Below are 228,567 nucleotides of genomic sequence, written 5' to 3'. Positions count from 1 at the left end.
ATCCCGTCGCCGCACGCTGGCGGGCGGTCGCCGCGGGCCTCGCCGCCCTGTCCGAGGGCGATCCGATCGGCTTGCAGGAAGCCGCCACGCGCAATGCCGCCGATCTTGGTCTGACGTTCCGCGTTACGGGCGAGGAGGAGGAACGCGCGTGGCCGCTAAACGCCATGCCGGTGGTAATCGGCGCCGGCGAATGGGCGACGATCGAGCGTGGGTTGATCCAGCGCGCGGAACTGTTCGAACACCTCGCGGCCGATATCTATGGCGACCAGCGGATGGTGCGGGAGGGGCATCTGCCGGCGGCCGTCATCGCCGGAAGCCCGTTCTTCGCCCGCAAGATGCTCGATCCGGCGCGGCGGTTGGGGGCGGAGCAGGCACACCCGCACTTCATACAGGTCTATTCGGCCGACCTCGCGCGCGGGCCGCGCGGGCAATGGCGTGTCCTGCAGGACCGCGTGCGCATCGCCGCCGGCATCGGCTATGCGCTGGAAAACCGGCTGGCGATGACGCGCCTCGCCGGCCATCTGCTGGCCGACCAGCAAGTACGCCGCATCGTCGATTTCTTCTCGGTCATGCGCGAAGGCATGATCGCCGCCTGCGGGCGCGAGGCGCCGCGCATCGCCCTGCTGACGCCGGGACGCTTCAACCAGACGTATGCCGAACAGGCCCACCTTGCGCGCTACCTTGGCTTTCCGCTGGTGGAGGGGCGTGACCTTTCGGTGGTGGACGATCGCCTGTGGGTCGGCACCATTGCCGGGCCCAAGCGCGTCGATTCGATCTGGCGCTGGATCAACACCACTTCGCTCGACCCCCTCGCCTTCGACGCCCGCTCGCAACTGGGCGTCGCCAATCTGTTCGAGGCATGGGCGCGTGGCGGTGTCGGCATGATCAACTGGCCGGGCACCGAAGTGCTGGAAAGCCCGGCCTTCGCCGCCTTCATGCCGCGCCTTTGCAAAGTCCTGCTCGGCGAGGACCCGGTCCTGCCCAATATCGCGACATGGTGGTGCGGGCAGGCCGCCGAAAGCGCGACCGTTGCTGCGCGGCTTTCCGATCTGGCGGTGCTGCCGGCCTTCGGTCAGGCGGTGGAGGCACTGGAACGGCGCGAGCCGGTGGCCGGGGCCGATCTGGACGGGGCGCAGCGGTCTGCCTTGCTCGATGCGCTGGCACGCCGCCCCATGGACTATTGCGGGCAGGAGATCGTTCACCTTTCCACCGCACCTGCCATCGTCGAGGGAGAGGTCGTGCCGCGCCCCTTCACCGTGCGCGCTTTCGTCGCGCGCGATGCCGATGGCAATTGGGCCGTCATGCCCGGCGGATTCGCCCGCCTAGCCGCCAGTCAGGCGCTGCCGACCTCGCTTATGGGCGAGGGCGAGATTTCCGCCGACGTCTGGGTGGTCGATGAAGCGCCCAGCGCTGCGCAGTTCACCGTGCGCACGCTGGCCGAGCCGCCGATCTCGCGCGGGGGCGGCATCCTGGCCAGTCAGGCGGCGGACAACCTCTACTGGTTCGGCCGCTACAACGAGCGTGCGCAACTGGTCACCCGCGTGCTGCGGGCTTTGCTTGACGGATCGGTGGAGATCGACGGTGGGCCGGCGGATCAGGATGGTGTGGTCCAGGCGCTGGTCGGCCTGCTGGGCGAATCCGGCAGCATTGCAACGCTTGAGGAAGCGCCCGACGAGGCGGCGGATGTACATGCTATCTGCGCGGCGGTCCTGGCTGAGGCTACGCTGCCTGGCGGCATCACCGCGCTGATGCGGCGGCGGCAGGCGGTGGGCCTTGGCTTGCGCGAGCGATTCGCGCGCGATTTCTGGCGCCTGGTCAGTCAGGGCGTGCCGCAAGTGGACCCTCACCGCCCGGCCACCCTGCTGGGCGCGGTGCGTCGGCTGACCGAGCACTTCAGCGCTCTGGCCGGGCTCGTTTCCGAAAACATGGTGCGTTCCGCGGCATGGCGTTTCCTGGAAATTGGCCAGCGGATCGAACGCGCGCAAGGTATCTGCCGCATGGTGCGCCAGTTGGGTGATGCCACGCTGACGAATGCGCCGGACGGGGATGGTATCGGGCATGATGGCGGCGCGCTGGGTGTGCTGCTGGACTTGTGCGACAGCCAGATCATCTACCGCACGCGCTATCTTACCGGGCCGATGGCAGGGCCGGTGCGCGACCTTCTGCTTCTCGATCCCGACAATCCGCGCGCGCTGGTGTTCCAGATCGCGGGTATCGTCGAGCATCTGGCCGCGTTGCCGAGCGGACGTGATGACAATCTGCCCGAACCGCCACTCAGGCTCGCTCGCGCCCTGCTGGGCCGGCTCCAGGCGGCCGTGGCGCAGGACATGACCAGTCTGGCGCTGGCCGAGATCGAGCAGGAACTCTACAGCCTCTCCGACTCGGTTTCGGCGCGCTACTTCCTCCAGTTCGATCCGGAACAGGCCGAGCGGCGGACTGCGCTGCTGTGATGCGCTATTCGATCAGCCATATCACCACGTTGGAATATGCCGCGCCCGTGCGGTTGGCGCAATTCAACGCGCGCCTGCGGCCCATGGCCTGGCCGGGGCAGAAGCTCAGCGATTATGCCCTGACGGTCGACCCCCAGCCCGCCACCGTGGCCGAGCGCGAGGGGGGGTACTACGTCAACGAAGCGCGGTTTTCGCTGCGGGAGCCGATCTCGCAGCTTCAGATAGAGAGCCGATTCACCGTTCAGAAGGAGCCGTTGCCGTTCTTCGTCACCGACTCCAGCGGACCGGGCCTTGCCGATTTGCGTGAGCGGGCCATGCAGAAGCCGGACCTTTCGGCGCTTGGCCCGGCTTCTTACAGCTTTGCCTCGCCCATCGCCGCGCCCGAGCGCGACATTGCCATGTGGGCCAGTGGGTTCCTCAGCGAATCGATGCCGGTGGTGGAGGCGGGGCGGCGGCTGATGGCGGCGATCCATGGGCAGTTCGCTTACGAGTCGGGCGCGACCGTTGCCGATACGCCGCCGATCGAGGCATTTCGCGCGCGGCATGGCGTCTGTCAGGATTTCAGCCACATCATGATCATCGCGGCGCGGGCGCATGGCATTCCGGCCGCCTATGTCAGCGGCTATCTGCGCACGCTGCCGCCGCCGGGGCAGCCGCGGCTGGTGGGGGCGGATGCCATGCACGCCTGGGTCAACTTGTGGTGCGGCGACGATCTGGGCTGGATCGGCTTCGATCCCACCAACGACATGCTGGCCGATACCGACCACATCTTCATCGGCATGGGGCGGGACTATTCGGACGTCGCCCCGTTGGACGGTACGTTTCGCGGTTCCTCGCAGCAGAAGATGTTGTTTTCGGTGGATGTGGCGCCGCTGGATTGAGCTGTGGCGGATGCTTGAGTCCTGATTGGACCAAAAGCCCAACCCTAGCGAACCTCACACTCGTCGCCCCCGCGAAGGCGGGGGCCCCGCTTCCTTTTGTCACGCTCGCGAAGAACAAGCGGGATCCCCGCCTTCGCGGGGATGACGGGAAAGGTTGTGGCGGCAAGCGCGACTCGCGGTGGCTTTTCGGTTCAATCTGATCGGCGCCCGCTCTAAGCGCTGGCAATGAACGCGCTTCTGTTTGCCGCCGCCGTCCTCGCCGCGATCAATCTCTGGACTTTCGCCGTCTACGGCTACGACAAGGCGCAGTCCCGGCGGGGCGGTGGGCGTGTGCCGGAGCGTCGCCTGCTGACGCTCGCTGCCATCGGCGGGTCGCCCGGTGCGCTGCTGGCGCGCAGCCTGTTCCGGCACAAGACCCGCAAGCAGCCCTTCGTGAATTACTTGCGCGCCATCCTGTGTCTTCAGTGCCTGGCACTGGCCGGCGCGGCGTGCTGGGCGATGGGCGCCCCCTGAAACGCCCATCGTTGCGATTCGCGCGTCTCAGCCGCAGTCGTGCGCCCCGCGTGCGGCCACCGGCTGGCCGGGGAAGATGCCCGCGATCGCCAGCGCCGCGCCCAGCTTGGACAGGGTTTCCAGAACGTCACCCACGGCGTCTTCCTGCACCACCAGTTCCAGCGTTCCGCGCGTTTCCTGCGCGCCGCGGTCGCGCAGCGAGGTGACGAGTTCGAGAATCACGGCCTCATGCTCCGAAACGTGATCGCAGGCCATCGGGCAGAAAGCGAAGGTTTCCAGCGCGTCGCGGTTGAAGATCAGCATGGTCCGGTGGAAGGGCTGAAGGCCGCCGATCATCCGCCAGCGGGCAAAGGCGGGGGCCAGTGCCTCGGCCGGGCAGCGGCGCTGGGCCAGCGTGGTGACCCAGGCGCGCATCGACCAGACGAGGAAGCGGCAGCCCTCATCAAGGGTGCTCAGGGGGCGGTCGACATACTGGTACATGGCAGGGTCTCCGGGTGGCGAAATCAGGGTTATGCGAAAAGGGGCTTGAACTTGCGAATGATTATCATTAGCCATTGATACGCAGCTTGTCCTGGCCGTCAAGCCTGCACCCGAGGACCCAGGTTCGGCGCTTGTCATGGGGCGCCGAGACTGCCCTTCCTGTCCAACTGGGCCGGACCGTATTTCGCTTTTTGCAGAGATCCGTCCGGCCCATTTTTTCCCGGCCTTTCCCGCAGTTATCCGGCAGATTTCTTCAGGATCATCCACAGGGATGTCCCGCTGGAATGCACCGGTCGTGCACTGCCGATCCCCATTGTTTCCCGAATTTGTGCAGGATTTGTCCACAGACATGTCAACGCGCGCCGCCCATGGGGCAGCGCGCGTTCGATTTTCAGCGATTCGAGTAAAAAGGGGTGGGCGGGACGGCCCTCAGCGGTAGTCGAAACCGCCCTTCGGCTGGATTTTCAGCGTGTTCTGCTGAAGCGCCGTCATCAGGTAAGAACCGACCAGCATGGGCACTTCCAGCATCTGTTTCTCGTCCCAGGTCTTCGCCAGCGTGTCCCAGGTCGAATCGGCCATGCAGTGATCGGCAACCAGTTCTTCCACCGCGCGCAGCATCGCCGATTCGTGCTCGGTCCATCCGGCGGCGGCGGAGCCTTCCAGCACGCGTTCGATTTCCTCGACCGTGATGCCGAACGCCTTGCCGATATCGACATGCTCGCACCATTCGAACGGCGCGCCGGCAAGGCGGGCTAGGCGCAGGATCATCAGTTCGCGCTCGCGCCCCGGAATCGCCCCGCGCGCGGCCAGTTCGATGCCCAGCACCATCTGCCCCTTGAACATGCCGGGATGGCGCAGCGTGATCAGGCTGACATCGGGGAAGGGGCGGCTTTCGGGAATATGGAAGGCGGCGCGAATCGCATCGACCTGCTCCTGACCTTCCGGGCTGACTTCGTTAAGCCGCAGCGGGGCATAGCGGGGGCCGCTTTCCACAGTCTGTGCCATGCGTGCGGCCTCATCGAATTCCACCCGGCCGCTGTTCGCCTTATTCATCTTCGCTCACCTGTATGTTGGGAAAGGGTCATGCCGCCGCGTCGAACGGGGCCCAGCGCTCCATGCGCTCAAGATAGGGGGTGAAGCGCTGGCGCACCGCTGCCGGATCGAGGCCGAAATGGGCTGGATCGGGCTTGCTCATGCGTTCCGCGCTGCTGTTGCTTTCCCACCAGTCCGCCATGGCCTGCGCGAAAGGCGGCGAGACATCCTCGCCCAGCCAGGCGTAGAACGCGCGCACTTCGCCCAGCGGGTCCTTGTGCATGGCGCGGAAGTGGATGTCGAAGAAGCGGTGGTCGTTGCCCTTTTCGCGAAAGGCGATGGCGCGGTTCATCGCTTCCGACCAGCAGCGCAAGTTGAGCGCGCCGAGGTAGGCCATGTCCACATGGTCGCTGAACTTGCCGATGATGTCGGCATAGACGGTCGCCACCGACAGGATCACGTCGGCCGGATCGCGGTGCGTCATCACGAAGCGCGCGTCCGGGAAGGCCGATGTCAGCGCGTCGAGATAGAGCATGTGCGTAGGCGCCTTCAGCCGCCATGGCCGCGCTGGTGCACCCCATTGCAGCAGCTTAAGCACCCGCTTTTCATAAGCGTAAGTGGCGGAAAGATCGGCATTCAGCAGCCAGTCCGAATAGCGCGGGATCTGCGCGAAGGCCTGAAAGATCTGGCTTTTGAAATCGAGCGCCATCAGGTCCTGGCACTCCATCGCGCCATCGATGCCCGAAGGAGTGCGCTTGCCGTTCTTCAGCAATTCGTCGCCGCTGGTGACGGCGACCCCGCGGCGCGGATCGGGGCCTTCCACTGTCGAAGGCGGCGGGCAGGGCTGGGAGCTTTCCCAGACGCGCAAGTATCGGATCGCCGGATCGCTCGCGAGCAGGAAGGACAGCGCCGACGACCCGGTGCGGGGCAGGCTGACGCCGAACAGGGGGGCGACGATCTCTTCCTCGTCGATTTCCGGATGGCGGCGGTACCAGTCCTCCACCAGCAGGCGCTGCTTCAGGTGCAGCACGATGCGTTCGGTCAGCGCGCGTTCGCCGACGGCATTGAGGCGAGCCTCGCGGTTCAGCGAGTCGGCCAGAATTTCCAGCCCTTCGCGGAAGCCGTCCGGGCCGAAGTCGGTCAGGCCGGTCTGGCGTTGCGCTTCCTCGATCAGTTCCCTGTGGTCCTGCATCGCTCATCCCCAACATCGGGTGCCCGGCTTTGGCCGGATCGTTCCGCGAGCGACTATGCGGGGCGGGAGGGGAGCGCGCCAACCGCCGGGGCGATGATGGAAAGGGCTATCCCCGCGCGGCGCGCACCGCTGCGCCGCCCGCAAACGGAGCGATGGCCAGCAGGACAAGGCTGGATGCAGCCGCCAGCGCCAACCCGCTCGGCCCGCCGGAGCCAAGGCTTCCCGCGCCGAAGATCAGGACCGGTACGGCCAGCGGGATCACCAGCAGTCCGCCCAAGGCAGCGCCGCCGCGCAGGCCCGCCGTGAGTGCGGCCACCGTCACGCCCAGCGCGGCAAGGCCGGGCGTTCCCGCCAGCAGGCCCAGTTCCACGGTTCCCAGCGTGGCCCCGTCGATTCCCAGCAGTGCGGCGGCGGGCAGGGCGGCGAGCATGAGGGGCGGGCCGAAGCTCAGCCAGTGCGCCAGCACGCGCACGGCCAGCACCATCTCCTCCGAAATGCCGCGCAGGGCCCATTGATCGAACAGGCCGCCCTCGATGTCCGGCTCTACAAGCCGGTCGAGTGGCAGGATCGCCGCCAGCAGCGCGGCCACCCAGATCACGCCGCCGCCGGTTCGCGCCAGCAGACGCGCGTCGGGGCCAACGGCAAAAGGATAGAGCATTGCCACCGAAAGGAAGAACAGCACCGGCATCGCCGCGCCGCCGCCGCGTCCGCCAAGCAGCAGGCGGGCAAGATCGCGCTTGAGCAGGGTAACGAAACGCCCGTTCATATGGCGTGCTCGCCAAGGGCCAGCGTGCGCTTGTGCGTGAGCGTGAAGGGCTGGTGCGAGGCGATCAGGGCGATCCCGCCAGCGGCGCAATGGTCGGTCACGAGCGCTTCGGTCAATGCAGCCGCATCGCCGTCCAGCCCGTTCAGCGGCTCATCCAGAAGCCAGATCGCCGCGCGCTGGCCGATCAGGCGGGCGAGGGCGGCACGCTTCTTCTGGCCGGTGGACAGATAACGCACCGGCACGTCCAGCAGGGCGGTCAGGCCAAGTCGATCCAGTTCGCCGTCAGCCGCGCGGTCCAGCTTGCGCCAGAACTCCAGCGCGCGGCCAAGCGGCAGGGCGTGATCCAGTGCGTGCCGTTCATCGACAAGGCCGATCAGGCCGTTGGTCTCCACGCGTCCGGCAAAGGCGGGTGCAAGGCCGGCGACGATGCGCAGCAGGCTGGATTTGCCGATCCCGTTGCTGCCGGTGACATGCAGCGCCTCTCCGCCACCGAGGCGCAGCGATAGGCCGCGGAACAGCACCCTGTCGCCACGCCGGCACGCGAGATCTTCGATAGCGATGGATGCCCCTTGCATGAGGCCCGGCGATAGTGGAAAGGCGCGGGACTGCCAAGCGAAGTCAAAACAGGGCCGAAGCCGGCTTAAACAGGGCAGAGGAGCACACAATGTCGATCGCCCGCCTCACCGATGCAGAGCGCACCGCGGTACTGGGTACTTTGCCCGGTTGGACCTTGCGCGAGGATGGCCTGGCCATCGTGCGCACTCTGAAATTCCATGATTTCAACGAAGCGTTCGGCTTCATGGCGCGCGTCGCCATCGAGGCGGAAAAGCGCGATCACCATCCCGAATGGTTCAACGTCTACAATCGCGTTGAAATTACACTGACGACCCACGATGCCGGAGGGCTGAGCCAGCGCGACGTCGCACTGGCCCGCTTTATCGACGGCGTCGCCCCGGCCGCCTGATCGTGGGTGAGGACCGGTTCCTCACGCGGCCGCTTTCGGTCGTGCTCGATTTCGCGCGTTTTGGCGCCGCGCTGCTGGTGGCGGTGGGCCATGCGGTGCAACTGGGCATCTATCGCGGGCCGTTCCCGTTCGGCCTGCGGATGCAGCATTACTGCGTGATCGTGTTCTTCGTGCTGTCCGGGCTGGTCATCAGCACATCGGTGCTGGGCGGACGGTCCAGTCTGCCGCGCTACTTCGTCGCGCGCGTATCCCGCATTCTGCCGGTCGCGATCCCGGCGCTGCTGTTCGCGGTGCTGGCGGCCTACGTCTTCGCCGGGCCCATGCGCGTCTATATCGACAACAGCCCCGATGATCCGCTGGAAGTGGCGACGCGCCTGCTGCCGCCGATGGCATTCGTCAGTGCCTGGCCGGGAATGCCCGCGCCGGTGTGGAATCCGCCGTATTGGTCGCTCTGCTACGAAGTCTGGTTCTATGCGATCTTCGCGCTGGCCGTGTTCCTGCGCGGCTGGGCGCGGGTGGCGACAGTCGCGGTGGCCTGTTTCACCGCCGGCGGGGCGATCCTGCTGCTGATGCCGGTGTGGCTGATGGGGGTGGCGCTGACCCATGCGCCGGTGGCCCGCCGCCTGTCGCCCATTGCCGCGCCGGTGGTTCTGGCGGCCTGCCTGGGGCTGGCGCTTGCCCTGTTCGAGGTGGACCGCGCGGTGCTCAATCCGCTGCTCAAGGCATGGTGGCCGGGGAAGGCGCAGTGGTCGCAATGGGCCTTCGCGGACTTTGCAATGGGGCTGATCATGGTCCTTGCGCTGACGGCGCTGCGCCCGCTGGCGGAGCGCTTTGCGCAACCGATGATGCGGCTAAAGGACACGGCCGGCCTGCTCGCCGGATTTTCCTTTACACTCTATCTGTTCCACTGGCCGCTGCTGCAACTGGCCCGCTCCCACGGGCTGGTGGCGGGGCGCAGCCCGGCCGCCTTCGTGGCGCTGCTGGGGCTGGTGGTGGCTACCTGCGCCTTGATCTCGTTGCTGACCGAGCGGCAGTCGCCCCGTCTGCGGCGCTGGATGGAAGCGCGGATGTTCGCACCGGCGGCCGGCAAAACGGAAGAGCGGGGCGCCTGAATCTACGCTCTAGAGCGCCGGATTGTTGTAGCAGTGCCAGGTGAAGATCGCCGCCGCGCCGCGATGCGGGCGCCACTGTTCCGCCAGTTCGCGGGCTTCCTTTTCGCTGGGCCGCGCATCCAGCCCCAGGATCTTGTGAATACCCGCCTGCACGGCCAGATCGCCGGCGGGCCAGATGTCCGGCCGCCCCTCGGCGAACAGCAGGTAGATTTCCGCCGACCAGCGGCCGATGCCCTTGATCTGCACCAGTTGGGCGATCGCTTCCTCATCGTCCTTGGGCAGGTTTTCAAGGTCCAGCGTCCCGGACACCACCAGTTCGCATAGCGAGCGGGCATAGCCCTGCTTCTGCCGGGAAAGGCCGCAGGCACGCAGTGCGTCGAAATCGGCGGCGAGCAAGGTTTCCGGCGCGATGCCGGTGCCCAGCAATGCCTCCATCCGCGCCCATACCGAAGCTGCCGCCGCCACTGAAACCTGCTGGCCGACGATCGTGCGCAGCAGCGTGGCATAGCCGGTCGCGCGGATTCGCGGCTCAGGATAGCCGGCACGTTCCAGTGCGCGCGCCATGGCCGGTTCGCGCGCGGCGATTTCGTCCAGCCCAAATTTCAGTGCGTCGGCGCTCAAGCCCATCATGCGTCTTTCTTGCCAAAGGGGGTTGCAGCCTTTAGCAGCCGCAGGCAAAGGCCGGAATGGGCATGTTATGATACATGCTGGATCAGAAAAAGGATGGACGGGAATGCCGCAGATTATTGTCGTCAACCAGTCGGGTGAAGAATCGACCGTCGAGGCCACCGTGGGCCGCACGCTGATGGAAACGATTCGTGACAGCGGCTTTGATGAACTTCTGGCACTGTGCGGCGGTTGCTGCTCCTGCGCGACCTGCCACGTCCACATCGATCCCTCCTTCGCGGACAAGCTGCCGGCGATGAGCGAGGACGAGAACGACCTGCTCGACAGTTCCGACCACCGCAACGAATATTCGCGCCTGTCGTGCCAGGTGCCGATCACCGACGCGCTGGAAGGCTGCAAGGTCACGATCGCGCAGGAAGACTGAGTTCCCGCGATTTTTGCGCCTTCGGGCGGACACGAGAACGGCAGGTTTGCGGATCGCGCAAACCTGCCGTTCTCGTGTCCGGACCATGTGTTGGAGGTGAAAATTCACGCCGACTTTAGCGATCCAAAGCGCAAATCATTTGCGCCGGGGCCTTCGCGTTCCTAGTTGTGCGGGCATGACAGCTCCTGCACCCCAGCGCTCCACCCTCGACCTTATCGGCAATACTCCGCTCGTCCTGCTCAAGGGCCCTAGCGAAGCTGCGGGTTGCGAGATCTGGGGCAAGTGCGAATTCGCCAATCCCGGCGCATCGGTGAAGGACCGCGCGGCCCTGTGGATCGTGCGCGATGCAGAGGCACGTGGCGAGCTTAAGCCCGGCGGCACGGTGATCGAAGGAACGGCGGGCAACACCGGCATCGGCATTGCGCTGGTCTGCAATGCGCTCGGCTACAAGTCCGTGATCGTCATGCCGGATAACCAGTCCAAGGAAAAGATGGACACGTTGCGCGCGCTCGGCGCCCAGCTGGTGACGGTGCCGCCCACGAAGTTCTCGGACCCCAACCACTTCGTCCACACTTCGCGCCGTCTTGCGGCCGAGACGGAAGGGGCGATCTGGGCCAACCAGTTCGACAATATCGCCAACCGCAAGTCGCACATCGAAAGCACCGCGCCGGAAATCTGGCAGCAGATGGACGGCCGGATCGACGGCTTCACTTGCGCGGCGGGTACCGGCGGCACAATCGCGGGCACCGGCATGGGGCTGAAGGCGTTCGATGAGGGCATCACGATCGCGCTCACCGATCCCTACGGCGCCGCGCTGTACAACTATTACGCCCATGGCGAGCTGAAGGCCGAAGGTAATTCAGTGGCCGAGGGCATCGGGCAGGGCCGCATCACCGCCAATCTGGACGGTGCGCCGATCGATACCCAGTTCCGCATTTCCGACGAGGAGGGCCTTGAATGGGTCCGCCGCCTGCTGTCGGAAGAAGGGCTGTGCCTTGGCCTGTCCTCCGGCATCAACGTGGCCGGCGCGGTGGAGCTGGGCCGCAAGCTGGTGGCCGAAGGAAAGCGCGACGTTCGCGTGGCGACGATCCTGTGCGATACGGGCTTCCGCTACCTTTCCTCGCTCTTCAATCGCGAATGGCTGGAAGCGAAAGGCCTGCCCGTCTTCCCTTGGTTGGCAAGCTGAGGTAAACGGTCTGCCGATGGCAGGGAACATTCCGCCCAATCTGATAGAGCCGGCCGCTGCTCCTCAGCATTTCGTGCCGCCTTCCACGCGCGAACTGCGCGCGCAGGCGGTGCACCGGCTGCAGGTGGGCCTGTTCGGCCTCTGCGCGATGCTGCTGATCGTGGGGCTGGCGAACATCATCATGGATCGCGCGCGGCTGGTGGATGCGGCCGATCCGATCCAGCAGGTCGTCGCCGCCGATGCCAAGCCCAAGCGGCAGGTGGCCGATCCCTTGGCGGATATCGGCGTTGTGCCGGCCGCCGATCCCTCACCGACCCCCAGCGCCACTGGCGACGCCACGGACAGCACCGGAACTGCGCCGCCGGAAGCGCAGTAAGCGGGCCATTGGCGTGAGGCGGGCCGCCGCGCGGCTTGCTGGCGTGTGGTTGGCCGGCGTATGGTTGGCCGGCGTATGGTTGGCCGTATCCTGTGTGTTGCTCGCGCTGCTGGCCGCCTGCCATCGCGGGGACGATCCATCGCCGCAGGCGCAGCGGATCGGGCTCAGCACCAGTCTTCCTATCCTCTGGGGCGAGAGCGACGATCCGCGCGAATTGCTGGCGGACGGCGCGCCGCGTTCGTGGGCGGCCGGGGCTCTGGCGGAGCAGGGCGAAATCCAGCCTCTGGACAGTCTTGCCGATGCGCAAGGGCGCCTGCCGCTGCCGACGGATGCAGTGCTGGTGATGGCGCAGCCACGCCCGCTGACGCCGCAGGAGAACCTGGCGCTCGATACCTGGGTGCGCGCGGGTGGGCGTTTGCTGCTGTTCGTCGATCCGATGCTCACCCAGCCCTCGCGCTATCCGCTGGGCGATCCGCGGCGGCCGCAGGACATGGCCATGCTGTCCCCGATCCTTGCCCATTGGGGGCTGGAACTGTGGTTCGACCCGGCTGAGCAGGCCGGAGAGCGGGATGTCGCGTTCAAGGCCGCGCCGGGGGAATTGGCTCTGCCGGTGAACCTGCCGGGGCATTTCCGCCTATTGGGGATTTCCGGGGATGGAACATCCAATCGGGGAAATCGCGGGATGGACCGCAATCCGGGATCCTTGGGGAATTCCGGTTGCGGTTCCGCATCCTGTGCGCTGGAATCGGCGGAAATCCTTGCCGGTTGCCGCATCGGGCGCGGCAGGGTGCTGGCTGTGGCCGATGCGGCGCTATTTGAGGATCCGGGCGGCCCCGCCGGCCCTGTTCCGCGCCGCAAGGCGCTGACCGCGCTGCTTTCCCGGCTGAAAAGTGGGGCCCGGCTGAAAAGTGGGGATTGAGCGGGGCGTTTTGGGGACGATCCGGGATACGTAATTTCCCTGAGTATCATCTCTTTAATTTCAATCACTTATGGAGTTAATACCAGGTTAATCCCCGGATCCCTGTGGGTGAGCCGTGCCCCAAATCGGAGAGAATTCCGCGAATTCTTCCCATCGATCCCCAAATTTCCCTTTAATCCCCCGTCTTCCCGCTATACATAGGAAGGCAATCGGAATGGCTGAGTCTTGCCGTGCTCCCGCAGGAGGGAGCCGGACCCTGCGGCATTTGCTGCGGCGGGGGCGGTACGGGTCATGCCGGGCGGATCCGGACGTTCCGGGGCGAGTGGCCGCAGAGCGGCTGCAACAGGGCAAGAAGGGGCAGGCGGCATCGTCATGGCGGGGCGGCCATACATATACAACGGACAGGGCTTCTCGCTTCTGCGCGACAAGAACCGGTTCGTGCTGCCCAATGCCTTCCGCCCCACCGTGCGCGAATCGAGCGGCAAGGACCTGCTCTGCCTGACCACCCACGATCGCTGGCCCTGCCTCGTGGGCTTCGGCCTTTCGCGCATCGAAGAGTTCGAGGACGAACTCAAGGAACAGCAGGACCTCGCCATCCGCGCCGGCAAGGAATTCGATGCCGACAAGCGCGCCAGCGACATCTACGCCTCCTACGAAGTGCCGTTCGACGGTTCGGGCCGCTTCGTCCTGCCTGAAGACCTGGCCGCGCTCGCCGGCGTGACCGACCAACTTTATTTCCGCGGCAACGGACGGTTCTTCACCGTCTGGTCGCCCGAGAGCCTGAACGAAATGGATGATAGCTGGAAGGCGGCGCAGACCGCCTGCAAGAGCCTTGCCGCCAAGGATCTGGCCAAGGCAGGCCGCAAATGACCGGATCGCGCACCATTCCCGAGGGTGTCCCTCATGTGCCCGTGCTCCTTGAGGAGGTCGTCGCCGCCCTGAACCCCCAGGGCGGCGACGTCATCGTCGACTGCACGCTGGGCGCGGGCGGCTATACACGCCGCCTGCTCGACGCGGGTGCCACCGTCCATGCGTTCGACCGCGATCCCGACGCGATTGCCGCGATCGAGGAAAACCGTGGAAAATGGCCGGAGCTGGACCTCAGCCCGCCGCGTCTCGTGTTGCACGCCCGCCGGTTCTCCGAAATCGTCGCAGGCCTTGAAGAAGCCGGAGTCACCACTGTGGACGGCGTCGTCATGGATATCGGCGTTTCCTCCATGCAACTCGATCAGGCGGAACGGGGCTTCTCGTTCGGCGCCGATGGTCCGCTGGATATGCGCATGAGCCAGGACGGCCGTTCGGCTGCGGACTTCGTGAACGAGGGAGACGAAGCCGAAATCGCGGATGTGCTGTTCCAGTATGGCGAAGAGCGCCAGTCGCGCCGCGTGGCCCGCGCCATCGTGGCCGCGCGTCCGCTGGAAACCACCGGCGATCTGGCCCGCGTGGTGCGCAAGGCGATCGGTTACAACCCGGCCTACAAGGGCAGCAATGCCCCGAAGGACCCGGCGATCCGCACGTTCCAGGCCATCCGCATCCATGTGAACGGCGAACTGGACGAGTTGGAAGAGTGCATGGCCGGCTCCGAAACCGTGCTGCGCGAAGGCGGCCGGCTTGCCATCGTTACCTTCCACAGCCTGGAAGACCGCATGGCCAAGCGCTTCCTGCGCGATGCGGCGGGGCAGGGCGGCGCGACCTCTCGCCACCTGCCGCAAGTCGGCGGCGTGCAGGCCACTTTCGAAAAACTCTCCAAGGCCATTCGCCCCGGCGAGGCCGAGCTGGAAGCAAACCCTCGTTCGCGCTCTGCCACGCTTCGCAGCGCCGTGCGTACCCAAGCCCCCCCCAGAACGCAGAAGCGGCACAAAGACAGGAGTCCGGCATGAACCTCACGCGCGACCGCGTCCATTCGATCGGGTGGATTTCCGTGCTGCTGGTCTGCGGCGCGGCGACGCTTGCGCTGACGCTCCGGGTCAATGCGGTGAAAAGCGAGGTCCATTCGACCGAAAACCGCATCGTGCGCGTGCAGCAGTCGATCAACTTCCTTGAGACCGAGTTCCAGACCCGCTCCAACCAGCAGGCGCTGAACCAGCTCAACGATCTGGAGTTCGGCTACAAGGCGCCGTCCGCCGCCCAGTATATCGAAGGCGAGCGCCAGCTTGCCGCGCTGGGCAAGGCGATGGGGCCGGGCGCGCCGCAGCCGATCCGCTATGCCAATGCAGAGCAGGGCGGCAGCGACGGGGCTGAGGAGAAGCAGGGTACCGGCTTGCTGGCGATGGTCTCGCCGGTCGATCCCGCGCATGCGGCAACGCCTTCGGCCACTTCGGGCGCGGGCGCGAAGAACCGCGATCCGGAGCGCGAGGAAATGCTGCGTGATGCCGCCGGCCTTGGCAAGCGTCTGGCGCGCGTCGAAGTGGCGGAGGCTGCCCAGCAGTGAACGCTCCCGCCTTCCCTATGGGCGCGATCCCCACCACGGTATCCACCGGGCGGCGCAAGCTGGTGAACGTACGACAGCGCTCGCTGATCGTCGCCAAGCTGCGCACGCTGTGGATCCTGGGGGTTTTCGCGCTGGTGGGGATGTTGGCATTGACGCGTATCTGCTGGCTGGGTGTTACCGGACCGGGCGGCCGCGATGGCGACCTGTCCGGCCTGCTGGTGCCCAATCGCGGCGAAATCGTGGACCGCAACGGCGTGCCACTCGCGCGCGAGTTCAACACCTATTCGCTGTGGTTCAATCCCAAGGCGATGAGCGAAGGCTCTGCCCTGATCCACACGCCGCAGCAGGTTGCGGACGGGCTGATCCGCATCTTCCCCGATCTCAATCGCGCCGAACTGATTGCCAAGCTGTCCTCCGACAAGCCCGGCTATCTGCGCAAGTCGATCCTGCCCGAAGACGCCAACAAGGTTCATGCGCTGGGTGAGCCGGCGCTCGAATATCCGATGGAGGCCACCCGCTATTACCCGCAGGGGTCGATGGCGGCGTCGGTGCTGGGCTATGTCGATACCTTCGGCAAGGGCCAGGTCGGCATGGAAGAAGCGTTCGACAAGCAGCTCACCAGCCCTGAAGGCCGAGCGCAACCCTCGGTCCTGTCGATCGACTTTCGCGTGCAGAGCGCGCTGGAAGACGAACTGGCGCGCGGCATGGCGCTCAGCAAGGCGAAGGGCGCGGCGGGCGTCATCCTCGATGTCGATTCGGGTGAGATCCTCGCGCTGGCATCGCTGCCTTCGTTCGATCCTAACCACGTCCAGCCTTCGGACCTGATGATCACGCCGGAACAGGCCGCGCAGGGCGATGTGCCGCACGGCTTTAACCGCGTGACCAACCAGGTCTACGAACTGGGTTCGACTTTCAAGCCGATCACCGTCGCGGCCGCGCTCGATGCCGGTACGATCACCGATCTGCGCCGCCGCTGGCCGGCATCGCCGCTGCATGTGGCAGGCTTCACGATCCACGATCTGCACAACTACGGCAGTTCGCTCAACGTGCTGGAAACGCTGATCCACTCGTCGAACGTGGTGACCGCGCAGATCGCTGACGAACTGGGCGGCGTCCGCCTGAAGAAGACGATGGAATCGCTCGGCATGAACGAGCGTCCCTATGTCGAGCTGCCGGCGCGTGGTTTCCCGCTCTGGCCGCGCGGCGAATGGCCGCGCCTGCGCACGATGACGGTGTCCTACGGCCACGGCATCGCGGTGACTCCGCTGCACCTTGCCTCCGCCTATGCGGCGCTGGTCAATGGCGGCATCTGGCGCCCGGCGACGCTGAAGAAGCTGGACGCTTCGCAGGTTCCGCAAGGGCGCCGCGTTTTCACCGCCGCCACCAGCGCGCGCATCCGCCAGCTTCTGCGCATGATCGTATCCTACGGCACCGGTCGCAAGGCCGACGCGCCCGGTTTCCGCGTGGGCGGCAAGACCGGCTCGGCCGAAAAGCCGGGTGCGGGTGGTTATCGCCACCACTCGCTGATTGCCACCTTTGCCGCCGCCTTCCCGATGGACCGCCCGCGCTACGTCGTCATTTCCATGATGGACGAGCCGCAGGCGACCGAGGCGACCTCGTTCCAGCGCACCGCCGCCTGGAACGCCGCGCCGGTGATTGCGCGCGTGATCCCCCGTATCGGGCCTCTGCTCGGCATCATGCCGGACGAGACCCGCGATATCGACGTTTCCGACCTCAAGCCGCTGATTCCGGCTGGTGGTGCTGAAGAGTGAGCCCTGACGAATGAAGCTGAATGCCCTCTGCGCTGCTGCTGACATTGCTGCCCCGGCAGGCGCGGATGTGAACGTGACCGGATTTGCCATCGATCACCGCAAGGTCGCGCCCGGAACCGTGTTCGGCGCCTTCAAGGGCGCGAAGTTCAATGGCGAGGACTACATCGCTGCTGCGATCGAGGCTGGCGCCGTGGCCATCGTCGCCAGCCCTGATGCCAAAGTAGAAGGCGCTGTCCACTTCGCCGCCGACGAGCCGCGCCACTTGTTCGCGCGCCTTGCCGCGCCGTTCTATCAGCCGGTGCCCGAAACGCTGGTGGCCGTCACCGGCACCAACGGCAAGACCTCTACCGTCGAACTGACCCGCCAGATTTGGCGCATGGCCGGCCAGCGCGCCGCCTCCATCGGCACCTTGGGCGTCACCACCAGCGACGAGACGGTTTCGACCGGCCTGACCACGCCCGATATCGTCACGTTCCTGGCGAACCTGACCGGTTTGGCGCGCGAAGGCGTGACTCATGTGGCCTATGAAGCGTCGAGCCACGGCCTTTCGCAATTCCGCATCGAAGGGCCGCGCGTGGCGGCGGGTGCCTTCACCAACCTGTCGCGCGATCACCTCGATTACCATGCCGACATGGACGATTATTTCGCGGCCAAGATGCGCCTGTTCGACGAAGTGGTCGTCGATGGCGGCACCGCCGTGATCTGGGCCGACGATGAATGGTCGGCCAAGGCCATTGCCCAAGCCAAAAAGCGCGGGCTCAAGACTTTCACCGTGGGTGCCAATGGCACCAGCATCCGCCTCTCGGGTCGCACGCCGGGCGGACTCGGCCAGAAGCTGGAGCTCGAGCACGACGGGAAATCCCGCGTGCTCGAGCTGCCGCTTATCGGGGCCTATCAGGCAGCCAACGCGCTGGTCGCGGCAGGGCTGGTGCTGGCGACGGGCGGCGATGCCCACACGACTTTCGATGCGCTGAAGCGCCTTGTTACCGTGCGCGGACGGCTTGAGCGCGCGGCAATCTCTCCGGTTGGCGCGCCGGTCTATGTCGACTATGCGCACACACCCGATGCGCTGGAGGCGGCGATTGCCGCGCTTCGGCCGCATGTTGAAGGACGCCTGATCGTGGTGTTCGGCGCCGGCGGCGACCGCGATCAGGGCAAGCGCCCCGAAATGGGCAAGGTGGCGGCAGAGGGGGCAGACCTCGCCATCGTCACCGACGACAACCCGCGCGGCGAAGACCCCGCCGCGATCCGCGCCATGGTGCTCGCCGGCATGGATGGAAAGGGACGCGAAATCGGTGACCGGCGCGAGGCTATCCGCGCGGCGGTGGCCGAAGCCAAGCGCGGGGACATCGTCCTCGTCGCCGGCAAGGGGCACGAACAGGGGCAAATCATCGGCAGCGGCGACAGCGTTCGCGTGCTGCCATTCGACGACGTGACCGTTGCCAGGGAAATGGCCGGTACGGTTGGAAGGTAGGAATGCCATGAACGCTCACGCCCGGATTCTCGAATGGCCCGCTGAAGCCGCCGAGGACTTGACCCAAGCATTGTGGGATTCGGCCACACTCGCGCGGGTGATGCAGGGCAAGGCGAGTGGTGACTTCACCGTGTCCGGCGTCGAGATCGACAGCCGCGACGTCCAGCCCGGCGACTTGTTCTTTGCCCTGAAGGGGGAGGCGATGGACGGCCACCGCTTCGTGGAAGGCGCCTTCGCCAAGGGCGCGGCTGCCGCCGTGGTAGACCGCCCGGTCGACGGTCCGCACATTCTGGTCGAGAACACGACCGAGGCGCTGGAGCGGCTGGGTGCGGCATCGCGGGCCCGTGCGCGCGGGCCGATCATCGGCGTCACCGGATCGGTGGGCAAAACCGGCGTAAAGGAAGCGATCTTCGACGCGCTGGACCGTGCGAGCCGCGGCGATGCGCACCGTTCGGTGAAGAGCTACAACAACCATGTCGGCGTGCCACTCAGCCTTGCGCGCATGCCCTCGCGCGCACGTTTCGGCATTTTCGAGATGGGCATGAACCACGCGGGCGAGATCGCCGCGCTCACCCGTCAGGTGCGCCCGAACGTCGCCATAATCACCACCATCGCGCCCGCGCATATCGAGATGCTGGGATCGATGGAGGCCATCGCCGATGCCAAGGCCGAGATTTTCGAGGGGCTTGAACCCGGCGGCGTGGCCGTGATCCCAGCAGACAGCCCCTATTTCCACCGCCTGAAGGAAGCGGCCGAAGCGCTGGGCTTCGAAGTCGTCTCGTTCGGCAAGGCGGCCGATGCGGGCGTGCGCCTGCTCGATACCGTGCCGGCCATCGGCGGCGGATCGCTGGTGACGGTGGACATGCGCGATCGGCGCGTCTGCTACACTGTGGCGGCGCCGGGCGAGCATCATGTGATCAATTCTCTCGCGGTCATGGCCGCGGTGCGCGCGGTCAAGGGGGACCTCGGCGCCGCTGGCGTGGCGCTCGCCGAAATGGGCGGGTTGCCGGGACGCGGCGCGCGGCTCCAGATCGACGTTCCGGGTGGGGAGCCCGACGCCGAGGGCCGCCGCCGCGCCTTGCTGATTGACGAAAGTTATAATGCCAACCCCGCTTCCATGCGGGCAACGCTGGAACAGCTTGGCCGCACCGCCGCTACGCGCCGGATCGCGGTGCTGGGTTCGATGAAGGAACTGGGCGCGCATGGTCCTGCCTTCCACGCCGAACTGGCCGCACCCTTGGCCGCCGCCAAGGTCGATTACGCGGTTCTGGTGGGTGACGAGATGAGCCCGCTGGTCGATGTGCTTGCGAATGCGTCGGAATCCCCGGAATCGGGGAAAACGGGCAGCGTTCCGCTTGGCAAGCGCGTGCCCTTCGCGCATTGCCTGAGTGTGCGGGAAGCTGTCGATGCGCTGCGCGCGTTCGGGCTGGAGCAGGGCGATGTGATCCTGGTCAAAGGCTCGAACTCGGTTGGCTTGGCTTCTCTGGTAACGGAACTCGGTAAACAGGAAGGGTAGGGGGGCTCCCCCGCAAGATGCTGTATCTGATCGCAGAATGGTTCCACTTCGAGGGACTGTCCAACCTCTTCCGCTACCAATCCTTCCGTTCCGGCGCGGCGCTGATGACGGCGCTGGGCATCGGCCTGCTGATCGGCCCGCGCTTCATCAACATGCTGCGCGTGCGCCAGGGCAAAGGACAGCCGATCCGTGAGGACGGTCCGCAGAGCCATCTGGCCAAGCGCGGCACGCCGACCATGGGCGGGTTGATGATCCTGACCGCGCTGGTCGCATCGATGATCCTGTTCATGGATGTGACCAACCCGTTTGTCTGGGCTTGCATCGCCGTTACCGTGGGCTTCGGAATCATCGGTTTCCTCGACGATTACGACAAGGTTTCCAAGCGCAGCACTGCCGGGCTCTCCAGCAAGCTGCGTCTGGGCCTTGAGTTCGTGGTGGCGGGTATCGCCGCCTACATCATCGTCAGCCAGCTGAACACCAACCTCTACGTGCCGTTCCTTTCGGGCCGCTACACACCGCTCGGGCCGTTCTACTACGTCTTCGCTGCCTTCGTGATCGTGGGCGCCGGCAACGCGGTGAACTTGACCGACGGTTTGGACGGGCTGGCGACAATGCCGGTCATCATCGCGGCGGGCACTTTCGCGATCATCTGCTACCTCGCCGGCCGCGTTGACTACGCCAACTACCTGGGCATTCCCCATGTGCCGCGCGCGGGTGAACTTGCGGTGTTCTGCGCGGGCATCATCGGCGCCTGCCTGGCCTTTTTGTGGTTCAACGCGCCGCCCGCCGCCGTATTCATGGGCGATACCGGGAGCCTCGCGCTCGGCGGCGCACTCGGTTGCATCGCCGTTGCCGCGCATCACGAGATCGTACTGGCCATCGTCGGCGGCCTCTTCGTGCTGGAAGCGGCATCGGTCATCATTCAGGTTTTCTGGTTCAAACGTACCGGGCGCCGCGTGTTCCGCATGGCGCCGATCCATCACCACTTCGAACAGAAGGGCTGGAAGGAATCGACCGTCGTTATCCGCTTCTGGATTATCTCGATCGTCCTTGCGGTGATCGGGCTGTCCACGCTCAAGTTGCGATAAGCGCGTGATCGTCTCTCCCGCCTTTGCCGGAAAGCGTTACGCGGTCCTCGGCCTCGCGCGCTCGGGCCTTGCTGCCGTGGAAACGCTGCTGGCCAGCGGCGCGCATGTCATGGCCTGGGATTCGCGCGATGAGCCGCGCCAGCAGATGGCTGGCCGCGTGGAACTGGCCGATCCGGTGACCGCCGATCTTACCGGTTATGACGGCGTGATCGTCTCGCCCGGCGTTCCGCTCAACACCCACCCCATCGCCGAAGCCGCGCGCCGTTATGGCGTGCCGGTGATCGGCGATATCGAACTGTTCGCGCTGGCCCGCGAAAGCCTGCCCGCGCACCGCGTGGTGGGCATCACCGGCACCAACGGCAAGTCGACGACCACCTCGCTGGTCCAGCACCTGCTGAAGTCGGCTGGCGTCGAGGCACGTGTCGGCGGCAACATCGGCGTGCCGGTGCTCTCGGCCAAGCCTTTGTCCGAAGGCGGCGTCTACGTGCTCGAACTGTCGAGCTATCAGATCGACCTCACGCGCAGCCTTGATTGTGATGTGGCGGCGCTGCTCAACATCACGCCCGATCACCTCGACCGTTACGAGAACTTCGCCGCCTATGCTGCCTCCAAGGCGCGGCTCTTCGAAATGCAGGGCGCGACCCGCCCCGCCGTGTTCGGCAAGGGCGATGTCGAGACCGCCGATATCGCCGCCGTCGAGACTGCGCGCCGCGAACCCGGTGTCGTGCGCGAGGTGGACGGGCATGAACTTGCGGCGCTGCAGAAGAACTGGCCCTCGCTGCAAGGCCCGCACAATCTGCAGAACGCTGCCGTGGCCGTCGCCATTGTCGAGGCGCTGGGCATTCCGGCGAGCAAGTGGAAGCCGGCGCTGCGCAAGTTCCGGGGCCTTCCGCACCGCATGGAGCGCGTGGCGGAGGCCAACGGCGTCGTCTACATCAACGATTCCAAGGCCACCAACCCGGCCTCGGCCGCGCCGGCCATCGCGGCATTTCCGCCCGATCCGAACCCGCGCATCCACTGGATCCTCGGCGGTCTGCCCAAGGGCGACGACCTTGACGAGTGCGCGCCGTTCTTCGGCAATATCGCCGCCGCCTACACGATCGGCGATGCCGGCCCGCGCTTTGCCGAAATCCTTGCGCCCTATACGCGCGTTCACCGCAGCGAGATGATGGCCGAAGCCATCCGCGAAGCCATGGCCGAAGCCGTCCCCGGCGATATCGTCATGCTCTCCCCCGCCTGCGCCAGCTTCGACCAGTTCCGCGATTACGAAGCGCGCGGGCTGGCGTTCCGCCAGATCGTCGAAGCGCTGCTGGAAACGCAGGGTGAAGCGGCGGCCGCAGGGGAGAAGCACTAGGATGGCCACTGTCGCGCCGGGGAACACTCCCGCCAACACGCGCTACAACCGCAACCGTCGCGGTCAGTTGGCGATCTGGTGGCAGGAGATTGACCGTACGTTCTTGGCCCTCGTGCTGATCCTGATGGGGATCGGTGCGATTGCCGTTGCGGCCGGCTCCCCGGCGAGTGCGCGCCGTCTGTCGACCTCGCAGGAACATCTGCCCTCGCTCTACTTCTTCTGGCTGCACTTGCGCTGGCAGTTCGTGGGGCTCTGCGCGATGTTCTGGGCCTCCAGCCTGTCGAAAGACAGCGCGCGGCGGCTGGGCATCCTGATTGCGGGCATGATGATCTTCGGCCTGCTGCTGGTGCCGGTGGTGGGTTCGGAAGTGAACGGCGCCAAGCGCTGGCTGCACTTCGGCATCTCGCTCCAGCCCTCGCAGTTCCTGGGCACCGGTTTCCCGATCCTGCTGGCCTGGATCCTCTCGTGGCGTGCGCGCGATCCGAACATTCCGGTGGTGGCGCTGTGCTTCTGCCTGATGGGCCTGATCGGCGCGTTGCTGATGGCGCAGCCCGACTTCGGCTCGACCATGCTGTTTTCCGGCACCTTCTTCGTGATGATCCTGCTGGCGGGCATTCCACTGAAGCGTATCGGCATGTTCGCAGGGGCGGGCGTGGCCGGCATTGTCCTGATGTATTTTACCTACGCCAACGGCCGGAACCGCATCGATTCGTTCCTCTCGGGCGGCAACGCGTTCGATCAGGTGGACCTTGCCCAGCGCACGCTGCTGAACGGTGGCTGGTTCGGGCAGGGCTTCTGGATGGGCATCCGCAAGATGGCGCTCCCCGAAGCGCATACCGACTATATCTTCTCCGTGATTGGCGAGGAATTCGGCCTGATCGCCTGCATGGTGATCGTGGGCCTCTATCTTGCACTGCTGGTGCGGGTGATGCTGCGTCTGGTGGATGAGGAAGATCTGTTCACGGTGCTTGCCGCTTCCGGCATCGCGTCTCAGTTCGGTGGGCAGGCCTTCATCAACATCCTCGTCAATCTGCAGCTCTTCCCCTCCAAGGGCATGACGCTGCCGCTGATCAGCTACGGTGGATCGTCGACTGTCGCCATGTGCTTGACGGTGGGCCTGCTGCTGGCAATCACGCGCCGCAACCCCTTTATCAAGCGCGAGGCGTTTTCGCTGCGCGCCATCGGAGACGTTTCTTCATGAGTCTGGTCAGCCGCCACTACGTTCTCGCCGCGGGCGGGACGGGCGGACACCTCATCCCCGCCTTCGCGCTTGCCGCCGAACTGGACCGCCGCGGGCATCACGTCGCGCTCATCACCGATGAGCGCGGCGCCGCGATTCCGGGCAAGCCTGACTATCTGCCGGCGCACGTGCTGCCGCAGGGCCGCATCGCGGGGAAGAACCCGCTGAACTGGCTGAAGGGCCTGCGCGGCATCCTGGAAGGCAAGCGCATGGCTCTGCGCCTGTTCGAAAGCTTCCAGCCCACCGCTGTGATCGGCTTCGGCGGTTATCCGGCAATGCCGACGATGCTGGCCGCGCGTTCGGCCCGCATTCCGACGATCCTGCATGAGCAGAACTCGGTCCTCGGCCGCGTGAACCGCTACTTCGCGGGCAAGGTCGATGCCATCGCCACCGCTTTCGAGCAGGTCGACCGGCTCGACCTCAAGCTCTCCGGCAAGGTCACGCTGGTCGGCAATCCGGTGCGGGACGAAGTGCTGAAGTTGCGCGACGCGCCGTTCCCCGAATTCACCGAGGATAGCCTGCTGCGCATCCTCGTCACCGGCGGCAGCCAGGGCGCCCGTGTTCTTTCCGAAGTGGTACCCGATGGCCTTGCCATGCTTCCCCCGGCGCTGCGTTCGCGCCTTCAGGTGATTCAGCAGTGCCGTCCCGAGGATATCGAGGCGGTTCGCGCCCGCTATGCCAGCCACGGCATCCCGGCCGAACTGGCGACTTATTTCGAGGATATGGCTGCACGTCTGGCCGGCGCGCATCTCTTCATCGGCCGCTCCGGCGCTTCGACGATTGCCGAACTGACCGATGTGGGCCGTCCGGCGATCCTGATTCCGTTGCCTATCGCCACCGACGACCATCAGGCCGCCAACACGCGGGAGATCGTGGCCGCCGGCGGTGCGCGTGCGATCCGTCAGGAAAGCTTCACCGCTTCCACGCTGGCCAAGCAGATTCAGGCCATGGCGCTCCATCCGGAGACGCTGGCCAATGCCGCGCATGCCTCATGGAATTGCGGCTATCCCAATGCCGCGGCAGATCTTGCCGATCTTGTAGAAAGCTTCGGCGCCAGCCCGATTATGGACGTAATTCGAATGGACAAGACCGTGCCCGCCAAGGGCGGCGAAGCTCTCGCGCGCAAGGGTACGGCCGCATGAAGGGCGTCGGCACCGACATCGGCACGATCCACTTCGTCGGCATCGGCGGCATCGGCATGTCCGGCATTGCCGAGGTGATGCACAACCTTGGCTATGCCGTGCAGGGCTCCGACATTGCCGAAGGCTATGTGGTGGAAGGCCTGCGCAAGCGCGGTATCAAGGTTTCGATCGGCCATGCGGCGGAAAACGTCGAAGGTGCGGCCGTGGTCGTCACCTCTACCGCCGTGAAGCGTGAGAACCCGGAAGTGGTCTATGCGCTCGAACACCGCATTCCGGTCGTGCGCCGCGCCGAGATGCTGGCCGAACTGATGCGCCTGAAGAACACCGTTGCGGTGGCCGGCACGCACGGCAAGACCACCACGACGTCGATGGTCGCGGCGCTGCTCGACGCGGGCGGGGTCGATCCCACCGTGATCAACGGCGGCATCATCAATGCTTACGGCTCCAACGCGCGTCTGGGCGAGAGCGACTGGATGGTCGTGGAGGCGGACGAGAGCGATGGTTCGTTTCTGCGTCTGGACGGCACCATCGCCGTGGTCACGAACATCGATCCCGAGCATCTCGATCACTATGGTTCGTTCGACAAGGTGAAGGACGCTTTCGTCGAATTCATCGAAAACGTGCCGTTCTACGGCTGCGCGTTGCTCTGCATCGATCATCCCGAAGTGCAGGCGGTGATCCCTAAGGTGCGGGACCGCCGCGTGGTGACTTACGGCTTCTCCGCGCAGGCGGACATTCGCGGCGAGAACGTGACGCCGGTTCCGGGCGGCAACCGTTTCGACGTGGCGCTGCGCCAGCGGGATGGCTCGTTCCGCCGGATCGAGGGCATCGAACTGCCGATGCCAGGCCGCCACAACGTCCAGAACGCGCTCGCGGCCATCGGCGTCGCCGTGGAAATGGGCTGCTCGGATGCCTGCATCCAGACCGGCTTCTCCAAGTTCGGCGGCGTGAAGCGCCGTTTCACCAAGGTGGGCGAGATCGCGGTCGAGGGCGGTAGCGTGACGGTGATCGACGATTACGGCCACCACCCGGTGGAAATCCGCGCGGTGCTGGCTGCCGCGCGCGAAGGCGTGAAGGGCCGCGTCATCGCCGTGGTCCAGCCGCACCGCTTCACGCGCCTGCGCGATCACATGGAAGACTTCGAAGGCGCGTTCAACGATGCCGACGTGGTCTATGCCGCGCCGGTCTATGCAGCGGGCGAACAGCCGATCGAAGGCGTCGATTCCGATCACATGGTCTCCGGCATGAAGGCGCGTGGGCACCGTTCCGCGCAAGTCATCGCCGGGCCGGACGCGCTGGCCGATGTGCTGGCAACCTCGATCCAGCCGGGCGACATGGTCGTCTGCCTCGGCGCGGGGGACATCACCAAGTGGGCGGCCGGTCTGGCCGATGCCGTGGTCAAGCGGAGGGCTGCGTGACCGGCTATCTCGCGCCTCGCCCCAGTGCTTCGACAAGCCCAGCACGAGCGGGATTTTATTACCTCGGTCACTTCAACACCGCTCATCCTGAGCTTGTCGAAGGATGATGGACGTGGCGCAACCTCTCCTCCCGGAAACGCGCGGCAAGCTGACGGCCGATGCGCCGTTGGCGCCGCTCGTCTGGTTCAAGTCCGGCGGCGCGGCGCAGTGGCTGTTCGAACCGAAGGACCTGGCCGACTTGCAGGCATTCCTGCGCGATCTCGATCCCGCCGTGCCGGTCATGGCGCTGGGCCTCGGCTCCAACATGATCGTACGCGACGGCGGCGTTCCCGGCGTCGTGATCCGCCTTGGCAAGCCTTTCGCCAAAGTGACGAAAGTGGACGACGTGACGCTGGAATGCGGCGGCGGCGCCAGCGGCATCCTCGTTTCCTCGACCGCGCGCGACAGCGGCATTGCCGGTGTCGAGTTCCTGCGTTCCATCCCCGGCACCGTCGGCGGCTTCGTGCGCATGAACGGCGGCGCCTATGGCGGTGAGGTCAAGGACGTACTGGTCGATTGCGATGTCGTCCTGCGTTCCGGCGAACTGGTCACTTTGGTCAATGCCGACCTTGGCTACACCTACCGCCATTCGGAACTGCCAGAGGGCGCGGTGGTTGTTTCCGCCCGCTTCAAGGGTCAACCCGGCGAGCCAGAAGCGATCCAGGCCGAGATGGACCGCATTTCCGCCAGCCGCGAGGCCAGCCAGCCGCTGCGCAGCAAGACCGGCGGTTCGACCTTCAAGAACCCCGAAGGCCACAAGGCCTGGGCTCTGGTGGACGAAGCCGGCTGCCGCGGCCTGACCTTGGGCGGCGCGCAAGTGAGCGAGAAGCACACCAATTTCCTGCTCAACGTGGCCAACGCCACCAGCAGCGATATCGAGGCTCTGGGCGAAGAAGTTCGCCGCCGGGTCAAGGAAAAGTCGGGCGTCACGCTCGAATGGGAAATCCAGCGCGTAGGCATGTTTGCCGGAGCGCCAGATCAAGAACGAGTAGGTATTCAGAAGTGACCCTCCCCAAGCTTCACGTCGCAGTCCTCATGGGCGGTTGGTCGAACGAGCGGCCGGTCTCGCTGATGAGCGGTGAGGGCGTGGCCAAGGCGCTCGAGTCCAAGGGCCACAAGGTCACCCGCATCGATATGGACCGCGATGTCGCGCTGCGCCTTGCGGAAGCCAAGCCGGACGTGGTGTTCAATGCGCTGCACGGCGCGCCGGGCGAGGATGGTACGGTGCAGGGCATGATGGACCTGATGGGCCTCACCTACACCCATTCGGGCCTCGCCACTTCGGTGATCGCCATCGACAAGGAACTGACCAAGCAGGCACTGGTCCCGCACGGCATTCCGATGCCCGGCGGCCGCATCGTCGAGAGCGCCGAGATTTTCGAGCGCGATCCGCTGCCGCGCCCCTATGTGCTGAAGCCGGTCAACGAAGGATCGTCCGTCGGCGTCGCCATCGTCACGGCCGATGGCAATTACGGCAATCCGATCGGCCGCGAGACCGAAGGCCCCTGGCAGCATTTCGACCGCCTTCTGGCCGAACCCTATATTCGCGGCCTTGAACTGACCACCGCCGTGATCGGCGATCGCGCGCTGCTGGTCACTGAACTGAGGCCCAAATCGGGCTTCTACGACTTCGATTCCAAGTACACCGACGGCATGACGCAGCACATCTGCCCGGCCGAGATCCCTGATGAGATCACGGCGGCGTGCAAGGATCTGGCTCTGCGCGCGCACCAGTTGCTGGGCTGCAAGGGCACCAGCCGTTCGGACTTCCGCTGGGATGACACGCAGGGCGTCGAAGGGCTGTTCCTGCTGGAAGTGAACACCCAGCCGGGCATGACCCCGCTCAGCCTCGTGCCCGAACAGGCCCGCGCTTGCGGCATGGAATATCCGGATCTGGTCGAGGCGATTATTGCCGAAGCGCTCGAAGATGCGCGCACCTCCAAGGCTGCGAAGGAGGGCGGATGAGCCAGACGATCCGGCGCAAGCCGAAGAGCGCAAGGAAAGTCGCCGCCCGGCAAGGCACCAAGGCCAAGGTCCGCAAGGCCAAGGCGACCACGGGATCGACGCTCGACGCGGCGATGTCGTGGTTGCCGTTCACCGAAGAGCAGCTGCACAAGATCTTCCTCGTCGCCATTCTGGGCGGCGCGGTGGGGCTTGCCTGCGTGGTGGCCAATGCCGCCGGCGTGCCGATGCTGGCGAATGCCCAGTTCGCGCGGGTTTCGGCCGATGCCGGCTTCGAAGTGAAGCGCGTGGAAGTGCGCGGCGTAAAGCACCTGAACGAGCTGAAGGTCTACGAAAAGGCGTTGGCCGAGCGTGACCGCGCGATGACCGAGGTCGATCTCGACGCGCTGCGCGCCGAATTGCTGGGCCTCTCGTGGGTCAAGGACGCGCGCGTATCGCGCCAGCTTCCCGATACCTTGGTGATCGATATCGTCGAGCGTGAGGCCCATGCGGTGCTGCGCAAGGACGATCAGTTCGTGCTGATCGACGAGACCGGGCATGAGCTGGAGCAGGTCAGCCGCAAGGATACCGGCGGCAAGCTGATCGTCTCCGGCCCCGGCGCGGGCCAGCAGGTGACGGAGCTTGCCAATCTGTTGCAAGCCGCGCCCGCATTGCAGCCCGGCGTGCAGGAAGCCGAGTGGATCGGCAACCGCCGCTGGAACCTGACTTTCCGCACCGGACAGGTCCTCGCGCTGCCCGAAGGCGACAAGGAGGCCGCCGGCGCGCTGGTCACTTTCGCGCGGCTCGATGGCACTAACCGCCTGCTGGGCGGCAAAGTCATGGCCTTCGACATGCGTGCGCCGGATCGCATCTATATGCGCGTGCCGGAAGGCGAGGGGCAGGAGATCGCCTCCAGCGCCGGTGCCGTGCCGCACGGTCAAGCCGCTGCCGATGCCACCGATAAGGCACCCAAGACCTTAATTCCCGCCGACGCGGAGGAGCAGTGATGGCAGGCCCCCGGATCACCCGCGTATTCGGCGCCGTCAACATCGGTTCCTTCCGCATTTCCGCCATCGTCGCCGGCATGTCCGAAATGGGCGACATGATCGTGCTCGGCTCCGGGCACCGCGCCAGTCAGGGCATCAAGCGCGGCTACGTCACCGACATGGCCGCCGCGACTTATGCCGTGCGCGATGCCATCGACCGGGCAGAGAAGATGGCGGACACCAGCGTTTCCAAAGTCTGGATCGGCTGCTCCGGCGCCGGGCTCGCCAGCCGGATCGACCAGTTCGATGCCGAGATCGGCGGCCGCCGGATCGAGCAGGAGGATATCGATCAACTCCTCATTTCCGCGCGGGAGGTGATCCAGCCGGACGGACGCATGGTGCTGCACGCGCAGCCCGCGCAGTATCGGCTCGACGGGGCGCATGGCGTGGGCAACCCCAAGGGGCTCCATGCCGAGCGACTGGGCGTGGACATCCACATCATGCTGGCCGACGGCGCGCCGATCCGCAATCTGACCGAGGCGGTGCAGAGCGCGCATCTGGAAGTGGAGGCGATCGTCGGCTCGCCCATTGCGGCGGGGCAGGCGTGTCTTTCGCCGGAAGAGCGCGATCTGGGTGTGGCGCTGGTCGAATTCGGGGCGGAAGTGACGAACGTGGCCGTCTATTCGCACGGCTTGCTGATCGACATGATCTCGATTCCCATGGGCTCTGCCGATATCACCGACGCGATCGCTTCGGCTTTCGGCATCCGCCGCTTCCAGGCTGAGCGCCTGAAATGCGTGAACGGTTCGGCCATCGCCAGCCCGCACGATCACCGCGAGATGATCCCGGTCAACGCGCCGGGCGAGGAACATGCCGGGCCGGTCGCCCGCCATGCCGACGATAAGAACCGCATCCCCCGCGCCGAACTGATCGGCGTCATCACCGGCCAGTTGGGCGTGTTGATGGAAGAAATAAACAAGGCGCTGAAAGTGATGCGTTTCAATGCGCAGCGCGGCAAACAAGTGGTCTTTACTGGCGGCGGCGCCGAACTGGTGGGACTCGCCGATTATGCGCAGGCCGCGCTGGGCAAGCCGGTGCGCGTGGGCAGCGTGCCGCACTTGACCGGATTGGCCGAGGCGCACGTGAAACCCGGATTTTCCACGCTTGCCGGCCTGGTTCTCTACGCCGGCGCGGACCCCGTGGATATTCGCAGCTTCGGAAAGAACCGGCAGCAGACAATAAGTTATTCGGGCCTGGGCGTGATCAATCGCGTCTATAGAGCACTGAGGGAATACTTCTGACCGATCGTGCCGACAGGGTGCCGGGCCCATTGGGGCCATGGCAAAACCGGCACGATTGGCCGCAAACGGCGGTTTCTGCTGTGGACAAAGAGCCGGCACGCTTTGCCTCGATGAAGCGAAGCGTGCAATCAAACTAGTCAAGGTAAATTTCTTCGCGCACGGGCCTGCCAGGAGAACGAAATGAGCATCAACATCGGACCGCCGGCAATCGAAGAGCTTCGTCCGCGCATCGTCGTCATCGGCGTTGGCGGGGCGGGTGGAAACGCCATCGCCAACATGATCCAGGCGCAGATCGAGGGTGTCGACTTCGTCGTCGCCAATACCGACGCGCAGGCGCTGAACAATTCGATCGCGGAAACCCGCATTCAGCTGGGGCCCGATATCACGCAGGGCCTCGGCGCCGGCGCCCGCCCCGAAGTGGGCCGCGCTGCCGCTGAGGAAACCCTGCCTGACATCGAGCGTCTGCTCGATGGCGTGCACATGGTCTTCATCGCTGCCGGCATGGGCGGCGGCACCGGCACTGGCGCCGCGCCGATCATCGCACAGGCCGCACGCGCCAAGGGCGTGCTGACGGTGGGCGTGGTTTCCAAGCCGTTCATGTTCGAAGGCACGCGCCGCATGCGCTCTGCCGATGCGGGCATCGAAGAACTGCAGAAGCACGTCGATACGCTGATCGTCATCCCGAACCAGAACCTGTTCCTGGTCGCCAAGGCGGACACCACTTTCAAGGAAGCGTTCTCGCTGGCCGACGAAGTGCTTCAGCAGGGCGTGCGCTCGATCACCGACCTGATGATCATGCCGGGCCTCATCAACCTCGACTTCGCGGACGTCCGCTCGGTCATGGGCGAGATGGGCAAGGCGATGATGGGCACGGGCGAAGGCGAAGGCCCGAACCGCGCTCTCGAAGCGGCCGAACGCGCCATAGCGAACCCGCTGCTTGACGGCGTCTCGATGCAGGGCGCCAAGGGCGTGATCATCTCGATCATCGGCGGCGACGACATGAAGCTGCTGGAAGTCGACGAAGCGGCTAACCACATCCGCGAACTGGTCGATCCCGATGCGAACATCATCTGGGGTTCGGCGTTCAACCCGGACCTGCAGGGCAAGATTCGTGTCTCGGTGGTCGCCACGGGTATCGAGCAGACCAGTGAAATGGCTGAAATCGCCGCGCGCCCGGTGTCGCTGAGTGCCGGACGGGGCCCTGTTCGCCCGATGGTTTCGCGTCCGGCCCCGGTGGAGCATCATGCGCCTTCGCGTCCGGCGATCCAGACGCCGTCGGCCTTTACTCCCCAACCGGCCCAAGCCCCGGCGCCGCTCGATCTGTCGTCCCCGGCCCCAGAACCCGCGCCGGTTCACGCCGCGGCGCCTGAGGCCGAGCCGTTCGAACTCGAACTGGGTGCGGGTGAAGAGCTGGAAGCGCATGTCGATGAACCAGCCAATGACGCCTACGGCAGCCTGACCGGCCTGCACGGCCAGCGTGCGCCGCTCGACCTGTCGGGCGGTCTCGAAACGCCGGGCGTACCGCAGGACGAACTGCTGCTGGATGGCGGGCAGACCGTGCCGAACTCGCCGCTGCGTCAGCGCCGCCCGGCCGAGCCTGCTCCGACGGCGCCGCCGGCCCGTCCGGTTGGCGGAGGCAGCACGCTGTTCGAACGCATGACAAGTCTTTCGCGTCCGAAGGCAGCGGCTCCCGAGCCGTCGGCCGACGACGAGGACTCGGCATCGATCTCGATCCCGCGTTTCCTCGGCCGCCAGAACAACCAGTAATTCGGTACCTGACGGGGCGGGCGGCTTTCGGGCTGCCCGCCCCGTCGCTATTTCCGGAACGGCGGGCGCGCGTCATGCTAGCGTGTGTTAGCCCGAGGTTCAGGTGGTGGGCGCCATAGGCCAGCCGGACAAGATCAGTGGCGCGAATGGAACGGTCAGGCCTGCATGGCCCGACCCGCGCGCCGGATAGCAAGGATATCGCAGCAGTGGCGGTGAGGCAGAAGCAATCGGGCATCAAGCCGCGGGCCGTTCGTGGCGTTCGGGCTTCGCTTGGTTTTCCCATGCTTGCGCCGGCCACGCTGGTGTTGCCTGCATTGTTTATGCCGCAGGTGTCTGCCGCGCAGAATGCTCCCGTTGTCGCACGGCCGGTGGTTCAGGCGCTGCCGGGCGCGCAGTCGCAGCGGCTGAGCGCCGCACTGGCGCGTCTCGGGCGTAATCCGCGCGATGCGGCGGCGCTTGTCGATGCTGCGGATGCGGCCAAGTCGCTGGCCGATTATGACGCTGCCATCGGCTTCTATCGCCGTGCCAACGAAATCACGCCGGGCAATGCGCATATCAAGGCGGGCCTCGCTGGCGCCCTGGCGTTGAGCGGCGACCCGGTATCGGCCATTCCACTGTTCGCAGAGGCTGAGAAGGCAGGAGCCACTCCCAGCCAGATCGCGGCAGATCGCGGGTTGGCCTACGATCTGGTGGGCGCGAACGCGACGGCCCAGCATTACTATGCGGCGGCACTTGGCGGCGCGGCGGATGAGGACGCGCGGATGCGTCTTGCCGTCAGCCAGGCGATCGCCGGTGACGGTGCGGCAGCGCAGGCTACACTGATGCCGCTGCTGCAAAAGCAGGACAAGCCGGGCTGGCGTACGCGGGCCTTCGCATTGGCGATCGGCGGCGACACGCAGCAGGCGGTGGAAGTATCGAACTCGATTCTGCCGCCGCAACTGGCGCAGAATATTGCCCCGTACTTGCGTTACATGCCGCGCCTGACGCGGGCGCAGCAGGCGGCGGCCGCCAACCTCGGCAAGTTCCCGCGTGCGTCCGAAATCGGCCACGACGATCCGCGCATCTCGGCTTACGCAACGCAACTTGCCGCGACCGAGGCGGCCATGGCGTCGCAGGCGCGCATTGCGGCGAACCCGCCGGCCGCTGGCAAGCCAGGCACGCGCGGCGGTCGCAAGACATCGTCCGCCGCCACGCCATCGCGCCCGGCGCCGGCTACGGTGGCGCAGACCGCACCGCTTTCCAGCGGCACGTCAACGCATCTCGCGTCGTCCGGCAACATGTCGCATGCCTCGGTGCCGGCCCAGCCGGCGCGGGTCGCTCCGCCCGAGCCCATGCCCACCATCGAACGCGATGCCTCGGGCGAACTGCCGGCCGTAGCCGGTAAGGCGGCTGCGCCTGCTCCTTCTGCACTGGCGCCGACCGTCGCCCGCACTACGCCGCCGGTTGCGGCGCCCCCAACTTCGATGGCCGTGCCTTCGATGGCCGCGACTTCCGTTCCGCCAACTTCGGCTCCCCGGACTTCGATTCCGCCGACTCCGCCCACGCTGCCGTCCTCGGTCGCGACGGCAAGCGGGCAGGGGTTCAACCTTTCGCGCGTGCAGACCCCGCCGACAGCAGCGCCGCCTCCGCGTGCAGCCGCGGCAACGCCGGCAACTGCTCCTGTCGCGGAAGCGCCGCCCGAGCCTAGCGCACACCAGCCGTCGCTGGCCGAGATATTCGCGGACCTCGGGAAGCCGGGGATGCAGATCGTCCCCACCGCCGGCGCCGTGGATATTCGACAGATCGAGCCCGCTCGTCCGGCACCGCCGCCGGCGCCCAAGGTCTCCGCGAAGCCCGAGGTCAAGCCCGACGATGTCGTGGAAGGCAAGCCCGACGCCAAGGGCACTACGAAGCCTGGCCCCAAGGCCGGCAAAGTTGACCCCAAGACGGGTAAGCCTGAGGCCAAGGGCCCAGGGAAGGGCGATCCGAAGGGCGATCCCAAGACCGAGGGCAAGCCGGGCGCCAAGGCCGATGCGCCCGCCAAGGGCAAGAAGCCTGCCGCTCCCGCCCATCCAAGCCGCATCTGGGTGCAGATCGGCGTGGGGCGTGACAAGGATGCCATCGCCTTCGATTGGCGCCGCTACCTCAAGCAATCGCCCGAGCTGCTTAAGGGGCGCCAGCCTTACGTGAGCGACATGGGGCGTACAAATCGCGTGCTTGTGGGTCCCTTCGAAACCCAAAAGGCCGCCAATGCGTTTATTGCCGACGCCAAGAAGCAAGGCTTTGACGATGCTCTGCCCTGGACAAGTCCGGCAGGTCAGGTAGTCGACCCGCTTTCGGCCAAGTAACCGTCCGAAGCCGCGGTGGTGCTGCCGCCCGCCTGATCTTATCCACACGCTGTTAACAGCCCAGTGCAGTTTTGCGCAGGCGATCGTGGCGTCCGGGTTGTGCAGGAGGGGCAAGGCAAAGCATCCATGCGGCCAAGCGTTGCGGAGGTCGAATGTCGGAGATCATGAGAACGGTTCAGGACGATATCGGCCGAGACGAAGAGGACAGCGCTCCCGTGGAGATGCTGGCCGCACTTTTCGAGGCGCGTGACTGGCCCTTTGAACTTGCCAGTGAGGATGAGCTTTCGGGCGAGGTAAAGGGCGCCTGGGCTACCTATCAATTCCAGGCCATCTGGCGTCCCGAAGACCGGGTGCTCCAGTTGCTCTGCCTGCCGGACGTGCGCATCACCGATGCGAAGCGCTCGGCCGTGTACGAGGCCTTGGCGCTGATCAACGAACAGCTTTGGGTCGGCCATTTCGATGTCTGGTCGAATGGCGGCGTGGTGCTTTATCGCCACGGCCTGATGCTGGGTGAGGACGGACTGCTTGGCCTGGACCAGGCACAGACCGTGGTGGAAGCCGCGATCGAGGAATGCGATCGTTTCTATCCGGTTTTCCAGTTCATCCTCTGGGGCGACAAGACCCCCACGGAAGCGCTGGCCGCCGCTCTGATCGACGCCGCCGGCGAGGCGTGATCCGGATTTGAATGCATGATTGCCGGGCTGGCAGCCGCTGGCCCGGTTCGAGCCCGGTTCGAGATTGCGTGCAGGGGTCTTGGCACGCATGAAGGGGTGCCCTAAGCCGCCCGCGTTTGCTGCATCATGCGGCGCGTTACGGCTTGAGGAAATGACATGGACCGCTTTCAGAACATCCTTCTCGTCGGCTGCGGCAACATGGCCGGGTCCATGCTGGAAGGTTGGCTGAAGGGCGGTGTTCCCGCGTCGCGCTTCACCGTCGTCGATCCCAAGCGCGAATCCGTTCCTGCAGGTGTGACGCTGCTGCAGGACCTGCCGGCAGAGGGCCGCTTCGATGCCGTCATGTTGGGCATCAAGCCGCAGGGGTTGGACGGTGCGGCACCGGCGATCGCGCCGCTGGTGGGGCAGCACACCGTGCTGTTCTCCATCCTTGCCGGCGTGGAATTCGACAGCCTGGCCGCGCGCTTCCCCGAAGCCGGCGCGATGCTGCGCATCATGCCCAATCTGGCGGTGGCGATCGGCAAGTCGCCGGTGGCGCTCGATTCGCGGGGGCTGGACGATGACGGCCGCGCCGACGTGACGGCGCTGATGGATCACCTCGGCACCCCCGAGTGGCTGGACAACGAAGGCCAGTTCGACGCGGTGACCGCGCTGACCGGTTGCGGGCCGGCCTTCGTCTATCGCTTTATCGATGCGCTGGCGGCAGGCGGTGTGGCGCTGGGGATCGAGCAGGCGCAGGCGCAGCGCCTTGCCGTGGCGATGGTGGAGGGTGCCTCGCAACTGGCGGCAGCCTCGCCGTTTTCGCCCGGCGAACTGGCCGACAAGGTGGCCAGCCCGGGCGGATCGACGCGTGCGGGCATGAACGTGCTGGATGCCGATGGCGCGCTGGCGTCGCTGATCGCCGCCACCATGAAGGCCTCCAACGATCGCAATGCGGAGATGGCGGCAGAGGCGCGCCGCGGCTGATCGGGCCGGTATGCCGATCCGCCTGGTCGGTAAGTCCGGTTCCTTTTACACTTTGACACAAACAGCTGTGGCCGGTTTTCCTTGAAAAGCGGTGCGGCGAAGGCGATATTCGGTTGGTCCGGGTTCCCGCGTTTGGCGGCGAGCCCGTCTAAGGGAGTGTGACATGGCGAATTGGAACGACCCCCAGCCCGGTACGGGCTTCGGAGCGTCTCCGAGCCTCGATAGCAGGACTGGCGGCAAGGTCGCGTACGATACGGGCCTGCGTCGCTACATGCTGTCGATCTACAACTACATGGCCTCGGGCGTTCTGCTCTCGGGCGTCGTGGCGCTGGGCTTTGCGACTTCGGGCCTTGCCGTGCAGGTGCTGAGCAGCCCGCTGCGCTGGCTGGTCATGCTGGCGCCGCTCGGTTTCGTGATGGCGATGAGCTTCGGCTTCCAGCGGATGAAGACCTCCACCCTGCAAATGCTCTACTGGGGCTTCTGCGTGATCATGGGCCTGTCGATGGCCTCGATCTTCCTGGTCTTCACCGGCGCCTCGATCGCGACGACTTTCTTCGCGACCGCCGCCGCCTTCGCGGGCCTCAGCCTGGTGGGCTACACCACCAAGAAGGATCTTTCGGGCTTCGGCACGTTCCTGACGATGGGCCTGTTCGGCATTCTGATCGCCATGCTGATCGGCATGTTCGTCCAGTCCACGGCGCTGCAGCTGGGGATCTCGATCCTGGGCGTGCTGATCTTCGCGGGCCTGACGGCTTACGATACCCAGGCGCTGAAGAACCAGTATTACAGCGTTCGCGGTACCGAGTTCGTGGGCAAGGCCGTGGTCATGGGTGCTCTGCGGCTCTATCTGGACTTCATCAACATGTTCCAGTTCCTGCTGAGCTTCCTGGGCGATCGCAGGTAATCCACCGTTTTCCACATTTGATGGTTGCTATGCCCGGTTCGATTCGTCGCACCGGGCATTTTCTTTGCTGCCCGGTCGCTGTAGTTAGTAAAGATCGAGGAAATTTGGAGTGATCGGGGTGGTAAACCTGAAGAATCGCGGCCTGGCATGGGGCCTTTCGCTGGCAGCAGGTTCGCTCGCCGTGACTTTGGCTGGCTGCGGGCCGGAGAAGGTGGCCGTTGCGCCGCCGCCGCCACCGGCAGCGGTCGTCATCCCGCCGCGGCCGATGCCGCCGATGGGCGCGCAGGCCAACATGGTGATCCCGGCGCTGGCCGTGAACGGTTCGCGTACGACGGTGAATTCGGGCATTTCGCAGGCCCAGACGCTGTGGAACCTGCGTTCGGCCTACAACGTGGCCGCGCTGAACTGCATGGGGCCGGATCACGGGCCGATCCTGGCCGGCTACAAGGACTTCCTTGTGCGCCATGCCAAGGAGCTGACCGCCACGAACAAGGCGGTCGATAAGGAATTTGCCGCCAAGTACGGCAAGGGCGGGACCAAGGCGCGCGAAACATATCAGACGCAGGTCTACAACTTCTTCGCGCTGCCGCCGGTGGTTCCCGCGCTGTGCAACGCCATGATCGGCCTTGCCGCCGAAATGCAGGCGGTTCCCGCCAGCCAGCTTAATGCCTATGCAGTGGGCGGTCTGGCCAAGGCGGAGGCTCCCTACATGGAGTTCTTCAACAGCTACGACCAGTATCGCGCTGATCTGACCGCCTGGAATGCGCGCTATGGCGCGGGCCAGCCCAGTCCGATGCTGGCGGCACCGCAGGCGGGCAGCCCGGCAGGCGTCACCCCGGTGGCGACGGCACCGGCCACCAAGCCGCAGCAGCAGGCTTACGCACAGTAAGTCTGCCAGGTAGTGTTTGCAGAAGCCGGTGTCCCGCCAGAGCGGGGCGCCGGCTCTGTCGTTTCAGCGAACCGGGCAACCGGCGCGACCGTTCGTTTGGCGTGGGCGAAAATTCCGGTGCCGCCACTTTTGCTCTTTCAACGGGCGTTTCTTCTCGCTAAGGGAGCGCTCCCGATGCGGTAACTCGCCTTGGGAAAGGACTGGAACGGGGCCGTAGCTCAGATGGGAGAGCGCGTCGTTCGCAATGACGAGGTCAGGGGTTCGATCCCCCTCGGCTCCACCAATCCTTACATGTCTGACCTGAGCCGGACGAACCGGTTCTACCCCGGCCCGAGGCGTGGATGCGCGACAAGGTCGGGTTTTTTGTTTATCTGGCCAGAGGTGCCGCGCGTGTCGCAGCATCGCCCGTGGCCGTCTTTGAATCCGCTGGACCGAACCCATGCACTTTCTTGATCAGGCGAAAATCTATATCCGTTCCGGCGCCGGCGGCCCGGGCGCGGTCTCGTTCCGTCGCGAGAAGTACGTGGAGTACGGCGGTCCGGACGGCGGCAACGGCGGCAAGGGCGCGGACATCGTGTTCGAAGCGGTGGCCGGCCTGAACACGCTGATCGATTTCCGCTACACCCAGCACTTCAAGGCCCCGCGCGGTGGCCACGGTATGGGCAAGAACCGCAATGGCGCGGCAGGCAAGGATCTTGTCATCAAGGTTCCCGTCGGCACCCAGATCGTCGATGATGAGGACCGCGAAACGGTTCTGGCCGATCTTACCGAAGCCGGCCAGCGCGTGACGCTGATGGAAGGCGGCATGGGCGGCCGCGGCAATGCCAGCTACAAGACCAGCACCAACCGCGCCCCGCGCCAGCACCAGCCCGGCATCCCGGCGCAGGAAATGTGGGTCTGGCTGCGCCTGAAGCTGCTGGCCGACGTTGGTCTGGTCGGCATGCCGAACGCGGGCAAGTCCACCTTCATCAACAAGCTGTCGAACGCGAAGGCGAAGGTGGGCGATTATGCCTTCACCACGCTGCGTCCGCAGCTGGGCGTCGTCACCCACAAGAACCGCGAGTTCGTGCTGGCGGACATTCCCGGCCTGATCGCCGGTGCGGCGGACGGCGCCGGCATCGGCGACCGCTTCCTGGGCCATATCGAGCGCTGCCGCGTGCTGGTACACCTGATCGACATTTCCAACACCGATCCGGTGGAGGCGATGCACATCGTCGAGGAAGAACTGGAAGCGTATGGCGGCGGCCTGGAAGGCAAGCCGCGCCTGGTCGCGCTCAACAAGATCGACCTGGTCGATGACGCCCTTGCCGCCGAATATGCCAAGGAACTTCTGAAGGCAGGCGCCCACGAAGTGTTCCCGATTTCCGGCGCAACCGGGAAGGGCATGTCGAAGCTGCTCGACGCGGTGATCGACTACCTGCCCGCCGCCACCGTAACCGAACGTCCCGAAGGCGAGCAGGAAGAGGCGGACGAGAAGCCCTGGTCCCCGATCTGACAGGCGAAAGCGTGGCCACGACGCTTGACGATCTGGGGCCGCGCATCTGCATCACCGGGCCGTCCAACAGTGGCAAGTCCACCCTGAAAGCGGCGATTGGCCGGGTGCGCGAGATGACCGCGATCCATCTGGATCAACTCCATCGCCAGCCGCGCACCGGATGGCGGCAAGGATCGCGTGAAATGGCAGATTTAAGGCACCGGCCATGACGGATTCGAACGTAAACCAGCGCAGGCCCGTGGACGGGCGCGCGGCCATGATGATGGTCGGGCTCTGTGCGATCTGGGGGATGCAGCAGACGGCGCTGAAGGCGGCCGCGCCGGACATGGCGCCGGTATTGCAGATCTCGCTGCGTTCGGGGCTTGCTGCCGTGGTGATCGCTGCGCTGGTATTCCTGCGCGGCGAGGCCCATGCGCTGCGCGGCGGCACGTGGAAGGCGGGTCTTGCGATCGGCGTGCTGTTTGCGCTCGAATACTTGTTCATGGGTGAAGGGCTGCGTTTCACCAGTGCCTCGCACATGGGCATTTTTCTCTACACCGCCCCGATCTTCACCGCGCTGGGGCTGCATTTTCGCTTGCCGGAAGAGCGGCTGAGCCCGTTGCAGTGGCTGGGCATCGCCACGGCCTTTGCCGGGGTGGCAGTGTCCTTTCTGGGCGGCGCGAGTGGCGGGCCGCAGCACGGTTCGGCCTGGATCGGCGATCTCATGGGCGTCGGTGCCGGCGCATCCTGGGGTGCGACCACGTTGACGCTGCGCTTCTCCAAACTCTCCCACGCGCCGAGCACGGTGACGACGCTCTACCAGCTTCTGGGCGCTTTCGTGCTGCTGGCCGTTCTGGCGCTGGCGACCGGACAGACGCATGTCACGATCACGCCGCTGCTGGGGGTGAGCTTTGCGTTTCAGACCATCGGCGTCTCGCTGGTGAGCCTGCTGGTGTGGTTCGGCATGTTGCGCGTCTATCTGGCGTCGCGTCTGGGCGTGCTTTCATTCATGACGCCCCTGTTCGGCGTGGCTTTCGGCGTGGTGCTGCTGGGCGAGCGGCTGGAGCCGGCCTTCATCGCCGGTGCGGTCATGGTGATTGCCGGAATCCTGCTGGTCAGCGGCCACGAGATGTTCCGTGCGCGCAAGGCGCGACGTGCCGTAACCGGCTGACGCGCCTGTCTATCGCCCTTGCATTCGGTCCATCGTTCCTATCGCGGGACAGGGCGCGGACTGTTTCGCAAGCGAGCGCTTTTCAGCGCGCGGCATTTCTCCTAGAGGCTAGCCGCAAATGCCCATCGCACGCCTGACAGACCTTGCCGATCCCAGCTTGTGCCCCCGCCTTGTCGTCAAGGTGGGCTCCGCCTTGCTTGTGGGAACCGGCGGCGTTCGCCGCGCCTGGCTGACGGCTCTGGTGGAAGAGATCGCCGCCGCGCGCAGCCGCGGGCAGCAGGTCATCGTTGTCTCATCCGGCGCGATCGCGCTGGGGGCGGCGACTTTGGGGCTGGAAAAGGGCGGGCGCGGATCGCTGGCCGATGCGCAGGCCAGCGCCGCCGTGGGGCAGATCGCGCTGTCCGGCCTCTGGGCCGAACTTCTCGGCACGCATGGCCTTACCGCCGCGCAGATGCTGCTGACGCTGGAAGACCTTGAGGAGCGCCGCCGTTACCTGAACGTAACCGCCACGCTCGGCCGTCTGCTCGATGCGGGCGCGGTGCCGGTGATCAACGAAAACGATTCGGTGGCGACCGAGGAAATCCGCTTCGGCGACAACGATCGCCTTGCCGCGCGCGTCGCCCAGGCGGCGCAGGCAAGCGCAGTGGTGCTGCTTTCCGATATCGACGGGCTTTACGATCGCCATCCCAAGCTGCCCGGCGCGGCGATGATCCCGGTGGTGGAAGGCATCACCCCGGCAGTGCGCGCGATGGCCAGTGCGGAATCGAATTCCGGCATGGGTTCGGGCGGGATGATTTCCAAGCTTCAGGCGGCCGAGATTGCCGAACTGGCCGGAATCGCCATGGTGATCGGCAATGGACAGGTGGAGCGGCCGATCGAACGGATCGTTTCCGGCAACGTCGGCACGCTGTTCCTGCCGTTGGGTAAAGCCGGCGCACGCAAGGCCTGGCTGGGCGGGCGCCTGCGGCTTACCGGCACGATCCACGTCGACGACGGTGCGGCGGCGGCCCTGCTGCGCGGCTCCAGCCTGCTGGCCAAGGGCGTTACCGCGGTGGACGGCGCGTTCGAGCGCGGCGACGCGATTGCCGTTACCGACGCGCGCGGCCACGTGATCGCGCACGGCCTGTCCGAATATGCCGCGGGGGAATGCGCGGCGATCAAGGGGCTTCATTCGAGCGAACAGGCAGCCGTGCTTGGCTATTCCCCGCGCTCGTCCGTGGTCCACCGCGACCAGATGGTACTGAAGGCCCGACCGGAAAGAGCATGAACCAGAGCGACCGTCCCGTAATCGCGCTTACCGGCGCCACCGGCTTCGTCGGCCAATCCGTGATCGAGGAGGCGGTGCGCGCCGGCTATCACGTGCGCGCGCTTACCCGGCGCGAGCAGGGGCCGAACCCGCTGCTCGATCCGCATGTCACCTGGGTGCGCGGCGAACTGCGCGATACCGCATCGCTCTCGCTATTGACGCGCGGGGCGGAGGCGATCGTCCATGTCGCCGGCGTGGTCAACGCGCCCGATGCCGCCGGGTTCGAGGCGGGCAACGTCGCCGGCACGCTGAACCTGATCGAGACGGCGGTGGTGAAGGGCATTGCCCGGTTCATCTACGTTTCGTCGCTCTCCGCGCGCGAGCCGCAGCTTTCGGCCTATGGCGCCTCCAAGGCGCGGGCGGAAAAGCTGGTCATGGCCAGTCCGCTGGAATGGACGATCGTGCGTCCGCCAGCGATCTATGGCCCGCGCGACAAGGAAATGTTCGAACTGTTCCGCGCCGCCCGCTGGGGCGTGGTGCCGGTGCCCGGGCACGGCCGCGCGTCGATGATCCATGTCGAGGATCTGGCGCGGCTGCTGGTGGCGCTGGTGCCGGCGGGCGAGCCTGTCACCGGCCGCATCGTGGAGCCCGACGATGGCCGACCGAACGGCTGGAGCCATGCCGAAACGGCGCGCGCCATCGGTATCGCCGTGGGCAAGCGCGTGCGCGTCGTCGGCCTTTCGCGCGGCGTGCTGATGATGGTGGCCAAGGCCGACAACTTCCTGCGCGGCGCCAATGCCAAGATGACGCCCGATCGCGCTTCCTATTTCAGCCATCCCGACTGGGTGGTGGGTGCAGAGGCGCGCGTGCCCGAAACCTTGTGGCAACCCCGGATCGCCACCGAGGACGGGCTGCGCGCCACCGCCGAATGGTATCGCGGCGAAGGCTGGCTCTAGTTTACGCCCTGGAGCGGTTTGCGATCCGATTGCATCGGATCAACCGCTCCAAGCGTCTGGTTTGCCGCATTTTCGAGTCATCAGGTGATTCCACCTGATTGGAAATGCTCTGATCCGGAGCAACGCTTAGTCCACCTGCATCCCGATCTTCACGCCGCGCCTCTACCGCAGGCGGTGGCAGTGAAAGGGTTCAGGGATGGATTTCGCGTCCGGGCAGGGCAGCGGCTGGCTGCGACGGCAATCGATCAGGCGCCGGCTGTCGATACAGGCGATGGTCGCGGTTGCCTTGGGGCTGTGCCTGGTTGCGACGGCGGTCGTCGGTTCGGTGGAATCGCTGCGCATCAACGCCCTAGACGACAGGACATCGGATCAGGCGCTCTATGCCGTTCTGCTGGAAAAGGACTTCGCCTCGCTCGAACGCGATGTGTTTCGCCATGCCCTGATCGGCACTACGGCGACGGAGCAGGGCTGGAAGGGCAATGCCCGCGATCTGGCTTCGTCGATGGCGCAGACCCGCAAGCGGTTGGAGCCGGACGAGATCGCACCGTTCGAGCGAATGTCCGGGCTGGCGAAGGGCTATGACGAAACCGTTGCGGCCGCCTTTGCCGGGCCGAAGCCGTCGCCGGAGGTGCTCGCCGGGATCACCGCGCATGGCAGCGAGGTCGACGATGCCATCGAGAAGATCCGCGCCCCGGCCATTGCGCGCAGCGACACGATCGCGGCGGACCAGCGTGCAGTGTTGCTGTGGATCATGGCGATCACGGTCGGCCTGGCGGTGGCTTCTGGCGTGATTTCCTATCTGTTTGCCCGTGCAATCCGATCCAGCATCAGCGAGGAACTGGGCAGCCTGTGCCGGACCATCGCCGATATCGAGGCGGGCCAGTTCAATCTGCACATTCCCTATCGGGAGCGGGACGACGAGATCGGCGATCTCGCCCGTGCCGCTGCACGCTTGCGCGAAGCGCTGGCAGCGCGGGCGCAGGCGAATGCCGAGACGGGCGAGATGATCGAACTGGTCGGCGATCGGCTGAAAGGCATGGCGGGCGGCGATCTCACTGTCGAACTGCCGCCGCTGGCTCCGGCCTATGGCGGGTTGCGGGACGATTTCAACGTCACCGCGTCGCGGCTTCGGCAGGCGATGCAGTCGGTGGCCGCGTCGACCCAGACTATCCGCGCCGGGGCAGGGGAAATCAGCCATGCGTCGGACGACTTGGCGCGCCGTACCGAACTCCATGCCACAGAGATCGGCACGACTGCCCAGGCCGTGCGCGAATTGTCGCAAGCGCTGCAAGTGACGGCAGACGGCGCGGCAGAGGCCCGGCGCGGCGTCGATGCGGCGGTAAGTGAGGCCCGGCGGGGCGGCGCAGTGGTAGGGCAGGCGGTGGGCGCGATGGCGCAGATCGAAGGGTCTACGGCGGAGATCGGCAGCATTATCGCGGTGATCGACGCCATTGCCTTCCAAACCAACCTGCTGGCGCTCAACGCCGGTGTGGAGGCTGCGCGTGCGGGGGAGGCGGGCAAGGGTTTCGCCGTGGTGGCGACGGAGGTTCGCGCTCTGGCGCAGCGATCGGCCGATGCGGCGAAGGACATTCGTCGGTTGATAGAGGCGAGTTCCGCACAAGTTTCCGCCGGAGCCGACATGGTGCGGCGGACGGGTCAGGCGCTGGACGCGATCATTGCCCGGATCGACACCGCGACCGATGTCGTCACCCGGATTGCGCAGGACTCCTCCGTGCAGGCCGAACGTTTGCGCCAGACGGAAAATACCGTCGGCCAGATGGACGTGGTGACCCAGCAGAACGCCGCTATGGTAGAGCAGGCGACGGCCGCTGCGCGCAGTCTTGCTGCGGAGGCGGACAGGCTGGCCGATCTGGTGGTGGGTTCCGGATCGGCGAGGGCAGCGTGGTGGCGTTCGCCGCACCGCGCCGGGCGCTTCCCGGCCGGGTGCTTGCGGGCGGCGCCTTCGCGGCTTCCACCCCGCAATCGGCACCGATGCCGCGTGCCGTCCTGCCGCCTCCATCAGCCTCGGCAGCGGCGCTTGCGCCGTCCGACGAGGCTGACTGGTCGGAGTTCTAGGGCTTTCCCCCCTATCCCTGGATCACGCCGATGCAGGGACCAAACCCGATCGACACCGCACCTTCGGCATTGAAGCGGCCGGCGAGGGTCAGTTCGTCGCCATCTTCCAGGAAGGTGCGGGTTTCGCCCGTAGGCAGGGTGATGGGCTGGCGACCGGCGCGGGTGATCTCCATCAGGCTGCCCTGCGTGCCGTCTTCGGGGCCGGAGATCGTGCCGGTGCCCAGCAGGTCCCCCGTATTCATTGCACAGCCGTTCGATGCGTGATGGGTCACCATCTGGGCGACGGTCCAGTACATGTTTGCGGCAGGGCCGTGGCTCAGGCGCAGCGGGGCCATGCCGGCTTGGCGCATTTTGGCGGTGGAGAGGAAAACTTCCAGTTCCAGCGAGAACGCGCCCTCTGCCTGATCCGCGTCATCCCAAAGATAGGGCAGCGGCCGGGGATCGCCGGCCGGGCGCGGCGGCTGCGCGGCGCGGAACGGGGCGAGTGCCTCCATCGTCACCAGCCAGGGGGAGACGGTGGTGAGGAAGCTCTTGGACAGGAACGGCCCCAGCGGCTGGTATTCCCATGCCTGCACATCGCGGGCGGACCAGTCGTTGAGCAGGGTCAGGCCGGCCACATGGTTCAGGGCCTGCGCGATCGGGATCGGCTGGCCCAGTTCGTTGCCCGAGCCCATCCACACGCCCACTTCCAACTCGTAGTCGAGCCGCTTGATCGGTCCGAACGAGGGGCCCTCGGCGTCGGGCGCCTTGGTCTGGCCTTGCGGACGGATCACCGGCGCACCGCTGGGGCGCACGGTGGAAGCGCGGCCGTGATAGCCGATGGGCACGTGCTTGTAGTTGGGCAGCAGCGGATTGTCGGGCCGGAACAGCGTGCCGATATTGGTCGCGTGGTGGATGCCCACGTAGAAGTCTGTGTAGTCGCCAATGCGGGCGGGCAAGTGCAGCGTGGCTTCGTTCATCGGCACCAGCAGGGGCTCCACGGCCTCGCGCTCTGCCGCGCCTTCTGCGAGCAATGCCGAAACGCGGTGGCGCAGTGCCGTGCGCGGGCCGGTGCCCATCGCCAGCAGCGCGTTCAGGCTATCGCCCGATGCCGCCTGCGCTGCGGCGAGTGCCTCGCCCTCAAGCAGGCCGGTTTGCGCCAGGGCGGCGAGGTCGAGAATCCAGTCGCCAATCGCCACGCCGCCGCGCGGCGTTTCATCGGGGCGGGAAAACACGCCCAGCGGCAGGTTCTGGATCGGGAAATCGCGATGGCTGTTGGCGCTTTCCACCCAGGAACGCAGCGCGGGCGCGTGGGTGCGGTCGACGGGGGGCATGGGTTTCCTCTCTTTCGCGATTATTCGTGCAGCGTCTGTAGCCGCTGGATCCGGCAAGGTCACGGCCATTCAATCAGATTGTTGCGCCGTGTTATTCCATCCTTGCGTCTCGGTCATGACGAATGGGACCGGATGGCCCGATGCATCACGGGCCGGGCGGAAGCGAAACCGGCGGGAAATATGGTCGCAAGTGGCGGCGTCGAGATCGGGTCGGCCGCTGGAGGTGATCACCGTGCAACCGCTGACCAGTCCATCGATGCCGATGCGATAACGCACGGTGATCTCGGCGCCCGCCCGGGCCTTGCGCAAGTCCGGGGGCAAATCCGAATAGAGCATGCGTCCCGAAACCTGCCGAGGCTGGGTGGCGACGCCGGCGTTGACGCCCCCGTCCGCACCGCCGCCATCTCCCCCGCCCCCGCCCGATCCATGGCCGCTCCCCCCGGCGCCGCTTCCCGTGCCCGTCGATCCCGTGCCGCCGGTTCCGACCACGGGCGCGGTGGTGATGGGCGGCGAAGGAGCCAGCACAAGCGGCGCTGCGGGGGCCACGACCGGCGCGCCCCTGGCACCCACAGGGGCCGATGGCGCCGGAGCTGCCTTGGATCCGCTATGCCGGGCTGGTGCTGGCGGCAGAGGAGGAGGTGGTGGAGGTGGCGGCGGAGAGGCTTCCGGCACGGTAACGATCGCCACCAGCGCCGCATCGGCACCGACGGGGGGCATTCGCAGGGTAAGCCCATGCAGCAAACCCACGAATCCTGCCGCAACGACCGCCGCCGATGCCAAAGCCGCAATGGGGTTATGCGATCTGTCGCGCGGCTGCCTCATACCCGATGGAACAAGTTGCCGACCCAATTGGTTTCGCCGGGTTCGCCAATTGCTGAAGTCCGTCCGAATACGACAAAATGTTGCAGGCGTGCAGGAACCGCCGCTTCGCCAGCCCGTTATCCTGATCACTACGACCCATTACGGAGATGCAACAATGACTCTTCTTCTCATTCTGGTGGTCGGCGGCGTAATCGGCTGGCTCGCTTCGATCCTGATGCGCACCGATGCGCAGCAAGGGCTTTTCCTCAACGTCGTCGTCGGCGTCGTGGGCGCGCTGATTGCAGGCGTTCTGATCACCCCGCTGATCGGCGGCGCACCGATTACCAGCGGCGCGTTCGATATCATGTCGCTGTTCGCCTCGTTCCTGGGTGCGGTGATCCTGCTGGCGATCGTCAACCTCTTCCGCCGCGGCTCAATCCGCTGAGTCCAACGGTGACCGGAGAGGGCCCGGCTCTCAGGAGCGAACCCTCTCCGGAGCGATAAACAGGGAAAGGATGCAAAGCCTATGAAACCGATCCGTATGACCGCCGCCGTCGCGGCGATTGCTGCCGCCTCGCTGGGCCTTGCCGCCTGCAACAACAAGGCGGACGACGCTACCGAGAAGCAGGCCGACGCGGTGGAGCAGTCGTCCGATAATGCGGCCGATGCCATGCACGACCAGGCCGACCAGATGACCGGCGCCGCAGCCGATGCCATGGACGCCAAGGCGGATGCCGTCGAAAAGGCGGGTGAGGCCAAGTCCGATGCGCTGGAAAACAAGGCGGACAACGAGACTGCCCAGCACCCGCAATAAAGCGATTGCGGTGATGCCGGGCGCCGGGCTTCCATCGGAAGTATCGGGCCAAATGGGCAACGGAAAGGATGGCGGCCATGCCGCCATCCTTTGTCGTTTTCGCGGTGCAACGGGGGCTTTGCACGGTGCCTTCGTTTTGCCCGACAATCCGTGCTTGAATTGTCGGGCAATAAGACAGACATAGCCGGCGACCCGTTTGATGAGTCCACCGCCGTTTGCCGGCGCGCGGGGGACGGCCAGATGATCTGAACCACGTTCTCGATAACCGAAACAGGAAGACAGCCATGACCATTTCCCTGATGCCGCTGCCCTATGCGCAGGACGCTCTCGAACCGCATATCTCGGCCAAGACGCTGGAAATCCACCACGGCGCCCACCACAAGACCTATGTCGACAAGCTGAACGCGGCCATCGAAGGCACGCCCAACGCCGACAAGTCGGTTGAGGAAATCACCAAGTCGGCATCAGGCCCGATGTTCAACAACGCGGCGCAGATCTGGAACCACGGTTTCTACTGGTACTCGATGAGCCCGACCAAGACCGCGCCGAGCGGCGCGCTGGCCGCTGCCATCGAAAAGGATTTCGGTTCGCTCGACGCGCTACTGGAAGCGCTTTCGAACGAAGCGGTGAACCACTTCGCTTCGGGCTGGGCCTGGCTGGTCGTCGACGGCGGCACGCTCAAGGTGATCTCGACCCATGACGCCGGCTGCCCGATCACCACCGATGTGAACCCGCTGCTGACCATCGATGTGTGGGAGCACGCCTACTACATCGACCAGATGAACAAGCGCCCGGCCTATGTGAAGGCCGTGCTTGAGAACCTGATCAACTGGGACTTCGCGGGCGAGAACTTCGACCGTGGCACGGCCTGGACCTACCCGGCGTAAGCCAAGCCTCGTCGCAGGTTTTTGAAAGGGTCGGGTCGCCACGGGCGGTCCGGCCCTTTCGCATTTTCCGGATCAAGCGGTGAGGGCAGGGGCGATCCTGCGCTCATCGCTTGCTTCCCCTCAAAAGGACATTTCTGACATGGATATCGGATTCATCGGGCTGGGCGCGATGGGTAGCGCGATGGCGCGCAATCTGGCGAAGGCAGGGCACCGTGTGCGGGCGTGGAACCGCTCGGGCGGCACGGTGGAGGGTGTGGACATGGTTTCCACCCCGGCGGAAGCTTTCGCCAGCGACGTGGTGTTGACGATGCTTTCGGAAGACGGCGCGATCCGTGACGTCCTGCTGGACAGCGGCGTGCTGGACGGGGCGCCGCAGGGCGTGGTCCATCTCGTCTGCTCGACCATCTCGGTCGCCTTCGCGCGTGAACTGGTGGAGCGGCACGAAGCGGCGGGCGTGGGCTACCTGTCGGCCCCGGTTCTGGGCCGGCCGGACGTGGCGGCGGCAGGGCAGCTCAACGTGATCCTTGGCGGCCCCTCCGCCCTTCGCGGCGGGCTCGATCCCGTCTTCGCGGCAATCGCCGGCAAAGTGTGGGACATGGGCGAGGAAGCGCCGCGCGCCAATGCCGCCAAGATTGCCTGCAACATGCTGATCACCATGGCCATCGAAGGCATGGCCGAGGCTGTCGTGCTGACCGAGGGGCTGGGCGTGGAGCGTGAAGCGCTGTTCGACCTGCTGACCGGTACGCTGTTCGGTGGTCGCATCTACCAGAACTATTCGGGCATCATTGCAGAGGGCAAGTACGAGCCCGGCTTCAAGGCGACCCTGGGCCTCAAGGATTTGCGTCTTGCCAAGGAACTCGCGGCCGAGACGGCGCCGGGCACGCAGGGCCACCTGCCGATGCTTGATGCCGTGCATGCCCAGATGGGTGCGACGGTGGAGGGCGGCTATGCCGCGCGTGACTGGGCCTCGATGGCGGATTTCACGATCGAACAGGCCAGGGGCTGATCGTTCAGATCAGCCCGGCATAGGCGCCTGATCGTTCAGATCAGGCCGGCATAGGCGCCGCCGTCCAGTGCCAGGTGCTGGCCGGAGATAAATCCGGCCTGCGCCGCGCACAGGAAGGCGCAGGCATCTCCGAACTCGCTTGGATCGCCGATGCGCCCTGCCGGGCCGCGTCGGCCGATCCGGGCGAAGGCTTCCTCGATATCGATCCCTTCGGCGGCGGACCGGCGCCGGGCCAGTTCCATCAGCCGATCGGTGCGAAAGGGGCCGGGCAGCAGGTTGTTGATCGTCACGTTGTCCGCCACGCATTCGGCCTGCGCGGACTTGGTCATCGCCATAAGCCCGGCGCGCGCGGCGACCGACAGGCCCATGTCTATCGTCGGCGATTTCACTTGGGCGGAAGTGATGTTGACCACGCGCCCGAAGCGACGCGCGCGCATGCCCGGCAGCACCGCGCGCATCATTTCGATCGGCGCGATCATGTTGGCGGCAACCGCGGCCTCCCAGTCGGCCGGTTCCAGATCCGCGAGCCGGCCCGAGCGGGGGCCGTGGTTGTTGTTGACCAGGATGTCGGGATCGGGACAGGCGGCGAGCAGGGCGGCGCGGCCTTCGGCACGGCTCATGTCCCCGACCACGCGATGGACCTGCGCGCCGGTGGCGGCGGCGATGTGGTCGGCGGCTTCGTCCAGCCGCCCTGTATCGCGGCCGTTGATCCACACTTCCACGCCCTCGCGCGCCAGCGAGGTGGCACAGGCAAGCCCCAGCCCGCGTGAGGATGCGCAGACGATCGCCTTGCGTCCCGATATGCCGAGATCCATGCTCTTGCTCCCCTATGTCAGGCGCTCGGCCTAAGCGGGCGGCCTAGGCGGGCGGCTAGGTGCAAGCAAGCGCGGGAAAGAGCCACTGCAAAAATCGAATGGCACGCCGCAGCAGTTCGATCGACTGCTGCGGCGCACGCTATTCCGGCCGGCGTGCTTTCGTGGCGATCTGTTCGGGATCACCGTCCAACAGGCGAGCCAGATCGCCGCGTGCGCGGGCGACGCGGCTTTTCATCGTGCCGATCGGGCAGCCGGCAATTTCAGCGGCTTCCTCATAGCTGAAACCCGAAGCACCGACCAGAAGCACGGCTTCGCGCCGCTCCGGGGCCAGCTTTTGCAGGGCCGTCTCCATATCGCCAAGGTGCAGGGGGCTTTCCTGATCGGCCTCCATCACCAGCAGACGCTCGGCCGTGCCCTCGTCCAGGTCGGTCTGGCGGCGGCTCTTGCGCAGTTCCGACAGGTAATGATTGCGCAGGATGGCGAAAGTCCAGGCCCGCATATTGGTGCCGGGCGTATAGCGATCGCGCGCCGTCCACGCCTTGATCAGCGCTTCCTGCACCAGATCGTCGGCAAAATCGGGCCTGCCCGAAAGCCCGCGGGCAAAGGCGCGCAAGTGCGGCAGCACGCCCAGCAATTCAGTGCGAAAGGCCTGCTCGGCGGGCGAGACGCGCAGCCGGTCAGTCATCGTCGCTTCCATCGAGCTTTCGGAGGAGATCCGTAAAGCTGTCCGGAAGCGGCTCTTCAACCACGGAGTTGTACAGCTTTCTCAGCCCCTTGGCCCAGCCAGGCTCGCCCGGCCCGGCTCCGGCCGGGGCGGTTCCGCCGACGCTGCCGGTCATGCCACCTTCGGCGCCAAGACCGATGGCGCGCGGCGCATCGGGGGCGGTTTCCGGTGGCATTCCGGGCTCGTCCGGCTTGCCTTGTTCTGGAGGCTGATTCAATGCAAACTCCCTTTCGAACTGCGCACTTGCGTGCAGAGCGGTATGCGGTCAAGACCGCTTTCCCGCCTGCCGGCCTGGAAAACTGCTTGCCGGGCATGATCGGTCCGTCCTGCGCGCCGAACCGAGGATGCGGGACGTCTCGCCAGCCGAAGCGCCGTCCGGGCGAGACGATGGCATTTCCGCAAATCTGAACGTCGTGAACGGATCATGAAGGGCAAGCATCGTTTTGGCTGGAACAAACCGCCCCGCTCATGGTTCCCTGACATGCGATGACTTGCCAGATGCGCCCCCGGGTATTCCTTTCACATTGTCGTTTGCGCCGCGCACGCTTATCGGGAACCGGATTTGAAACTGCGGGGATTTCCGGGTGATTGACCAGGCTCTGCTGGACAGGGTCCAGAAGCAAGCGTGGTTTCACAAGTATCCGCGCGGGTGGCCCTTCCTGCTCTTCGTGATCGCGTCGATCACGACGGCGGTGTCGGTCATGGCCATCGAGCGGGCGGATCGCCAGACCCGCCGCGTGGAGCTGGACCGCAACCTTACCGAGATCGCATCGGCGCTGGAGCGCCGGGTGACCGAGAATATCGCCCTGCTGCGGGCGGGCGGGGCCTTGTTCGCCAGCCAGCAGGATGTCAGCGAGGAGCAGTTCCGCGCCTTTGCTCAGGATCTGCAGGGCAAGGGTAATCTCTACGGTTCGTTGGGTATGGGCTGGGCTCCGCTGGTGCCGGTGGACCATCTTTCCGAACTGGAGGTGGCTATCCAGGAAAGGCGAGACCCCGATTGGCTGGTCCACCCGCGCCCCGGCGTCGGGCAGGAATATGCGACGCCGATCGTCTATCTCGAACCGCAGGACACTGCCAACCGGACGGCGATGGCCTATGACATGTTCTCCGATCCCACGCGCAGGGCGGCGATGGAGCGGGCGATGGCGCTGGGCAAGCCGGTGGCTTCCGGCAAGGTGCAGCTTGTGCAGGACATGGGCAAGCCGGCGACGGCGGGGTTCCTGATCTACATGCCGATCATAGTCGGCGGTGCCGGCCACCGGCAGGTGAAGGGTTTCGTCTATAGCCCGTTCCGTGCCGAACAATTCCTGACATCGGCATCCGAACTCTATCGCAACGACCAGATCGACGTGGCGGTCTATGACGGTTCGGTAGCACCAGAGAACCTGTTGGCGGAGCGGCAGACCGATGGGCTGACCGGGCCGGCGATGGAGCGCAAGATCGACGTGGGAAGCCATGTCTGGGTGGTGGCGATCAGCGATCGCAAAGTGGGGCTGCTGTCCACCGCATCGCGGATCACGCTGTTCTTCGGGGCGCTCACCTCGCTGATGGTCATGGCGATCGGACGCTTCATCACGCGCCGCGCGGCGGAGGATCGGCGCGTGCTGGAATGGCTGCAGGGGCAGGCGGCGATCCGCAATTCGCTGACCCGCGAACTCAACCACCGCGTGAAGAACACGCTGGCCAACGTTCTGTCGATCGCCGCGCTCACGCGCCGACGGGCGACCGATATCGACGATTTCACCGACAGCCTGACCGCGCGCATTCGCGCCCTGTCGGCCACGCACGACCTGCTTTCGCAGTCGGACTGGCGGCACGCGGCGCTGGGCGATGTGGTCCGCTCCGAGCTTGCTCCCTACATGGAAGGCAGCGAGCGGCATGTCGAAATGTCGGGGCCCGACATCAAGCTGGCCCCCAACGATGCGATGTCGCTGGGGCTGGCGATCCATGAACTGGCCACCAACGCCGCCAAGTACGGCGCGCTGACGCGGGCCGAGGGGCGGATCCACGTCAACTGGTCGATCGTTACGCCGGAACTCGCGGTGGTTCACTGGCGCGAAGAAGGCGGGCCGCTAGTGAGCGAGCCAGCAAAGCGCGGCTTCGGCCGCGACCTGATCGAAAAGATCGTGGCGCACGAGTTGAAGGCGGACGTGGACCTGGCATTCCTGCCCGCCGGGGTGGAGTGCCGCCTGAAAGTGCCGGTTCGTTCCAGCCGTGAATTCGCGCTTCGCAATGAGCGTCGATAACGGGACGCCCGGCGCGCGGAATAGAGCAATGCTACGCGGTTTTGCGGGCCTCGTTCTTTCGTATTATTTCACTCTTATTTAAGTGAACGGCCTGTAATCCGTCCCCGAAGAGTTCTTCGGGGGGTCAAGTCATGGATTCGCGTGCCTGGAACCGGCATATCGTGGAAAAGAAGGTCGAGTGCCGCGTCGGGGAGCGGATCGGCAGCGTTTTCCTCTACAACCTCTCGGTCGGCGGTGGGATGCTCGACGTCGCGCAACTGCCGATGACGGTGGGGGACGCGGTCGAAGTTTCCTTCGGCGGCATTCAGCGGAGCAGCGGGTTGGTGGTATGGGCGCACGACGGCTGCGCCGGCGTTCGCTTCGATACGCCGCTTCATGAAGCGGTGGTCCGCCATCTGGGCTTCAATCCGCCCGAACTCGATTTTGAGGCGCAGGCTCCGCGTGACCGGTTCGGCAGGGTGCTGCCCCCGATCGACGCGGGTGAACGTCCGGCGCTGTACTGAAAAGATCGGGAAATCCGCAAGCGACGGATTTCCCGATGGATGTCAGGCCCCGGTGGATGTCAGGCCAAAGTGCGGCCCGGCGCGAAGAACAGCGCCTGGCTGATCGCCGCACGCACCGTGGCTTCCTGGAACGGCTTGGTGACGAGGTAGGTCGGCTCCGGCCGTTCACCGGTCAGCAGGCGTTCCGGATAGGCGGTAATGAAGATCACCGGCACGTCGCCGAAGCGCAACAGATCTTCCACTGCATCGATCCCCGAACTGCCGTCGGCCAGCTGGATATCGGCCAGCACCAGCCCGGCAGGGCTCCGCTCGAAGATCTGCAACGCCTGGGCGTGCGTGGCAGCGGTGCCGACCACATTGTGGCCAAGCTCAGTCACCAGGCCTTCCAGTTGCATCGAAATCAGCGGCTCATCCTCGATGATCAGCACGTCGGTCGTGCTTTCGCTTTCGATTTCGATCACCGCCTGCATGACCAGCGCATCCACCTCTTCCGGCGTGACCCCCAGGATGGCGGCCGTCTCTTCGCGAGAGAATTCTTCCACGGTGGTCAGCAGCAGGGCCTGCCGATGCGTCGGCGCAACGCGGGCGAGCCGCGTCTGTGCCGCCTGTTCGGCGCCTTCCACGTCGGCGGAAAGCAGCGGTGAGGGATCCTCGACATGCCCGGTCGCCCAGATGCGGGTGAAGCCGGCGTAAAGTGCGGCGCGGCTCTGGGCGATCTCCTCGCGCAACGCGCGGTCCGCAAGCGCGGCTTCCAGCGTGGTGCGGACATAGGCGTCGCCCGAATGCTGAGAGCCGGTCAGCGCACGCGCGTAGCGGCGCAGGTAGGGCAGTTGGGCTGCGATCTGGTCAGAGACGGACATCGAAATTCCTCGGCTCCTGGAACAATGGTTCCCGTTGTATTCTTACCCGGCGAAACCGGTTTTGCACCCCGACCACGTTGCAATGTCTGGCAACCGTGGGAGGGCAGGGCAACATCAAAATTTTTTTCGCGCGGCGCTTCGTGACGGGAACCAACCAAACGTTTGCACGTTTCACGGACATCACCACTGGCTCCCCCACCCCCCGCAAACCGGTGGTGATCCGATCCCGAAGGCCTCCGTTCACCGAAAGAAGTGAACGGAGGCCTCAATCGTTTTGCGGCATGCTTGTTCCCACGCTCTGCGTATTTTTTCGCATATCTGCCTTTTCGGCTCGGTGGTGCCGGTGCGTCGGTCCGGTGCTCTTGTGCGACAGGGTGGCTTGCATTTGCGTCTTTCCGGGAACTTTCCGCAAGTTGGCTGCGTTACCCCGTCACTGATCCCGGCTTGCTCCGGGGTGGGCGGATAAAATGGAGGGTATCGCGATGGCTGGAACGATCGAAGCAGGGGCCGAAACTGAGACGCATCACGAGGCGTCGGTAAAGGCTGCTCCGGTGGCTCGCCTCAACGACCGCGACTTCAAGCGTGCGCTCGCAGAAGTGGCGCCGCACCTGCGTGCATTTGCGCGCGGCCTGTGCGGCTGCCGCGATCGCGCGGACGATCTTGCGCAGGAAACCATGCTGCGCGCCTGGGCTGCACGCGATCGCTACGCGGCCGGCACCAATTTCAAGGCCTGGACGTTCACGATCCTGCGCAATCATTTCTATAGCGAGGCGCGCCGCGCCCGCTTCCATGGCGATTACGACGAGGTTGCGGCCGAACGCATCCTTTGCGCAGAAGCCAGCCAGGAAAGCAGCGTGGAATTGGCCGATGTGCTGCGCGCGCTGACCACCATTCCCGAGACTTATCGGGAGGCCCTGATCCTGGTGGCCGCCGGCAACCTTTCCTATGAGGAAATCGCACGGATCTGCGGCATTGCGCTTGGTACGGTGAAGAGCCGCATCTGCCGGGCCCGCGCCATGCTGGCCAAAGTTCTCGAATCCGGACAGCTCCCGGATTTCCGTCACAATTTTGTCTTGACCGGAGACGCCGTGGATGCCTTCTTCGAAGAGCTGGTCAGGATCGCCAACGTCGACGAGGATGCCGAACTCGCCGCATGACAAGGAATGCCGTGTCTTGGGCCAGATGATTTCAGGGGGGGCTGCGTTGGAAGTCACGGGGGCAGCCAAAGTTCTCATCGTAGAGGATGAATTTCTGGTGGCACTGCAACTGGAAGACATCCTTTCCGATGGCGGGCACGAAGTGCTGGGCACTTATCCCGATGCAGCTTCGATTGCATCGCTGGGCGAGGCTCCGGACGTCGCACTGATCGATCTCAACTTGCGCGACGGATTGACAGGTCCGGCGATTGCCAGGGAGATCGCGGTGAAGTTCGGGTCTCGGGTGATTTATGTCACTGCGAACCCCGGACAGATCGATAGTCCGGCACCCACTGCGGTGGGTGTGGTGCAGAAGCCATTCTCACGCGAGGCGATACTCAATGCGGTAGCCTATGCGCTGGCGGGTTGTCCCGAAGCAGGGCGGCCTCGCGAACTGGAGCCATTGCAGCAGCTGCAGCAGCGCGCCTGAAAGGCGGTTCCAGTGCGTCTGACGTCGAGAAACGGTTGCCATTGCCTGGCGATGCAGTGATAGCAAAGATTGTGGGGGGCTTTCCACTTCCGTGACGGGAGTTGCCCATGAAGCCGTTCAAAAATCGTCGCGCGATCGCGCTCATTCCGATTTCCCTTGTGACCATCATGGCGATGGCCACCGCAACGCAAAGTTCGGGTCAGATCCCTGGGGTCTCTTCTGCCTTGCCCGATGTGTCCTCGATCGGGGGCAGCAACGCGGCCGGCGTCCTGTCCTACTGCGCGAAGAACAAGCTTATCGATCAGGTGCAGGGCAATTCGGTCTATTCCGCGCTCAGCAAGAAGCCCGATGTTGCACAGGATAGTCCAAGCTACACCTCCGGCGCTGCCGGCAATATTCTCGGCAGCGACGGCAAGACTTTCTCGCTGGACAAGGCGCCGAAGCAGGTTCGACAGAAGGCCTGCGACATGGTGTTGAAGCAGTCCAAGTCACTTCTCTAGAAACCCGTGCCAAACCATAGACCGTCCGGAAATTTGCGAATGCGCGAATTTCCGGACGGTCTGTTTGCGCAAGTCGGTCTTGGGCAGGACGGTTTGGAACTAACGGGATAAGTAAGTTCAGACCACGCCGGTCTCGTGTTCGCCCACCCTGGCCGGATCGATCGTGCCGCCGGTGGCCAGCCTGAACAGGCCCTTCAAGCCGATGTCCATGGTCCAGACTTCCGCATCGTCCACCTCGAAACGCAGCATGACCACGTTGGGGTCGTGTCTGCCGCCAGGAAACCAGCTTTCTACCGCGTTATTCCAATGCTTCTCGCGCGCGGCGGGGTCGGTTTCGGGGACCAGCGTCCCGGCCACACAGGCGAAAACTTCGTGGCCCAGCGTAACGACCTGAGCCATGGCGCGGCCGCCTTTGCCGATGCGATTGTCTCGCCGGCAAACGAACCAGACCGCGTGATGGGCTTCCTTGTCGAGCAGGGCCGTCATCGGTTCAGCATGTCCGGGGGAATTTTCCAGCCGGATCATGGCTACTGGGCTGATTGCAAAAGCTTTCCAGAACGTTTCGCGCACATTGTGATCCATGACGGTCTCCTCTCGGTCATAAATCAAACGCCGCGAAGACTAGGGGCGTTCCCGGATTACAGGGGGCCGGGAAGAAAAGGTCATGGTAATTCCCCGCGCGTCAAACGTGGAAAGCCGGCGTAGACTTCTGTTTGTCAGGCGGCGGGTCTTTTTTATTCGCGTGCGTCGCCGGGCAGTTCGGTAACCGCGGCTTCCAGTTCGCGTGGCTTGCGGGTTGCGAACTGCTTGGCCATGTGGCGTTCCTCCTCAGCCGAAAGGGCCTTTGCGGCGGTGGGGAACATGTCTTCCTCCTCCTCGTCGATGTGGTGGAGGTAGCGGTGGCGCATCTCCTTGAACTTCACCAGCCAGCCGGGCGAACTCATTTCGGTTTGAACCAGTTCGCCCAGGAAATCGTCGATTTCCTTGTGTTCGGAAACCGAATGGCGTGCATCGTCGCGAAGGTCCGGCTTGGCCAGCATCGTGGCGTAGAGCGTCTCCTCCTCAGCCGCCGCATGGGCCTGAAGTTCGCGGCGTAGCGCCTCGAACTGGGCGCGGCGTTCGGGGCTGTCGCCATGGGTTTCGCCCAATTGCTCCAGCATCTGGCGCTGGCGGTCGTGATCCTGCTTCAGAACCTTGAAGATGCGGGCATCGGCCATGTGTCTCTATCCTTCGGATGCTGCGTATGGCGGTGAAACGGGCGGGCACGCCGCAAGGTTTCCGGATCGGAGACAACCACGGGGCGATTGGTGCGTTTGCATCGGGCAAACGACAAGAAAGCACGATCACGCCGATGCCGCGCCTCAGCTTTGCCGATCCCGACACGCCCGGAATTACGCGCAGTCGCACGCGAGCGGGCAAATGGGCCTATTTTGGCCCCGACGGGGCGCGGATCACCAACCGGGATGAAATCGACCGCCTGAACCGCATCGCGCTGCCGCCCGCCTATGTCGATTGCTGGTTCTCGCCTCTGGCCGAAGTGCATCTGCTGGCGACCGGATTCGATGCGCGCGGGCGAAAGCAGTATCGTTATCATCCCGATTGGCGTGCGGACCGCGATGCTCGCAAGTTCGATCGCTGCGCACCGTTCGGGCGCGCCTTGCCGGCGCTGCGGGAACGCGTCGCCCGCGATCTGGCGGGGCATGGCCTGTGCCGCGAACGCGCCGTAGCCTCGATCGTGGCATTGCTGGATGCCGAGGCGATCCGCATCGGCAACGAACGCTATGCCGCGACCAACAAGAGTTTCGGCGCGACCACGCTTCGCACGCGCCATGCCACGCTTCAGGGCCGCAAGCTGCGCCTGCGGTTTCGTGGCAAGCATGGCAAGCTGCGTGAAGTGGTCAGTGCCGATCGTGCGCTGGTGTCCTGCGTGCGGCGTATGCAGGACCTGCCGGGCCAGCACTTGTTCCAGTACCTTGATGACGAAGGCTGCGCGATCCCGGTCGGATCGCAGGATGTGAACGCCTACTTGCACGAAACGATGGGGGAGGAATTCTCCGCCAAGGATTTCCGCACTTTCGCGGCCAGCACGATCGCTTTTGCACGCCTGTGGGAGCAGCCGGGATCGCATCTGAAAACGGTGCTGGAAGAAGTGGCCGATCGGCTTGGCAACACCCCCGCGATTGCGCGCAAGTCTTACGTCCACCCGGCCTTGATCGCCTTCGTGCGCAAGGACGATCCCGTGCCCGAACTGCCCGCGCGGCTGCCCCGCCGGACCCAATGGCTGACGCGTGAGGAGCGGGGCCTGATCGCTTTCCTAGAGGGCGCTCCACCGGCCGCCAGTTGGGGATAGGCGGGCCTCCCGAAGCTGGATGCGAACCGGCGGACTATCGTTCCGCCAGCTGCGCCAGTGCGGCCTTGATGTCGCGCAGGCCGTAAGGTTTGGTCACGATCGGCACATCGGCAAAGGTTTCCGCCAGCGCCGATCGTTCGCCATAGCCGCTGGCGAAGATGAAGGGTGTTTTCCTGTCGCGCAGCGCATGGGCAACGTCCTCGCTGGTGTGCTTGCCCAGATTGACGTCAAGCATCGCGAAGGAAATCTCTCCTGTCGCCACGAGGGCCAGCGCATCGGCCACGGTGCCGGCAATCCGGCAATCATCGAAGCCCAATTCGCGCAGCGCGTCTTCCGCTTCCATGGCGATAATCACATTATCCTCCACCACCAGCGCGGCGCCGTTGTGCACGGCCGCATCGAACTTGGCCGTATGGACGGTTTCGACACGCGGGCGGCCGGTGGCCTGCGTCGGCGTTTCGAACGCGGCAATATGTTCGGCAGGTAGCAGGAACCTTGCGCAGAGACCGGATTCCGGAAATTCCACCGTAGCCGATCCTGAAAGTTCGTGCGGGATCGTGCGTTCGATGATCGTCGATCCGAAACCGCGTCGGGTGGGCGGCGCCACCTCAGGGCCATCCGTTTCGCGCCAGTCTATTTCCAGTGCGCCGTCGTCATCCCGGCAAAGTTTGACCATCACGGTTCCGCGCGGCACGGACAGTGCGCCATATTTTACCGAGTTGGTCGTCAGTTCATGGAACACCAGGGCCAGCGTGGTGAATGCCCCAGGCGCGATCAGTGCGTCAGGGCCTTCGATCACTATTCTATCCATGCTGCTGCCGCTGTCGGGGCCGGCATAGGCGGCGGCCTCGGTCCGGATCAGTTCATAGAGCGAGGATGGCGTCCAGTCCTTCAGCGTAACCTGATCGTGGGCGCGAGCCAGCGCATGGATGCGGCTGCCGACGATATCGGCAAATTCGTCGATGGAGTGCGCCCCTTCGCGGCTTTGCGTCACCAGCCCGCGAATAAGATTGAGGATGTTGCGCACCCGGTGGTTCAGCTCGGCGATCAGCATGTCCTGCTGGCGATTGGCTCTCTCGCGTTCTGCATGGGCGGCATCGGCCAGCCGCAGGACCACCTCCAGCAGGGTGACGCGCAGCGATTCCGCGGCTTGGATCTCGTCCGCGCTCCACGCTCGGCACTGGCCGCGGCGCTCTTCCTTCCAGATCTCGAAACTTTTGCGGGGCGTGAGGCGCGGGCCATTGGGGCCGAGTTCCATCGCCTTTTCCGGATTTCCCGCCCAGTTGACCTCGCGCAGCTGTTCCCGCCGGAACAGCACGATGTAGTCCCTTGGCGTACGGCTGACGGGCAGGGCCAACAGGCCGGCCGCCTTGTCCGCCCATTCGTCGGCTGGTTCGAACAGGCGGGCAATCGTGTCGGTAGACCAGATCGTGCTGGCGCCTGCGGTGTTGAGAAACCTTGCAAGTTCCCGAAACTGCGCTTCATCCGGCGTGGCTCCGCGGGAAACGAAACGCCCGTCCACCCAGCCGATTACGCCGTCGAAGGGGATGACGCGGCCGATCGCCTCTCCGAAATCTTCGAACGCCTCAAGCAGCGATCCGCCGCCGGCGACGCGCGCCATGATCTCGTCATGCAAACGTACCGAAGCGGATCGGCGGTCCAACGTGAAATCGGTTTCCTTCTGCTCCAGCAGATAGGCGAAGAACTCGCCGAACAGTTCGCTGGCCGTGCGTGCGGAATAGGAGAGGGTAAGCGGCGCATAATGATGGCATGCCATCAGGCCCCACAACTTGCCCCGGCGCATGATCGAAACCGACATGGAGGCCTTCACCCCCATGTTGCGCAAGTATTCGATATGGATCGGCGAAACCGCGCGGAGGCCGGACATCGAAAGATCCAGCGGATCGCCGCTGGGGCCGGTGGCCGGGTAGATCGGCACGGTAGGATCGTCGATATCCGAAATGATGCGCAGCAAGTTGCGCGAATAGAGGCGGCGTGCCTGTGCCGGAATGTCAGAGGCGGGGAAATGCAGGCCCTGGAAACTGTCCACCATGCCGTTCAGGCTTTCGGCGATCACCTCGCCCGCGCCATCGGCATCGAATCGGTAGATCATGACCCGGTCGAACCCGGTCAAGGCACGCAAGTGACGCGCCGCGCTGGCGCAGAGCTTTTCGAGCGATGGCGCTTCGCGCAGGCGCTCTATCATCGGCCGTACATAGCTGACGAAATCGCGGCGGCGGCCTGCCTCACGCGGTTCGATCTCCAGCACATAGGATCGGCCGGAAACGTGGAGCGCCAGGTCGAACAGCCGTCCATCGCCAACAAGGTCCACCTCGAACACGCGCTCGACGCCGGCACCGCCGCCCAGCACCTGCACGCGGGAGCGGACGTCATGCATTGCGCTGGGCGAAAGGAACTGAACGGCAGGCATCCCGATCATCGCATGGGGGTCCTGCCCGAACAGGTCGGCGCAGTTGAGCGAGACGTGGTTGACGATCCAGTCGCTGGAAAACGAGACGAGCCAGCCAAAGCTCTGGATTCTGCCGATCACGTGGATCGGCTCCAGCGCGCAGGTGTCCAGACTGACCGTGTTGCCGGACATTTCGCCGCCGTCAGCCATCAAGGTGCGTTCTGTCATCCCGCCCGGCATCGGTGAGCCCAGGCATCGTGAAACTGGCGTGTCCGGTCATCTTGTCCTCGGTTCGCATCGGCTACTCGCTCTGGGGCGGAAGGCTCTGATTCACAATAAGATATATCGGAGCGCTTCGGCCATTCCAGACACCGCCCCTCCAGCGCCTGTCAACTCTCCCCACGACCCTGTGTTCCCGATTAACACGTGTTCGGCAATCGGCCCACACATTGGCCGCACATCGAAACCGCGCGCCTGGTTCGGACCAGCTGCCGCGGCGAAATACGGTCTTAGCAATCCGAAGTGGAACCGTCTGTTCACATGTGCACGGAACCGGAGCGGTTTTGTGGGGTTGTCTGGCTCGTGAGGGGCCGGCGGCTGGCAAAAGTAGCCAGAAGCGCGGTCCGGTGAACAGATTTCGGGATTTCACGAATGGATGTACAGATCGTTCAGGAAGACAGCGATCTACTCCGGGCGCTTCGTCCGGGGGACCGGGGGCTGCTGGACCCCCACCTCGTCGACGTCAGGATGGCGGCTGGAGAAGTGATCTACCGGCCGGGTGATCAGGTGGAATATTGCTACCTCCCGCGCGGGGCTGCGGTCTGTTCCTACTTCATCGAACTGGACAACGGGATCGAGGTGGAAACCATCCTCGTCGGCCGCGAAGGGGCGCTTGGCGGGGTGGTGAGCATGGGCCACCTTCCGGCCTATGCCCGTTCCGGTGTGCTCCATGCCGGGCGGTTCTGGCGCATTCCCACGCGCCAACTGGAAGAGATCAAGGACCGATCACCCGCCGTGGCCAACCTTTTCGCCCGTTATGCCGATTGCGTGATGGCTCAGGTGTTCCAGTCGATCGCCTGCAATGCGGTGCACACCATCGAACAGCGCGCCGCGCGCTGGCTGGGTGCCGCCGTGGACCGCATCGGGTGCGATGATGTGACGATGACGCAGGAGCAGCTTGCATCGATGATGGGCATCGGCCGCAGTTACGCCAGCCGCGTACTGCAGCGTTTCAAGCGCGACGGCCTGTTGCGCACGCGGCGCGGCGGCATCACCGTGCTCGATCGCGGCGGGCTGGCGAGCAAGGCCTGTTCGTGCAATGCGCAAGTGCGCAATCATTTCGACCGCGTGCTGGCGGGGGTATACCCGCGCGAAGCGGGATAGCCCGTAAACTCGCAGCCGGCGGCATCGGCCGTGGCTTTACCGGCCGATCGGGTATAAGGGCGCGCGGATGATCCGCCTTTCCGACCTTGCCCTGCCGCTAGACCACGCCCCGGCCGCCCTTGAGGCTGCCGTCTGCGAACGCCTTGGCATTGCGCCCGACCAGATCGAACGCCTGACCGTGGTGCGCCGTGGCAACGACGCGCGCCGCAAGACCGCGATCAAGCTGGTCTACACCCTCGATCTGGACGTGAAGGACGAAGCCGAACTGCTGGCGCGTTTCCATGACGACCAGCACGTGCGCCCCACGCCCGATACCAGCTACAAGTTCGTCACCCATGCGCCGGAGGGCTGGTCCGGCCAGCGCCCGGTGGTGATCGGCACTGGGCCCTGCGGGCTGCTGGCCGCGCTGATTCTGGCGCAGATGGGCTTCAAGCCGATCATCGTCGAGCGCGGCAAGGCCGTGCGCGAACGCACCAAGGACACCTGGGGCCTGTGGCGCCGTTCCGTGCTCGATCCCGAAAGCAATGTGCAATACGGCGAAGGCGGCGCGGGCACATTCTCCGACGGCAAGCTCTACAGCCGCATCAAGGACTCGCGTCATTTGGGGCGCAAGGTTCTGACCGAATTCGTGAAGGCCGGCGCGCCGGACGATATCCTGACCGAAGCGCACCCGCACATCGGCACGTTCCGCCTTGTCACCATGGTGATGTCCATGCGCGAAACGATCGAGCGGCTTGGCGGCGAATACCGCTTCAGCACCCGCGTCGACGATTTCGAGGTGGAGGAAGATGCCGAGGGCAACCGCCGCCTCACCGGCCTGCACCTTTCCAATGGCGAATTCCTGCCCGCCAGCCATGTGATCATGGCGGTCGGCCACTCGGCGCGCGATACCTTTCAGGTGCTTCACGATCGCGGCGTCTTCATGGAGGCCAAGCCTTTCGCCATCGGCGTGCGCATCGAACATCCGCAAAGCTGGATCGACACGGCGCGGTACGGTCCCAATGCGGGCAACAAGATCCTCGGCGCGGCGGCCTATTCGATCGCGCACAAGGCTTCGAACGGCCGCACCGTCTACAGCTTCTGCATGTGCCCGGGCGGGCGCGTGGTGGCGGCGGCCAGCGAAGAGGGCCGCGTCGTCACCAACGGCATGAGCCAGTATTCGCGGGCCGAGTTCAATGCCAACTCCGGCCTTGTCGTCGATATCAATCCGGAAGAGGACTACCCCGGCGATCCGCTGGCGGGTGTAGCCTTCCAGCGCAAGTTCGAGGAACTGGCCTTCAAGGCCGGCGGATCGAACTACAAGGCGCCGGGGCAGAAGCTGGGCGATTTTCTGGCGGATCGCCCGTCGACCGAGTTCGGCGAAGTGATCCCCAGCTATCAGCCGGGTGTGCACCTGACCGAGTTGAAGCAGTGCCTGCCGGACTTCGTGGTGGACGCGATCCGTGAAGCGCTGCCGGTGTTCGGCCGCCAGGTGCCGGGTTACGACCATCCGGATGTGGTGATGACCGGCGTGGAAACGCGCACATCCTCACCCGTGCGCATCACGCGCGGCAAGGACTTCCAGAGCCTCAATACGCGCGGGCTTTACCCGGCGGGTGAGGGCGCGGGCTACGCCGGCGGCATTCTCTCGGCCGCGGTCGACGGTATTCGCGTGGCAGAGGCGCTGGCCTTGGAACTGGCTCCGGTCCAATCGTGAGCGACGCCTACGATGCCATCGTGCTCGGCGCGGGTGCCGCCGGGCTGTTCTGCGCCGCCACGGCCGGGCAGCGCGGCAAGCGAGTGCTGCTGCTCGACCATGCCGATCAACCGGGCAAGAAGATCCTGATCTCCGGCGGCGGGCGCTGCAACTTCACCAACGTCCACACTGCGCCGGATCGCTATCTCTCCAGCAATCCGCACTTCGCGAAGTCGGCGCTGAGCCGCTATACGGCCGCCGATTTTCTGGAAATGGTCGAGGTCTATGGCATCGCCTGGCATGAAAAGACGCTGGGGCAATTGTTCTGCGACGGTTCGGCCAAGCAGATCGTTGCCATGCTGCTGGAAGAGTGCGCCAAGGGCGGTGTCGAACTGAACTGCGGCGACGCGCTGGGGGAGATCGACCATGCCGACGGCCTCTACCGCGTGGCTTTCGGCAGCCGCACGGCCACTGCGCCGGCGCTGGTGATCGCCACAGGCGGGCCTTCGATCCCCAAGATGGGCGCCACCGGCTTTGCCTATGACCTTGCACGCAAGTTCGGCCTGAAGGTCGTGCAGCCGCGCCCGGCGCTGGTGCCGCTTACACTGTCGGGGGACGAGGCGCTGTTCCGCGAGCTTTCCGGCGTCTCCACCGAAGTGATCGTGAGGTGCGGCAAGGCGGCGTTCCGTGAGGCGGCCCTATTCACGCATCGCGGCCTTTCCGGTCCCGCTATCCTGCAGATTTCCAGCTATTGGCAGCGCGGCCAGACGGTGACGACGCAGTTCCTGCCTGATCGACAAGAGGGCTGGCTGAGGGATGCCAAGCGCGAACGCCCGCGCGCCACTTTGCGCAAGGTGCTGGGCGAAGGCCTGCCGGAACGTCTTGTGGATGTGCTTGGCGAACGCTTGGGACTCAATGGCGAACTTGGCGCGATGTCGGACAAGGCGCTGGCCGCTGCCGAGGCGAAGCTGGCCCGCTGGCCATTCGTGCCCGACGGCTCCGAAGGCTTTGCCAAGGCGGAAGTGACGGCGGGCGGCATCGATACCGGCGGGCTCTCGTCCAAGTCCATGGAGGCGCGCAAGGTGCCTGGCCTCTACTCCATCGGCGAGGCAGTGGACGTTACCGGCTGGCTGGGCGGCTATAACTTCCAGTGGGCCTGGGCCAGCGCCCGTGCGGCCGGGCTGGCGATCTAACCCCACCTAATTCTACCCGACGTACAGCTGCGGGAATTCGGCCTTGAACCGGGCCAGCCGGGGCTTGTCCCAACGCTGGATATAACCGTTGTTCGGGTTCCTGCGCATGAAGTCCTGATGATAGGCTTCGGCAGGGAAGAAGGCGCCGGTTTCGATCTTCGTCGCGATCGGCTTGGGGAAGGCATGGGCCTTGTTCAGCTGCGCGATGTAGGCGCCTGCCAGCTGCTTCTGCGCGGCGTTCTGCGGAAAGATCGCCGAGCGATAGCTGGGCCCGCGATCCGGATACTGGCCGTCCACTTGCGTGGGATCATGTGCCGCCCCGAAGTAGACCTGCAGGATCTGGCCGTAAGAGACCTTGGCGGGATCGTAGACGATCCGCACGGCTTCGGCGTGGCCGGTGGTCTCGCTGGATACGGACTCGTAATTGGCATTGGTACGCGTGCCGCCGGCATAGCCCGAGGTTACCGAGGCTACGCCGCGCAAGTGCTCAAACACGCCTTCCATGCCCCAGAAGCATCCCCCTGCCAGAATGGCGACCTGTTGGCCGGACGGCCGCACCGTTTCCGCAGGGGGCGGGGGCAGGGCGGCAGCGTTCGCGGGCTCTCCACGCGGACCGGTAAGGGCTAGGGCCACTGCGGCAAGGCCGGCGGTTGCCAACATGGCAAAGGAAACAGGGCGGATGGGCATCGCGGGCACTCCCGTATCGCTCGTGATAGGGAATTCGCGCCGCTCCGCTCGATGGTTACAACGCCGTTCAAAGCGTCATCAGGATCTCGCGGCGGTTGCTGCCCTGCCAGTCCAGCGCCTGCTCCAGCAGGGCGATGGTGACGGCGCAACGATCGGCATCGCTGCCTTTGCCTTGCATAGCGGCCAGCACATCCTTTTGGCTCAGCTTTGTGGCCTTGATCACTTTGCCGATGAGTTCGCCGGGGACCATCGCGCTGTGATCGCCCATGCCCTTGGGCTGACCCAGCGCATTCTGCTGCGCAAGGCGGAGGGCGAAATCCCGCTCCCGCGCGCGATCGTCGGGCGAGAGTGGCAGGGGGCCGTCGAACCAGCCGGAATTGCCCAATTGCTGGCAGGCCCCGACGCTGTGGCTGCGCCCGGCGCGAAGCTGGGCGAGGCGCAGTTGCATGGCGGTTTCGAACAGACCGCCCGAAAGCTCGCGCCCGTTGAGGTAGCTGCGCATGCGTACGATCGCCACGGCCTTGTCGATCAGCGCCCCCTGATCCTCGCCCGCGCGGACGCCGCGGGAGACATTGGCGTTGATCGTCCGGGCCAGATCGGGCTGCACCTTCCACAGCCAGTCGGCATCGTGGCCTTCGCCGAAGGCCTCCTTCGCGGCCCCGTTCATCACCTGCGAAACTTCTCCCGAGGGGGCGGCTTCGTAGGAGTTTGCAGAGGACGGCTGCGGCGGTGGCGGGGAGGATGAATTGGCAATCGTGACGACAATGGCGAAGGCCGCGATGCCCAGCAGCACCAGCAACCCGGTCAGGACCGGATTGCCGCCTTCCCACGATGCCACGCGCTCGGCGGCGAAGTGCGATTCCAGTTCCGGGAAATGCTTGCGGACACCGCGCAGCAGGGCGTCGACGTCGCTCTGCGCCGGCCCGCCCACGAATCGTAGCGGACCGGCCTTGCCGGGCTTCGCCAGTTCGTTCCATGCCTTGTGGAACCGGTGATCGGGCTGCAGCGCGTTCTGCTGGAAACGATAACCGCGCAGGCGCGCGCCAAGGAACTGCACGGCCGGACGAGCATCGTGGGCGCTCCATTCGCGTTCCCAGCCAAAGGCGCGGCTGGCGTCTTCCAGCAGCGGGGCGGACCGGGGCCAGCCGCGCGCAAGGATTTCCGCCAGCCAATCCTCGATCTGCTGCTGGCGGGAGACGTGCGATTGCGCCACTTCGTCCAGAATCGTGCGCAAGGCGCGCGTCGCCTGGCGGGTTTCCGCTTCGGTCAGCGGATCGCCGGCATTGTCGCGTTCGGGATCGAGCAGGATCGTCAGGCGCTCGGCCGGGGTTTCACCCGGGCGCAGGCCCAGCGCGTCGTCACCGACAAGGCTGCCCGCAAGCAGCGGCGCGGTGAAAGGATCTATAGTGGTGACCGGGATGCCGGCACCGCTGATGCCGCCGTGGCCGACCTCGCGCGCGGCGGCGGCGGCCCAGGCCATGCGTTCCAGCATGGTGGATGCATCGGGCTCCCCCGGCCGCGTTGCCAGCGGGCGACCGGCGGGGTCCTCGAAATCCTGCCATTCGCCGGGCAGTTCCGGTGCCGCGAATGTCCAGCGCGGGGGAGCGGCAGGCGCAGTAGTCGACGCCGCAGGCTGGGTGGGTTCGGGGGCCGCAGCGTCCGTCGTCGCGTCGGTTTCGTCCGCGCCATCCGTATCGGCCGCTTCGACGTTGCCTTCATCCATCGTCCGCGCCAGCCGCAAGGCAAGGTCGCGCGCCTGACGCAGCCGGGCAAAGCCGGCAACGTCGCTGTCGACATTCATCGCCTTGAGCTGTTCCGCATAAGCCTTGCGGATCGCGGAGGTCTCGGCCGTGGGCTCGATGCCCAGCAGCGACCAGGGATGACGGCTCATAGCGGGCTTACGCTTTCGACATCGTCCAGCCTTGCCGAAAGCATTGCGCGGGCATCGGCGATGCGGCGCGGGTCCTGACTGTCCAGCGCGCCGACAAAGTGCGTGATCCAGTGGCCGATCATCTGGCGCAATTCGCCAATGTGGTCTTCGTAGCACCGCTCCGCCCGGGCCATCAGCGCGACATTGCCGGCATCCTCACGCGGGTGGTGCTTCAGCTGGGCAAGGGCGGCACGGCGCTGCTCGATCTGCTTGCGGTCGGGCCGATCCTCCTCGTCCACGATCACCAGATTGCGGGTCGCGCCGTTTTCGGGAACGTGGACGTCGATCTCCAGCAGACCCGAACTGTCGTAGGAAAAGCGGACCTCTACCGAAATCTCGCCCGCAGCGCGCGGGGGGACGGGCACGGTCATGTCGCCCAGCTTCACGTTCCCGCGCACTTCGCGGGCCTCGCCCTGATAGATGCCGAATTCCAGCTTCTTCTGGTTGTCCGCCAGAGTGGAATAGGTGTTCACGCGGCTGACCGGGACGGGCGTGTTGCGATCGATGATCGGGGAAAACAGCCCACGCTGAATCCCGCCGTAGCCGTCCCGCTCGGCCACTTCGATGCCCAGCGTGAAAGGGCAGACGTCGGTGATGCGGATTTCTTCCAGCGCCGCATCGCGCCCGGCTAGCCCGGCCTGAATCGCCGCGCCCAGCGCCACGGCGTGATCGGGATGGACCGTGGAATTGGGAAAGCGGCCGAACAGGCGCGTGATCGCCCGGCGCACGACCGGCATCCGCGTGGCGCCGCCCACCAGCACCACGTCCGAAAGTTCGGCGGCATCGATCGCGCAGTCGCGCAGCGCGCGCACGACCGGTTCGCGCAGGCGGCGCAGCAGAGTGTCGCACGCGGTCTCGAACTCGGCATCGGTCACCGTGGCGGCCAGGCGCGTTTCCTCAACCACCACCGCGAATTCGGCTTCCGAAGCGTTGGACAGCGCGCGGCGGCAGCTTTCGGCGGCGCGCTTCAGCAAGGCGTCGCGCCGTTCGGCGGGCAGGGCGGCCAGACGGTTCTCGGGATCGATGCGCGGCGCCATCAGCGCGGCCAGCACATCGTCGAAATCATCCCCGCCAAGCCGGTTGTCGCCGGCGGAGGCGCGCACTTCCACGATGCCCTCGAACATTTCCACGATCGAAACGTCGAACGTGCCGCCGCCAAGGTCGAAAACAAGAAATGCCTCACGGTCGCCCTGATCCTGCAGCCCGAAGGCCAGCGCGGCGGCGGTCGGCTCGTTGATCAGGCGGCGCACGGTCAGGCCCGCCAGCTCGCCCGCGCGGCGCGTGGCTTTGCGCTGGCGGTCGTTGAAATAGGCGGGGACGGTGATGACGGCCTCGGTCGGCGTCTCGCCGGTCAGGGCCTCCACATCCTTTACCAGTGCCTGCAGCACCAGTGCCGAAAGGTCTTCGGCCTTGTATTCCTTACCGCCCAGTTTGGTGGTCGCTGCGGTGCCCATGCGGCGCTTGAAGCTGGTGGCGGTGTCCTGCGGATGCGTAGCCAGCCGGTCCAGCGCGGGGCGCCCTATCCACACTTGCCCGCCCGGCGCGATGCTGACGGCCGACGGGGTCAGAAGTTCGCCCAGAGCATTGGGCACGAGTTCGGCTGCGCCATCCCGCCAGATGGCCACTGCACTGTTGGTCGTCCCGAGATCGATGCCGATCAGCATAGCGCCCCGCCGCCAAGGTCCCGAGTCACGCTGGCCCTTCCCTAAAACTCTTCGTCCGACTGCAGCCACCCGATTGCTGCCAGGCAGTCGCATCCGATCGGCTGAATCCGGCGATACCGTCCGCCGGTTCGCCCTCGGCGCCCGTGCTTAGCGGCAAGCACGGGCGATCGAAAGGGCCAAGTGCGTGTTTATGGATGTATGGGCGGCGCCGTTCGCTTGCATCCGCGGACGAGGATCAAGTGCGCGTGCTGCCCCTGCGGATCAGCTGCGGCGCCATGACCAGACTGCTGGTGCCTTCCCCTTCGATCCGCGCGCGTAACCGTTCGACCATGGCCTTGGCTCCTGCGGCGATTTCCTGCCGGATCGTGGTGAGCGGCGGCATGGTCTGCGCGGCCAGCGGCAGATCGTCGAAGCCGACGATCTGCACCTGATCGGGCACGCGGCGGCCGATTTCGTGCAGCGTGCGCAGGGCGGACATGGCGATCAGATCGGTGGCGGCAACGATGCCGTCCACGCCCATGTCCATTTCCGAAAGGACGCTGCGGATGCCGGGGCCCATGTCCTCTCCGGCAAGGCCGGCGGAAAGGTGCGAAAGCGGAACGCGCGCGGCCTGCGCCTCGTCTGCCGCCCCGCGAAAGCGCATGGCGATTTCCAGTCCGGACGTATCGCCCAGGAATACCAGCCGGCGGGCACCGGCATCGATCAGGTGGCGGGCCGCCAAGCGGCCGCCAGCCTCGTTATCGGTACCCACAGCGCAATGCGTCTGGCCGGGGCGGCAATGGCCCCACACCACCATCGGGCGATAGGTGGCCGCAACCTGCTCAATCACGTCGAACTGGTTGGACTGGCCGATGACGATCACCCCGTCGACCATGCCCGATCCGGTCATGCGTTCCAGCCAGTCGCCCGTCCCATCGGGAATGGCGCGGCTGAGCATCAGGTCATAGCCGCTCTCGGTCAGTTCGTCCGCCAGATGGCCTAGCAGCGTGAGGAAGAACGGATCGGAAATGTGCTGGCGCTTTTCATGCCCCAGCGGGATCACCACGCCAACGACGTCGGTGCGGCGGGACCGCAGGCGGCTGGCCATCTGATTGGGACGAAAGCCGTGCTGCCGGGCAATGGCGCGAATGCGTTCGCGGGTTTCGGCATTGACCAGCGACTTGCCCGCAAGCGCACGTGAAACGGTGCCCGCGGAGACGCCGGCTATACGTGCAATATCGGCAAGCGTGCGCACTTCGCCCGTATCGGCGCCCGTATCGGCGCCGGTGTGCAGCAACGGCTTGTCCTGTTCGCGTTTGATGACCATGGCCCCCCCATTCGTCGTGCCGGCATTAACAGTATGAACAGCCGGGCGGAAGCGCCTTGTGGGCGGGGCAAGTCGGTCAGGAAACGGGGTTTTCAACCAATAGGGGACGCCTTTCGACCAACAGTGTCAACAGGGCGCCAACCAGCAGAAGAAGCCCGGCCAGAGCCAATGCGCCGCGCGGATCGCCTCCCAGCAAGGGGGTGTAGATGAGGGGCATGGTCAGGGTTTCGAGCAGCATGGGCACCACGATTAAAATATTGAAAAGTCCCATGTAGATTCCGGTCCTTTCGGGCGGTATCGCGGCGGCCAGCATGACGTAGGGATTGCCCATCATGCCGGCCCAGCCCAGGCCGATTCCCAGCATCGGCAATGCCAGCAGCCAGGGGGAGGCGATTTGCGGCGTGATCAGCGGCAGCCCGGCCATGCCGATCCCGGCTGCTGTAAGGCAGATCGCATGGGCGCGAGGCGCCCCGATCCGGCGCACCGCCGGCACCAGTGCGAGTGCCGCGAAGAAGGCCACAAGGTTGTAAAGCGCACCCAATTGCTGCGCCGTCATGACCGCCGCCCGGAAGGCCGGGCCATGCGGATCCGAGGTGCCGTGGAGCGATCGGGCCAGCGCGAAGGCGACGTACTGCCAATAGACGAACATCGCATACCATTGGCACAGCATTGCGGGGGCAAGCCGGCGCATTGGCCGTGGCATCTCGACGATGGCCTGCGCCACCTCGCGGAGCAGCATCCTGCGAGGAGGCCGGGTTTCTTCATCGGCAGGCGAAAGCTCCGGCACGCGGAGGACGGACCAGACCACGGTCGAGAGCGAGAGGATCGCGCCGATGACGAATGCCGCGCGTACCACCTCGGGAATGCCGTTGGCGTCCAGCAGGTCCCGCGCGATCACCGCCGCCAACAGGGAGGGCGCGAGGTACGACAATGTCTGCGCCAGCCCGGTAAATGCACTTTGCGTAAGAAAGCCCAGCGCGTGCTGATCGCGCGGCAATCGGTCCGCGACATAGGCGCGGTACGGCTCCATCGTCACGTTGTTGGCCGCATCCAGCACCCAGAGCAGCCCCGCCGCCGTCCATAGGGTGGGGCTGAGCGGCATGGCCAGGAGGCAGGCGGAACAGACCAGCGCGCCCGCCAGGAACCATGGACTGCGCCGACCGAGGCGGGAGCGGGTGCGATCGCTCAGCGCTCCCACCAATGGCTGCACGACCAGCCCGGTAACGGGGCCGGCCAGCCAGAGCAGCGGCATGATGGCCTCGCTGGCGCCCAGGTATGCGTAGATCGGCGCCATGTTGGCCTGCTGCAGCCCGAAGCTGAACTGCAGGCCGAAGAACCCCAGGTTCATCTCCAGAATCCGGAGGAAGGGCAACTTTGGCTTCATGGGCGCGACACCGTTTCCCCATCGTACCGGGCGATCTCCATCAACGGTTTGATCTTGCGCGTGGTTGCGATGAAATCGATTGCGCGTGGGGACGATTGGTTTTGTGGAGAGGCTGGTGCCGGTTCCCGTCTCAAGGTTCCCGAAGCAAGAAAGCGGTCATCTCCCGTTTCTGGCGCAAATTCGTCATCACGCTGCTCCGCCGGCCTTAGGGATATCTGCGGTGCATGGTTCGGCGCTTGCGGCCCGCGCGTGCGAGTGGCAGGGACAAGCGCATGGCAGGCATTGCGGGTATTGAACTGGGCGGCACCAAGACCGTCGTCGTGCTGGGGCATCCCGGCGCTATCGAGGCGCGGGAGGAGTTTCCCACTACCACGCCCGACGAAACGCTCTCTCGCGCGATCGCCACGGTCCGTGCATGGCAGGGTGGATCCGGCGGGCCGATGGCCGTCGGTGTGGCCAGCTTCGGCCCCATTCGCGTGGACCGCGCGGCTGCGGACTTTGGTGTGATGCTCGATACCCCCAAGCCCGGTTGGGCGGGGGCAGACGTTGCCGGCAGGCTGAAAGCGGAATTAGGCTGCCCGCTGGGGCTCGATACCGACGTCAATGCCGCCGCGCTGGCAGAGCACCGTTTCGGCGCGGCGAAAGACTGCCCGACGATGGCCTATATCACGGTCGGCACCGGGGTGGGCGTGGGCGTTCTGGCCAATGGCGCGCCGGTGCATGGCCTGATGCATCCGGAAGTGGGGCACGTGCGCCTGCGCCGGGCGGCCGGGGATGACTTTGCCGGGGCCTGCCCGTTCCATGGCGACTGCGTGGAGGGCCTGCTGAGCGGCCCGGCGCTTGCCACGCGATTTGGCCGGCATCCGTCCACTGTCGCGGCGGATGATCCGGCATGGGAAGCCGTTTCGCAGGATCTGGCGCAATTGCTGGCCGCCCTGCTGCTGACGCTTTCGGCACAGCGGATCGTCGTGGGCGGGGGCGTCGCCAATCGGCAGCCGCATGTGTTGCCCGCCGCCGTGGCGCGCCTGCCCGAACTTCTGGGCGGCTATTTGCGGGACTGCACGCCGGAGACGTTGGCAAGGATCTGCGTGCCTCCCGCACTGGGAGACGATGCCGGGCCGATGGGGGCGCTCATCGTCGGATCCGGCGCGCTCTGACCGCAAAATCGGCTGGGCTGCGCGCGCCATTTGTCGGGGTGTAAATTATGCAATTTCGCGGCGCTAATCGAATGTTGCGCGATCGGGAAACCTCGTTACAAAGCTGCGTCACGCCCACGGGCTCGAGCCGGTCGCTCGGGGGCTAGCGATGCTTCGGTATCGTTGAAAAGGTTGCACTTTCCTCCGCGTGAATTCCGGAGCAAGGTGGATGCCTGAATTCACGACCGGTCCTATATTGACGAGGCAGGCGCTGCGCGCCTCATCGGGCGCACGCGCCGCAAGCCTTATGGATTGCGGGAGTATGTCATGAGCGCAGACGAAGTGAAGGTCGCAGCACAAGCCCGGTCGGACGAAGGACCGGGGGGAGCGGCGCTTCAAGCAGCGATCGTCTCGCGCATCCGCGACTCGCTGTTGCCGGCAGAGGCCGATGGCGATTTCGGCTGGGTGGAAGGGGCTGCCGGGGTGCTGCTGACCGCTGCCGCGCGGCGCAAGCCCGGTACTGCCGTGATCGAAATGGCATCGACCAGCGATGAGCGTCGCTATTTGCGCATTGCCCTGATCAACGACGACATGCCGTTCCTGGTCGATTCGGTCGCCTCCGCGATTGCCGAGGCGGGCCTGGTGATCGACCGCCTTGCCCACCCGGTCATATCGGTGGAGCGCGATGACGAGGGCAGCCTGATCGCGCTGCCCGATGTCGGCACCGAAGGCGCGATGCGCGAATCGATGATCTACATCGAGACCGAGCGCGTGGACGCCCGCCAGCGCGGCGAACTGCATCGCCGGCTTGAGGAGACGCTGAAGGACGTTCGCGCTGCCGTTGCCGACTGGCCGCAGATGGTTGCGGCGATGACCGCCGATTCCGCACAAGTCAGCGATGTGGAAGGCGCGGAATTGCTGCGCTGGTTCGCCACCGGGATGCTCACCCAGCTGGGCCACGTCACCCGCCGTCGTGACGGCTCGCATTCCGACCTGCTGGGCGTCTGCCGCCGGGGCGAGCGCGATCTGCTGTCCGAAGCCAGCTATCAGCGCGCATTCGATGCTTTCGACGCGCAGCTTGCCGCCAACGACATTCGCGCGCCAATGGTCATCAAGGCCAACCGGATGGCGACCGTTCACCGCCGCGTGCCGATGGACCTGTTCCTGGTGCCGGTGCTGGAAGACGGCAAGGTTGCCGCGCTTTCGGTCCATGCCGGCATCTGGACCAGCGCGGCGCTGGCCGCCACGCCGGACCGCGTTCCGCGCCTGCGCACGCTGCTGGCGGGCATGGGTGCCAAGCTGGGGCTCGATCCCACCGGCCACACCGGCAAGGCGCTGGCCCATGCGCTGACCAGCCTGCCGCACGACTTGGTGCTCGGTCTGGACGAAGCCGACGTGGAACGTCTGGCGACGACGATGAGCAGTCTGGTCGATCGCCCGCGTCCGCGCCTGATCGTCACCAGTTCGCCGCTGTCGCGCCACTTGTTCGCCTTCGTGTGGATCACCCGCGACACGCTTTCGACGCAGATGCGCAAGCGTATCCAGACGGTGATAGAAGACGCCGCGCAGGCGCCTACGCTGGATTGGGCGCTGACGGTCGAAGCCGGCAATCTGGTGATGATGCGCTACACGCTGGACATTCGCGACGGCGCGCAGGACCTTGACGAAACCGCGCTGGACAACCGCCTGCAAGTCATGCTGCGCGGTTGGGGAGAGGCGGTGGAAGCCGCGCTGGGCCAGACGCTGGAACCGGCGCGTGCCGCGGCGATCGCCGCGCGCTATGCCGATGCCTTCCCGATGGCCTATCGCAGCGATTACGGCCCGGCCGAAGCCGCGATCGACATCGCCCACATGCGCAAGATCGTGATCGGCGAAGCGGCCGAGGCGGAGCGTTTCCAGGGCCACCGCGACGTGCGCCTCTATGCGCATGACAGCGACGGTGAGGGCCAGCTGCGCCTAAAGATCTATCAGGCGGAAGGCAGCCTGCCGCTGTCCGACGCGGTGCCGGCGCTGGAGAATTTCGGCTTCCGCGTGCTGTCCGAAATGCCGACGCCGCTGGAAAAGGGCCGCATCGGTACGATCCACGATTTCACGCTGGAGCTGCCCGCAGGGCGTGACGCGGCGGACGTGCTCAAGCTTTCGGCGATGATCGAGGATGCGCTGGGCGGTGTGCTCAACGGGCAGGGTGAGGACGATCCGTTCAACCGCCTCGTTCCCGGCCTTGGCCTCTCCAAGCGGGAGGCGAACTGGCTGCGTGCGTGGTATCGTTATCTGCGTCAGGCCGGCAGCAACTTCGGGATCGGCACCGTGGTCGATGCGCTGCAGGGCGCCCCGCGCGTGACGCTGGGCCTGATCGACCTGTTCCGCGCGATCCATGATCCGGCCTTCGCCGGCGATCGCAACGTCGCCAAGGCGGCCGCGCAGGAAGCGATCCGCGAAGGGCTGGCCGGCGTCAGCGCGATCAACGACGACCGCCTGCTGCGCGCCTACCGCGACCTGGTCGGCGCGATGCTGCGTACCAATGCCTTCGTGCCGGCGGGACAACTGGCGCTTGCCTTCAAGCTGGACTCGGCGCTGGTGCCGGGCCTGCCGAAGCCGCTGCCGTGGCGGGAGATCTTCGTCTATTCGCACCGCGTGGAAGGTATCCACTTGCGCGCCGGCCCGGTCGCGCGTGGCGGCCTGCGCTGGTCCGACCGCCGCGACGACTATCGCACCGAAATCCTGGGCCTGATGAAGGCGCAGCGCGTGAAGAACGCGGTGATCGTTCCGACCGGCGCCAAGGGCGGCTTCTATCCCAAGCAGCTTCCCGATGCCGCGCTGGACCGTGCGGGTTGGGCGGCCGAGGGGCAGGCCAGCTACGAGATCTTCATCTCCACGCTGCTGTCGATCACCGACAATATCGACGACACCACCGTCATCCATCCGGAAGGCGTGGTGATCCTTGATGGCGAGGATCCCTACTTCGTCGTCGCGGCGGACAAGGGCACGGCCAAGTTCTCCGACGTGGCGAACGGAATTGCGGAATCGCACGGCTTCTGGCTGGACGATGCGTTCGCCAGCGGCGGTTCGAACGGGTACGACCACAAGGCCATGGGCATCACCGCCAAGGGCGCGTGGCTCTCGGTCCAGCGCCACTTCCTTGAGCAGGGCGTGGACGTGCAAGTCGATCCGGTGCGCGTCGTCGGCTGCGGAGACATGTCGGGCGACGTCTTCGGCAACGGCATGTTGCTGTCGAAGGCGCTGAAGATCGTTGCCGCATTCGATCACCGCCACATCTTCCTTGACCCCAATCCCGATCCGGAAGCCAGCTGGGCAGAGCGCAAGCGCCTGTTCGACCTGTCGCATTCCAGCTGGGACGACTATGACAAGTCGCTGATCTCGCAGGGCGGCGGGGTATTCTCGCGCAAGTCGAAGTCGATCCCGCTGACGCCCGAAGTGCGTGAGGCGCTTGGCATTTCCGCCACCGAACTGGATCCGGATTCGCTGATTTCGGCGATCCTCTGGGCCAAGGTGGACCTGCTGTGGTTCGGCGGCATCGGTACCTATGTAAAGGCGTCGAGCGAGAACAACGCGGTCGTCGGCGATCCCGCCAACGACACGCTGCGCGTCAGTGCCAACGAAGTGGGCGCGCGGGTGATTGGCGAAGGCGCGAACCTTGGCGTTACCCAGGCCGGCCGCATCGAGTTCGCCGCACGCGGCGGGCGCATCAATGCCGACTTCATCGACAATTCGGCCGGCGTCGACTGCTCTGACAATGAGGTGAACATCAAGATCGCCCTTGCCGCCGCCAAGCGGGCCGGGGCGCTGACCGAACCGCAGCGCGTCGAACTGCTGGCGCAGATGACCGACGAAGTCGCGCATCTGGTACTGGAGGATAACCGGCTGCAGGCATTGGCGCTCTCCATCGCCGAACGCGGCGGCGCCTCTGCCATGCCGGCGCAAGTCCGCCTGATCGAAACGCTGGAGGAAGGCGGCAATCTGGACCGCCGCACCGAAGGCCTTGCCGACAACGAAGTGCTCGCCCGCCGTGCGCAGGACGGTCGCGGGCTGACCCGGCCGGAACTGGCGGTGCTGCTCTCCAGCGGCAAGCTGGTGCTGCAGGACGCGATCGAGAAGAGCGATCTGGCCGCCGACAAGAGCCTTCAGGCGCTGCTGCTCGCCTCGTTCCCGAAGCCGATGCAGGAGCGTTTCGCCTCCTTCATCGAAGGGCACCGCCTTGCCGGAGAGATCATCGCCACCAAGTTGGCGAACCGCATCGTCAACCGTCTGGGCATCGTCCATCCCTTCGAACTGGCTGAGGAAGAGGGCGCGGAACTGGCGCAAGTGGCGGCAGCCTTCGCGCTGGCGGTGCAGCTGTTCGATCTCGATACGCTGTGGTCGCGCCTTGAAACCGCGCCGATGAGCGAGGGCGCCCGCATTGCCCTCTTCGCCAAGGTGGCGGTCGCCGTGCGCAGCCACATGGCGGACCTGCTGCGCGCCGGTGCCGGCCGCATCGCCCCGACCGAGCTGATTGTCCGAATCGGCAAGCAAGTCGCCGCGCTTTCGGTGGATACCGAGGAACTGCTGGGCGAACGCGTGGCCCAGCACTCGCACCGCCTGCGTGACGGGCTGCTGGAACTTGGCGCGCCCGAGGCTGAGGCGGTCATGGTCGCGGGTCTCTACGACCTTGACGGGGCTGTCGGCATTGCCGACCTCGCCGCCGAAACCGGGATCGACGCGCGCCGTCTGGTCGGGGCCTTCTCGCGCATCGGCGCTGGGCTGGGGCTCGACTGGGCGCAGGCCAATGCAGCGACGATGAACCCGTCGGATCCGTGGGAGCGCCTGCTGGTCGCTGGCCTTGCCCGCGATTTCCAGCAGATGCGTCTGGACTTCCTCAAAACCCTGGCGCGCACGGAAACCGGCAAGGCCGATCCCGCCGCCGCCGCCGAGGAATGGGGCCGCACCCACACGGCCGCGATCCGCACCTTCCGTGGCATGGTCCAGCGCGCGGAAAAGACGGTGCCGCTGACCCCGGCGATGCTGGCACAGATTGCCAGCCAGGCGCGGAACCTGCTTGGCCGGTAATGGATGGAGAGGGAGCCTTCGGGCTCCCTCTTTTTCCGACCATCTCGTCATTGCGAGCCTAGCGAAGCAATCCAGAGCGGTTCAAGACTGCCCTGGATTGCTTCGCTAGGCTCGCAATGACGAAGGAGGCGAACTACCCGACCGGCGGCGCCACGTGGCGGGCCACGGTGCGGGCGATCGTCGGGCCCAGCAGCAGGATCGCGAACATGCGCATCGTCTGCATCGTCATCACGAAGCCCATGTCCACCGGTGAGTTCGCGGCGATGATCGCGATGGAATCCATGCCGCCCGGGCTGGTCGCCAGATAGGCGGTGGCCAGGCTGACATGGGCGATCCGCGTCAGCAGCAGTGCCAGCAGGAAACAGGCCGTCATCATTGCGGCGATGGAGGCGACCACGGCGGGCAGGGCGCGGCGGGCACGCTCCACCGTTTCGCGCGTGAAGCGCATGCCGATGCCCCAGCCGACGATCATGTAGGCCGCCGCCATCAGCAGGGGCGGAAACTCGAAGCCGCTGACAAGGCCGGTGGCTTGCAGGATGCAGCCCACCACCATCGGGCCAAGGATGTTGGGCGCGGGCAGGCGCACCAGCCGCCCGCCAAGGGCACCGGCAGCGGCGACCACCAAGGTAGTGGCGAGCCCATGCAAGTCGACCGGTGCCAACCAGTTCATTCCCGGCCGAATCGCATGTCCGCCACTGCCGGAACCGAGCAGCATGGCCAGTGCCGATGCACCCACCGCCACCATCAGCACGCGCAGATAGGTCATGAAGGCGACGAGGCGATGATCCTCGCCATAGTCACGCGCCATGATGACCATCGCGGTGGCCAGCCCCGGTGCCGATCCCCAGACCGCCACCGCGCCCGGCAGCACTTTCAGCCGCGCCAGCAGGAAGCCGGCGCCATAGGCTGCGAACAGCGTGGCTACCGATACGAAAACGAAGATCGGCCATTCCGCCACGAACCGGGGCAGCAGGTCCGGTCCGAAGGAGGAGGCGATCAGGCAGCCGATCAGCGATTGCGAAGCGTTGAACACGGCGGAAGGTGTGGACAGCGGCACGCCTCTGGTCGCGAAGATGATCGCCGCCAGCATCGGCCCCAGCAATTGCCCGGCGGGTAGCCCCAGCCACTCCAGCCCGCCCGCAAAGACCACGGAGAGTGCGAACAGCAGCAGCCAGCGCAGCGGGGCAGGGCGGGCGGCTGGGTTCAGTCCAGGCAAAGGCATTACTCCAAGGGCAGCGCGTGCGATTCCTTCACTGCCTCCAGCACGATGATCGATTTCACATCGCGCACGCCGGGAATGCGCAGCAGCGTCTTGAGCGTGATCTGCGACAGGTGATCGACGTTCCGGGCGACGACATGGACCAGATAGTCCATGTCCCCCGTCACCGCATTGCACGCAATAACATAAGGGTGCTCGCGGATCGCCTGTTCGAAGCGCTGGATGATCTCGTCCACGTGGGCATTGAGGTTGATCAGGACGTAGGCCTCCAGCTCGAACCCCAGTTTGCGCGGGTCCAGCACCGGCACGTAGCCACGGATCACGCCTTCATCCTCCAGCCGCTTGATGCGGCGGCTGACGGGCGTGGCGGACAGCGCGGCGCGTTCTGCGACCTGGGCGACGGGCATGCGCGCATCTTCGAGCAGCGCAGCGATGATCCTGCGGTCAAATTCGTCGATCTGCATGAATCGCCTCTCTGGCCTTATGTTTTTGGTGAAAGTCACCAATAGCACTGTAAATCGCGGGCGCAATCGCACGGAACTGACGCGCGCGCCGTGCTATTCTTCCATCACATGAAGACGCCGTGCACCGAAACATCGACTAGCGGCCTTCGGGGAGAGTACGAAGGCGCGGCTGACGACTACACCGTCGGCCAGCATTGGCATGCCTATACCCCGGAGATGCACGACCGCTGGCGCCGCCTCTATGCGCGCCAGTCGGCATTGGTCGAAACCCACGCCTGCGCGGCCTTCCGCGAAGGGCTGAAGCGGCTGGACTGCGCGGACGGCATTCCCCGGTTCGAGGATGCCAACGCGATCCTTGGGCCGGCGACGGGCTGGACGCTGGTGGGCGTGCCCGGTTTCATTCCCGATGCGGTGTTCTTCGATCACCTCGCCCATCGCCGCTTCCCGGTGACGCGCTGGCTGCGTGAAGAGCACGAGCTGGACTATCTGGTCGAGCCCGACATCTTCCACGATTTCTTCGGCCATGTGCCTATGCTGCTGGACCCGACGATCGCCGATTTCCTGGAGCTTTACGGCAAGGCCGGAGAGCGGGCGATGGCGATGGATGCGCTGCCGATGCTGGCGCGGATCTACTGGTACACGATCGAATTCGGCCTTGTGCGTGAGGATGGTGGTCTGCGCGTGTTCGGCGCGGGAATCATCTCTTCCTCGGGCGAAACGCGGTACTCGCTGGAAGATCGCGACGTGCTGCGCCTGCCGTTCGATGCCGAGCGGGTGATGCGCACCGGTTACATGATCGACTCGTTCCAGAAGACCTATTTCGTCCTCGAAAGCCTGCCGCAGCTGATCGAGGACCTTGTCGGGCTCGATTTCGGCCCGGTCTACGAAAACTGGCGCGCTGAGACGCCGATCCCTGCCGGAGCCCTGCTCGCCGGCGAAGCCCCCTTCGGAGAAATGATTCCATGACCGACATCTTCGACAACCCCATCGGCCTTGATGGTTTCGAGTTCGTCGAGTTCTCCGCGCCGGAAAAGGGCGTGCTGGAACCCGTGTTCGAAGCGATGGGCTTCACGAAGATCGCCCGCCACCGTTCGAAGGACGTGGAACTGTGGCGTCAGGGCGGGATCAACTTCATCACCAATTACGAGCCGCACAGCCCGGCGTGGTTCTTCAGCCGCGAGCATGGCCCCTCGGCCTGCGGCATGGGTTTCCGCGTGAAGGACGCGCGCGCGGCCTATGCCGAACTGCTGGCCCGCTCGGCCGAACCGGTGCAGGTGGCGACTGGCCCGATGGAACTGCACCTTCCCGGCATTCGCGGCATCGGCAATTCGATCATCTACCTGATCGACCGTTATGAGCGTAATGGCGACGGCGCGCTGTCGATCTACGATATCGATTTCGAATACCTGCCGGGCGTGGACCGTCACCCGGTTGGCGCGGGCTTCGATCTAATCGATCACCTGACCCACAACGTCTACGGCGGCCGCATGGCCTATTGGGCGGATTATTACGAGAAGCTGTTCAACTTCCGCGAAATCCGCTTCTTCGACATCAAGGGCGAATATACCGGCCTCACCTCCAAGGCGCTGACCGCGCCGGATGGCAAGATCCGCATCCCGCTCAATGAAGAGGCTGAAGGCGGCAAGGGCCAGATCGACGAATTCCTGCGTGCCTTCAATGGTGAGGGTATCCAGCATATCGCGCTGATCTGCGATGATCTCGTCGCCGCGTGGGACAAGCTGCAAGCGCTGGGCGTGCCGTTCATGACCGCGCCGCCGGAAACCTATTACGAGATGCTCGACGAGCGTCTGCCAGGCCACGGCGAACCGGCCGAAGAACTGAAGATGCGCGGCATCCTGCTCGACGGCACGACCGATGGTGGCCAGCCGCGCCTGCTGCTGCAAATTTTCGCCGAAGCGCGCGTTGGCCCGGTGTTCTTCGAATTCATCCAGCGCAAGGGCGACGACGGATTCGGGAACGGAAACTTCAAGGCGCTGTTCGAAAGCATGGAGCGCGACCAGATTCGTCGTGGCGTGCTGAAGCCTGCCCTGAGCCCTGTCGAAGGGGTGGAAGAACCAGCGGAATAATCAGGTTGGGAGAGAGGGGCGGGTCCACGCAGGCCTGCCCCCAAATCCCGGGAGAGTGAAGATGACTGACAAGACGCCACAACTCGGCCCGAAACTCGGCGGAATCCACCACGTCGCCTACCGCTGCCGCGACGCCAAGGAGACCGTGGAGTTCTATCGCGATGTCATGGGCATGGATTTCATGCTGGCCATTGCCGAGGACAAGGTGCCCTCCACCGGCGCGCCCGATCCCTACATGCACGTGTTCCTCGATTGCGGCGGCGGCAACGTGCTGGCTTTCTTCGAGCTGCCGAACTCGCCCGACATGGGCCGTGACGAGGCGACGCCGGCATGGGTGCAGCACATCGCCTTCAAGGTGGAGAGCGAGGAGGGCCTGCTTTCCGCGAAGGACCGCGCCGAGACGCGCGGGTTGCAAGTGATCGGCCCGATCCACCACGGCGTGTTCAAGTCGATCTACTTCTTCGATCCCAACGGCCACCGCCTCGAACTGGCGTGGCAGTTCGGCACGTCCAGCCAGATGGCGCAGTTGAAGGCTGTGGCCGACGATATGCTGGAAGAGTGGTCGCGCACCAAGCGGGCGCCCCGGCACGCGGCCTGGCTGCACGAGAAGATCGCGGCGGAGTCCTGAGGCGATGCGCCTCCACGGCTACTGGCGCAGTTCCACCAGCTACCGCCTGCGCATCGCGCTGAACCTGAAGGGGCTGGAATACGAGCAGGTTTCCGTGAACCTGCTGGGCGCGGAGCAGCGATCGGACGAATATCGCCGCCTGAACCCCTTCGGCGGTGTTCCCCTGCTGGAGTTCGATGGGCGCACTTACGCCCAGTCGATGGCGATACTGGAATGGCTGGACGAGCGCTTTCCCGATCGCCCGCTGCTGCCGCGCGATACCGAGGATCGCTTCGTTTCGCGCGAACTGGCCATGGCGGTCGCCACCGAACTGCACGCGCCGCTGAACCTACCGGTGCTGCAGTACCTAAAGCACGATCTCGGCCAGACGCAGGATCAGGTGGATGTCTGGTATCGCCATTGGCTGGCCCGGACATTGGAGGGCCTTGAGGCGCGGCTTGTCCAGCGCGGCGCAGGCGATTTCCTGTTCGATGCGCCGGGCTTGTTCGAGTGCGTGCTGGTGCCGCAGTTCTACAACGCGCGGCGCTTCTCGCTCGATCTCTCAGCCTATCCGGGCCTTGTGCGGATCGACAATGCCTGTTCCGACGTGCCGGCCTTTATCGCCGCCCATCCAGACAACCAGCCTGACGCTCCGAAATAGCGGGCTGAATTAACGGCAGAAACTCTTCCCATCGCCTTCCAGATGGAAATGGTTGGCGTGGGCGGAATTGTAGTCCGGCCCCAGCGTCGTGCCGAAGCGCTTGCAGGCGCTGTCATGCACCACGCGCAGGAAGCGCCGTTCGGCGGGAGTGCCGCCGTTCCAATCGTCGAGCACGGTCACGCGGCGGCCATCGGCCAGCACAAAGCCGGACACGTCGATGGCATTGGCGGTGGCATGGCCGGAACGCCGCGCGGTTCCGGCGACGTTGCGGCAGTTGTAGCTGCCGTAAGTCTCGATGCTGATGATCCGGCTGCCCAGAATCTGCTGCGCCGCGCGGTCCACGCCGAAGCGGGCCCATGCCGCAAAAGGCGTCGCCGTCGTGCAGGTTAGCGGGCCGAGGTTGGTGACCGTGACGGTCGAGCTATCGGTGTTCAGTGCCGAAAGCTTCACGGTGCCCACCGTCGAACAGCCGTTGCCGTAATAGCGATCCGTCACCGGAGAAAACACCGCGTGCTGGCTGCCCAGCATCGCCATGCACTGCCGCGCCTCGGGCGAGGGCATCGGGGCCGCCGGGCGCGCCGACGTTTGCGACGGGCGCGATCCGCGTCGCTCAGGCTGATCGGACGAGCCGACGCAGCCAGCGATCACTGCAATCAACGGCAGCGCAAGTATCAGTCTGGGAAGGGCTTTCATGGTCCCGCCTAGCATCCGATCCTTTGGTGAACCTCAGATTAGCCGGTTCTTGGGCAGCGTCGGAATCGGGTGAGCCGAGTTTTCCACCGGCGATTGCCTTGGCGGGACCGCGCGGAACCGACGGATTTTCGCGCGAAACCGCTACGCTATGGCGATCTGGCGCAACGATCTATCGCAAGCGCCCGGAGAATCGTTTGACAAATTTCCGGGCCTCTTTAGACGCGGCTCCGGGCCACGCGGTCCCAACGCCGCGCGTGCTCTCTGTAAGGAGAGTCAGAAATGACTGATATTATTAGCGTTCCCGCGCGCAAACCTGCGCGTCCGCACTTCTCTTCCGGTCCCTGCGCCAAGCCGCCCGGATATGCCCCCGAAAAACTGAATACCGAAGCTCTCGGCCGCTCGCACCGCGCCAAGATCGGCAAGACGCGCCTTGCGTACTGCATCGATCTGATGCGCGAAGTTCTGCAGCTGCCCGACACGCATCGCATCGGTATCGTCCCCGGTTCGGACACCGGCGCCTTCGAGATGGCCATGTGGACCATGCTCGGCGCCCGCGGCGTGACCGCGCTGGCCTGGGAAAGCTTCGGTGAGGGCTGGGTTACCGACGCCGTCAAGCAGCTCAAGCTGGAACCCACCGTGTTCCGCGCCGATTACGGCCAGCTGCCCGACCTCGACAAGATCGACTGGTCCGACGACGTGCTCTTCACCTGGAACGGCACCACTTCGGGCGTGCGCGTTCCGGACGCCAACTGGATTCCGGCAGACCGTGAAGGCCTGTCCTTCGCAGACGCCACTTCGGCGGTCTTCGCCTACGACATCGACTGGTCCAAAATCGACGTTGCCACCTTCTCCTGGCAGAAGGTTCTGGGCGGCGAGGGCGGCCACGGCGTCCTGATCCTCGGCCCCCGCGCGGTCGAGCGTCTTGAGAACTACACCCCCAGCTGGCCGCTTCCCAAGGTGTTCCGCCTTGTGTCGAAGGGCAAGCTGGCAGAGGGCGTGTTCAAGGGCGAAACCATCAACACCCCCTCGATGCTCGCCGTCGAGGATGCGATCTTCGCTCTGGAATGGGCCAAGGGTCTGGGCGGTCTCGAAGGGCTGAAGGCCCGTTCGAACGCCAATGCCCACGCGCTGGACAAGATCGTTGCCGAGCGTGACTGGCTGAGCCATCTCGCAATCGACAGCGGCACTCGCTCGAAGACTTCGGTCTGCCTCTCCGTCGAGGGTGCCGATGCCGACTTCATCAAGAAGTTCGCCGGCCTGCTCGAAAAGGAAGGCGCCGCTTACGACGTCGCCGGATATCGCGATGCCCCTCCGGGCCTGCGCATCTGGTGCGGCGCGACCGTCGACACCGCCGATATCGAGGCGCTGGGACCGTGGCTCGACTGGGCCTACGCCACCGTTAAGGCTGCTGCCTGATCTAAACCCTGAGTTTAACCGTCATCCCAGCGAAAGCTGGGATCGCTGGCAAGCTGATACTTACCTCGCGTAAACCGCCAGCGATCCTGACTTTAGTGCTTCGCACTGCCCTAACGGGTCGTCAGGATGACGAATAGGAAGATTCGTCATGACCAAGCCCCGCGTCCTCATTTCGGACAAGATGGACCCCAACGCCGCCCGTATCTTCGAGATCCGTGGCTGCGACGTAGACGTCATCACCGGCGAAACCCCTGAGCAGCTGATCGCCCGCATCGGCGATTATGACGGCCTCGCGATCCGTTCGTCGACCAAGGTTACCAAGGAAATCCTCGCCGCCGCGAAGAACCTGAAGGTGATCGGCCGCGCCGGTATCGGCGTCGACAACGTCGATATCCCGGCCGCTTCGGCCCAGGGCGTCGTCGTGATGAACACGCCGTTCGGCAATTCGATCACCACCGCCGAACACGCCATCGCCATGATCTTCGCGCTGGCCCGCCAGATTCCCGAAGCCAACGCGCAGACCCAGCAGGGGCTGTGGCCGAAGAACGGCTTCATGGGCGTTGAAGTCACCGGCAAGACGCTGGGCCTGATCGGCGCTGGCAACATCGGCTCGATCGTCGCCAGCCGCGCGCTGGGCCTGAAGATGAAGGTCGTTGCGTTCGATCCGTTCCTCACCCCGGAACGCGCCGTCGAAATGGGCGTGGAGAAGGCCGATCTCGACACCCTGCTCGAAAAGGCGGACTTCATCACGCTGCACACGCCGCTGACCGACCAGACCCGCAACATCCTCTCGGCCGAGAACCTGGCCAAGACCAAGAAGGGCGTGCGCATCGTCAACTGCGCGCGTGGCGGCCTGATCGACGAAGCCGCGCTGAAGACCATGCTCGACAACGGCCATGTCGCCGGTGCCGCGCTCGACGTGTTCCAGACCGAGCCGGCCAAGGACTCGCCGCTGTTCGGCACGCCGAACTTCATCTGCACCCCGCACCTCGGCGCATCGACCACCGAAGCACAAGTCAACGTGGCGCTTCAGGTTGCCGAGCAGCTGGCCGACTTCCTGGTCAACGGCGGCGTCACCAACGCGCTTAACATGCCCTCGCTCTCGGCCGAAGAAGCGCCGAAGCTGAAGCCCTACATGAAGCTTGCCGAGATGCTGGGCTCGATGGTCGGCCAGCTGACCCGCGATTCGGTTCCCCGGATCTCGATCCACGTCGAGGGCGCGGCCGCCGAACTGAACCAGAAGCCGATCACTGCCGCCGTGCTGGCCGGTTTCATGCGCGTCCAGTCGGACACCGTGAACATGGTCAACGCGCCGTTCCTCGCCAAGGAACGCGGCCTTGAAGTGCGCGAAGTGAAGACCGAGCGCGAGGGCGACTACCACACGCTGGTGCGCGTCTCGGTGAAGACCGAAGCGGGTGAGCGTTCGGTGGCCGGCACGCTGTTCAACAACGTCGAGCCGCGTCTGGTCGAACTCTTCGGCATCAAGGTCGAGGCGGAACTCGCCGGTGACATGATGTACATCGTCAACGAGGACGCACCGGGCTTCATCGGCCGCATCGGCACCCTGCTGGGCGAAAACGCGATCAACATCGGCACCTTCAACCTCGGTCGCCGCGATGCCGGCGGCGAAGCGGTGCTGCTGCTCTCGGTCGACAGCGCCGTGCCGGAGGACGTCCTGAAGGCGGCCACCGCGCTTCCGGGCGTGAAGACGGTCAAGGCGCTCAAGTTCGTCTGATAGGGCGGATTTTCAGCTCCAAGCGAAAAGGGCCGGTATCTTCGGATGCCGGCCCTTTTTCGTTTGTTTGCAGGGTGGCCTCGGTATCCTTCGACAAGCTCAGGATGAGCGAGGTGGTGCGAGAAGGATGGCGGCTGGATGCGTTTGGCTCCCTCGTTCCGCTCATCCTGAGCTTGTCGAAGGATGCATGGGGCCGAGCGCGACCGGTGATCAGGATTGTGCCCCGCTTCGGCATCGAGCCAGTTCGCTCACTAGCGGCCAGTCGCCGGCCATCATCGCCTCCTTCTTCGCTCTGCTCCATCTTTTGAGCCTGCGTTCGGCAGCGAAAGCATCGTCCCGGGTCTGGAAAGCTTCGGTCCAAAGGAGATCGACCGGCCTCCGCCGGGCTGTGTAGCCGCCCAGCGCTCCTGATTGGTGTTGCGCGATCCGGTGCTCAAGATCGTCCGTATGGCCGACATAATAGGAGCCATCGCGGCAACGGAGAATATAGGCATGGAAGGCCATGCGCAGAGTTCTGGCGTGGGTGGGCGGCCTTCGACAAGCTCAGGCTGAGCGGGGTAGGGTTAAACTTTTGCAGGAGGCGGCATTTGTCACCGCTTGCGCACTGATTAAACCAAGCCTGCCGACGAACCTTGTCCTGACGCCTAAAAAACGCTCCCAATCCCGCTCAGCCTGAGCTTGTCGAAGGCCCCGCGAGAAAGCGCGAGGCCAGCAGATGCCTTGAGGCGAGGTTTATGGCGGAATGCCTGCTCAATTCGCCTGTGGAGTTGCTGTCGGCGATCCCATCGGCGGCATCCCACGCGGAGGCATTTCACCCGGTCCGCCGCGCGGCCCGCGCGGCCGCAGTTCCTGCATCGACAGATAACCGTCCTTGTCGGTATCCGCAGCGTCGAATTTCGCGCCTTCGTAGGCCAGCAGTTCCTCCAGCGAGACACCGGCGTCGTAATTGGTGTTGGCCTTGGCGATCACCGTTCCCGTGATCGGCTCGATCACGGCAGCCAGCATCCGGTCGTCATCGTCCCTGCCGAAACGGGGCGTGATGGAATCCGCGATCTGATCGCCGCCGTCGCCGAAGGCGCTGCGCTCGTCCGACGCGGCAGTGCCCATCTGCTTCTGCCAGGCGGTGAATTCCGCCATGGAGATCGTGCCGTCGCTATTGGCGTCGATCTTGGTGAAGCGCGCCTTGATCGCGGCATCGCGGCGCGCGTCGATATAGACGTGGAATTCGTCGAGCGTCACAATACCGTTGCGGTCGGTATCGGCTTCCTTGAACATCGCGGTGACGACTTTGTCGTAATGCTCGCGCGAGATCGGCTTGGGCATGCGCGGTGCGCCGCCGCCCGGGCCGCCGGGCCCTCCGCCGCCGTGATGTCCGCCACCGCCACCGGGGCCGCCTTCTTCGCCGCCTCCACCCATGCCGCCCATTCCACCCATGCCTCCCATGTCGCCGCCCATCTGGGCGTGGGCAACGGGCGCCTGCAACAGCAACAGCGGAAGGACAATCAGGGAAATCTTGCGCATCTGGCTCTACCGGTGTTGGCTAGGGGCAGGGCGCAAGGCGGAGCCGGCTCGCAAAAGAGCCGCAGGCGCGCCTGACGGTCCCGCCCCGGCAATGGATGGGGCTGTGAATTCGAATGTTCGTCCCGCCAGACGATGGCGGAGGGAATAACGCGATGGACCTGCAATGTTGACAGGAAATTTCACGTAAATTGTCGCAGCTATTCGTTTCGGTGCGACAATCGCAGCGCGCATTCGACATTCCGTGCCCTTCGGGCTAAGGGCGCCCACGCTATGCAGGATAACGACCGCGATCTCTTGCCCGAAGGACTGGGCGACCGTCTTCAGCAGCAGGCCTGGGCCTCGCAAACCGTGCGCCGCGCTGCGCATGATGTGCTGGCGAGCCACGGCTACGAACGCGTTGAAACGCCGCTGATCGAATTCGAGAAGGCCCTCGCGCACCGCATGGCGGGCGTGCAGGTGCGCCGCATGTTCCGCTTTGTCGATCCCGTTTCCATGCGGATGCTGGCGCTGCGTTCGGACATGACCGCGCAAGTCGCGCGCATTGCGGCCACCGGCCTGGCGGAGACGCCGCGCCCGCTGCGCCTCTCCTATTCCGGGCAGGTTTGCACCATCAAGGGCGACGGTCTCGATCCGCGCCGTGAGCGACTGCAGCTGGGCGCCGAACTGATCGGCACCGATTCGGTCGCTGCCGCGGCGGAGATCGTCGAACTCGCCATCGAGACGCTGACCGCTGCCGGGGCCACCGGCATCTCGGTCGATTTCACGATGCCCGATCTGGTCGATACGCTTTCGGCCGAAGCGCTGCCGCTGCCTGCCGCCAGCATCGAGGCGGTGCGCCAGATGCTCGACGCCAAAGATGCGGGCGGGCTGGTGGACGTGGGCGGCGAAGCGTACCTGCCGCTGCTCTACGCCGTCGGCCCGTTCGAGAGCGCGATCGAGCGCCTTGCCGCGTTCGACGCCGGCGGCGCGCTGGCCAGCCGCATCGCCGGCCTGCGAGAGATTGCCGCGCGCGTGGCGGGCAAGGCCCGCCTCACGCTCGATCCTTCGGAGCGTCATGGCTTCGAGTACCAGTCGTGGTTCGGCTTCACGATCTATGCCGAGGGTATTGCCGGGGGCCTTGGCCGTGGCGGCACGTATCGCATTCTCGGCCAGACCGGTCATCACCCGGAATCGGCGACCGGCTTCTCGCTCTATCCCGATCCGCTGATGGACTTGCTGGCGGCCAAGGCCGAAGCGCCGCAGCGTCTGTTCCTGCCCCTCGGGCATGACGTTGCCCTCGCGGCCCGTCAGCGTGCGGTAGGCTGGGTGACGGTGGCGGCGCTTTCGGAAAGCGACGATCCGGTGGCACTCGGCTGCTCGCACGTCCTGCGGGGCGGCGAGGTCGTGGCGGTCTGAGGGGTTATTTCCCGAAGACCTGCGCCAGCCAAGTATCGACGGCGGCGGTTGCCGGATAGGCCGGATCGCCAAGCTGGCGATTGATCTCCATATGCCCGCGAAGCCCCTCGCCGGGGAAACCCTTGCGCTCGACCGGTGTGCCCGCCTTGCGCAGCGCTGCTTCCAGCACCTCGGCCTGACGCACGCCGTCCGGGCGCTGCACATGGAGCAGCAGGAATGCCGGCGCATTCGGCGCGGCGGCTTGCAGGGTGGGGGAGAGTGCCTTCTGCCGCGCCGGATCGGTTCCGAAGGCTTGTGCGTAAGTGCCCTGCATGATTCGTGGTGCGTCGGCCATCTGCACGGGCACGTCGTAGGCGGCGCCGTCGATAGGGATCACACCGCGCAAGTCCTTGTAGGATAGCCCAGCCTTCTGCAGATATCGGGGATCGGTGCCGACCAGCGCGACCAGTTGCGCGCCGGCGCTATGCCCCATCAGCACGACCTTGCCGCGCGCAATCCCGAGCGCATCCGCCCGCTTGAGCAAGGCAGCGAGCGCGTCGGCGATGTCCTGCGCCTGCTGCTCCACCGTGGCATCGGGCACGAGGCGGTAATTCACACTGGCGAAGGCGTAACCCTCGCCAGTGTAATGCGTCACCTTGTACGGGCCGGTCGCATTGTCCTTGTCGCCGCGTTTCCATCCACCACCATGGACGAACACGACCAGCGGTGCCGGCCCTTTGCGGTTGGCAGGCCAGAAATCGAGCGTCTGCAGGGCATCCGCGCCATAGGTGACCGTCGCGCCCCTTTCCTGCGCCGGTGCGGTTGTCGCTGACGCCAGCAGCAGTGCGCCGAACAGCCAAAGGGCCGGTATCCGGGGTTTTATCATGACTTCGCGCTCCCGCTGACCAGCGTGCAAGGTCTCAATCGAGGCGCGGGTGGGCAAGCAATCAAGTGTAACGAACGGTAATCGCCATGCCACGGGAACCCTTGACTAGCGCCCCGCCTTCCTCCTAGGGCGCCCACGAAAAGCCGGGGCGCCATTGCCCCTCCAAAAATCCATATCGCCGAGTCCTGTCGAAGGGCGTTATTGGATCCACCGTGGCAGGGTGGAGGAGTATATCCATGGCCAACGTAACCGTGATCGGCGCCCAGTGGGGCGATGAGGGCAAGGGCAAGATCGTCGACTGGCTGGCAAGCCGGGCTGACGCCGTCGTCCGTTTCCAGGGCGGCCACAATGCCGGCCACACGCTCGTCGTCGGCGAGCAGGTCTACAAGCTTTCGCTGCTGCCCTCCGGCATCGTCACCGGCACGCTGTCGATCATCGGCAATGGCGTGGTGCTCGATCCCTGGCACCTGAAGTCCGAAGTCGAGAAGCTGCGCGGCCAGGGCGTGGAGATCAATCCCGAGAACTTCGCGATCGCGGACAATTGCCCGCTGATCCTGCCGCTTCACCGCGACCTTGACGGTCTGCGCGAAACGGCCGCCGGTTCGGGCAAGATCGGCACCACCGGCCGCGGCATCGGCCCGGCTTACGAAGACAAGGTCGGCCGCCGCGCCATCCGCGTCTGCGATCTGGCCCACCTCGACGCGCTGGATTCGCAGCTGGACCGTCTCTGCGCCCACCACGACGCGCTGCGCGCCGGCTTCGGCCAGCCGCCGGTCGACCGTGAAGAGCTGATCAACGAACTGCGCGAGATCGCGCCCTTCGTGCTCCAGTTCGCCCAGCCGGTATGGAAGCGCCTGAACAAGGTGCGCAAGGCTGGCGCCCGTATCCTGTTCGAAGGCGCGCAGGGTGTGCTGCTCGATGTCGATCACGGCACTTATCCCTTCGTCACCAGCTCGAACACGGTTTCGGGCACGGCAGCTTCGGGTTCGGGCCTTGGCCCTTCGGCCACCGGCTTCGTGCTGGGCATCGTCAAGGCCTACACCACCCGCGTCGGCTCGGGCCCGTTCCCGACCGAGCTGGAGGACGAGACCGGCCAGCGTCTGGGCGAGCGGGGTCATGAATTCGGCACCGTCACCGGCCGCAAGCGCCGCTGTGGTTGGTTCGACGCGGTGCTTACCCGCCAGTCCTGCGCGATCTCCGGCGTGACCGGCATTGCGCTGACCAAGCTGGACGTGCTCGACGGGTTCGAGAAGGTGAAGATCTGCACCGGCTACCGCCTCAACGGCAAGGTGCTGGACTACTTCCCCAGCCATGCCGCCGATCAGGCCAATGTCGAGCCGATCTACGAGGAAATGGACGGCTGGCAGGGCACCACCGCCGGCGCCCGTTCCTGGGCCGATCTGCCCGCGCAGGCGATCAAGTACATCCAGCGCGTGCAGGAACTGATCGAAACCCCGGTGGCACTGGTTTCAACCAGCCCCGAGCGCGAGGACACCATCCTCGTTCGCGATCCTTTCCTGGATTGATGTCGTGGGTTCGTCGAGAGAGTCTCGGCGAACCCCGACCAAGCCCGCGCGGCGTTTGAGCGTCACCTTGCGCCGATGCGGCAGCATCCTGGCGCAAGCAAAAATGAGGCGCGGGATCATTCTCGCGCCGCTTTTGCTTTTGCTCGGCATCGGCGGTGCCCAAGCCGAGCCCCTCCCGCCCATAGACCTGATCCGCGTCCACAAGGCAGATCGGCGCATGGAGCTTTGGTCTGGCGGGCAGCGGATTCGCGTGATCGAGCATATCCAGTTGGGCGACCAACCCACAGGCCCCAAGCGCTTCGAAGGGGACGAGCGCACGCCTGAAGGGCGCTATCAGATCGACTGGGGCAACCACGCCAGCGCCTATCACCTCTCGCTCCATATCTCCTACCCGAATGAGGCCGACAGTGCCTATGCCGCGCAGCGCGGGCGCTCGCCCGGCGGCATGATCATGATCCACGGTCAGCCGAACGGCATTTCCGGCCGCGCGGTGGGCGACTGGACCGATGGCTGCATTGCCGTGTCCAACGCCGAAATCGAGATGCTGTGGGAATCGGTTGGCGACGGCACATCCATTGAAATTCTGCCCTGACGATTGCGGGAAACGGTGAAATCGCAAAACCTTATTGCGATGGCGCAAGCCGGGTGTTTTCAGATTTTTAAGGATGGAGTAGGGGAATTTGCGGGGACGGAGTTTCCCCTGGGAGTCGGGTCGAGGAGGCGATCGGGACTGCGATGCTGCATGATGCGAAACTGAACGACGAGCCCGGACGGCTGGCGGCACTGCGGCGTCTTGAGGTGCTGGATACCGCGCCCGAAGAACCGTTCGAGAATGTCGTCTCGCTCGTCCGCACGGTGCTGGGCGTGCCGATGGCCGCGGTGACGCTGATCGATGAAGACCGCCAGTGGTTCAAGGCGCGTAGCGGCCTTGGCGTGAGCGAAACGCCGCGCAACGTCTCGTTCTGCACCCACGCGATCCGTCAGTCGGAGCCGTTCCTGATCGACGACGCACGGCAGGATGCGCGTTTTTCCGAGAATCCATTCGTCACCGGCGATCCCAATGTGCGCAGCTATGCCGGCATCCCGCTGCTGACGCCCGATGGCTACAACGTTGGCGTGCTCTGCGCGATCGATGACAAGGTGCGCACGTTCTCATCGTCCGAAGTCGACATCCTCTCCAATTTCGCGCGCATCGTCATGAACGAACTGCAGCTGCGCCACATTGCCGAGCGTGACCAACTGACCGGCGCGCTGACGCGGCGTGGCTTCATCGAGAAGGCGGAGCAGGAAATCGCCCGCTTCCGCCGCTATCATCGCCCTTGCTGCCTCGCTTTGGTGGACATCGATCACTTCAAGGCGGTGAACGACACCTATGGCCATCCGGCTGGCGATGCCGTGCTGCGCGACATGGTGGCGAGTGTCGTCGGCGCCTCACGTCCGGTGGATCTGCTGGGGCGCCTTGGCGGTGAGGAGTTTGCCGTTTTGCTGCCGGAAACCGAGGCTTCGGAGGCTTTGCTCGCGGTCGAGCGATTCCGCGAAACGCTGGCTGGCCTTGCGATCCCTCTGCCGGACGGCCGGGTGATCCACATCACCGCCAGCTTCGGCATTGCGCCGCTTTCGGACGAGATCGCCACCGTGGAAGAATGGATCGCCGCTGCCGATGGCCCGCTCTATGCGGCCAAGCGCGGCGGGCGGAATCGCTGCGAGATGCTGCACTGAGAAAAAGAGGGCAGGCCGAAGCCCGCCCTCTTTTGCATCAATCGAACCGGAACGCGGAAATCGCGGTCTTGAGCACGAGGTCCGACCAGACCTTCTCGCCCGCCGCTTCCGATGTGCCTGCGGCGACCATCAACGGCAGCAGGTGTTCCTCACGCGGGTGAGAGAAGCGCCCTCCCGGAGCTTCGGCCCAATGGGAGAGGGCTTCGGCGCGGGTATCGGCATCGGCGGTTGCGGCGGCGGTCAGCCATTCGTCGAAGGCTTGCGAGGGCACGGTGGACTGCGGATTGCCGTAGCCGCGCATGTTGTGGAAGCTCATGCCCGAACCGACGATCAGCACGCCTTCGTCGCGTAGCGGCGCCAGCGCCTTGCCGGCGGCGATGTGCATGGCCGGATCGAGCGAGCGGTCCAGCGACATCTCCACCACGGGCACGTCCGCTTCGGGCCATGCCACCTTCAGCGGAATGAACACGCCGTGGTCATAGCCGCGCTGCGTATCGATACCGGCGGTGAAGCCAGCGCCTTGCAGCAGTTCGGTCGCGCGGGCGGCCAGTCCCGGTGCGCCGGGGGCATCGAAGCGCAGTTCGTAGGTGTGCTGCGGGAAGCCGTAGTAGTCGAACAGCAGTGCAGGATTCTCCGCGCCGGTGAAGGCGAAGCCTTCGGTTTCCCAGTGACCGGAGACGACCAGGATCGCCTTGGGCGGTTCGGGCAGGCGGGCGGGCAGCGATTGCAGGAACCCGGCCATCGTCGTCCAGTTGCCCTGCGGATCGGGCATGAAGAAGCAGGGGCCGCCGCCGTGGGGGATGAAGAAGCTGGGTTGGCGGGTCATGTTAAATCCTTTCAGGCACGTCCGACCCGCGTCGGCGAGAGCGCGAAGGCGCCGTCACCGATCAGGGCCTGAACGAAGAGAGCGATCGACCAGAATGCCGGATATTCCCAGCCGCCGCCCTTGGAATCGAAGAAGAAGCCATTGGCTCCGTGAACCGTGAAGATCGTGCCGAGCAGCAGCGGGATCAAGGCCAGCGCTGCGATGCGCGCCTTGAAGCCGGTGATGAGGGCCAGACCACCAAGGAATTCGGCCGCCATCGTCACGTAGGCAAGGGCAGGCGGAAGGCCGAGGCTGTCGAAGAAGGCAGCAGTTCCGGCCGGCGTGAAGACGAAGAGCTTCAAGCCGAAGTGCGCCAGAAACAGCGCGCCGAGCGTTACGCGCAGAACGAGAGCGCCGTAGGGTGCCGTATTCGAGGAAGTGGTTGTCATGGGGGCTTTCCTTTCGCCCACCGATCTAGACCTTCGCCCTTGTGGTGATAATATGCCCTTCCGTTGAATGACTTTGAACTGAGAGTGTTGAATGGATCGCCTGAAAGGGATCGAGGTTTTCGTGCGGGCCATCCGGCTGGGCGGGCTTTCCGCCGCCGCGCGCGAGCTTTCGATGTCTCCGGCCATGGCGGCGAAGCACCTGAACGCCCTTGAACAGCGCCTTGGCGCTACATTGGTGAACCGTACCACGCGCCGCCTTGCCCTGACCGAGGCGGGCGCCGCCTATCTCGACAAGGCCGAGCGGGTATTAGCCGAACTGGAGGATGCCGACGCCGAAGCCATGGCGCAGTCCGCCTCCGTCGATGGGCTTTTGCGCGTTTCCGGACCGGCCGCGTTCGGCAACGCCTATCTGGTCGATCTCGTGACGGACTTCCACGCGCTTTACCCGCAAGTGACCATCGAACTGGGCCTCAACGATCGCGTGGTCGATCTGCTGGAGGAGCGGTGGGATGTTGCCGTGCGCATCGGCAAGCTGGCGGACAGCAACCTTGTCGCGCGCAAGCTGGCTCCCGTGCGCATGTGCATCTGCGCTTCGCCGGCCTATCTGGAGCGGCGCGGTACGCCGGTTTCGGTGGACGATCTGGCCGCGCACGATTGCCTTGGCTACACGCTGAGCGGGGAGACCGGCACCACGCGCTGGGGCTTCGGCGCCGACGGCAGCCGCCTGGTGGCGGTGCGCGGATCGCTTCATGCCAACAACGGGCAAGTCTTGGCCAAAGCGGCAGTGGCCGGGATGGGGCTGGTCTACGGCCCGCGTTTCTTCGTCGATTGCGCGATTGCCGATGGGCGGCTGATCGAACTGGACCTTGGCACGGAGCTGATCGATCTGGGCGCGGTCCATGCCGTCACCCACCGCACCCGCCGTCCCGCCGCGAAAACGCGCGCGTGGATCGACTTTCTGGTGGCGCGCCTGCCGCCGATGGCGCGCAACTGGTAGGCCGGAGCCTCACGCCCCGGTAATCACACCCGTAACTTCAGCCCGCCTCAGAAATCGACGGCGATCCCGTTGCGTACCCAGTCACCGTAACGGGTGGGGGAGATTCCGTCGGGATCTTCCTCATCCACGTTGGCCGCTTCTTGCGGGGAGGGCTGGGGCGCGGGGTCGTTCGTCCAGTGGGCGGGCTTCTTGAAGCCTTCGGGACGTTTTGTGGCGCGTTCGGTCATTCGGCCCATGTGGTGTGGGTGGCGCAAAAACGCAATCCGTTATAGGGGCCATCGATGGACATTCCCGGCCTTCCCGCGCGCCGTGCCGCGCTCAATCTTATCGATGCCGTGTTGCGGCGTGGCGAAACGCTCGATCAGGCGGCGGGCTCTGCGCTTGCCCGCGTCAGCGGCGATGCTGACCGCGCGCTCGCCCGCGCCATCGCGGGCGAGGTGCTGCGCTGGCGCACCGATCTGGACGAACTGATCGATTCCGCCACCCGACTGCCGCTGGCGGACGATGCCAAGGCGCGCGCGGTGCTGGAAATCATGCTGGTGCAAGTGCTGCGGCTGGAAACGCCCGCCCACGCGGTGATCGCCACCGGCCTGCCGCTGCTGATGGGCGGCCCGCGCCGTCTTGCCCACGGCGTGTTCTCCACCTTGACCAAGCGCGAGATCGCGCTCCCGGAAGCACCGACACTGCCCGAGGCGGTGATGGAGCGCTGGGGCGAGCATGGCGTGGCCGTGGCCGCCGGTCTGGCCGAGCCGCCGCCGCTGGACCTTGCCCTGCGCGATCCGGCCGAGACGCAGGAATGGGCCGAACGATTGGGCGGCAAGTCGCTGATGCCCGGCCACGTCCGCCTGTCGCGCGGCACCGCGGTCGAGCATCTCGAAGGCTTCCGCGACGGTGCCTGGTGGGTGCAGGATCTTGCCGCCAGCTTGCCTGCGCGCCTGCTGGGGGCCGGTGAAGGCCGCAAGGCGCTGGACCTCTGCGCCGCGCCCGGTGGCAAGACGCTGCAACTGGCCGCTGCCGGTTGGGACGTGACTGCGCTTGACCTCTCCAAGCGCCGCCTCGAACGCCTGCGCGACAATCTGAAGCGGACCGACCTCACTGCCGAAGTGGTGCAGGCCGATGCCCTGAAGTGGGAGCCTGAGGAAAAGTTCGACGCGATCCTGATCGACGCGCCGTGCACCGCCACCGGCACCGCGCGCCGCCATCCGGACGTGCTGCACCGCATCGGCGCGCGCCAGATCGCGGACATGACGGAAATCCAGACCGCCATGCTGGAACGCGCGGCGGGCTGGCTGAAGCCCGGCGGCACGCTGGTTTACGCGGTCTGTTCGATGGAACCTGAAGAGGGTGAGGCGCAGGCCGCGAAAGTTGCGCTGACGCCGGTGCCGATCGGCGCGGACGAATTGCCGGCCGGGCTTGCCCCCACGGCGGAGGGCTGGCTGCGCACCGATCCGGCCATGCTGGCGGATGACGGCGGGCTCGACGGCTTTTTCGTGGCGCGCTGGCAGCGGGACTAAGAGACCGTTTGAAAATTCGCGAAACGCGAATTTTGCGGCACCGGCCCTCTCCCCCACCCTGGATATTACCGATGGGTGGTAGGGTGGGGGAGAGAGCCGGTGCCGCCTCAAAAATGCCCCTGCGGGCATTTTTCAAACGGACTCTAAACACGCCCAAAGCACATAGGTGCGGGGCGGCGAGAGATCGCCGCCGCCGCTTCCCCCTATTCAATGCTCGCGTTGATTTACGCATCGATCCGTAAATTGGGTCCAGAATGGGGATTGCGTCGACTCGCCGGAGTCTGTCATCAATGCGGCCGGTGTGGGCTTGGGGTGGCTTGCTCCGCGCTGCAGAATTGCCACGCGGTGAAACGTGAACGCTCCAGAGGAGTAATCGCGATGGTGCAGTGGTTACACGCCAATTTCCGTTGTCTGTTCAATCGCCATGAACCCGTCCACGACCATGTGACGTGGGACGGCGCCCATTTCGTCGGCAACTGCCATCGTTGCGGCAGCGGCGTGCGGCGGGAAGGCCAAGGCGCCTGGCGGCGGGACTGGCTACAACTCTAGAGCCGATCGACTCTAGCGCGGTCAGCTCACCTTGCGCAGGCGTGCCAGACGGCTGCCAAGCTGGCGGCGGAACACCAGCGCGCCCAGACCCAGTGCGAAAAGCGACAGCATGCCGGGTTCCGGCACCGAAGTGCTGCCGCCAGAGCTGGAAGGCGTGCCCGGATCGCTGGGCGGGGTGTAGCCGCCGGTGTAAGTGCCGACGTGCATCTCGCCGTTCTGGACAAGGCTGCCGAACACCGCCGAACCCTGGATGTAGTTCGACGTGGTGGCCGCCGCGCCGGGGGCCAGAACCGATCCGCCCCAAGCAGTGGTCAGCGAGAGGTCGTCCGCCTCGTAGAAGTTCCAGATGACGTGCTCGCCAAGGTTCTGGGTGCCGCCCAGGAAGTTGTCGTTCAGCTTGATCGAGGTGCCGGAGACATTGACGATCGCGGTATCCGCGCCGTTGAGGTTGAACTTGATCTCCCCGATCTTGTCGAGGTCGGCGGCGGAGATGTTGAACACGGCCACGCCGCTGGAGTCGGGCTGGGCGGTGAAGGTGCCGGTGTTGCCGCTGATCGACAGCTGGCTGTTGGCGGCCTGCGTGCTCATCGAATGGCTGAGGCTCTCCATCGATGTGGAGATCAGGCTCTTCTGCTGCGTCAGGTCCTGCACGAACTGCGGATTGCTGGCGGCAAGGCCCGAGGTGACGGTGTTGTTGTTGACGTTGGTGTTGCTGATCGTGCCGCCCACCTGCACCGTCTGCGCCGCGCCGTTCAGGTTGAGGCCGCTGTTGACGTTGCCGCCGACCACGGCGCCCGAACCGTTGTTCAGGTTCTTGTAGCCGCCATTGACGTCCCCCACCACGGTCAGGCCCGGCGTGCCGGTGCTGGAGGCGGGCAGGGCGGTGATCTGGTAGTTGGAGGCATTGCCATCCAGATTGCCGCCGACGAAGGTGCGGCCTTCCACTTCGGAGGACGAGGTAAGGTCACCCAGCACCACCAGGTTCCAGGTCTTCAGCACATCGATCCCGGCAATGTCGGACGAGGCGATCGCCGGCGTGGCCGCGAATGCGACCGCGGCGATGGCGACGGAGAGGGAAAGTTTGCCAGTGAATGCGCGGAAGGAAGACATCTGGGGGATTCGCCAATGGTAAGTTCGTTTAGCGAACTACGTACCGTTTCCTAATACTTTGGAAACCGTGCGTTCAACCGTGTCTCGCGATGAGACATGGCGGATGGGGATAGCTAACGCGGGGTCAATTGCGGGTGGGTGGAAGTGCGCAAGCGGCGCGGAACATAGTTCTAGGAGCGCAAGCACCAAACTCCGTCGCCCCCGCGAAGGCGGGGGCCCCGCTTTCTTCGCGCCCCGCTCGCCAAGGAGAAGAAGCGGGATCCCCGCCTTCGCGGGGATGACGGGGTTTTAGGTTGTTAGCCGGGGGGTGAAGGTGCGGTGACGGGGGCGTTTTGAGGCCTCGTGGGCGATCTCACGCACATTCAATTCTGCATCGTCATTGCGAGGAGGCGAAGCCGACGAAGCAATCCAGAGCGGCTCAAGACGGCCCTGGATTGCTTCGCTACGCTCGCAATGACGAAGTGAGGGGCCGATGGGACACCGTGCGGCGCTCCCCACCAGCCCCCACACCCTCAGCCCTTGACCTTGTTCTGGAAGCTCTTGCGCAGCTTCATCAGCTTGGGCGGGATCACCGCGAGGCAATAAGGATTGCGCTGGCCTTCGCCGTCCCAGTATTCCTGATGGTAATCCTCGGCCGGATACCATGCGTCGTTCTGCTTGCCGTCGGCGAAGCCTTCGATCGTGGTGACGACCTTGCCGCCGTTGTCCTCATTCGAACGGGCGAGGGCGGCTTCGGCCTCAGCCGCCTGTGCATCGTCCAGCGGGAAGATGGCGGAACGGTACTGCGTGCCCACGTCGTTGCCCTGCCGGTTCAGCTGCGTCGGGTCATGCGTGCCCATGAACACGTCCAGCAGGTCGCCATAGGACAGGACGGCGGGGTCGTAGTTCACGCGGATCGCCTCGGCATGGCCGGTGGTGCCTTCGCAGACCTGCTTGTAGGTGGGGTTGGCGACAGTGCCGCCGATATAGCCGCTTTCGACCGAGTCCACGCCGATGACATCGCGGAACACCGCTTCGGTGCACCAGAAGCATCCGCCTGCAACGATTGCCGTTTCCATTGTAACCTTGATCCTCATGAGGGGGAGTTTGGTCGCTAGATAGGTACACTTTGATGGCTTGTCATTGGGCGAAGGCGAACTACCTTCGCGGCAACGATACGCCTGACAATCGCCTCACATTCTGGAGACTCGCCATGCGCCGCGCCTTGATCGCCCTTTCGACGTTCCTTGGCGTGCTTGCCGCGCCGATTTCCGCTACCGCTGCGGACGAAAAGACGCAGGCACAGGCCTGCAAGGGCTGCGAGGCGCTGCTGGAACTGGCTGCCGCCAATCCGCTGCGCGAGGCGGACCGCGCGCGTGACAAGTATCGCCATCCGGTGGAAACGCTCAGCTTCTTCCGCGTGGGCCCGACGATGAAGGTGGGCGAATATGCGCCCGGCGGTGAGTGGTATTCGCGCCTGCTGGGGCTTTACCTTGGCAAGCAGGGCCATCTGGTGGGGCTCTACTACAATCCCGACAGCCCGGCCTTCAAGCCCGAGACGCAGGCGAAGATCCGCAAGGACGCGGACGAATACGCGGCGGACGTGGCGAAGTTCACCGGGCTGCCGGCGGATCGCTTCGCAGCCTATACCACCGGATCGATCCCGGCGGGTGAGAAGGGCACGTTCGACGTGATCATCGTGCCGCGCATGCTGCACAACCTGCTGCGCTGGAACATCGCCACCAGCGAATTCGCGGCGATGCGCGATCTGCTGAAGCCCGGCGGGCTGATCGGCATCGAACAGCACCGCGCCAAGGCCGATGCGCCCGACGCCTATGCCGATGGATCGAAGGGCTATCTGAAGCAGGCGGATGTCATCAAGTTCATGCAGGCACAGGGCTTCGATTTGGTCGGCCAGTCGGAAATCAGCGCCAATCCGAAGGACTCGGCCAACTGGCCCGACGGCGTCTGGACCCTGCCGCCCACGCTGGCGCTGAAGGATCAGGACCGCGCCAAGTACGTCTCCATCGGCGAGAGCGACCGGATGACGCTTCTGTTCCGCAAGCGAGGCTGATAGGGGCCCGCGCATGACCCAGATTACCGTTGCCGCGCTCCAGCTCGCGCTCAATTCCGCCGACGAGGGCGAGAACATCGCCGCCGTATCCTCGCTGGTAGAGGACGCCGCCGCCAAGGGCGCGCAGATCATCCTGCCGCCCGAGCTGTTCTCCGGCCCCTACTTCTGCAAGACCGAGGAAGAGGAACTCTTCGCGATCGCTCGCCCGACGGCAGAGCATCCCTCGGTCATCGCGATGAAGGCGCTGGCGGCGAAGCTGAAGGTGGTGATCCCCACCAGCTTCTTCGAACGCGACGGCCACCACTACTACAACACGCTGGCGATGATCGGCACCGATGGCGAGATCATCGGGACCTATCGCAAGAGTCACATCCCCGACGGCCCCGGCTACGAAGAGAAGTACTACTTCCGCCCGGGCAATGACGGATTCAAGGTGTGGGACGTGCTCGGCACCAAGGTCGGTATCGGCGTGTGCTGGGATCAGTGGTACCCGGAGTGCGCACGCGTGATGGCGCTGATGGGCGCCGAACTGCTGTTCTATCCCACCGCCATCGGCTCGGAGCCCTATGATGCTACGCTGGACACCAGCCGCATGTGGCGCCGGGCGATGGTGGGCCACTCGGTATCGAACTGCATGCCGGTGATCGCCGCCAACCGTATCGGCGTCGAATCCGAATGCGGCACGGAGCAGGCCTTCTACGGCCACTCGTTCATCACCGACGAATGGGGCGATTACGTCGCGGAGTTCGGCAAGGACGAAACCGGCGTGCTGGTTTCCACCATCGACCTTGCCCGCGCGGCCAAGCACCGCGCCGGCATGGGCTTCTTCCGCGATCGCCGGCCGCAGCTCTACACGCGCATCGCGCAAGACATCTGAACAAAACACGGGGGAGCCGGGCACTTTGGCGAAGCACAAGTATCTTGTCGCGCTCGGCTCCAACATGCGCCATCCGCGCCACGGCGGCCCGCGCAAGGTGCTCGCCGCCGCGCTGAATGCGCTGGATAATGGCAAGTATGAGGTGCTGGCCGCTTCCCCGGTGATCGAAAGCGCGCCGCTCGGCCCGTCGCGCCGACGCTATGCCAACGCCGTGGCGTTGGTGCGCAGCAAGCGCGCGCCGGATGAGATGCTGCACAAGCTGCACAAGATCGAACACAAGTTCGGCCGCCGCCGCATGGGCGCGGCCTGGGGCTCACGCGTGCTGGACCTCGATATCGTGCTGTGGAACGGCGGCCCGTGGGCAGCGGGAGAGGGCATGGAAAGCCTGGTTATCCCCCATCCCGCCTTCCGCGATCGCGACTTCGTTCTTGGCCCGGCGCGCCGGATTGCGGGCACCTGGCGCGATCCATTGACGGGTCTGACGATAAACCACCTTCATGCCCGCTTGACCAAGGCCCGACCTGCCCCTAGGTGACCCCTTCCGCTGCCGTTCACGACAGCGCCCGGCAACGGGGGCCCTTAGCTCAGTCGGTAGAGCAACTGACTTTTAATCAGTAGGTCGCTGGTTCGAACCCAGCAGGGCTCACCACTTAAGTAAAATAATGAACTTGAGTGGTTTTTAGAGTGATCACCCATCAGGTTGCCCGACCAGATCCACGGACTTCTACCGGAAAAACGTGATCGGGATGCGGAGGCTGGTCAGCATGTCGGTCGCGTCGTCCGTCACGCCCATTTCCACTGTCCAGTTGATCGTCGTGCGCTGGTTCACGCGGTAGCTGATGCCGAACAGAAAACGGCCGATCTGGAGGTCGCGAGTGGAGGTGACGATCGGGTCGCCGTACGTCTCGATTCCGTTCTGCGTTTCGATCGGGCGGATCCGGCTCTTGGTGCCGAACAGCCAGTTGTGCGCATAGGCAAAGCTGATCGATGCCCGTTCGTTGAGGGCAAGGCCGACGCCCAGCGTCATGTTGGGGCCGGAGCCCGGCTTTACGTGATCGATCTGCGCGTCGCTGATCCGGGTGTTCACATCCTTGCCGAAGTTCTGGGTATAGCCCAGAACGCCAAAGATCGTCGCCGGGTCGGACGGCATGATGACTGTCACGCTGGGCTGCACGCCCCAGAAGCCGAAGCCGGTTGCCGCCTTGGTGGCGTTGCCCAGCACATCGCGGGGAACCCCGTAGGGATCGGTGCCGGTGGGCATCACGACCTGGACATTGGCCGTCAGGAACGGCCAGCCGCCCGTGCCGTTGTTGATCTGGTATCGCCCCAGCAACTGGATGTCGCCAAGCCCCGTCGAATGGGCTGAGGTGTTTACCGTGCCGGTGCCCGATTGCGGCGGGTTCTGAACCAGCGGCACCAGGACTGCGGTGTCGTCCCGATAGATCCACGGCACCTGGACGCCCAACTCGATACGGTTGGTCAGGCCATAGCGCACCGTCGCTGCCGCCGTCAGTACGTCCTGCCGGCTTTCGTTGATATCGAACACGCCCACGAGCACGGATTGCGGGATTTCGATGCCGCGGAAGACGAAGCGATTGCGGTCATCGCGGGCGTACTGGAACGTCGGCTCCAGAGTCAGGCGGCCGGCTCTGGTCAGGACGCTGCCTTGCGCGGCCAGCACGGCGACTTCCTGCGGGCGGGGGCGCTCGGTCGGCTTTTCACCCACACTGGTCAGGCTATCGGACGATTGCGCGCCGGGCTGGGCAGGGGGCGCGCTCGATTGCGGCACACCGGCCAGCGATGCCGTGGCAGGGCTGGCCGAAGAGGTGGGAGAGGAAGTGGCCGAGGAGGAGAGCGGGAATTGGCCGTACTGCGGGCCGGGAATGCCGGTTCCGCGCATGGCCTCCAGCAACGAGTCCTGAAGCTGGCGAAGCTGCAGTTCCTGCGTGTCCAGAACGTGGCGCTGTTCCTCGATGGCGCGGCGCTGGGCGTCTATCTGGGCCTGCAGCTTTGCGAGATCGGGTGCCGTGCGCTTGGCCGCATCGGCCGTGGCGCCTTCCGGATCAGCCTGAGCCCAGGCCGGCCGGGGCAGTATTGCGAACAGCACTACTGTGCTTGCCAGGAAGCCTCTCATCCATCCTCCCCACAATCGCATGTCTCTAACGGATGCCGCGACCCGCTGTATCAAGAGCAATCGAATTTGCGCGAAGCACCGCATTGCCGGCGAGCAGTCCCGAATTCTGCACATCGACATTAACGGTTACTACGGTGTCAATGGTTCTGTCGTTCGCTGTATTTGCAACAATACTTCCGGTGAGGCTACCTATCATTTGACGCAATTCAAGTGAATTTCCATTCAGGACTACTTGCGATCCGCTGCCGTCCTGAACCAGTTGCACCGATCCCGATGGCGTCGAGACCGCCGGGCCGTTCGGCGTGAGCGTGACCTGCTGCTGCCCGGCCCCTGCCTGGATCGCGGTCGTTGTGCCTCCGACGTGGACGACGACGCCGCCGGCGGTGGAGCCCGACGAACCGGCAATGCCGCTGCCATCGCCGACGAAAACGACCGGGTTGCCGGTGTCGGTATTGAGCACACTGCGCAGCGCCAGCGTGCCGTTCACAAGGGTCTGGATGTCCACGCCGACGACCACGTCCATGCCGTTGGGCAGTTCGAAACCGCCGCGCAGCGCGTCGAGCTGCTGGTCGGACAGCGTGGCCGATGTGCCGAACAGGGGGCTTACTTCATAAGTCGCGGATGTCAGGCCCGCGCCATCGCGAACGGAAGGTGAGGCGGACAGGGGCATGGAATTCCCCTCGGTCGCCGCGAGACAGGGGCTGGCAGCGCCGGCCAGCAGCAGACCGCCTGCGATCCACCAACTGCCTGCGCGCCATGATGCCATCATGCCCTCCTACATCACGAACGGGTATGGCTGGGCGCGGGTGAGTTCCAGGGCCTGAAGGCTGGCCGGTTCCATCATCAGCGTCACCCGGCTTCGCGGGACCAGGGCCCATTCCTCCTGACGGCCAAAGCTGCTCTTGCCGCGATCCAGCCCGTCCGCCAGCGCGAAGAGGATGCCGTTCCACATCGCGGTGAACTGCTTCGCATCGATCAGACGGATGCCCAGAGAGGGATCGCCGACAAGCACCTTGCCGTCCTCTATGCCCTTGACGACGACGAAGTGCTTGTATCCCTTCAGATTGATCAGGGCGATGCCGGGGACGCCGGTGCGCCGTATATCGTCCAACGTGACGATGTAGCCATTTGCCTTGATCCCGCGCGCGTCGAGGTAGCGCTTCATGTCCAGCAGGGAAAAGCCGAGCCGCTTGATCTGTTCGCGGTCGCCTTCGCCCCACATGCCGACGAAGATGCTCTGTTCGCTCTGCAGGTCGCCGTAGTGGTATCGCAGCAGAGTGGCGAGTGCGGCCGAGCCGCAGCTGAAATCGTATCGCTGGCGGACCACGGTAAGAAAGCGCCGTTCCGCCATGCTCTTGACCGGCAGGGCATAGTCGCCGGCGGAAAGACTGAGCATGGAGCCAGTCGGCGGCACGGGGCTGGCGCAGCCTGTGAGTAGCGCAAAGACGATCATTAGGGGGGGCGCCAGAAGAGGGCCGGCAGCGCGATTGCCGGCCCTCTTGCTGGTCCCGTTACTGGATCGCGACATTAACGTTCATCGCGGAATTGATGGACACGTTGTTGCCTGTGTTCGTGTTGATCAGCGCCAGACCGTTGAAGGCGCCGAACGCGCCGCCGTCGAACGATATCGTCCCGGTCGTCGGGTCGCCGTTGATGATGTTGCCCGAAATGGTGCTGGTATTGGCGGCATTCGCCGCTTGTTCGATGACTTTCACGTCGGCCATGCCGGTAATGTCCGCAAGCCGGGTTTCGTCAACGACGGAGGCATCGGCGAACGGCGCGTCGTTTGCGAACTGCGGCTGCGGCAGCGGTGTGTTGGGAGAGACCGCGTCATGCTGGGAGGCAGGCGACGGGATCGCGGGCCCCGAACGCGCGTCAGCGGGTGCTGTCGGGTTTAATGGGGCCGGGTTTAATAGGGCCGGGCTTAACGGGACGGCCTCGTCCAGGGCAAATGCGGGTGCAGCGTGAAGCAGGCCGGGGACGATGATGCCGGCGATGAGGATGTGAGCGCGGACCAAAGGAGGGTCTCCTTCGAATGGAACTGCACCAGAGGGGGACCGGCCGCCCGGGCGGGCGGCCGGTCTTTCATGCACTGCTTATTGACCGAGGCTGAGCGTACCGATGGTCGCGCCCACGTTGATGCTGGCGTTTTGCGATGCGAACACGCCGGTGTTCACGTTCATCGCATTCAGGCCGGCAAAGTTGGAGAACGCGCCGTTATCGAACGTGGCGTTCCAGGTCATGACCGGCGATCCGCCATTGCCGCTGGTGCCACCAGCGCCACCGGCACCACCGGTGCCGCCGTCACCGTTGCGACCGGCGTTGGCATTGCCGCCGTTGCCGCCACCGCCGCCGGAGCCGCCTTCGGAGGGCTGCCAGAAGGTGACTTCGCCGCCCGTTACCGTGCCGGCCAGAGCCGAATAGGTGGTTTGGGTGGTATAAGTGCTGGTCGAGGTGCCGCCATTGTTCGCAGAGCCCACGCCGCTGGAGTCGCTGCCCGCGCCGGAGGCATCCACCGCCAGATTGGACGTGCCGCCGTTGTTGGCGGAGCCGAGGCCGCTGGAATCGCTGTTGTTGCTGGCATCATGGGCATCGACGGCCAGGTTCGACGTTCCGCCGTTGTTGGCGGAGTTCGCACCGCTGGAGTCGCTGTTGTTGCTGGCATCGTGGGCGTCGAGCGCCAGGTTCGACGTTCCGCCATTGTTGGCCGAATTCGCGCCACTGGAATCGCTGCCTGCGCCGGCCGCGGCGACCGAGAGGCTGGATGAACTGCCGTTGTTGGCGGAGTTCGCGCCGCTGGAATCGCTGCTGTTGCTGGCGTCATGCGCGTCGGTCGTAATGGCCGACGTGCCGCCGTTATTGGCTGACCCAAGCCCGGACGAATCGCTGGAATTCGAATTGTCCGTGGGGGTGCTCGTCTGCGTGTTGGTATTCGTCGTCGTAGTGGTGGGGGTGCTCGTCGTGGTATTGGTGTTGGTGTTCGTCGAACTGTCGGTTGACGTTGCAGTCGAACCCCGGGTTGCATTCGCAAGACTGCCGCCACTACCGGCTGTCTGGGCAAATGTCGGGCTTGCAGCCAAGGCGAATACGCCGGCCGATGCCGTCAGTAACAGGGCATATCTCATGGCTAATCCTTTCGCTTTGAACGGCTGCTCCCAGCCATCGAGACGACACCTTTTCCGCAAGACGCCGTGGCTTGGCGATATAACTCGAAGCCATGGGGCGGCTTAGCCCCAGACGGGTGCTTGCCCCGCCCTCAAACGCGTAGAATCCGTACCCCCATTTGAGGGCGGGGCCGCAAACGGGCGGATATGAACGACGCCGCGCAGGATCATCCGCACAAGATCGGTCTGCCGGTGGGTGTCGGTCTTGGCGAAGATCTGCTTCAGATAGGCGCGCGCGGTCTGCGGCTGGATATGCATGTCGCGCGCGGCGGCATCGACCGTCAGACCCTTGACCAGACGCATGACAAGTTCGGTTTCCGATACCGTCAGCCCATGGGCGCGGCATAGCGCCGTCGCCAGCGGGCGGGCGTCGATATCGGGATCGAGGACATAGAGCGCCATGGCCGCGCCGCCATGGCCGGGGGCGTGGCCGGGTGGTGCTTCCGGCAACCGTGCGACCACGGCGACAAGCGGCCGGGCATTCACACGCTTTATGAGGATCAGCGAGGTTTCGTCGATCTCCGCCGGACGGCTGTGCCGGTCATGGGCAAGGTGGTGGATGGCGGTCTGCAGGCGCACCGCGTTGTCGAAATCGGTGGCGGTTACCGATTGTCCCGCCCGGCGCAGGCCATTGCCAAGTTCCAGCAATTGCAGCGCGCGGACATTGGCGAAGATGATGTTGCCGTCCACGTCCAGCAGGAACGTTCCGAAGTCGAACAGGTCCAGCCCTTCGGCCAGAGCGCCGGCGCGGCCGCGATGCAGCTTCGCTTCCCAGAACAGGCGGAGATAGGCCTCTACCCAGCCGTGGATTCCTTGCGCGGCAAGGGCGCGCATCGCCCACTCGTCGGTGTCGAAGCGGCAGACGGATAGTGCCAGGAAGGACGCCGGATCGACCGGGCAGGAAAACGTGATCCGCCGCGCGCTGCGGACGCGATCGGGCAGGAGCACATTCTCGATATCGAAGTGGCCGCAGCGCAGCGTGGTGGTTTCGGATCGCCAGTCATCATAGGCCGCAGCCTGCTGGATCGAATGGGCGATCCCGTGGGCCAGGCTATCCGCCATCTGCGAAAGAGCCATGATTTCGGGGTGTTCGCTTTCGGCCTTGTGCAGCGTTACCACGGCCATGGGGCAATCCAGGTGCCGGGTGACCAGATCGAACAAGCTGTCGATCGCCAGCTGGTCCCACTGCGTTGCCGAGGATCGCACCACGGTGTGTTTCCTTCCGACCAGAGCGGCTCCCGATCCAGTTGCATCGGGTCAACCGATCTAAGTTGCTGTTTCAGGATGTTTTCCGTCATCGGATGATTCCGTCTGATTGGAAAGCACTCCATGCTGGGGAAAGGCGCGCGATGGCAGCCACCGACTGTCGTGGTTGCGACAATCGAAGTCACGCGATCAGGCTACCTCTTCTCCACTTCAATTATGCCAAAATTTTTTCGAATTTCGGTGCATTCACCATATGTCTTCTATCGGTATTTCCCAAAAAAATACAATAGAGGTTTCGATTGATAAAAGTATTTGTTGGATTTTTATCCTTTCGGACTTTCTGCGTCTCAAATGAGTTATGGTGGAAAATAAGTGGTGAAAATGCGGGTTTAGGGGCATTTGTTGCTGCGTCCGTCTCTGATTTATGATTCGTAATCCATTCAATGGATTGAGGGGCATTTTCCGGTAAGGATCATCCTTTCGATTTACTCCCAAGAGTTCATTGGGCAGTGCTCGGAAAGTACGCATTTCCGCACGCCATCCGCGTAAATCGATGTGCGGTTGGCAAAGAGGCCCGCCTTGCCGTTCGCAGCCGTTGCCGGGCCGTCGGACCGGCGTTCGAATCGGCAGAATTCGCCATTGGCCGGATCCGTCATCAGAAGTGCCACCGGGCCTTGCGGTGGCGATCCCGCATCGATCTCCTATATCCCTGTAATCGCTGGGACTTTGGACAGGCCCGTGGGATTCCGGTGCGCCGCGGCCCGATGACCGACGATGTCATCCTATAATGGCAAAGTCTGCCAACGTCCCGAGAAGAGGACTTCATGCGTTTTGCCATTCTTTCGGGGCTCGCCCCGATCGTAGTTCTGATGTCTCCCCCCGTTCACGCTCAGGAAGAAGCCCCCGCCATCACCGTTTCCGGCGGTGTCACGCTCATCAGTGATTACCGCTTTCGCGGTATCTCGCTGACGGGCAAGGACCCGGCCGTTCAGGGCACCATCAACTTCGCGCACAAGAGCGGCCTCTATGTCGGCACATGGGGTTCCTCGCTGGGGTTGGGCGACCGCTATGGCCCGACCGAGGTGGACCTCTACGGCGGCTGGGCAGGCACGATCGCCAAGCGCACCAGCCTTGACGTGACCGTGGCCTATTACAGCTATCCCGGCGGCAAGCGCGGCGGGCAGGGCGCCGCGAAGATCGAGTATTTCGAAACCACGACGCGCCTTTCCTACGACTTCGGCCCGGTCCGCACGACGGTGGGCAGCGGGTACAGCTGGGATCAGGCCGCGCTGGGCGGTGATCACCTCTACCTGTTCGGCGAAGCGGCCGCGCCGGTTCCCGGAACCCCGATCACGCTGAAGGCCCATGGCGGCCGCAGCAAGGGTGCGATCAGCCCCAAGCCGGGCGGCTATTACGACTGGTCGCTGGGCGCGGACGTTACGTTCGACAAGCTCACCTTGGGCCTTTCCTACATCGATACCAACCTCAGCCACGGCAATCAGGCCGATGGCGCCGCGCTGGTTTCCCTCAGCGCCGGCTTCTGATTCTCCGTTTTGCAGGAGCTAGAACAATGACTGACCTGTTCCGCCGCATGCACATAGCGGGCAAGCTGATGACGGTCGCCGGGTTGGCGATCGCGCTGCTGCTGCTGCTCGGCTTTTCCGCCGTCGTCTTCGAGACGGGCAACGCCGTAGGCAAGCTGTCCGACGACGCTGCTGTCGCCCAGGCCACGGCCGAGGGTAATCAGGTGAAGGCCGACTTCGCCACTTTCGAAGCCACGGCCCGCGCCATGAGTTCGGCGCTCGGCAAGATGCACGCCAGCGGCACGCGCGATCGCGGCATTGCGGTGACGGTGCTGAAGACCGATCTGCTGGAATCGAAGGCCGCGCTGGGCAGCTGGGTGATGATCACCCCCGGCCAGTGGGACGGTCCCGAAGCGGGCAAGGGCAATCTGCCGGGCTCCGCGCCGAACGGCAATTTCTCGCCCTACTGGGTGAAGAGCAATGGCGTGCTCACCATGCAGCCCAACAATGAGGCCGGGGCTTTCGAAAAGCCGTACTTCCGTCAGGCGTTCGACAGCGGCAAGGGCGCGCTGGTCGATCCCTATGCCTACGATCTGGACGGCAAGCAGGTGCTGATGACTTCCATCACCCAGCCGGTCCGCTCGGGCGACAAGGTGATCGGCGTGGTCGGCGTGGACATGGAACTGGGCACGATCTCGCAGCGCCTTGGCGCGCTGAAGCCGTTCGGCACCGGCCGCGTGATGCTGCTGTCCTCTGCGGCGACCTGGGTGGCGAACCCGGATGCCGCCGTGCTGGGCAAGACTTATGCCGAACCCGGCCTTGACGATGTCAAGGCGGCGCTCTCCACCGGCCAGACCAAGGTTCTGCCCGATCTGGAAATCGGCGGCGTGGCGACGCGCCGCGTGATCCTGCCGATCGCGCTCGACAACCTCAACGCCACCTGGGCGCTGGTACTCGACGTTCCCGAGGCGACCGTTTCGGCCCCCGCACGCTCGATCGGCTGGCAGCTGGTGATCGGCGGCCTGGTGATCGTCGGCGCGGTTCTCGCCAGCCTGTTCTTTGCCGCCGGCGGCATCATCGGCCGTCCGATGGCCAAGCTGAGCGATGCCGTGGACCGTCTTGCCAAGGGTGAGAACTGCGCGATCCCCGAACTCGACCGTGAGGACGAAATCGGCACCATGGCCCGCGCCGCCGACGTGTTCCGTCAGGCTGCGGCCGACCGTGCTGAAGCGGATCACCGCGCGGCCGAGGAGCAGAAGATCGTCACCAGCGCCGTGGGCGCAGGGCTCGACGCGCTGACGCGCGGCGATCTGACGGCAGAGATCAAGGTGCCGTTCCCGGCGGGCTATGCCGCGCTGAAGGACAACTTCAACGCCGCGCTGGGCGAACTGCGTCGGATGATCGGTGCCGTTGCGCTCAGCGCCGGTGGCATCCGCTCGGGCTCGATGGAAATCGCGCAGGCATCGGAAGACCTTGCCCGTCGCACCGAAGCCAATGCCGCCAGCCTTGAGGAAACTTCGGCCGCGCTGGTGCAGATCGATCAGCGGATCCGGGCTTCGGCCTCGGCCGCAGCGCAGACCGTCACCCGCGCCGATGACGCGCTCACCACCGTTTCCAGCGGCCGCGCGGTCGCTGGCGAGGCGGTCGCAGCAATGGACCGTGTCAGCCAGAGCGCCAAGGGCATCGATCAGGTGATCGAAGGCGTCGACAAGATCGCCTTCCAGACCCGCGTCCTTGCCATGAACGCGGCGGTAGAGGCCGGCCGGGCTGGCGATGCCGGTCGCGGTTTTGCGGTTGTGGCCGATCTCGTCTCCGCGCTCGCCATGCGGGCAGAGGAAGAGGCCAAGCGCGCGCGTGATCAGCTGACGGTAACGCAGACCGACATCGTCACCGCTGTCGATGCCGTGCAGCGCGTGGACGGTGCGTTCGAGCATATCTCGGGCGGCGTGGGTGAAGTGCACAAGCTGCTCGGCCAGATGGCGGAGGACAATCAGGCCCAGTCCACCGCGATCAGCCAGATCAGCGTGGCGGTTTCGACCATGGACCACTCCACCCAGCAGAACGCGGCGATGGTGGAGGAAACCTCTGCCGCTGCCCGCAACCTGACGACCGAGGCGACCTCGCTGAACGATCAGGCGGCGCGTTTCGATACTGGCGATATGCGCGGTTCGGCACGACTGGCCTACGTGGCCTGATGGTTGCCGATCTGGCCTTCGGGTAAAGCAAAGGCCTGCGGATCCTATGATCCGCGGGCCTTTCTATTTGCCGCGCTCCGCCGACTATTCCGTCATCTAACAACAACCCTTGTCATCCCCGCGGAGGCGGGGATCCCGCTTCCTTTCTTGGCGCGCGGAGGCGCGGAGAGGTGGTTTGCTGCGCCGTCCTCCGTGCCTCCGCGCCTCCGCGTGCACTCAAGAAAAGCGGGGCCCCCGCCTTCGCGGGGGCGACGAGGTGTTATGGGACGGGTGAGGGGGACTGGTTCGGGCGGGCCTGAGGTTATTCCCCCGGCCGGTACGTCCGCGTAACATGGCCAGCCAGATCCTCGGGATAGAAGTACACTGCCCGCAGAGCCCCGTCGGCATAACGCTGTGCCTGATCGCGGAAATGGGGCGAGGACGGATCGCCGCTCTGGCCGCCGGCGCTCACCGCCCAGGCGCGCACCTTCGGTCCGAACTCGACCACGGCGACGAAGCTGTTGCCGCTGGTACCGTAGTACTTGGTGGTATTCGGGTAAGGCTTGGCCCCGAACGAGGCGAGCGAGCCCCAGATCGCCGATGTGAACGGCACGGGAAGCGAGGGCTGGGCATCGTCGAAATGCGGCGTGATGGCCGCATCCAGCCGCTGGAAGCGATTGACCTCTCCCCATGCCACTTGCCAGCTGCCGAAGTCGCGCGTCAGCCGGTCCACCGCTTCGGACAGCGCGGCAAGGCGCTGGGCGGGAGTGGTGCGTTTGGCGATGAAGTCCGGCAGGTTCAGCCGGGCCTTCTTGGCATCGGCATTGAACTGGCCGCCCAGCGTATCGCCCCAGAACACGGCGAGCGTGGTCTCCTTCGACTGATAGCCCCAGCGGCAATCCCATGCCCGCAGCAGGGCGAGCGGCGCGGCGAGCTTCGCTTTCAGCGGATCGGCGGCGGGCAGGGCGTCGTAATCGGCGGCAAGCTGGGGCAGCAGCACGGCGAAGGCGGGCAAGTGGCTGTCATAGGCGGCGGCGATCAGGCGCTCGGGCGTGAAATCATGCTTGCCGGTCAGCACTTCGTCGGCATGGACGCCGCGATAGTTGGGCCCCACCTGATCCATGTAGCGGGGGAAGTCGGCCGCCTTGGGGCTGTCCGGCCCGGCGGCGTCCCACGGCCAGTCGTTGGTGTTGTGGACCCAGCCGACCTTGGGATTGAGCACGTTGGGCAGGGTATCCACCGCGTGCAGGCCCTTCCAGTCGGTCGCCGGATCGGCGCCGTCCACCGGATCGCGATAGTCGAAGCGGTCGTCGCGCAGCGGCACGAACTGCGGGTGGAGGTAGGCGATCTCCCCCTTGGCATCGGCCAGCAGCGTATCGTTGGACGAATTGGCCTGCGCGCTGGCAACCTTCATGTAGGAGGCAAGATCGCTGGTCTTGGTGCGCAGCCAGCTTTGCTGAAGCGCCGGAATTGGCTTCCACATCAGCGCCTCGGCTATCCACTTGCCGCCGTCCTCGGCGACGATGGGGCCGTGATGGGTGCGATAAGTGGTGAAGCTGCGCGAAGCCATCGTACCGTCCGGCTGGCGGAAGGAGAGGGCGATCTCGCGCGTTTCGACGGGGCGCAGCGCGTTGCCGTAGCGATAGACGGTACGGCCGTCCTTGCTCTCGATGCTCTCCGCGAACTGGTCGATATTGTCGACGGTGGAGGAGGTGTGCATCCAGCCGATCTGCGGGTTGAAGCCCTGATAGATGAAGAACTGGCCCCAGGTGGACGCGCCATAGGCGTTGAGGCCGGCATCGCTGGTCATCTGCAATTCGGCGCGGAAGTAGAAGCTGGTGTGCGGGTTGATCAGCAGCAGCGCATGGCCGTTCGCGGTGTTTGCGGGGGAAATGGCGATGCCGTTGGAGCCGCTAGGCTCCCGCATCAGCGCGCCGGTTTCCAGCGCGGTGGGCGGAATGCGGCGGTGTTCGTAGAAGCCCTGTAGCTTGGTCAGCGAAATCTGCTCGATATCGCCGCCGATACTGCCCTCGGTAAAGGAAAGCGCCATCCACGGCTCGAACCGGGTGAGCACCTTGGGCTTCGTGGTGGGGTGGGTGGCCAGGTAGTAGTTCAGCCCGTCCGCCCAGCTATCCATCAGTGCGCGCAGCCATTGCGGGCTCTGGCGATACTGCGCTTTCAGTTCCTCCGGATCGACGAAGAGGCGCTGGCGTAAGTCCTGCCAGATCGCCTTCTCGCCATCGGCTTCCGCGGTGCGGCCAAGGGAAGTGAGGTAGTTCGCCTCGATACGGGGAAAATCGTCCTCCGCCTGCGTATAGATCGCGCCAAACACGGCGTCGGCATCGCTCTTGCCATGGACATGGGCGATGCCCCAGTCGTCGCGGGTCACGGTGACGCGCGCGGCCTGCGCCTTCCAGCGGGCCATTTCGTTAGACGCAGCATGGGCGGCGATGGGCGATGCCAGGGCGGTGAGGAAGAGGGCGGCGCGAAAAGCGGGGGAAGTGATCGGCATGGCTTCCAGCTATCGCCCGAAAGCCGGCCGGGCAAGGCCATTGACCCCGCCCGGCGTCGGTTCGTTTTCGGCGCTTATTCCGCCGCTTCCACTTCGCGTTCCCAGTCATGCTGGACGGGATAGGAAGGAATGCGATCCTCCGGCATGTCCGGGCTGCGGATGGAGCCGAGGAAGCGCTCGACCTGGTTCTTCAGGATCGCGGCCTGCAGTTGCAGTTCAGTGGAGGACGACAGCACTTGCGATGCCGCCGCGCCGGTCGCCAGCGAGGTTTCGCGCACGTCTTCCACGCGCCCGGTCACATCGTCGGTGCTGCGCGCGGCAAGGTCGATGCTGCGGGCAAGGTCCTGACCCGCGACCGACTGCTGATCGACGGCAGCGGCGATGGAAACCGAAGTGGCTTCAAGCTGCGCCACGTCCTCGGCAATGGCGCGGAGAGCCGCGACGCTGCCGGTGGTCGATGCCTGAATCTCGCCGATCTGCGCGGCCACTTCGTCGGTGGCCTTGCTGGTCTGCGCGGCCAGTTCCTTGACCTCCGCCGCCACGACCGCGAAGCCGCGGCCGGCCTCGCCCCCGCGTGCCGCCTCGATCGAGGCATTGAGCGCCAGCAGGTTGGTGCGCTGGGCGATCGAGTGGATCAGCTTGACGATCTGGCCCACCTGCTCGGCAGAGACGGCCAGCTTGGCGATGGTGGCATCGGCATTGGCGGTCGTCTCGCTGGCCTGCCGCGCCAGTTCGGCGGACGTCGCGGCCTGACGGCTGATCTCGTGGATCGACATGGCGAACTCGTCGCTGGCGGCGGCAGCGGCGGTGACGCCGGCCGAAGCCTCGCCCATCGCGGTCGACACTTCGCTGGTGGTGGAGGCGGCGTGCTCGGCCGACTTCGCCATGGAGGTCGCGGTGGACTGCAACTGGCTGGAGGCAGAGGCGACGCCGCTGACGATCTCACCCACGCTCTGTTCGAACTTCTCGGCCAGATCGAGCACGATCTTCTTGCGCTGGTCGCGCGCCATCTCACGCTCGCGGCGCAAGTCTTCCTGGCGGGCGATCTCGACTTCGGCGGCGGCGGCGGCCTCCTTACGCATCTTGTCCAGGCGCAAATAGCCACGGCGGAAGGTTTCCAGCGATCGGGCCATGTCGCCGATCTCGTTCACCTGATCGGTGCCGGGAACGTCGATCTCGCGGTCGCCCTCGGCCAGTTTCACCATGGCGTCGGCCATGTCGGCTAGCGGGCCGGTGATGTTGCGGCGGGTGATGATCAGCGCGAACACGCCGTTCAGCGCGGCGACCACGGCGAAGACGAACATCAGCAGTTCGGTCCAGCCGATGAAGCTGTCCCGGCTGCCTTCGATGGCGGTCGTCCGCTGCGCGAGCACGTCCTTGATCTGCGCCACCTGTCCGGAAATGTCGGCCATCGCGACGGAGGGATCCGAGGTAGCGGCGTCCTGCGCCTGGCTGGCAGCGAGTTGCGCGTCGAAGCCGGAGAGCGCCGGGGTCAGGTGATCGAACAGCAGGTCGATGCCGGGATCGGCATTGTCCAGCGCGATGCGCGCCTTGCCCAGCTTGTCGGTGGCGGACTTGACCAGCGCGCGGGTGGCGGTGACTTGCGCGGCATCGATGCCGGTGTCCTTGGCGCGCACTGCATCCAGCTGCTGCATGGCCTGGGCGATGTCGGTCCAGGCATCGGCGGCGCTCAGCGCGGAGCCGTGCAGCTTCGCGGTCAGCGCGGCATCGTCCTTCACCTTGGTCAGCGCGATCGAGGCGACCCCGGCGATCGTCACCGACATGACAAGGAAGATGCCGATGATAATGCGAATCTTGGTGACGATGGACCGGCGCCAGAACCAGTCGCGCTTGGGCGCGGCAGCCATTTCGGTCATTGCACTCTTCCCCCTAGAAGACAGCGGCAAACTATGGAGCAAGTGCCTAGGGAATTACGCTTAAATAAGACTTAAGCCGCGCGGGTGCGGCGCGCGATCTTCGCATGGCGGAAGAAGCCGGGGGCGCCGCGTTCGGGGGCAAGTCGGTCGGTGAGCCCGTGCGTCGTCTCGCCCGCGCCCAGCATCAGCCAGCCATCGGGAGCCAGCGCATTGGCCACGCGCGCGAAGGCGCGTTCGCGCGTGGCGGCATCGAAATAGAGCAGCACGTTGCGGCACAGCACGATATCGAAGGTGGGTGACTGGCCGCCGGGCAGCGGGGGCAGGGGTTCGAGCAGGTTGTGCTCCTCAAACCGCGTCATGCGGCGCAGGCGTTCGCGCACGCGCCAGCCTTGCGGCGTTTCCTCGAACCATTTGATCATCTCGCCCATGGCAAGGCCGCGCTGGATCTGGAACGGGGTGTAGACGCCCTTGCGCGCCACTTCGATCACCGATCCGGAAACGTCGGTGCCCAGGATGGAAATCGTCCAGCCGGCCCAGCGCGCTTCCTGGCTGGCGAAGATCATTGCCAGCGTCAGCGCCTCCTGCCCGGTGGAGCAGCCCACCGACCAGATCGTCAGGGTGCGGGTCTCCGCCCGCGTTTCGGCCAGCGAGGGCAGGACTTGGCCGGTAAGATAATCGAAGAACGCACGGTCGCGGTAGAAATAGGTCTCGTTGTTCAGCAGGGCTTCCACCATCTGCCGCGCCAGCGTGGTCTGGCGCGTGGGCGAGAAGGTGGCGATCAGCTGGTCGATGCTGGTGATGCCATATTCGCGGCAAAGGCCGGAAAGCGCCGATCCGATGCGCCAGCGGCGGTTGTCGGGCAGTTCCTGCCCGGTGCGCGCCTTCAGCAGATCGGCCAACAACCGTTCGGAGGCGAGGCTCACTTGCATGACAGCGCTCCGATCCCGGCGATCACGCGCTGGGCCAGTTGTTCGGGCGGCAGTACGGCGCTGGCAAGCCCGGCTTCCGCCACCGCGCGGGGCATCCCCCACACGGCGGAGCTGGACTCGTCCTGCGCAAGGATCGCGCCGCCTGCCGCGACCAGACGGGCCGCACCCAGCACGCCGTCGCGCCCCATGCCGGAAAGCACGACGCCCAGCGTGCGGTCTCCCATTTCTTCCGCGAGGGAGGCGAACATCACGTCCAGAGAGGGCAGGCAGCCACTGGGCGCGGGTGTGCGATCCAGCCGCACGACCAGCGCTTCGCCCTTGCGGCGGAAAGCCATGTGCGCGTCGCCGGGGGCGATCAGCACGCAGTTCGGCTCCAGCGGCATGTCGTCTTCCGCAAGCAGCGTTTCACAGCCGGAGGCGGTGCGGATCTGGCGCGCGAAATAGGGAATGATCGCGGGCGGCAAGTGTTGGGTGATGACCGCGGGCACGCCCAGTTGCCGGGGCAGCGCCGCGAACAGGCTGGCCAGCGCGTGGACGCCGCCGGTGGAGGCGCCGATGGCCAGCACTTCGGCGGGGAGATGGGCTGTTTTCTGGGCCGCGGCGGCAATGGGCTTGCGCAGCTTCGGCGGCGAAGGGGCATCACGGCGCAAGGCGTGCGGCGCGGGCAGGGCGGCATGGCCCAGTTCGCGGATCTTGCCGAGCAGCAGATCGCGATAGTCGCCGTGAAAGCCGCGTGCGACGGGCTTGGGAATGGTATCCGCGGCGCCCAGCGCCAGCGCGGAAAGCGTGTCCGCCGCGCCATCGACGGTGAGCGAGGAGACGACCAGCACGCGTGCACCGCGTGCGCGTTCGATCAGGCGGGGCAGCGCCTCCAGCCCGCCCATGCCGGGCATGTCCAGATCGAGAAGGATCACATCGACGCGGCTTTCGCGCAGGACCTCCAGCGCTGCTTCGGCGTTGCTGGCAATGGCGGTGACTTCAAGGCCGTCGGCCCCTTCCACCATGCGCTTCAGCGCGGTGCGGGCCACCAGCGAATCATCGATGATCATCAGCCGCACGGGCGGCAACAGCGTTACGCGGGCGTTGCGCCGGCGCAGCGAAGGCAGGGGCATCGGCGAAAGCTCTGGGTTCAGGCCACGCCGACCAGTTGCAGTTTCATGTGCAGCGTATCGTGATCGAACGGCTTCATCACATATTCGTCCGCACCGGCGGCGATGGCCGCTTCGATATGCGCGGAATCGCTCTCGGTGGTGCAGAACACGACCTTGGGCTGGTTGGAATGGCCGGTCTGGCGCAGCAGGCGCAGGAATTCGATGCCGCTCATCACCGGCATGTTCCAGTCCAGCAGGATCACGTCGGGCATGGCCACTTCGCAGCTGAGCATCGCCTGCTGCCCATCGCAGGCTTCGCTGACCGTGAAGCCCAGCGCCTCCATCGATTGCCGCGAGAACTTGCGGATCAACCGCGAGTCGTCGACGATCAGGCAGGTTTTCATAGTACGCTTCCTTATCCCCAGAGCCCGATACTAGTCGTTTTACGTAACCAAGAGTTTAAGCGGGGTGGGTCGTGGCGAGAATTTCATGTTCTGGGCCGGTGATCAGGGCAGCAACATTTGCCACCAACAGAGGGCCAAGCGCGGTTTCGACAAGGCCGTGCGACATGGCCGCCCAATTTCCTTCCATCCAGGCGCGGACGGGTTCCGGTTGGCTCCATGCCTCGGTCACGTCCTCCACTTCGTCCAGCAGCAGGGCGTAGGAGTGGCCTTCGTGGACGATGACGGCGGCCGGGGCGCCGGCTCCGCGCCGGTCGCTTTCGCCCAAATCGAGTGCGCGGCGGCCGTCGATTACCGTCAGCACGCGGCTGCGCAGGCCGGAAAGACCGGCGATATGCGGCGGTGCGCAAGGCACCGGGGTCATGACTTCCAGCGTGATGACCGACTGCACATCGCGCGAACGCAATGCGATGTGGCGGCCGGCCAGCGTGACGATGACGAGAAGCTCTCCCATGCTCAGGCCCTCCCGGCGTGGCGGCGCAGCGCACCCATCAGCGCGGCCTGGTCATAGCGGTAGATGCTGGAATCGCCCGTCTCGCCGGGATCGGCGCGCAGGCGGATCACTTCGCGCGCAGATTTGGCGTCGAGCCCGTGATCGTGCGCAAGAATGGCCAGATCGGCTTCGTCCGGCGTGTCTGCCGCGATCACGCGATAGCCGGCCGCCTCCACCATCGGGCGCACGAAATTCTGGATCCAGGCATCGTCGGCAGGCAGGCGGCACACCGGCCGGACCACGCGCGAGGGCGTGCGCGAATGGCGCGCGAAAAGCTGGTAGGGCGCCACGATCCGCGTTGCCACGCCGTCGATCAGGACGATGGGATCTTCATCCTCCGCACCGCCGGATGCGATCACGGCGGCATCCACATCGCGGATTTCCAGCGCTTCGGTCACGGCATAGGCGATCTCGCGGCGCTCGTCGGCGTCGCGCCCGTCGGTCAGGCGCAGCAGGCGCAGGGTTTCGCCCACTTCGCTCAGCGAGGTAAGGCCGTCCAGCGGCAGGATGCTTTCGCGGATCACCACCAGCTTGCGGTCGCCCTCCAGGGTGATCGCATCGGGAGAGACCTCCTCCAGCCGGTCCAGCACGCCCACCGGCATGGCGCGGCGGGTACCGTCCAGCGCGTCGAACAGCAGGACCTGCATCGTGCGGCGGGGCAGGGCGGGGCCAAGGTCGGGCAGGCGCGCGCGGCGTTCCAGGGCGTCGACGCCAAGGCCGCCGGCGCGCGCCATGCCGCTCACTTCCAGCAGCAGGATCGGATGGCCATCGTCGGTCAGTGTGGTGCCGGCGTAGAGCCCAGTGGCGATGATTGCAGGCGCGGCGGGCTTGATGACCAGTTCCTCGTGCCCGAAAACTTCGTCCACCATCAGCGCGAAATAGCCGCCGCCGGCGTGGCGGAGCACGATGACCGGGCGCGACGCGTCGCAGGCATCGTCCGACAGGCGCAGCACGCGGCCGGCCGAGAGGCAGGGCAGGCGGCGATCGCGAATGCGCGCCAGCATGGCGCCGCCCACTTCGTCGATCTCCAGCGTGCCTTCGGTCAGGTGGACGATCTCCTCCACCGAACTGCGCGGGATGGCGAAGCGCTGGCCGCTGATGCCAAGGGTGACGGCGGGAATGATCGTCAGCGTCAGCGGCACGCGCAGGGTGACGCGGGTGCCCATGCCGGGCGTCGAATCGATCTCGATCGAGCCGCCGATGCGTTCGATATTGGCGCGCACCACATCCATGCCGACGCCGCGCCCGGAAATCGCGGTGACCGTCTCGGCCGTGGAAAGGCCAGCCTCGAACATCAGTTCGAAAGCTTCGGATCGGCTGAGGCGAGCCGCCTCGTCCGCGCCGATGATACCGGCAGTCACGGCCTTTTCGATCAGGCGTGCTTCGTTGATGCCGCGTCCGTCGTCGACGATGTCGATCAGGATCTTGTTGCCGGTCTGGCGGGCGGAGACAGTCAGGCGGCCGACTTCCGGCTTGCCCGCTGCGCGGCGCAGCGGCACGACTTCGATGCCGTGGTCGATGGCGTTGCGCACGATGTGGGTCAGCGGGTCGCGGATGATCTCCACCATCTCGCGGTCCAGCTCCACGTCGTTGCCGGCAATTTCCACATGCACCTGCTTGCCCAGTTCGGCGGCCAGATCGCGCACCATGCGGGGCAGGCCGGAAAACAGGCTCTCCACCCGCTGCATCCGCGTGCGCGTCATCGCATCGCGCACATCGGCGATGATCGCGGAGAGGCGGTCGAACGGCTCGTGGACTTGCGGTTCCACCTGGCTCTCGCGCAAGTGGCGGGACAGTTCGTTGCGGGCCAGCACCATGTCGGAAACGCCGCTCATCACCTTGTCCAGCAGTTCGACCGGGATGCGGATCGTGCGCTGCGGCTGGGCGGTGCGCGATCCGGCGGAGGCGGCAGGCGCGGCGGGGGCGGCCAATGCGGTCACCGGGGAGGCAGCGGGCTGCAACGCGGCGGTCAATGCCTCGTCACCGCCTTCGGGGAACGTCTCGCCCGCTTCGATCGCGTCCACCATGTCGCCCACGCGGTCGATCACCGCCAGCACGCCGCTGACCAGCGCGGCGTCAGCGGTGCGACGCCCGGCGCGCACATCGGCCAGCGCGTCCTCGGCCGCATGGCTGAGCGCTTCCAGGCGCCGCAGGTCCACGAAGCCGCAATTGCCCTTCACGGTGTGCAGGAAGCGGAAGATCGAATCGAGGCGCGCACGATCGCCCGGGTCTTCCTCCCAGGAAATCAGTTCGCCCCCCAGCGCTTCCAGCATTTCGCGGGTTTCGGCGACGAAGTCTTCGAGCAATTCGTCCATTAAAGAGCCCCCAAACCCAAGGCTGCGCCCCAGGCAGTCCCGGGGGCTTATGCGGCGCAATAAATTAACCAAGAGTATAGGCGGGCGCATTCGCGGAGACCGGAAACCGGCGTTTTGCCGCTTCGCAACGATCCCTGCGCGCAAGTTTGGTAAAATTTCCTTTTCAGCAAGGATTTCCCCCTAGCCTGTCGGGCAAGCGAGGGAGACCGTGCGGTGATCGAGATCGAAGTCCAGAACGAGACGCGCCAGACGCAGGAGACCGTGCGGTTCGCCGCCGTGCCCCGCATCGGCGAGGGCGTGAGGCTGCAGGATCCCAGCGGATTCTGGGTTTCCTACGATGTCGTGGACTTGTGGTACCAGAAGGCCGAATTCGGCGAGATCTGGATGCCCTATATCCACGTCCGCATGACGCCGTCTGAACTCAACGTCGAATCGCTGCCCCGGCCCGAGCCGGTGGCCGAGGACAAGCAGGAAGTGATCGAGACGGCCAAGAAGGTCGCCAAGATCCTCCAGTCCCACGACAATGTCCTTCAGGCCAACGAGAACGCGTGAGCAAGGGAGTAAGTGTCATTCTTGAAGGTCTGATCAAGCGCTCTCAGGCGCCCGCGCGTCCCACGGCCGAGGCTGCGCCCGTGCAAGTACCTCAACCGGCGCCCACCGCCGCACCGGAAGCGCCGCGCGGCCGGCGCGGTCTGATCGTGGACGATTCGCGCGTGATCCGCAAAGTGTCGCGCCGGATACTGGAGGCGCTGGGCTATACCGTGTCGGAGGCGGAAAACGGCGAGGAAGCACTCAGCAAGTGCGTGGCCGCGATGCCCGATCTGATCCTGCTGGACTGGAACATGCCGCTAATGGGCGGCTTGGAATTCGTGACTGCGCTGCGCGGGATGCAGGGCACGCACCGGCCCAAGGTCGTGTTCTGCACCACCAACTCCGAAAACGGCGATATCCGCAAGGGCATCGAAGCGGGTGCGGACGAATATGTGATCAAGCCCTTCGATCACCACACCCTGCACATGAAGCTGCAAGGCATCGGCGCGGCGTAAGGGCGCCAACGCCTCCGCCATGGCGGGCCCGGCGACGATTCTGGAACAGTGTCCTTTGGGCCTGTGAGCTTTGAACCGCCGTGGGGCATCCTCCCAACGGGGTCTTACGCCGAAGGAGATGGTGGCCGCTCCCCAATGACACGTCGCCATCGCCTTAGGAGGGATTGCCCGTCCGCGCATCGCCCCGCACTTTTCGCATAGTGTCAGGCGCCTGTGCCACAGTCGCGCCGCGTCGCTGCCGAAGGGAGCCAGTCCAGTGAACGCCAGCCTCGACAACGCCGTCTCTGCCCTTGGCTCAGGCGCCGGACACGCGCCGGGACCGGCCCCTGTCCTTGTCACCGGTGCAGCCGGCTTTATCGGCCATGCCGTTGCGCACCGGCTGCTGGCGCGCGGCGAGCGGGTGATCGGCGTCGATATCGTCAACGACTACTACGACCCCGCGCTGAAGGAAGCGCGGCTGGCGACGTTCGATGGGCACCCCGGCTTCACTTTCCACCGTATGGACGTGGCCGACGCCGATGCGCTTGCGGCGCTGATGCGCAAGGCGGGCGTGCGGCGGGTGGTGCATCTGGCCGCGCAGGCGGGCGTGCGCTACAGCCTTTCGCATCCTTTCGCCTATCAGCATTCGAACCTTGCGGGCCATCTTTCGGTGCTGGAAGCCTGCCGCCACGCGCCGGGGTTCGAGCATCTGGTCTATGCCTCTTCCAGCTCGGTCTATGGCGACCGGTCGCTGAACGGGCAGGGATTTTCGGAGGATGACGCCACCGTCTCGCCCGTCTCGCTCTACGCCGCCACCAAGCGTTCGTGCGAGTTGATGAGCCATGCCTATGCCGGGCTCTACCACTTCGCCCAGACCGGGCTGCGGTTCTTCACCGTCTATGGTCCCTGGGGCCGGCCGGACATGGCCTATTTCAGCTTCACCGGAAAGATCATGGCGGGCGAGCCCATCGAGGTCTACGGTGAGGGCAAGATGGCGCGCGACTTCACGTATATCGACGACATCGTCGACGGCGTGATCGGCGCGCTGGACAATCCGCCGGGCGGTGGAGACTACGATCCGCTGCACCGCGTGCTCAACATCGGGGACAGTCGGCCGGTGGGACTGATGGACATGATCGCCGCGCTGGAAGCGGCGCTGGGCCGCGATGCGGTCAAGATCATGCGGCCGATGCAGCCGGGCGACGTTACCGCCACATATGCCGATGTCAGCCGCCTGAACGCGCTGACCGGCTATCACCCGCAAGTCATGCTGGAGGAAGGGCTCCAGCGCTTTGCCGACTGGTATCGCGGGTTTTATGCCAAAGAGGTCGGGGTCGGCGAGGTCGAGGCCGGCGAGGTCGAGCCATCATCGCTCGCAGCCGAATGAGACAGGGCCTGCCGCCTGCGACGACATGGCGCGGCGAACTGGCCACGCTGATCCGTTTCGTGCTGGTGGGGGCGGCCAATACCGCGATCGGCTATGCGCTGATCCTGTGCTGGCTTTACGCCGGGCTGGGCGATTATGCCGCCAATGTCGCGGGCTTTGCGATGGGGCTGCCGATTTCCTGGGCACTGCACCGCAGGCTGACCTTCCGCGCGCGGCACCGGCCGGATGGCGGCGAACTGGTGCGCTATGTGCTGGCGTTTCTTACTGCCTATGGCGCCAACCTTGCCGTGATCGTGCTGGGCCGGGCGGCTGGATTGGGATCGTCCGGTGCCGCGGCGCAGCCGGCGCTGCTGCAGGGGCTGGCAGTGTGCACCTATGCCGCGGTGCTGTTCGTGTTGACGCGCCTTATCGTGTTTCGCGGGCGACCAGTGTGACCACTTCGGGGAAGTTCAGCCGGCTTTCCACGATGGGATTCGAGGCGCTCTTGGCCTGAAGGAACAGGCGGCCGACATATTCGCCCAGGATGCCCATGAAGATCGAGTTTATGGCAATCGACATCAGCAACAGGATCGTGGTGGTGGCGAAACCGGCGGGCCAGTGCTGGCCCAGAAACACCCGGCCGACCAGATAGACGAAAGTCAGCAACAGCGTCAGCGCCCCGATCATGATGCCGGAGATCGAGGCGAAGCGCAGCGGCAGCAGCGAATGGTTCAGCACGCCGTCCACCGCCAGCGAGATCATCGATTTCAGCGGGAACTTGCTTTCGCCCGCCGCGCGGTCGGCGCGGTCGTACTCCAGCCCGATCTGCGAAAAGCCCATCGCGCTGATCAATCCGCGCAGATAGGGGGAGGCATCGTCCACCTTGTGCAGTTCCACCAGAATCCGCCGGTCGACCAGGCGGAATTCGCCCGCGTTCACCGGCAGTTCGTCGTCGCTGATCCAGGTGATGAACCGGTAGAAGGCGCGCCGCGCGGTCGCGACGAAGAAATTGTCCTGCAGGCTGCGGCGTATGCCGTAGACGACCTGATGGCCCAGCCGCCAGAGCTGCAGCATTTCCGGGATCAGTTCGGGCGGATCCTGCAGATCGCAGTCAAGCTGGATGGAGCAGGCGCCGGTTGCCGCCTTGTAGGCGCAGAGCAGCGATCGTTGATAACCGTAATTGCGCGAAAAGCGGATGACCTTCAGCCCGCGATCCTTGGCAGCCAGTTCTTCAAGCAGTTCGAAGGTTCGATCGGTCGAATGATTGTCGGTAACGATGATCTCGTAACTGTATTCGGGCAGCTTTTCGAAGACGCGCACGATCGTCTCGTAGCAGCGCACGACGTTCTGTTCCTCGTTCAGCGCGGGCACCAGGATCGATATCAGGGTCTTTGGTTCTCCGCTCACCGTTCCGACCCCGCCATGCTGCGCATTCGCTGTTCGGCCGCGATCGTCTGCCGCAGCCCTTCCTCAAGCCCGATCTGCCGTTCCCAGCCAAAGCGCACGCGTGCCAGTTCGGCCGAGCAGCGCAGTTCCATCGGGCTTTCGCCAGGCAGCGCGCGGTGCATCGCTATCAATGCGGGATCGCAGTCGGTCAGTTCGACGACGCGCCGGGCCACTTCGCGCATCGTCGGCGCCATGTCGGAACTGACGTTGACGACCGTGCAGTCGTTGGGGGCCAGTTCCGCGATCCGCACCAACGCGGTGACCGCGTCGGACACATGCAGCAAATCGCGCCGGTCGTCGGGCCGCCGGACGGTGATCTGGCGCTGGGCAAGTACCGCGTCGATCAGCGCCGGCACAAGGAAATTGCAGGACTGGCGGGGGCCATAGCACAGCGCCAGCCTTGCGGTGATAACGGGAAAGGGCAGCGCGGGGGCCAGCATTCCCAGGCAGTTGGTCGCCGCCAGCATTCCCATGCCATAGGGCGTCAGCGGACTGGCCCGGCCGGTTTCGCTGTAGGGCAGCGCCACACGGCCATATTCGGCGATGGTGCCGCCGCGGATCACCACGGAAGGCGGATCGGGCAGATCGGCCAGCGCTTCCACCAGATTGAGCGCGGGATCGACATAAAGCCCGATTGCCTCACGCGCGTTGGCGAAGTTCGGCTCGATCGAAAGGCGGGTTTCGGCGGCAAGATGGAATACGCGGTCGGGCAGGATCGCGGCCACGCGCTCGGCCACGGCGGCCTTGTCCGAAAGGTCCAGGCGGTGGATCACAAGCTTGTCCGCAATCGCGGAAAGCCGCGCCAGGGAGGAGGCAGGGCGCTGGAAGACGTGGACTTCGTCCCCTTCCGCCAACAGGCGCGCGGAAAGGTGCGAGCCGATGAAGCCGGCTGCACCTGTAACCAGCGAGACTGATTTGCTCACCTCGGTACCCTTTCCGTCCAGCCCATTCGTTCCCGGAAACGTGGCGGGCAGTTCTTTCTTTCCCCGTCAGGCAACGATCCTCGGCACCGGCAGCGGCACCAGGAACCGTCCGCCGCGGGCGCGGAAAGCGGCCTGCTGTTCGAAGATCTCGTCGAAGAAATTCCAGGCGAGCACGAAGAGCACGTCGGGCTGTTCCTCCTCGATCGCTTCGACGGGACGGATCGGGATGCGCGTATTCGGCGAATAGAGCCCGTGCTTCAGCGGGTTCTTGTCGACCAGAAAATCCAGATACTTCGTGTCGATCCCGTAGTGGGTGATCAACGTGTTGCCGCGCGCGCTGGCGCCGTAGCCTGCGATCTTCAGGCCCTTTGCCTTCATTTCGTCCAGCATGGCGATCACGTCGGTGCCCATCGCCGCGACGCGCCCGGCCAGTTCGTCGTAGGTTTCGCGCAGCAGCATCCCGCCGGCGACTTCGTCCGCCAGCATCGCCTGCGCCTCGTCGCTGGGGCCAAGGCCCATCGCCTTGCGGTTGATGAAGATGCGCATGGAACCGCCGTGGATATCGGGCAGGGACTGCGCGTGGGTCACTTCAAGGTCGAAGAACCCGGCCAGCTTCGCGATGGAGAGCAGGCTGAATTCGGACACATGCTCGTGATAGATATTATCGAATTCGGTGTGATCGATGTATTCCATCGCGCGTGGCACTTCGATGACGAACGTGCCGTCTTCGGCCAGCAGCACGCCGATCGCCTGCATGAACCGGCGCAAGTCGCCGATGTGGTTGAAGGTATTGGTGGTGACGATCACCTTGGCCGGGCCGCGTTCTTCCAGCACTTGAGCGGCGGACTGCGGATGGAAGTAATCGACGAAAGTCTCCACCCCGCGCTCGGCCGCCATAGCGGCGATGTTCTCCGCTGGGTCGAATCCCAGCGTGCGGCAGCCCAGCGCGTTGCAGCCGGAAAGCAGCAGCCCGTCGTTGCTGCCGATGTCGACGATCAACCCGCCATCGGCGCGCTCTGCCAGCACTTCGGCCAGCCCGGCGAAATGGCTGTGCATCCGCGTGGCGCCCGAAGGGACGTAGAGGTAGTGGCGGAAGAAGTCGGCCGGAACCTGATCGGCAATCTCGATCAGCCCGCATTGCAGGCAGACCTGCGTGTTCAGCGGGAAGGCCGGCTGCGGCTTGTCGAGATCTTCCGGTGCGATCAGCATCTGGCCCGGCGCGTGATCGCCCAGCGGCAGGAACAGGTACGGATCGGGCGCCAGACAGGCCCGGCAGGTGTGCAGCACGCTGCCATCGACATCGGCGCGGTGGAGTTGTTCAAGCATCGGCTGCCTCCTCGAAACGGGGGGATGACGAAAGGGAGGCGACGAAGCCTTCGAAACATTCGTGCATGTAATCGATGTGTGCCTCCGTCAGGCCGTGGTGGCAGGCCAGCAGGATGCCGCCCATCATCACCGCGTCGGCCACCGGATAACCCTCGGGCGCGGCCTTGACGGTAACGCCCTGCATGGCCGGCTGGCGCAGAATATTGCCGGTGAAGACCGGGCGCGTCTGGATGTCGCGCTGTTCGAGCCAGATTTGCATCTGCGTGCGCGTGAACGGCGCGTTCGCGCGGATGGTCAGCGGGAAGGCGAGCCAGCCGGTGCGCGATTCCGGCAATTGCCGGGGCAGTTCGAACCAGTCCTCATAGGTCTTGAAGAAATCGAACTGGCGGCGGAAATTGTGTTCGCGCGCGGCGATGTTGGTTTCCAGCTTCTTCAGCTGGACCAGACCGAAGGCCGCGCCCATTTCCGAAGGCTCCACATTGAAGCCCAGTTCGTCGAACAGGAACTTGGCGTCGTAGTCGATGCCGTCGAGCGCGACGTTGAAGCGCTTGTCGATGCTTTCGGAATCGACGTGCAGCGAACTCGTCCGCCCCCATGACCGCAGCAGCAGCGCGCGGCGGGCCAGATCCTCGTCCGAAACGCAGATCATGCCGCCGTTGCCGCCCGCGTTGATCACGTGCGATCCGTAGAAGCTGGTGGTGGAGATATGCGAACGCGTGCCGGTGCTGGTGCCGCGCAGCGTGGCGCCCAGCGTATCGGCGCTGTCCTCCACCACGATCAGGCCGTGCGCATCGGCAATCGCACGGATGCGGTCCCAGTCGGGCAGGTTGCCGATCAGCGAGGGGATCATCATCGCCCTGGTATTCGGCCCGATCATCGCCTCTATGCGGTCGACATCGATATTGTAGGTGCCCACTGCCGAATCCACGAAGGCCGGCACCAGCCGCGAACGGACGATCGGGGCCACGGTGGTCGCGAAGGTGAGGGCAGGGGTGATTACCTCGCTGCCTTCGGGCAGGTTCAGCAGTTCCACCGCAAGGTAGTTTGCCGAGGATCCGGAATTGACCATGATCCCGTGGCCCTTGGCGAAGAGCGCGGCCACCTGTTCCTGCATGGCGCGCACTTTCGGGCCCATCTGGGTCGACGTCCGCAACACTTCGACGACGGCGGCGATCTCTTCCTCGCCATGGACGGTCTGGCCATAGTTCACGCGCATATCGTTGCTGATCCTCCCTGAGGATGGGTTTCGTGCTGGTCGGTTCGGGCAAAAGTGCCGAAATATCGGGCGATCTGCGCCTCGGTGAAGGCGCGCATGTCGGGTCCGCTGCGGGTGGCGGCGCGGTACCATTCGGCCGTCATCGCCACGGCCTGCTCGGTCGTCAGGCGCGGCCGCCAGCCAAGGCGGGCATGCGCCTTGCTGGAATCGAGCGTCAGCATTCCGGCCTCGTGCGGATCGTCGGGCCGGTGGCCGAAAGCGATCTGCGCAACCCCCGGCCCCCAGGCATGCTGGAAGCGGCGGGCCAGTGCCTCCACGTCGATGAAACCTTCTGCACTGGGGCCGAAGTTGAACGCTTCGGCGTAGCGGACGGCATCGCCGCCCAGCAGCTTTGCGCCCAGCATCAGGTATCCGGTGAGCGGTTCCAGCACATGCTGCCACGGGCGCACGCTGGCCGGGTTGCGGATCGTCACGGCGGCCCCATCCATGGTGGCGCGCACGATGTCGGGCAGTAGCCGGTCCACCGACATGTCTCCCCCGCCGATCACGTTGCCCGCGCGGGCGGTGGCGATCTGGCAGCGATAGGGATCGGCGAAGTACGAACGGCGGAACGCGGCGGCCACCAGTTCGGTGCAGCCTTTCGACGCGCTGTAGGGATCGGCCCCGCCCAAAGCGTCGCTCTCGCGATAGGGCCATTCCCATTCGCGGTTGTCATAGCACTTGTCGCTGGTGACGACGACGACGCCGCGCACCGTGTCCATCCGCCGCACCGTATCGAGCACGACGGCGGTACCGGTGACGTTGGTGGCGAAAGTCTCCACCGGATCGTCGTAGGACGGGCGCACCAGCGCCTGCGCGGCCAAGTGGAACACGAGGTCCGGCGCCAGCCCGTCGCAGGCCGCGCGATAGGCGGCGGCGTCGCGAATGTCCGCCACTCGGTGGTCGACCAGCCCCTCAAGGTCGACCGCGTGAAAAAAGTCAGGACCTTGCGGGGGGCGTTGCAAGGCGATCCCAGAAACCTCGGCGCCCAGTCGCCTGAGCAGGAGGCACAGCCAGCCACCCTTGAAGCCGGTATGGCCGGTCACCAGAATCCGCTTGCCACGGTATACCGCTGCAAGCGCCTGATCCGGAGAGCCTTCGTCAGGCATGTTGCAGTTTGGGGCCATCGGTGCTGAGCACCGGCTGCCCATTTTCGAAATCCATCCACGGCGGCAGCGTCTGGGTGCCCAGCTTTTCCAGCGTGTCGCGATCGCGCACGGTGTCCATCGGATGCCAGAAGCCCTTGTGCTTGAAGGCCATCAGCTGGCCGTCGTGGGCAAGGCGGGTGAGCGGGGCCTGTTCCAGCGGCTCCTCGTCGCCGACCAGGTAATCCAGCACGCCCGGTTCGAAGACGAAGAAGCCGCCGTTGATCCAGGTTTCGTACTTGACCACCTTCTCGGTGAATTCGACGACCTGGCCGCCCTTGCCGGCGCATTCGCCCAGTTCAAGATTGCCGAAGCGTGCGGGGGGCTGCACGGCGGTGACGGTGGCCAGCTTGCCGTGCGCGCGGTGATATTCCAGCAGCGCCGTAATATCGATGTTACCCACCCCGTCGGAGTAGGTGACCATGAAAGTCTCGTCATCCAGCCACGATTTCAGCCGGCGAATGCGTCCCCCGGTCATCGTTGCCAGGCCCGTGTCCACCACGGAGACCCGCCAATCGACCTTGGATGTGGGCCGCAGCGCCATCTCGCCATTGCCGATGCCCACCGTGAAGTCGTTCGACATCAGGTGAAGATCCTGGAAGAAACTCTTTATCGCCATGGCCTTGTAGCCACAGGCGACGATGAAGTCGTTGTGGCCCCAATGGTCGTAGATATCCATGACGTGGAGCATGATCGGTCGCCCGGCCACTTCGACCATGGGCTTCGGGATCCGAACCGTTTCTTCGGCGAGGCGGGAGCCAAGGCCGCCGGCAAGCAGGACGACTTTCATAACAGTCTCTCCGGACACGGAAATTTCAGAGGAAATTGTCCGCTGGATGAGGCCAAGGTTAAGGGCAGAGCGCGCGTCCGATGAAATGGGCATCGGGGGTAGGCAGCTTTAGCCAGCAGGGGCACCAAAGGGCTAAGAAGCTGTTTGGCAAATGCCCCCAAGGGCATTTTTGCGCGGCGACGGCACGATAGCAGCAGTCTGGGCGACCCGGAGGTTCGCGGATCATCCACATGGGGTGGCCAGATGGATGCCCAGATAGGCGGTGTGTCGGGAAATTGTCGGACGGCGCGCGCGTCCATAATCGCCGCAAGCGGTATATGGCGCTGCTGCGGTGGCTCCTATCGCACAGCCACGGTATTGGCGGCCGGTCGCCGGAACAGGCGCAGTTCCTTGTGCTTGCCCTGGCTGACGAACTCCGCATAGCCGCGCGTGCGGGCATAGTCGGCAAAGGCCTGCTCCAGCGGCTCGTCCCCGTTCACAAGAATTGCAGGCGGGGGCGCGGAATCGAGGAACGCCACCAGCCGCGTCGGCGACGTGGTGGTATAGTATTGGCGGTCCGTCGGCGCGATCAGGTCGCCCACGCGGTAGACGAATTGGCCGGCGGCGAATTCGCGGGGGACCGTGAAGCCGCCTTCCAGTGCAATCGCCGGGGACAGCGTGACCGCCGCTTCGCCGCCGGTAAATCCTGCCTCGCGCGCCAGGGCCCGCGCATCCCGGTGGAGCGAGACCGGCTCCCAGCGTGCCGGCCGGGCCAATGAGACGAGCCCGGGCCCCAAGCGAGACAGGGCGCAGAGCAGCGCAACCAGCATCAGCGCCAGCAGCACCGCATCGGCGGCTGGCCGGTCGATCGGCGCCGTACGTGCGCGTAGCAGCAGCAGCAGCAGCAGCAGGAACGGGATCGGCGGCACGAAGTATTGCGGAAAGGAGGGTGAGGGGACGAAGGCGATCACGAAGCCCATCGCGCCCAGAGACGCCGTCAGCACCACGGGCCAGGAGAACAAGGTGGCGATCCCGGCCTGCACGCCGCTGCGCAGGAATGGCAGCGCGGCAAGGATCGCGATGCCCGCCAATGTCAGCAACGTGGCGTTGGCGGTCCAGATGTCTTCTCCAAGCAGCACTTTCTGTGCCGTGGTCATCACTTTGGGCTCTGTGGAAATGGCCCAGTATTCGGGCTGCACCTGGGTGAAATAGCGCAGCGTGTGGGCAAAGAACGCCTGCGGGTCGCTGGCCATTGCCAGCAACACCGGCATCCCCGCGAAGAGCCCGCCCAGCGCCAGAGGCAGCGTACCCTGCATCAGTCTCTGGCCGAGCGGGCGCGAGCTGGGGGCAAGCACCGTGGTCAGCGCCAGGAAGGGGGCAAGGAAGATGTAGTTCACCTTCAGCGCGATGGCGCCCGTCGCCAAGATGCCCGCGATCAGGCAGGACAGGGCGGAGGGGCGGTCGCGGTCCAATCCCAGGATCAGGAAACCGATGGCGAACAGGGTCAGCGGAACCGGCAGGAAATTGTTGGTTGCCAGCATGCCCGGCGCGCCCAGCAGCAAGACATTGCACAGCAGCAGCACGGCGGCGGCCAGAAAGCCCCAGGCGCCCGCGCGCGTTACCCGGGCCGCGAACCAGAGGGCGAAAAGCGCCGCGATCCACCCGACGAAGACCAGCAGGCGCCCCATCAACAGGTACCGCGCGGCGCCGGTAATCCAGTAGAGCGCACCCAGCAGCCAGGGCAGCAGCGGCAGGTGATTGTAGCCGAGATCCCGGTAGATGTCGGCCCCGCTGGATAGCGCCGATACGGCGATGAACAGGTTCTCGTCCCGTCCCAGCGGCATGGACATCATGCGGCCCAGCACGCAGGCCAGCAGAAATGCCAGCAAGGCGAAGCCCGCCAGCGAGGGAAACGGGGGCTGCGCGTCCCGGCTTCGGCCGGTCAGCCGCTCGTCATCGCCGAGCATTTCGCGCGTTTCGTCCAGCATCATCGGGTTCCCCGCGGACATTCGATCCCACCCAATTCTGTCTCCCCCCCGTGCCCGCGGCGAGCGCGATTAGGGCGTAATCACTCTGGATGACGATCCCCTCCGATGCCGGGAAGGGGCCGAGTTCCCTTCGCCAATAAAGGGTTAGACCGCATGACCTGATTTCGCCCTCTCGCCCTTGGGTTAATTTCGACCGGTCAGAAGCAAAGCGCGCAGGCCCACACTTGGTGCAAGAGAACGAACCGATGCACGTTGCGATCCTTGCTTCCGGGTTGGGGGCAGGAGGGGCGGAGCAAGTCATCGCCCAGCTTGCGCGGCATTGGTGCACGGTGGGGCATCGCGTCACGATAATCGCCTTCGACCAGCCGGGAGTGCCAGTCTATCACCAGCTTCCGCGCGAAGCGGCCGTGCGCCGCCTGGGTGGAGGCAGGGGCGCCATGGGGGTGGCCGGCCGTGTAGTGGCGCTGCGCCGGGTGCTGGCGGAATCGGCCCCCTCGGTCCTCTGTTCCTTCCTGACCAAGAACAACCTGATCGCCGCGCTGGCGACGATGGGCACCGCCACACGCCTGATCTGTGCGGAGCGCAACAATCCCGAACGGCAGAACATGCACCCGCTTTGGACTCGCGGGCTGGATCTGCTCTATCGCCGCGCGGATGCCATCGTTTGCCAGACGGAGGCGGTGCGCCGCTGCTTTCCGGTGGCTGTCCGCCGCAGGCTGGTGACGATTCCCAATCCCGTCGCCCCTCCAGACGTCTTTCCTTCATCTGGCGATGCGCGGCGGATTTGCGCGGTCGGCCGGCTCGCGCACCAGAAGGGATTCGATGTGCTGCTGCGTGCCTTCGCGGCAATCGCCGCACGCCATCCTGCATGGACGCTGACGATCCGGGGAGAGGGGCCCGATCGCGCGGCCCTGGAAGCGGCCATCGCCACATTGTCGCTGGAAGGACGGGTACGGCTGCCGGGGCTGAGCCCGGTTCCGCGCGGATGGGTGGCCGAATGTGACCTCTTCGTGCTTTCGTCCCGCTATGAAGGATTTCCCAATGTGCTGGCCGAAGCGATGGCGGCCGGGTTGCCGGTGGTTTCGTCCAACTGCGATTTCGGCCCGGCGGACATGATGGAGCACGGACGTACCGGCCTGCTGGTTACGCCGGACGATTCGCAGGCATTGGCCGCTGCCATTTGCGAGATGATCGAGGACCGTGCCGCGCGGGAGCGGATGGGCATGGCTGCGGCGGAGGCCATGGCGCGTTTCGCGCCCGAACGCGTGCTAGGGCGGTGGGATCAGTTGCTGGGCGCGGTGGCGACATCGGGCAAGGCCTGGCGCAGGAACCCGGGACATCTGCAGGTTGCCGCCAGGGCGGCGGAGGCACGCCGATGACCACTTCCGCGCGGCACATCCGCATTCTGTTCACGTCCGCCGGGCGGCGGGTCGAACTCACGCGCTGTTTCCGCCGCGCGGCCGAGGCGCTGGGACTGCGCGCGCACATCCATGCCTGCGATTTCGTGCCCGAGCTGAGCGCTGCCTGCATGGATGCCGATGTGGCTTTCGCGGTGCCGCGCTGCACCGATCCTACTTACGTCGATCACCTGCTGGGCTATTGCGCGCGGGAGGGGATCGACCTTCTGGTGCCCACGATCGATACCGAGCTGGAGGCGCTTGCCGGCGCGAAAGCGCTTTTCGCCGAACTGGGCACGCAGGTGCATGTCAGCGACCCGGATACGGTGGCGGTGGTGCGCGACAAACAGCGGACCATCGATGTGCTGGCAGCAGCGGGCGTGCCGGTGCCGCGCACCGCGCCGATGGACGAGGTGCGCGCTGTGCCCCACGAATGGCGCTGGCCGGCCTTTGCCAAGCCGGTGGGCGGCAGTGCCAGCCGGGGCATCGGCGTGCTGGAAGGGCCGCAGGATATTGCCGCCGGCTATCCCGAACCGATGCTGGTGCAGGAACTGCTGCGAGGGCCCGAATATACGGTCAACATGTATATCGATGCGGCCGGGCGCATGCTTTCAGCCATTCCCCATCGCCGGCTTTTGGTGCGCGGCGGGGAAGTAGAGAAAGGCGTGACCACGCGCGATGACCGGTTCGGCGCGATTGCCGAAGGCGTGGCGGCAGCGCTGCCCGGGGCGCGGGGCGTGCTGTGCTTCCAGTTGATCGACGACCCCCAGCGCGGCCCATGCGTGTTCGAGATCAATGCTCGCTTCGGCGGCGGCTATCCTTTGGCCGATCACGCCGGTGGCCGTTATGCCGAAAGCCTGCTGGCCATCCTGACGGGCGGCACCGAATGCGCGACGCAGGACTGGCGCGAGGACGTGACCATGGTGCGCTACGACGCGGCCGTGTTCCGTGGCTGACGTCGTCCTTCCGGGCGATTGCGTCGTGGTTTTCGATCTGGACGATACGCTCTACCTGGAACGGGATTTCGCGCTGAGCGGATTTGCTGCGGTGGGCCGCCGGCTGGAATCGCGGCATGGGATCACCGGCTTTGCCGAAGAATGCACGCGGTTGCTGGACGAAGGCGTGCGCGGTTCCATTTTCGATCACGCGCTGGCCGCGTTGGACGCCGCAGGCGCCGGAATTGCGATTGCCGATCTGGTCGAACTCTATCGCCGTCACCGGCCGAAGATCACGCTTGCCCCCGATGCCGCCCGGCTGCTGGATCGTATCGACGGGCGATCGGGTGGGCTGATTACCGACGGACCGGCGCGGATGCAGGCTGGCAAGGTTGGTGCGCTGGGCATTGCCGCGCGGCTGGGCCGACTGGTGCTGACCGGCATGTTGCCGCCCGGTTGCGGAAAGCCGCACCCGATGCCGTTCGCACTGATGGAGCGGTGGTCCGGCCGGGCACCGCAGGACCATGTCTATATCGCCGACAATGGCGCCAAGGATTTCGTCGGGCCCCGTGCGCGCGGGTGGCGCACGGTGCAGATCTTGCGGGAAGGGCGCATCCATCGCGGCGATCCGCCTACCGCCGCCCATGCCGCCGATGCCGTGGTGGATACGCTGGATTCGATCGAACTGGATGGCATGCAACAACGAGGAACCGGGCCGGCCCGATCACTCCGCAGTTGGGGCACCTGAAGCCAGCGCAATCGCCGGCTGCCGCCGCTCTCCGCCGATCATCACCCAAACCGTGCGGGCAAGGATCCGCATATCCAGCCAGGCTGAGGCACGCTCGACATACCAGAGATCGAGCGCGATCTTCTCGTCCAGCGAAAGTAGGGTATTGCCGTTTACCTGCGCCCAGCCGGTCAGTCCGGGGCGGACCCTGCCGCGTGCCACGCCCCTTGATCCCAACCCGGCGATGGTTTCGGGCAGCAGCGGGCGGGGGCCGACGAAAGTCATGTCTCCGCGCGCGACGTTCCACAGCCCGGGCAGTTCGTCCAACCGGCTGCGGCGCAGAAAGCGTCCGAAGCCGGTCACGCGTGCCTCATCGGGAAGCGGGCGACCGTCCGGCCCGTTCGCGTCCCGCATGGAGCGTAGCTTGAACAGGGTGAACGGCTTTCCATCCAGACCCGCGCGTTGCTGGCGAAACATCACCGGCTTGCCCATGGAGAGGCGAACGCCCAGTGCCAGGCCGGCCAGAAGTGGCAGGGTAGGGATCAGCAGCGCGGCGCCCAGCGCCCGGATCGCAAGGCGTCGCATAAGAGTTCAATCCTTTCCGGGTCGGTACTTTGCCGGGGCGTTCACACTTCGGAGGGGCGCCAGGAGTGGCCGCGGAAGAAGCGGCGGACGCGTGCGGCCCAGGCTTCGTGCACGGGAACCGGCGAGGAGTAGTAGGTCGCCGAATCCGCGTAGTACTGCACGGAGTCGCCATAACGGCGGCGAGCATGTTCGGCATAGTCGACCTGATCGAAGATCACGCCGCCCACGCTGTCGTCCAGCGATTCCAGCGCGGCCCGCATCTGGTCGCCCGTGGTTACGCCCCAGCGGGCCACCATCACCGTCTGGTCGGCGAAGTTGCACATGGCGCGGGCATCGCGCACGGCCAGCGTTGCCGGGGCGTTGATGATCACCAGGTCGAACCGTTCGCGAAGCTGTGAAAGCAGCGTCCGCAGGCGGTTGGAAGAGAGCAGTACCGCCGGTTCGGCCACGGGCTCCTTGGCGCTGAGTAGCACGATCTGGTTGGCGACGCTTTCGCCGGACATGCTCGCTTCGGGCGAATCGTAGGGATTGCCCTTCTGCGGGATCGCCAGGCTGTCCAGCTCTGCACGGCCGCAGACGATATCCACCAGATCGGGCGCGGTGGTTTCGTTCTGCAACTGCTGCAGGGCCCCGCGCTTGCGCAAATCGAGGTCCAGCACCACCGTCCGTTCGCCAAGGGCAATGCCGGCGGCGGCGAGCGTGAGAGAGACGGTGGACTTGCCATCGCCCGGCAGGGGCGAGGTGACGAGCACCACTTGCACTCCGGCCCTTCGCTGCAGCCCGCGCACTTCGGTATAAGTGGAGCGGGCCACTTCGGCGAAGAGGGACTGCGGCTCGGTGATGACCGGGCTTTCCTTGGGATCGACGGGCAGGTCGCGCGGCAGCAGCGGCAGCATGCCCAGCGTGGGCAGGCCGAACTGGCGGCGGATCTGCGCGTTGGTCCGCAGGCGATCGTCCAGGAAGTCACGCAGGTAGGCGATCATCAGCGCCAGAATGGCGGACCCGACGAAGGCGGTAAGACCCAGCTTGAGCGGGGTGGGTGCAATCGGATCGTAATTGGGCACGGCCGGCGAAACGACGGAGGAGGACACGCCTTCCATCTGCATCTGCGCGCGGACCTGTTCGATGCGGGCGGAGATCGACTTGAAGGCATCGTCGTCCAGCTCGGCCTGACGCAGCAGCTTGTCCAGTTCCACGCGGTTTACGGTGTTCTTGTAGGCCATCGAACTGAGGCCGGCGACGATGCCTTCCAGGCGCGACGCCTGCGCGGAATCGCCATCGGCCTCGCTACGGGCGATCTGCGCCATCTGCGCGCCCTTGGCGCCGGCATCTGCTGCGGCGGCGGCCTGAACGGTGTTGCGTTCCTGTGCGATGCTCTGGTCAACGGCCGCAAGCTGCGAATTGACGCGCTTCACATCGGGATGGTTAGGGCCAAGGCTGGTGCTGAGTTTCGAGGCTTCGCCCACCAGTTCGCCTCGGCGTTGTTCCAGCGCGTTGAGAGCGGCGGAGGTCGCAGTTGCGGTGCTCTGGATCGCGGCGGCGCGGGCGATGCCGGCGCTGCGGGCGGCAGCACCATCGCGCGCGGCGGTGGCAGCGGCGCTCTGCACGGCGATTCGGTTGATCTGGTTCAGATCCTCATCGGTGCCGGCGCCGGCCAGCATGTGGTTGCGCGTGCGGAAATCGGCCACCAGTTGGGCCGATGCCTGCGCCGTGCGGCCCCGGGCCTGCTGTTCCTGTTCTAGCGAGGCGAGCAGTTCGCCGCGCCGCTCGTTCGACTTGGCACCGCGCAGCGCGCGGACGGCCGGCGGAATCTCGTTGGCGATGTCCGCCGCCAGTTCGGGAGAGCGGGCGACCACGGCGATCTCGATAAGGTCCGATCCGGCTTCCGAATCAATCGTGATCATTGAGGTCAGCTTGTTGATGCCGGCCTGCAACAGCGGCTTTCCGGTCAGCTGCGGGTTGCCCAGTTCCTTCAGGAAATCGGGATTGTGCAGCAGGTTCAGGTCTTTGATGACCTGTTCCGCCGCCGATCCGGACCGATGCAGGCGCACGGCGTTGGCCACGCGTTCGGCGTTGCGTGAATTGACGTCCGCCTGGTTGGTGCCCACCTGGTCGATCAGTTCGACCTGTACATTGGTGCTCGACCGATAGAGCGTGGGGGACAGCATCTGCTGGACCACGACCGCCAGCGTCGTGACTCCAACAATCACCAGGATCATCGTGCGGTAGCGCTGGATGATGCGCAGCAGGTCGCGCAGCGTCACCTGACCATCCGGGGCCGTGCCCTGATCGTTCCTTGATCGGCCGTAGGGTAGAGGACGCCTTATCCGGCCGTATTGCGGCACATCGGGAACGAGTGCGGAAGTCATATTGGCCCTCCGAATAGGCAACGCCCGGGGAACGCCCCCCACGGCAGATTGATTTGAGTATGACCCCCGGCGCTGGTGAAACAAAAAGCGCATCGGACGGGTGCGCGGGGCAATCAGGCTAATACCTTTGGAGCGCCTCAGGCCCGGTTTTGCGGCAGAAGGGCTGCATAAAGACCGACGTGGCGGCTGGTCGCGGCCTCTATCGTGTAGTCGCGGCTGGTCGCCAAAGCGCCTTGGGACAGCCGCTCGTGCAGGCCCGGGATATCCATCAGGCGCAGGATCGCGGCGGCAAGGTGATGGGCCCGCTCGGGCGCGACAAGGCCGTTGCGATGCGCCTCCACCAGATCGCGGTTGCCCGGCACGTCGGTGGCGATGACCGGCAGGGCGGAAGCAAAAGCCTCCAGGATGGCAACGGACATTCCTTCGTACCTGGAGGTGTTTAGGAATACGTCGCTGTCCGCCAGCAACATGCGCACATCGTCGCGCTCGCCCAGGAAATCGACCATGTCCTCCAGCCCTTCACGCAGGACCAGCGCGCGCATTTCCGCCAGTTCGCTGCCGCCACCGGCAATGCGAAAACGCGGCATCGCGTGATCGGCGTCCGGATGGCCGCCATGGCGCTGGCGCACCTGTTCGCGCAGGGTGCGCGCGGTTTCGACGAGAAGGGGGTAGTTCTTCTGGTCCGAAATCGCACCGACGCTGAGGATGCGCAGCGGGTTGGCTGCTGCCTGGCGCGGGGCGGAAACGGCGAAGGCGGCGGCGGGCGCATTGGCGATCAGCGTGAACGGACGCCGCGAATGCCGGCGGTAGATGTCCGCCACTTCGGGGCTGATCGCCACGTAATGCGTCACCACCCGGTCGAACAGGCGAAACAGGCGCGGCGAAAACGACAGGCGACTGTTGTGATGGGTCAGCACCACCGCACCGCGATAGCCGGCCAACGCAATCATCGGCAGGGCCCTGGCCGTGTGGGCGTGGATTACATCGGGTCGGTCCTGGCGAAGCAGGCGGCGCAACGCCCATGCGCCGGTCGAAAGGCGGCGGCGGTGGTCCAGCCCGAGCGAGACGAAGCGACCCTTCGCATCGATTTCCTGCGCCAGCCGCGCCTCGGTCTGGGCCGAGTTGCCCAGCGTCGGCGCGTCGCACAGCGCGACGATCGTAGAGGACGCCCCTTGCGCCGGGAAATTGGCATGGAGGCTGGCCACCAGCATCTCCGCCCCGCCGGAGGTCAAGCTGTTGAGGATCGACCAGACTTTCAGGCGCGGCACCGGATTTGGGCTGTCTGAGGAAACAATGGCCGACACGATTTCGCTCGTATCGCCCGGCGTGTCGTCTGGAAGACAGGCCAGCGACGTCATGCGCGGCGCCTCCCTTCGATATCGGCCGGGGCATTTTCTCCCGCATTTTCTGCGGCGTCCAGGCGGCGCTGGCGCGCAAGCCCGCGCCATAACCCCACGTCCAGGGCCACCGCCGTCGCCAGGCCGAAGACGACATGGGCATAGTTGGCGGCGATCGCACCCTGGCTTGGCATCAGCGCCAGGGCGACCGCGAAGAACAGCACGGTGGAGAACATCGCCACCGCCAGCACGTAAGTGGGCCGGTTCATCGCCAGCAACCCCGAACGCGAAGGCGCCGCGTGCAGCGTCAGCGCGACGGCGAAAAGCTGGGTGAACAGCATCGGATAGACGTCGGTAAAATCGTCGCCGAAGAACAGCACCAGCGCCGGCCGGCCGATCGCCATGCAGATCAGGATGAAAGCCAGCCCCATGCCGGCCAGCGCCGTCTGCAGGATACGCACCAGCCGTTCCAGGGCCTTACGATCCAGCCGCGCCCAGATCCGGGCGAGGTCCGGATAGATCACCGTCTGGATCATGTCCCCCGCAGTCTGCGCGAACTTCGCAATGCGGCGTGACAGGTAATAGAGGCCGGCGGCGCTTGCACCCGCGAAATAGCCGACCATCAGGGTGTCCACCTCATGCGTCAGTGTGCGCAGCGTGGAGGAGACGTTGGTGGAAATCGCAAAGCGCAGGAAGCCGGGAAACTGACGGCCAAGGCCGCGCCAACTGACCGCGAACGGGCTGGGGATGCCTGATTTGCGCAGTGCCTGGAAGCCCAGCACGTTGAACAGCAGCGAATCGAGCACTTGGGCCAGAGTCCATAGCACCACGAAAGCGGTAAGCCCGGCATGCGCGTGCAGCAGCACGACCGAAAAACCCAGCCGGAACAGGCTTGACGCAAGTTGGACATAGGCCAGAGTGCGGAACCGGCCGCCCAGCCGCAGCGCCGCGCTGGCCATGCCGCGCGGGTTGCAGACGATGGCGACGGCATAGATCGCCACGAGCCCGACGTGGCCTTCCCCCAGTCCGAAGGCGGCGCCTGCCAGCTTGGCAAGGGCGATCGCCATAAGCCCGGCAATCAGTGCGCTGGCCAGATCGAGCTTGAGGCCATAGGCGTAGAGTTGCGCCAGCCGCTCCGCTGATCCGTTCTGCTCCTCCGCCGCGACGAAGCGGACCAGTGGTTGCCAGGATTCGAAGCGGACCAGCCGTTCGCAAACGCGGCCGATGGACAGCACGACCACCATGACACCGAAATCCGCCTTGCCCAGCCCATGGGTGGCCAGCGACAGCGCCACAACCATCAACATTCCGGAACCGAAGTTGCCCGAAAGCAAATGGAACAGGCTGATGATGCGCGGCCGGACCAGTGTGGACGCGGACCAGGATTGCCACAGCCGGGCGGCAAGGGGCAGTTTCAGCGCAACCTCCGCGGCTTCATGCCGATGTTCGCTCATGTCCGTGCCAGCGTTCCAGGGAAGAAGCGCCGCCGCTCACGCGATTCCGATCGGTGGGCGAGGGCGTAAGCCAGAAAGATCAGCATCGGCGTAAACCAGACGCGGGTGTACATGTGGGGCAGCGCGGTGGTGTAGAGCAGCAGGATCGCCACTTGCGCCAGAGCGGCGCCGCCATCCAGCGGGTCTTCGCGCAAGATCATGATCGCCGTCATCACCAGGGCGCCCAGCAGGGTCCACAGCCCCAGCAGGGCGATGATGCCGCCTTCGTTCAGGACAAGGAGGTGCAGCTGGTGCACCGGGGCGGAAAAAGCACTGGCCTTGCGATAACGGTCCGTTCCCAGGCCGATCAGCATGTTGTCGTTGGCCAGGCCCCAGGCTTCCTTGATCAACGCGGCACGGCCGACGAACGTGCCGGCCTTGTCGGCATTGCCGGTGACCAGCGCATCGCCCACCCGCTTCTCGAAAATCGCGGGAACCGGGCCGCCCAGACTGAAATAGGCGGCGCCGACGAGAATGACGGGCAGGCCGAAGCGGATCAGGTTCGACAGGCGCGACAGCGCCAGAAAGCACATCACGCCCATCGCCGCTGCCGTGAAGGCGGTGAAACTGGCACTGGCCAGCAGGCCCCAGCCGATCGGCGCCAGCATGACGAGTGCCCAGCCCCAGTGCAGCCGCCGGGCGATCACCGCATGGATCATCATCACCAAGGCATAGGCACACTGCGCACCGTTGGGATTGGGCTCGCCGGACATCGCGCCAAGCCGGCCATTGCCGGTGACGTAACCGACGCCCATCACCGAATCGAGCGTGGAGCGCGCGAAATTCGCCATCGTGAAGAAGCCGATCACTTGCGAGATCGCCACGCCCGCGATGAAGGCGATGATGCAACGATGAAGCACCCTGCTGCTGAAGCTGGAGAACGTCATCGGCACGATCATCAGCGCGAAGATGTACTGGAAGCCCACGATCGGCCAGCGGACGAATTCGCTGTGATAGAGCGAGCAGAACAGCAGCGCCGCCAGCATTATGGTCAGCCCCATGATCCACATGGCGGTGTAGGGCCCCAGCATCGTCAGGCGCAGCCGGCCCTTGAACAGCAGCAAGGCCGTGCAGCCCGCCAGCAGCACATCGGAAAGGGTGACGTTGGCGATCGGCGGCCGCAGCACGCGCCACGGCAGGGTCAGCGCGGCAAGCGTGATCCCCAGCGTGAGGAGACTCGGCAGCCACCGGGTGGCGAACTGCGGGATACGGCGCGTGCCGGTTCCTTCCAGCACTGCACGTGCCGGCAGGGAAGGCAGCTGGTTCGGGACCGGAATAGCCATGCCATGATGATGGTAGGCGTGCGCGGTAGAGGCAAAGACAAGTATGGTCAGGCACCTGCGCAAAGTTGGTACCCCCGCGGGGGCATCCGGCGGGTGGGGCAACCCGAATTGGTAACTTGCCTGGGGGCGCCGCAGATCGATACTCTGGCCATGAGCAGCGCGCGATGCGGCGCGGTATCCTTCGGCGCGGCCGGGAAGAGGTGCGTCTTTTCCGGACCGCATGAAACGTTGGACCCACCGGTAACGTCGCAATCTTCTGCTTCCACCCGTGTGCATCATTGTCGAGAGGCCGGCTTGTCAGAGCACCCGTCCGACCAGACCAAGCTTAGGGTCATCTATCTCGCCGGTTACGGTCGCAGCGGCTCGACCCTGCTGGACATCGCCCTTGGAATGCGGCCGGACGTATTCGGCGCCGGGGAACTCACCGCGCTTGCCCGCCATGCCTGGAAAAACGGCGAATATTGCGCCTGCGGCGCCACGGTCAGCGCATGTCCGTTCTGGGGCGCGGTGATGAAGCGCGCCGGTGAGGAAGAAGGCGGCGGTCGGGGGATGGATGCCTCTTTCGCGCTAGCCGAATTGGCGCGGTTGCAGCAAAGCATGGAATCGTTGCTATCCTGGCGGCGCCTGCTGGCGCGCTTCCTGCCGGGTACGCGCGATCGCTATCACCAGGCCAATCGCCGCTTGTTCCGCGCGGTCGCGGAAGAGAGCGGCGATGCGGGCGGCAACGGCCCCGTCTATGTACTCGATTCCAGCAAGCTGCCCGGCCGCGGCCTGGCACTCGCATCGATGCCGGGGATCGACCTGCGCGTCATCCACCTCGTACGCGATCCGCGGGCCGTTGCCTGGTCGATGTCCCGCCCGTATCGCAAACAGATAGAGGCCGGCGTGCAGCGAGAGTTGCGGCCCAAGCCCTTTGCCTATGTCGCGCTGCGCTGGACCTTGGTGAATCTGGTCTGCGAATGGCTGTGCCGAAAGCTCGGGCCGGGGCGGACGATCCGCGTGCGCTATGAAGATTTCGTGGCCGATCCCCCCGCCGTGCTGGAGGCCATCCGTACGCGTTGCGCCCCCAACTTGGCCTCTCGTCGCGCCGGCGCCGACCGCGACGGGCCGCTTCCGCCCGACGACTTGCGGCCCGGTCACCAGGTTGCGGGAAGCCGGCATCGGATGCAGGACAGTCTGGTGATCCGCGAGGATCACGCGTGGCAACGCCAGATGCCGCAGCAGCCGCGCCGGCTGGTATCGTGGATCACCGGGCCGCTGCTGCGGCGCTATGGATACGCGCCGAACGCGGGCACGGGCATGGACGACCGCCCGGCACAGTCCTCTCTACCCAATCTTGTCGAAAATAAGGGGCTGGTCGAAACCAAGGGCATAGGAGCAGGCAGATGACGGCATTTCGCAAAGGAAAGGCCGGTGCAGGCCGAAGCTCACGCCCATCTCGCAAGCTGGTCTTGCCGATCGTGATACTCGGCATCGTCATGCTGATTGCCTATGCACTGGTACCGACCGACGGCGCGCGGCTGGAAGCGGCGCAGCCGCCGACGGTTGCCACTCCGGCCGGCACCAAGTCCTTTCCCGGCGCGGTCGGATGGGGCGCATCCAGTGTGGGTGGGCGCAACGGACGGATCATCTATGTAACCACATTGGCCGATTCCGGGGCCGGATCCTATCGCGCCTGCGTGACCGCCACGGGCCCGCGCGTCTGTGTATTCCGCGTGGCCGGCGTGATCCGCTTCGCGACAACACCGCCGATCATCGAACAGCCCTACCTTACCATTGCCGGGCAGACGGCGCCGGGCAGCGGTATCGTTCTGGCCCATGCGGGGCCGCCGGCCGGCCGCACGCCGTTGGTGATCAAGAACACGCACGATGTCGTCGTGCGCAATATCCGGATCCGGGCGGATCGTCCCGGAGGCAGTCGCGGTTCCGAAGACAGCATCACCATCGAACATGCGACCCGCGTGCTGGTCGATCACGTCAGTGCATCGTGGGCGCGGGACGAGTTGATCAACGGTTATGCGGACAATGACTACATCACCGTCAGCAATTCGATCTTCGCCTGGGGCACACCCCCGCATGACAAGTGCGCGCTGCTGGCCAGCGACCCGGTCGATGCCCAGCACTTCAGCTTCATCAACAACTTGTGCGCACACAATGGCGATCGCATGCCCGACGTGAACTTCCCGCGCAATTCCTGCCTCGAAGTGGTCGACAATGTGTTCTACAACGCGCAGTCCCGCTTTGCCGAAGTGTGGGAACTGTTCGGCGGCACTCCGGTCTCGTTCGTGGGCAACAGCTTCATCGGCGGGCCGAACACCACCAACCTGACGGTTGGCATCGCGCGCGATACCAGCACGTCGAAAGGCGGGGCGGCCATCATTTATGCGTGGGACAACCGGTTCGTGGGCGCGTTTCAGGACATGAACCAGGAGGCGGAGCAGGTCCTGGTCAACAAGCCGCCCTGCGCGCTGACGCTCAATCCGCTTTCATCGACCAACGCCTATAACCTCGTGCTCCAGAAGTCCGGTGCGTTTCCGCGCGATTCGATCGACGATCAGGTCGTCTACGATGTGGAGCACGGTACAGGGCGGATCGGTCAACCTGCCCCGGTCATGCCTGCGCAGACCGCCGGCCAACCCTATCCCGATGCCGACAAGGACGGCATGGACGACAATTGGGAAGTCAGCGTTGGCGCCAATCCGAAGGTGCCCGACGCCTGGGCGGACGCCAACAAGAATGGCGTTCCCAACTTCGAGGAGTTTCTAGCCTATCGCAACAAGGTGCTGGGTCTGTGAAGGCGTTGGATGCGTCATCCGCGCTGCATGAAGGCCCCGCACCGGGTGCCGCCGCGCCGGTTGCCAAACGGTCTGGGCGGCCCACGGTGTGCTATCCGCTTGCCGGTGACGCGCTGGGCGGCAGCCATGTCTCGCTTCGGGGACTGATCGACGGGCTCGACCCGGCACAGATCGAGGTGATCGTGGTGCCGGAAGTCCCCGACGGACGGCTGGCGGCGTTCTTCGCCGGTATCGAGCAGTGCCCGGATCCGGCGCGCCCCACGCGGCCTTTCGTGCCGGGGCGCAGCATCGGTATCGCCAAGCTGTTGGGAACGCTGGCCGGGCTGCCACGGCGGGTACGCTTCCTAAAGCAGCGCGGGGTAGACATCGTTCACACCAATGACGGGCGCAGCCATGCCAGTTGGGCATTGGCGGCGCGGCTGGCGGGCGCGCGGCTGGTCTGGCACCATCGCGGCGATCCCGGCGCGCGTGGGCTGCGCTATGTGGCGCCGGTGCTGGCGGATCGGATCGTGGCCGTCTCTGCCTTCGCGCTGCCGCGCGGACGCCATGGGGCGGCACGCACGGCGCGGGTGATCCACAGTCCCTTCGACGTTTCGATCACCGCCGATCGCGCGGCGATGCACGCGCGCATACTGGAAGAGACCGCCAGCCCGGCCGATACCGTGGTCTGCGGCTATTTCGGCAGCTTCGTCGATCGCAAGCGGCCGCTGGCTTTCGTAGAAGCGGTGGAGGAACTTGGCCGGTTGGTCGATCGGCCGGTGCTGGGCGTGATGTTCGGCGAATCCCGTGACAGTGCGCTGGATCGTCAGCTTGAAGACCGGATCGCCGCGGTGAGGGCGCCCGCGCGCGTCACCCGGATGGGCTATCGCTCGCCGGGTCATGCCTGGCTTGCCGGATGCGATCTGTTGCTGGTGCCCGCAGTGGACGAGCCGCTGGGGCGCACGCTGGTTGAGGCGATGCTGGTGGGTACGCTGGTGGTGGCGGCCGATTCCGGTGGCAATCCGGAGGCGCTGCGGCAGGGCTGCGGAGTGCTATGCCCCCCCGATGATCCGAAAGCGATGGCCCGCGCGGGGGCTGGTCTGCTGGCAGACCCCACATGGGCGCGGACGATGCGGCAGGATGCCACGATAGCAGCGCGCGGCCGCTTCTCCCAAGCGCGCCATGTCGATGCGATCCGCACGATATACGAAGAATTGACCTGAACGACACGCAAACGATAAGCGCCCGTTTCGTCGGAAACGGGCGCTTATCGTCGTTGCGATCGGCATAATGGCAGTGGGACGTCAGAACCGGACGCGCAGGGCCACGCCGCCGCGGAAGCGGTCGAACTGCAGTATGGAACTGTCGCTGCTGCGCGTGCCATAGCTGGCTGTTGCGGCGACCGACATGTGGCGATTGAACAGGTATTCCACTTCACCCCCGCCGGTCCACGTCTCCTCGCGAATGCCGGAGCCGGTATATTTGGTCTTGCGGTAGCCGGCCGACACGGTGGCATAGAGGTTGTGGCGGATTTCCTGCTGCACGCTCAGCTTGGTGATCGTATCGGTACGTTGCGTTGCGCCGACGCGGAACGTCGCGACGTCGCCATTGAAGGCATCCAGCAGGATCGCCGTACGGCGCGATGGATGGTAGGTGAGATTGCCCGCCACAGACAGCCCGGTGTGGCCCGGTGTTGACGGATCATCCGGATCGTGGCGGAACACACCGACGGACAGGCCGCCCTCCAGCACGCCGCCGGGCTGGAAATTGATACCCAGTCGGCCGCCATACGTCGTCGTGTTGCGCTTGTTTCCGCTCACCGTGTATTCCAGCCGGAAGTCGCGGCGGGCGACGAACGCCGTGGCCGTGGCATAGGCGCGGCCGGTCACACGCAGACCGAACGTGGCCTGCCCGGAATAGGCGGAGAAATCGCGATCCGCATCGATGCTGGACAGCGCGTTGAACTTCGTCACGTCCGCCTGCACGTCCAGCAGCGTGCGGGTGGCGACGCGGTGGTACGAAACGACGCCGCCCAGGCTGTTGATCAGGCGCGGGCCGGAATTGGGATTGCGCCGCGCTTCCGGATCGGAGCGATCCTCTATCGCCCGGCGCGAAAAGACGCTGCCGGAAAGGCTGGAATTCTGCCCGGTCTGCCAGCTCACACCGCCATCCACCAGCCAGGCTTCGGCATTTTCCGTCGGATTGTTGACAAAGCGGCGGATCGAGCCGCTGGCGTTGAGTTCGAACGTCACCGGCGCCGGGGCGGTCTGGATGCCCAGTCGGGGTGAAATGTCGAAGCGCACATCGTCGCGGGCATTGGTGGGCGCGGCGTAGATGTTGCTGTCGTAGAGGACGCTGGCTTCACCGCCCAGCGTCACATCCAGCGAACCGAGATGAAGCGGCAGGGCGCGATAGTCCTTGTCGTTCGGATAGACCGCCGGCGCGGTAGAGCCGATCTGGTTGGACTGGGCCCAGGCGTGCTGCGGAACCGCGAACAGCAGCGGCACCGGAGCGGCGAGCGCAAGTGTGCGGGGCTTCACGCGCCTAGAACCAGCGTTCGTAGACGCGGATGGTATCGCCCGGCAGTACCGGCGTGGTTTCGCCCGCCTTCGCGGTCATTTCCTTGCCGTCCACCGTGCGGGTGATCGACACTTCGCCGGTCTTGGCGCGATAGGTGTACCCACCGGCGGCCGAAAGCGCCGAAAGCACCGTCATCCCTTGACGATAGGCGAACTGCCCGGGCTTGTTGACTTCGCCGGTGACGTAGAACGGACGCAGTTCCACCGCGCCGACGTTGACCACCGGGCTGCCGCTCATGATGCCCTGCTGCAGCAGGGCGGCAGTGATGCCCTGTTCGATTTCGCGATAGGTCATGCCTGCGACGTTGATCTGCTTGACGTAAGGCAGCGAGATCGCGCCGGTGTCTTCCACCGTATAGTCGCCATTGGCGGCGTCCAGATCCTGCACGACGATATGCAGCTTGTCGCCCGCACCCACCCGGTAGGGACCTGCCGGAGTGGATGCGAGCGTAGGCATCGAAGACGTGGGCGACGAACAGCCGCCCAGCATCGATGCCGGAACCAGACAGCAGATCAGCGGAATCGCGACGGCGGCCTGCCATGAACGCGGACGACTGCGAAGTGTTGCCATGAAACGCTCCCCGACACCCTTGGAACGATCGGCCCTCCCTCAGGACCGACCAGAATCATCGCATCCAGATTACGGAAGATACGTCAAATTTCCTTGGTTATTAAGGGCTAGGCAGAGGCCACTAGGATGATCTGCGTAGCTGACCGGATGGCTTGAAACAGCCGTTCAGGCAGCGGGTACGGCGCGCGTGGGGGATTTCCAGCGCGTCAGGTCCAGCCCGGACATTGCCTCCAGGCTTTCCGTGTCGCGCGCATAGAAGTCGCACATCCTTTCGCGCAAGGCCGGGGAAAGCGGCGGATAGGCCACTTCGCGCGCCAACAGCGATCGCACGCCTTCGAACACCGGATTGCCGCGCAGCGGGCGTACGCTGCTTTTCAGCGGGGCCAGCGCCTTGCGCAGCGGCAGCGGCAGCAGCGCGGATCGGCTGTTGTTCTCCCGCGCGGAGCGGTCGGTGTTTTCCAGCACCGGTTCGGCCCCGATGTGGCGAGAGACCGCCTCTATGATGCCATGGGGTTGAGAGATCACATCATCGTAGAGGTAGATCAGCATCTGTTCGCGCGGGAACAGATCGAACCACCGCGCCAGATGGCACGCATAGAGCCCATCTTCCAGAAAGCGCGGGAAGGCATTGTCCGTGCTGCCCAGGTATTCCTCCGGAGGGCCCTTCACGGTGCCGCGGCGGTAGAGCATCTTGTAGTCCGAATAGGCGCGCTCGATCGGGTTGCGCAGCTGCAGCACCAGCTTCACATCGGGCAGCGTTGCGGCGATGCGCCGGGCGGCCAGCGGATGGGCAAGGTAGTCGGCCGACTTTTCGCCGATCACATGCGCCGCGCCGGGGCGGTCTTCGAAGAAGCCACGGTACCAGTCTTCCCCGCGTTCGAACTCGCTGCTGAAATAGTGCGGCTCGGGCGGCGGCATGAAGATCGCCGGATTTTCGACGAGGCGGGCCTGGATCCAGGTGGTGGCGGCCTTGACTGCGCCGATGACGATGAACTGCGGGCGCCAGGTGCGGTCGATCATGCTTCCTCCGCCATTGCGGTGCGCAGGCCGGCGGCGATGCGGGCCATCGCGTCCTCGCCCAGCGTATGGTCCACCGGGAACATCAGCGTGCGCCGGCCCAGCCGCGCGGCCTGTTCCAGCGAGCCGTCGCGGCGGATCGTCAGGCCATCCAGCGCTCCCTCCCGGCTCATATCCGGGCAGGATCCGGTAGCCGCGGGCAGCCCCATTGCGATCATGCGCTGCAGCACCCGGTCGCGCTTGTCTGCCGCATCATCGGTCAATTGCACATAGAACTTGTACCAGGCATGGCGCGCGTGGTCGGGCGGTTCCGGCAGCAGCAGGCCCGGCAGGCCTGCCAGCGCATCGCACAGCAACCGGGCATTGCGCGCGCGGGCAGCCAGCCAGAGCGGCAGCTTCCCAAGCTGACGGCGGCCCAATGCGGCCTGCATCTCGGTCATGCGGTAATTGGAGCCGAGGTGATCGTGGATATGGCGGAACGCGCCGGGCGCGCCGCCGCCCTCGGACACCTTGCGATAGTCCTTGCCGTGGTCCTTGATCGCCCAGCCGCGTTCCCAGGCGTCACGGCCGCGAAACAGCAGAAGTCCGCCTTCGCCACCGGTGGACATGATCTTGTCCGTGCAGAACGAGAACGATGCCGCATCGCCGAACGATCCCACTCGCCGCCCGCGCCACGCCGTGCCGTGGGCCTGTGCGCAATCCTCGATCAGCTTTAGGCCATGGCGGGTGCATAGCGATCCCAGCGCGTCCATGTCGCAGGGCCAGCCAGCCAGATGGACGCAGATCACTGCCCGCGTCGCCGGGCCGATCATGCGTTCGACCGAGGCGGGATCGATGTTCTGGGTGACCGGATCGATGTCCGCAAAGACGGGCAGCGCGCCCACCGCCAGCACGCAGCTGGCCGTGGCGAAGAAGCTGCGGGCCGGCACGATCACCTCGTCGCCGGGGCCCACGCCCAGCGCGCGCAAGGCCACTTCCAGCGTCAGCGTGCCGTTGGCGATGCAGAGCGCTTCCGGTGGTGTGGTTTCATCGACATAGCGGGCGAATTCGGCGGCGAAGGCGCGGTTGTGTTCGCTATGCACCAGCGCATTGACCTTGCCCGAACGCAGCACCGCGGCCACTGCCTCGATCTCGTCCGGCTCATGACGCGGCCAGAGGCTGCGCAGCGGGGCGTCCTGATCGCGTTCGCGAACGTCGATATGCGTCGCCGCGAAAACGCCGGTTGCGGCGCCGGTATCGGCCAGACTCATGGTGCCTCCCTCGGAAATGTCAGACTTTTACGGGTTCGCCGGAGCCGCGCGGGCCGGTCATGGCCTCGTTCTGGATCAGTTCGAAACCGGCGCTGCCGCTGGGCACTTTAACCAGCGTATGGGTGATGCGCCGCGCCTCAACATGGTCTCCCAGCTCCACCGCGCGGGCAAGCCGGTCGATCGAGCGGGAGATGAAGGGCAGGGGGATCGGCTTCGACTGCGCCTCGAAAATGCCCTTGATGCCGGAGGCCAACTGCTCCTCGCAGATGTCGAACAGTTCCTCGAAAAGCTTCTCGCCCGGGCGCAGGCCCACGAATTCGACGGGTACGTCGATCTCGGGCTGGAGGCCGTAGAGGCGGATCATGCGGTAGGCGAGGTCGACGATGCGCACCGGCTTGCCCATGTCGAGCACGAAGATCGTGCCGCGCCGCGTGTTCTGCGCCAGCGCCGCCGAACTGCTCTGTAGGATCAGTTGCACTGCCTCACGCACGGTCATGAAGAAGCGTTCGATATCCGGGTGGGTGACGGTGAGCGGGCGGCCTTCGCGCAACTGCCGGTGGAACAGCGGCACGATGGAGCCGCTCGATCCCAGCACATTGCCGAAGCGCACGGTCATGAAGCGGGGCGCTTCGCTGTCGTCCACGCCGCACATGTCCAGCGCCTGCGCATAGAGTTCGCCCACGCGCTTGGTCGCGCCCATCATGCCCACCGGGTTTACCGCCTTGTCGGTGGAGACCTGGACCATCGCCTTCACGGAGAATTCGCATACCGCGTCGGCCACGATGCGCGTGCCGATGATATTGGTGTGCACCCCGGCGCAGGGGTTGGTCTCGACGATCGGCACATGCTTCAGCGCGGCGGCGTGATAGACGATCGTCGGCCGGTGCTTTTCGAAGACGCGGCGCACGTCGTCCCGCTCGCGGATGTTGCAAAGCTCCGGCTGGACGTCGAGATCGGGGTACTGCTCGCGCAGTTTCATCTCGATGGCGTAAAGGTGAAATTCACTATGTTCTAGCAGGACCAGGCGCGACGGGCGGAAGCTGGCGAGCTGCCAGCAAAGCTCACCGCCGATGGTGCCGCCCGCGCCCGTCACCAGCACGCACTTGCCGGTGATCTGGCTGGTGATCTGCTCCCCCTCCAGCGTGAATTCGCTGCGGCCCAGCAGGTCCTTTACCGATAGCTCGTCCGGCGCGGCGCCGTGGCCGCGCTGCAGGATGTGGCTCCAGCCATCGCGGATGCGCGACAGTTCCAGCCCCATCTGGCGGGAGCGGGAGGTCAGGCGGGCCATTTCGCGGTTGGAAAGGTCCGTCCCGTCGTCGCAGGCGATCACCAGCGAAGGGCGGCGGCCCTGCAGTTCCAGTTCGTCCACCGCATGGGCAAGGTCTTCATGCGTGCCCAGCACGGGCACCTTGGCGATCTGCAGCAAGGTGTGGTTGGCGGCGGGCAGCAGGATGCCGACGACGGAAAGCGTGGGCGTCGATTCGCGCTTGAGCACATCGATGATCGACAGCGCCCAGTCGGGCGAGCCCACCAGAACCGCCCGGCGCAAGTCGCGGCCCTGTGCCGAAGCAGGTTGGGCCTTTGCGGTTTCGGACAGCTTTTCGCGCAGGGCGCGCCGCGAACCGCGTGCCGCCAGCAGGGCGCTGATCGCGAACAGCCACTGCGCCAGCGCAATGGCGGCCAGTTGCGGTCGCTCCGCCTGCACGCCGGGCACCAGCAGGATCGCCGCCCAACCCAGCCCGAAAGCCGGAATCGTGAGCAATGCCAGCTGCATCGCATGGGAAAAGCTGAAATAGCGCCAACTGCGGCGATAGAGCCCGGTGGTGTAGAAGCAGCCGATCGCCAGTGCGGCGAAGGCCAGCACGGCGGCCAGGTGCCCGTCGGACTTGGGAAAGCCGGTGCGGCCGATCAAAGTGAAGGCCAGCGCCAGCGTCGATGCCAGAATCGTGAAGTCCACCAGCATCAGCAGCGTGTTGCGAAAGGTCCGGCGCAGGCTGAACTGGGCGATGGACGAACGCGAACGCGGGTTGCTGGATCCCAGCTTGCGTACGCGCAGGAACGTGTTCGACGATCCACCGGTCAGTTTCGAGGCAGTACTTCCTGCGACGGTTTGATTCATGACATCGGCCTTCGCGAGTGTCTGGTGTTTCTCGTGGCGAAGCGGCGTCGGCGGGAAAGGCTATGCCGAACCGGTTCGCAGGTTCCGATTGTCTACCGGTGAACCGGTGCCCTTGCATGTATTCATGAAGTCATCAGCCGGAATTGCCGAAAATCGCAGGAATAGGGGGTGGGCTCGACTTGCGGGCATTTGGCAGGTTCCAAATGGTTCCGACGGACCGGGTACAACTCCCCCCTAAATCGCCGGAACTCATCTCTAAGGGCTATCAGCCGATTAGATGCTTTGCTGCCGGCCTAGTCGCGCCCATCATTAGGGCGATCGTGGGGATCGATTGGGGCATTCGGAATGGCCGGAAAATTGGCCTTGCGTTTCATACTGATCAGTCACCCTAGGGGGGATTGAAAATCGTCATGAAAGTTCTCGTCCTGTCCAGTCTCGCCTATTCGCTCACCAATTTCCGGGGGGCGCTGCTGCGTGATCTGAAAGCCAACGGGCACCATGTCGTTGCCGTGGCGCCCGATGGCAATGCGGCGGTGGAAGCGGACCTTGCGAACTGGGGCGTCACCTTCCGCGTCGTGCCGATGGACCGCACCGGCACCAGCATCGTCAAGGATATGGCGTTGCTGGCTGCCTATACGCGGCTGATGGTGGCGGAAAAGCCGGATCTGGTGCTGGCCTACACACAAAAGCCGATCATCTATGGCGGCATCGCTGCGCGGCTGATGTGCGTGCCGCGCTTCTTCGCGATGATGTCCGGCCTGGGCTATGTATTCAGCGAGGCAAGCGCGCATCGCCGCCTGCTGCGCGGTTCGGTGGCGCGGCTCTACCGTGAGGCGGTTCGTCGTTCGCGCGGGGTCTTCGTGTTCAATGCGGACGACCGGAAGGACATGATCGACCTCGGCATCGTCAACGACCGGCACAACGTGGTGCGGGTGCCGGGATCGGGCGTGGACCTCGACCGCTTTACGCTGGCACCGCTGCCGCGCGGGCGGATGCGGTTTCTGCTGGTCGGACGGCTGATGCGGGACAAGGGCATCCACGAATTTCTGGAAGCTGCCGCCGTGATCCGCCGCGATCACCCGGACGTCGAATTCTGCATCCTGGGCCACTACGAACATGCCAATCCCACCGGCATCGATGAAGTGGAATGCGCGCGCCTTTCGCGCCAGTATCCGGTGCAATTCATTCCCGGCACGTCCGACGTGCGGCCCTATCTGGCCAGTTGCTCGGTCTTCGTGCTGCCGTCCTACTATCGCGAAGGGCTGCCGCGCACGATTCTGGAGGCAATGGCCACGGGCCGCCCGGTCATCACCACCGACATGCCCGGCTGCCGCGATCCGATCGTCGAAGGGGAAAACGGCTTCCTCGTCGCCCCGCGCGATGCCGGCAGCCTGCGCGCGGCGATGCAGCGCTTCATCGACAATCCGGAACTGGTCGCGCGGATGGGCATGCGCTCCCGCGATCTGGCGGAAAAGGTCTATGACGTGCGCAAGGTGAACCAGCAACTTCTGGACGAGATGGATTTGTTGCGAGAGCCATGGATCCGTTCCGACGCCGTGCCCGGCCGCACCGGCGGGGACCTCGCGGCCGAGATCGGCGCAGTGACCACGGCTGCCGCCAAGGCGTCCAGCCCGTCCCAGGTCGCAACGGGTTAAGGCGCGAACATGGCTACAGATGTTTTGCGGGCCGTCGTCGTCGGCGCGGTGGGTAGCACCGCCGTGCTGGTGGAGGAACTTGCCGCCGCCGCGGGCTGGGAAGTGCCGCTGGTGGTGACTTTGCCCGAAGAACTGTTCAAGCGGCACTCTGACCTTGTCGACTTGCGGCCCCATGCGGCGCGCGCGGGCGCGCGGATGGCGGCAGTGGCGCGCACCAACGATCCCGAAACCTTGCTACTGATCCGCGCGGCCCGGCCGGACTACGTCTTCGTGGTCGGTTGGTCTCAGTTGTGCGGGCCGGACTTTCTGGGCATCGGCGCGAAGGGTTCGATCGGTTACCACCCGGCGCCGCTGCCGCGCCTGCGTGGGCGGGCCGCGATTCCCTGGACGATCCTGTTGGATGAACCGATCTCCGCCTCCAGCCTGTTCTGGATCGGTGCGGGAACCGACGATGGCGACATCCTGGCCCAGCGCTATTTTCATGTCGCGCGGGACGAGACCGCGCAGGGGCTTTACGACAAGCACATGGACGCGCTGCGGCAGATGCTGCGCGACGTGCTGCCGAAGCTTGCTGCCGGGGAGCAACCGCGCACCGTGCAGGACGAACGCTACGCCACATGGGCCACCCGGCGCACGCCTGCCGATGGCGCGATCGATTGGCGGCGGTCCGCCACTGAGATTGACCGTCTGGTGCGCGCGGTGGGTCGCCCTTATCCGGGCGCCTTCACGCGGCAGGGCGATCGCCGCATCACCGTCTGGTCATCCCGGCCCATGCCGGGGGCGGAGCGTCATCATGCCATGCCGGGCCAGATCGTCGCGCGGCAGGGCCATGTGTTGACCGTGCAGACCGGCGATGGGCTGCTGGATCTCGTCGATTGGGAGATCGAGGGCACGAGCCCCGCCTTGCACGCGATACTGGAGGGATAGCGATGGCCACGCGTGCGGGCGCGGGCCTGCAACACTATGGCAAGGTGCTGGTAATCGCGCCGCATCCGGACGACGAAGTGCTCGGTTGCGGCGGCACCATGGCGCGCATGGCGGAGGAGGGGCTGGACGTGCAGGTGGCCGTGGTCACCAGCGGCCGCCCGCCCCAGTTCATTGAGGAGTCGGTGGCGCAAGTCCAGGCGGAGATGCGGCGGGCGCATGCGCATCTTGGCGTAAGCCAGGTGCACATGCTGGGCCTGCCGGCCGCCGCGCTGGATACGCTTTCAGCGGCGGAGCTTAATGCCACCGTCGGCCAATTGGTGCGCGAAGTGCGCCCTGACACACTGTTCCTGCCGTTCCTGGGCGACATCCATGCCGACCACCAATTGGCCTTTCTGGCCGCGATGGTGGCCGCGCGCCCGCGCGACCGGCGCGTCCCCACCCGCATCCTGTGTTACGAGACGCTGTCCGAAACCAACTGGTATGCGGCGCCGATGACACCGGCCTTCGTGCCCAACGTCCATATCGACATTGCCGGAACGCTGGCGCGCAAGCTTGAAGCGTTCGGGATGTTTGAAAGCCAGGTGAAGGCGTTTCCCGACGAACGCTCCATCATGACGATCGAGGCCTTGGCCCGCTTGCGTGGCTCCACCGTGTTTGCCGAGGCTGCGGAAGCTTTCATGCTGGTGCGCATGATCGAGCGCTGATGACCCGGCGGCCGGGCATCGTCCGGCCGGGGTAGGGCGCATTTATGAAAAACGGACCGTTACTCAATTTTCCATTTAAAAATCGCGTCGAATACTTTCTGGCCCGCCGCGGTCGGGGTGCCAGGGAAGGCGGGTCGCGTCGATCCTGAGGCATTCGGTTGGATGCTGCGATGCACACTCAACATTGTGCAATGCAACGAAAATTTCGGTCCGTTAGCTGATTGCGCGGGTGCCGATCTCCGCCTTTGCAGGGGCGTAATGTCCGCTCGACCGGTGCGCAGGCGCTCGGAATCGCCTCGATCCCAACGATAGTCGCGGGTTGGCCATGGCAGCGCTGCTTAAACCGGCGATTTCGAGATCCGCGTATAAGTCTAAGTAATTCATGGGTTTGTGGAGAAAAGACGATCGGCCTCGCTTCCATATGGACTCAGGGGCAGCGTCCGAAGGATCGATTCGCGATCCGGAATTCGCGGGATTGGATGGGAGGAGCGGCGCGAATGGTTGCCCAAAAGCCACAATTGGGCACCAATCTAACCCGGTCGGCTTGTGTGCGCAATTGCACAAACAAGCGTAAACCTATGATGCAGAACGCATTTTCCGTCCATATACCTATTTAGAGGTAGAGGGTTCCCGAAAAATGCATGATTTCAAGCATTCGTGCCAGTGAACTTGTTGAAATGAATAACTAAGATACTGAAAGATTGCATTTTTTATGTTGTGTCCCAATCCGGCATTGTTGTCTTGTGGAGCTTCGTCAGCCCTCGACTTGAACTCCCGGATATGTTTTAAGGAAATGCACCTAATGCTGTGGGGTATGAAGGGGCATTGGAGGGGGGCACCAGTTCCGTCTGGTTATCCGCCGAATGTCTATCTTGTCTTCTTATGGCTACGTCGGGCGTTCAGTCCGTTCGTACGTTCCCCCTGTATGAGTGTCGGCGGCCAAGATCGCCGAAGTTAACAAGCATACATTGGGTCGTCCTATTTCCAGGATTCAGGAGATAAAGACGATGGCGCAATTTGATGAAGTATGTGTCTCCATTGTGGGATTCAATTCGCTGGTTCGTGAGGGGATCTGCAAGATCCTCGATAAATGCGAATTTCGTTGCAGCCGCTTTTACAGGGATTGCGACGAATTGCTGGCCGAAAGTGCCGGTGCGAACCTGGGACTGACCATTTTCGACATGGGACATTGCGACGATCTGCTGGGCTGTCTGTCCACGCTGAAGGATCGCCATTCCTACATGCGGGCAGTTCTGCTGGCCGACGAGTTCGAATTTGGCCAGATGGTAGATGCCTTCCAGCTGGGCGCTCATGCCTATCTACTGAAGGAAATCGGCGCCGAACCGCTGATCGAGTCGCTGCGACTGGTTAACCAGGGTGAAAAGGTCCTGCCCAGCGCGTTGCTGCAGCATCTTCCGCAAAAGCAGGCGATTGCCGAAGGCCAGGCCGATGTGCAGGTCCAACTCAGCGAACTGCTGTCTGACCGTGAAATCGATACGCTGCGCTGCCTGGTGATGGGCTATCCGAACAAGGTTATCGCCTATCGGCTGGACATCAGCGAAGCCACCGTGAAGGTTCACGTAAAGGCGATCCTGCGCAAGCTGATGGTTCAGAACCGCACCCAAGCGGCGATCTGGGCGGTCAACCAGGGTCTCGTCACCCAAGGCGGCGATTTCCGCGAAGCGGCAGACTATGTTCCCGCCGTGGAAGAAATCGCGCGGCCGGCCACTCTGGCTTTCGCGCGCTAGAGCAGATTTCGACCCGACTGCGTCGGATCTACTGCTCTAAGTTTTTGGTTCGGCGCATTTTCCGAGTCATCAGGTTTCACCTGATTGGAAAATGCTTTGATACGCAACAGGGGTCTCTATCGGGGCTTATCGGCGCGGCAGGTCCGTCCTGTCGCGCCGACGCGTTTTGGGGTTCGTTCGAACTTTGCGTCGCCGGCCTTCAGGCTGGGTGGCGGACCACGCAGCGAAAGCCGATATGGCTGGTGGCCGTGTCGATCATCTCGGGATGGCGCGCCGCCGGGCGATAGCGCTGGCAGTAGTTTTGCGCGCAGAGGTGTGATCCGCCCTTGATCACCTTGCGGCCGATGCGCACTTGCGGCTGGGCGGGGTCGAAGCTGTCTTTAAGCTTGCCGCCTTTCGGATTGCTGATCGCGCAGCACGATCCGCCGCCCTTTTTCACCTCGGGCTTTTCGGACCACCAATCGCGCGTCCATTCCCAGGTGTTGCCGATCATGTCGTAGAGGCCATAGCCGTTCGCGGGGAAGCTGCGCACGGGTGAGGTGCGTTCCCAGCCGTCCAGGCACTGGTTGGCGAAGGGGAACAGGCCTTGCCAGTAGTTCGCCAGCATCTGTCCACCGGGGGCCAGTTCGTCTCCCCAGGCATATTCCGCGCCTTCCAGACCGCCGCGCGCGGCATATTCCCATTCGGCTTCGGTCGGCAGGTCTTTGCCCGCCCACTTGGCATAAGCTTCGGCATCGGCGTGGCTGACCTGCACGACGGGATGATCCCAAAGATCCAGCGCGTCGACATCGCTGCCGGGGCCGTAGGGATGGCGCCATGACGTGCCGAAATCGAAGCGCCACCAGTTGCCGGGATTGCCGGTGTCCACCGGTGTCGCACTCTTGTGGAATACCAGCGCGCCGGGCTGCGCCATTTCCGGCGGCATGCCGGGATAGTCCTTCGGATCGGGCGCGATCTCCGCCACGGTGACGTAGCCTGTTTCCTCCACGAAGCGGGCAAACTGGCGGTTGGTCACCGGGGTTTCGTCGATCCAGAAGGCATCGACCGCAACGCGGCGCAGCGGTGCCTCTTCGGGATAGAAACGCTCCGACCCCATGGTGAACGTGCCACCGGGCACATGGATCATGCCGAGCAGGGCTTCGCTGCCTTGGGTCAGGGGGTCGGTCATTGCAGTCCTCTTGTCGGATATCGCATCCGGTTTAGGGCTGCATCGAACCTACGCCAAATGCGTATTTTCTTTGCAGCCCTAAACGAAGAACTGAGAAGGCAGGGACTTAGCCGAGCGCGACTTCCTTCTCGGCATAGAGCCGTTCCAGCTCGGCGCGGCTCTTCTTCTCGGCGGCGGTCTTGAGCTGGCCGCAGGCCGCGTCGATGTCGCGCCCACGAGGGGTGCGCACGGGGGCCGAAATACCGCCTTCGAACACGATGTTCGAGAACGACCGGATCCGCTCCGGCGTCGAGCATTCGTACTGCGCGCCCGGCCAGGGGTTGAACGGAATCAGGTTGACCTTGGCAGGCAGGTTGAACTGCTTGAGCAGGCGCACCAGTTCGCGCGCGTCCTCGTCACTGTCGTTCTTGTCCTTCAGCATCACGTATTCGAAGGTGATGCGGCGCGCGTTCGATGCGCCCGGATAGTCGGCACAGGCCTGCAGCAGATCCTCGATGCCGTACTTCTTGTTGATCGGCACGATCTCGTCACGCACGTCCTTGGTCACCGCGTGGAGCGAGACGGCAAGGTTCACGCCGATTTCCTCGCCGCAGCGGGCCATCTGCGGGATCACGCCCGAGGTGGAGAGCGTGATGCGACGCTTAGACAGGGCAAGGCCCTCGCCGTCCATCACCAGCTTCAGCGCATCGCGCACATTGTCGAAATTGTAGAGCGGCTCACCCATGCCCATCATCACGATGTTGGTGAGCAGGCGGCCGTCAGCGGAGTAGCCGCCTTCCTCGTCGTCGGTCTCGGCACCATCAACGCCGTCACCGAAGGCAAAGTCCATGCGACCCTTGGGCCATTCGCCCAGCGCATCGCGGGCGAGCATGACCTGTCCGACGATCTCTCCCACCGTCAGGTTGCGGACGAGGCGCATCGTGCCGGTGTGGCAGAAACGGCAGTTGAGCGTGCAGCCCACTTGCGAGGATACGCAAAGCGTCCCGCGATCGGCATCGGGGATGAACACCATCTCGAAATCGTGCGCGTCCGCCGTGCGCAGCAGCCACTTGCGGGTGCCGTCGCTGGAGTGCTGGGCCTCGACGATTTCCGGGCGGCCGATCACGAAGCGTTCGGTGAGCCAGGGGCGCATGGTCTTGGCGATGTCGGTCATCGCCTCGAAATCGGTGACGCCGCGGTGGTAGATCCAGTGGTAGACCTGCTTGGCGCGCAGCTTCGCGGCCTTCAGGTCCAGCCCGGCGCTTTCGAACAAGTCGGCAATGCGCTTCTTGGGCAGGCCCATCAGGTCCACGCGGCCGTCCTCGCGCGGGGTCACGCCTTCGACGATGCCGGGGCGCGGCACCGGAACGGGATCGATGTGCCCGGGGATCGGCATCGGGCCGGCCCCGGCAGAGCTGGTAATGGTGTCTGTCATGATTGGGGCGCCATATAGGGCAATCCGCCCAAAAACGGAAGATGCAGCGCATCATCATCCGCGCGACGCGGATGCGCGCCCGCACGGGCAGGCGTGTACGCGAACATCTGCAAGGGGGGATCGGTTCCCCCCGGGCAGCGTGCGATGGGCTCTGGCCATCGCATTAGTGTTGCCCAAAAACATCAACGATTTCGTTATCTTAGGTTCAGGAAACCGAGCCTTTGCGACAGGCATTTGACCAGTCCCGGCAGGCAAGACCTGCTCAAGAACACGGATTGGAGTGAACACATGAAGAAGGCTCTCTTTGGCCTCGGTACCGGCGTCGCACTTGTTTCGGCCCTTGTTTCGGCCCCGGCGATGGCCCAGGATTCGGCCCCGGCGCAGCCTTTCAACGGCTTCCACGTCGAAGCGCTGGCCGGTTATGACGTGACCAAGGCCGGCAGCAGCGTCGACGACGATTCCAATATCGACAACGACCAGTCGATCGACGGCTTCGCCTTCGGCGTGGGCGCCGGTTACGACGTGCGGATGAACAACTTCGTCATCGGCCCCGAAGCGGAAGTGACGTGGTCCACCGCCAAGACCAAGTTCGATGACGGTGATTTCGAAGGCTTCGGCATCGGCAACGTGAAGACCAACCGCGACCTCTACGTGGGTGCGCGCGTCGGCTATGTCGTCGCGCCGACGACGATGGTCTACCTGAAGGGCGGCTACACCAATGCCAAGTTCGATGTGCGCAACGCGGTGGGCACGGTCGATACCAAGACCGATCTCGATGCGGACGGCTGGCGGATCGGCGCCGGCGTGGAGCAGGCGATCAGCAACAATGCCTTCGTGAAGCTCGAATACCGTTATTCGAACTACGAGAAGGGCGAACTGGACTACCGCGACGATATTCCGGACGGCCAGCGCTTCGACCTTGACCTCGATCGTCACCAGATCATGGCCGGCGTAGGCGTGCGCTTCTGATTTCCGCTTGAGGCGGGGGAGGGCGGGGGTTGCGGCTCCCGCCTTTTTCTTTGCTTATTGCACCTTGGCGCAGCCGATCAGCGCGGCATCCATGGCAGAGGCAGCGCCCGCCAGCGGCCACGCGTTGACGAAGCGATTGCCCTTCATGTCCGTGGCGGTGACGGTCATGCGCGGCGCGGAGCGCATGGCAGCGACGATGGCGGAATTATCGCCTTCGTTCCGCGCCCAGGCGTCGCCGCCGCCGCCGGTCAATTGCCAGCGCCGGCCGCCGACGTTCAGCGTGATCGTGGTTTGCGGCGCGATTCGGCGGGATAGGCGCATGTGGAACTGCCCGCGTGCCCCCCGGCGCGGCCAGCTACCGATGGCGACAAAGGGCTGGTATTCGCGCGCAGCCAGATTGGGCTCCGCCATGGCAATGGCGTAGCAGCGCGGCACCACGGGATCGCGAAATGCGCCCCAGGCGGCGTAGAGCCCCAGACTCTCACGCGCGAGCGCGGGTAAGGCACCGGCAGCGCTGCAGGCGGCGAGCAGGGCGATGAGGCGGAACGTGCGACCGGACATGCATTTCATCGAGGCGGGCTCATGGCATGGTTTCGGGCGGATGCGAAGGCGTCAGTGGAGTTGGCTGGAGATTGCGGCGACGCCTTTCTCGATCCCCGCGCCAAAATCCCCTGCCTTGAAGCTGGGCAGCATCTCATGATCGATGATCGTCCGGCTCCGATCGTCGGGCAATTGGGCAATCAGGCCGTCGCCCACGGCAATGCGCACTTTGCGCTCGTTCGGGGCGACAAGGACGATCACGCCATCGTTCAAACCCTTGCGGCCAATCCCCCAGCGATTGCCAAGGGCGCGGGTGTAAACCGAGATATCCTCACCGCCCAGCGACGGTGTGGTGGCCACGACCATTTGATGGCCGGTCCGCTTTTCCAGCGTTTGCAGGCGTTTCGAAATCCGCGCCTGGACTTCGTGCGGGAGCAGTCCGGCTGCGTCGTTGACGTAGCCCTGAAGGCGCAGTGCCTCGCCGGCCGGCTGAGTGCTCGATGCTGCAAATGCGGTCGCTTCTGCAGATGCGGCCGCCGACTGCTGCTTGCATCCGGCAAGCAAAAGCGAAGCGCCGCACAGTGCGAAAAGTAACGGACGAACCCCCATGGCGCGGTTCTGGCCGCGCATGTTCCTGCGCGTCAAGCCGATCAGGCTATTTCGCGCAGGACTTCGCCCACCTTTTTGCCATCCTCGAAATAGCCCAGGCCGTAGTCGCCCTTGATCGTGGTGCGCAGAGTGCGGCGTTCATAGCGCGCGTCGCAGCCCTCCACCGCGTGGAGCATGCGGTGGTTGTCCCAGATCACCATGTCGGTGGGCTTCCAGTCATGCCAGTAGGCGCTGGTTCCCGTTCCGAGGCGATTGATCGCCACTGCCGCTTCGTCGAGCAGGGCGTCGCCTTCCTCATCCTCGTGATGCTCCAGCGCGACGGCCATCCACGGGCCGAAGTGCAGCACCTTTTCACCGGTCTGGCGCTTCCACACCGCCGGGTGCATCGCGCGCGGAAAGCGCGCGGCTTCCTGCAGCAATTGCGGCGTCGAACTGTGTTCGGTCAGCGGCGTGAAATCGACGCCGTACTTCATCGTCGAAAGCCGGGTGTCCAGCGTGTAGACCACATTGTGCCCTTCCAGTCGGCGGCGCAGGCCTTCGGGGAACTGGCGGTAAAGTTCCACGCCGTCCATGAACCCGGTGCGCCCGCCTTCGGGCGCATTGACCGGCGCGCGCAGCACGCCTGCGTAGTTCAGCTCGTCGTTGTAGCAGTGGTCGAAATGCCAGGGTGAGAAGCGGGCCACGATCTGCCCGTCGATCTCCACCAGCCCTTCGCCGCGCGCGATCTCGTCGCTGGGCTTGTAATGCATGTCAATCACGCCCTCGGCTTGGTCGCCGGTCTCGTCATCGCGCTTGGTGGTCTTGGTGGGATGGTCCTTCAGCGGGCCGAACACGCGGCTCAGCGCCACCTGCATTTTCGAGCTGGGCTCCATGTCTGTGAAGACGATGACGCCGCGCGCCACGAACAGATCGCGCAATTGCTGGCGGACCGACTCGTCCTCCAGCGTTTCGAACGTCACGCCCGAAACCCGCGCGCCGAAGCTCAGGTCTTCCCGAAGGTTTTCAATGCCGATGCCAGCCATGTCATGCTCCTCTCTGGCCGCGCCGATACGTGTCGGCGCGATCCTAAGCTTGCTGAGCATGGTGCCATGGCCTTTGCGCCGGGGCCAAGCGGAATTTGCCGCGCTTGCCGCCTCAGGCAGTCGGGTAGGCGATCTCCATCACTTCCCATTCCTTCTCGCCGGAAGGCAGGCGCACCATGCGCAGATCGCCGATGGCCGCACCACGCAGGGCACGGGCGATGGGCGCGCTCCAGCCGATCAGGCCCTTGGCAGCGTCCTGCTCGTCATCGCCGACGATGGTGACGGTCTTGTGGTTGTCGTCCTCGTCCGCGATCGTGACGGTGGCGCCGAAGAAGACCTTGGCGCGCTCGGTCTGATCGCGCGGATCGACCACGCGCAGGGCCTTCATGCGGCGAGCGAGGAAGGCCAGTTCCCGGTCGATCTCCCGCATCCGCTTGCGGCCGTAGAGATAGTCGCCGTTTTCCGAACGATCGCCATTGCCCGCCGCCCAGGAAACGATCTCCACGATTTCCGGCCGCTCCTTGCCGAGCAGATGGTCGTAGCGGGCGCGCAATTTCGCCATTCCGGCGGGCGTGATCGGGGGACCTGCGGGTTTCATCGCCAAGGCCATATCGGGCGCGCTTCGCGTGGCCAAGGGGCAGGGCCGCTTCTCCACGACCTTGCGCGGCGGCTATTAGTCCGACAAAAGAGGGCAAATCTATCAGGGATCGAGGAAATCATGGAACTCTCACGCCGCTCCGCGCTGATCGCCGCTGCCGCCGCACCACTTGCCGGAATGGCTGCGCGCGCCGTTGCGGCTGAAGCTTCGCACGCGCTTCCGGCCGCTCCCGGCGCGACGCTGGCGCCGCGTCCGCCGATGGGCTGGAATTCGTGGAACAGCTTCGCCGGCACCATTACCGAGGGGCAGGCGCTCGAAACCGCCGCGATCATGCGCGATAAGCTGCTGCCCTTCGGCTACGACGTCTTCACCGTCGACATCCAGTGGTACGAGCCCGAGGCGAACAGCTACACCTACAACGCTCATCCGGTGCCCGCGCTGGATGCGAACGGGCGGCTGGTACCGGCGCCGAACCGCTTTCCTTCGTCCAAGGGCGGAAAGGGCTTCGCGCCGCTGGCCGCGAAGGTCCACGCGATGGGCATGAAGTTCGGCATCCACGTCATGCGCGGTATCGCACGGCTGGCGGTCGAGAAGAACCTGCCAATCCTGGGCACGCCCTATCGCGCGCGGGACATTGCCGACACGAACAGCATCTGCCCGTGGAACCCGGACATGTACGGCGTCGACATGACCAAGCCCGGTGCACAGGAATACTACGACAGCATTTTCCGCCTCTATGCCTCGTGGGGCGTGGATTTCGTGAAGATGGACGACATGAGCCGGCCTTACGACGCCCACGCGCCGGAGATCGAGGCGGCCGCCAGGGCCATCTCGCGCTGCGGTCGGCCGATCGTGCTCAGCCTTTCACCCGGCGAAACCCCGGTGCCGCGCGGGGCCGAAGTGCGCAAGCATGCGCAGATGTGGCGCATTTCGGACGATTTCTGGGATGAATGGCCGCAACTCTATGCGCAGTTCACGCGGCTGGAGAACTGGTCTCCCTTCGCCGGGCCCGGCTCCTGGCCCGATGCCGACATGCTGCCGCTGGGCCGCATCGCGCTTGGCGAGCGCAGCAGCCGCTTCACTCCGGACGAGCAGCAGACTCTGATGACGCTGTGGTCCATCGCCCGTTCCCCGCTGATCATGGGCGGCGATCTGCGCGGCATCGATCAGGCGACCATGGCGCTGCTGACCAATCGCGAGGTTCTGGCGGTGAACCAGCACAGCACCGGCAATCGCCCGCATTTTCTGGCCGATAATACCCGCGTCTGGTCGGCCCGCGCGGAGGGGAGCGAGGACCGCTATCTGGCGCTGTTCAACACCGGCGATGCGCCGTTGGAGGTTGCAGTGCCGCTGCGTGAACTGGGCCTTCAGCGCGGGGCGGTGCGCGATCTGTGGAAGGGCGAAGACCTTGGCGTGAGCGAAGGCCGCGTCAGCGCCAAGCTGCGCTCGCATGCTTCGGCGCTGTATCGGGTGAAGCCGGCGTAAGCCGCCTCAAGCCGGTTAGGTTAGGGTACGCTACGCCACGCAGCACACACGACATTTGGCTAACCAATCCCCGTCATCCCCGCGAAGGCGGGGATCCCGCTTGTTCTTTCTAACGCACGCAGAGATGCGGAGAGGCCGGTGCAATGCTGCGCGGCCCCTCTGCGTGAATCCAAGAAAAGCGGGGCCCCCGCCTTCGCGGGGGCGACGGGATTTTTGTATGCAGGGTGGGAGTAGGGAGTTCGTTCCCTCAACCCGGCGTGTTCTTCCCCATCAACCGGCTCAACGGCGTATTGCTGCGCACGCCGACCTTTTCAGGATGCATCGCCTGATAGACCACGGCGTTTTCCAGCACGCGCTGGATGTAGTTCTTGGTCTCGTAGATCGGAATCTGCTCGATCCACGTCACCCAATCGACCGATCCCATGCGCGGATCGCCATTGGCGGCCAGCCACTTGTTCACGTTGCCTGCACCGGCATTGTAGGCGCCGATGGCAAGCGGATAAGACCCGCCAAAGTAATTGCGCATCCGCGCGAAATAGGCGTCGCCCAGCTGGATGTTGTAGGTGGGATCGCTCACCAGCCGGCTGTCGTCGTAGGGCAGACCTAGCTTGCCCGCCTGCTCGCGCGCGGTGGTGGGCATCAGCTGCATCAGCCCGCGCGCGCCGGCATGGCTCAGCGCGTTCTGGGCGAACTGGCTTTCCTGACGGGTCAGCGCATGGACCATCGTCCAGTCCGCGCCCGGCGGCGTCGGGATCATTGGATAGGCGATCTGCCCGAAGTCGCCATAGCCATCTGCATGGGCGCTCTGGCCGAGAATGACGGCAAGATCGCGGCGGCCGATCTCCCGCGCCAGATCGGCGACGAGCACGTGATCCGCCTCGCTCTGCGCCTGATCGGAGATTTCCTTGAAGAACTGCACGCCGGTCTTCCAGTCGGCATCGCGGGCAACGTCGCGCACGGCCTTGGTGATCGGCTTGGCCATGAAGGCGCTGCGCTCGGCAGAAGTCGGCATCCCGCGCGGCTTTGTGTCCAGATCGGGCAGAGGGCGGCCCAGCCGTTCCAGCGCCAGCTGGCCATAGAAGTATTGCGGATAGGCGGCGGCCATCTCGAAGTAGCGGTTGGCCCCGGCGGAATCGCCCGCCTGCGACAGCGCGCGGCCGGCCCAGTAAAAGCCCTTCGACCGCGTGCCCGGCGTCTGCGCGGCGGCGCCATAGCGATAGAACAGCGGCGCGGCGCGGCGCGGATCGCCCAGCGACCACAGCGCCTTGGTGCCGCCCAGCCAGACCAGCGTCGTGTAATCGTCGCGCAGGCGGTAGGACATCTTCGAGATGTCCGTACCCGGCGGGAAGGCGTCGTCGATGGAGCCAGCGATGCGCACCGCCGAATCCGAACCGGCACTGCGCGCCGCGTTCAGCAGTTCGCGCACCCACTTTTCCGGCTCCGGCACGGGTTTCGACAGAGGCGGGCGGTTCGCAAGCAGCGAAATCTCACCCGGCAGGTTGCCCGATTTCCGCGCCTGCACGGCGCGGGCATAGATATAGCCGGGGTCCGCATTCATTTGCGGCGTCAGCGTCAGTCCCATCGTGCCCGGCGCGGAACCCTGCAGCATTGACAGCCGCTCCATGAACAGCGGGCGATTGGCCGTGGAGACGAAGGAAATCTGTCGCTCTGCCTGAGACGTCTGGCCCTGCCACAGCAGTTCATCCATGCGGGCGTCGTGATCGGCCTGCGAGAATCGCGATCCATAGGTCGACAGCAGCCGCGCTTCGTCGTCCGGCGCCAGACTGCCGCCGCGCCATGCGGCCAGCGCCTTCTGCGCCGCGTCGGAGCGTTGCAACGTCGATAGCGCTACGGCGTAGCGTCCGGCGGCCTCGCTCGTCAGTGGCGGAAATTTCGTGAAGAAGGCGACCGTGGTGTTCGCATCCGCCGGATAACGCAGCAGCGCCCCCTCGGCATAACGGCGAACCCGTTCTTCCAGCGGATAACCGGGGTAGGTCATCAGGAAGTTCGCATAAGTCCCGAAATCGAGCTGATCGCTGGCGGTAAGCTGCCGCCAGCGATCGATGGACTGGTGCACGCTCATGTCGTGCGATTGCATCTGCTGGGCCTTGGCGATGTCCCATTCCCGGCCGTCCTGCGCCAACGCAGGGGCCGTGGAAAGGAACGTCGAAGCAAGCAGGATGAGGGGGGCGGCACGCTGCATGCTGGACATTTGGGGAAAAGGCTCCTTATCAGGCGCTGAACGTCGGGACCGATCGCCCGATGAATGAACACCAGCTGAGGTAAAGTCCATGTTCTCCGGCTCTATTCCTGCTCTTGTTACACCGTTTCGCGACGGAGCGTTCGATGAGCAGGCTTTTCGGCGGCTGGTGGACTGGCAGATTGATTCGGGTTCGTCGGCCCTTGTGCCCTGCGGCACCACGGGTGAAAACTCGACTTTGTCGAACGCCGAACACCACCGGGTGATCGAACTTTGCGTGGAACAGGCCGCCGGCCGCGTGCCCGTGATCGCCGGCTGCGGCAGCAACGACACGATGAACGCGCTGCTGCACATGAACTTCTCCAAGAAGTGCGGCGCATCGGCCGCGCTGCTGGTGGCGCCCTATTACAACCGCCCCAGCCAGGAAGGCCTGCTGGCCCACTTCAGCTACCTTGCCGAGCATAACGACCTGCCGATCGTGCTCTACAACGTTCCCGGCCGCACGGTGACCGACCTGCTGCCCGAAACGGTGATCGAACTGGCGCGCCGCTATCCGGACCGTTTCGTCGCCATCAAGGACGCCAGCGGCGACCTTTCCCGCGTGACCGATCACCGCATGGGCATCGGCAAGGATTTCTGCCAGCTTTCGGGCGACGACGAACTGGCCCTGCCGTTCAACGCAGCCGGCGGCGTCGGCTGCATTTCGGTGACCGCGAACGTCGCGCCGAAGCTCTGCGCCGAATTCCAGGCGGCCTGCGCGGCCAACGACCTTGAGGAAGCGCGCCGCCTCAACGACCTGCTCTACCCGCTGCACTACGCGATGTTCGAGGACAGCTCGCCGGGCCCGTGCAAGTACGCGCTGGCGCAAGTGCACGACTGGATCGAGAACGAACTGCGCCTGCCGCTGGTCCCCTGCGGCGACAAGGCACGCAAGGCCGTGGACGATGCGCTGGTGCACGCCGGTCTGGTCTGAGCGGTTAGCCTTTCAGGATAAGGAAAGGGCGTCGGTGCGAACCGGCGCCCTTTTTATTACGCATCGGGCAGCACGTTCGAGGATGCGGTAAGGCGGACTGTGAGCAGGCTTATTGGGGCCAGTTCGCGAACTGGCCCGTTCCTTGTCGTCCCCGCACTCCGTCGCGGGCAAAAATCTTTTGGTCACCATGCCAAAGAAGATGGCCTTCAAGATCGGTGACGACCGCTTTTAACGTGGAACCGGAGTCGTAGCTGTACCAACTCAGTTCGACCAGACTGACGACCTCATTTCCGTTACGCCACGCTCCAAGGAAACGCGCATCAACATAACTGGTCGGTGTCTTAACGTAGGTGGCATTTCTCCAACGAATCATGGCCGCTTCGACGGGCGGCGGCAGATCCTCCAAAGAATAGATCGGTGCGCCGAACTTGTTCGAGAGGGGGCTGTTCATGACGGCTGCGTGTGCAAAGGCCATCTGGCGCGCTCTTATCCCGAAGGGGGTGAGGAAGCAGTTTGACGCAGGCTCCTCGTTACGTGCCACTGATTCCATTTCGCCCAATTTTCGCGTTTTGGACGAGCTGAGATCACCTTCCTGAATTGCAGCAATGCGCGGTGTGCCGCGTTCAATCGAATAGTAAATCCAGTACGATGTCGGATCGATCTCGTCCGTTGAATTAAAGTTTTCCGATTGTGGTTCTGATACGAGGACGATTGTCTGGTTTCCGGCACGTTCCTGCGTGCACCAAGGGTCCACGTTTTCACGATCGGACCACTCCAAGCCAGCAGCGCGCGCTGCAAGGCGCGCTTCGTGAACGGTCATGTTCAGATGAAAGGGGCCCAACGGTTTACCCCACCGCGACGGATCCGGCTCGGCACGATCGCTTGACGGGTTAACCTGCCAACTGCCGAGAAGCGAGGTGGTTGGCAGCCGCTGCTCACGCTTCTTGGCGACTGCGACATTTGCGGCTTGCGAGGGTTGCGGGCTTGCCGGTCCGTCCTGACGACAACCGGCAAGCGCGACAATCAGTGCATATCCGGCGAGATGGCGGGCGATGGGTGAACGACCTTTCATCTCGCCGCCCCTCAATCCGCCGGGTTGTACTTCTGCACGAACCGCATCGTTTCGGAGAGCATGCGCTTCCGCGTCTCCTCACGCGAAAGCCAGTGGTCCTCGCTGGCGAGCGTCACCATCTCGTAGGGCTTGCCGGCATCCTTCAACGCATCGGCCATGATCGTGCTCTGGCGATAGGCGACCACGGTATCGTCCTTGCCGTGGATCAGCATGACCGGCGCATCGGCCTTGGCGGCGAAGCGGCGGGGGGAGATCGCGTCGTAGCCGGAAGGATCGCCCAACTGCTTGCGTAGCACCTTGCGCGTCATCTGCGAATCGCCGTCTTCGCGGATGTCGGTTTCGTACATCAGCTTCACGTCGCCGATGCCCGCCACCGAAACGGCGCACTTGTAGAGGCCCTGTTGCAACGTCACGCCGGCCAGCGCGGCATAGCCGCCATAGCTGGCGCCGACGATGCAGGCGCGCTTGGGATCGGCCACGCCGCGCTTCACCAGTTCGGCCAGCCCGTCCGAGATGTCGGTTTGCATCTTGCGGCCCCACTGGCCATCACCTGCATGCTGGAATGTATCGGTGCGGCCGGTGGAGCCGCGGAAATTGGGTTGGAACACCGCGTAGCCGCGTGAGGCGAAGGCTTGCGCCCACCAGTCGAACTCCGGCTTGTCCTCGGCAGCCGGGCCGCCGTGCGGCAGCACGACGATAGGCAGGTTCTTCGCTTCCCGGCCCGGCGGCAGGGTGAGCACGCCGTCCATCTCCAGCCCGTCCGCCGCCTTGTAGTCGACCATCGAGATCGCACCGACCTGTTCGGGCGCGATGTCGGGCCGTTCCTCGCCGATCGGATCGGCGTGTCGTCCGCGCACGTCGACGAGGTACCAGGTGCCGCTGTCCTTGTTGCCGCTGGTGCTCAGCAGCACTTTCGAAAAGTCCGGCGTCCAGTCGATCAGGTGCGGATCGCGGCCGGCGAAGGCCTTGAAGATCTTGTCCAGCGCGGTCTGCTTGGCCGGATCGAACATCACCGTTTTCGGCTTTTCGGCATCGATCCGGTAGCCGAGCAGATTGCCGGTGGCATGGTCGACGAAAATGCGTTCGATCTTGTCGCCCGGAAGGACTTCCTGGGCTTCGCCGCCGGTCAGCGGCACTTCGAACCAGCGCGTGCCGCCTTCGCTGTCGTTGATGGCGTAAATCACGGTGGTGCCGTCCTTGCCGAAGCAGATCAGGCTGACCTGCCCGGTGGGGGCGATGCCGCGGGCCAGTTCGGCGCCCTTGGGCACGGTGATCTTCCAGAAGCCCTTGTTCTCTTCGATATCGAGCACGACGGTGACTTGCCCGTTGCCGTCGATCAGCCAGTCGCGCCAGTGATCCTCGGCCGGGGCGGCGGCGACGGTGCGTGGGCGATTGGTCTTGATGTCCACGGCGTAGAGCGTGGTGCGGCCATGAGTAAACTCGGGCTCCGGTCCGGAGGTGTCGAGCGCGATGCCGCCGAAGAAGCCGACGGTCTTGCCCTCGATGGTACGGATGCCGTAGCGGCCGCGCGTGGTATCGGCCACGGCCTTGGTCTTGCTGAAGACGAGTTCGGCCGTACCGCCGGCAGCGGGTACGATGAAGGTGCCGCTCATCTCGTACTTCGATGCCGCGAATCCGAACATCGACACGGTGGCGCTGGTGGTGAGCAGCATGGTCTCGTTGTCGGCCCATTCGATGGCGCGGACTTTGCCGTCTCCGGTCGAGGCGTTGCGCAGGAACTTGCCCTGATCGTCCACGACGACGAGGCGGCGATCGCCATCGATGCGGGAGATGCTGGCGATGTTGCGGCCATCGGGCGAGATCGCGGCGTCTTCCACGCGCGGCAACTCGCCATAGGCATCGAGCGGCGGCGGACCCGCCACCACCGCCGGCGGCGCGGCGGCCGGCTGTTCCACCGTGGCGGCGATCGCCGCTTGCCCGGCCAGAATCGGGCACACGACCGAAGTGAGCGCAGTCAGCGCCCAGGCACTCCGTGATTTCATTTTCGAAAATTCCCCCTTCGATTCTGCCGGTATTTCGCTGCTCCGGTGAAACGGCAAGAGGGCGCGGCTAGGGTGCCATGATTAAATACTTGTTATCCTCGGCCTTTTGCCAAGTTGAGGGTGGATGACGGACTTTTTCATCACCGATTTCGCCCGTTTGCCGCCACGCTCCATGCATCATTGCGCCCATACGGTCGCAAATCGCTTAAACGGGCGTTTCCTTTTCGCGCGCGAATCCCTAAATGCCGCTTCGATATGGCACGTCCGCAGCACACGACATTCGACAAGAAGAAGACCGTCGCCGAAAACCGTAGGGCGCGCTTCGAATATCACATCGACGAAACCTTCGAGGCCGGCATCGTCCTGACCGGCACGGAGGTGAAATCGCTGCGCTTTGGCGAGGGCTCGATCGCCGAAGCCTATGCCGAGGTCAGGAACGGCGAATGCTGGCTGGTCAATTCCAACGTGCCCGAATTCAGCCACGGCAACCGCTTCAACCACACGCCCAAGCGCCCGCGCAAGCTGCTGCTCAAGGAGCGAGAGATCTCGCGCCTGCAAGGCTCTGTAGAGCGCAAGGGCATGACGCTGGTGCCGCTGTCCGTCTATTTCAACGGACGCGGGCGGGCCAAGGTGGAACTGGCGCTGGCCAAGGGCAAGAACGCGGCGGACAAGCGCAATACGATCAAGGAGCGCGACTGGAAGCGGGAGCAGGGCCGCATCCTGCGCGAACACGGGTGAGTGGGCTGCTCCACCGGCTGGGCGCGTGGCTGCACGGCCAGATGCCCACACATGCGCAGCTGGAGGCGAACCGCTTCACCGCGCCGTTCACGCGCCGGCCGGAATTGTTCCGCTTCACCCGCCGCTCGGTGCCGCGCGGCGTTGCCGTTGGCATGTTCATCGGGATCTTCGCACTGATTCCCGGCGTCCAGATCGTCGGCGCGGCGCTGATGTGCGTGCCGGTGCGCGGCAATATTCCGCTCGCCGCCGCGATCACGTTCATCTCCAATCCGGTGACGACGCTGCTGATCATCCTTCCGGTGGCCGTGGCGATCGGCAACAGCTTCGGATATCACGCCGATATCGCGACGGTGGAGGCGATGGTGCGGGAGGGGGCAAGCCTGGCGCAATGGCGTAACTGGATGCTGTCCGACACCGCGCCGGCCGTGGTGATCGGCCTGTTCATCCAGTCGGTGATCGCCGCCGTGGTCAGCTATTTCCTCACTGTCTGGTTCTGGCGCTACTGGATCGGCCGCAAGCACCGCGCGCGCCGCAATCGCGCGCCGTTACGCGCCGCGCCGCCTGCGGAAGTTGAAGACGAGGTTGCCGACAGGGAAGGGATCGCATGAACGCAGGCCAGCAGCACACCGGCAGGTTGTCCGAAGCGGGAGTGATCGGGCTGGCCCTGGCGGTGAGCGTCGCGCTGGTCTGGCTGGTAAGCGGTGACGGTTTGCTGGTGGCCATTCTGGCCGGCACGCTGCTGGTTTTCGCCGGCCTTGCCTGGATGATCTCGAATCGCCGCGTGGATATCGCCGAAGCCGAATTCGCATTGCCGGATTGGTCGGTTACGGTCGCCGCGATCGATCGTGAGGATATGGCCATTGCGCTGACCGATCGCGCCGGCCGCCTCACATGTGCCAATGCCAGCTACGAAAACTGGTTCGGCGTCGGCAACGATCCGGCACGCCTGCCGATGGGTGATGCCGCGCATGAACATATCGCCGAACTCGTCCGCTCCGTGTGGCGGGACGGGCAGGGGGCGACGCAACTGCGCGCGGCGATCGGGCAGGGTGGCGGCAATGACGGCGCGGAAACCGACTGGCGCATCGAAGTGCGTCGCGCCGGCCGGGGTGAGGACTTTCTGGTCTGGCGCATCCAGCCGGTCAGCGCGGTCGATCTGGTGGGCGATCTGGTCAAGCAGGTGGATGGCAAGCTGGGCAGGGGCCTTGCCCGCTCCGGCATTTCCGCCGCGCTGGTCGATCCGGACGGCACGATCTGCGCCGCCAGCGCCGGCTTCGCCCAGCGCGCCACCGGCGATGCGCTGGCGGACACCACCGGGCTCGATTTCGTGGCGCTGCTCAGCCAGGAAGAGGGCGAGCGGATCGGCTGGGCGCGTGAGGGCGGACGCGGCGGCCCCCTGGTGCTCTATCACGTGCCGGTGGCCGATCCCGATCTGCCAGGCGATCCCGATCCCAATACCACGCCCTCGCTGATGCTGGTGGTGGAGGCCGGGCAGGGCATCGGTTCGGGCAGCAGCAGCGGCACCGCCGCGCCGCATCTGGAGGCGCTGCTCAGCCAGTTGCCGTTGGGGCTTGCCATGGCCGATCGCGATGGGCGCCTGCTTTTCGCCAATCCCGCCTTCATGCGCGCGGCCGGCCGTGAAGGGCACATGCCGCCGACTTACCCGACCGACCTCGTCACGCGGGAGGACAAGCGCGCGCTGTCCGAAGCGATCCGCCGGTTCGCGCAGGGCCCTTCGGCTGCGGGCGACATTGCCGTGCGGCTGGCCGAACTGCCGGACGATCCGGTGTCGCTCAGTCTTGCCGGCGTGCGCGGGCTGGGTGAGGCGGCTGTGCTGCTGGGCCTGACCGACACGTCCGAGGAAACCCGCCTGAAACGGCAGGTCGCGCAGGCCACCAAGATGCAGGCGGTGGGGCAGCTCGCGGGCGGCGTCGCGCATGACTTCAACAATGTGCTGACCGCGATTCTGGGCACCTGCGACCTCATGCTGATGCGGCACACTCCGGGCGATTCGGACTATGACGACATCCAGCAGATCCGCGCGAATTCGAACCGTGCCGCCTCGCTGACGCGCCAGCTTCTGGCGTTCTCGCGCCAGCAGACGTTGCGGCCCGAAGTGCTCCAGCTGCCGGATGTTGTGGCGGACGTCTCGCAGATGCTGCGCCGGCTGATCGGTGAGAAGATCCAACTGGTCGTCACGCATGACCGCGATCTCGGCCCGGTCCGCGCTGACCCGACGCAGCTTGAACAGGTGATCGTGAACCTCGCGGTCAACGCGCGCGATGCCATGCAGATGAAGAAGGGCGCGGACGGTTCGGGGACGCTGACGCTGGCCACCCACCGCGTCACCACCACGGACGTGCGCGCGATGCGCAGCGAGATCATTCCGGCGGGCGACTATACCGCGCTGATCGTGCAGGACACCGGCGGCGGCATTCCGCCCGAGCATCTCGGCAAGATTTTCGAACCGTTCTTCACCACCAAGGAACAGGGCAAGGGCACCGGCCTCGGCCTCTCCACCGTCTACGGCATCGTCAAGCAATCGGGCGGCTTCATCTTCGCGGAGAGCGAAGTGGGCCTTGGCACGCGCTTCGTCGTCTATCTGCCGGTCCACCACATGGCCCCCGGTGAGACCGCCGTGCCGGCGATCAAGGACGAGGCGCCGCCCAGCCAATGGGCCGGCGGCGGATCGATCCTGCTGGTGGAGGATGAGGATCCGGTGCGGATCGTCGCCGAGCGCGCACTTACCCGGCAGGGCTATCAGGTCACCTCCGCCTGCGATGGCGAGGAGGGGCTGGAACTGGTGCAACAGGGCGGCCGGTTCGACCTTGTGGTGTCGGACGTGGTGATGCCGACGATGGACGGCCCCGCGATGGCGCGAGAGATCCGCCGCATCGCCCCGGGCCTGCCGGTGCTGTTCATGTCCGGCTATGCAGAGGAGCAGCTGCGCAAGGAAATCGGCATCGCCAATGCGTGGTTCATGCCCAAGCCGTTCTCCGTGCAGCAGCTATCGGAAAAAGTCGGGGATGTTCTGGCGCGCACAGCGCGGCATTAAAAAACGGAAATCAGCCATCGTTCCCCTCTTGTTCTATGAGAACAAAGGCGATACATCGTTCCCCGTGACGTTGACCTTTCCGGTCAGGCCGGTAGCAAAGGGGAAGTGAAATGGCTGCTCAGCTCAAGCTGATCCAGGAAGGCAAGGAAAAGGAAGCGATGGACCGTCAGAAGGCGCTGGAAGCCGCTCTCGCGCAGATCGACCGCGCGTTCGGCAAGGGCAGCGCGATGAAGCTGGGCTCCAAGGAGACCATGCAGGTCGAAGCGATCTCCACTGGTTCGCTCGGCCTCGACATTGCCCTTGGCGTCGGCGGCCTGCCACGCGGCCGCGTGATCGAGATCTACGGGCCGGAAAGCTCGGGCAAGACCACGTTGGCACTGCATTGCATTGCCGAAGCGCAGAAGACCGGCGGCACCGCCGCGTTCATCGACGCCGAACACGCGCTCGATCCGGTCTATGCCAAGAAGCTGGGCGTCAACATCGACGAACTGATCGTCTCGCAGCCGGATACCGGCGAACAGGCGCTGGAAATCACCGATACGCTGGTCCGTTCGAACGCGATCGACGTGCTGGTGGTCGACTCGGTTGCCGCGCTGGTTCCCCGCGCCGAAATCGAAGGCGAGATGGGTGACAGCCACGTGGGTCTTCAGGCCCGCCTGATGAGCCAGTCGCTCCGCAAGCTGACCGGTTCGATCAGCCGTTCGCGCTGCATGGTGATCTTCATCAACCAGCTGCGCATGAAGATCGGTGTGATGTACGGTAACCCGGAAACGACCACCGGCGGCAACGCGCTGAAGTTCTACGCTTCGGTTCGTCTCGACATCCGCCGCACCGGCGCGATCAAAGACCGTGACGAAGTGGTCGGCAACGCCACCCGTGTGAAGATCGTGAAGAACAAGGTGGCTCCGCCGTTCAAGCAGGTCGAATTCGACATCATGTATGGCGAAGGCGTCTCGAAGATCGGTGAGATCCTCGACCTCGGCGTCAAGGCTGGCATCGTCGAGAAGTCGGGCGCGTGGTTCTCCTACGACTCGATTCGTATCGGTCAGGGTCGTGAGAACGCGAAGACCTACCTGAAGCAGAACCCCGAAGTCTGCGACCGTCTGGAAAAGGCCATCCGCGCCAAGACCGACGGACTGGCCGAAGAGATGATGGTCGGCCCCTCGGAGGACGACGACGTCGAATAATCCCCGCGATTGTCGACGGACATGAAAAAACCCCGGTCCCGCAAGGGCCGGGGTTTTTCTTTGCATCCAGCGCGTGCGGAAGGAAATCCAACCGCCAACCGCCAACCGCCAACCGCCAACCGCCAACCGCCAACCGCCAACCGCCAACCGCCAACCGCCAACCGCCAGCCGCTAAAAACCGAAACCCTAAAGTAAAAATTCCGTCGTCCCCGCCCTTCGGCTGGCCGGCAGGCCGGCCGCTCAGGATAAACTGCCCGCAGGGCAGGCGGGCCCCCGCTTCCTTCTCGCGACGTCGCAGAAAAAAGCAGGGCCAAACCTCAGGCGTAACGCGAGCGTACCAGCTTCTCCAACACGGCAAGGGGCAGGGCGCCCTTTAGCAGCACCGAGTGGAACGCCTTGGGATCCCACTTGTCTCCGGCCTTGGCGCGAGCCTCGTCGCGCAGCTTCACCCACATGGTGTGGCCGATCTTGTAGCTGCAGGCCTGGCCCGGCCAGACGGTGTAGCGGTCGATCTCGCCCTGGCTGCGGCCGCGCGCGATGCCGGTGGTGGCAATCAGGTAGTCGGTTGCTTTCTCGCGGCTCCAGCGCTTGGCGTGCATACCCGAATCGACGACGAGGCGCGTCGCCCGGAACAGCAACGATTGCAGGTAACCGACCTGACCCAGCGGATCGCCTTCGTACATGCCCATTTCGTCGGCCAGCTGCTCCGAATAGAGCGCCCAGCCTTCGCTATAGCCACTGAACCCGCCGCGACGGCGAATCATCGGAATGTCCTGCGATTCGAGCGCGAGCATGACCTGCAGGTGATGCCCCGGCACCGCCTCGTGATGGGTCAGTGTGGCAAGCCCGAACTTCGGCCGATCGAAAGTATCGCGGAGGTTGATGTAGTAGATCGCCGGGCGCGAACCATCGAGCGAGGCGTTCTGGTAATAGCCACCCGGCGCACCGGCCTGAATGGCGGGCGGCACGCGGCGCACTTCCACCGGCGCCTTGGGCAGCGTGGCGAACTGTTCGGGCAGACGGGGCTGCATCTTGAGGATCTGCGCATTGAGTTCGGCCAGCAGTGCGGCGCGGCCTTCGTCGGTATTGGGGAAGAGCTGGTCCGGCCGCTGGTTTAGCGCGACAAGCCGCTCGCCCACGGTGCCCTGCGTCATGCCCTGCGCCTTCAGGATACCGTCGATCCGCCCGCTGATCTGCGCCACCTGATCGAGGCCCATCTGGTGGATATCGTCGCCGCTGAGGCGCACCGTCGTCGCCGCTTCGGCAGCCGAGGCATAATAGGCATCGCCATCGGGCAGGCGCCACACACCCGCCTCATGCGTGGCCTTGCCGCGCAGTTCGGTGACAAGTGCGCGCTGACGGTCGAGTGCTGGGAAGACCTTCTCCGCCACCACTTTCGCAGCCTCGCCCGCGCGATCCGCCGGCAGGCCCGCCTTGATCAGCTTGGCAGCAAAGCCGGTGACAAGGCCGGTCTCGGCCGCTGGCTTGTCGCGGAGCGCCGCGAACTGCTTCAGCGTCGTATCCAGAATATAGTCGGGCGCGAACACGCCGCGCGCGGCATCGGTGCGCTGGCACTCGGTTTCCTGATCCAGCACCGTCGCGAAAGCGCCAAGACGCGCCAAATAGGCATCGGCGTCGGCGGCGTCGTTCACGCGGTGCTGCGTGTCCAGGAAGTCCGGCACGTCCTGATAGGCGCCGGTCAGCTGGCTGATCAGATAAGGCGAGAAACGGCCGCCGCTGGAACCGTAAGTGAACGTCTCCTGCCCGGCGATCGAGCGTTCCAACTGATAGGTGACGACATCGTAATCGAGCGCCGCATCCTCGCCCAGTCCGGTACGGCCGATCGCCTTGATCGAGGCCAGTTCCGTGCGCGAGCGGGCAAGGTCCTTCGCGGCATCGGCAGCGCTGCGGCCCGAAAGCTGCGATTTCAGCGCGGCGTTCTTGCCGGTATCGAGGCCAAGGCGTGTTGCCCCCTCGGGATTCTCCGCAAGGCGATCGGTGAAGATCGTATCCAGCAGCGTTCTCAGCTTCTGATCTGCGGGTTTGGCAGCAGTGGCGGCGAAGACGGCGGACGGAAGCCCGGCAGCCACCGCGGCCACGCTGGCCTGACCCAGGAACGAGCGGCGATCCATGAAATTTCCCCTTTAAAGGCGTGTCTTGACTGTGGTGCGACCCTTGTCGCGGCCAGCCTAGGCGTGGTGCCGGGGGAAAGGCAATCCTGCGCCAATACGGTGTCGTTCCCGGCGCCTTCGGGGTGGCGTTCCCGGTGTTTTCGGGGTGGCGTTCCCGGTGTTTTCGGGGTGGCGTTCCCGCCACGGCGGGCGAGATATCGCAATTCCCGAACAGTCTGACCGTTGCAACCCGCTTGCCGCCGCCGCGCGGCTGCATTATCGGCGCGTTCATGCACACGACCAACGAGATCCGCCGGTCCTTCCTCGACTACTTCGCCAAGAACGGCCATGAGGCCGTTCCGTCAGCGCCGCTCGTGCCGTACAACGACCCGACGCTGATGTTCGTGAATGCCGGCATGGTGCCGTTCAAGAACGTGTTCACGGGTCTTGAAACGCCCTTCGCGCCGCGCGCCACCTCGTCGCAGAAGTGCGTCCGCGCCGGCGGCAAGCACAACGATCTCGACAACGTCGGCTACACCGCGCGCCACCACACCTTCTTTGAGATGCTGGGCAACTTCTCGTTCGGCGACTATTTCAAGGAACAGGCGATCACCCACGCCTGGACCCTGCTGACCAAGGAATGGGGCCTGCCGGTCGAGAAGCTGCTCGTCACCGTGTACCACACCGACGACGAAGCCTTTGATCTGTGGAAGAAGATCGCCGGCCTGCCGGAATCGAAGATCATCCGCATTCCCACGAAGGACAACTTCTGGGCGATGGGCGATGAAGGCCCGTGCGGTCCGTGCTCGGAAATCTTCTTCGACCACGGCGACCACATCTGGGGTGGCCCTCCCGGATCGCCGGAAGAAGACGGCGACCGCTTCATCGAAATCTGGAACCTCGTGTTCATGCAGTTCGAGCAGTCGGCCGGCGAAATCGTCGGTAACCTGCCGAAGCCCTCGATCGACACCGGCATGGGCCTTGAGCGCATCTCGGCGGTCATGCAGGGCGTGCATGACAACTACGATATCGACACCTTCAAGGCGCTGATCGCCGCGTCGGAAAGCCTTACCGGGGTCGCCGCGCAGGGTGAGCAGCGCGCCAGCCACCGCGTGATCGCGGATCACCTGCGTTCGACCAGCTTCCTGCTGGCCGACGGCGTGCTGCCGTCGAACGAGGGCCGTGGCTACGTCCTGCGCCGCATCATGCGCCGCGCCATGCGCCATGCGCACCTGCTGGGCGCGAAGGAGCCCCTGATGCACCGTCTGGTGCCGTCGCTGGTGGCCGAAATGGGCCAGGCTTATCCGGAACTCGGCCGCGCACAGCCGCTGATCGAGGAAACACTGCAGCGCGAGGAAGTGCAGTTCCGCCGCACGCTGGCCAACGGCCTGAAGCTGCTGGACGAAGCCACCGCCCAGATGGGCGAGGGCGGCGAGCTTCCGGGCGAAACTGCGTTCAAGCTCTACGATACGTACGGCTTCCCTTACGACCTTACTGTCGATGCCCTGCGTCCGCGCGGCATCACCGTGAACGACGATGGCTTCCAGGCCGCGATGGCGCAGCAGAAGGCTGCCGCGCGCGCTGCGTGGAAGGGTTCGGGTGCCGCGGCCGACAGCGAAGTCTGGTTCGACATTGCCGAGCGCGAAGGCGCCAGCGAGTTCACCGGCTACACTTCCACCGTTGGCGAAGGCCAGGTGGTGGCGCTGGTGAAGGACGGTAAGGAAGTTACCTCCGCTGCTGCTGGCGACGAAGTGACCGTGCTGACCAACCAGACGCCGTTCTATGGCGAATCCGGCGGTCAGGTCGGCGATGCCGGCACGATTACGACCAATGCCGGCCTGAATATCGCCGTGCTCGACACCGCAAAGCCGCTTGGCCGTCTTCATGCGATGATCGGCAAGGTTGAGGCGGGGACAATCAAGGTGGGCGATGCCGTCAACCTGACCGTGGACGTCGCGCGCCGCGATGCCGTGCGCGCCAACCATTCGGCCACGCACCTGCTGCACGCGGCACTGCGCAACCGTCTGGGCGGCCATGTCACCCAGAAGGGCTCTCTGGTTGCGGCGGAGCGCCTGCGCTTCGACTTCTCGCATCCCACCGCGCTTTCGGCCGAGGATATTGCGGCGATCGAGGCTGAAGTGAACGCCGAGATCCGCGCGAACGACCCCGTTCTCACCCGCCTGATGACGCCGGAAGACGCCATTGAGGCTGGCGCCATGGCGCTGTTCGGCGAGAAGTACGGCGACGAAGTGCGCGTGCTGTCGATGGGTACCTCGTCCAAGGAGGCATCGGGCGAGCATACTTACTCGGTCGAACTTTGCGGCGGTACCCACGTGCGCGCCACCGGCGATATCGGCGTGTTCCGCATCGTTTCGGAAAGCGCGGTTTCGTCCGGCGTGCGCCGCGTCGAGGCGCTGACCGGCGAAGGCGCGCGCCAGTGGCTGGTCGGCCGCGAGGAAGCGCTGAAGAGCGCCGCCAGCGTGCTGCGCACGACGCCGGAAGACGTGGAAGCCCGCGTCACCGCGCTGATGGACGAGCGCAAGAAGCTGGAGCGTGAACTCGCCGAGGCCAAGAAGGCACTGGCGCTCGGCGGAGGTTCGGGCAAGACCGAGGCGGCTGACGAAGAGGTCAATGGCGTCAAGTTCTCGGGCCAAGTGCTTGAGGGCCTCGATCCCAAGGAACTGCGCGGGTTGCTCGATCAGGCGAAGCAGCGCATGGGTTCGGGCGTCGCCGCGATCGTGGCGGTGAACGAGGGCAAGGCGAGCATCGCCGCTGCCGTTACCGAAGACCTGACTGGTACGATCAGCGCTGTCGATCTGGTCCGCAAGGGCGTGGAAACGCTGGGTGGCAAGGGCGGCGGCGGCCGCGCCGACATGGCGCAGGGCGGCGGGCCTGACGGCGACAAGGCTGCCGACGCTATTGCCGCGGTGAAGGCCGTTCTGGCAGGCTGATCCGCTTAAGGCAGACTATTCGAAAGGGCGTCGGCACACCGTGTCGACGCCCTTTTCCGTTTCAGGAAAAGGCTTTCAGCACTCGCAGCGCCCGCTGTTCCAGCATGCGGCGGTGGGGGGCGGCGAAGCGATCGCCCTGGGTTGTGCTTTGTGAGAGAAACCAGTCGTAACTCTCTTCCAGCATGTCGAAGTTCGAATAGCGCGGGCGCCAGCCGGTCGCCAGCAGCGGGGCGACGTCGAAATGGCAGTCTCGGTGGTAGGTGCGGTAGTGCCAGGCGGTCAGCGGTGAAAGGCCGACGGTGTGCAGCGCGTGGAGCAGGGCCATCGCCGGGCGTACCGGCAGTCCGGTAACGCGCGAGCGTGAACTGGCGTGGGCGATCAGCGCGTCCAAATCCTCTCGCAAAGTGCCGAAACGGTCGGTGCCCACGTTCCATGTGCCGGGCCGTCCCCGGTCGAGCGCGTGGAGGTGAAAGTCCAGCAGATCGTCGACATGGATGAACTGCTGCCGCTGGTTGCCGTTTCCGATTACGTAGACCCGGCGGCCGGCGCGGATCCAGTCGAACAGGATGGCGAAGATGCCCAGCCGCCCGGCGCCCAGCGTCACGCGCGGGCGGATGGTGACGACGGGAATGCCGGCCGTGTCGCAGATGGCCTGCATCGCCCGCTCGCCCGCCAGTTTCGATCGGCCATAGTCCTCGATCGGGCTCGGTTCGGTGGCGGCGGAGATCGGGCCTTGCGGCGGTAATCCATAGACTGCGGTGGTGCTGAGATGCATGACCATACGCACTTGCGCGCGCGCGGCGGCTTCGGCGACAAGGCGCGATCCGCCCTCGTTCACGTGGTAATAGTCGCGCCCCGCCGCCGACTGGGCGACCAGCGCGGCATTGTGGTGCACCACGTCTACGCCCTGCATCGCCGCCGCTACGGCGGCCGGATCGGTGACGCTGCCGGGCACGAATTCCACTTCCGCCGGGCGCGCGGGATCGTCCGTCATGTCCAGCACGCGCACGCGTTCGCCGCGTGCGCGCAGGCGGAATGCAAGGCGCGCGCCGATGAAGCCCGATCCGCCGGTGACCAGGTGCAGCATCAATGAAAGCGCCGCGCCATCATCGCCTGCACATTGCGATGCGCCACCGCCATGACGGTGCCTTGCGGATTGACCATGGTTGGCGTGCAGAGCAGCGAGGCGTCGTTGATATAGAGCCCTTCGGCGCCATGCACGCGGCCATGGGAATCGGTGGCGCAGCGGCTCTCGTCCTCTCCCATCGGGCAGGAAGAGAAGACGTGGACCGAGGTCAGCGCCCCATCCGCCGCGGCCAGAGTATCGGGCAGCCGCGCGATGTCGGCAGGCGAATGAAGCGTGGGATAGCCGGCGACGCAGGGGTGCACGCGCAGCGCGCCCGCCGCAAACAACGCCTGCGCCAGCCGTGCCAGACCCTCCGCCAGAACGCGCAGTTCGTCCTGCGCGAAGCGGATCCGCACGAAGGGGTCGCGGAATCCGGGAATATTGCGCACCGACGCAGTGCCGACCCCGCTCTGGACATAGTAGATGCCCATGTTGCGCCAGCGCTCCGCGATCAGATCCCAGGTGTCCTCGCCGGCCGGCAATGCACCATTAAGCGCCATGCCCAGCATGGCCGGGTTGCTGATCGAGCAGCCCATGCCGAAGCGCGGTTCGAACTCCTTGATCTGGTGGACGGGATCGGCGTCGTTCGGGCGGTTCACTTCGTGGTCGAACTCGGCGACGACTTTCACCATCGGGTGGAAGCGCAGCGAATTGCCGATATTGCGGGTGAGGCCGGATCGGCGCAGCAGGGCAGGCGTCTGCACCGCCCCGCAGGCGGCGATCACCACCGGTGCGCGGAACGTGACGGCATGACGGATGCCATGGGCATCGACGCGGCTTCCGTCCGCGACCCACAATCCGTTTTCGCGCCGCAGCCGGTCGATCCGCGTCGCCGGCGAAAGCTGCCCGCCCGCCGCAAGAAAGCGCGGCACGAACGTGGCGGACATCGACTGGCGCTCACCCCCGCCGCCATCGCCGCGGTAGTGGATCAGGCGCGGCGTCTCGATAGCGTGCCAGCCGTTCGCGGCCGCACCGCGGTGAAGCATCTGCGACATTTCGGACGGCCGCCCGGCCACATATTCGACCAGCGCGACCTGTTCGCACGCCTCGAAATGCGGGGTCATCCCGGCAAGGTCCAGGTCGTCCACGCCGAAGCGGCGGCGCCAGTCGTCAAGGATATAGTCGGGCGTGCGGTGATAGAGGCCGCGATTGACCTCGCTACCGCCGCCCACACAGCGGCCCTCCACCCAGGCCAGCTTGCTGCCGCCCATCGCCACGCTGACGCCGGCGTTGCGGTACTTCGCCAGCATTTCCTCGCGAGAGAAATGCGGAACGTCGGAAAGGGAGACGTTGCCGCCTTCCTCCACCATCAGCACCGCGTGGCCGGCGCGGGCCAGTTCGGTCGCGCTGACGGCGCCGCCGGGGCCGGAGCCGATTACCAGAACGTCGATCGTTTCGCCCCCCACCCCGATCATGCGGCGATCCTGCCCCTTTCGCTCTCGCCGCCCGGATAGGCCACCGAATAGAGGCCATAGGCGGAGAAGTTGGCGTAGAACGCGATCATCGATCGCAGCGGGCCGATCGCGGAACGGCGCCAGCGCAGCACGTGCAGGCTCTGGCGCGGGGCGGGGAGGCGGGAAAAGCGGCGCTCCCCGCGCAGCACCGGCGCATATTCGAACAACCAGGCCAGCATGTGAAAGCCCAGCCGGAAGAAGTCCGGCATCCCCGCGACGGTGGCCAGCACATAGCCCTGTACCTGCACCCGCTCCGCCGGGTGCATGGCGGGGCACTGGTCATCCACCAGCCGGTCCACCAGAGGGGCGATCACACGGGCGAAAGCCGAGGATGAGGGCGGAGCGGAAGCAGGCCGCTTCATGTTACTTGCCCGATCCATGGAGCATGTCCACCGGGGTAAAGCTGCGGTCCGTAAGCGCCCCAAGGCTGGGCACGTCCATGAACGTCACCAGCAGCAACACGCAGATGTTCACGGCCAGCATCGTCATCAGGCGGCGCGAACGAAACATGCGTTCGGGGCGCTGCGCGATGGAATCGGGCAGCATCGACAGCCAGAGGTAGCAGCCGAACAGTCCGGTGATGAACGGGAAGGCCAGCACGTATTCGATCCGGTACTTGATCAGGAACACGCCGAGGAAGAACGAGGACAGCATCGCGTAAGTCAGGCAGCTGACGATCAGGCTTTCCGCCGTGTAGCCGCCGAACGACTTGCGATAGCGCTTCAGCGTCTCGATCCCGACGCTGGCGGTGATGTCGCGATATTCCGACAGGCGCTTGGAACCCATCAGGAACGCGCCGCCGGTCCAGTAGGCCAGCAACAGGCTGGCCGGCGGCATGCTGCTGGGGTCCAGCATCAGCCAGCCCAGCGTCAGGCGGATGGGATTGTTCACCGATTCCGAGATCACGTCCAGAAACGGCCGGTCCTTCGACCGGATCGGCTGCACGTTGTAGATGAGGCCGGACAGCAGGAACACCAGCGCGCAGATGAAGAACGCGCCGCCGATCCAGTAGGCCAGCAACAGGCCCACCGCTGCGAAGGCGGCATATTCCAGATAGACCAGTGCCGGCGAAAGCTGCAGCGACACGGCCTTGCGGTGGTGCTTGGACGGGTGGTGCGCGTCGAATTCGCGGTCCAGCCACTCGTTGATCACATAATTGGCCGATGCGATCGCGATGGCGACGATGAAGCCCACCACCACCCGCTGCGGCGCATCCAGCAGCGAAGGTTCGCGCAGGGCATAGGCCAGGATCAGCCCGGGGATGATGAAAACATGCTTCGAGATGTGATCGAACCGCGCAAGGCTCAGATAGTCGCGCAGGCGGGCGGTGCGACTTTCCAGGGTCACGGAAGCGGGCATCTGCGGGGTCTCCTGAGGAATGGCTTCTTTTGCGGGCTCGGGCGATATTTCGGGCGAAAGGGGCGGCGGAGCGGGCTCGGGCCGGTGGTCCCGCGCGGGTTTCACGGGCGGCTTTCGCGCGCAGCTGCGGATGGCGAGACGAGGTAGATGCGCCCGTCCGCCTGCGCGGCGGCGGGGCCGGCAGGCAGCGCCCGCACCACCTTGCCCTCTGACGCGAGGTAGAAGCGCCAATCGACCTTGTCGAAGAACACCAGGTAGACCGGCACGTCTCCCACTGCGGCGCGCGCGGCGATGGCAGCGATCTGGTTGCTCACCGGATTGCGCGGATCGGGCAGGTCGGTGCGCAGTTCGCGGTCCTGCGGCCAAAGAAGGGCAGGGCGATCGTCCAGAAAGGCGATCAGGTCCGGGCCATTGGAAACGATCACCGCGTTGGCGGGCAGCGTGCGTACGGCCGCGATCGTCGGCGATTCATGCCAGAGGCGGGCGTTGTAGCCGAAGCCGCTGGCATAGACTTCGTGCGTGCGCACGGCCGATCGCATGGTGTGCGAACCCAGCACCACCACCGCCAGTGCCGCCAGCGCGGCCAGCACGATGCCTTCGCTCTTGCGGGTGCGGTCTAGCGTGCCGGCCTGCACGCCCAGCAGCATCACGAAGGCGAAATAGGCAGGCAGCGCATAGCGGCCGTTGAGCGAAAGGTTCGCCTCCAGCGAGGTGGAAAGCCACACGAAAGCGAGGTAGGCGATCACGAAGATCGCCAGCATCAGCGAAAACGCGGCCCGCACGTCGAACCGCGCGGCAACGCTGGCCGGTGCGGCCGGCGCACGCCAGCGCTGCCATTGGCGCAGGGTCTGCCAGCCGGCAAAGCCCAGCACTGCCAGCAGCACCGCCACGCGTAGCGGCAGCGGAACCTGATCGGGAAACAGCCAGGCGGCCAGCGTCTCCAGATTGTTGCGCCACTGCTGCGGCCCCATGTTCCCGTAGAACACCAGATCGCGGCCGATCGAATGGCCCACGGTTTCGGTGCTCCATGCCACCCAGCCGAAGAACAGCGCGGCGCCCGGCACGGCCAGCAGCACGCAGTCGGCGATGCGGCGACCGAACGGGACGCCGGGGCGGGCGAGGATCACCAATGCGATGGCAAGGCCCAGCGGCGGGCCGGTAAAGCGCGTCAGCGTCGCCACGCCGAGCAGGAGCGAGGCCAGCAGCAGGTCGCCCCGGCGGCCCGTTTCGAAGTAGTTCAGGGCGAACCACATGGTCGCCATCATGAAGGTCATGAATGGCGCTTCGGACATGGCGCCCGCGTGCAGGGTGACGAACTGCGGGGCCATGATGATCAGCGCGGTGGCGACGGCGGCGATGCGCCAGTCCCCACTGCCGCGCCGCACCAGCGCGAAGATCAGCAGGACGTTGGTGCACAGGAACACCACCGCCAGCGCCATCGCCACGGCCAATAGCGAAGGCCCCAGCGCGTGGCCGCCCACCAGCATCCAGTGATAGACCGGCGCGTCATAGGGCACCGGGCTGATGCCCATGTAGCGCGTGGAGTCCGGATAGACGCCGATGCCCTGGTGGACGTTCAGCGCGAACGTCACCAGCGCAACCGCCAGTAGCAGGGCGCTGGCGATCGCCGCCTGAAGCGCGGATTGGCCAGCCTCTCCATCACGGCGGAAACGCGCTGCGCCTTCCATCGCGGCGGCGGATGTCGTCATGTCCATCAGTGCAGCAACCTTTCCGCCGAAACCCCGGCGATGCCCGCCAGCACCGCGTCGAGCGCGGCCAGCAGCCGGTCGATCTGCGCCTCGGTCACGATCAGGGGGGGCATGAAATGGAGGACGCCGGGGGCATCCGGCAGGTAGTGGGCCAGAATGCCGTGGCGTTCGTAGAGTTCGCCGGCCACAGCCGCGATCGGCGGGGCGTCGGCGGCGGGATCGGTGCCAAAGGCCAGTTCCAGCGCCTGGAAACAGCCCTTGCCCCGCAGCGAGGCGATGCAGCGGGGATGCTTCGCGCGCAGCCGTTCCAGCCCGGTGCGCAAGTGCGCGCCCATTGCCGCGGCCCGGTCCATCAGGCCTTCCTCGGCCAGCACATTCAGCGCCTCTATCGCGACGGCGCAGGTCTCTCCCATGCCGGAGAAACTGGAACTGTGCAGGTTGCAGTCCTGCGTGTTGCCATAGGCCTTGTCGAACAGAGCCTGAGAAGTGACCATGGCCCCCATCTCACGCTTGCCGCCGGCCAGCGTCCGCGCCAGCGTCACTGCGTCGGGCACGGCATCCTCATGCTGGAACGCGCAGAACAGGCCGGTGCGTCCAAGGCCGACCCGCGTCTCGTCGAAGACGGTCAGGATATCCGCCGCACGGCAGGCCTCTACCAGATCGGACAGATAGCCCAGCGGCGGCGATTCGCAGGTGCCGCTGCGCAGCGGTTCCACGATCACCGCAATGATCGCGTTTTTCGCGCCGCCCTCCCGCTCGATGGCGGCGTTCAGCGAGGCGATGTCGCCATAGCGCGCGTGGATCACATTGTCCTGGGGGACACCCATCAGGAAACCGGGCTGCGCGCTGCCTTCCGCATCGCCTTCGCCGCGCAGGAAGAGGAACTTGCTCTTGCCCTTGGGCGTCTGCACGCGCTCGCACAGTTTCATCGCTGCCTCGTTCGCCTCGTTGCCGGAGACGGCGAGGAACGAGACGCCCAGCGGCTCGGGCAGGAAGCGGGCGATGTTATAGGCCAGCGCGCCTTGCAGCTTGTGCGGGGCGATCTTGATGCAATCCAGCACCAGATCGTCGTGACACCGCCGCTCCGCCGCGATCACGCGCGGATGGTTGTGCCCCAGCCCCAGCGCGCCGAAACCGCCCGAGAAGTCGAGCACGCGCCGCCCGTCACGCAGCACGATCTCGCAGCCTTGCGCGCAGTCTACGTCCATCGTGCGAAGCCCCAGCGCATCGCGGAATTGCAGGGCATATCTGTCAAGATGAGCGGCGTGGAGGTCCACGACGGTCGCCTCATCCAGCGTCAGGCTCTGGCCCAGCGTCAGCAGGTCGATCCGGGGCCTGCGGTCCCGTCTGGTCTTGGCCGATGCCGTTTCCGGCCCGGTATCACTGGTCGTCGATAGCTGTGTCGCCACGCGGGACGGCTCCCCACATTCCCTTTTCAGGGGCCAAGTCTACGGGCATTCGCGGGGCGGCAGTATCTACAGGACCTTATAATCCCGAAGGTCATGGCCGCGTGCCGGGCGGATTCCCGAACGGGATCGGCATGGCAATTTCGGCTGAAATTAGAGGTAGCTCCTTTGCCCCCTGGCGCTTGCCCACGGCATCCGCATGCGGCAGAGGGATCCGAATGGCCGCCGCCGGCCATCCTTTCGATGCGGGGAAAATCGACCATGGACAGCCTTGACCGCATCCTGGCTGACATTGCCGAAGAGATGCGGGGAATGACGCATCGCGGCAAAGTGGCGGACTATATCCGCCCGCTGGCGCAAGTGCCGGTCGACAAGTTCGGCATCGCCGTGGTCACTGCGAAAGGCGCGGTCCATCTGGCCGGCGATGCGGAGGAAGCCTTTTCGATCCAGTCGATTTCCAAGGTTTTCGCGCTGACGCTGGCACTGGGCGCGGTGGGCGACCAGTTGTGGAACCGCGTGGGGCGGGAACCTTCGGGCAGCGCTTTCAACTCGATCGTCCAGCTGGAAAACGAACACGGCATCCCGCGCAATCCGTTCATCAATGCCGGCGCCATCGTGGTGGCCGACATGCTGCTGGGCCACCACCAGCCGCGGGAGGCAATCGGCCAGATGCTGCGCTTCGTGCGCGAACTGACGGGCGACGATACCATCTCCATCGACGAGGAAGTGGCCCGCGCCGAGCAGGAGACGGGCTTCCGCAACAAGGCGCTGGCCAACTACATGCGCGCCTTCGGCAATATCCAGGGCGACGTCGACCTCGTGCTGGGGACCTACTTCCATTACTGCGCGCTGGCCATGAGCTGCCACCAGCTGGCGCTGGCCGGGCGCTACCTGATGGACGGCGGCCGATCCGGCGGCCACCGGGTGATCACCGCCAAGCGCGCGCGGCGTATCAATGCAGTGATGATGTCCTGCGGGCATTACGACAATTCGGGCGATTTCGCCTATCGCATCGGCCTGCCGGGCAAGTCCGGCGTGGGTGGCGGCATTCTGGCGGTGGCGCCGGGCATCGCCAGCATCGCCGTATGGTCCCCCGGCCTGAACGCCAGCGGCAATTCGCAGCTAGGCCAGATCGCGCTGGAGCGGCTTGTCCAGCGCACCGGATGGTCGGTGTTCGAGCCGCGCTACGGCGATCTGTGAACGTGGCCGCGCCGCGCGACACGCCCTTCAAGACCAGCTTCGCGCCCATCGTCGATGCGCGCACGCGCGTTCTGCTGCTGGGCACGCTGCCCGGCGAAAGGTCGTTGGCGGCAGGCGAGTACTACGCCAATCCGGGCAATGCCTTCTGGTGGCTGATCGGCGAAGTCATGGGCGAAAGCGACCTGCGATCAAGGCCTTACGATCAGCGCCTGCACACACTGCGGCGCCATCGCATCGGCCTGTGGGACGTGATCGAAAGCGCACGGCGGCAGGGCAGTCTGGACACCGCGATTCGCGAAGCCACCCACCGCGACCTGACTGCCTTCGCGAGCACGCTGCCCAACCTGCGCGCCATCGCCTTCAACGGCGGCAAGGCGGCGCGGGACGGGCGCCGGCAGCTGGCAGGGCAGGAGGCGCGCTGGAACCTGATCGACCTGCCATCCTCCAGCGGGGCCCATGCCGCCATGTCGCGGGCCGACAAGCTGGCACAGTGGCGCCAGATCGAGTCCTATCTGCAATAGGCACTCAATCCGCCTGACTTTCGCCCTTCCGATCGGCGAAAACCTTCATCGCATCATAAGCGGCATCGCGCTCTTCGACCGGCAGCGAAAGCAGATAGCGCGCGGCCTCCTTGTAGGTGAGGAATGGCTTTTCATTGACTACGATGGGCACCGTCCGCCCATTAAAGACGCGCCGCAGCAGGCGCCTTTGGGTTCTGCCCAGCGATTGCCCCAGTGATTGATCGTCGTTTTCCATTAAGTCTTTTTCCAATAGGCGAATTTCGCGGAGCCGTCGTTGAGGTCTATCTCAAATACGTCGCCATTGTATTTTTCGGCGAAATACAATCCATTTTCGTGTGAAATGTGCACGAAATCGAAAACTTCGGCGCTGGAATGGTCGAAAACTCTACTCTGTTCGACTGTGGATCCCGGTTCCAGATTGATTTTCCATAACGGGCAATCATGTTTGTCAAACAGGAAAATTTCTTTACCCAGAATGGAGTCGTGAACCTCCCCGATTTCAGGGAAAGATGTAAATAATATCAGTGTTTTGCCGTTATCGAGGCGATGTGCTTCGGCGATTTCGTAATCGCTGATTTTAACGGCGTCGCCCATGGATACCTCATCAAGTATTTGCATGCGCTGGCGCGATAGGCCGCGGCGCAAACGCTATCAGGTCTTCTCCGCCTGACGAAGCTGGCCGGATTTCAGCGCCGGCTTCTGCGAGAGGCCGCCCTGTTCCATGATCTGTTCGCGGAATTCGTCGCGCTTTTCGTGGATGGAGGCGATTACCGGGCCCATTGCCACGCCGATCTCGACCAGTGCCGCTTCGGACAGTTGAAGCGAGCTTTCCAGCGTCTCCGGCACCGCATGGGTAGCCCCGGCGCGGTAGAGCACGCCGGCGTGGACGGTGTCGCGCGCGCGGGCGATGATCGGCATGTCCGGGAAATCCGCGCGCAGCTTGCGCACGATGCGCTGGGCGGAGACGGGCTCGTCCATCGTCAGGATCACGGCCGCCGCGCTCGATACGCCAAGCCGCAGCAGGGCATCGCCGCGCGCGGCATCGGCGAAAGCCACGGTGTAGCCCAGTCGGCGGCCTTCGGTGACAAGGTCGGAGTTGCTGTCCACTGCCAGATAGGGCCGGCCGTGGCGCGTCAGCATGTCCGCCACCAGATGACCCACGCGGCCGAAGCCGACGATCAGCGTGGGCGGCTTGTCGCTCGCTTCGGCAGGCTGGTGGGGGTGCTCCACGCCTTCCACCCGGCGCGCCAGGATCTTGCCGATTCGGGCCAGCGCCGGGGTGATGGTCAGGCCCAGCGCGGTAACGATCTGCCAGAACATCGCGGTTCCGGGCTGGATCAGTTGCGCCGCGCCGGCCGCGCTCAGCACGATCAGCGTCGTTTCCGAAGGGCTGGCCATCAGGATCCCGGTTTCCGCCGCGGTGCCGCGCCGCGCGCCCATCAGGCGCAGCAGCAGGCTGGTGACGACCGCCTTCAGCACGATCACGCCCACCGTTGCGACCAGAATCGGGCCCAGATTCTCCCACACCACGCGCAAGTCGATCCGCATGCCGACGGTGATCAGGAACACGCCCAGTGCCAGTCCCTTGAACGGCTCGGTGATTTCTTCGACTTCGGTGTGGTATTCGGTCTCGGCGATCAGCAATCCGGCCACCAGCGCGCCGACGATGGGCGAAAGCCCGGTCGCCGCCGTTGCCAGGGAGGCGAGGATCACCACCAGCAGACTGGCGCTGAGGAACAGTTCGGGGCTCTTGGTCCGCGCCGCCTGCGCGAACAGCGGCGGCAGCAGGTAACGCCCCGCCAGCAGCAGCAGGATCACCACGCCGGTGCCCCAGACGAGCGTATGGATCAGCCCGTCCATCCCCGCACCCTTGGCATGGGGCGCCAGCGCGCCCAGCAGGAAGACGATGGGGACCAGCGCAATATCCTCGAACAGCAGCATGGAAAGCGCTGCCCGGCCCACCGGCCCGCCGGTATCGGTGATTTTCAGCACCAGCGCCGTGGAGGACAGCGCCAGCGCAAGGCCCAGCGCCATCGCGCCGGTCAGGCTTTGGCCCAGCGTGGCGAAGATGAAGGTCATCGATCCGCCGATCAGCAGCAGTTCCAGCGAACCCAGCCCGAACACGAAGCGGCGCATCGCCCAGAGGCGCGCGAAGGACAGTTCCAGCCCGATCGAAAACAGCAGCAGGATGATGCCGAATTCGGCGAATATCTCCAGCCCGTCCGGATCGGTGATGGTCACCCAGGAAAGCCATGGATGATCGAACACCAGCCGGCCAAGGCCGAACGGGCCGACCAGCAGGCCCACCAGAATGAAACCGATCACCGGGGTGATGCGGTATCGGTTGAACACGGGGATGACGATGCCCGCAGCGCCCAGGATCACGAGGGCATCGGACATGACGGGGGAGGAAAGTGCGTTGGTGCCGGCCATGTCAGGCCACTATGGCAGCGCGGGCGGGGCAGACAATGGCGAACTGGCCGCCGATCCGCCAAGTCTCTGTTTGAAAATGCATGATAGGTGTATTTTAGGACGGGATCGGCCCATTTCCGTGCCAAACCGCGCGATTGCGGCAAACTTCCGGCGGGGGCCGGTCGGGGCGGGGAGGCGCCGTGAAATCCGGCCCGGCGCTCGATTTACGCACCGAACGCAGATCACTGTGTAAGCGTGTGTAACTTCACTTGGCGTTCAGCAAAGCGCTGTCTATAGACCGGCCCCATGTTCGAACGCTCGCGCTTCAAGATCGCTCTCCTTGCCGCCGCTACCGGGGCCCTCGTTCTCACCGCCGGCTGTGCCGGGCGGGGCAACAAGAACAAGGATACCGCCTATGTCGCGCGTGACGTCGATACGCTGTACGCAGCGGCGCAGGATCGCCTGAACAAGGGCCAGACCAAGGCCGCCGCCGCGCTGTTCGATGAAGTGGAGCGCCAGCACCCCTATTCGCCCTGGGCCCGCCGCGCCCAGTTGATGAGCGCGTTCAGCTATTACGCCGCCCGCGATTACAACAAGGCGATCCAGTCGGCGCAGCGCTTCCTCTCGATCCACCCGGGCAACAAGGACGCGCCTTACGCGTACTACCTGATCGCGATCTCGTACTACGAGCAGATCAGCGACGTTACGCGCGACCAGAAGACCACCGAGCAGGCCAAGCAGGCGCTGACCGACGTGATGCGCCGCTACCCTAATTCGCCTTATGCGGCCGACGCCAAGCTGAAGATCGACCTGGTGAACGATCACCTGGCCGGCAAGGAAATGACCATCGGCCGTTCCTACGAACGCAGCGGCAAGTGGCTGGCCGCCACCCTGCGTTTCCGCAACGTGGTGGACAATTTCCAGACCACCAGCCACGCGCCTGAAGCGCTGTTCCGTCTGGTGGAAGGCTACCTCTCGCTCGGCATCCCGCTGGAAGCGCAGAAAGCCGCCGCCGTGCTGGAAACCAACTATCCCAATTCCAAGTGGTATCAGCGCGCCTACAAGCTGATGACGCGCTACGCCCCGAAGAACGTCGCGGCCTGATAGGCGCGCTTTCGGACGAAATTCAACGCCGGTCGGCCTCAAAGGTCGGCCGGCGTTTTCGTTGGATACGTGTGCGATAGGGCGTGACGGGCGAAAATCTTTTCGCTAGAACGCAACGCGAACATGCTGACACGGCTCGCCATCCGCAACATTGTCCTGATCGAGGCGCTGGATCTCGATTTCGCGCGTGGGCTCGGCGTCCTCACCGGTGAAACCGGCGCGGGCAAGTCGATCCTGCTGGACGCGCTGGGCCTCGTCATCGGCAACCGTGCCGACAGCGGCCTCGTCCGCGCGGGGGAAGACCGTGCCAGCGTTACCGCCAGTTTCGAGTTTTCCGCGCTGCCCGCGACGGTGCGCACGGTGCTGAACGAGGCGGATCTTGAGATCGAGCCCGGCGAACCGCTGATCCTGAAGCGACAGCTGCGTGCCGACGGCGGCAGCCGCGCGTTCCTGAACGATCAGCCGGTCAGCGTCTCGCTACTGCGCGAAATCGCGCCGGTTCTCGTCGAAATCCACGGCCAGCACGACGATCGCGGGCTGGTGAACCCCAAGGGCCACCGCGCGCTGCTGGACCGTTTCGCCGGTGGCGACGTGGCCGGTGTGGAGGCCGCATGGAAGACCTGGCGCACGGCGCAGAGCGCGCTGGACGCCGCCCGCGCGCAAGTCGCCAAGGCGGCCGAGGATCAGGACCTGCTGCTGGCGCATCTGGCCGAACTCAGCGCCTTGTCGCCGGAAGAGGGGGAGGAGGAGCAACTCGCCCACGCCCGTGCGGACATGCAAAAGGGCGAGAAGCTGGCCGACGATCTTTCGGCCCTGCAACACCTCTGGACCGGATCCGATTCGGCGCTGGCGAACCTGCGCGGCGCGGCGCGGCGGCTGGACCGCATCGCCGGCGAGCATCCCCTGCTGACCGACGCCCTGGGCGCGCTCGACCGCGCGCTGATCGAGGCGGGAGAGGCCGAGGAAAAGCTGGAACGCGCGGCCGAGGCGCTGGCTTTCGATCCCAACGAACTGGACCGCATCGAAACCCGCCTGTTCGATTTGCGCGCCGCCGCCCGCAAGCACATGTGCGCGGTCGACGATCTGCCCGAAAAGACGCGCGAAATGCGCGAGGCGCTGGACGCGATCGAGGGCGGCGAAGGGCATGTCGCCGCGCTGGAGGCCACCGCGCAGAAGGCGGCGCTGGTCTATCGCCAGCAGGCAGAGGCGCTGCACGATCTGCGCCGCTCCGCCGCCAAGCGGCTGGACAAGGCCGTTGCCGCCGAACTCGCGCCATTAAAGCTCGACGCCGCGCGGTTCCAGACTTCGGTGGTGAAGCTGCCGGAGGAACGCTGGAGCGCGCACGGCATGGATGCGGTGGAGTTCCTGATCAGCACCAACCCCGGCGCAGACTTCGCGCCGCTCGCCAAGATCGCCTCGGGCGGCGAACTTTCGCGCTTCATCCTCGCGCTCAAGGTTGCCTTGGCCGAAGAGGGCGGCGCGGCGACGGTGATCTTCGACGAAATCGATCGCGGCGTTGGCGGCGCGGTGGCGGATGCCATCGGCGAACGCCTTGCAAGGCTGGCGAATGGCAGCGGGCAGGGCGGTCAATTGCTTGCCGTGACCCATAGCCCGCAAGTCGCCGCGCGCGGGGATCGGCACTTCATGATTGCCAAATCCTCGCAAGGCACGGTGACGCGCACCTCGGTGACCCCGCTCAGCAATGCGGAACGGCAGGAAGAGATCGCCCGCATGCTCTCCGGCGCGGAAGTGACCGAAGAGGCAAGGGCGCAGGCGAACCGGCTGCTGGAACGCGCGTAACCACCACCGCTGCGGGTAATTCGACATCCGACTCAAGTATTTCGGATGTATAGATAAATTTCAGATAATTTGACCGCTTACAATAATGCGGACGCGTGCATTTTGTGCAGAGCGATCGTCTTTGATCGGTATAAGTACCGATTGCCCAATTGTCGTCGATAGATAATTCCACTTAGAGCCCGTTTGGAAAATGCTAGGAAGGCATTTTTTGAGGCCGCAATTCGCATTTCGCGAATTTTCAGACGGACTACTCGCGCCATTGGCCGTTTGGATGCCGAAGGCGCGTGTCGATATTGAAATGGGGGGTGCCGAAAGAGGAGAAGGAAATGTCTCTACTCGACACCATTCGCGGGGCCATTGCGCCCGGCACTGTCGATAATCTGGCGGCGAAACTGGGCGAAAGCCCGCAGGCCACCAGCAGCGCTCTGGGCGGGATCGTTCCCGTGATCCTCGCGGCAATGTCAGGCCGCATCGCCGCCGGGAGTGGCGGCGGCGTGCTCAGCATGATCAAGACCGCGCTTGTCGGCGGCAACCCGCTGGACAATCAGGCCTCGGTTACCGATCGATTGAGTGCGGATACGTCGCTGGCCCAGCACGCCGGTGGCTTTGTGGATCTGTTCGGTTCCAACTTCGGCGGCGTGGTGAACACGCTGGCGGATCGTTTCGCGATCGCTCCGCAGAGCGTGCGCTCGCTGTTGGGCGTCGGCGGGCTGTTCGCGGCGGGCGGGATCGGCAAGATGCTGGGTTCCACGCCCTCGCTGCCGGAAGTGACCACGCTGCTGAATGGAGAGAGGGCGTCGATCGCCGCTGCCTTGCCGCCGGGTGTATCGGGCCTGCTGGGTCCGCAAACGGCGACGCCGCATTACGAGGAGCCGGTGCGTGCCGCATCCGGCGGGATGGGCAAGTGGTGGCCGCTCCTGCTGATCTTGCTGGCCATTCTGGCGCTGATCTGGGCCTTGCGCTCCTGCGGCCATAAGGAAGCGACGACCGTCGTTACCGAACCGACGACGGCGATGGTCGAACCCACGCCGGCAGTGGAAATCCCCACGGGTTCCGGCATGGTCAGCGAAGTGGCGAACGGCCGTCCGGTGCTGCGAGTGTTCTTCGCCGTGGGCAAGTCCGACGTGACCAAGGATCTTTCCACCGCGGCCGGCAGCGTGAAGGATTATATCGATACGCACCCCGGTTCCTACGTGGCCGTATCGGGATATAACGATCCTACGGGCGATCCCGCTGCCAATGCCGCGCTATCGAAGCGGCGCGCCGAGGAAGTCAGCAAGGCGCTGGTGGATACCGGAATCCCGGCTGCGTCGATCAAGATGATCAAGCCGGCCGATACCACCGGCAACGGTGACACCAATGCGCAAGCGCGCCGCGTGGATGTGACTGTGAGCGAATGACGGTTATGGGCGCGCGCCGCCCAACGGTGCGCGCCCCGATCGCTAGAGCAGCTGATCCGATTGCATCGGATCAGCTGCTCTAAGTTTTTGGTTTTCCGCGTTTTCCGAGTCATCAGGTGATTCCACCTGATTAGAAAACGCTCTAGCCGCTCGTGCGGTTTTTCGTCTGGCCCTTGCCGCGCAGCGAAAGGCAATAGCCCAGCGTTACGATGATCCCGGTCACGACGGCAGCGGCACCGCCCCATGCCGCCACCCGGATCGGCGCGAAAATGAACAGGCCGGAGTAGATCAGCCCGCTCAGCGCCAGCGACCAGCCGGCCACCCGCCGGGCTTGCCGTGCCTGCGCGTGGAGGACGAATGTCTTGGGCATCCGGTTGCCGTTCCAGGCGATCATCAGCCCATTGGCGCCGATCACGAGCCGGGTGACGGTGTCCGCATCCAAATAGCCCAGCTTGCGGGCAAGACTGGCGCCGAGGGCCAGCGCAAGGATCAGGCCGCCCCAGGCGAGGTTGCCGTAGAGATCCACTTTCCCATCGCGTGTCATCGTGCGGCTTCCTTTCGGATTTCCGGCGCTTCGGCACTACCGCCGAAGGAATGGACGAAGCCCAGCAGCGCTTCTTCCAGCACCGATAGCTTGAGGTGATAGATCACCGATTTGCCGGACTTTTCGGCATGGACCAGATCGGCTTCCTTCAGCACCGTGAAGTGGGCGGACATGGTGGGCTTGGAAACGTCGAACTGATCGCTGATCTCGCCCGCGCTCATCGGCCCCTGGCGCAGCAATTGCAGCACGCGGCGGCGGGTGGGATCGGAGAGGGCTTTGAACACCTGACTCATGATGCGATGATTAGCTAAATGTCGAAATGAGTCAAGCGAAGGCTTCTTGTGGCGGCTTTTCCGGTGGACCGTGTAAGCTGTCCCGATCGCCCCGCCTTGCCGTCCGGCGGGGGCTTGCGGCATAGGCTGAACCCATGACCGAGACTCCCGATCTGTTTCCGAATGAAGCCGAAGCCGCCAACGAACTCATGCGTCTGGCGCGCCAGATCAACCGCGCGAACCGGCTCTACCATGCCGAGGACGCGCCGGAGATCGCGGATGCCGAGTACGACGCGCTGGTGCGCCGCAATGCCGAACTGGAAGCGGCGTTCCCGCATCTGATCCGCCCCGATTCGCCCACGAACAAGGTCGGCCACGATGTCGCCGCCTCGCCGCTGGGCAAAGTGCGGCACGAGGTTCGGATGATGAGCCTCGACAACGCGTTCAGCGACGAGGAAGTGGCAGACTTCGTCGGCCGCGTGCGCCGTTTCCTGTCGCTATCCGCTGAGGAACCCGTGCTGGTGACGGCGGAGGACAAGATCGACGGTCTCTCCTGCTCGCTGCGCTACGAGAACGGCAAGCTGGTGCGCGCCGCCACGCGCGGCGACGGGCAGGTGGGTGAAGACGTGACGCCCAACGTCGCCCACATCGCCGATATCGTGCAGGAACTGAAGGGCGGGAATATCCCCGAGGTCTTCGAAGTGCGCGGCGAAGTCTACATGGAGAAGGCCGCCTTCCACGCCCTCAACGAGACGCTGATGGCCGAGGCGCGCGCTCTGGCAGAAGAGAAGGGCGAGGCGTTCGACGAGAGCAAGGTCCGCCAGTTCGCCAACCCGCGCAATGCCGCCGCCGGCTCGCTGCGCCAGAAGGACGCTGCGGTCACGGCCAAGCGTCCGCTGCGCTTCTGGGCGCATGGCTGGGGCGCGGCCAGTCACGTTCCGGGGGTGAGCCAGCATGAGGTGATCCGCCGCATCGAAAGCTGGGGCCTGCCGGTCTCGCCGCAGTTCCGGCTCTGCCACTCGGTCGAGGAAATGCTCACCGCCTACCGGGCGATCCGCGATGGGCGGCCCGATCTACCGTTCGAGATCGACGGCGTAGTCTACAAGATCGACCGGCTCGACTGGCAGCAGCGCCTTGGCTTCGTCGCCAAGGCGCCGCGCTGGGGTCTGGCGCACAAGTTCCCGGCGGAGCGGGCGGAAACGACGCTGGAATCGATCGACATTCAGGTTGGCCGCACCGGCAAGCTGACGCCGGTGGGGCGTTTGAAGCCGGTTCTGGTGGGCGGCGTCACCGTCACCAACGTCACGCTGCACAACCGCGACGAGATCGGCCGCTTGGGCGTGCGTCCGGGCGATACCGTGGTGCTCCAGCGCGCGGGTGACGTGATCCCGCAGATCGTCGACAACCTGAGCCGCGAAGTGGAGCGCGATGCCTTCGCGTTCCCCGATCACTGCCCGGAGTGTGGTTCGGAAGCCGTGGCCGAGGAGGGCGAGGTGGATGTGCGCTGCACCGGCGGGCTGATCTGCCCGGCGCAGCGGACCGAGCGCCTGAAGCACTTCGTCAGCCGCGCCGCGCTCGATATCGAGGGGCTGGGCGAGAAGACCATCGACGAGTTCTTCGCGCACGGCTGGCTGGAAAGCCCGGCCGATATCTTCCGCCTGCGCAAGCGCCGGGAGGAGATTCTCGCGCTTGATGGGTGGAAGGACAAGTCTGTGGATAATCTGTTGGCAGCGGTGGAAAACAAGCGCCAGCCCGATGCCGCGCGCCTGCTGTTCGGGCTTGGCATCCGTCATGTCGGCGCGGTGACCGCGCGCGATCTGCTGAAGCGGTTCGAGGATATGGGCGCGCTGCGAAAGTGTGCTCAGGAGGCGCGTGGAGGCGACGAGTTATCTCTTCAGGAATTGCTGTCGATCGACGGCATCGGCCCGGCCGTGGTGGAGGCGCTGGGCGACTTTTTCCATGAAGACCACAACCGCGCCGTGTGGGACGACATCCTCTCGGAAGTCGCGCCGCCGCCTTACGTGGTGGAAACGGTGGAGAGCGAGGTCGCGGGCAAGACCGTGGTCTTCACCGGCAAGCTGGAAACGATGAGCCGCGACGAGGCCAAGGCGCAGGCCGAGCGGTTGGGCGCCAAGGCTGCGGGCTCGATCTCGGCCAAGACCGACATTCTGGTTGCCGGGCCGGGTGCCGGTTCGAAGCTGAAGAAGGCGGCGGACCTTGGCATCAGGGTCATCGATGAAGCTGAATGGGCCCGGATCGTCGAAGCCGCCGGCTGACGGGTCGCAGTATCGGCCGCCGGTTCTCGGACCGGGCCCATTGGTCAACGCCGGGAGGGGACACACCTGTCCTTCCGGCGAGGGTGCCGCAGCACCAGCCCGCTCAGGAGAAACGGGACTGGCGTTCGTGCACCTGTCGGTAGTGCTGCACGCGGGTGGCGCGCAGCCCTGCCATTCCTTCGCGCTCAATCGCGCGTTGCCACGAGGCAAGTTCCTCGAGCGTGAGATCGTAGCGTTCGCAGGCCTCGGCGATCGTCAACAGGCCCCCATTGACGGCAGCGACCACCTCAGCCTTTCGGCGCGCAACCCAGCGTAGGGTATCGCGCGGCGGCAGGCTCTTGCGGTCGAGAGCTTCACCCAGGGGTCCCACGACAACCGCAGGGCGGTCGAGTTCGGTACGAAGCATGTTTGGCCTCATGAGCTGTTGTTACCAGCCCCCCTTGAGGTCTAATTCTTGTTTGTAATCCCTAATTCCAACTTACCGAACATGGTTAATTTTCAATTCGACGATTATAGGTAAGTTACTGTAAGAATTGAGTATTTTTACGTCAGAAAAGTTGCGCAGATATTAACGGGGCGTTTACCTCTCTTAATTACACTTCCCTATCAAGCGGTTCGAGCCGTTCGGCATGGAGAAGTTAACGTGGCCCTCGGGCTTTCCCCCTACGCGATTGCACTTGCGAAGCACGTCTCGCCAGAGGGGTGCCAGCTCGTCGTCGAGCGCAATCTGCTGGAAAAGGGCGTGCGGCTGGTGCTGTCGCTGGCCGGCAGCCCGCGCGTGACCGGAACGGTGCGCTGGGTGGTGGAGGATCGCGCCGGCTTCGCATTCGATGCGCCGATCGCGGCGGACCTGATGGGGATCATGCGGCTTGGCCCGCAAGGCCCGGGGCTGGAACTGCGCCGCGCCTGAGAGGCTTGCCGGGCGGCCTTAGCAGCCCGGCAAGAGGGTATAGACTTCAGAACCGGCGCGCGCGCATCCAGAGGATAGACCAGTCGCCCTTGACCAGCCGCGCGACCAGCCGCAGCCCTGCGCGGCGGCAGGCGCGGCGCACCGATGCTTCCTGCGTTTCCAGCAGGCCCGCCAGCAACAGATGGCCGCCCGGCGTCAATGACTTGGCGAAGTCCGGCGCCAGACTGACGAGCGGCCCGGCCAGGATGTTCGCCATGATCAGGTCGTAAGGCCCCCGCACGTCGAGCAAGGGCGCGTCCATGCCATCGGCGATGGTCATCACCAGTTCGCCGGGGCGGCCGCCCAGCGGCACGCCGTTGGCATCCGCATTGTCGGCCACCACCGTGGCGCAGACCGCGTCGATATCGCTCGCCGTGGCGCGGGCGCGCGGCCAGAGCGTCATCGCCGCGAAGGCAAGCAGGCCGGTGCCGGTGCCGATATCGGCATGGTTGCGGATGATGATCCCGCGCGACTTCATATAGGTCAGCATTTCCAGGCAGCCCGCCGTGGTGGCGTGCTGGCCGGTGCCGAAGGCCTGGCTGGCGGGGATCACGAAGTCGGTCACGCCCGGTTCGTTCAGCGGCGGATATTCGGGCGTGTGGACGTAGAAACGCCCGGCACGGATCGGTTCAAGACCTTCCTGGCTGGTGACGAGCCAGTCGGTCTCGGGCAGTTCCTCGATGACGAATTCCGGCACGTCGCCGATGAACAGCGCGGTGAGGGCGTCCGTCTCCGCCTTGCCCGGCTTTTGCTCCATCCACGCTTCCAGTTGCCAGTCGTCCGGCTTGTCCTCGGCGATTTCGCTGCCGGAAATGACGATCTCCGGATCCCAGTCGAAAGCGTCCTCATGGGCGACGAGCGCGCCCTCGATCACGGCGCGCGGGGCGAAGGCGGTAATTTTCCAGCTCACGAATGGGTCTCCTTCGCTTCGGGCGCGGCCTCTTCGGCAAGGCGCTGGTCGAAGCGGGTGTTGGCTGCGGCCGCATATGTGCGGCACGCGGTGGGATCGACCAGCGGGGCCGAGCCCGCAAGGCGCGCGAAAAGATCGCTCGCGCCGGGATGCGGGGAGACCAGCAGGTCGCAGGGAAGATCGGCGATTCGCGCATAGCCCTGGCGGACGGCGGCGATGCGCTCGGGATGGTCGGTGAAGCGGTAGCCTTTGACCGAGATCGCGCTGACGCTGTCGGCATAGGCGACGGTCAGGCACTTGCCCGCATCGTCGCACGACTGCCAGGTCCAGCTCGTCGATCCGGCGGCATGGGCCGGGGTGGAATGGGCGGTGAGGGTGATCGCGCCCAGCGTCAGCTTCTCGCCATCGGTCAGCCGCTTGTCGATATGGACGGGCGGGAAGGCATCGAGCTGGCCGAACTGCGGATCGGCGGCATCGGCCTTGCCGCTTTCCAGCACTTGCGCAGCGGCGGGCATGGCGGCGACGCGCGCACCGGTTTCGCGCTGGATCGCGGCGAGGGCGCCGGCATGGTCGAAATGCTCATGCGTGGAAAGGATCCAGCGCACGTCCTTGGGGTTGAAGCCGGCCGCCTTGATATTGGCCAGAACCAGCGGCGCGGCTGCCGGCACGCCGCCGTCTATCAGCACATGGCCCTGTTTGCCGGTGATCAGGATCGCGGTGATGCCGCAAGTGCCGACATACCAGGTATTGCCGAAAAGCCGCGCGGGCGGTGCGGCGTCCGCCCAGCCGTCGCGCCCCTTGCAGGCAGTGACGAGTCGCGCCGCATCGGGGCCGGGCGCAGGCTGGCCCGCCTCGCTGGCGCTTTCTGGCGACGGGGCCGCAGCACCGGGCGCGGCGGAGCAGGCGGCCAGCAGCAGGGCCGGGGCGAGGATGTTCGGCAGGCGATTCATAAGGCTGCGCTTTAGGCCGGGCGCGCCGCCAAGGCCAGTAGCACGGGGCCCTGACCCGGGCACGCGCAGGACGGTCCGGGCGACCCGACCGATGTATCGACCGAAAAGACGCTTGTGTGCGATGCATTCGCGATGTGCTTCGCGGAACTTGCGCCAAGCCGCGATTTGTCTAAGGGGACTTCTCGACAGGGGCAGCCTCAGGGGCTGCTAAAAGGCAAAAGGGATTCGAAAGAGCCATGGCCAAAGACGGCACCAGGAACCGTCCGCTTTCGCCCCATCTCCAGATCTGGCGTTGGGGCCCACACATGTTCGTCTCGATTCTGCACCGCGTGACGGGCGATGGCATGGCATTCGCCGGCCTGGGCCTGCTGCTGTGGTGGCTCGGGGCGCTGGCCAGCGGACCCGCAGCTTACGCGCAGCTCACCAAGTGCATGACCTCGATTCCGGGTTATGTCGTGCTGGTCGGCATTTCCTGGGCGTTCTTTACGCACATGATGAGCGGCCTGCGCCACTTCGTGCTCGATATCGGTGCCGGTTTCGAACTGAAGGCCAACAAGACCTTCTCGATCCTCGCCCCGGTCATGGGTGTGCTCGTCACTGTCGCCTTCTGGGCGATCCTGCTGCTTCGCTGAGGGACGGAACATGGGTAACGGAACTTCCATCGGCCGCGTGCGCGGCCTCGGCTCTGCCAAGACCGGCGTTCATCACTGGCTGCTGCAGCGCTTCACCGCGATCGGCAACCTGCTGACCGGCATCTTCCTCGCCGTCTCGCTCCTTTTCCTGCCTGACCTGAGCTATGCCTCGGTCGTCGAATGGCTGGTCCGCCCGGTTCCGGCCGTGGCGATGATCCTGCTGGTCGTCACCACGTTCTGGCACGCCCGCATCGGCCTGCAGGTGCTGGTCGAGGACTATGTGCACGAACATGCCAACAAGTTCGCCTGCATCGCGGCGCTGAACCTTGCCGCCTGCGGTGGCATCGCCTTCGGCGTCTTCTGCATCGTTCGCCTCGCGCTGGGAGCACACGCATAATGTCCGCCCCTGCCTACAAGATTATCGATCATACCTATGACACCGTCGTCGTCGGCGCCGGTGGCTCGGGTCTGCGCGCCACCATGGGCTCGGCCGAAGCCGGCCTGAAGACCGCGTGCATCACCAAGGTTTTCCCCACCCGCTCGCACACCGTGGCGGCGCAGGGCGGCATCGCCGCCTCGCTGTGCAACAACACGCCGGACCACTGGACCTGGCACATGTACGACACCGTCAAGGGGTCGGACTGGCTGGGCGACCAGGACGCCATCGAATACATGGTGCGCGAAGCCCCGGCGGCGGTTTACGAGCTGGAGCACGCCGGCGTGCCCTTCAGCCGCAATGCCGACGGCACGATCTATCAGCGCCCGTTCGGCGGCCACATGCAGAACATGGGCGAAGGCCCGCCGGTGCAGCGCACTTGCGCCGCCGCGGACCGTACCGGCCACGCCATGCTGCACGCGCTCTACCAGCAGTCGCTGAAGTACGACGCGGACTTCTTCATCGAATACTTCGCCATCGACCTGATCATGGACGGCGGCAAGTGCGTCGGCGTGATCGCGCTCTGCATGGACGACGGTTCGATCCACCGCTTCCGCTCGCAGGCCGTGGTGCTGGCGACCGGCGGCTATGGTCGCAGCTACTTCACCGCCACTTCGGCCCATACCTGCACCGGCGACGGCGGCGGCATGGTGCTGCGCGCCGGCCTGCCCCTGCAGGACATGGAATTCGTGCAGTTCCACCCCACCGGCATCTACGGCGCGGGCGTGCTGATCACCGAAGGCGCGCGCGGCGAGGGCGGCTACCTCACCAACTCCGAGGGTGAGCGCTTCATGGAGCGTTACGCGCCTTCCGCGAAGGACCTTGCCAGCCGCGACGTCGTCTCGCGCTCGATGGCGCTGGAAATCCGCGAAGGCCGCGGCGTCGGCCCGCACAAGGACCACATCTACCTGCACCTCGATCACATCGATCCCAAGGTGCTGGGCGAGCGTCTGCCGGGCATCACCGAAAGCGGCAAGATCTTCGCAGGCGTGGACCTTACCCGCCAGCCGCTGCCGGTCGTCCCGACCGTGCACTACAACATGGGCGGCATTCCCTGTAACTATCACGGCGAAGTCGTCACCATCGGTCCGGATGGCAATCCGGACACCGTGGTGCCGGGCCTGTTCGCGGTGGGTGAGGCGGCCTGCGTCTCGGTCCATGGCGCCAACCGCCTGGGTTCGAACTCGCTGATCGACCTCGTGGTGTTCGGCCGCGCCACCGGCCACCGCCTCAAGGAAATCGTCAAGCCGGGCGCGGCGCAGCAGGAACTGCCGAAGGATTCGGCCGACCTCGCGCTGACCCGCCTCGACCACTTCCGTAACGCCAACGGCAGCACGCCGACGGCCGAAGTCCGCACCGAGATGCAGCGCACCATGTCGGCCCACGCCGCCGTGTTCCGCACCGATGAACTCATGGTCGAAGGCAAGGAAAAGCTTGCCAAGACCTACGAGCGCTTCCAGGACGTCAAGGTTACCGATCGCGGCCTGATCTGGAACTCGGACCTGGTCGAGACCATGGAACTCGACAACCTGATCTCGCAGGCCTCGGTCACGCTGCACGGCGCCCAGGCGCGCAAGGAAAGCCGCGGCGCCCACGCGCACGAGGATTTCCCGAACCGCGACGATGCGAACTGGATGAAGCACACCGTGGGCTGGTTCAACGGCTGGGGCGGCAAGGGCGGCGAAATCCGTCTCGATTACCGCCCGGTTCACGAATACACGCTCACCGACGACGCGCAGTACATCAAGCCCAAGGCGCGCGTGTACTGATACGGCTTCGGCATAAATAACGGGAAGGGCGGTGCATCAATGCGATGCGCCGCCCTTCTTCGTTTCAGGGGGATGTCACCGGGAAAATCCCTAGTCGGCCTTCCAACCAATTGCATTGCAACCGAAACCGCTCCGTCGCATTACTTGGGCAACATTGCACGGGAACAGGAGTCGATTGCATGACGACCTCACACACCGACCCAAGTGCTTTTGCCGATCCTCTGGCCCCTCCTTATCTCGGCACGCCGCCGCTCGCCTGGGGCTGGGTGCTGGCCTATGGGCTGCTACTCATCGCGGTTGCGGTCATCGTCATCGCCAACCCGCTGGTCGCCACTTTCGCCACCGGATTCATGATCGGTTTCATGCTGTGCGTCTATGGCGTGGCCGGGATCGCCGCCGGTTTCCACTCGATGTCGAAGCGCGCGCGCTGGACGGAAATCCTGCTGGGCGCGATCGGGCTGATCGCCGGGCTCTACGTGCTGTTCAACCCGCTGGCCGGGGCGGTCACGCTGGTCTGGGCGATCGGCGCATGGCTGCTGATCTCCGGCGGGTTCGAGATCGCCTTTGCGCTGAAGGCGCGGAACGACAAGGCCTGGCGCCTGTTCATGGGTGTGTTGGATGTTGTGCTGGGCGTGCTGTTGCTGACCTCCAGCGTGCCGACCGCCATCGGCTTTCTGGCGATCATCGTGGCGATCAGCTTCTTCATGCGCGGCGTGTTCATGATCGCCGTCGCGCTGGGCCTGCGCAAGCTGGGCAAGGCGGGCGGCTGATCCGCACGGAGCGGGAGATCGACGATGAGCGAGGATCCCGAACCTAAGGACGGCGGGCAGGACGAGGGCAAGCACGCGCTTGCCGGCGAAATCGCCAAGGACGCCCGCCGCGTTGCCGAGAATGTCGAGAAGCAGGCGGACACGGCTGACCGGCGCACGGTACTGGCGGCCGATCGCACGATCCTTGCCGCAGAACGCACTTACGCGGCCTGGGTGCGCACCGGGTTGGGTGCGCTGGCTTCCGGCATCGGCGCGCGGGCCTTGTTGCAGGGACTGGTCAGCGAGTGGCTGGTGATGGTGACCACGATGATGCTGCTGTTGTTTGCAGAGTTCAGCTTCATCGCCGGCATCTGGCGCCAGTTGCGGCCGGTCGCACCGCCGCCGGAGACGGATACGCCGCGTCTGCCCGCAGCGCTTCTGGTCACGTTCAATGCCTTTCTGGTGCTGCTAGGCGCCGCTGTGATGATCGGCATCCTGACCGAGAGTGGCTGACATGTTCATCTGGCGTTCATGTTTACAAACGTAGTCGATTACGTGTGTAAACGATGGAGGAAGCCGTGGCCGAAGAGCCCGACACGCCGGAGCGTATCTCGGAAGCCGAACACGCCGTGATGGAGGCTCTGTGGGAGCGTAGCCCGCTCACCGCCGCCGAAGTCTGCGAAAAGGTTTGCGAACCGCGCGGTTGGAGCCTCGCCACGGTAAAGACGCTGCTCTCGCGTCTGGTCGCCAAGCAGGCGGTCGCCACCGAGCCCGACGGCAAGCGCTTCCTCTATACCCCGCGCATCGCCCGCGAATCCTATGTCGGCACCGAAAGCCGCCGTCTGGTCGACCGCCTGTTCGGTGGCCGCGCCGCGCCGCTTTTCGCGCATCTTGCCGAGTCCGATGCGCTGACTGAAGATGACATTGCCGAAATCGAGGCCCTCCTGAAGGAGTTGAGGTCATGATCGAGTGGCTTGCCGATACGCTTGTGATGACGGGCGTGCTGATGACGCTGATCCTCTTCGTTCGCCGCCCGGTGGCCCGTATGTTCGGCCCGGCGGCGGCCTATGCGCTTTGGGCGCTGCCGATGATCCGGCTGATCCTTCCCCCGCTGGCCCTGCCGCGCGGGGTGGTTCCCGAGTTTTCCTTCGATGTGGAGCCGATCACGGCCGCCGCGGTGCCGCTGACGATGCCGGTGCAGACGGTTGGCGAAGTTCCACTCGCCGCACATGACGCCGCCATGCCGGTGGCGGCCGATAGCGTGCCCGCGCTCGCCGATCCCGGCCTCTTCGCGCACGTTCCGTGGATGGCGCTGCTGCTGGCGGTCTGGCTGGGCGGTGCGGTGGTTTTCCTGGCGTGGCGCACCTGGAACTATCAGCTAATGCGGCGCGAGATCCTGAGCGATGCGCGGCTTGTCGCCCGCTCGGGAGAGGTGCGCATCTATGAAAGCCCGGCGGCCGCTGCGCCGCTGGCCTTCGGCGTGTTCGAGAAGTGCGTGGCGCTGCCCGAAGGCTTCCTGGCCACCGTGGACTCCGAATCGTCCGATTTCGCCATCGCGCACGAGCTGGAGCACCATGCCGGCAACGATCTGCTGGCGATCATGGCGCTGCAGCCGCTGTTCGCGCTGCACTGGTTCAACCCGCTGGGCTGGGCTGCCTGGCGCGCGCTGCGTGCCGATCAGGAAGCGGCCTGTGACGCACGCGTCATGGCGGGCTGCGGGCGGCAGATGCGGGCCCGTTACGGCCGGCTGATCGCCAGCTTCGCGGCCAGCACGCGGCTGACGCTGGCCGCGCCGATGGCCGGCACACTGGCGGGGGACAAGCCGATCATCCAGCGGTTGAAGGCGCTGGGCCGGGCCGAAGTCTCGCCTGCCCGCCGGGTTGCCGCGCGCAGCCTGTTCGCGCTGGCCGTCGTCTCGGTGCCGTTTACCGCCACCGTTACCTACGCCGCCATGGAGGAGGCACCCGAAGCGCCGAACGTGCCGGCGGCTCCTTCCGGTCCCGCCGTGCCCGCCGCGCCTGCGGTTCCAGCGATCCGTGCGGTGGATCCCGACGCGACCGATCCTGATGCAGCCTGGCCCGCAGCAGCCGAGGCCGCACCGATGGCGCCCCCGGCTCCGGCCGCGCCGGAGGCTCCGGCCGCTCCGCAGGTCGCCGCAGCGCCGGTGCCGCCGGCGCCGCCGCAGCCGCCTGAGCCGCCTGCATCGGTCTCGCTCAATCGCGCGATTGCCCGCAGCGTCCAGGCCAGCGTCGCGCAGGCGATGCGCGGCGTGCCTGAAGTGAAGCAGAGCACCTCAGCCGACGGCAAGGTTCAGACGATCCGCATCGTTACCCGTGACGCGGATGGATCGCGCAGCTACCGCGAAATGCGGATAGACAGCCGTTGTCCGGCGGACCGCGCTCGCAGCGAGGAGCGTTCTGGCAGGAGCGGCACATCCACGGTGATCTGCACCGGGGTGCCGAAGGAGGCGATCGAAGCATCCGTGCGGGCCGTGGCTGACGCCCGCACCGCGGTTGCGGCGAATCGTCACCTCTCGGCCGAACTGCGCAATGAGATCATGGCGGACCTCGATGCGGAGATGGTGAAGGCCCGTGCCGAGGCCGACCGTGCGCGCGCCGAGGCCGATCGGGCCCGCGCCGAAGTGGACAATTCCTGGAACGACTGATTTCGGGCGGGGCTGAGAGGCCCCGCCGGTCAGTGCGGTCAGGGCACTTTCTGGACCACGGGGGTAGACGTGGTGGGGACGGAGGCGGTGCTTCCGTCCTTTTCCTGCGGCTTGTCGTCCCGCTTGCCATCCTTTTCCTGTAAGCTCTGCAGGTGCGCCTTGATGATCGCAGGCGTTGCGGGCGATGCGGGATACTTGCAGCCCTTGGCATGGCCCACGCCCTTGAGGAACGATCGCCGCGCTATGCCCGCGCGCACCGCGGCGAGCACGGCACGGTCTTGCGCGTTGGCGCCCGATATCTCGCGGATCAGGCCGCGGAACGGGACCAGCGAGCCGACGGCCCATTTTGCCACGCGTCCGGCGCTGATCGAACCACCGGGATCCGATGGCAGATCGGCGTCCGGCCCCAGCACATCGTCCAGCGCCAGCACGGCAGAGGATATCTGGGCGCAGGTCTTGATGCCGACCAGCGTATAGGGTTCCTGCGTCGCCGCCTGCAGCAGTGGCGGGATCTTGGTCTTGTCGAGGTTCAGGTCGGTCGCCGGGGTCTTGGCGATGTCCACGGCATTGGGCTCCGAATCGGTGATCGGGCGCTGCTTTGCCGAGACGGGCGCAGTGGCCAGCGGGGCGGCCAGCAGGCCGGTCAAGATAGCGGCAGTCCAAAGTCGGCGCATGATGATCTCCTGACTGCGGGAGAGGTGCGCGAGAGCGTGAAGGCGTGCCTCACCCCGTCATGCGAAGTGCACCGCATGACTGGCGCCCGAACGGTCGCACCCGCCCGAATATCTGATGCTTACAGGTCGGAGAACGTATCGCATGCGTCCTCGTTCCCTGAGTCCAGACCGCGCTTCAGCCATTTCATGCGCTGGGCGCTGGAACCGTGGGTGAAGCTTTCGGGGCTGACGCGCTGACCGGCATTCTTCATCAGCGTATCGTCGCCGATGGCGCTGGCGGCGGTCATGCCTTCTTCCATGTCGCCCGGCTCGATCCTTGCCTTGTTCTTGCCTGCCCAGACGCCGGCATAGCAGTCTGCCTGAAGCTCCATCCGCACTTGCAGGGCATTGGCCTGAGACGGGTTCTGCTGCTGCGCCTGCCGAACCTTGGAATCGAGGCCCAGCAGGTGCTGCACATGGTGCCCGTACTCGTGCGCGACCACGTAATAGCGGGCGAAATCACCCTTGGCGCCCAGCTTGCGCTCCAGTTCGTCATAGAAGCTGGTGTCGATGTAAATGCCCTGATCGGCCGGGCAGTAGAACGGCCCCATTGCGGCCTGGGCAGCGCCGCAACCGGAACGGTCGGTGCCGTTGTAGAAGTGGAGTTCGGGCTGATCGAAGGTGATGTTGGCCTGCTTGAACAGCGGTTCCCACGTCTGGTTCAGCGAACTGAGCGCGTTGCAGGCTTCCAGGGCATACTCGTTCTGGCCGCAGATCTTGACCGGGTCTTGCTGTTCGCCCTGCTGGACAGGCGTGCCCTGTTGAGGGCTCTGCTGCTGCACGTTTTCGATCGTGCCCAGCATCTGCTGGGGGTCTACGCCGAAGACGAACATGCCGATCAGCACGATCACCAGCGTGCCGCATCCCAGCTTGCCGCCACCACCGCCGGGGAAGCGGCTGCCGCCTTGGGTTACGCGGATGTTGTCGGGGTTGAACCTGTCGAGCCGCATCCGTCCGGTGTCCCTTCGTGTCTGATCCCTCAAGGCGGGAGCGTAATCGCCCGCCCCGGTCCTGTTCAATGGAAAAGGCACCGTGTTGTTCCTGTGGCACGCTGGCCGGAAAAATCGCGTGGCTTCCGATGGCTGGGCGAGATTCGCTAACCGCCCGGGCAATTCCCGCGTATAGGGTGCGGAACGATGAACAGGGGTTTCAAGGCGAGCATGGCCCGTACGGCCGGAGCGGTGGCTTTGGGTGGGGCTTTGGCTGCCGCCCTGCTTGGCGCCGGAATCGCCCATTCGGCATCGGCGTCCCGCGCGGATCAGGAAATCGCCGCCCGTCTGCGCGCCCAGATCGCGGTGCTAGCCAGCGACGATTTCGACGGCCGCGAACCCGGCACCGATGGCGAGGCGAAGACCTTGCGCTATCTGGGCAAGCAGTGGTTCGACATCGGGCTGACGTCCGGCACCAACGATCCCGGCCATGAATGGTTTGCGCCCGTAACCCTGGTCGCGCGCGAACCGGCAACATCTTCCGCGCAGTTCCAGCGCAAGGGAAGAGTGGTGACGCCCAAGGACGTGCTGGTGCTCACGTCCGGCAAGCGCAGTCTGGTGCGCAGCGTGCCGCTGTTGTTCGTGGGCAAGGGCAGGGGGCGCGACTATTCGCGCACCGAACTCGCAGGCCGCATCGCCGTGGTGCTGGACGGGAACACGCCGGATAGCGAACGCCAGAACCAGCTTCTGGAAATGGGCGCCTCTGCCGTGCTGACGGTGCTGGACGGTGATCGTAGCCTTGATCAGGTAGCGGCGCGGCGGAAGCGTTCGGGCTATGCGCTGTCCAACGATTCGCTGGGCGGCGATCTGGAAGCCTTCATCACCCGCGATGCGATGACCGTGTTGCTGAAGGGCACCGGGCAGACGCTGGTCGGTTTGGAGAAGCTGGCCGAGAAGCCCGATTTCGCGCCGGTCCCGCTGGACCTGACCGCCTCGATGGAGGCGACCACCCGCGAAACCACGATCCGCACCCACAACCTGATCGGCAAGCTGCCCGGCCGCCGCCCGGAAACCGGCGCGGTGCTGTTCCTGGCGCACTGGGACCATTTCGGAGAGTGCGGCGCGCCGCCGGCTGAGGACGTGATCTGCAACGGCGCGATAGACAATGCCAGCGGCGTCGCCTCGCTCACCGAAGTCGCCCGCCGCCTCTCGCGCGGGCCGCAGTTGGACCGCGACGTCTATTTCCTTGCCACCACCGGGGAGGAACTGGGCCTGCTGGGCGCCCATGCCTTTGCGGAGAACCCGCCGCTGCCGTTGCGGCAGATCGTGGCGGCCTTCAACATCGATTCGAATGCCATTGCCCCGCACGGCACGCCGTTCGCCATCGTCGGGCGTGGGATGACGGGGCTGGACGCCACGATCGTCAAAGTCGCCAAGGCCGAGAAGTTCAAGGTGGTCAACAGTGACGAGGCGAACGATTACGTGCGCCGGCAGGACGGTTGGGCACTGGCGCAGCACGATATTCCGGCGGTGCTCGTGTCCACCGCGTACGGCGACATGACGCGGATGCGCGCCTTTTTCGATAGCGACTACCACCGGCCCAGCGACGATCTGGTGCACATGGCGCATCCGCTGGAACTGGGCGGCGCGGTGGACGATGTTAAGCTTCTTTCGGCACTTGGCCGCTGGTTCGCCGATCTGCGCAAGGTTCCGGCCAGCGCCGTCAGCAGCCTGCCGAAGGGCACTGCGCCACCCGCGCCGACGCCGGCGTCCAGCCCTGTTCCACCGACCGGAAAATGAGGCGCGGCGGGCAAATTGGGGGCTAGCACTGGCGCCACCCTTTGATTACATGGGCCGCCACGATTCTCCCCCGACAAGATAATGGTGGCGCACATGGACATTCCCCTCGGACTTACTTTCGACGACGTACTGCTGCGTCCCGCCAAGTCCGATATCGTCCCCACCCAGGCCGATACCCGCACGCGCCTTACGCGCGACATTTCCCTCAACATCCCGGTCATCTCCTCGGCCATGGATACCGTGACCGAAGCGGACATGGCGATCGTCATGGCCCAGCTGGGCGGCATCGGCGTCCTGCACCGCAACCTCACGATTGAGGAACAGTGTGCCGCCGTCCGCGCCGTGAAGCGCTTCGAAAGCGGCATGGTGGTCAACCCGATCACGATCAGCCCGGACGCCACGCTGGGAGAGGCGCAGGCGATCATGCTGGCCAACAAGATCAGCGGCATCCCGGTGGTTGAGAATTCGGGCAAGCTGGTCGGCATCCTCACCAACCGCGACGTGCGCTTCGCCGCCAACCCGGCGCAGCCGGTGCGCGAGCTGATGACGCATGAAAACCTGGCCACCGTGAAGCTGGGCGTCGATCAGGAAGAGGCGCGCCGCCTGCTGCACGCCCGCCGGATCGAGAAGCTGCTGGTGGTCGATAACGACTTCCGCTGCGTCGGCCTGATCACCGTGAAGGACATCGAAAAGGCCGTCACTTATCCGGACGCCACCAAGGATGCCGCCGGCCGCCTGCGCGTGGCCGCGGCGACCACCGTGGGCGACAAGGGCTTTGCCCGTACCGAGGCGCTGCTGGCTGCCGAGTGCGACGTTGTCGTCATCGATACCGCCCACGGCCACAACAAGGACGTGGCGCTCGCGGTCGAGCGCGTGAAGAAGCTGTCGAACTCGGCACAAGTCATTGCCGGTAACATCGCCACCGCCGAAGCGGCGCGCGCGCTGATCGACGCGGGTGCGGATTGCGTAAAGGTGGGCATCGGGCCGGGCTCGATCTGCACCACGCGCATCGTTGCCGGTGTCGGCGTGCCGCAGCTCACCGCCATCATGGAAGCTGCCGAAGAGGCCGACAAGTCGGGCGTGCCGGTGATCGCTGATGGCGGTCTGCGCACTTCGGGCGACGCTGCCAAGGCGCTGGCCGCCGGCGCATCGACCATCATGGTCGGATCGATGCTGGCCGGTACCGAAGAAGCGCCGGGCGAGACGTTCCTCTACCAGGGCCGCGCCTACAAGTCGTACCGCGGCATGGGTTCGGTTGGCGCGATGGGCCGTGGTTCGGCCGACCGCTACTTCCAGGGCGACATCAAGGACCAGATGAAGCTGGTTCCCGAAGGCATCGAAGGCCAGGTCGCTTACAAGGGCCCGGCCAAGGACGTGATCCACCAGCTCGTCGGCGGCGTGAAGGCGGCCATGGGCTACACCGGTTCGGCCACGATCGAGGACCTGCGCAAGGGCGCGCAGTTCGTGCGCATCACCAATGCCGGCCTGCGCGAGAGCCATGTCCACGACGTGACCATCACGCGTGAGGCACCGAACTACCCCTCGCGCTGATCGCACGCGGGTAGAGCAAGGGCATGACGCCGGGTGCGCGCGTACAGGCGGCGATCGAGGTTCTGGACCTGGTGATCGCGGCGGCGCGCGCCAATGGTGCGCCTGCCGACCGGCTGATCGGGGATTGGTTCCGCACCCGCCGCTTCGCCGGCAGCAAGGATCGGCGTGCGGTTCGCGAACTGACCTATCGCGCGATCCGGGCCTGCGGCGAAGTGCCGGAGACCGGCCGCGCGGCCATGCTGCGCGTCGTGGCCGACGATCCGGAGCTTGCCGCGCTGTTCGCCGGCACCGGGCACTCTCCCGCGACGATCGTTCCCGGTGAGCCGGTGGCGGAAGCTGGCCTTGCCCCGCATTGGCTGGTCGAGCGTTTCGCGGCCAGCGCGGTTTCCGAAACCGATGCCATGGCGCTGCTGGACCGCGCCCCGCTGGACATTCGCGTCAACACCCTGCGTCCCGGACGGCTCGACCTGCCCGAGGGCGGTGAACGGTCCGTGGCCGCGCATGGCTGGCGCTATCCGCCCGAAACCAGCATCGAACAGTCCGACGCCTATGTTCACGGCGCCATCGAAGTGCAGGACACCGGATCGCAGCTGACCTGCGAAGCCGTGGCCGCACGGCCGGGCGAGACGGTGATAGACCTTTGTGCCGGGGCAGGGGGCAAGACCCTCGCTCTGGCAGCGGCGATGGAAAACAGCGGCATTCTGGTTGCCGCCGATACCGATCGTGCGCGCCTTTCGCGCCTTGCACCGCGTGCGGAGCGCGCCGGGGCCACCGCAATCGAAACCGTGTTGCTCAATCCCAACAAGGAAGCGCAGGCACTGCAGCGCTTTGCCGGGGCGGCGGACGCCGTGCTGGTCGATGCGCCCTGTTCGGGCACCGGCACCTGGCGCCGCAATCCGGAGGCGCGCTGGCGACTGACCGAAGCGCAACTGGCACGCTATGCGGCGATCCAGTCGCGCCTGCTGGACGTAGCGGCGGAACTGGTGCGACCGGGCGGACGGCTGGTTTTCGTCACCTGTTCGTTGCTGGACGAAGAGGGCGCCGATCAGGCGGCGGCCTTCCTGCGCCGCCATTCCGGCTGGCGCGCGGAAACGCCGGTGCTTCCCGCCGGAACGCCGCGCGGGGAGGGACTGCGCCTTTCGCCCTGGCACGATGGGACCGACGGCTTTTTCGTCGCACGCTTTCATCGGCTGTGATAGCGTCGGGCGTTATGATGAGGACCAAGCCCTCGGCCAAGGACCTGTTGATGCGTTACACGCCTGTTGCCATTGCCCTTTCTCTCGTTGTTGCCGTCTCTTCCAGCGCGATCCTCTCGCAGCCTGTCGCGCCGATGGATCCGCGCGCGGCCAATCTGCTGGGCGAAGGTCATGCCGCCGTTGCTTCGGGCGACATCAATGCGGCTATCGACTCTTATGAAGCGGCGCTGACGGTCGCCCCCGGCAATGTGTCGGTTCTGCTCGCGCTGGCAGACGCCACGCGCCGCCAGGGCCTGCAGGGCAAGGCTTTGCACTATTACCGCGTGGCGCTGGTTTCGGACCCGCGCAATCTGGAAGCGATCGCCGGCGAAGGCATTGCGCTGGCCGAAAAGGGCGCGACCGATAAGGCCGGCCGCAATCTTGCCCGCCTGCAGACGCTTTGCGGCAAGGATTGCGCGGAAACGCAGCAGCTTGCGGCCGAGATTTCCAAGATCGGCACGCCGCGCATGGTCAGCGCCGATGCAGTTGCGCCCAAGCCGGTGGTTTCGGAAAACTGATCCTTCGATCCTTCGACAAGCTCAGGATGAGCGGATGTTGTGTAATCCGCTCATTCTGAACTGCGACGTATTGCCAAGCCCCGCTCGCTCTGAGCTTGTCGAAGGGCTTGGCGCAAGCACGCCTCAAATCAGCGCGCGGAATTCTTCCAGAACGGCACGATAGACGCGCTTCTTGAAGGGGATGATCAGGTCGGGCAGCTGCTCGGCTTCCACCCATTTCCAGTCGTTGAATTCGGCCGGCTTGTGGGCTTCCAGATCGACATTGTCGTCGCTGCCTTCGAAGCGCAGCAGGAACCAGGTCTGGCGCTGGCCGCGATACTTGCCCTTCCACAGCTTGCCGATCAGTTCGTCCGGCAGATCGTACAGCAGTTCCTCGCGCGTGCGGGACAGGACGGTCACGTCCCGCTCGGTCACGCCGGTTTCTTCCCAAAGTTCGCGCAGCGCCGCGTCCTTCAGGTCTTCGCCATCGTCGACGCCGCCCTGGGGCATTTGCCACCAGTCGCCTTCCTTGGTGTCGATTCGCTTGCCGACGAAGACCTTTCCATCGGAATTGACCAGCATGACACCGACGCAGGGACGGTAGGGAAGGGACGCGAAATCATTCATCGTCGGAGAGAAATCCAGATTGTGAGGGGAAGGCTCGTCGCCGGGATCTGCTTGTGGATCGCTGTTTCGGAGCGCATGTCCGGCACAATGGCCCAAGCCCACGCGCAAAGCCAGCGCGATTTATCGTTCTATCCCCGGTAACCCTTTCGGGAACGATTCAGGCAGGGTCGGGATTTCGACCTTGAGAGTTTTTCTGTTTTGCACCGGTAGTAAGCAGGCATAGTCTGGGCGCGGGAGACAATTCGGCCGGCATCAGAACGGTACTCCCGGAGGAGGACGATGATGGCGACAGTGGTGTCGGATCAAGGCCCGTCGAATCAAAGCGCGTCGAATCAGGACGCATCCCCGCAGAGTGGCCCCGTAGAGGCCGTCGTCGTTCGCTTTGCCGGGGACTCTGGCGATGGCATGCAGTTGACCGGCGGGCAGTTCACCCTGTCCACCGCGCTGGCCGGCAACGATCTGGCGACGTTTCCGGACTTCCCCGCCGAAATCCGCGCGCCGCAGGGCACGCTGTTCGGCGTTTCCGCCTTCCAGATCAATTTCGGCTCCAGCGAGATCACTACGGCGGGTGACGCGCCCGACGTGCTGGTGGCGATGAACCCGGCCGCGCTGAAGACCAATGTGCAGGCGCTGAAGCCCGGCGGGCTGGTGATCGTCGACACTGGCGAGTTCAACAAGCGCAACCTGGAAAAGGCGAAGTACGAAACCAACCCGGTGGAGGACGGCAGCCTCGCCAAATGGGATGTGCTGGCCTTCGATATTTCGGCTTTGACCATGGAAGCGGTGAAGCCCTTCGGCCTTGGCAACAAGGAAGCGCTGCGCTGCAAGAACATGTGGACGCTGGGGCTGGCGCTCTGGATGTTCGACCGCGATCGGCAACCGCTGGTGGACTGGCTGAACGCCAAGTTCGCGAAGAACCCGGTGCTGGCAGAGGCTAACGTGGCCGCGCTCAACGCCGGCCATGCCTATGGCGAGACGGCGGAACTGGCCGGCCCGCTGCACAAGCAACATATCGATCCGGTGCCTTCGCAGCCCGGCCTCTACCGCACGATCACCGGGGCCGAGGCGGTCTCGCTGGGGCTGGTGGCCGGCGCGCAGCTGGCGGGCCTGCCGATGTTCTTCGGAGGCTATCCGATCACGCCGGCATCGGCGGTGCTGCACAATCTGGTGAAGATGAAGGAGTTCGGCGTCACCACCTTCCAGGCGGAGGATGAGATCGCCGCGATCTGCGCGGCCATCGGCGCGAGTTACGCCGGGCATCTTGGCGTCACCTCGTCCTCCGGCCCCGGCATTGCCCTCAAGGGAGAGGCGATGGGGCTGGCGATCATGACCGAGCTGCCGCTCGTCATCGTCAATTCGCAGCGCGGTGGGCCATCCACCGGGCTGCCCACCAAGACCGAGCAGTCGGATCTCTATCAGGCCGTCTATGGCCGCAATGGCGATGCGCCGCTGCCGGTGGTCGCCGCGCGGTCCCCTGCCGATGCGTTCGAATGCGCGATAGAGGCCTGCCGCATCGCCACCCAGTACATGACGCCGGTGATCCTGCTGACGGACGGCTATATCGGCAATGCTTCCGAGCCGTGGAAAGTGCCCGATCCGGCCACTTTCGCGCCGTTTCCCGTCACGTTCCTGGGTGAGAGCAACGATCCCGAAGGCAAAGTGCTGCCCTACAAGCGTGACGAACGGGGCGTGCGACCTTGGATCAAGCCCGGCACGCCCGGCCTGATGCACCGCATCGGCGGGATCGAGAAGGCGGTGGACACCGGCAACATCGATTATGCGCCCGATGTCCACCAGCACCAGACCGACGCCCGCAAGGCGAAGATCGACGGGGTGGCGCAGACCGTTCCCGCGCAGGAGGTCTGCCTTGGCAACCCCGGTGGGCAGCTGGCCGTGGTGGGCTGGGGGTCGACTTTCGGGCCGATCCATCAGGCGGTGCGCCGGGCGCGGAAGAAGGGGCTGGACGTCAGCCATATCCACGTGCGCCATATTTGGCCGCTGCCGGCGAACCTTGGTGAATTGCTGGCCGGTTACGACAACGTTCTCGTGCCCGAAATGAACACCGGGCAGTTCAAGACGGTGCTGCGTGACCAGTTCCTGATCGACGCAGTGCCCCTGTCCAAGACCAGCGGCCAGCCATTCGCCATTGCCGAACTGGAAGCGGCGATTGGTCGGTTTTTCGACGGCGTGCCGGACAATGAGGGTGGAGAGGTCGCGGTGAACGAGACCCAGCTTCCCGCACCGGAAATAGAACAGCCCTGATTCTTGGCACCAAGCCTGGAGACGATCATGAATGACATGACCCCCGTGACCACGCTGAAAGACTGGGAAACCGATCAGGAGGTGCGCTGGTGCCCCGGCTGCGGCGACTATGCGATCCTGAAGGCGGTACAGCGCACACTGCCGATGGTGGGCGCGGATCCGAAGAACACCGTGTTCGTTTCCGGCATCGGCTGTTCCAGTCGCTTTCCCTACTACGTGGAGAGCTATGGATTTCACACGATCCATGGCCGCGCACCGGCAGTAGCCACCGGGATCAAGCTGGCCAATCCGGACCTCGATATCTGGCTGGTGACCGGTGACGGCGATGGCATGTCGATCGGCGGCAACCACACGATGCACGTGCTGCGCCGCAATCTCGATTGCCAGATCCTGCTGTTCAACAACGAGATCTACGGCCTCACCAAAGGCCAGTATTCACCCACGAGCCGCGTTGGTACGCCTTCACCCACATCGCCGGTCGGATCGGTGGACCGTCCCGCGCTGCCCTGTGCTTTTGCGCTGGGGGCCGGGGCCCGCTTCGTGGCGCGTGGCTATGACGTCTCCAAGGATCTGCCCGATGTGTTGAAAGCCGCCTACGAGCATCGCGGCGCGGCGTTCATCGAGATATTCCAGAACTGCATCGTCTACAACAAGGACCGCTTCGACGACTTCACCGCCAAGGCCGTGGCGGCGGACAACCAGATTCAGGTGCGCGATGGCGAGCCCCTGTTGTTCGCCAAGGACACCAAGGGACTGGCGCTCGATCTTGATACGCTGTCGCTCAAAGTCGTCGATGTGGTGGAGGGCGACTGGCAGGCGGCCGGTGTGGCTGTGCACAACGTCCGCAATCGGGGGCTGGCGCATATGCTGGTGGAGATGCCGTTCGGGCCATTCCCGATGGCGCTGGGCGTGATCTACGACGATCCGGCGCCGACGTTCGAAAGCGCCGTGGTAGAGGAACGGGCAAGGCTGATCGCGGGCAAGACGGCCGATCTCGGCAAGCTGCTGGGCAAGGGCCAGACCTGGGTAGTCGAGGAAAAGGCGGGATAAAGTCGGAAGTGCGCGCATCCGGGCAGACTATCACCCACGACCATCACCCCCTCCCACTCCGTCATCCCCGCGAAGGCGGGGATCCCGCTTTCTTCTTTTTCAGCCACAGAGACGCGGAGACGCAGAGAGGGCAGTCTCAGCCCGATCTCTCTGCGTGCGCAAAAAGCGGGACCCCCGCCTTCAGGGGGGCGACGAGAAAAGTTGATCAGAGAAACGGGCGGACAGCATAATCGCTTCCGATATCCCGCCTTCGATGCAAGACACTGCTCCCCATGGATAATCTCACCCACAGCCTGGTCGGCTGGGCGCTAGGCGAAACCGGCCTGAAGCGCCGTACGCGCAAGGGGCTGGCGGCCTTGGTGCTGGCGGCCAACATGCCCGATATCGATGTATTCTTCGGCTGGTCCCCATGGGCGCCGCTGGCGATGCATCGCGGATTTACGCATGGGCTGGTCGGCGGCGTGCTGCTTATGCCGCCGCTGCTGGCAGGGATGTTGTGGCTGCTCGACCGTTGGCAGATGCGGCGCGGCACGGTGTTCCGCAGCGGACTGCCGATGCGCTTCGGCTGGTTGCTGGCGCTCTGCTATCTGGGCGCGCTGACCCATCCCATGCTGGACCTGCAGAACGTCTATGCGATCCAGTTGCTCTCCCCGATGCGGGGGGATTGGTTCCACACCGATGGCCTGTTCATCGTGTCGCCCTGGCTGCTGGCGATGCTGGGCGTCGGGATTTGGGGAAGCCGGCAGCGGGCGAAGCGGGGAAGGGCTAACGCCGGGCGGCCTGCGCTGGCAGCTCTGGCGGGCGTGGTGGGCTTCATTATGCTCAACATCGGCCTATCCGCGCTCGCATGGCGGGCACCTTCGATGGGCGAGCCTCATGCCGCACCCGATCGCGTCTTCGCTTCGCCGGAGCCGCTGGCGTTCTGGCGCCGTGACGTCATTTGGCGACAGCAGGGGCAGATCGCCTTCGGCCGCTACGATCCTTTCCGCAGCCTCACCACGCTGACCGAAAGCACTGGGCCGATTGCTGACAATATGGGCGATCCGTTGGCGGCAAAGGCGGGCCGGGCCACTCCGGCAGCGCAGAAGTTCCTGGCCTGGTCGCAAATGCCGATGGCGCGGATCGAACGGCATGGCTGCACTGCTAAGGTGACCTTCGGCGATGCGCGCTACACCGGGCCGGCCGTGCGACGCAATTTCAACGTCGCCGTCGATGTGCTTACGGGTGCTCCGGGCTGTCCGTCTCGGTGATATCCGCCACTGCCTCCGCCGGGCGATAGAGCGTGGCGCTGGCGGTGAAGGCCCAGGCCGCGCCGCCCAGCCAGCCGGCCATCACGTCGCTGGGCCAATGCACGCCCAGCCAGACCCGGCTCCATGCGATGCAGAGGCTCAGCAGCACGGCGGCGGCGATCAGCGTGTGCCGCACGCCCGCGCGCGCGTTCAATGCCGCAAAGGCGAGGGCCAGCGCGATATAGGTCGATGCCGAATTGAAGCTGTGTCCGCTGGGAAAGCTGGCGCCGCCCGCTTCGGTCAGGTGGGGCACGATTTCGGGACGCGGGCGGCCAAACAGCGCTTTCAGCAGAGTGTTGACCATGCTGCCCGTGATCACCGTCAGCGCCAACAGCACCGCCTCCCTCCGACATCGCAGCCAGAACAGGGCGACGACCGCAAGGGTGGTGAACAGGGTGATCAGTAACGATCCGCCCATCGCGGTAAGATCGCGCACCCATTCAAGCAGCTTTACCGGGCCGAGCGGCCGCAAGTCTCCCGCGCGCCAGAACAGCAGGCCTAACTGGTCGAAGTGCTGCGTGCGGCCGGTGGGAACGGCCCATACGAATGCGGCGAACCCTGCCCAGCAGACGGCAGCGGCAATCGCCGCCTTGCGCGGATCGATGCGGTGGCGGGGCAGGATGGGGACTTTGGGCAAAGGGTTCATGGCGCTAGGAAACCGTGATGACTACGAAGCGTTCCGGCACCATGAAAACTCCCGTGATCGTCTGGCTGCGGCGCGACCTGCGCCTGTCGGACCAGCCTGCCATTGTCGAGGCTGCAAGCAAAGGGCCGGTTATCCCGGTCTACGTGTTGGACGACGAAACGCCCCGCCACCGGCGCATGGGCGCGGCGTCCCGCTGGTGGCTGCACCATTCGCTCGCCAGCCTGGATGAGAGCCTCTGCGAGAAGGGATCGCGCCTGATCCTGCGGCGGGGCAAGTGCGAGGATGTGCTGGCCGATCTCATCAAGGAAACCGGCGCGCAGGAGGTTCATGCGCTGCACCACTACGAACCCTGGTGGCGCAATGCCGAAAGGGCGGTGGGCAAGGCGGTGGACCTGCACCTCCACCACGGCAATTACCTCGCCCCGCCGGGGTCGGTGCTGAACGGATCGGGCAATCCCTACCGCATCTACACCCCGTTCTGGCGGGCGCTGAACGAGCGGATGCCGCCGCACGAACCGCTACGTCGCCCGCAGAAGATCGATGCGCCGCACATGTGGCCGAACTCCGACCGGCTGGAGGATTGGAACCTGTTGCCCAGCAAGCCCGACTGGGCCGGCGGCATGCGCGATATGTGGCAGCCGGGCGAGGAGGGCGCGAAGAAGCGCCTCCATGACTTCGCCGAAGAAGCAGCGCGCTATGAAGCGCAGCGCAACCTGCCTTCCGTGGAGGGCACCTCGTTCCATTCGCCTCACCTGCATTTCGGAGAGATTTCGCCCGCGCAGGTCTGGCATGCAGTGGCTGATGCCGGCGGTTCGGTGGACGTGTTTCTGGGGGAGCTGGGCTGGCGCGACTATGCGCAGAACGTGATCCTGGCGCTGCCCGACTATGGCAGCCATTCCGCCAAGGAGGACTTCGCGCACCTTCACTGGCGCAGCGGCAAGGGCGCCGAGGCGGACCTGAAGGCATGGCAACGCGGCATGACCGGCTATCCCATCGTCGACGCCGGGATGCGCCAGCTCTGGCACACGGGCTGGATGCACAACCGCGTGCGGATGATCGCCGCCAGCTTCCTGATCAAGCACCTGCTGATCGACTGGCGCGAGGGGGAGCAGTGGTTCTGGGATACGCTGGTGGATGCCGACTATGGCTCCAACGCGGTGAACTGGCAGTGGAGCGCCGGCTCCGGCGTGGATGCGCAGATGTTCGTGCGGATCATGGCGCCGCTCAGCCAGTCGGAGAAATTCGACGCTGCCGCCTATATCCGCGAATGGGTACCCGAGCTGGCCGATCTGCCCGAACCGGAGATCCATGATCCATCGCCTATGGTCCGCCCAAAGGGCTATCCCGCCAAGCTGGTCGAGCATCGCGACGGGCGCGAACGGGCTCTTGCAGCGTGGCAGAAGCTTAAGACAAACAACTAGGCAGTATAGGCAATTGCCCTCGGCCGAGAACGGGATCATATCCGGAACCATGAACGCGCATGCACCCGGGAGAGGCGAAGAACTGGTCGATGGCGGACGGGCGATCGGCGTCGGTCCGCAATGGCTGGCAAAGTTGTGGTCGGGCGGTGTGGCGAAGATTCTCGACCGGATCGACGCGGGCCTCATTCGCGGATCGATAGAGGCCACGCTGCCTTCGGGTGAGACGCGGATGCTGGGCGGGCGGCAGCCCGGATTCGACGCGGCTGTGCATCTGAAAAGCTGGCGCGCTCTGCTGCGGCTGGCGACGTCGGGCTCGGTCGGCTGGTATCAGGCGTGGGAAGCGGGCGAGTGGGACAGCCCCGATCCGGTGCCGCTGTTCGCGCTGTTCATGGACAATGCCCGCAGCCTGGGCGACACAGCGCGGGCACGCGGCCCATGGCGACTGGCGACCCGGCTGATGCACTGGCTGCGCCGCAACAGCCGCGCCGGTTCGCTGCGCAACATTCACGCGCACTACGATCTGGGCAACGATTTCTATGAGGCGTGGCTGGGCGACACCATGCTCTATTCCAGCGCGATCTACACCAAGCCCGGCAGCGGGCCGAATGCGCTGGCGCAGTTCGTCACCCCGCTGGATGCGGCGCAATCGAACAAGATCGTGGCCATCGCGCGCCGGCTGGCGCTGCAGCCCGGTGGGCGCGTGCTGGAAATCGGCTGCGGCTGGGGCACGCTGGCGGCCTTCCTTGCCGATTGCGAGCAAGTCGCGGTCGATGCGATCAGCCTGTCCGACGAACAGCTTGCCTATGCGCGTCAGCGCTGGAAGCCGCAGACCGGCACGGTGGATTTCCGCAAGCAGGACTATCGCGACGTTGCCACTGCGAACGGCGCCGCGCTCTACGACGGAATTGCCTCGGTTGAGATGGTGGAGGCGGTGGGGCGCCAATACTGGCCCGATTTCCTCGATTGCGTGGCGCAGAACCTGAAGCCGGGCGCCCGCGCGGCGATCCAGTACATCTCGATGGATGAACGGATTTTCGAATCCTATGCCCGCAGCGCCGATTTCATCCAGACTTTCGTGTTCCCCGGCGGCATGCTGATCAACGAGCCGGAATTCCGCGCTCTGGCCGAGGAACGCGGCCTCACCTGGGAAGACCGCAAGGGCTTCGGGCAGGACTATGCCCGCACTCTGCACGCCTGGCGCGAGAATTTCGACGCGGCGGTGGAAGGCGGACGGCTACCCCCCGGCTTCGACGAACGCTTCATCCGCCTCTGGCGCTTTTACCTGATGTACTGCGAAGGCGGCTTTCTGGGCGGCGGCATCGACGTGGCGCAAGTGACGCTGGTGAAAGCCTAGCGGGCGGGCCTAGCGCTTGCCCACCCCGTTGCAACTAACTTCGCTACGCTTCGTAAGTCTCGCGACCCTCCCGCCTGTGGGAGAGGTTGGGGTGCGCTTTCCCGCCTTCAGCAACGCGGGTATTTCGATTGGATCGTCGAAACGCGACAGGGTCGGCTTCGGACAATCATCTGCGCGCCGCTTTACGGCTGCAATGTTGGGTGAGCGGCCCCTTGCTTGACCCAAGTCCGGCGAGTGCCGTTGTTACGGCATGGTTGGATTGCGTCTGACCATCATGATCCGGGCAATTTTCGTAGCACTACAGGTGATCACCATGGCGTAAGCTTTATCCCATGGACGATCAGTCGCTCGCGTGACGAAAACAATGAGCGACGCATAGCCCGAGTATATTTGAGAGACGTGATTGTCCTTCGCATACCATTGACGAAGATATTCAATTATTTCGTTATGGCCTCGTGCGAGGGTCTTTCCGTCATCAGACAAAATGATTGCATCTGATTCTAACAGTTCGTCAATTTGAGAGAAGTCGCCCCTCTCAATTGCAGAAGGCAACATCTTTTCGACGCGCCACACGCCTTCTGAAACCGGCGGAATGATCGAGGCGCGTGCAGTGACAGGTAGCGCGCAAAGCGTAGCCAATAGAAGCAGAAAGCGCATCATCCGGTTAGGTATAGCACACCTTAAAACGACTGCTATGTCAGCGTATGCCGTATGGCAGGTTTTGGATCGAAATTGCATAGCTCCGCCATTCCCGTTTTGGGAACCGCGCCATGTGACGGTTGTGACTTCCGGCGCTGCAACGCGGGCATTGCATTCAGGCAGAAGAAGAGATCGTGTCCCGGGAGGTGGTGTAGCTGAGGGTTGAGGTGGTCACCGTGATTTTCGGATAGGTTTGGGTTGCGAAACTCGAACCTGACGGAAGGAATCACGATGACCGATCCGATGATGCACCTGCGTTCGCTGGTAGAGAAGACCCCGGACGCGGATATTCTACGCGAGATGATCTCGTTTGCCGCCGAGCGGCTGATGGAGATGGAAGTCGGCAACCTGACTGGCGCTGGCTACGGCGAGAAGTCTCCCGACCGGCTTGTTCAGCGCAACGGGCACCGCGAGCGCGACTGGCAGACGCGGGCCGGCACTGTCGAGCTGCGGATCCCAAAGTTGCGCAAAGGCAGCTACTTTCCCGTTTTCCTCGAACCACGTCGGATGGCGGAGCGGGCGCTGACTGCGGTGATCCAGGAGGCCTACAT

The 228,567-nt window shown here is 65.2% G+C and carries 203 protein-coding genes, 2 tRNA genes and 1 pseudogene (2 of these 206 only partly in view); 116 read left to right on the top strand and 90 right to left on the bottom strand.

The window, feature by feature from the left end; all coding sequences use genetic code 11:
• The 3 genes from ACZ1JC_RS24830 to ACZ1JC_RS24820 all read left to right on the top strand — a co-directional run.
• A protein-coding gene (locus ACZ1JC_RS24830) for a circularly permuted type 2 ATP-grasp protein (protein WP_465137629.1) crosses the window boundary here: on the top strand, positions 1-2,450 show its 3' portion. 118 nt of this gene lie to the left of the window's left edge; only the last 2,450 of its 2,568 coding nucleotides appear in the window; its start codon lies beyond the left edge, outside the window; the stop codon is at positions 2,448-2,450.
• Entirely contained in the window at positions 2,450-3,331 is an 882-nt protein-coding gene (locus ACZ1JC_RS24825) for a transglutaminase family protein (protein ID WP_465138496.1), read from the top strand. Before ACZ1JC_RS24830 ends, ACZ1JC_RS24825 begins: the two co-directional genes overlap by 1 nt.
• A 225-nt stretch (positions 3,332-3,556) precedes the next feature.
• Positions 3,557-3,844, top strand: coding sequence for a DUF1294 domain-containing protein (locus tag ACZ1JC_RS24820; protein WP_465137630.1), 288 nt, complete (start codon positions 3,557-3,559; stop codon positions 3,842-3,844).
• Positions 3,845-3,871: 27 nt separating this feature from the next.
• Here the strand turns inward: ACZ1JC_RS24820 and ACZ1JC_RS24815 are convergent, their stop codons facing one another.
• The 5 genes from ACZ1JC_RS24815 to ccmA form a co-directional block, all read right to left on the bottom strand.
• Positions 3,872-4,324, bottom strand: a complete 453-nt coding sequence (locus ACZ1JC_RS24815; RefSeq protein WP_465137631.1) for a hypothetical protein — start codon at positions 4,322-4,324, stop codon at positions 3,872-3,874.
• A gap of 429 nt (positions 4,325-4,753) precedes the next feature.
• The gene (locus ACZ1JC_RS24810; RefSeq protein WP_465137632.1) at positions 4,754-5,377 is read right to left on the bottom strand and encodes a carboxymuconolactone decarboxylase family protein; all 624 of its coding nucleotides are present in this window, start codon (positions 5,375-5,377) and stop codon (positions 4,754-4,756) included.
• A gap of 28 nt (positions 5,378-5,405) precedes the next feature.
• Positions 5,406-6,548, bottom strand: coding sequence for a sulfotransferase family protein (locus ACZ1JC_RS24805; protein ID WP_465137633.1), 1,143 nt, complete (start codon positions 6,546-6,548; stop codon positions 5,406-5,408).
• A 106-nt stretch (positions 6,549-6,654) separates the two neighbouring features.
• Entirely contained in the window at positions 6,655-7,314 is a 660-nt protein-coding gene (locus tag ACZ1JC_RS24800) for a heme exporter protein CcmB (protein ID WP_465137634.1), read from the bottom strand.
• Positions 7,311-7,889, bottom strand: coding sequence for a heme ABC exporter ATP-binding protein CcmA (gene ccmA, locus ACZ1JC_RS24795; protein ID WP_465137635.1), 579 nt, complete (start codon positions 7,887-7,889; stop codon positions 7,311-7,313). Before ccmA ends, ACZ1JC_RS24800 begins: the two co-directional genes overlap by 4 nt.
• An 80-nt stretch (positions 7,890-7,969) precedes the next feature.
• Here ccmA and ACZ1JC_RS24790 point away from each other — a divergent pair.
• Both ACZ1JC_RS24790 and ACZ1JC_RS24785 read left to right on the top strand, forming a co-directional pair.
• Positions 7,970-8,278, top strand: a pseudogene (locus ACZ1JC_RS24790) (4a-hydroxytetrahydrobiopterin dehydratase); the annotation flags it as partial.
• Between the two features lie 2 nt (positions 8,279-8,280).
• Positions 8,281-9,390, top strand: coding sequence for an acyltransferase family protein (locus tag ACZ1JC_RS24785; RefSeq protein WP_465137637.1), 1,110 nt, complete (start codon positions 8,281-8,283; stop codon positions 9,388-9,390).
• Between the two features lie 9 nt (positions 9,391-9,399).
• Here ACZ1JC_RS24785 and ACZ1JC_RS24780 read toward each other — a convergent pair whose 3' ends face one another.
• Positions 9,400-10,017 (bottom strand): DNA-3-methyladenine glycosylase family protein, encoded by a 618-nt coding sequence (locus tag ACZ1JC_RS24780; protein ID WP_465138497.1) that lies wholly within the window; start codon positions 10,015-10,017, stop codon positions 9,400-9,402.
• A gap of 106 nt (positions 10,018-10,123) precedes the next feature.
• Here ACZ1JC_RS24780 and ACZ1JC_RS24775 point away from each other — a divergent pair, with 106 nt between their 5' ends.
• From ACZ1JC_RS24775 to ACZ1JC_RS24620, 32 genes are all read left to right on the top strand, one after another.
• Positions 10,124-10,441, top strand: coding sequence for a 2Fe-2S iron-sulfur cluster-binding protein (locus tag ACZ1JC_RS24775; protein ID WP_465137638.1), 318 nt, complete (start codon positions 10,124-10,126; stop codon positions 10,439-10,441).
• Between the two features lie 175 nt (positions 10,442-10,616).
• On the top strand, positions 10,617-11,627 hold the full coding sequence (locus tag ACZ1JC_RS24770) for a cysteine synthase A (RefSeq protein ID WP_465137639.1): 1,011 nt from the start codon (positions 10,617-10,619) through the stop codon (positions 11,625-11,627).
• A gap of 16 nt (positions 11,628-11,643) precedes the next feature.
• Complete coding sequence (locus ACZ1JC_RS24765) at positions 11,644-12,003, top strand: hypothetical protein (RefSeq protein ID WP_465137640.1); 360 nt, start codon at positions 11,644-11,646, stop codon at positions 12,001-12,003.
• A 13-nt stretch (positions 12,004-12,016) separates the two neighbouring features.
• Positions 12,017-12,922, top strand: coding sequence for a Gldg family protein (locus ACZ1JC_RS24760; RefSeq protein WP_465137641.1), 906 nt, complete (start codon positions 12,017-12,019; stop codon positions 12,920-12,922).
• Between the two features lie 372 nt (positions 12,923-13,294).
• Positions 13,295-13,792 (top strand): division/cell wall cluster transcriptional repressor MraZ, encoded by a 498-nt coding sequence (locus tag ACZ1JC_RS24755; RefSeq protein WP_465137642.1) that lies wholly within the window; start codon positions 13,295-13,297, stop codon positions 13,790-13,792.
• Positions 13,789-14,802, top strand: a complete 1,014-nt coding sequence (gene rsmH, locus ACZ1JC_RS24750; RefSeq protein ID WP_465137643.1) for a 16S rRNA (cytosine(1402)-N(4))-methyltransferase RsmH — start codon at positions 13,789-13,791, stop codon at positions 14,800-14,802. Before ACZ1JC_RS24755 ends, rsmH begins: the two co-directional genes overlap by 4 nt.
• Positions 14,799-15,353 carry a hypothetical protein gene (locus ACZ1JC_RS24745; protein WP_465137644.1) on the top strand — a complete coding sequence of 185 codons (555 nt, stop codon included), beginning with the start codon at positions 14,799-14,801 and terminating at the stop codon, positions 15,351-15,353. Before rsmH ends, ACZ1JC_RS24745 begins: the two co-directional genes overlap by 4 nt.
• Before the next feature lie 17 nt (positions 15,354-15,370).
• Complete coding sequence (locus ACZ1JC_RS24740; RefSeq protein WP_465138498.1) at positions 15,371-17,125, top strand: peptidoglycan D,D-transpeptidase FtsI family protein; 1,755 nt, start codon at positions 15,371-15,373, stop codon at positions 17,123-17,125.
• A 10-nt stretch (positions 17,126-17,135) separates the two neighbouring features.
• Positions 17,136-18,599: a UDP-N-acetylmuramoyl-L-alanyl-D-glutamate--2,6-diaminopimelate ligase gene (locus ACZ1JC_RS24735; protein ID WP_465137645.1), complete on the top strand. Its 1,464-nt coding sequence runs from the start codon at positions 17,136-17,138 to the stop codon at positions 18,597-18,599.
• Between the two features lie 7 nt (positions 18,600-18,606).
• Complete coding sequence (locus ACZ1JC_RS24730) at positions 18,607-20,115, top strand: UDP-N-acetylmuramoyl-tripeptide--D-alanyl-D-alanine ligase (RefSeq protein WP_465137646.1); 1,509 nt, start codon at positions 18,607-18,609, stop codon at positions 20,113-20,115.
• 17 nt (positions 20,116-20,132) lie between these two features.
• Positions 20,133-21,203 (top strand): phospho-N-acetylmuramoyl-pentapeptide-transferase, encoded by a 1,071-nt coding sequence (gene mraY, locus ACZ1JC_RS24725; RefSeq protein WP_465137647.1) that lies wholly within the window; start codon positions 20,133-20,135, stop codon positions 21,201-21,203.
• A 4-nt stretch (positions 21,204-21,207) separates the two neighbouring features.
• Entirely contained in the window at positions 21,208-22,557 is a 1,350-nt protein-coding gene (gene murD, locus ACZ1JC_RS24720; protein WP_465137648.1) for a UDP-N-acetylmuramoyl-L-alanine--D-glutamate ligase, read from the top strand.
• Between the two features lies 1 nt (position 22,558).
• Positions 22,559-23,758: an FtsW/RodA/SpoVE family cell cycle protein gene (locus ACZ1JC_RS24715; protein ID WP_465137649.1), complete on the top strand. Its 1,200-nt coding sequence runs from the start codon at positions 22,559-22,561 to the stop codon at positions 23,756-23,758.
• Positions 23,755-24,939, top strand: coding sequence for an undecaprenyldiphospho-muramoylpentapeptide beta-N-acetylglucosaminyltransferase (gene murG / locus ACZ1JC_RS24710; RefSeq protein WP_465137650.1), 1,185 nt, complete (start codon positions 23,755-23,757; stop codon positions 24,937-24,939). Before ACZ1JC_RS24715 ends, murG begins: the two co-directional genes overlap by 4 nt.
• Positions 24,936-26,357, top strand: a complete 1,422-nt coding sequence (murC, locus tag ACZ1JC_RS24705) for a UDP-N-acetylmuramate--L-alanine ligase (RefSeq protein WP_465137651.1) — start codon at positions 24,936-24,938, stop codon at positions 26,355-26,357. The genes murG and murC overlap by 4 nt, the downstream gene beginning before the upstream one ends.
• Before the next feature lie 112 nt (positions 26,358-26,469).
• Complete coding sequence (murB, locus tag ACZ1JC_RS24700) at positions 26,470-27,402, top strand: UDP-N-acetylmuramate dehydrogenase (protein ID WP_465137652.1); 933 nt, start codon at positions 26,470-26,472, stop codon at positions 27,400-27,402.
• On the top strand, positions 27,399-28,361 hold the full coding sequence (locus ACZ1JC_RS24695; RefSeq protein ID WP_465137653.1) for a D-alanine--D-alanine ligase: 963 nt from the start codon (positions 27,399-27,401) through the stop codon (positions 28,359-28,361). Before murB ends, ACZ1JC_RS24695 begins: the two co-directional genes overlap by 4 nt.
• A complete protein-coding gene (locus tag ACZ1JC_RS24690; protein WP_465137654.1) occupies positions 28,358-29,344 on the top strand; it encodes a cell division protein FtsQ/DivIB in 987 nt (328 codons plus the stop codon). The genes ACZ1JC_RS24695 and ACZ1JC_RS24690 overlap by 4 nt, the downstream gene beginning before the upstream one ends.
• Positions 29,344-30,624 (top strand): cell division protein FtsA, encoded by a 1,281-nt coding sequence (gene ftsA / locus ACZ1JC_RS24685; protein WP_465137655.1) that lies wholly within the window; start codon positions 29,344-29,346, stop codon positions 30,622-30,624. The genes ACZ1JC_RS24690 and ftsA overlap by 1 nt, the downstream gene beginning before the upstream one ends.
• Before the next feature lie 180 nt (positions 30,625-30,804).
• Positions 30,805-32,391, top strand: a complete 1,587-nt coding sequence (gene ftsZ, locus ACZ1JC_RS24680; RefSeq protein ID WP_465137656.1) for a cell division protein FtsZ — start codon at positions 30,805-30,807, stop codon at positions 32,389-32,391.
• 320 nt (positions 32,392-32,711) lie between these two features.
• On the top strand, positions 32,712-34,718 hold the full coding sequence (locus ACZ1JC_RS24675) for an SPOR domain-containing protein (RefSeq protein WP_465137657.1): 2,007 nt from the start codon (positions 32,712-32,714) through the stop codon (positions 34,716-34,718).
• Positions 34,719-34,882: 164 nt separating this feature from the next.
• A complete protein-coding gene (locus ACZ1JC_RS24670; protein WP_465137658.1) occupies positions 34,883-35,392 on the top strand; it encodes a type III secretion system chaperone family protein in 510 nt (169 codons plus the stop codon).
• 156 nt (positions 35,393-35,548) lie between these two features.
• A complete protein-coding gene (locus ACZ1JC_RS24665; protein ID WP_465137659.1) occupies positions 35,549-36,358 on the top strand; it encodes a pyrroline-5-carboxylate reductase family protein in 810 nt (269 codons plus the stop codon).
• 163 nt (positions 36,359-36,521) lie between these two features.
• Positions 36,522-37,262 carry a Bax inhibitor-1/YccA family protein gene (locus ACZ1JC_RS24660; RefSeq protein WP_465137660.1) on the top strand — a complete coding sequence of 247 codons (741 nt, stop codon included), beginning with the start codon at positions 36,522-36,524 and terminating at the stop codon, positions 37,260-37,262.
• A gap of 109 nt (positions 37,263-37,371) precedes the next feature.
• A complete protein-coding gene (locus ACZ1JC_RS24655; protein WP_465137661.1) occupies positions 37,372-38,151 on the top strand; it encodes a hypothetical protein in 780 nt (259 codons plus the stop codon).
• Positions 38,152-38,358: 207 nt separating this feature from the next.
• Positions 38,359-38,434 (top strand) — tRNA-Ala (locus ACZ1JC_RS24650).
• 156 nt (positions 38,435-38,590) lie between these two features.
• Positions 38,591-39,646 carry a GTPase ObgE gene (gene obgE / locus ACZ1JC_RS24645; protein ID WP_465137662.1) on the top strand — a complete coding sequence of 352 codons (1,056 nt, stop codon included), beginning with the start codon at positions 38,591-38,593 and terminating at the stop codon, positions 39,644-39,646.
• An 11-nt stretch (positions 39,647-39,657) separates the two neighbouring features.
• A complete protein-coding gene (locus ACZ1JC_RS24640; RefSeq protein ID WP_465137663.1) occupies positions 39,658-39,855 on the top strand; it encodes a hypothetical protein in 198 nt (65 codons plus the stop codon).
• Complete coding sequence (locus ACZ1JC_RS24635; protein WP_465137664.1) at positions 39,852-40,796, top strand: DMT family transporter; 945 nt, start codon at positions 39,852-39,854, stop codon at positions 40,794-40,796. The genes ACZ1JC_RS24640 and ACZ1JC_RS24635 overlap by 4 nt, the downstream gene beginning before the upstream one ends.
• 118 nt (positions 40,797-40,914) lie before the next feature.
• The gene (gene proB, locus ACZ1JC_RS24630; RefSeq protein ID WP_465137665.1) at positions 40,915-42,063 is read left to right on the top strand and encodes a glutamate 5-kinase; all 1,149 of its coding nucleotides are present in this window, start codon (positions 40,915-40,917) and stop codon (positions 42,061-42,063) included.
• Positions 42,060-42,998, top strand: a complete 939-nt coding sequence (locus ACZ1JC_RS24625) for an NAD-dependent epimerase/dehydratase family protein (protein ID WP_465137666.1) — start codon at positions 42,060-42,062, stop codon at positions 42,996-42,998. Before proB ends, ACZ1JC_RS24625 begins: the two co-directional genes overlap by 4 nt.
• A 196-nt stretch (positions 42,999-43,194) precedes the next feature.
• Positions 43,195-45,147, top strand: coding sequence for a methyl-accepting chemotaxis protein (locus ACZ1JC_RS24620; RefSeq protein WP_465137667.1), 1,953 nt, complete (start codon positions 43,195-43,197; stop codon positions 45,145-45,147).
• On the opposite strand, the gene fahA is transcribed toward ACZ1JC_RS24620, so the two are convergent.
• On the bottom strand, positions 45,086-46,387 hold the full coding sequence (gene fahA, locus ACZ1JC_RS24615; protein WP_465137668.1) for a fumarylacetoacetase: 1,302 nt from the start codon (positions 46,385-46,387) through the stop codon (positions 45,086-45,088). The genes ACZ1JC_RS24620 and fahA overlap by 62 nt on opposite strands.
• Before the next feature lie 69 nt (positions 46,388-46,456).
• Positions 46,457-46,933, bottom strand: a complete 477-nt coding sequence (locus ACZ1JC_RS24610) for a TonB family protein (RefSeq protein ID WP_465137669.1) — start codon at positions 46,931-46,933, stop codon at positions 46,457-46,459.
• Between the two features lie 430 nt (positions 46,934-47,363).
• Here ACZ1JC_RS24610 and ACZ1JC_RS24605 point away from each other — a divergent pair, with 430 nt between their 5' ends.
• The 4 genes from ACZ1JC_RS24605 (at position 47,364) to ACZ1JC_RS24590 (ending at position 49,895) form a co-directional block, all read left to right on the top strand.
• Positions 47,364-47,633, top strand: coding sequence for a GlsB/YeaQ/YmgE family stress response membrane protein (locus ACZ1JC_RS24605; protein ID WP_395394026.1), 270 nt, complete (start codon positions 47,364-47,366; stop codon positions 47,631-47,633).
• Between the two features lie 81 nt (positions 47,634-47,714).
• A complete protein-coding gene (locus tag ACZ1JC_RS24600; protein WP_465137670.1) occupies positions 47,715-48,002 on the top strand; it encodes a hypothetical protein in 288 nt (95 codons plus the stop codon).
• Positions 48,003-48,286: 284 nt separating this feature from the next.
• On the top strand, positions 48,287-48,889 hold the full coding sequence (locus ACZ1JC_RS24595) for a superoxide dismutase (RefSeq protein WP_465137671.1): 603 nt from the start codon (positions 48,287-48,289) through the stop codon (positions 48,887-48,889).
• A 79-nt stretch (positions 48,890-48,968) separates the two neighbouring features.
• The gene (locus ACZ1JC_RS24590; RefSeq protein ID WP_465137672.1) at positions 48,969-49,895 is read left to right on the top strand and encodes an NAD(P)-dependent oxidoreductase; all 927 of its coding nucleotides are present in this window, start codon (positions 48,969-48,971) and stop codon (positions 49,893-49,895) included.
• A 35-nt stretch (positions 49,896-49,930) separates the two neighbouring features.
• Here ACZ1JC_RS24590 and ACZ1JC_RS24585 read toward each other — a convergent pair whose 3' ends face one another.
• The 3 genes from ACZ1JC_RS24585 to ACZ1JC_RS24575 form a co-directional block, all read right to left on the bottom strand.
• Complete coding sequence (locus ACZ1JC_RS24585; RefSeq protein ID WP_465137673.1) at positions 49,931-50,710, bottom strand: SDR family oxidoreductase; 780 nt, start codon at positions 50,708-50,710, stop codon at positions 49,931-49,933.
• 139 nt (positions 50,711-50,849) lie between these two features.
• On the bottom strand, positions 50,850-51,395 hold the full coding sequence (locus ACZ1JC_RS24580) for a sigma-70 family RNA polymerase sigma factor (RefSeq protein ID WP_465137674.1): 546 nt from the start codon (positions 51,393-51,395) through the stop codon (positions 50,850-50,852).
• Positions 51,388-51,651, bottom strand: coding sequence for a NepR family anti-sigma factor (locus ACZ1JC_RS24575; RefSeq protein WP_465137675.1), 264 nt, complete (start codon positions 51,649-51,651; stop codon positions 51,388-51,390). Before ACZ1JC_RS24575 ends, ACZ1JC_RS24580 begins: the two co-directional genes overlap by 8 nt.
• A 367-nt stretch (positions 51,652-52,018) precedes the next feature.
• On the opposite strand from ACZ1JC_RS24575, the gene ACZ1JC_RS24570 reads away from it, so the two are divergent.
• Positions 52,019-53,680, top strand: a complete 1,662-nt coding sequence (locus tag ACZ1JC_RS24570) for a CHASE domain-containing protein (protein WP_465137676.1) — start codon at positions 52,019-52,021, stop codon at positions 53,678-53,680.
• Positions 53,681-53,811: 131 nt separating this feature from the next.
• Positions 53,812-54,183, top strand: a complete 372-nt coding sequence (locus ACZ1JC_RS24565) for a PilZ domain-containing protein (protein WP_465137677.1) — start codon at positions 53,812-53,814, stop codon at positions 54,181-54,183.
• Positions 54,184-54,242: 59 nt separating this feature from the next.
• Here ACZ1JC_RS24565 and ACZ1JC_RS24560 read toward each other — a convergent pair whose 3' ends face one another.
• Entirely contained in the window at positions 54,243-55,043 is an 801-nt protein-coding gene (locus ACZ1JC_RS24560) for a response regulator (RefSeq protein ID WP_465137678.1), read from the bottom strand.
• A gap of 482 nt (positions 55,044-55,525) precedes the next feature.
• Between ACZ1JC_RS24560 and ACZ1JC_RS24555 the strand changes: the two genes are divergently transcribed.
• The 3 genes from ACZ1JC_RS24555 (at position 55,526) to ACZ1JC_RS24545 (ending at position 57,169) form a co-directional block, all read left to right on the top strand.
• Entirely contained in the window at positions 55,526-56,200 is a 675-nt protein-coding gene (locus ACZ1JC_RS24555; protein ID WP_465137679.1) for a sigma-70 family RNA polymerase sigma factor, read from the top strand.
• Positions 56,201-56,225: 25 nt separating this feature from the next.
• The gene (locus ACZ1JC_RS24550; protein ID WP_465148464.1) at positions 56,226-56,669 is read left to right on the top strand and encodes a response regulator; all 444 of its coding nucleotides are present in this window, start codon (positions 56,226-56,228) and stop codon (positions 56,667-56,669) included.
• Positions 56,670-56,776: 107 nt separating this feature from the next.
• A complete protein-coding gene (locus ACZ1JC_RS24545) occupies positions 56,777-57,169 on the top strand; it encodes a DUF2501 domain-containing protein (protein WP_465137680.1) in 393 nt (130 codons plus the stop codon).
• Positions 57,170-57,286: 117 nt separating this feature from the next.
• Here the strand turns inward: ACZ1JC_RS24545 and ACZ1JC_RS24540 are convergent, their stop codons facing one another.
• Both ACZ1JC_RS24540 and ACZ1JC_RS24535 read right to left on the bottom strand, forming a co-directional pair.
• Positions 57,287-57,751, bottom strand: a complete 465-nt coding sequence (locus ACZ1JC_RS24540; RefSeq protein ID WP_465137681.1) for a pyridoxamine 5'-phosphate oxidase family protein — start codon at positions 57,749-57,751, stop codon at positions 57,287-57,289.
• A gap of 152 nt (positions 57,752-57,903) precedes the next feature.
• The gene (locus ACZ1JC_RS24535) at positions 57,904-58,386 is read right to left on the bottom strand and encodes a hemerythrin domain-containing protein (protein ID WP_465137682.1); all 483 of its coding nucleotides are present in this window, start codon (positions 58,384-58,386) and stop codon (positions 57,904-57,906) included.
• Positions 58,387-58,520: 134 nt separating this feature from the next.
• Here ACZ1JC_RS24535 and ACZ1JC_RS24530 point away from each other — a divergent pair, with 134 nt between their 5' ends.
• Positions 58,521-59,519, top strand: coding sequence for a DNA topoisomerase IB (locus tag ACZ1JC_RS24530; RefSeq protein ID WP_465138500.1), 999 nt, complete (start codon positions 58,521-58,523; stop codon positions 59,517-59,519).
• Between the two features lie 34 nt (positions 59,520-59,553).
• Here the strand turns inward: ACZ1JC_RS24530 and ACZ1JC_RS24525 are convergent, their stop codons facing one another.
• Positions 59,554-62,157, bottom strand: a complete 2,604-nt coding sequence (locus ACZ1JC_RS24525; RefSeq protein WP_465137683.1) for an HWE histidine kinase domain-containing protein — start codon at positions 62,155-62,157, stop codon at positions 59,554-59,556.
• A 423-nt stretch (positions 62,158-62,580) separates the two neighbouring features.
• Here ACZ1JC_RS24525 and ACZ1JC_RS24520 point away from each other — a divergent pair, with 423 nt between their 5' ends.
• The 3 genes from ACZ1JC_RS24520 to ACZ1JC_RS24510 all read left to right on the top strand — a co-directional run bounded on the left by ACZ1JC_RS24520 (position 62,581) and on the right by ACZ1JC_RS24510 (position 66,180).
• Positions 62,581-63,312, top strand: coding sequence for a Crp/Fnr family transcriptional regulator (locus ACZ1JC_RS24520; RefSeq protein WP_465137684.1), 732 nt, complete (start codon positions 62,581-62,583; stop codon positions 63,310-63,312).
• Between the two features lie 67 nt (positions 63,313-63,379).
• The gene (locus ACZ1JC_RS24515; RefSeq protein WP_465137685.1) at positions 63,380-65,008 is read left to right on the top strand and encodes an NAD(P)/FAD-dependent oxidoreductase; all 1,629 of its coding nucleotides are present in this window, start codon (positions 63,380-63,382) and stop codon (positions 65,006-65,008) included.
• Positions 65,005-66,180, top strand: coding sequence for a BaiN/RdsA family NAD(P)/FAD-dependent oxidoreductase (locus ACZ1JC_RS24510; RefSeq protein ID WP_465137686.1), 1,176 nt, complete (start codon positions 65,005-65,007; stop codon positions 66,178-66,180). Before ACZ1JC_RS24515 ends, ACZ1JC_RS24510 begins: the two co-directional genes overlap by 4 nt.
• Positions 66,181-66,192: 12 nt before the next feature.
• On the opposite strand, the gene msrA (ACZ1JC_RS24505) is transcribed toward ACZ1JC_RS24510, so the two are convergent.
• The 5 genes from msrA (ACZ1JC_RS24505) to ACZ1JC_RS24485 form a co-directional block, all read right to left on the bottom strand.
• Complete coding sequence (gene msrA, locus ACZ1JC_RS24505; RefSeq protein ID WP_465137687.1) at positions 66,193-66,867, bottom strand: peptide-methionine (S)-S-oxide reductase MsrA; 675 nt, start codon at positions 66,865-66,867, stop codon at positions 66,193-66,195.
• A 67-nt stretch (positions 66,868-66,934) separates the two neighbouring features.
• Positions 66,935-68,758, bottom strand: a complete 1,824-nt coding sequence (locus tag ACZ1JC_RS24500) for a hypothetical protein (RefSeq protein WP_465137688.1) — start codon at positions 68,756-68,758, stop codon at positions 66,935-66,937.
• Entirely contained in the window at positions 68,755-70,461 is a 1,707-nt protein-coding gene (locus tag ACZ1JC_RS24495; protein WP_465137689.1) for an Hsp70 family protein, read from the bottom strand. The genes ACZ1JC_RS24500 and ACZ1JC_RS24495 overlap by 4 nt, the downstream gene beginning before the upstream one ends.
• Before the next feature lie 235 nt (positions 70,462-70,696).
• Positions 70,697-71,767, bottom strand: coding sequence for a LacI family DNA-binding transcriptional regulator (locus ACZ1JC_RS24490; protein WP_465137690.1), 1,071 nt, complete (start codon positions 71,765-71,767; stop codon positions 70,697-70,699).
• A 76-nt stretch (positions 71,768-71,843) separates the two neighbouring features.
• The gene (locus ACZ1JC_RS24485; RefSeq protein ID WP_465137691.1) at positions 71,844-73,115 is read right to left on the bottom strand and encodes an MFS transporter; all 1,272 of its coding nucleotides are present in this window, start codon (positions 73,113-73,115) and stop codon (positions 71,844-71,846) included.
• A gap of 308 nt (positions 73,116-73,423) precedes the next feature.
• Between ACZ1JC_RS24485 and ACZ1JC_RS24480 the strand changes: the two genes are divergently transcribed.
• Both ACZ1JC_RS24480 and ACZ1JC_RS24475 read left to right on the top strand, forming a co-directional pair.
• A complete protein-coding gene (locus ACZ1JC_RS24480; RefSeq protein WP_465137692.1) occupies positions 73,424-74,308 on the top strand; it encodes an ROK family protein in 885 nt (294 codons plus the stop codon).
• 306 nt (positions 74,309-74,614) lie between these two features.
• Positions 74,615-79,351 (top strand): NAD-glutamate dehydrogenase domain-containing protein, encoded by a 4,737-nt coding sequence (locus ACZ1JC_RS24475; protein ID WP_465137693.1) that lies wholly within the window; start codon positions 74,615-74,617, stop codon positions 79,349-79,351.
• Positions 79,352-79,484: 133 nt separating this feature from the next.
• Here the strand turns inward: ACZ1JC_RS24475 and ACZ1JC_RS24470 are convergent, their stop codons facing one another.
• Together ACZ1JC_RS24470 and ACZ1JC_RS24465 are read right to left on the bottom strand one after the other, a co-directional pair.
• The gene (locus ACZ1JC_RS24470; protein ID WP_465137694.1) at positions 79,485-80,567 is read right to left on the bottom strand and encodes an AbrB family transcriptional regulator; all 1,083 of its coding nucleotides are present in this window, start codon (positions 80,565-80,567) and stop codon (positions 79,485-79,487) included.
• Between the two features lie 5 nt (positions 80,568-80,572).
• Complete coding sequence (locus ACZ1JC_RS24465) at positions 80,573-81,034, bottom strand: Lrp/AsnC family transcriptional regulator (protein WP_465137695.1); 462 nt, start codon at positions 81,032-81,034, stop codon at positions 80,573-80,575.
• Between the two features lie 108 nt (positions 81,035-81,142).
• Between ACZ1JC_RS24465 and phhA the strand changes: the two genes are divergently transcribed.
• The 4 genes from phhA to maiA all read left to right on the top strand — a co-directional run bounded on the left by phhA (position 81,143) and on the right by maiA (position 84,389).
• The gene (gene phhA / locus ACZ1JC_RS24460; protein ID WP_465137696.1) at positions 81,143-82,000 is read left to right on the top strand and encodes a phenylalanine 4-monooxygenase; all 858 of its coding nucleotides are present in this window, start codon (positions 81,143-81,145) and stop codon (positions 81,998-82,000) included.
• Complete coding sequence (gene hppD, locus ACZ1JC_RS24455; RefSeq protein ID WP_465137697.1) at positions 81,997-83,121, top strand: 4-hydroxyphenylpyruvate dioxygenase; 1,125 nt, start codon at positions 81,997-81,999, stop codon at positions 83,119-83,121. Before phhA ends, hppD begins: the two co-directional genes overlap by 4 nt.
• Positions 83,122-83,182: 61 nt before the next feature.
• On the top strand, positions 83,183-83,749 hold the full coding sequence (locus ACZ1JC_RS24450) for a VOC family protein (protein WP_465137698.1): 567 nt from the start codon (positions 83,183-83,185) through the stop codon (positions 83,747-83,749).
• Positions 83,750-83,753: 4 nt separating this feature from the next.
• Positions 83,754-84,389, top strand: coding sequence for a maleylacetoacetate isomerase (gene maiA, locus ACZ1JC_RS24445; protein ID WP_465137699.1), 636 nt, complete (start codon positions 83,754-83,756; stop codon positions 84,387-84,389).
• Between the two features lie 9 nt (positions 84,390-84,398).
• On the opposite strand, the gene ACZ1JC_RS24440 is transcribed toward maiA, so the two are convergent.
• On the bottom strand, positions 84,399-85,082 hold the full coding sequence (locus tag ACZ1JC_RS24440; RefSeq protein ID WP_465137700.1) for an extensin-like domain-containing protein: 684 nt from the start codon (positions 85,080-85,082) through the stop codon (positions 84,399-84,401).
• 279 nt (positions 85,083-85,361) lie between these two features.
• Between ACZ1JC_RS24440 and ACZ1JC_RS24435 the strand changes: the two genes are divergently transcribed.
• Entirely contained in the window at positions 85,362-86,498 is a 1,137-nt protein-coding gene (locus ACZ1JC_RS24435) for a phosphoserine transaminase (RefSeq protein WP_465137701.1), read from the top strand.
• A gap of 148 nt (positions 86,499-86,646) precedes the next feature.
• A complete protein-coding gene (gene serA, locus ACZ1JC_RS24430; RefSeq protein ID WP_465137702.1) occupies positions 86,647-88,233 on the top strand; it encodes a phosphoglycerate dehydrogenase in 1,587 nt (528 codons plus the stop codon).
• Positions 88,234-88,443: 210 nt separating this feature from the next.
• Here the strand turns inward: serA and ACZ1JC_RS24425 are convergent, their stop codons facing one another.
• Together ACZ1JC_RS24425 and ACZ1JC_RS24420 are read right to left on the bottom strand one after the other, a co-directional pair.
• Entirely contained in the window at positions 88,444-88,737 is a 294-nt protein-coding gene (locus ACZ1JC_RS24425; RefSeq protein ID WP_465137703.1) for a GIY-YIG nuclease family protein, read from the bottom strand.
• Between the two features lie 246 nt (positions 88,738-88,983).
• On the bottom strand, positions 88,984-89,754 hold the full coding sequence (locus tag ACZ1JC_RS24420; RefSeq protein ID WP_465137704.1) for an EF-hand domain-containing protein: 771 nt from the start codon (positions 89,752-89,754) through the stop codon (positions 88,984-88,986).
• Between the two features lie 270 nt (positions 89,755-90,024).
• On the opposite strand from ACZ1JC_RS24420, the gene ACZ1JC_RS24415 reads away from it, so the two are divergent.
• A complete protein-coding gene (locus ACZ1JC_RS24415) occupies positions 90,025-91,149 on the top strand; it encodes an ATP phosphoribosyltransferase regulatory subunit (RefSeq protein ID WP_465137705.1) in 1,125 nt (374 codons plus the stop codon).
• Positions 91,150-91,153: 4 nt separating this feature from the next.
• On the opposite strand, the gene ACZ1JC_RS24410 is transcribed toward ACZ1JC_RS24415, so the two are convergent.
• Positions 91,154-92,014 carry an alpha/beta hydrolase gene (locus ACZ1JC_RS24410; RefSeq protein WP_465137706.1) on the bottom strand — a complete coding sequence of 287 codons (861 nt, stop codon included), beginning with the start codon at positions 92,012-92,014 and terminating at the stop codon, positions 91,154-91,156.
• A gap of 236 nt (positions 92,015-92,250) precedes the next feature.
• Between ACZ1JC_RS24410 and ACZ1JC_RS24405 the strand changes: the two genes are divergently transcribed.
• The 3 genes from ACZ1JC_RS24405 (at position 92,251) to ACZ1JC_RS24395 (ending at position 95,259) form a co-directional block, all read left to right on the top strand.
• Positions 92,251-93,540 (top strand): adenylosuccinate synthase, encoded by a 1,290-nt coding sequence (locus tag ACZ1JC_RS24405; RefSeq protein WP_465137707.1) that lies wholly within the window; start codon positions 92,251-92,253, stop codon positions 93,538-93,540.
• Positions 93,541-93,643: 103 nt separating this feature from the next.
• Entirely contained in the window at positions 93,644-94,132 is a 489-nt protein-coding gene (locus ACZ1JC_RS24400) for a L,D-transpeptidase family protein (protein ID WP_465148434.1), read from the top strand.
• Positions 94,133-94,278: 146 nt separating this feature from the next.
• Positions 94,279-95,259, top strand: a complete 981-nt coding sequence (locus tag ACZ1JC_RS24395) for a GGDEF domain-containing protein (protein WP_465138501.1) — start codon at positions 94,279-94,281, stop codon at positions 95,257-95,259.
• Positions 95,260-95,296: 37 nt separating this feature from the next.
• Here ACZ1JC_RS24395 and ACZ1JC_RS24390 read toward each other — a convergent pair whose 3' ends face one another.
• Positions 95,297-96,085 carry a DODA-type extradiol aromatic ring-opening family dioxygenase gene (locus ACZ1JC_RS24390; RefSeq protein ID WP_465137709.1) on the bottom strand — a complete coding sequence of 263 codons (789 nt, stop codon included), beginning with the start codon at positions 96,083-96,085 and terminating at the stop codon, positions 95,297-95,299.
• Positions 96,086-96,096: 11 nt separating this feature from the next.
• On the bottom strand, positions 96,097-96,513 hold the full coding sequence (locus tag ACZ1JC_RS24385; RefSeq protein ID WP_465137710.1) for a DoxX family protein: 417 nt from the start codon (positions 96,511-96,513) through the stop codon (positions 96,097-96,099).
• Between the two features lie 91 nt (positions 96,514-96,604).
• Between ACZ1JC_RS24385 and ACZ1JC_RS24380 the strand changes: the two genes are divergently transcribed.
• On the top strand, positions 96,605-97,510 hold the full coding sequence (locus ACZ1JC_RS24380) for a LysR family transcriptional regulator (RefSeq protein ID WP_465137711.1): 906 nt from the start codon (positions 96,605-96,607) through the stop codon (positions 97,508-97,510).
• A gap of 47 nt (positions 97,511-97,557) precedes the next feature.
• Here ACZ1JC_RS24380 and ACZ1JC_RS24375 read toward each other — a convergent pair whose 3' ends face one another.
• Positions 97,558-97,737 (bottom strand): DUF1674 domain-containing protein, encoded by a 180-nt coding sequence (locus ACZ1JC_RS24375; RefSeq protein ID WP_465138502.1) that lies wholly within the window; start codon positions 97,735-97,737, stop codon positions 97,558-97,560.
• Between the two features lie 54 nt (positions 97,738-97,791).
• On the opposite strand from ACZ1JC_RS24375, the gene ACZ1JC_RS24370 reads away from it, so the two are divergent.
• Positions 97,792-99,024, top strand: a complete 1,233-nt coding sequence (locus ACZ1JC_RS24370) for an RsmB/NOP family class I SAM-dependent RNA methyltransferase (RefSeq protein ID WP_465137712.1) — start codon at positions 97,792-97,794, stop codon at positions 99,022-99,024.
• A 570-nt stretch (positions 99,025-99,594) separates the two neighbouring features.
• Here ACZ1JC_RS24370 and ACZ1JC_RS24365 read toward each other — a convergent pair.
• Positions 99,595-100,683 (bottom strand): choice-of-anchor A family protein, encoded by a 1,089-nt coding sequence (locus ACZ1JC_RS24365; protein WP_465137713.1) that lies wholly within the window; start codon positions 100,681-100,683, stop codon positions 99,595-99,597.
• 512 nt (positions 100,684-101,195) lie between these two features.
• Positions 101,196-101,741, bottom strand: a complete 546-nt coding sequence (msrA, locus tag ACZ1JC_RS24360; protein ID WP_465137714.1) for a peptide-methionine (S)-S-oxide reductase MsrA — start codon at positions 101,739-101,741, stop codon at positions 101,196-101,198.
• Positions 101,742-101,875: 134 nt separating this feature from the next.
• Here msrA (ACZ1JC_RS24360) and ACZ1JC_RS24355 point away from each other — a divergent pair, with 134 nt between their 5' ends.
• The 4 genes from ACZ1JC_RS24355 (at position 101,876) to ACZ1JC_RS24340 (ending at position 104,262) form a co-directional block, all read left to right on the top strand.
• Entirely contained in the window at positions 101,876-102,736 is an 861-nt protein-coding gene (locus ACZ1JC_RS24355; RefSeq protein WP_465137715.1) for a class I SAM-dependent methyltransferase, read from the top strand.
• 13 nt (positions 102,737-102,749) lie between these two features.
• The gene (gene aguB / locus ACZ1JC_RS24350; protein WP_465137716.1) at positions 102,750-103,613 is read left to right on the top strand and encodes an N-carbamoylputrescine amidase; all 864 of its coding nucleotides are present in this window, start codon (positions 102,750-102,752) and stop codon (positions 103,611-103,613) included.
• 25 nt (positions 103,614-103,638) lie between these two features.
• Positions 103,639-104,148: a 2-amino-4-hydroxy-6-hydroxymethyldihydropteridine diphosphokinase gene (gene folK / locus ACZ1JC_RS24345; protein ID WP_465137717.1), complete on the top strand. Its 510-nt coding sequence runs from the start codon at positions 103,639-103,641 to the stop codon at positions 104,146-104,148.
• 38 nt (positions 104,149-104,186) lie between these two features.
• Positions 104,187-104,262, top strand: a tRNA-Lys gene (locus tag ACZ1JC_RS24340).
• 75 nt (positions 104,263-104,337) lie between these two features.
• On the opposite strand, the gene ACZ1JC_RS24335 is transcribed toward ACZ1JC_RS24340, so the two are convergent.
• The 6 genes from ACZ1JC_RS24335 to ACZ1JC_RS24310 form a co-directional block, all read right to left on the bottom strand.
• A complete protein-coding gene (locus tag ACZ1JC_RS24335; RefSeq protein ID WP_465137718.1) occupies positions 104,338-105,747 on the bottom strand; it encodes a transporter in 1,410 nt (469 codons plus the stop codon).
• A gap of 25 nt (positions 105,748-105,772) precedes the next feature.
• Complete coding sequence (locus ACZ1JC_RS24330; protein WP_465137719.1) at positions 105,773-106,417, bottom strand: hypothetical protein; 645 nt, start codon at positions 106,415-106,417, stop codon at positions 105,773-105,775.
• Positions 106,418-106,522: 105 nt separating this feature from the next.
• Complete coding sequence (locus ACZ1JC_RS24325; RefSeq protein ID WP_465137720.1) at positions 106,523-107,200, bottom strand: C39 family peptidase; 678 nt, start codon at positions 107,198-107,200, stop codon at positions 106,523-106,525.
• A gap of 58 nt (positions 107,201-107,258) precedes the next feature.
• Complete coding sequence (locus ACZ1JC_RS24320; RefSeq protein WP_465137721.1) at positions 107,259-107,765, bottom strand: hypothetical protein; 507 nt, start codon at positions 107,763-107,765, stop codon at positions 107,259-107,261.
• Positions 107,766-107,843: 78 nt separating this feature from the next.
• Entirely contained in the window at positions 107,844-108,872 is a 1,029-nt protein-coding gene (locus ACZ1JC_RS24315) for a hypothetical protein (protein ID WP_465137722.1), read from the bottom strand.
• A gap of 102 nt (positions 108,873-108,974) precedes the next feature.
• Complete coding sequence (locus ACZ1JC_RS24310) at positions 108,975-110,120, bottom strand: helix-turn-helix transcriptional regulator (protein WP_465137723.1); 1,146 nt, start codon at positions 110,118-110,120, stop codon at positions 108,975-108,977.
• An 821-nt stretch (positions 110,121-110,941) separates the two neighbouring features.
• Here ACZ1JC_RS24310 and ACZ1JC_RS24305 point away from each other — a divergent pair.
• Positions 110,942-111,661, top strand: a complete 720-nt coding sequence (locus tag ACZ1JC_RS24305) for a TorF family putative porin (protein ID WP_465137724.1) — start codon at positions 110,942-110,944, stop codon at positions 111,659-111,661.
• 26 nt (positions 111,662-111,687) lie between these two features.
• Positions 111,688-113,835 carry a methyl-accepting chemotaxis protein gene (locus ACZ1JC_RS24300; RefSeq protein ID WP_465137725.1) on the top strand — a complete coding sequence of 716 codons (2,148 nt, stop codon included), beginning with the start codon at positions 111,688-111,690 and terminating at the stop codon, positions 113,833-113,835.
• 301 nt (positions 113,836-114,136) lie between these two features.
• Here ACZ1JC_RS24300 and ACZ1JC_RS24295 read toward each other — a convergent pair whose 3' ends face one another.
• The 7 genes from ACZ1JC_RS24295 to ACZ1JC_RS24265 form a co-directional block, all read right to left on the bottom strand.
• Positions 114,137-116,326, bottom strand: coding sequence for a penicillin acylase family protein (locus ACZ1JC_RS24295; RefSeq protein WP_465137726.1), 2,190 nt, complete (start codon positions 116,324-116,326; stop codon positions 114,137-114,139).
• A gap of 74 nt (positions 116,327-116,400) precedes the next feature.
• Positions 116,401-118,203 (bottom strand): methyl-accepting chemotaxis protein, encoded by a 1,803-nt coding sequence (locus ACZ1JC_RS24290; RefSeq protein ID WP_465137727.1) that lies wholly within the window; start codon positions 118,201-118,203, stop codon positions 116,401-116,403.
• 71 nt (positions 118,204-118,274) lie between these two features.
• The gene (locus tag ACZ1JC_RS24285) at positions 118,275-119,132 is read right to left on the bottom strand and encodes a CheR family methyltransferase (RefSeq protein WP_465137728.1); all 858 of its coding nucleotides are present in this window, start codon (positions 119,130-119,132) and stop codon (positions 118,275-118,277) included.
• Positions 119,123-120,244: a chemotaxis-specific protein-glutamate methyltransferase CheB gene (gene cheB, locus ACZ1JC_RS24280; protein WP_465137729.1), complete on the bottom strand. Its 1,122-nt coding sequence runs from the start codon at positions 120,242-120,244 to the stop codon at positions 119,123-119,125. The genes ACZ1JC_RS24285 and cheB overlap by 10 nt, the downstream gene beginning before the upstream one ends.
• 17 nt (positions 120,245-120,261) lie before the next feature.
• Complete coding sequence (locus ACZ1JC_RS24275) at positions 120,262-120,627, bottom strand: response regulator (protein WP_395327372.1); 366 nt, start codon at positions 120,625-120,627, stop codon at positions 120,262-120,264.
• A gap of 55 nt (positions 120,628-120,682) precedes the next feature.
• Positions 120,683-121,138: a chemotaxis protein CheW gene (locus ACZ1JC_RS24270; RefSeq protein ID WP_465137730.1), complete on the bottom strand. Its 456-nt coding sequence runs from the start codon at positions 121,136-121,138 to the stop codon at positions 120,683-120,685.
• A 2-nt stretch (positions 121,139-121,140) separates the two neighbouring features.
• Positions 121,141-123,492 carry a chemotaxis protein CheA gene (locus tag ACZ1JC_RS24265; RefSeq protein ID WP_465137731.1) on the bottom strand — a complete coding sequence of 784 codons (2,352 nt, stop codon included), beginning with the start codon at positions 123,490-123,492 and terminating at the stop codon, positions 121,141-121,143.
• A 213-nt stretch (positions 123,493-123,705) separates the two neighbouring features.
• On the opposite strand from ACZ1JC_RS24265, the gene ACZ1JC_RS24260 reads away from it, so the two are divergent.
• From ACZ1JC_RS24260 to ACZ1JC_RS24245, 4 genes are all read left to right on the top strand, one after another.
• The gene (locus ACZ1JC_RS24260) at positions 123,706-124,044 is read left to right on the top strand and encodes a hypothetical protein (protein ID WP_465137732.1); all 339 of its coding nucleotides are present in this window, start codon (positions 123,706-123,708) and stop codon (positions 124,042-124,044) included.
• An 80-nt stretch (positions 124,045-124,124) separates the two neighbouring features.
• Positions 124,125-124,538: a response regulator gene (locus ACZ1JC_RS24255; protein WP_465138503.1), complete on the top strand. Its 414-nt coding sequence runs from the start codon at positions 124,125-124,127 to the stop codon at positions 124,536-124,538.
• Between the two features lie 256 nt (positions 124,539-124,794).
• Complete coding sequence (locus ACZ1JC_RS24250; RefSeq protein WP_465148435.1) at positions 124,795-125,904, top strand: SDR family NAD(P)-dependent oxidoreductase; 1,110 nt, start codon at positions 124,795-124,797, stop codon at positions 125,902-125,904.
• Positions 125,901-126,338: a GtrA family protein gene (locus tag ACZ1JC_RS24245; protein ID WP_465137733.1), complete on the top strand. Its 438-nt coding sequence runs from the start codon at positions 125,901-125,903 to the stop codon at positions 126,336-126,338. Before ACZ1JC_RS24250 ends, ACZ1JC_RS24245 begins: the two co-directional genes overlap by 4 nt.
• Here the strand turns inward: ACZ1JC_RS24245 and ACZ1JC_RS24240 are convergent.
• From ACZ1JC_RS24240 to ACZ1JC_RS24210, 7 genes are all read right to left on the bottom strand, one after another.
• Positions 126,310-127,290 carry a glycosyltransferase family 2 protein gene (locus tag ACZ1JC_RS24240; protein WP_465137734.1) on the bottom strand — a complete coding sequence of 327 codons (981 nt, stop codon included), beginning with the start codon at positions 127,288-127,290 and terminating at the stop codon, positions 126,310-126,312. The two genes, ACZ1JC_RS24245 and ACZ1JC_RS24240, sit on opposite strands and share 29 nt — an antisense overlap.
• Positions 127,287-128,252 carry an NAD-dependent epimerase/dehydratase family protein gene (locus ACZ1JC_RS24235; protein WP_465137735.1) on the bottom strand — a complete coding sequence of 322 codons (966 nt, stop codon included), beginning with the start codon at positions 128,250-128,252 and terminating at the stop codon, positions 127,287-127,289. The genes ACZ1JC_RS24240 and ACZ1JC_RS24235 overlap by 4 nt, the downstream gene beginning before the upstream one ends.
• A gap of 66 nt (positions 128,253-128,318) precedes the next feature.
• Positions 128,319-129,578, bottom strand: coding sequence for a class I SAM-dependent methyltransferase (locus tag ACZ1JC_RS24230; RefSeq protein ID WP_465137736.1), 1,260 nt, complete (start codon positions 129,576-129,578; stop codon positions 128,319-128,321).
• On the bottom strand, positions 129,571-130,794 hold the full coding sequence (locus ACZ1JC_RS24225) for a DegT/DnrJ/EryC1/StrS family aminotransferase (RefSeq protein ID WP_465137737.1): 1,224 nt from the start codon (positions 130,792-130,794) through the stop codon (positions 129,571-129,573). Before ACZ1JC_RS24225 ends, ACZ1JC_RS24230 begins: the two co-directional genes overlap by 8 nt.
• On the bottom strand, positions 130,785-131,942 hold the full coding sequence (rfbG, locus tag ACZ1JC_RS24220) for a CDP-glucose 4,6-dehydratase (protein ID WP_465137738.1): 1,158 nt from the start codon (positions 131,940-131,942) through the stop codon (positions 130,785-130,787). The genes ACZ1JC_RS24225 and rfbG overlap by 10 nt, the downstream gene beginning before the upstream one ends.
• Entirely contained in the window at positions 131,935-132,768 is an 834-nt protein-coding gene (rfbF, locus tag ACZ1JC_RS24215) for a glucose-1-phosphate cytidylyltransferase (protein WP_465137739.1), read from the bottom strand. Before rfbF ends, rfbG begins: the two co-directional genes overlap by 8 nt.
• Before the next feature lie 338 nt (positions 132,769-133,106).
• Complete coding sequence (locus ACZ1JC_RS24210) at positions 133,107-134,756, bottom strand: glycosyltransferase family 39 protein (RefSeq protein ID WP_465169079.1); 1,650 nt, start codon at positions 134,754-134,756, stop codon at positions 133,107-133,109.
• Positions 134,757-134,980: 224 nt separating this feature from the next.
• On the opposite strand from ACZ1JC_RS24210, the gene ACZ1JC_RS24205 reads away from it, so the two are divergent.
• Genes ACZ1JC_RS24205 through ACZ1JC_RS24195 form a run of 3 tightly spaced genes read left to right on the top strand, consistent with a single transcriptional unit; the run spans position 134,981 to position 137,815 of the window.
• A complete protein-coding gene (locus tag ACZ1JC_RS24205; RefSeq protein ID WP_465137741.1) occupies positions 134,981-136,114 on the top strand; it encodes a glycosyltransferase family 4 protein in 1,134 nt (377 codons plus the stop codon).
• A complete protein-coding gene (locus ACZ1JC_RS24200; protein ID WP_465137742.1) occupies positions 136,111-137,088 on the top strand; it encodes an ATP-grasp domain-containing protein in 978 nt (325 codons plus the stop codon). The genes ACZ1JC_RS24205 and ACZ1JC_RS24200 overlap by 4 nt, the downstream gene beginning before the upstream one ends.
• Positions 137,081-137,815, top strand: coding sequence for an HAD family hydrolase (locus tag ACZ1JC_RS24195; protein WP_465137743.1), 735 nt, complete (start codon positions 137,081-137,083; stop codon positions 137,813-137,815). The genes ACZ1JC_RS24200 and ACZ1JC_RS24195 overlap by 8 nt, the downstream gene beginning before the upstream one ends.
• On the opposite strand, the gene ACZ1JC_RS24190 is transcribed toward ACZ1JC_RS24195, so the two are convergent.
• The 5 genes from ACZ1JC_RS24190 to ACZ1JC_RS24170 form a co-directional block, all read right to left on the bottom strand.
• Positions 137,792-138,379 carry a sugar transferase gene (locus ACZ1JC_RS24190; protein WP_465137744.1) on the bottom strand — a complete coding sequence of 196 codons (588 nt, stop codon included), beginning with the start codon at positions 138,377-138,379 and terminating at the stop codon, positions 137,792-137,794. The genes ACZ1JC_RS24195 and ACZ1JC_RS24190 overlap by 24 nt on opposite strands.
• 41 nt (positions 138,380-138,420) lie before the next feature.
• A complete protein-coding gene (locus ACZ1JC_RS24185) occupies positions 138,421-140,748 on the bottom strand; it encodes a GumC family protein (protein WP_465137745.1) in 2,328 nt (775 codons plus the stop codon).
• Between the two features lie 137 nt (positions 140,749-140,885).
• Positions 140,886-142,106 carry a glycosyltransferase gene (locus ACZ1JC_RS24180; RefSeq protein ID WP_465137746.1) on the bottom strand — a complete coding sequence of 407 codons (1,221 nt, stop codon included), beginning with the start codon at positions 142,104-142,106 and terminating at the stop codon, positions 140,886-140,888.
• Positions 142,103-143,539: a lipopolysaccharide biosynthesis protein gene (locus ACZ1JC_RS24175; RefSeq protein ID WP_465137747.1), complete on the bottom strand. Its 1,437-nt coding sequence runs from the start codon at positions 143,537-143,539 to the stop codon at positions 142,103-142,105. The genes ACZ1JC_RS24180 and ACZ1JC_RS24175 overlap by 4 nt, the downstream gene beginning before the upstream one ends.
• Complete coding sequence (locus tag ACZ1JC_RS24170; protein ID WP_465137748.1) at positions 143,536-144,861, bottom strand: hypothetical protein; 1,326 nt, start codon at positions 144,859-144,861, stop codon at positions 143,536-143,538. The genes ACZ1JC_RS24175 and ACZ1JC_RS24170 overlap by 4 nt, the downstream gene beginning before the upstream one ends.
• Positions 144,862-145,155: 294 nt before the next feature.
• On the opposite strand from ACZ1JC_RS24170, the gene ACZ1JC_RS24165 reads away from it, so the two are divergent.
• Genes ACZ1JC_RS24165 through ACZ1JC_RS24155 form a run of 3 tightly spaced genes read left to right on the top strand, consistent with a single transcriptional unit; the run spans position 145,156 to position 148,858 of the window.
• Positions 145,156-146,250: a sulfotransferase gene (locus ACZ1JC_RS24165; RefSeq protein ID WP_465137749.1), complete on the top strand. Its 1,095-nt coding sequence runs from the start codon at positions 145,156-145,158 to the stop codon at positions 146,248-146,250.
• Positions 146,247-147,656 (top strand): pectate lyase family protein, encoded by a 1,410-nt coding sequence (locus ACZ1JC_RS24160; protein ID WP_465137750.1) that lies wholly within the window; start codon positions 146,247-146,249, stop codon positions 147,654-147,656. The genes ACZ1JC_RS24165 and ACZ1JC_RS24160 overlap by 4 nt, the downstream gene beginning before the upstream one ends.
• The gene (locus ACZ1JC_RS24155) at positions 147,653-148,858 is read left to right on the top strand and encodes a glycosyltransferase family 4 protein (protein ID WP_465137751.1); all 1,206 of its coding nucleotides are present in this window, start codon (positions 147,653-147,655) and stop codon (positions 148,856-148,858) included. Before ACZ1JC_RS24160 ends, ACZ1JC_RS24155 begins: the two co-directional genes overlap by 4 nt.
• A gap of 81 nt (positions 148,859-148,939) precedes the next feature.
• Here the strand turns inward: ACZ1JC_RS24155 and ACZ1JC_RS24150 are convergent, their stop codons facing one another.
• The 5 genes from ACZ1JC_RS24150 to ACZ1JC_RS24130 all read right to left on the bottom strand — a co-directional run bounded on the left by ACZ1JC_RS24150 (position 148,940) and on the right by ACZ1JC_RS24130 (position 155,171).
• A complete protein-coding gene (locus ACZ1JC_RS24150; protein WP_465137752.1) occupies positions 148,940-150,175 on the bottom strand; it encodes an outer membrane beta-barrel protein in 1,236 nt (411 codons plus the stop codon).
• 4 nt (positions 150,176-150,179) lie between these two features.
• Positions 150,180-150,785: a polysaccharide biosynthesis/export family protein gene (locus ACZ1JC_RS24145; protein ID WP_465137753.1), complete on the bottom strand. Its 606-nt coding sequence runs from the start codon at positions 150,783-150,785 to the stop codon at positions 150,180-150,182.
• A 165-nt stretch (positions 150,786-150,950) separates the two neighbouring features.
• A complete protein-coding gene (locus ACZ1JC_RS24140) occupies positions 150,951-151,805 on the bottom strand; it encodes a sulfotransferase family protein (protein WP_465137754.1) in 855 nt (284 codons plus the stop codon).
• Entirely contained in the window at positions 151,802-153,052 is a 1,251-nt protein-coding gene (locus tag ACZ1JC_RS24135) for a DegT/DnrJ/EryC1/StrS family aminotransferase (RefSeq protein ID WP_465137755.1), read from the bottom strand. Before ACZ1JC_RS24135 ends, ACZ1JC_RS24140 begins: the two co-directional genes overlap by 4 nt.
• A 19-nt stretch (positions 153,053-153,071) precedes the next feature.
• Positions 153,072-155,171, bottom strand: coding sequence for a polysaccharide biosynthesis protein (locus tag ACZ1JC_RS24130; protein ID WP_465137756.1), 2,100 nt, complete (start codon positions 155,169-155,171; stop codon positions 153,072-153,074).
• A gap of 410 nt (positions 155,172-155,581) precedes the next feature.
• Between ACZ1JC_RS24130 and ACZ1JC_RS24125 the strand changes: the two genes are divergently transcribed.
• The 4 genes from ACZ1JC_RS24125 (at position 155,582) to ACZ1JC_RS24110 (ending at position 160,205) form a co-directional block, all read left to right on the top strand.
• A complete protein-coding gene (locus ACZ1JC_RS24125) occupies positions 155,582-156,826 on the top strand; it encodes a glycosyltransferase family 4 protein (RefSeq protein ID WP_465137757.1) in 1,245 nt (414 codons plus the stop codon).
• 9 nt (positions 156,827-156,835) lie between these two features.
• The gene (locus tag ACZ1JC_RS24120; protein WP_465137758.1) at positions 156,836-157,753 is read left to right on the top strand and encodes a methionyl-tRNA formyltransferase; all 918 of its coding nucleotides are present in this window, start codon (positions 156,836-156,838) and stop codon (positions 157,751-157,753) included.
• Positions 157,754-157,755: 2 nt separating this feature from the next.
• Positions 157,756-158,457, top strand: a complete 702-nt coding sequence (locus tag ACZ1JC_RS24115) for a PIG-L deacetylase family protein (protein ID WP_465137759.1) — start codon at positions 157,756-157,758, stop codon at positions 158,455-158,457.
• Positions 158,458-159,386: 929 nt separating this feature from the next.
• Positions 159,387-160,205 (top strand): LuxR C-terminal-related transcriptional regulator, encoded by an 819-nt coding sequence (locus ACZ1JC_RS24110; RefSeq protein ID WP_465137760.1) that lies wholly within the window; start codon positions 159,387-159,389, stop codon positions 160,203-160,205.
• Between the two features lie 199 nt (positions 160,206-160,404).
• Here ACZ1JC_RS24110 and ACZ1JC_RS24105 read toward each other — a convergent pair whose 3' ends face one another.
• Together ACZ1JC_RS24105 and rlmN are read right to left on the bottom strand one after the other, a co-directional pair.
• On the bottom strand, positions 160,405-161,373 hold the full coding sequence (locus tag ACZ1JC_RS24105) for a formylglycine-generating enzyme family protein (RefSeq protein ID WP_465137761.1): 969 nt from the start codon (positions 161,371-161,373) through the stop codon (positions 160,405-160,407).
• A 106-nt stretch (positions 161,374-161,479) separates the two neighbouring features.
• On the bottom strand, positions 161,480-162,787 hold the full coding sequence (gene rlmN / locus ACZ1JC_RS24100) for a 23S rRNA (adenine(2503)-C(2))-methyltransferase RlmN (RefSeq protein ID WP_465137762.1): 1,308 nt from the start codon (positions 162,785-162,787) through the stop codon (positions 161,480-161,482).
• A 288-nt stretch (positions 162,788-163,075) separates the two neighbouring features.
• Between rlmN and ACZ1JC_RS24095 the strand changes: the two genes are divergently transcribed.
• On the top strand, positions 163,076-163,756 hold the full coding sequence (locus ACZ1JC_RS24095; protein ID WP_465137763.1) for an outer membrane protein: 681 nt from the start codon (positions 163,076-163,078) through the stop codon (positions 163,754-163,756).
• Between the two features lie 54 nt (positions 163,757-163,810).
• On the opposite strand, the gene ACZ1JC_RS24090 is transcribed toward ACZ1JC_RS24095, so the two are convergent.
• From ACZ1JC_RS24090 to greB, 4 genes are read right to left on the bottom strand one after another with little or no spacing between them, the layout of a single operon-like run.
• Positions 163,811-164,317: a hypothetical protein gene (locus ACZ1JC_RS24090; protein ID WP_465137764.1), complete on the bottom strand. Its 507-nt coding sequence runs from the start codon at positions 164,315-164,317 to the stop codon at positions 163,811-163,813.
• 51 nt (positions 164,318-164,368) lie between these two features.
• Positions 164,369-164,926 (bottom strand): TPM domain-containing protein, encoded by a 558-nt coding sequence (locus tag ACZ1JC_RS24085; protein WP_465137765.1) that lies wholly within the window; start codon positions 164,924-164,926, stop codon positions 164,369-164,371.
• Between the two features lie 20 nt (positions 164,927-164,946).
• Positions 164,947-165,987, bottom strand: a complete 1,041-nt coding sequence (locus ACZ1JC_RS24080; protein ID WP_465137766.1) for a TauD/TfdA dioxygenase family protein — start codon at positions 165,985-165,987, stop codon at positions 164,947-164,949.
• A gap of 52 nt (positions 165,988-166,039) precedes the next feature.
• Positions 166,040-166,525, bottom strand: coding sequence for a transcription elongation factor GreB (gene greB, locus ACZ1JC_RS24075; protein WP_465137767.1), 486 nt, complete (start codon positions 166,523-166,525; stop codon positions 166,040-166,042).
• A 120-nt stretch (positions 166,526-166,645) separates the two neighbouring features.
• On the opposite strand from greB, the gene ACZ1JC_RS24070 reads away from it, so the two are divergent.
• Positions 166,646-168,010, top strand: coding sequence for a glycoside hydrolase family 27 protein (locus ACZ1JC_RS24070; protein ID WP_465137768.1), 1,365 nt, complete (start codon positions 166,646-166,648; stop codon positions 168,008-168,010).
• A gap of 247 nt (positions 168,011-168,257) precedes the next feature.
• Here ACZ1JC_RS24070 and ACZ1JC_RS24065 read toward each other — a convergent pair whose 3' ends face one another.
• Entirely contained in the window at positions 168,258-170,222 is a 1,965-nt protein-coding gene (locus tag ACZ1JC_RS24065; protein WP_465137769.1) for a lytic transglycosylase domain-containing protein, read from the bottom strand.
• 79 nt (positions 170,223-170,301) lie between these two features.
• Here ACZ1JC_RS24065 and dapA point away from each other — a divergent pair, with 79 nt between their 5' ends.
• The gene (dapA, locus tag ACZ1JC_RS24060; RefSeq protein ID WP_395327300.1) at positions 170,302-171,183 is read left to right on the top strand and encodes a 4-hydroxy-tetrahydrodipicolinate synthase; all 882 of its coding nucleotides are present in this window, start codon (positions 170,302-170,304) and stop codon (positions 171,181-171,183) included.
• Between the two features lie 109 nt (positions 171,184-171,292).
• Here dapA and ACZ1JC_RS24055 read toward each other — a convergent pair whose 3' ends face one another.
• Both ACZ1JC_RS24055 and ACZ1JC_RS24050 read right to left on the bottom strand, forming a co-directional pair.
• The gene (locus tag ACZ1JC_RS24055) at positions 171,293-172,255 is read right to left on the bottom strand and encodes a hypothetical protein (protein WP_465137770.1); all 963 of its coding nucleotides are present in this window, start codon (positions 172,253-172,255) and stop codon (positions 171,293-171,295) included.
• An 11-nt stretch (positions 172,256-172,266) separates the two neighbouring features.
• A complete protein-coding gene (locus ACZ1JC_RS24050) occupies positions 172,267-174,258 on the bottom strand; it encodes a S9 family peptidase (protein ID WP_465137771.1) in 1,992 nt (663 codons plus the stop codon).
• Positions 174,259-174,513: 255 nt separating this feature from the next.
• Between ACZ1JC_RS24050 and smpB the strand changes: the two genes are divergently transcribed.
• The 4 genes from smpB to recA all read left to right on the top strand — a co-directional run bounded on the left by smpB (position 174,514) and on the right by recA (position 179,238).
• On the top strand, positions 174,514-174,996 hold the full coding sequence (gene smpB, locus ACZ1JC_RS24045) for an SsrA-binding protein SmpB (RefSeq protein ID WP_465137772.1): 483 nt from the start codon (positions 174,514-174,516) through the stop codon (positions 174,994-174,996).
• Positions 174,993-175,604: a DUF2062 domain-containing protein gene (locus tag ACZ1JC_RS24040; protein WP_465137773.1), complete on the top strand. Its 612-nt coding sequence runs from the start codon at positions 174,993-174,995 to the stop codon at positions 175,602-175,604. The genes smpB and ACZ1JC_RS24040 overlap by 4 nt, the downstream gene beginning before the upstream one ends.
• On the top strand, positions 175,601-178,051 hold the full coding sequence (locus ACZ1JC_RS24035; RefSeq protein ID WP_465137774.1) for a hybrid sensor histidine kinase/response regulator: 2,451 nt from the start codon (positions 175,601-175,603) through the stop codon (positions 178,049-178,051). Before ACZ1JC_RS24040 ends, ACZ1JC_RS24035 begins: the two co-directional genes overlap by 4 nt.
• Positions 178,052-178,161: 110 nt before the next feature.
• Positions 178,162-179,238, top strand: coding sequence for a recombinase RecA (recA, locus tag ACZ1JC_RS24030; RefSeq protein WP_395327290.1), 1,077 nt, complete (start codon positions 178,162-178,164; stop codon positions 179,236-179,238).
• Between the two features lie 317 nt (positions 179,239-179,555).
• Here the strand turns inward: recA and ACZ1JC_RS24025 are convergent, their stop codons facing one another.
• The gene (locus ACZ1JC_RS24025) at positions 179,556-181,370 is read right to left on the bottom strand and encodes a DUF885 domain-containing protein (RefSeq protein WP_465137775.1); all 1,815 of its coding nucleotides are present in this window, start codon (positions 181,368-181,370) and stop codon (positions 179,556-179,558) included.
• A gap of 269 nt (positions 181,371-181,639) precedes the next feature.
• On the opposite strand from ACZ1JC_RS24025, the gene alaS reads away from it, so the two are divergent.
• A complete protein-coding gene (alaS, locus tag ACZ1JC_RS24020) occupies positions 181,640-184,300 on the top strand; it encodes an alanine--tRNA ligase (RefSeq protein WP_465137776.1) in 2,661 nt (886 codons plus the stop codon).
• A 61-nt stretch (positions 184,301-184,361) separates the two neighbouring features.
• Here alaS and ACZ1JC_RS24015 read toward each other — a convergent pair whose 3' ends face one another.
• From ACZ1JC_RS24015 to ACZ1JC_RS23990, 6 genes are all read right to left on the bottom strand, one after another.
• Complete coding sequence (locus ACZ1JC_RS24015; protein WP_465137777.1) at positions 184,362-185,387, bottom strand: NAD-dependent epimerase/dehydratase family protein; 1,026 nt, start codon at positions 185,385-185,387, stop codon at positions 184,362-184,364.
• Positions 185,387-186,841: a GMC family oxidoreductase N-terminal domain-containing protein gene (locus tag ACZ1JC_RS24010; RefSeq protein WP_465137778.1), complete on the bottom strand. Its 1,455-nt coding sequence runs from the start codon at positions 186,839-186,841 to the stop codon at positions 185,387-185,389. Before ACZ1JC_RS24010 ends, ACZ1JC_RS24015 begins: the two co-directional genes overlap by 1 nt.
• Positions 186,838-187,242, bottom strand: coding sequence for a hypothetical protein (locus ACZ1JC_RS24005; RefSeq protein WP_465137779.1), 405 nt, complete (start codon positions 187,240-187,242; stop codon positions 186,838-186,840). The genes ACZ1JC_RS24010 and ACZ1JC_RS24005 overlap by 4 nt, the downstream gene beginning before the upstream one ends.
• A 1-nt stretch (position 187,243) precedes the next feature.
• Positions 187,244-188,239, bottom strand: coding sequence for a UbiA family prenyltransferase (locus tag ACZ1JC_RS24000; RefSeq protein ID WP_465137780.1), 996 nt, complete (start codon positions 188,237-188,239; stop codon positions 187,244-187,246).
• 101 nt (positions 188,240-188,340) lie between these two features.
• Positions 188,341-189,954: a glycosyltransferase family 39 protein gene (locus tag ACZ1JC_RS23995; RefSeq protein WP_465137781.1), complete on the bottom strand. Its 1,614-nt coding sequence runs from the start codon at positions 189,952-189,954 to the stop codon at positions 188,341-188,343.
• Positions 189,954-191,357 carry an aminotransferase class III-fold pyridoxal phosphate-dependent enzyme gene (locus ACZ1JC_RS23990; protein ID WP_465137782.1) on the bottom strand — a complete coding sequence of 468 codons (1,404 nt, stop codon included), beginning with the start codon at positions 191,355-191,357 and terminating at the stop codon, positions 189,954-189,956. The genes ACZ1JC_RS23995 and ACZ1JC_RS23990 overlap by 1 nt, the downstream gene beginning before the upstream one ends.
• Before the next feature lie 258 nt (positions 191,358-191,615).
• Between ACZ1JC_RS23990 and ACZ1JC_RS23985 the strand changes: the two genes are divergently transcribed.
• Positions 191,616-192,554: a glutaminase gene (locus ACZ1JC_RS23985; RefSeq protein WP_465137783.1), complete on the top strand. Its 939-nt coding sequence runs from the start codon at positions 191,616-191,618 to the stop codon at positions 192,552-192,554.
• Positions 192,555-192,556: 2 nt separating this feature from the next.
• Positions 192,557-193,075 carry a DNA-deoxyinosine glycosylase gene (locus ACZ1JC_RS23980; protein ID WP_465137784.1) on the top strand — a complete coding sequence of 173 codons (519 nt, stop codon included), beginning with the start codon at positions 192,557-192,559 and terminating at the stop codon, positions 193,073-193,075.
• A 4-nt stretch (positions 193,076-193,079) separates the two neighbouring features.
• On the opposite strand, the gene ACZ1JC_RS23975 is transcribed toward ACZ1JC_RS23980, so the two are convergent.
• The 3 genes from ACZ1JC_RS23975 to ACZ1JC_RS23965 are packed head-to-tail and all read right to left on the bottom strand — an operon-like array spanning position 193,080 to position 195,508.
• The gene (locus ACZ1JC_RS23975) at positions 193,080-193,310 is read right to left on the bottom strand and encodes a hypothetical protein (RefSeq protein WP_465137785.1); all 231 of its coding nucleotides are present in this window, start codon (positions 193,308-193,310) and stop codon (positions 193,080-193,082) included.
• Positions 193,310-193,669: a hypothetical protein gene (locus ACZ1JC_RS23970; protein ID WP_465137786.1), complete on the bottom strand. Its 360-nt coding sequence runs from the start codon at positions 193,667-193,669 to the stop codon at positions 193,310-193,312. The genes ACZ1JC_RS23975 and ACZ1JC_RS23970 overlap by 1 nt, the downstream gene beginning before the upstream one ends.
• A 57-nt stretch (positions 193,670-193,726) precedes the next feature.
• A complete protein-coding gene (locus ACZ1JC_RS23965) occupies positions 193,727-195,508 on the bottom strand; it encodes a cation:proton antiporter domain-containing protein (protein ID WP_465137787.1) in 1,782 nt (593 codons plus the stop codon).
• Between the two features lie 285 nt (positions 195,509-195,793).
• Between ACZ1JC_RS23965 and ACZ1JC_RS23960 the strand changes: the two genes are divergently transcribed.
• The 3 genes from ACZ1JC_RS23960 (at position 195,794) to ACZ1JC_RS23950 (ending at position 199,791) form a co-directional block, all read left to right on the top strand.
• The gene (locus ACZ1JC_RS23960; protein ID WP_465137788.1) at positions 195,794-196,591 is read left to right on the top strand and encodes an outer membrane protein assembly factor BamD; all 798 of its coding nucleotides are present in this window, start codon (positions 195,794-195,796) and stop codon (positions 196,589-196,591) included.
• Positions 196,592-196,714: 123 nt separating this feature from the next.
• On the top strand, positions 196,715-198,391 hold the full coding sequence (gene recN, locus ACZ1JC_RS23955; RefSeq protein WP_465137789.1) for a DNA repair protein RecN: 1,677 nt from the start codon (positions 196,715-196,717) through the stop codon (positions 198,389-198,391).
• Positions 198,392-198,717: 326 nt separating this feature from the next.
• Positions 198,718-199,791: an OmpA family protein gene (locus ACZ1JC_RS23950; RefSeq protein WP_465137790.1), complete on the top strand. Its 1,074-nt coding sequence runs from the start codon at positions 198,718-198,720 to the stop codon at positions 199,789-199,791.
• Positions 199,792-199,933: 142 nt separating this feature from the next.
• Here ACZ1JC_RS23950 and ACZ1JC_RS23945 read toward each other — a convergent pair whose 3' ends face one another.
• Positions 199,934-200,335, bottom strand: coding sequence for an ammonium transporter (locus tag ACZ1JC_RS23945; protein ID WP_465148437.1), 402 nt, complete (start codon positions 200,333-200,335; stop codon positions 199,934-199,936).
• Positions 200,332-200,628, bottom strand: a complete 297-nt coding sequence (locus tag ACZ1JC_RS23940) for an autorepressor SdpR family transcription factor (protein WP_465137792.1) — start codon at positions 200,626-200,628, stop codon at positions 200,332-200,334. The genes ACZ1JC_RS23945 and ACZ1JC_RS23940 overlap by 4 nt, the downstream gene beginning before the upstream one ends.
• Positions 200,629-200,762: 134 nt before the next feature.
• Here ACZ1JC_RS23940 and ligA point away from each other — a divergent pair, with 134 nt between their 5' ends.
• Positions 200,763-202,883 carry an NAD-dependent DNA ligase LigA gene (gene ligA / locus ACZ1JC_RS23935; RefSeq protein ID WP_465137793.1) on the top strand — a complete coding sequence of 707 codons (2,121 nt, stop codon included), beginning with the start codon at positions 200,763-200,765 and terminating at the stop codon, positions 202,881-202,883.
• 103 nt (positions 202,884-202,986) lie between these two features.
• Here ligA and sciP read toward each other — a convergent pair whose 3' ends face one another.
• Positions 202,987-203,289: a CtrA inhibitor SciP gene (gene sciP / locus ACZ1JC_RS23930; protein WP_395327256.1), complete on the bottom strand. Its 303-nt coding sequence runs from the start codon at positions 203,287-203,289 to the stop codon at positions 202,987-202,989.
• Between the two features lie 237 nt (positions 203,290-203,526).
• Here sciP and ACZ1JC_RS23925 point away from each other — a divergent pair, with 237 nt between their 5' ends.
• On the top strand, positions 203,527-203,793 hold the full coding sequence (locus ACZ1JC_RS23925; protein ID WP_465137794.1) for a PilZ domain-containing protein: 267 nt from the start codon (positions 203,527-203,529) through the stop codon (positions 203,791-203,793).
• Between the two features lie 46 nt (positions 203,794-203,839).
• Here ACZ1JC_RS23925 and ACZ1JC_RS23920 read toward each other — a convergent pair whose 3' ends face one another.
• Both ACZ1JC_RS23920 and bla read right to left on the bottom strand, forming a co-directional pair.
• On the bottom strand, positions 203,840-204,742 hold the full coding sequence (locus ACZ1JC_RS23920; protein WP_465137795.1) for a 50S ribosomal protein L11 methyltransferase: 903 nt from the start codon (positions 204,740-204,742) through the stop codon (positions 203,840-203,842).
• Positions 204,739-205,692 carry a subclass B3 metallo-beta-lactamase gene (bla, locus tag ACZ1JC_RS23915; protein WP_465137796.1) on the bottom strand — a complete coding sequence of 318 codons (954 nt, stop codon included), beginning with the start codon at positions 205,690-205,692 and terminating at the stop codon, positions 204,739-204,741. The genes ACZ1JC_RS23920 and bla overlap by 4 nt, the downstream gene beginning before the upstream one ends.
• A 236-nt stretch (positions 205,693-205,928) precedes the next feature.
• Between bla and sdhC the strand changes: the two genes are divergently transcribed.
• From sdhC to ACZ1JC_RS23880, 7 genes are all read left to right on the top strand, one after another.
• A complete protein-coding gene (gene sdhC, locus ACZ1JC_RS23910; protein WP_465137797.1) occupies positions 205,929-206,324 on the top strand; it encodes a succinate dehydrogenase, cytochrome b556 subunit in 396 nt (131 codons plus the stop codon).
• Positions 206,325-206,334: 10 nt separating this feature from the next.
• Positions 206,335-206,721, top strand: a complete 387-nt coding sequence (gene sdhD / locus ACZ1JC_RS23905) for a succinate dehydrogenase, hydrophobic membrane anchor protein (RefSeq protein ID WP_465137798.1) — start codon at positions 206,335-206,337, stop codon at positions 206,719-206,721.
• Entirely contained in the window at positions 206,721-208,529 is a 1,809-nt protein-coding gene (gene sdhA / locus ACZ1JC_RS23900; protein WP_465137799.1) for a succinate dehydrogenase flavoprotein subunit, read from the top strand. The genes sdhD and sdhA overlap by 1 nt, the downstream gene beginning before the upstream one ends.
• A gap of 179 nt (positions 208,530-208,708) precedes the next feature.
• The gene (locus ACZ1JC_RS23895; RefSeq protein WP_465137800.1) at positions 208,709-209,299 is read left to right on the top strand and encodes an HdeD family acid-resistance protein; all 591 of its coding nucleotides are present in this window, start codon (positions 208,709-208,711) and stop codon (positions 209,297-209,299) included.
• 24 nt (positions 209,300-209,323) lie between these two features.
• On the top strand, positions 209,324-209,791 hold the full coding sequence (locus tag ACZ1JC_RS23890; protein WP_465137801.1) for a YidH family protein: 468 nt from the start codon (positions 209,324-209,326) through the stop codon (positions 209,789-209,791).
• A 53-nt stretch (positions 209,792-209,844) separates the two neighbouring features.
• Positions 209,845-210,243 carry a BlaI/MecI/CopY family transcriptional regulator gene (locus ACZ1JC_RS23885; RefSeq protein WP_465137802.1) on the top strand — a complete coding sequence of 133 codons (399 nt, stop codon included), beginning with the start codon at positions 209,845-209,847 and terminating at the stop codon, positions 210,241-210,243.
• A complete protein-coding gene (locus tag ACZ1JC_RS23880; RefSeq protein WP_465137803.1) occupies positions 210,240-211,943 on the top strand; it encodes a M56 family metallopeptidase in 1,704 nt (567 codons plus the stop codon). The genes ACZ1JC_RS23885 and ACZ1JC_RS23880 overlap by 4 nt, the downstream gene beginning before the upstream one ends.
• Before the next feature lie 38 nt (positions 211,944-211,981).
• Here the strand turns inward: ACZ1JC_RS23880 and ACZ1JC_RS23875 are convergent, their stop codons facing one another.
• Together ACZ1JC_RS23875 and ypfJ are read right to left on the bottom strand one after the other, a co-directional pair.
• Positions 211,982-212,617: a hypothetical protein gene (locus ACZ1JC_RS23875; protein WP_465137804.1), complete on the bottom strand. Its 636-nt coding sequence runs from the start codon at positions 212,615-212,617 to the stop codon at positions 211,982-211,984.
• Positions 212,618-212,736: 119 nt separating this feature from the next.
• A complete protein-coding gene (ypfJ, locus tag ACZ1JC_RS23870; RefSeq protein WP_465137805.1) occupies positions 212,737-213,606 on the bottom strand; it encodes a KPN_02809 family neutral zinc metallopeptidase in 870 nt (289 codons plus the stop codon).
• Positions 213,607-213,792: 186 nt separating this feature from the next.
• Here ypfJ and ACZ1JC_RS23865 point away from each other — a divergent pair, with 186 nt between their 5' ends.
• The 4 genes from ACZ1JC_RS23865 (at position 213,793) to ACZ1JC_RS23850 (ending at position 218,689) form a co-directional block, all read left to right on the top strand.
• Positions 213,793-215,385, top strand: a complete 1,593-nt coding sequence (locus tag ACZ1JC_RS23865) for a M28 family peptidase (protein ID WP_465137806.1) — start codon at positions 213,793-213,795, stop codon at positions 215,383-215,385.
• Positions 215,386-215,478: 93 nt separating this feature from the next.
• Complete coding sequence (gene guaB / locus ACZ1JC_RS23860; RefSeq protein WP_465137807.1) at positions 215,479-216,936, top strand: IMP dehydrogenase; 1,458 nt, start codon at positions 215,479-215,481, stop codon at positions 216,934-216,936.
• A 23-nt stretch (positions 216,937-216,959) separates the two neighbouring features.
• Positions 216,960-218,132: an RsmB/NOP family class I SAM-dependent RNA methyltransferase gene (locus ACZ1JC_RS23855; protein ID WP_465137808.1), complete on the top strand. Its 1,173-nt coding sequence runs from the start codon at positions 216,960-216,962 to the stop codon at positions 218,130-218,132.
• A 14-nt stretch (positions 218,133-218,146) separates the two neighbouring features.
• Positions 218,147-218,689 (top strand): tetratricopeptide repeat protein, encoded by a 543-nt coding sequence (locus ACZ1JC_RS23850; protein ID WP_465137809.1) that lies wholly within the window; start codon positions 218,147-218,149, stop codon positions 218,687-218,689.
• A gap of 123 nt (positions 218,690-218,812) precedes the next feature.
• Here the strand turns inward: ACZ1JC_RS23850 and ACZ1JC_RS23845 are convergent, their stop codons facing one another.
• Complete coding sequence (locus ACZ1JC_RS23845) at positions 218,813-219,295, bottom strand: RNA pyrophosphohydrolase (RefSeq protein ID WP_465137810.1); 483 nt, start codon at positions 219,293-219,295, stop codon at positions 218,813-218,815.
• Positions 219,296-219,577: 282 nt separating this feature from the next.
• Between ACZ1JC_RS23845 and ACZ1JC_RS23840 the strand changes: the two genes are divergently transcribed.
• From ACZ1JC_RS23840 to ACZ1JC_RS23830, 3 genes are all read left to right on the top strand, one after another.
• Positions 219,578-221,557 carry a 2-oxoacid:acceptor oxidoreductase subunit alpha gene (locus ACZ1JC_RS23840; protein WP_465138505.1) on the top strand — a complete coding sequence of 660 codons (1,980 nt, stop codon included), beginning with the start codon at positions 219,578-219,580 and terminating at the stop codon, positions 221,555-221,557.
• Between the two features lie 27 nt (positions 221,558-221,584).
• On the top strand, positions 221,585-222,607 hold the full coding sequence (locus ACZ1JC_RS23835; RefSeq protein ID WP_465137811.1) for a 2-oxoacid:ferredoxin oxidoreductase subunit beta: 1,023 nt from the start codon (positions 221,585-221,587) through the stop codon (positions 222,605-222,607).
• A gap of 272 nt (positions 222,608-222,879) precedes the next feature.
• The gene (locus ACZ1JC_RS23830; RefSeq protein WP_465137812.1) at positions 222,880-223,857 is read left to right on the top strand and encodes a metal-dependent hydrolase; all 978 of its coding nucleotides are present in this window, start codon (positions 222,880-222,882) and stop codon (positions 223,855-223,857) included.
• On the opposite strand, the gene ACZ1JC_RS23825 is transcribed toward ACZ1JC_RS23830, so the two are convergent.
• Positions 223,826-224,542 (bottom strand): phosphatase PAP2 family protein, encoded by a 717-nt coding sequence (locus ACZ1JC_RS23825; RefSeq protein WP_465137813.1) that lies wholly within the window; start codon positions 224,540-224,542, stop codon positions 223,826-223,828. The genes ACZ1JC_RS23830 and ACZ1JC_RS23825 overlap by 32 nt on opposite strands.
• Before the next feature lie 41 nt (positions 224,543-224,583).
• Here ACZ1JC_RS23825 and ACZ1JC_RS23820 point away from each other — a divergent pair, with 41 nt between their 5' ends.
• Both ACZ1JC_RS23820 and ACZ1JC_RS23815 read left to right on the top strand, forming a co-directional pair.
• Positions 224,584-225,963 carry a cryptochrome/photolyase family protein gene (locus tag ACZ1JC_RS23820; RefSeq protein ID WP_465138506.1) on the top strand — a complete coding sequence of 460 codons (1,380 nt, stop codon included), beginning with the start codon at positions 224,584-224,586 and terminating at the stop codon, positions 225,961-225,963.
• 49 nt (positions 225,964-226,012) lie between these two features.
• On the top strand, positions 226,013-227,317 hold the full coding sequence (locus tag ACZ1JC_RS23815; protein WP_465137814.1) for a class I SAM-dependent methyltransferase: 1,305 nt from the start codon (positions 226,013-226,015) through the stop codon (positions 227,315-227,317).
• 243 nt (positions 227,318-227,560) lie between these two features.
• On the opposite strand, the gene ACZ1JC_RS23810 is transcribed toward ACZ1JC_RS23815, so the two are convergent.
• Positions 227,561-227,977: a hypothetical protein gene (locus tag ACZ1JC_RS23810; protein WP_465137815.1), complete on the bottom strand. Its 417-nt coding sequence runs from the start codon at positions 227,975-227,977 to the stop codon at positions 227,561-227,563.
• A 270-nt stretch (positions 227,978-228,247) separates the two neighbouring features.
• On the opposite strand from ACZ1JC_RS23810, the gene ACZ1JC_RS23805 reads away from it, so the two are divergent.
• On the top strand, positions 228,248-228,567 hold the 5' portion of the coding sequence (locus ACZ1JC_RS23805) for an IS256 family transposase (RefSeq protein ID WP_465135341.1). Its footprint extends 883 nt past the window's final position; 320 of the gene's 1,203 nt are visible here — the first part of the coding sequence; its start codon is at positions 228,248-228,250; its stop codon lies off the right edge, out of view.

The sequence above is a fragment of the Sphingomonas sp. BL-S-28 genome, from assembly GCF_055521515.1.
This window is presented reverse-complemented; position numbering and strand designations above follow the sequence as displayed.

Coding starts and splice junctions, on each gene's coding strand:
- ACZ1JC_RS24825 (WP_465138496.1), top strand. CDS start 2,450: ATGCGCTATTCGATCAGCCATATCACCACGTTGGAATATGCCGCGCCC.
- ACZ1JC_RS24820 (WP_465137630.1), top strand. CDS start 3,557: ATGAACGCGCTTCTGTTTGCCGCCGCCGTCCTCGCCGCGATCAATCTC.
- ACZ1JC_RS24815 (WP_465137631.1), bottom strand. CDS start 4,324: ATGTACCAGTATGTCGACCGCCCCCTGAGCACCCTTGATGAGGGCTGC.
- ACZ1JC_RS24810 (WP_465137632.1), bottom strand. CDS start 5,377: ATGAATAAGGCGAACAGCGGCCGGGTGGAATTCGATGAGGCCGCACGC.
- ACZ1JC_RS24805 (WP_465137633.1), bottom strand. CDS start 6,548: ATGCAGGACCACAGGGAACTGATCGAGGAAGCGCAACGCCAGACCGGC.
- ACZ1JC_RS24800 (WP_465137634.1), bottom strand. CDS start 7,314: ATGAACGGGCGTTTCGTTACCCTGCTCAAGCGCGATCTTGCCCGCCTG.
- ccmA (WP_465137635.1), bottom strand. CDS start 7,889: ATGCAAGGGGCATCCATCGCTATCGAAGATCTCGCGTGCCGGCGTGGC.
- ACZ1JC_RS24780 (WP_465138497.1), bottom strand. CDS start 10,017: ATGGGCTTGAGCGCCGACGCACTGAAATTTGGGCTGGACGAAATCGCC.
- ACZ1JC_RS24775 (WP_465137638.1), top strand. CDS start 10,124: ATGCCGCAGATTATTGTCGTCAACCAGTCGGGTGAAGAATCGACCGTC.
- ACZ1JC_RS24770 (WP_465137639.1), top strand. CDS start 10,617: ATGACAGCTCCTGCACCCCAGCGCTCCACCCTCGACCTTATCGGCAAT.
- ACZ1JC_RS24765 (WP_465137640.1), top strand. CDS start 11,644: ATGGCAGGGAACATTCCGCCCAATCTGATAGAGCCGGCCGCTGCTCCT.
- ACZ1JC_RS24755 (WP_465137642.1), top strand. CDS start 13,295: ATGGCGGGGCGGCCATACATATACAACGGACAGGGCTTCTCGCTTCTG.
- rsmH (WP_465137643.1), top strand. CDS start 13,789: ATGACCGGATCGCGCACCATTCCCGAGGGTGTCCCTCATGTGCCCGTG.
- ACZ1JC_RS24745 (WP_465137644.1), top strand. CDS start 14,799: ATGAACCTCACGCGCGACCGCGTCCATTCGATCGGGTGGATTTCCGTG.
- ACZ1JC_RS24740 (WP_465138498.1), top strand. CDS start 15,371: ATGGGCGCGATCCCCACCACGGTATCCACCGGGCGGCGCAAGCTGGTG.
- ACZ1JC_RS24735 (WP_465137645.1), top strand. CDS start 17,136: ATGAAGCTGAATGCCCTCTGCGCTGCTGCTGACATTGCTGCCCCGGCA.
- ACZ1JC_RS24730 (WP_465137646.1), top strand. CDS start 18,607: ATGAACGCTCACGCCCGGATTCTCGAATGGCCCGCTGAAGCCGCCGAG.
- mraY (WP_465137647.1), top strand. CDS start 20,133: ATGCTGTATCTGATCGCAGAATGGTTCCACTTCGAGGGACTGTCCAAC.
- ACZ1JC_RS24715 (WP_465137649.1), top strand. CDS start 22,559: ATGGCCACTGTCGCGCCGGGGAACACTCCCGCCAACACGCGCTACAAC.
- murG (WP_465137650.1), top strand. CDS start 23,755: ATGAGTCTGGTCAGCCGCCACTACGTTCTCGCCGCGGGCGGGACGGGC.
- murC (WP_465137651.1), top strand. CDS start 24,936: ATGAAGGGCGTCGGCACCGACATCGGCACGATCCACTTCGTCGGCATC.
- ACZ1JC_RS24690 (WP_465137654.1), top strand. CDS start 28,358: ATGAGCCAGACGATCCGGCGCAAGCCGAAGAGCGCAAGGAAAGTCGCC.
- ftsA (WP_465137655.1), top strand. CDS start 29,344: ATGGCAGGCCCCCGGATCACCCGCGTATTCGGCGCCGTCAACATCGGT.
- ftsZ (WP_465137656.1), top strand. CDS start 30,805: ATGAGCATCAACATCGGACCGCCGGCAATCGAAGAGCTTCGTCCGCGC.
- ACZ1JC_RS24675 (WP_465137657.1), top strand. CDS start 32,712: ATGCCGCAGGTGTCTGCCGCGCAGAATGCTCCCGTTGTCGCACGGCCG.
- ACZ1JC_RS24670 (WP_465137658.1), top strand. CDS start 34,883: ATGAGAACGGTTCAGGACGATATCGGCCGAGACGAAGAGGACAGCGCT.
- ACZ1JC_RS24665 (WP_465137659.1), top strand. CDS start 35,549: ATGGACCGCTTTCAGAACATCCTTCTCGTCGGCTGCGGCAACATGGCC.
- ACZ1JC_RS24660 (WP_465137660.1), top strand. CDS start 36,522: ATGGCGAATTGGAACGACCCCCAGCCCGGTACGGGCTTCGGAGCGTCT.
- obgE (WP_465137662.1), top strand. CDS start 38,591: ATGCACTTTCTTGATCAGGCGAAAATCTATATCCGTTCCGGCGCCGGC.
- ACZ1JC_RS24635 (WP_465137664.1), top strand. CDS start 39,852: ATGACGGATTCGAACGTAAACCAGCGCAGGCCCGTGGACGGGCGCGCG.
- proB (WP_465137665.1), top strand. CDS start 40,915: ATGCCCATCGCACGCCTGACAGACCTTGCCGATCCCAGCTTGTGCCCC.
- ACZ1JC_RS24625 (WP_465137666.1), top strand. CDS start 42,060: ATGAACCAGAGCGACCGTCCCGTAATCGCGCTTACCGGCGCCACCGGC.
- ACZ1JC_RS24620 (WP_465137667.1), top strand. CDS start 43,195: ATGGATTTCGCGTCCGGGCAGGGCAGCGGCTGGCTGCGACGGCAATCG.
- fahA (WP_465137668.1), bottom strand. CDS start 46,387: ATGCCCCCCGTCGACCGCACCCACGCGCCCGCGCTGCGTTCCTGGGTG.
- ACZ1JC_RS24605 (WP_395394026.1), top strand. CDS start 47,364: ATGACTCTTCTTCTCATTCTGGTGGTCGGCGGCGTAATCGGCTGGCTC.
- ACZ1JC_RS24600 (WP_465137670.1), top strand. CDS start 47,715: ATGAAACCGATCCGTATGACCGCCGCCGTCGCGGCGATTGCTGCCGCC.
- ACZ1JC_RS24595 (WP_465137671.1), top strand. CDS start 48,287: ATGACCATTTCCCTGATGCCGCTGCCCTATGCGCAGGACGCTCTCGAA.
- ACZ1JC_RS24585 (WP_465137673.1), bottom strand. CDS start 50,710: ATGGATCTCGGCATATCGGGACGCAAGGCGATCGTCTGCGCATCCTCA.
- ACZ1JC_RS24580 (WP_465137674.1), bottom strand. CDS start 51,395: ATGACTGACCGGCTGCGCGTCTCGCCCGCCGAGCAGGCCTTTCGCACT.
- ACZ1JC_RS24565 (WP_465137677.1), top strand. CDS start 53,812: ATGGATTCGCGTGCCTGGAACCGGCATATCGTGGAAAAGAAGGTCGAG.
- ACZ1JC_RS24560 (WP_465137678.1), bottom strand. CDS start 55,043: ATGTCCGTCTCTGACCAGATCGCAGCCCAACTGCCCTACCTGCGCCGC.
- ACZ1JC_RS24555 (WP_465137679.1), top strand. CDS start 55,526: ATGGCTGGAACGATCGAAGCAGGGGCCGAAACTGAGACGCATCACGAG.
- ACZ1JC_RS24550 (WP_465148464.1), top strand. CDS start 56,226: ATGATTTCAGGGGGGGCTGCGTTGGAAGTCACGGGGGCAGCCAAAGTT.
- ACZ1JC_RS24545 (WP_465137680.1), top strand. CDS start 56,777: ATGAAGCCGTTCAAAAATCGTCGCGCGATCGCGCTCATTCCGATTTCC.
- ACZ1JC_RS24540 (WP_465137681.1), bottom strand. CDS start 57,751: ATGGATCACAATGTGCGCGAAACGTTCTGGAAAGCTTTTGCAATCAGC.
- ACZ1JC_RS24535 (WP_465137682.1), bottom strand. CDS start 58,386: ATGGCCGATGCCCGCATCTTCAAGGTTCTGAAGCAGGATCACGACCGC.
- ACZ1JC_RS24530 (WP_465138500.1), top strand. CDS start 58,521: ATGCCGCGCCTCAGCTTTGCCGATCCCGACACGCCCGGAATTACGCGC.
- ACZ1JC_RS24525 (WP_465137683.1), bottom strand. CDS start 62,157: ATGACAGAACGCACCTTGATGGCTGACGGCGGCGAAATGTCCGGCAAC.
- ACZ1JC_RS24520 (WP_465137684.1), top strand. CDS start 62,581: ATGGATGTACAGATCGTTCAGGAAGACAGCGATCTACTCCGGGCGCTT.
- ACZ1JC_RS24515 (WP_465137685.1), top strand. CDS start 63,380: ATGATCCGCCTTTCCGACCTTGCCCTGCCGCTAGACCACGCCCCGGCC.
- msrA (WP_465137687.1), bottom strand. CDS start 66,867: ATGCCCATCCGCCCTGTTTCCTTTGCCATGTTGGCAACCGCCGGCCTT.
- ACZ1JC_RS24500 (WP_465137688.1), bottom strand. CDS start 68,758: ATGAGCCGTCATCCCTGGTCGCTGCTGGGCATCGAGCCCACGGCCGAG.
- ACZ1JC_RS24495 (WP_465137689.1), bottom strand. CDS start 70,461: ATGCTGATCGGCATCGATCTCGGGACGACCAACAGTGCAGTGGCCATC.
- ACZ1JC_RS24490 (WP_465137690.1), bottom strand. CDS start 71,767: ATGGTCATCAAACGCGAACAGGACAAGCCGTTGCTGCACACCGGCGCC.
- ACZ1JC_RS24485 (WP_465137691.1), bottom strand. CDS start 73,115: ATGAACCTGGGGTTCTTCGGCCTGCAGTTCAGCTTCGGGCTGCAGCAG.
- ACZ1JC_RS24480 (WP_465137692.1), top strand. CDS start 73,424: ATGGCAGGCATTGCGGGTATTGAACTGGGCGGCACCAAGACCGTCGTC.
- ACZ1JC_RS24475 (WP_465137693.1), top strand. CDS start 74,615: ATGAGCGCAGACGAAGTGAAGGTCGCAGCACAAGCCCGGTCGGACGAA.
- ACZ1JC_RS24465 (WP_465137695.1), bottom strand. CDS start 81,034: ATGCAGATCGACGAATTTGACCGCAGGATCATCGCTGCGCTGCTCGAA.
- phhA (WP_465137696.1), top strand. CDS start 81,143: ATGAAGACGCCGTGCACCGAAACATCGACTAGCGGCCTTCGGGGAGAG.
- hppD (WP_465137697.1), top strand. CDS start 81,997: ATGACCGACATCTTCGACAACCCCATCGGCCTTGATGGTTTCGAGTTC.
- ACZ1JC_RS24450 (WP_465137698.1), top strand. CDS start 83,183: ATGACTGACAAGACGCCACAACTCGGCCCGAAACTCGGCGGAATCCAC.
- maiA (WP_465137699.1), top strand. CDS start 83,754: ATGCGCCTCCACGGCTACTGGCGCAGTTCCACCAGCTACCGCCTGCGC.
- ACZ1JC_RS24440 (WP_465137700.1), bottom strand. CDS start 85,082: ATGAAAGCCCTTCCCAGACTGATACTTGCGCTGCCGTTGATTGCAGTG.
- ACZ1JC_RS24435 (WP_465137701.1), top strand. CDS start 85,362: ATGACTGATATTATTAGCGTTCCCGCGCGCAAACCTGCGCGTCCGCAC.
- serA (WP_465137702.1), top strand. CDS start 86,647: ATGACCAAGCCCCGCGTCCTCATTTCGGACAAGATGGACCCCAACGCC.
- ACZ1JC_RS24425 (WP_465137703.1), bottom strand. CDS start 88,737: ATGGCCTTCCATGCCTATATTCTCCGTTGCCGCGATGGCTCCTATTAT.
- ACZ1JC_RS24420 (WP_465137704.1), bottom strand. CDS start 89,754: ATGCGCAAGATTTCCCTGATTGTCCTTCCGCTGTTGCTGTTGCAGGCG.
- ACZ1JC_RS24415 (WP_465137705.1), top strand. CDS start 90,025: ATGCAGGATAACGACCGCGATCTCTTGCCCGAAGGACTGGGCGACCGT.
- ACZ1JC_RS24410 (WP_465137706.1), bottom strand. CDS start 92,014: ATGATAAAACCCCGGATACCGGCCCTTTGGCTGTTCGGCGCACTGCTG.
- ACZ1JC_RS24405 (WP_465137707.1), top strand. CDS start 92,251: ATGGCCAACGTAACCGTGATCGGCGCCCAGTGGGGCGATGAGGGCAAG.
- ACZ1JC_RS24400 (WP_465148434.1), top strand. CDS start 93,644: ATGAGGCGCGGGATCATTCTCGCGCCGCTTTTGCTTTTGCTCGGCATC.
- ACZ1JC_RS24390 (WP_465137709.1), bottom strand. CDS start 96,085: ATGACCCGCCAACCCAGCTTCTTCATCCCCCACGGCGGCGGCCCCTGC.
- ACZ1JC_RS24385 (WP_465137710.1), bottom strand. CDS start 96,513: ATGACAACCACTTCCTCGAATACGGCACCCTACGGCGCTCTCGTTCTG.
- ACZ1JC_RS24380 (WP_465137711.1), top strand. CDS start 96,605: ATGGATCGCCTGAAAGGGATCGAGGTTTTCGTGCGGGCCATCCGGCTG.
- ACZ1JC_RS24375 (WP_465138502.1), bottom strand. CDS start 97,737: ATGACCGAACGCGCCACAAAACGTCCCGAAGGCTTCAAGAAGCCCGCC.
- ACZ1JC_RS24370 (WP_465137712.1), top strand. CDS start 97,792: ATGGACATTCCCGGCCTTCCCGCGCGCCGTGCCGCGCTCAATCTTATC.
- ACZ1JC_RS24365 (WP_465137713.1), bottom strand. CDS start 100,683: ATGTCTTCCTTCCGCGCATTCACTGGCAAACTTTCCCTCTCCGTCGCC.
- msrA (WP_465137714.1), bottom strand. CDS start 101,741: ATGGAAACGGCAATCGTTGCAGGCGGATGCTTCTGGTGCACCGAAGCG.
- ACZ1JC_RS24355 (WP_465137715.1), top strand. CDS start 101,876: ATGCGCCGCGCCTTGATCGCCCTTTCGACGTTCCTTGGCGTGCTTGCC.
- aguB (WP_465137716.1), top strand. CDS start 102,750: ATGACCCAGATTACCGTTGCCGCGCTCCAGCTCGCGCTCAATTCCGCC.
- ACZ1JC_RS24335 (WP_465137718.1), bottom strand. CDS start 105,747: ATGAGAGGCTTCCTGGCAAGCACAGTAGTGCTGTTCGCAATACTGCCC.
- ACZ1JC_RS24330 (WP_465137719.1), bottom strand. CDS start 106,417: ATGCCCCTGTCCGCCTCACCTTCCGTTCGCGATGGCGCGGGCCTGACA.
- ACZ1JC_RS24325 (WP_465137720.1), bottom strand. CDS start 107,200: ATGATCGTCTTTGCGCTACTCACAGGCTGCGCCAGCCCCGTGCCGCCG.
- ACZ1JC_RS24315 (WP_465137722.1), bottom strand. CDS start 108,872: ATGAGATATGCCCTGTTACTGACGGCATCGGCCGGCGTATTCGCCTTG.
- ACZ1JC_RS24305 (WP_465137724.1), top strand. CDS start 110,942: ATGCGTTTTGCCATTCTTTCGGGGCTCGCCCCGATCGTAGTTCTGATG.
- ACZ1JC_RS24300 (WP_465137725.1), top strand. CDS start 111,688: ATGACTGACCTGTTCCGCCGCATGCACATAGCGGGCAAGCTGATGACG.
- ACZ1JC_RS24295 (WP_465137726.1), bottom strand. CDS start 116,326: ATGCCGATCACTTCCCCCGCTTTTCGCGCCGCCCTCTTCCTCACCGCC.
- ACZ1JC_RS24290 (WP_465137727.1), bottom strand. CDS start 118,203: ATGACCGAAATGGCTGCCGCGCCCAAGCGCGACTGGTTCTGGCGCCGG.
- ACZ1JC_RS24285 (WP_465137728.1), bottom strand. CDS start 119,132: ATGCAAGTGAGCCTCGCCTCCGAACGGTTGTTGGCCGATCTGCTGAAG.
- cheB (WP_465137729.1), bottom strand. CDS start 120,244: ATGCCCCTGCCTTCGCTGCGCCGGCGCAACGCCCGCGTAACGCTGTTG.
- ACZ1JC_RS24275 (WP_395327372.1), bottom strand. CDS start 120,627: ATGAAAACCTGCCTGATCGTCGACGACTCGCGGTTGATCCGCAAGTTC.
- ACZ1JC_RS24270 (WP_465137730.1), bottom strand. CDS start 121,138: ATGGGAGAGCTTCTCGTCATCGTCACGCTGGCCGGCCGCCACATCGCA.
- ACZ1JC_RS24265 (WP_465137731.1), bottom strand. CDS start 123,492: ATGGACGAATTGCTCGAAGACTTCGTCGCCGAAACCCGCGAAATGCTG.
- ACZ1JC_RS24245 (WP_465137733.1), top strand. CDS start 125,901: ATGAGACAGGGCCTGCCGCCTGCGACGACATGGCGCGGCGAACTGGCC.
- ACZ1JC_RS24230 (WP_465137736.1), bottom strand. CDS start 129,578: ATGCTTGAACAACTCCACCGCGCCGATGTCGATGGCAGCGTGCTGCAC.
- ACZ1JC_RS24225 (WP_465137737.1), bottom strand. CDS start 130,794: ATGCGCGTGAACTATGGCCAGACCGTCCATGGCGAGGAAGAGATCGCC.
- rfbG (WP_465137738.1), bottom strand. CDS start 131,942: ATGCCTGACGAAGGCTCTCCGGATCAGGCGCTTGCAGCGGTATACCGT.
- rfbF (WP_465137739.1), bottom strand. CDS start 132,768: ATGAAAGTCGTCCTGCTTGCCGGCGGCCTTGGCTCCCGCCTCGCCGAA.
- ACZ1JC_RS24210 (WP_465169079.1), bottom strand. CDS start 134,756: ATGTCCGCGGGGAACCCGATGATGCTGGACGAAACGCGCGAAATGCTC.
- ACZ1JC_RS24205 (WP_465137741.1), top strand. CDS start 134,981: ATGCACGTTGCGATCCTTGCTTCCGGGTTGGGGGCAGGAGGGGCGGAG.
- ACZ1JC_RS24200 (WP_465137742.1), top strand. CDS start 136,111: ATGACCACTTCCGCGCGGCACATCCGCATTCTGTTCACGTCCGCCGGG.
- ACZ1JC_RS24190 (WP_465137744.1), bottom strand. CDS start 138,379: ATGCGACGCCTTGCGATCCGGGCGCTGGGCGCCGCGCTGCTGATCCCT.
- ACZ1JC_RS24185 (WP_465137745.1), bottom strand. CDS start 140,748: ATGACTTCCGCACTCGTTCCCGATGTGCCGCAATACGGCCGGATAAGG.
- ACZ1JC_RS24180 (WP_465137746.1), bottom strand. CDS start 142,106: ATGACGTCGCTGGCCTGTCTTCCAGACGACACGCCGGGCGATACGAGC.
- ACZ1JC_RS24175 (WP_465137747.1), bottom strand. CDS start 143,539: ATGAGCGAACATCGGCATGAAGCCGCGGAGGTTGCGCTGAAACTGCCC.
- ACZ1JC_RS24170 (WP_465137748.1), bottom strand. CDS start 144,861: ATGGCTATTCCGGTCCCGAACCAGCTGCCTTCCCTGCCGGCACGTGCA.
- ACZ1JC_RS24160 (WP_465137750.1), top strand. CDS start 146,247: ATGACGGCATTTCGCAAAGGAAAGGCCGGTGCAGGCCGAAGCTCACGC.
- ACZ1JC_RS24145 (WP_465137753.1), bottom strand. CDS start 150,785: ATGGCAACACTTCGCAGTCGTCCGCGTTCATGGCAGGCCGCCGTCGCG.
- ACZ1JC_RS24140 (WP_465137754.1), bottom strand. CDS start 151,805: ATGATCGACCGCACCTGGCGCCCGCAGTTCATCGTCATCGGCGCAGTC.
- ACZ1JC_RS24135 (WP_465137755.1), bottom strand. CDS start 153,052: ATGAGTCTGGCCGATACCGGCGCCGCAACCGGCGTTTTCGCGGCGACG.
- ACZ1JC_RS24130 (WP_465137756.1), bottom strand. CDS start 155,171: ATGAATCAAACCGTCGCAGGAAGTACTGCCTCGAAACTGACCGGTGGA.
- ACZ1JC_RS24125 (WP_465137757.1), top strand. CDS start 155,582: ATGAAAGTTCTCGTCCTGTCCAGTCTCGCCTATTCGCTCACCAATTTC.
- ACZ1JC_RS24120 (WP_465137758.1), top strand. CDS start 156,836: ATGGCTACAGATGTTTTGCGGGCCGTCGTCGTCGGCGCGGTGGGTAGC.
- ACZ1JC_RS24115 (WP_465137759.1), top strand. CDS start 157,756: ATGGCCACGCGTGCGGGCGCGGGCCTGCAACACTATGGCAAGGTGCTG.
- ACZ1JC_RS24105 (WP_465137761.1), bottom strand. CDS start 161,373: ATGACCGACCCCCTGACCCAAGGCAGCGAAGCCCTGCTCGGCATGATC.
- rlmN (WP_465137762.1), bottom strand. CDS start 162,787: ATGACAGACACCATTACCAGCTCTGCCGGGGCCGGCCCGATGCCGATC.
- ACZ1JC_RS24095 (WP_465137763.1), top strand. CDS start 163,076: ATGAAGAAGGCTCTCTTTGGCCTCGGTACCGGCGTCGCACTTGTTTCG.
- ACZ1JC_RS24090 (WP_465137764.1), bottom strand. CDS start 164,317: ATGTCCGGTCGCACGTTCCGCCTCATCGCCCTGCTCGCCGCCTGCAGC.
- ACZ1JC_RS24085 (WP_465137765.1), bottom strand. CDS start 164,926: ATGCGCGGCCAGAACCGCGCCATGGGGGTTCGTCCGTTACTTTTCGCA.
- ACZ1JC_RS24080 (WP_465137766.1), bottom strand. CDS start 165,987: ATGCTCAGCAAGCTTAGGATCGCGCCGACACGTATCGGCGCGGCCAGA.
- greB (WP_465137767.1), bottom strand. CDS start 166,525: ATGAAACCCGCAGGTCCCCCGATCACGCCCGCCGGAATGGCGAAATTG.
- ACZ1JC_RS24070 (WP_465137768.1), top strand. CDS start 166,646: ATGGAACTCTCACGCCGCTCCGCGCTGATCGCCGCTGCCGCCGCACCA.
- ACZ1JC_RS24065 (WP_465137769.1), bottom strand. CDS start 170,222: ATGTCCAGCATGCAGCGTGCCGCCCCCCTCATCCTGCTTGCTTCGACG.
- dapA (WP_395327300.1), top strand. CDS start 170,302: ATGTTCTCCGGCTCTATTCCTGCTCTTGTTACACCGTTTCGCGACGGA.
- ACZ1JC_RS24055 (WP_465137770.1), bottom strand. CDS start 172,255: ATGAAAGGTCGTTCACCCATCGCCCGCCATCTCGCCGGATATGCACTG.
- ACZ1JC_RS24050 (WP_465137771.1), bottom strand. CDS start 174,258: ATGAAATCACGGAGTGCCTGGGCGCTGACTGCGCTCACTTCGGTCGTG.
- smpB (WP_465137772.1), top strand. CDS start 174,514: ATGGCACGTCCGCAGCACACGACATTCGACAAGAAGAAGACCGTCGCC.
- ACZ1JC_RS24035 (WP_465137774.1), top strand. CDS start 175,601: ATGAACGCAGGCCAGCAGCACACCGGCAGGTTGTCCGAAGCGGGAGTG.
- recA (WP_395327290.1), top strand. CDS start 178,162: ATGGCTGCTCAGCTCAAGCTGATCCAGGAAGGCAAGGAAAAGGAAGCG.
- ACZ1JC_RS24025 (WP_465137775.1), bottom strand. CDS start 181,370: ATGGATCGCCGCTCGTTCCTGGGTCAGGCCAGCGTGGCCGCGGTGGCT.
- alaS (WP_465137776.1), top strand. CDS start 181,640: ATGCACACGACCAACGAGATCCGCCGGTCCTTCCTCGACTACTTCGCC.
- ACZ1JC_RS24015 (WP_465137777.1), bottom strand. CDS start 185,387: ATGCTGCACCTGGTCACCGGCGGATCGGGCTTCATCGGCGCGCGCCTT.
- ACZ1JC_RS24010 (WP_465137778.1), bottom strand. CDS start 186,841: ATGATCGGGGTGGGGGGCGAAACGATCGACGTTCTGGTAATCGGCTCC.
- ACZ1JC_RS24005 (WP_465137779.1), bottom strand. CDS start 187,242: ATGAAGCGGCCTGCTTCCGCTCCGCCCTCATCCTCGGCTTTCGCCCGT.
- ACZ1JC_RS24000 (WP_465137780.1), bottom strand. CDS start 188,239: ATGCCCGCTTCCGTGACCCTGGAAAGTCGCACCGCCCGCCTGCGCGAC.
- ACZ1JC_RS23995 (WP_465137781.1), bottom strand. CDS start 189,954: ATGGACATGACGACATCCGCCGCCGCGATGGAAGGCGCAGCGCGTTTC.
- ACZ1JC_RS23985 (WP_465137783.1), top strand. CDS start 191,616: ATGGACAGCCTTGACCGCATCCTGGCTGACATTGCCGAAGAGATGCGG.
- ACZ1JC_RS23975 (WP_465137785.1), bottom strand. CDS start 193,310: ATGGAAAACGACGATCAATCACTGGGGCAATCGCTGGGCAGAACCCAA.
- ACZ1JC_RS23970 (WP_465137786.1), bottom strand. CDS start 193,669: ATGGGCGACGCCGTTAAAATCAGCGATTACGAAATCGCCGAAGCACAT.
- ACZ1JC_RS23965 (WP_465137787.1), bottom strand. CDS start 195,508: ATGGCCGGCACCAACGCACTTTCCTCCCCCGTCATGTCCGATGCCCTC.
- ACZ1JC_RS23960 (WP_465137788.1), top strand. CDS start 195,794: ATGTTCGAACGCTCGCGCTTCAAGATCGCTCTCCTTGCCGCCGCTACC.
- recN (WP_465137789.1), top strand. CDS start 196,715: ATGCTGACACGGCTCGCCATCCGCAACATTGTCCTGATCGAGGCGCTG.
- ACZ1JC_RS23950 (WP_465137790.1), top strand. CDS start 198,718: ATGTCTCTACTCGACACCATTCGCGGGGCCATTGCGCCCGGCACTGTC.
- ACZ1JC_RS23945 (WP_465148437.1), bottom strand. CDS start 200,335: ATGACACGCGATGGGAAAGTGGATCTCTACGGCAACCTCGCCTGGGGC.
- ACZ1JC_RS23940 (WP_465137792.1), bottom strand. CDS start 200,628: ATGAGTCAGGTGTTCAAAGCCCTCTCCGATCCCACCCGCCGCCGCGTG.
- ligA (WP_465137793.1), top strand. CDS start 200,763: ATGACCGAGACTCCCGATCTGTTTCCGAATGAAGCCGAAGCCGCCAAC.
- sciP (WP_395327256.1), bottom strand. CDS start 203,289: ATGCTTCGTACCGAACTCGACCGCCCTGCGGTTGTCGTGGGACCCCTG.
- bla (WP_465137796.1), bottom strand. CDS start 205,692: ATGAATCGCCTGCCGAACATCCTCGCCCCGGCCCTGCTGCTGGCCGCC.
- sdhC (WP_465137797.1), top strand. CDS start 205,929: ATGGCCAAAGACGGCACCAGGAACCGTCCGCTTTCGCCCCATCTCCAG.
- sdhD (WP_465137798.1), top strand. CDS start 206,335: ATGGGTAACGGAACTTCCATCGGCCGCGTGCGCGGCCTCGGCTCTGCC.
- sdhA (WP_465137799.1), top strand. CDS start 206,721: ATGTCCGCCCCTGCCTACAAGATTATCGATCATACCTATGACACCGTC.
- ACZ1JC_RS23895 (WP_465137800.1), top strand. CDS start 208,709: ATGACGACCTCACACACCGACCCAAGTGCTTTTGCCGATCCTCTGGCC.
- ACZ1JC_RS23890 (WP_465137801.1), top strand. CDS start 209,324: ATGAGCGAGGATCCCGAACCTAAGGACGGCGGGCAGGACGAGGGCAAG.
- ACZ1JC_RS23885 (WP_465137802.1), top strand. CDS start 209,845: ATGGAGGAAGCCGTGGCCGAAGAGCCCGACACGCCGGAGCGTATCTCG.
- ACZ1JC_RS23880 (WP_465137803.1), top strand. CDS start 210,240: ATGATCGAGTGGCTTGCCGATACGCTTGTGATGACGGGCGTGCTGATG.
- ACZ1JC_RS23875 (WP_465137804.1), bottom strand. CDS start 212,617: ATGCGCCGACTTTGGACTGCCGCTATCTTGACCGGCCTGCTGGCCGCC.
- ypfJ (WP_465137805.1), bottom strand. CDS start 213,606: ATGCGGCTCGACAGGTTCAACCCCGACAACATCCGCGTAACCCAAGGC.
- ACZ1JC_RS23865 (WP_465137806.1), top strand. CDS start 213,793: ATGAACAGGGGTTTCAAGGCGAGCATGGCCCGTACGGCCGGAGCGGTG.
- guaB (WP_465137807.1), top strand. CDS start 215,479: ATGGACATTCCCCTCGGACTTACTTTCGACGACGTACTGCTGCGTCCC.
- ACZ1JC_RS23855 (WP_465137808.1), top strand. CDS start 216,960: ATGACGCCGGGTGCGCGCGTACAGGCGGCGATCGAGGTTCTGGACCTG.
- ACZ1JC_RS23850 (WP_465137809.1), top strand. CDS start 218,147: ATGATGAGGACCAAGCCCTCGGCCAAGGACCTGTTGATGCGTTACACG.
- ACZ1JC_RS23845 (WP_465137810.1), bottom strand. CDS start 219,295: ATGAATGATTTCGCGTCCCTTCCCTACCGTCCCTGCGTCGGTGTCATG.
- ACZ1JC_RS23840 (WP_465138505.1), top strand. CDS start 219,578: ATGGCGACAGTGGTGTCGGATCAAGGCCCGTCGAATCAAAGCGCGTCG.
- ACZ1JC_RS23835 (WP_465137811.1), top strand. CDS start 221,585: ATGAATGACATGACCCCCGTGACCACGCTGAAAGACTGGGAAACCGAT.
- ACZ1JC_RS23830 (WP_465137812.1), top strand. CDS start 222,880: ATGGATAATCTCACCCACAGCCTGGTCGGCTGGGCGCTAGGCGAAACC.
- ACZ1JC_RS23825 (WP_465137813.1), bottom strand. CDS start 224,542: ATGAACCCTTTGCCCAAAGTCCCCATCCTGCCCCGCCACCGCATCGAT.
- ACZ1JC_RS23820 (WP_465138506.1), top strand. CDS start 224,584: ATGAAAACTCCCGTGATCGTCTGGCTGCGGCGCGACCTGCGCCTGTCG.
- ACZ1JC_RS23815 (WP_465137814.1), top strand. CDS start 226,013: ATGAACGCGCATGCACCCGGGAGAGGCGAAGAACTGGTCGATGGCGGA.
- ACZ1JC_RS23810 (WP_465137815.1), bottom strand. CDS start 227,977: ATGATGCGCTTTCTGCTTCTATTGGCTACGCTTTGCGCGCTACCTGTC.